Below are 224,267 nucleotides of genomic sequence, written 5' to 3' on the forward strand. Positions count from 1 at the left end.
ATATGTTCTATTTTTGTTCTAACAAGCCATGGACAACAAGATCAACGAAATTCGTCGAAGGATCAGCACCTTGCGGGCTGAAATGACCCTGATCGAGGCGTCGATCCGGGATCAGATCAACCGCGACCTCGATTGCAGCGAGGCGTCATACCGGCTGATGGCGATGCGGGCCGAAGTGGCTGAGCTCATTGGTCGATGGAAAGCCTCCGGCGGCGGCGACCGCCTCCCGACGGTGCGGGAGCGGCTGAGCCGAAGCTTTGCGGATCGCCCCGTTGCTACCGTCAAGCCGACCCCCGTCAACTCGAAGAGCACGCCCAAGCCGGGCCACAGCAACGCGAAGGTTTGATCGACCTGCCCGAGCTGGAGGGCGCACCTCAGACCGGCTTGAGCCCAAATCTGGTTTCGAGGCGGGAACCGGAGCCACGGATGGGCATTTTCTTGTGGTGAGAGCCAATTCCATAGCATCGTCCAGCGCCATGATCGCCGATCCGACCGCGCCACCGCGGGCATCGATGAATGACGATCGCAGCCCGTTGCTGACGCTGATTTCCTGTATCAGCTGCATCAGGACGATGCGGCTTGAGAGCAGCCACCCGGGCACCGAGGGCAGGGATATTCTCCAGTACCGCTGCGAGCAGTGCAGCCGTATCGAGCGGGTGCAATTGGTGCGGCGAAGCTGGCCGGCCGAACGCTAGCCCTTGGTTTTTTAGGAGTGCGCTTTTGCCTTTGGTCTGAGCGCAACGTCCCGCGCGGCGGAATCGAACTCGCCCACAGCGCCTGCGGACGGGTTGCCCATGACGCCGCCCGAGCCTTGTCCGGTCAGTTTCGAGAGTTCGCGGCTGAGATCGTGGATGCGGTACGGCTTGCGCAGGACCGGAAAGTCGGACCTCACGTCGCGTGCACTCTTGCTGTAACCGGTCGTCAGCAGGATCGGCAGCTCGGGCTTCCTGTCCCGGATCGCGCGCGCCAGCTTCAGCCCATCCATCCTGCCGGGCATCACGATGTCGCTGAACACCACATCGACCCCGTTGGCGTCGATTTCCGATAGGGCAGCTTCTGCGTTCGACGCCCAGCGCACGGTGTAGCCGAGCTGTTCGAGCAGGCCCGTGCTCGCATCGGCGACAGCGGGATTGTCCTCGATCAGCAGGACGATTGCGGAGCCGCGCACGCTGTGGTCCGCGGTCGTACGCTTTGCGGCAGCGGTCCCGCGGGGCAGGTAGATGCTGACCGTCGTGCCCTTGCCGAGCGTGCTTGCGATCTCGACCCGGCCGTCGGCCTGGTGCGCAAAACCGTGGACCTGGGACAGTCCGAGGCCGGTCCCTTTGCCGACCGGCTTGGTGGTGAAGAACGGGTCGAAGACCTTGCTCAGCACATCCTCGGGAATGCCTTCGCCGGTATCGGCCACGCCGACGGCGACCTCGGCGGTTTCGGGTGCGTTGCGGGCCGAGACGGTCAGCGTACCGCCATTGGCCATCGCGTCCCGTGCATTGACCACAAGGTTGATCAGCGCGGTTTCAAATTCGTTCGGGTCGACGAACACCGGCCAGAGATCCGGCTGGATCTCCATGTTCAACTTGATCGCGCCGCCTAGCGCGCTGCTCAGCACCTCGCGCACCGCGGCGATCCTGTCGGCGACGTCGACGGTCTGCGGATTGACGCTCTGACGGCGCGCGAAGGTGAGCAGCTGGCTGGTCAGGGAGGCGGCACGCTCGGAGGCGGTGTCGATCGCGCTGAGCGCGAGCTGGCCGCGCTCGCTCGTCACCTCGCGCTTGATCCGGTGCAGATTGCCCGAGATGATCATCAGCAGGTTGTTGAAATCGTGCGCGACGCCGCCGGTCAATTGACCGAGCGCATCCATCTTCTGCGACTCCGCCAGCTGGCGCTGCACCAGTTCGAGCTTCTGTTGCGCCTCACGCCGCTCGGAAATGTCCCGTGTGATCTTGGCAAAGCCGACCAGGCTGCCGTCGCCGTCGCGGATCGGATCGATCACGACGCTGGCCCAGAAGAACGAGCCGTCCTTGCGGACCCGCCAGCCATCCTCCTCGTAGTGCCCGGTCTCTTCCGCGATCTTGAGCGCGCGGGCCGGCTTGCCTGCTGCCTGGTCGGCCGGCGTATAGAACCGCGAGAAGCTTTGGCCGATGATCTCGTCGGGCGAATAGCCCTTGATGCGCTCGCCGCCGGCGTTCCAGTTGGCGACGATCCCGGCCGGCGTCAGCATGTACAGCGCGTAGTCGGTGACGTTGCTCACCAGCAGACGAAACTGGCTTTCGCTGGCATCGAGATCCGCGCGCGCTTGCTGCCGCTCGGTGATGTCGCGGGTGACCATCGCGTAGCCGACGAGCTTGCGCTTCTCGTATATCGGGTCGATGACGACAGAGGCGTGGAATTGCGATCCATCCTTGCGGATGAACCAGCCCTCCGCCGCGGCATGCTTTTCCGTCCGCGCGATCTGCAGGGCCTTGGCGGGAAGGCCGGAAGCGCGATCCTCCGCAGGATAGAAGACCGAGAAGTGCTTGCCGAGGATGGCCTTCGCCGAATAGCCCGTGATGCGCGCGGCGCCCTTGTTCCAGTTGGTCACCCGTCCATCGGGGGCGAGCATGCAGATCGCGTAGTCGATCAGGCCTCCGGCCAACAGCCGAAAGTTGCGCTCGCTCTCGAAAATGCCGCGCTTGGGTCGATCCGATTTCTTAACCATCACAAATCCTGCCATTCGGCCGGAACGTTTCGGAGAGGCGAATGTTCCAATGCGATCAGATGCGACCGTGGGGACCAGGCAATACGAACGGCTTACGCTGCTTTGCGAAAAAGTTCCATTCCGCGTTGGAACTTTAGGTTCCATTAGCGATTAAGCTACTCGGTTTGCGTCACAAATCGCGGTTTTGGCGTTTTCCCGCTTGAATAGAACACGGGCAGTCATTCTTATGGTCACACTGGCTTTTCCGAGTCTCTCGACAGGGGGCCAGCGCGTAGGGGAAATTACATGACCGATCTCGGTTCGCCGCCTCGTCCCCGTGCTGATACCCGCCGCGCCCAATCATCCAACGGAAGCCTCGATTCCTCGCACGACCTGCTGCAATCCCTGCAGGCGATGCGCGGCGGCGACTTCTCGGTTCGCATGCGCGGCGACTATCTCGGGATCGACGGCAAGATCGCGGACGCCTTCAACGAAATCGCCGCGGCGAACGAACGTATGGCGCAGCAATTGGCGCGCGTCGGACAGGTGGTCGGCCGCGAGGGGCAGACCCGCCAGCGCGTCAATTTCGGCCTCGCCAGCGGCGCCTGGGCCGATATGGAAAGCTCGGTCAATACGCTGATCGACGATCTCTTGTGGCCGACCCGCGAGGTCACTCGGGCGGTCGCCGCGGTGGCGCAGGGCGACCTGCTGCAGACCGTGCAGCTCGACGTCGAGGGCAGGCCGCTGCGCGGCGAATTCCTGCAGTCGGCGAACATCGTCAACACGATGATCAAGCAACTCTCGGTATTCACCTCGGAGGTCACGCGCGTGGCCCGCGAAGTCGGCACCGAGGGCAAGCTCGGCGGCCAGGCCCAGGTGCCGGAAGTGACCGGTGTCTGGAAGGACCTGACCGAGAGCGTCAACTCGATGGCCAACAATTTGACCGGCCAGGTCCGCAACATCGCCGAGGTGACGATCGCGGTCGCCAATGGCGACTTGTCCAAGAAGATCACGGTCGACGTCCGCGGCGAGATCCTGCAGCTGAAGGAAGCCATCAACACGATGGTCGATCAGTTGCGCTCGTTTGCGTCGGAAGTGACGCGCGTGGCGCGCGAGGTCGGCACCGACGGGAAGCTCGGCGGCCAGGCTATCGTGCCCGGCGTCGCCGGCACCTGGAAGGATTTGACCGACTCGGTGAACGCGATGTGCGGCAACCTGACTGCCCAGGTGCGCAATATCGCCAATGTGACCACGGCGGTGGCGCGCGGCGACCTGTCGCGCAAGATCACGGTCGACGTCAGCGGCGAGATCCTCGAGCTGAAGGACACCATCAACACGATGGTCGACCAGCTCAACTCGTTCGCCTCGGAAGTGACGCGCGTCGCGCGCGAGGTCGGCACCGAAGGCAAACTCGGCGGCCAGGCCCAGGTGCCCGGCGTCGCCGGCACCTGGAAGGACCTGACCGACAACGTCAACTTCATGGCGTCGAACCTGACCGCGCAGGTCCGCAACATCGCCGACGTCGCGACCGCGATCGCCGGCGGCGACCTGTCGAAGAAGATCACGGTGAACGTGTCGGGCGAGATCCTTCAGCTGAAGGAAACCCTCAACACCATGGTCGACCAGCTCAACGCCTTCGCATCCGAAGTGACGCGCGTGGCGCGTGAGGTAGGCACCGAAGGCAAGCTCGGCGGCCAGGCCAACGTGCTCGGCGTTGCCGGCACGTGGAAGGATTTGACCGACAACGTCAACTTCATGGCGTCGAACCTGACCGCGCAGGTCCGCAACATCGCCGGCGTCACCACCGCGGTCGCCAATGGCGACCTGTCGAAGAAGATCACGGTGGACGTGCGCGGCGAAATCCTCGAGTTGAAGGACACCATCAACACGATGGTGGACCAGCTCAACGCCTTCGCCGGCGAAGTGACGCGCGTGGCGCGCGAGGTCGGCACCGAAGGCAAGCTCGGCGGCCAGGCCGAGGTGCGCGGCGTTGCCGGCACCTGGAAGGATCTGACCGACAGTGTCAACTCGATGGCCTCGAACCTAACCGCGCAGGTCCGCAACATCGCGGAGGTTGCGACCGCGGTCGCGAAGGGCGACCTGTCGAAGAAGATCACGGTGAACGTGTCGGGCGAAATCCTTCAGCTGAAGGAAACGCTCAACACCATGGTCGACCAGCTCAACGCCTTCGCCGGCGAAGTGACGCGCGTGGCGCGCGAGGTCGGCACTGACGGCAAGCTCGGCGGCCAGGCCGAAGTGCCCGGCGTCGCCGGCACCTGGAAGGATCTGACCGACAGCGTCAACTCGATGGCCGGCAACCTCACGGCACAGGTCCGCAACATCGCCGAGGTGGCGACCGCGATCGCCGGCGGCGACCTGTCGCGCAAGATCACGGTCGACGTGCGCGGCGAGATCCTTCAGCTGAAGGAAACACTGAACACGATGGTCGATCAGCTCAACCGCTTCGCGGGCGAGGTGACACGCGTGGCGCGCGAGGTCGGCACCGACGGCAGCCTTGGCGGCCAGGCCAACGTGCCCGGCGTCGCCGGCACCTGGAAGGATCTGACCGACAGCGTCAACTCGATGGCCGGCAATTTGACGGCGCAGGTCCGCAACATCGCTGAAGTGACCACCGCCGTGGCGCGCGGCGACCTGTCGCGCAAGATCACGGTCGACGTGAAGGGCGAAATCCTTGAGCTGAAGAACACCATCAACACGATGGTCGACCAGCTCAACGCCTTCGCCGGTGAAGTGACGCGCGTGGCGCGCGAGGTCGGCACCGAGGGCAAACTCGGCGGTCAGGCCGAAGTGCCCGGAGTCGCCGGCACCTGGAAGGATTTGACCGACAACGTCAACTTCATGGCGTCGAATCTCACCGCGCAGGTCCGCAACATCGCCGAGGTCGCGACCGCGATCGCCGGCGGCGACCTGTCGAAGAAGATCACGGTGGACGTGCGCGGCGAGATCCTGCTGCTCAAGGACACCCTGAACACGATGGTCGAGCAGCTGCGCTCGTTCGCCGCCGAAGTGACGCGCGTGGCGCGCGAGGTCGGCACCGAGGGACGGCTCGGCGGCCAGGCCGTGGTGCCCGGCGTCGGCGGCACCTGGAAGGACCTCACCGACAACGTCAACCTCTTGGCCGCGAACCTGACCACGCAGGTCCGCAACATCGCCGAGGTGACCACCGCTGTGGCGCGCGGGGACCTGTCACGCAAGATCACGGTCGACGTGAAGGGCGAGATTCTCGAGCTGAAGAACACCATCAACACGATGGTGGACCAGCTCAACGCCTTCGCCGGCGAGGTCACGCGCGTGGCGCGCGAGGTCGGCACCGAGGGCAAGCTCGGCGGCCAGGCCGAGGTGCGCGGCGTCGCCGGCACTTGGAAGGATCTCACCGACACCGTCAACGTCATGGCGGCGAACCTGACCGAGCAGGTGCGCGGCATCGTCAAGGTGGTGACCGCGGTTGCCAACGGCGACCTGAAGCAGAACCTGACGGTGAAGTCGAAGGGCGAGGTGGCCGCGCTCGCCGACACCATCAACAACATGACCGAGACGCTCGCGACCTTCGCCGAGCAGGTCACCAGCGTGGCGCGTGAGGTCGGCGTCGAGGGCCGGCTCGGCGGTCAGGCCAACGTGCCCGGCACAGCCGGCACCTGGAAGGATTTGACCGGCAACGTCAACCTGCTGGCGGCCAACTTAACCTCCCAGGTGCGCGCGATCGCGGAAGTGGCGACCGCGGTCACCAAGGGCGACCTGACGCGCTCGATTCAGGTCGACGTGCGCGGCGAGGTCGCAGAGCTCAAGGACAATATCAACACGATGATCGGCAACCTCCGTCTCACGACGGAGCGCAACACCGAGCAGGACTGGCTGAAGACCAATCTGGCGCGCTTCACCAACATGCTGCAGGGCCAGCGCGATCTTGCGACCGTCGGCCGTCTGCTGCTGACCGAGCTGGCGCCACTGATCAACGCGCATATGGGCGTGATCTACCAGGTCGACAATCCCGAGAATGCGCAGCTGCGCCTGTTGTCGGCCTATGCCAGCGACAGCAACAATCCGCATCCGCAAATCGTCCAGTTCGGCGATGGATTGGTCGGTCAGTGCGCGCTCGACAAGCGGCAGCGCTTCGTTTCCGATATTCCCGGCGATGCGGTGCCGATCAATTCGGCGTTGATGCGGGTCATGCCGAAGAACCTCGTCGTGTTCCCGGTGCTGTTCGAGAACCAGGTCAAGGCGGTGATCGAGCTGTCCTCGATCTCCTCGTTCACGACCTCGCAGATCACCTTCCTCGAACAGCTCACCGACAGCATCGGCATCGTGCTCAACAGCATCGAGGCGACGATGCAGACCGAGGCGCTGCTCAAGCAGTCGCAACAGCTCGCCGGCGAGCTGCAGACCCAGCAGAAGGAATTGCAGCAGACCAACGATCAGCTCGAGCAGAAGGCCCAACAGCTCGCCGAGCGCAATGTCGACGTCGAGCGCAAGAACCAGGAAATCGAGCAGGCGCGGCGCGCGCTGGAAGAGAAGGCGACCGAGCTGTCGCTGACCTCGAAGTACAAATCCGAATTTCTCGCCAACATGTCGCACGAGCTGCGGACGCCGCTGAACTCGATCCTGATCCTGGGCCAGCAGCTCACCGAGAATCCGGACGGCAATCTGACCGGCAAGCAGGTCGAGTTCGCCCGCACCATTCATGGTGCCGGCACCGACCTGTTGAACCTGATCAGCGACATCCTCGATCTCTCCAAGATCGAGTCCGGCACGGTGACGGTCGATGCCGAGGAAATTCTGACGTCGAGCCTGCTCGAGACGGTCGGACGGCCGTTCCGTCACGAGGCGGAGAACCGGCACCTCTCCTTCAGCATCGATGTCGACGCCAATCTGGCGCGCAGCATGGTCACCGACTCCAAGCGGCTGCAGCAGGTGCTGAAGAACCTGCTCTCGAACGCGTTCAAGTTCACCGCGGAGGGCGGCGTCAGCCTGACGGTGTCGGCCGCGCTCGGCGGCTGGAGTGCAGAGCATCCGATCCTCAACGCGGCGCCCGCCGTCGTCGCGTTCGAAGTGTCGGATACCGGCATCGGCATTCCCCAGGAGAAGCAGAAGCTGATCTTCGAGGCGTTCCAGCAGGCCGACGCCGGCACCAGCCGCAAATATGGCGGCACCGGTCTTGGCCTTGCCATCAGCCGCGAGCTGGCGGGCCTGCTTGGCGGCGAGATCCATCTGCGCAGCGCGCCGGGCAAGGGCTCGACCTTCACGCTCTATCTGCCGCTGAAATATGCCGGACCGTCGGCCGGGCTGCGACCGCAGGCTCAGCCGCTACAGATGCCGCACACCACGGCACCGTCGCTGCAATCAGCGGGCACGCAGGAGCGCGTGATCGAGCAGCTTCCGGACGACCGGCTCAATCTCGAGCCCGGCGACACCATCCTTTTGATCGTCGAGGACGATCCGCATTACGCGCGGGTCCTGATCGATCTGGCGCGCGACAAGGGCTTCAAGGTTCTGGTCGCAGCCCGCGGCGCCGAGGCGCTCGATCTCGCCAAGCAGTTCCAGCCGAGCGCGGTCTCGCTCGACGTCTTCCTGCCGGACATGCTGGGCTGGACCGTGCTGAGCCAGCTCAAGCACAATCCACTGACCCGTCACATTCCGGTCCAGATCATTACGCTCGACGAGGACCGGCAACATGCGCTGGCCCGCGGCGCCTTCTCCTTCGTCAACAAGCCGACCACGACCGAAGGCGTCAGCGCCGCGCTGTCGCAGATCAAGGAATACGCGAGACCGCGCCGCAAGCGGCTCCTGATCGTGGAGGATAACGCGGCGGAACAGCTCAGCATCACCGAGCTGCTCGGGCACGAGGATATCGAGATCGTGACCAGCGGCACCGGGGCAGGGGCGCTCTCGACGCTGCGCGAAAATCCCTGCGACTGCGTCGTGCTCGATCTACGGCTGCCCGACATGAGCGGTTTCGAGGTGCTGGATCAGATCCGCCAGGACCAAATGCTCTCCAATATTCCCGTTGTCGTGTTTACGGGCCGGGAACTTTCGGCCGAGGAAGACGCGGAACTGCACACGATGGCGCGCAGCATCGTCGTCAAAGGTGTGGAGTCGCCGGAGCGGCTGCTCGATGAAACGTCACTGTTCCTGCACCGTGTGATCACGGAATTGCCCGTCGAAAAACAGAGGATGCTGGAGAAGCTCAATAGTTCCGATGAGGACCTGATTGGCAAGACGGCGCTGCTGGTCGACGATGACGCCCGCAACATCTTCGCGCTGTCGAGCGTGCTGGAACGGCGCGGTATGAAGGTGTTGACGGCGACAACCGGTCATGAGGCGATCTCGCTGGTCGAATCCAACCCGAAGATCGCGATCGTGCTGATGGACATCATGATGCCGCAGATGGACGGTTACCAGACCATCGGCGCCATCAGGCAAAATCCCGCCTTTTTGCGGTTGCCGATCATCGCGCTGACCGCGAAGGCGATGAAGGGCGACCGCGAGAAATGCCTGGAGGCGGGCGCGTCCGACTATCTGGCGAAACCCGTCAACACCGAGCAACTGCTGCTGGCGATCCGCATGTGGCTGCACCGCTGATCGGCGATCGAACATGATGGACCACGAAAAGGTAAACATCCTTCTGGTCGATGACCAGCCGGCCAAGCTGCTGGCTTATGAGGTGATCCTGAAGGAGCTCGGCGAAACGCTTGTCGCCGCATCGTCGGGCCGCGAGGCGCTCGAGTTTCTGCTCAAGAACGAAGTCGCGGTCATCCTGGTCGACGTCTGCATGCCCGAGCTCGATGGCTTCGAGCTCGCGGCGATGATCCGCGAGCATCCGCGTTTCCAGAAGACCGCGATGATCTTCATCTCGGCGATCCAGGTCAGCGATATCGACCGGCTACGCGGCTACGAGATGGGCGCGGTCGATTACGTGCCGGTGCCGGTCGTGCCCGAGGTGCTGCGGGCAAAGATCCGCGTGTTCGCCGAGCTCTACCGCAAGACACGCCAGCTCGAACGCCTCAACGCCGAGCTCGAGGACCGTGTGCGCGCGCGCACCGCCGAGCTCGAGCAGTCGACCACGCGGCTGGTCGAAAGCGAGGCGCGCCGCAGCATGGCGATTGCCGCGGGCAAGATGGGCTCGTGGGACTGGGATTGGGTCAACGGCGACTGGATGTGGGATGAGGGGCAATACAAGATTTTCGGCATCGACCCGAAATCCTTCGCGCTGACCTCCGACAATATCCAGGAGCTGTTTCACCCCGACGATGTCGAAGAACTCCGGCAAGCCTGGGCCGGGTTCGGTAACGGCCAGACGTCGTATGAAGCCGAATTTCGCATCATGCGGCCGGACGGCGAAGTGCGCTGGTGTGTCGGCACGGCTGCGGCGACCAGCGACAGAAACGGCAGGGTGGTGCGGGTCAGCGGCGTTACCGTCGACATCACCGATCGCAAGAAGGCCGAGGAACGCCAGACGCTGCTGACCCGCGAGGTCGACCATCGCGCCAAGAACGCGCTCGCGCTGGCGCAATCGATCGTGCGGCTGACCCGCGCGCAGAACGTCACCGCCTATGTACGGGCGGTCGAGGGCCGCATCACGGCGCTGGCGCGCGTTCACACCGTGCTGTCGCTGTCGAGCTGGCAGGGCGCCGAAGTCCGGCGGCTGGTGACCGAGGAGATCGCGCCCTATTCCGAGGCCGGGCAGATCCAGATCGCCGGCGGCGAGGTGCAGTTGCAGCCCGCGACCGCGCAGACGCTGGCGTTGGCGCTGCATGAGCTCGTCACCAACTCCGCGAAATACGGCAGCCTGTCGGTATTGTCGGGCCGGCTCGCCATCACCTGGGAAGTGCACGACGAGACGCTGATCCTCGCTTGGGTGGAATCCGGCGGGCCGCTGGTGACCAAACCGAAGCAGAAAGGTTTCGGCACGCGAAGCGTGATCGCCAGCATCGAGACCCAGCTCGGCGGACGGGCCGACTTCGATTGGCGCGCCGAAGGCCTAATATGCCGGCTCACGGTTCCTCTCAAGCCGCCGCTTGGAGAGACGCCGGCGTTTCGCGAGCCGTCGACAGCCGAGCGCAAGCCCATGGTCCGTTCGAGGGCCGTGTAACGCATCTCGCGAAGCGCGCGTCGATTGATGTGACGACGTCTCCCCAACGGACATTGATGCGACGACATTGTGAACGCGGCCGGAAGTCGAATTGCGCTATGAGCAGCGCGACTGACAGGGACATCGCGCGAGGAGCATATGCGTAAGTCAAGTCTTGCCGGCGTCAGCATTGCCGCCGTTATCCTCGCAGCAATCAGCATCACGCGATCGGGCGCCGAACCCGTGCTCAGAGGTGCCGAGGCCTTTGGCGACTGGCAGCGCGACAAGCCCGGCACGGTGCGCCTGATCACACCGCAGGACCTGCCCAGGCCGGGCGCAACGGCCTCCAGCAGCAATTCGTCGCGCGTCGTGCAGCGACCCGCCTCGGCGGTGCCGCAGGTGCCGGCAGGGTTCAAGATCGAGTTGTTTGCAAGCGGGCTGAGCGGGCCGCGGATCATCCGGACTGCGCCCAATGGCGATATCTTCGTCGCGGAGACCGGCCCCGGCCGCATCCGCATCCTGCGCAGCGCCGACGGCGCCACCAAGCCTGCGACCAATGAGGTCTACGCAACCGGATTGAGCCGGCCGTTCGGCATCGCATTCTTCCCAAGCGGCGACAATCCGCAATGGCTCTATGTCGCCAACACCGACAGCGTCGTGCGCTTTGCCTACCGCAACGGCGATCTCAAGGCGCCGGGAAAGCCCGAGGCGGTCGCCCGGCTGCCGCGCGGCAGCAATCATTTCACGCGTGACATCGTGTTCACGCCCGACGACAAGCGGATGCTGGTGTCGGTCGGCTCCGCCGGCAATGCAGGCGAGGGCCTCGGTCAGCCGCCGCAAGGCGTTGAGGCCTGGAGCCGTGATCATGCGCTTGGCGCGGCCTGGGGGATCGAGACCGACCGCGCCGCCGTGCTCGCCTTTGACCCTGATGGCAAGAACCAGAAACTATTCGCCACCGGAATCCGCAACTGCGTCGGATTGGCGATCCAGCCCGGAAGCGGCACGCCGTGGTGTTCGACCAACGAGCGCGACGGCCGCGGCGATAACCTCGTGCCCGACTATGTGACGCGGGTCCGCGAGGGCGCGTTCTACGGCTGGCCGTGGTACTACATCGGCGCCAACGAAGACCCTGCGCATGCCGGTGCGCGACCCGACCTCAAGGACAAGGTGACGGTGCCCGACGTCCTGCTACAGGCCCACTCGGCCTCGCTCGGCTTGACCTTCTACACCGGCAGCAGCTTTCCGCCCGAATATCGCGGCGATGCCTTTGCGGCCGAACACGGTTCGTGGAATAGGTCGAAGCGTACAGGCTACAAGGTCATCCGCATCAGGTTGAAGGACGGCGTGCCGACCGGCGAGTACGAGGATTTCGTCACAGGCTTTGTCATCGGCGACAATGAGATCTGGGGCCGCCCGGTCGGGGTGACCGTGGCGCGTGACGGCGCGCTGCTGGTCTCGGAAGACGGCAACGGCACGATCTGGCGCGTCAGCCGCGAATAGTGGTTCGGCGGTCAGTCAGCCGCCGCCGCGGCCGTTATCCCAGTCCATCCTTGAGGCCGTATTCCTCATAGATGGTCAGCGGATCGGTATCCGGAAACAACCGGCACTTGGCCTGCGCAAGATGCAGCGTGACGGCGCCAGACTCACATCGCGAGGTCAGGATTTTCCGGACATCCTCCATATGCGCGCGCGGCTGATGTTTCGACGGCAGCTGCTCGAGCGCGACCAGCGCCGTGGCCAGGGCCTCCGTGACCACCCAATCGTCGTGTCCGGTAATTCCCTTTCGCGGCATCACCACACCCTCCGTAGCACCGGCTGCGACATTGTAGCGCGAGATGGGTGGGGGCTGTCATCAGCCAACATGGGCAGGGCGGCGGGGGAACCGGTTCGAGCCGGGCCTGCCACGATGCGCCGCAGGGAGCAGCCGTGGCAGTGCGTGCAGGCGATGACTAGAACGACGGGGGCCCGTTTCTCCATCCCGGTCAATCACCAGATGTTCGAACCCTATCTCGCGGCCTGGAGCCTCATCCCCGACGGCCACCCGATCGTGACGCACGCCGCGCGGTTGCTGCCGGTGCGGCGGCACGGAACCCGCAATGCTCAAACTCTCGAGCGAGCCGGACGAGTGCCTCGGCGCCATCGTCATGGCGTGGTGGGACGGAGACGGCGCGGCGCGCGTCCTCGCCCACGATGGCAACGCGCTGTTGCTCGAAAGGGCGACGGGTTCGGCTTCGCTCAGCGCGATGGCGCGAACCGGCCGGGACGATGAGGCCTGCAGGATTCTCTGTGCGACGGCCGATCGGCTCCACGCAGAGAGAGCAAAGCCGCGGCCGGATCTGACGCCGCTGACACACTGGTTTGGTGAGCTATGGCCCGCTGCGAGGGCGCATGGCGGCATCCTGAACCGATCGGCTGAAGTGACCGAAGACCTGCTCGGCAATCAACGCGAGATGGTGGTCCTGCACGGCGACCTGCACCATGACAACGTGCTCGACTTTGGCGCGCGGGGCTGGCTCGCGATCGATCCGAAGCATCTCGTCGGCGAGCGAGGCTTCGACTTCGCCAACATCTTCACCAATCCGGATCTCGCCGACCCGGCGCGGCCGGTTGCGACCGAACCCGGGCGCTTTGCGCAGCGTCTCGACATCGTCGTGGAGGCTGCACGGCTCGATCGCCGGCGTCTGCTGTCATGGATCGTCGCCTGGACCGGCTTGTCGGCGGCCTGGTTTCTCGGCGACGGCGATCCGTTGGCCGAGATCGACCTTGCGATCGCACGGCTTGCCGCCGCCGAACTCGACCGAACAGGCTAGCGTTTGTGGAAGCTTACGCGGCCATCGCGGCGGTGGTCACTGAAACACTGAGAATCCGCCACTTCGAGGTATCGAAGAAGTAGGCGGCCTTGATGTGCGCGGATGCTGAATCAGGGGCCTGAATCACCGTGTGGAATTTCCGCGTCCCATCACTCAGCGAAATCCGGAATGTCTGCATTGGTCATACCTCCACGCGCGGATGCTGCGGCAAGGAGGGTTAATATCCGGTTCCTGTCGACGGAGCGTGCGCATCGCGGCGCTTCTCACGCGGTCTCTTTCTAGGGCGACGCGGGCGGCAGGCGGACCATCGTGTCCTCAGCGCCAACGACGCGTCCGTCTTGCGCGCGCAGCTCCAGCCGCCGTACCGGCTGCCCGGTCTTGCGGTCGACCAGCAGCACATGCGCCTCGTCGGGTTCGAAGAAGAAATCCTCGCCCCACTGCCGGAGCGCGACAAGAAGCGGGAAGAGCCCGCGTCCCTTCTCGGTCAGGACGTACTCCTGATAGGGGCTGCCGTCCGCCGCGGGTACGGTTTCCATGATGCCGTGCGCCAGGAGATTGCGGAGCCGGGCCGAGAGGATGTTCTTGGCGAGCCCGAGGCTCTTCTGAAACTCGCCGAACCGGCGCAACCCGTCGAACGCATCGCGGACGATCAACAGCGACCACCAGTCGCCGATCGCATCCAGCGGCCGTGCCACGCCGCACATGGAGTCCTTGTGGCTCACTCTCTTGGCCATCGCGATCCGCCTGCCGCTCCTCATCTCACGTTGATCAGCTCAATGGCGCGGCTGGAGAGACCATCACCATATTGAGCTCGATATATCGGTTGCAAAGTAAAACCACAAGCGATACACGATGGTTTCAAATTAAAACCATGCGAGGTCAGTCATGATCCAACCCGACGCCACGTTCGACGGGACCTTTCCCTTCGCGCCGCATTTCACCGCAGCTCCCGGCTTCCGGATGCATTATGTCGACGAGGGCCCGCGGGACGGCGAGGTGGTGCTCTGCCTGCATGGCGAACCGACCTGGGGCTATCTATTCCGTCACCTGATTGCAGGCCTGAGCACGACCCACCGCGTGATCGTTCCGGACCACATGGGCTTTGGAAAGAGCGCGACGCCGGCGCAGCGCAGCTACTGGCTGCAGGACCATGTCGGCAATCTCGAAGCGCTGGTCCTCGCGCTCGATCTCACCGGCGTCACCCTGATCATGCATGATTTCGGCGGCCCGGTCGGCATGGGGCTCGCGACCCGGCATCCGGATCGCATCCGCCGCATCATCTCGGCCAACGGACCAACGCCGTTCGGGCAGAGCGATCTGTTCGAGCGCGTCACCGCGAATGCGCTGGCTTCGCCGTGGTTTCAATGGATCGCCCGGGCCGAGGCGAGCGGCGAGCTCGAGCCGGTTCTCGGACAGCTCGGCTTCAACATCCTGAGCACGCTCAAGCTCAACGGTTTCGAGAACAACGCTGTGATCACCGACTCATGGCTTGCGGCCTACGGCTCGCCCTTCGCGCGTCCGGCCGATTGCCTCGGTGCGATCGGTTGGGCCAAGGGGTTTGCGACCGGCGCGCATACATTCGCGACGCCCGGTCCGGCCGCCGAACGTTTGATCCGCGGCAAGCCGGCGCTTGCGATCTGGGGCGAGGCGGACCGCACATTGCGCGCCGAACATTTCCTGCCGCTGTTTTCCGCGATCTTCCCCGCTGCGCCGGTCAGGCGCCTCGCCGGCGTCGGCCATTACTGCTTCGAGGATGCCCCGCAGCAAACCGGCGGCCTGATTGCGGAGTTCATCCGGCAGACCTGACGGCACGTCGATCGACGAGGGCAGGAACGCCGCGAGAGCTACCTGCGCCAGGTTGTACCTCGCGCGAGACTCGCGTCAACACAATCAGGCTGCTAACCTTCCGGCGTTGCATTCAGCTCCGGAAGGAAATTTCTGGTGACCACCTACGTTGGAACCCTCGGCGACGACAACCACACGGCCGCTGCTGGTGAGGACGTCCTTTACGGTCTGGACGGCAACGATACCCTCGCTGCCACGATGACCGGGAGCGTTGTCTATGGCGGCAACGGCAACGACAGTCTCAGCTCGAGTTCTTTTCATAACGACACTGTCTATGGTGGCGAAGGCGACGACACTGTTTCCGGCTTCGACGCCACCGTAACGGGAGCTGGCGGCGACGACTCGATCCAGGCGTCGGGTGGCATCGCCTACGGTGGCGAAGGCAATGACATAATCTCCACCGGCTGGGATGGTTTTTTCGACACGGGCCGCGCTTATGGCGGCCTCGGTAACGACACCATCACTGGACAGGGCTCCGCGATCGACGGCGGTGGCGGCGACGATACGATCTATGACGGGCCGATCGGCTTAAGCGGCCTCATTGTCATCCAGGGCGGCGACGGAAACGATGCGATCATCGTCAGCGGGTCTGGGTCAGTTGCCGAGACCGTGATGGCCTACGGAGGGCAGGGCAACGACAGCATTTACGGCGGACAAGGTGCAGACATCCTGATTGGTGATCAGGGTGTCGACCTTCTCGAAGGCAATGCGGGCAATGATTACCTGTACATGCCTTCCGGCGGCGGCACGGCCTATGGCGGCGATGGCAATGACGTCGCCGTCGGCTCGAGCGCCAACGACGTTCTGGTTGGCGATGCCGGCGACGATACCGCCTACGGCTACGAGGGTAACGACTACCTCTACGGCGGGGCCGGCAACGACGTGATGTATGGCGGCGATGGCACCGATGTGCTGTTGGGCGGCGCCGGCAACGACTACTTCGACGGCGGCACCGGCGTGAACTACTATTTCGGCGGAGACGGCAACAACACCTTCGTTTCCAACGATGTCCCGAGCATCCAGGTGGTTCAGGACTGGACTCCAGCCACCGATACCGTGCAGCTCAACGGCAGCGGCTTCACCTCATTCGCCGACGTGCTCTCGCACTCATATCAGAACGGCGCTTACTTCGTGGTGCAGATCGATACCGACACTGCGGTCTGGCTGAACGGTGCCACCGCGGGCACGGTCGCGGCGGCGAATTTCACGATCGTGAGCTAGCGCGGCTGGGCGGCACACTGCCGGCGTGGCGTTGATATTCGCTCGGAAGAGCTCAAGACCTTTAGGAGGGAAGCTTGGTCACATACGTAGGAACGTCGGGAGACGACAGCCATACGGGCCCCGAAGATGCCATGTATGGCCTGGATGGAAACGATACACTTGCCGGCGGGTACGGTGGGCTGGGTCCCCAAACGCTTTACGGTGGTGAGGGAGGTGACAATCTTTCTCTCCCTGAAGGGGGATTTGGCGGCGCGGTTTACGGTGGATCTGGCAACGACACCATCTCTAGCGTCGGCGCATTGTATGGCGACGCGGGGAATGATCTGATCACGGTCGTCGGCCAGGGAGGAGGTTATGGTGGTGACGGCGACGACACCATCAATGCTCTCTTCAACGCAAACTACGATGGCATTGCATATGGAGGCGGCGGCAATGATCTTGTCACCGGGTTCGCTGTGCATTGGGATGGAGGCGACGGGAACGATAGCCTTTATGGGTCCTACGATCACGACGATGGCCCCCAGCCAGTGGTCCTGGGCGGCAATGGGGATGATGTGATTGCATTCACCGGCAATGGGCTGGTTGGCAGAGCATCCTTCTACGGCGGGTTGGGCAACGACAGCATCTATGGTGGCGCGGCAGAAGAAACCATCGTTGGAGATGCCGGAGTAGACTTGCTGGAAGGCGGCGGCGGAAACGATTGGATCTACCTTCCGACAGGGGGCGGTAATGCCTACGGAGGAACCGGCAACGACGTGCTGGTGGGGTCGCAGGTCTTCGATGTCCTGATCGGCGATGACGGCGATGATGCGATGTTCGGCTATGGCGGAAACGATTACGCCTATGGCGGCAACGGCAACGACGTGATGTACGGTGGTGATGGCGTAGACGTGCTGATCGGCGGCGCCGGAAACGACTATTTCGATGGCGGCGCCGGCGTGAATTACTATTTCGGCGGAAACGGCGGCGGTCCGGGCACCGGCGTGGGCAGCGACACCTTCGTTGTCAACGACGTTCCCGGGGTGCAGGTCGTGCAGGACTGGACGCCGCTTTGGGACGTCGTGCAATTGAACGGCTCCGGCTTCACTTCGTTCGCCGACGTTCTGTCGCACTCGTATCAGAACGGCGCTTACTTCGTGGTCCAGATTGATGCCGACACCGCGGTTTGGCTGAATGGTGCCACTGCGGACACCGTCACGGCGGCGAACTTCAACATCGTCAGTTAGCGGATCGCTGATCGATCACGCCAACAACAAGGTCATATTGCATCTGGCCGAGAGCTCACCGGCGCGTTGGCGTTGTGCCGGCCGGCGCCTCATGCTGCGCTGATACTCGCTGGCGACCACCGGACATCGGCGACGACCCGGCCATCGTCGAAGCAGAGCGATCCGGCCCTGGCTTTTTCTTCCAGCCGCCGGGATCGCGCTTGCGAAGCAGGGGGCCCGATGAAATAGTACGCATTTTAAGGTTGCATTCGGGGGCATTTATGACGGTTGTCAGCGACTTCACCGCAATTTTGTCCGGCAACTCATGGTGGGGCAATTCGGTTTCGGGAGCGTCGCTCCCTGGCAGGCCTGCATTCGTCAGCTTTTCGTTCGACACAACCATTTCGGCGGCCGAGCTTGCTTCGTCAGATACCCAAGCCTTCAAGAACAGCCTTCGACCCTTTACCGAGGACGAGAAGGCCGTCGCACGGGCGGCGTTGCAACAATGGGCGGCCGCAAGCGGCCTGGTTTTTCTCGAGGTGCCCGCAGGTCTCGGCGATATCCGATTCACTACGGCAGATTTCTCCACCGACCCCAAATACGCCAACTACAGCGGATTTGGGTATTACCCGAACGTATCGATCAACTACGACTACGACAATCAAATCGGCGGCGACGTCTTCGTCCAGTATGGCCGCGTCGCTATCGGGCTAATGCTGCATGAAATCGGACACGCGATCGGCTTCAAGCATCCGTTTGATGGCGATCCGACGCTGACGCCGAGTCTCGACGATAAATCCCAGACGGTGATGAGCTATACGGGTGCGCAGCCGACGCACCTCGGACCGCTGGACCTCCAAGCGGTTGCATACCTGTACAATGGACCGGGCACCGGCGGATCCCAGGATTCAGCCTGGCAATGGACCGGCTACAACACACTCATTCAGGTCGGGACGGGCGGTAACGACATCTTTCGCGGCTTCAACACGGGAGACGTGATCTCGGGAGCTGTTGGCGACGACGTTGCCATGCTCAACGACGGCAACGATCAGATGTTTGGCGGCCTCGGCAATGACAGCATCCACGGCGACGCCGGCAACGATCTGCTGTCGGGCGATGATGGCAACGATACTCTGTTCGGCGATGCCGGGAATGACGCATTGCGGGGCGGAGCGGGAGCTGACGCGCTCTACGGAGGCGACGGCCTCGATGCGATCGACGCCGGATCGGGCAACGATGTCGTCTATGGCGGTGCGGGCGACGACACACTTACCGGCGGCGACGGAAACGATATCCTCCAGGGCGACGCCGGCACTGACTTTTTCAATTTCTCCGCGCCCCGGGCGGCCTACAGCATTTCGATCTATGGTGGCACCACCGTGGTCGTCGATGGCGTCGACGGTACGGATACGGTTTACAGCGGGGAATATCTGAATTTCGCCGACGGCAATTATGCCATCGGCGGCCTGGTGGCCAACACGCTGTTTTCCCCGGTCGATCCTTCGGGTCCGGCGACGAACGATCTGCTCTACGGGGGCGCGGGCAATGACACCCTGGCGGGCGGGGCTGGAGCTGACGTTCTGGTCGGACTGGCCGGCAACGACACGGCTTACGGCGGCACCGGCAACGACTACTTCTATGGCGGCGACGGCAACGACGTGTTCTCGGGCGGCGCCGGGGTCGACGTCCTGGTGGCAGGCAACGGCAATGACGTCGCCTATGGTGGCGACGATCAGGACTACCTCTATGGCGGCGCCGGCAACGATGTTCTCGTTGGCGGCGGCGGCGTCGACGTGCTGCTTGGCGAAACCGGCGACGACTACCTATACGGCGGAGACGGTGGTGACTATTTCTACGGTGACGTCGGCAACGACACCGGATTCGGCGGAGGCGGCAACAACATCTTCGTGATGGCGGCAGGCAACGACGTCGCGACCGGTGAAGATGGTCAGGACTATTTTTACATGGGAGACGGCGACGACATCATGTACGGCGGCGCCGGCGTTGACGTCCTGCTCGGCGAGGCCGGAAACGACACATTCGACGGAGGCGCCGGGACTGACTACCTGTTCCTTGGCCCGGGCGGAAATGACAAGGTGCTGTTCAATGCGAATTCGGGCGTCGATGTCGTGAATGACTTTGAGGTCGCAAACGACCTCATCGCGCTTCAAGGAACGATGCTGACGAGCTTTGATCAAGTGCTCGCCGCTACGACAGACTACGGTTCGTTCTCCATTGTTACGGCCGACGCGAACACGGCCATTTGGCTGATCGGCGTGAACAAGAGCCAGCTCCTGGCAACGGACTTTACGTTCTCCTAGAGCGTTTTCGAGCGAAGTGGCTTCCGGTTCGCGTGAAGAAAACGCGTCAAAACAAAGAATCTAGAGCCCCGTTCCGATTCCATCGGAACGGGAAAGGCTCTAGAGGGGCGCAATGCGGAAGCGTCATGTGCGCGCTCTCGCAGCGACAACGGAAGCGCCGCGGTGTCGAAGGCCTGAAGGTCAGAAGGGTGATGTCCCGGTGCCTGACATCGCATTCGATCACGTTGAAGATTTCCTCGACGGCAGCCTGGTCACCTTCGAGGACCTGGCAAAAGTAACCCTCGCTGAAGAGCAGCGCGCCGGTTACGCCGAGCTTAGCATTCTTCGAGCGTGACCGCGCGAGTATGCTGCGAATGATCTCGCTCGCAGAACTGTCGCGCACATTACTGTTGCTGCGACTGACATAGATCAACGCATGCTCGGATCGCGACATCGATAGGTGCCTCCTGTAGGATTCGCGGCTCACATGAAAAGCGGCCGCGTCACGCCGGCGCACCGTACGGAAATCTGAAACAGTCGATCTTGATGGAAACCAACCTCGGACTTTTTGGCTGTTAGCGCGTTTCAAGACCAAATTGGATTCCGGGGAACCACGGGGGAGTGGGGCCGGTAAACCGATTTGACATAGGAGTTCTTTTTCTCACGGCTGGATTGAAATCCACGGTTCCGGGTCACGCAGCCGGCGGCGAGCACGCAGTTCGTTCGCCAGGCGAAGCGGATCAATGCTTCGGACACCGATATTTCGGCATCGGTAAGGACTGCACCGTTCCACCGGTGAAGCCAGGCACCGAGATCGCCTTTGGTGCAGGCAGGCGATCTCAGCCGTGGGTGGAGGCGGCGGGACCGATACTCAGGCGTTAAATTCAAAGCCACCCCCGGCGAGATCGTATCGATTACGCCCCCTGGAAAGGGTAGCAGATGGCGGCGGCCAGATCGCCCCGTTGATCCCATTGCACAACGACAACGGCGCAGGAAGAGGCCGCGGCTGCCGGCGGGGCGACGAATTAAGCAAGATCGCCTCAGCAATCTCATGAAACGAAATTGTCCGTCGTCAGATAATTTGAGACTAATCAGGCTTTTCGAGAAGGGAGGCTCTGGCTCATCTGTTGTTGGAGTTTAAGCGGCCTGCAGTTGGTGCTGCAAGCGGCGGTTTGCGATGGTCTCACGCTTGATGCGCTGTCGTTCGGTTAGGATGGTCTCGGCTCTGCCGAAGTAGACGTCAGCCGGGGTCAGGTTTTTGATGCTCTCATGATAGCGGACGTGGTTGTAATGCTCGACGAAGGCGCCGATCTGCCGTTCGAGGTGGTGAGGTAGATAATAGTTCTCGAGCAGAATGCGGTTCTTCAGGGTCTGATGCCAGCGCTCGATCTTTCCCTGGGTTTGGGGATGATACGGAGCGCCGCGCACGTGCTGCATGCCCTTGTGTTCGAGCCACCTGGCCAGATCGTCCGCGACGTAACTCGAACCATTGTCGCTGAGAAGCCTCGGCCGGTGCGCGACGGTGATGTGGTCAAGGCCGGAGGCCGCGAGTGCCTGGTCGAGTGTGGCCGTGACGTCGGAGGCACACATCGTGGGACCAAGCCTCCAGGCGACGATGTAACGCGAGAAGTCATCGAGCACGGTCGACAGGTAGTACCAGCCCCAGCCGGTGATCTTGAGGTAGGTAAAGTCGGTCTGCCAGAGCTGGTTGATGGCGGTGGTCTTGTCCTTGAACTCGTTCGCCGCCTTGATCACCACATAGGCGGGGCTGGTGATGAGGTCATGCGCCTTCAGCAGCCGATAGACCGATGCCTCGGAGACAAAATACTTCCGTTCGTCGGTGAACCGCACGGCCAGCTCGCGCGGCGACAGCTCGGGCAGCTCCAGCGCCAGGTCGATGATCTGGCCCCGCACATCGTCGGGGATGCGATTCCATATCCGGTCAGGTCGAGACCGGTGGTCAGCCAGCGCCTCGACGCCGCCATCACGATAGCGATCATACCATCTATAAAACGTGGCGCGTGGGATCCCGAGCTTGTCCAGCGTGCGCTTGGCCGGCAGGTGCGACTGCTCGACCAACTGGATGATCTCGGCCTTCTCGGACGCAGGATATCTCATGCCTCGTCCTCCCCATCCCCGTTCATGCTTTTTTTGAGTAGGCGGTTCTCAAGGGTGAGGTCGGCCACGACTTCCTTCAATGCGGCCGTCTCACGACGGAGATCCGTCACCTCGCCGGAGGTCGCCGCACGCGCCGTATCGCCCGCCAGGCGGCGCTTACCGGCTTCGAGGAACTCCTTCGACCAGCCGTAATACATTGAGGCGGCAATGCCCTCACGCCGGCAGAGCTCGGAGATGTTCTCCTCGCCCCGCAGTCCTTCCAGCACGATGCGGATCTTCTCTTCCGCCGAATACTGCCGGCGGGTCTGGCGCCGAATGTCCCTTAGTACCTGTTCTGCCGGCGCTTTGCCCGGTCCGGATTTCTGCTTCATCTTCGCTCCTGGTGGCTACGATGAACCAGAAATCCTCCCTCCGCAAAATCCTTCAATTTGTCTCACACGCCCTGACGGCAAACACTTCGTTGCAGTGACGACGAAGAGGCGAAGCGTCGGGCTAAGGATTATTTGGACGCGCACGAAATCATCGAGTTGTGGATCGACTACAAGAGGATCGCTCGTCTGAAGCGTGGGTAAGCTCGAGGTGTGCCGGCCGAGTTGTCTCCGACCAAGATCGCATCAGCTCGAAAAGTAGAAGTATGTCGGCGAGCGGGAGCTTTGTGCCCTTGGGGCATATGCTGCAGGAGCAGATTCCCGGTGTTAGCCGCGATCTCGTCGCGCTCGATCGGATCGGGGTCGGTGTGGAGGGCTCGCATATCGGCAGCGAACTGTCTGGCGACCTTGGGCGGAATCTCGATCGGCTTTCGCTTGATGGACATATAGTCCAAAGGGGATGGCAGACCGCCCCCTGCGATTGGGCGGGACCGTCGCTCTGTGGCTGGAGCGGCGATCCCTCATCGCGCGATATGCATGGTCGGGGTGTGTGGGGTTGGGTCGGCCAATCCGCACGATTAGGTAGATCGTAAATCGATAAATGCCTGCGGCAATTGCCATTCCGAACAAGCGAGCGGATAGGGGAAGGCCGGGCCCTGGCGCAAAGGTGGTAGCGCGCCGCAGCAATCGCGGTTCGTGGTGGATGGAAATCAGGGAAGAGGCGCAATGTAACGTCGTGGGCGGAGGTTGGCCGCTACAGCCTCCGAAGCCGCGTCAGCCCCAGCTCAATCCCCTTCGAGCTGGGGCACGCCGGACGGGGAGAATGATCTTATGAAGGCAGCACTCTTGGGATTATTGCTCGTTGGCCAGCCGCCCGTACAAATTTCAGACAGTGTTCCCAACTTCGATATCAAGGCGCTTTGCGCGGATGTTTCCGCTGACGATAAAGCGTCGGGACTGCCCCAGGATGCGAGTAAGTGCGTGAGTGACGAGACGGATGCGCGGCAACAGCTAGACTCGATCTGGCTAACTGTCCCGGCAGGACCGCGTGAAAGTTGCGAACTCTTGGCGGGGTCAGGGCAAGTACAAAGCTATGTCGAACTCCTCATTTGCCTGAAAATGAATGACTGGGACTCGCCATCGGCGGTGCCCCCGCAAAGGCGCAAGCAGGATTCAAAAACGCCAGGTAATTAAAGGTTTCCGGGCCCCCATCCGCAAAGTGCCCAAACGCTTCGAGGAGTTTTTACGTGCAAGGCATACGAAATGGAGTTTTAGCGCTTCTGGCCTTAGGAGCGTTGACCCAGGAAGGTCACGCGCAAACTCTGGTCGCAGCATTGGAGTGCGATTTTCCGCTCGCTTCAACTGACGATTGGAGCGTGGCCGCGTCGACCCTCCAATACTACATCGATACAGCAGGAGGTTGGAGAGTGAACCAAGATTCCTTCTCCTTCGATGGCCCGATAAAAATTACTATCGGTGGAAAGGATACCGCAGCTTCGCTTTCGATCACTATTTCCCGACAGTCAGGCAAGGCTACCAAAACCCTGTCGTCGGAAGGGAAATCCCTTACAGTCAGCGGGGAATGCAAAAAAATGGAATCCTCCGGACGTAAATTCTAACCGCCTCGAGTCATCAGCGAGCTTTCAGCCACCGAGTGGTTGCCTCATCGATAGTTGGTGGGAGGTCGGTTCTGACATATGGCAGTTGGATGGTCGCGCCAGCGTGCGTTGAGAGTGTCCGGGCTGCAAATCCTGAATATGTCGGCCAAGACGCTGGAGGGCTTAAGGGCGAAGATCCGGTGTCCCGAGGCATGGTCGGGCGGAAAGATCGACTGCATCGATGGTTGCGCCGAAGAGATGGTGCTCTCGATCATCGAGAACATGGCCGCGGCCGGCACCAGTTAGATGCGCGAAACTGCGCCGCCGGGCTCGAAATACGTTGTCCCGGCGGCGTCATTGTTTTCCAGCGCTGGGCCCTGAATTCCCAGTGCCGTCAATTTAGCAGGTACGTGGGCAAATGACTGTTGCAGTGCATACACAGACTTTGAGAAAGAGGAGCCGGCAGGCGGGACAGCGCGCCAGTTCCTCCGAAACGGTGACCGCAAGGCGTTCCGAAATCGGTCCCGTCCCTCCGGGAAGCCTGCGCCGACCTGCTTGCTGATTTGCTAACGGCTTCGGTTGGTCAGATGGAGAATAGATATCGTTTTCCGGCGAGGCTCGACGGGCCCGCCGCGCCGGGATCGCTCTCGTTGTACAGTCATTTGTGCGCTAGAAGCGCAACATCGATTATTATTCAGTATTTTCAATTTGAAATGGCGGAAGGGGTGTCAACCGAAGGAAGCTGAAAAAGCTCCGGAATTTTCAGTTTTCGAGCTTGATCCCACGGATTACTCCACGACCAAGCAGGAGGTCGCTCCGTCTGGTGATGGCAGCCGAAACATGTCTCGTGTTGGGCGCGATCGACAGGCTTCCCGTCGATGAAGCGGCCGAAGCCCCACCCGCCGGTCGAAGCGTATTTCTTCGAGTCCTTAACCATGATCTGCACCGTCGTGGCGTGGCGGGGCACGAGGCGCCGTCGAACTCCGTCGACGGTTCCTGTTTCCAGGCGAGCTTCGCGAGAATCGCCCCGTCCGGGAACGGAAGGGGCCCCTCCCGGTAGGCTTTCATCGCGACGGCGTTGCCGAGAATGCCCCGAAGCTCGTTGAAGCCGCCCGCTTCGTGGGAGGGGGCGATCAACTCCCAACCCCGGTACCCGGCCGGTATCTTGACGCCGAAGATCGGAGAGCTGTCGTCGGCCTCTTCGCCGCGTGCGAGCGCCGCGGCACAAGCTGCCAAGACGAGCGACGCCAAAATAAGCTGCGCTATCGAGTCGCGCTCCTTCACGACGCGACCTTGCGGGCGAGGAAATCGCGGATCAGCGGCACCATCTCGTCGGACTTGTCCTCGAGTGCGAAATGGCCCGTGTCGATGAGGTGAAACTCGACTTGGGGAAGATCGCGCTTGTAGGGGTAGGCGCCGTCGGCCGGGAAGATCTTGTCGTTCTTGCCCCAGACGATCAGCGTCGGGGGCCGATGCTTGCGGAAATAGGCCTGCACCTCGGGGTAAAGCGGCAGGTTGGTGCGGTAGTCGTAGAACAGGTCCATCTGGATCTCCGCGTTGCCAGGACGGTCGAGCAGCGCCTGATCATGGACCCAGTTGTCGGGGGCGACACGGGTCACGTCGCTGACCCCGTCGGTGTACTGGAACTTGGTGGTTTCCGGCTTGACCAGCACGTAGAGCGCCTTGCGGTGCTCCTCGGAGTGATCGGACCAGTATGCTTTGATCGGATCCCAGAACTCCTTGAGGCCCTCTTCGTAGGCGTTGCCGTTCTGAACGATGAGCGCGCTGACGCGGTCGGGATGCTTGAGCGCGAGACGCCAGCCCACGGGGGCGCCGTAGTCCATGACGTATATGGCGTAGCGCTTGGCGCCGAGCTGGTCGAGCAGCCCGTCCACGAGCTCTCCAAAGCGGTCGAAGGTGTACTGAAACTGCGCCCGGTCGGGCATGTCGCTCTGTCCGTAGCCGGGGTAGTCGGGAGCGATCACATGGTAACGGTCGGCGAGCTCCGGGATCAGATTCCGGAACATGTGGGATGAGGTCGGGAAGCCGTGGAGGAGGAGCAAGACCGGGGCGCCGGATGGGCCGGCTTCGCGATAGAAGATCTTGATGCCGTCGATCGTTTTGGTCCGATGGTGCGTTACGATCGGCGGTTTGTCGCCGGACGACGCGTTGGCCGCGCGTGCCGTCTGCGGATAGGTGGCCCCGGCGGCTAGTAAAGGCAGCGCGAGCGTGAACCGCCGGCGATCCAGTTCAGCGCGAGTGTTGGTCGAATGAAGGTCGTTCATGTCGTGCTCCGGGTTCGAAAGACTAGTGACGTGCGGTGATCAGACCCCTTGGTAGACCAGCCTGGTGAAGAAGCCGGGGTCGATGACGAAATTGCCGAATTTGGCGTCGAAGGCGCTGGTCGGCTTTGCCGCGACCGTCTCTTCGCGCGAGCGTCCTTGCTTCTTCAGGGCGGCGACGTTGTCGCGAATGGCGACGAGCATGTCGCGGAATTCCCTGAGCTCAGCTCTGGTGCCGACGGCCTTGCCGTGGCCGGCGATGATGATCGTGTCTTCGGCCGTCGCCGCCAGGTTGGCGTCGGATGCCGCGATCATCCCGTCGATGCTACCGCCGGTCGAGTAATCGATAAACGGATAGATGCCGTTCCAGAACGTGTCGGCCACGTGGACGACGTTGGCCTCAGAGAAAGTAACCGAGATATCGCTGTCGGTATGCGCCGGACCGTAGTGTCTGAGTTGGATCGTCGATCCATTGAGCTTGAGACTGTGTTCGCCGGCGAACGTTTCGGTCGGGATTCCGCCCTGTGGTTGTGCAAGGAAATTGTAGTCCCAGTCCTCCACCCGCTGCACCTGGGACAGGTATTTGAGCGTGTTGTCCTGGGCGATGATCTTCGCGCCGGCCGCGTTGAGCCAGGCGTTGCCGTCGATGTGGTCGAAATGCCAGTGGGTGTTGATGAGGTGCGTAATTGGCTCGGTGCCGAGGTCGGCCAGGGCCTTCGTCAGTTGCGGGCGCGAGACGCCGATGCCGGCATCGATCAGCACCTTGCCGTCGGGCCCGGTGAGAACAGCGACGGTGCCGCCGGAGCCTTCGAGCGCGCTGATGTTGCCGCGCAGCTTGTGCGTGACGATCGGCGAAGTGGCGGCGCTGTCCTTGATCAGGCTGACGATGCCGCGCGCCTCCGCAAAGGCCTGGCGGGGCGTGAGCCATCCTCCCGCGGTCGCGGTGGCAGCGCCTCCGATGCAGCATAGACAGAAGCCGCGCCGAGACAGGAGATGTTCCTTTGAGACCGTCATGGCTGCCTTAGCTCTCGATGAACGCGAGAAGGTCGGCGTTGATGGTTTCGGCTTGCGTGGTCGGCAAGCCGTGCGGGAAACCCTTGTAGGTCTTCAGCGTGCCGTTCTTCAAAAGCTTGGCCGACAACGGGCCGGCGTCGGCGTAGGGAACGATCTGATCGTCCTCGCTGTGCATCACCAGCACCGGCACGCCGATCTTCTTCAGGTCCGCGGTGAAATCGGTCTGCGAGAAAGCGACGATGCCGTCGTAATGGGCCTTGGCGCCGCCCATCATTCCCTGTCGCCACCAATTCTGAATGATGGCTTCGGAAGGCTTCGCGCCGGGCCGGTTGTAGTTGTAGAAAGGGCCCGCCGCGACGGCGCGGTAGAACTCCGAGCGGTTAGCGGCAAGCTGCGCCTGGAAGTCGTCGAACGTCTCCTTGGGCAGGCCGCCCGGGTTGGCTGCGGTCCTCACCATCAATGGCGGCACCGCGCTGATGATGGCCGCCTTCGCGACGCGGGTCTCGCCGTGCCGCGCCAGGTAGCGCACCACCTCGCCGCCGCCGGTCGAATGGCCGACATGGATGGTGTTCTCGAGACCGAGATGCGCAGTCACGGCGGCAAGGTCGTCCGCGTAGTGGTCCATGTCGTGGCCGTCGCCGACCTGCGAGGATCGACCATGGCCGCGCCGGTCATGGGCGACGACCCGGTAGCCCTTGCCGAGGAAGAACAGCAATTGCGCGTCCCAGTCGTCGGCCGATAGCGGCCAGCCGTGGCTGAAGACGATCGGCTGCCCCTTGCCCCAGTCCTTGTAGAAGATCTCTACGCCATCTTTGGTCGCGACGGTGCCCATGTTCGAACTCCCGTGACTTTTGCGGCCGACCGGCTCGGCCCACCCGGCGTACCGCGTTGCAGCGCGGTCGTGCAGCCCATAAGATCGGGAAGGAACTTCTCAAAGTTCGGAAAGGCGAGATCTCGATGGATCGCTTGGAGGCCATGTCGGTGATCATCGCCGTGACCGAGACGGGCAGCATATCGGCGGCCTCGCGCCGCCTGAAGTCGCCGGTGGCCACCGTCAGCCGGAAGGTCGCCGAGCTGGAAGCTCGCCTGAAGGCCCAACTGTTTCAGCGCACGTCGCGGCGCATGACGCTGACCGACGCCGGTCGAGCCTACATCGATGCGTGCAGGCGCATAATCGAACAGGTGGACGATGCCGAGCGCGAGGTGTCGGGCGAATATCGGCTTCCAAAGGGCGAGATGGCGGTGACCGCGCCCTGGGGCCTCGGACACACGCATCTGCTGCCCTTGGCCGTCGAATTTCTCGAGGCTTACCCGGAGATTTCCTTGCGACTCATGCTGACCGATCGCGTGATCAATATGACGGAGGAGGAAGTCGATATCGCGATCCGCGTGGGGTCGCTGCCGGATAGCAGCATGATAGCGACCCGAATTGGCTCGATCCGCATCGTCGTTTGCGCGAGCCCTTCCTATCTGAAGGAGCATGGGCGCCCGAAACAGCTCGACGATCTATCCAAGCACCATTGCATCACGATCGATGAGCATGCGGCGCCTCCGGCCTGGAGATTCGTACGTGGCAGCCGGACGAAGGTTGCGCCCATCACTTCGAGGCTGTGCGTCAATACGTCCGAAGCGGCGGTCCTTGCAGCGATTGACAGCGCCGGTCTGACGCAGGTGATGTCGTACAAGATGGACGGCGCGAAGCGCGCCGGCAAACTGGCGATCGTGCTGGAAGAGTTCGAGCCCGAGCCGCTGCCGGTCCATATCGTCTGCGCGCCGCGCAAACACGTCCCGATCAAGCAGCGCGCATTTCTGAATTGGATGACACCGCGTCTGAAAGCGCGCCTGGCGATGACCTAGCCGGCCTTCCAGTAGGACGTGTTCTCCTGCTCGAAAGATCTGTCTTGAACTAGACGTCGATGTTCTCACCGCGTCTGCTCATGGCCCTTTTCGGAAGTGCCGCGCTGGCTATCGAAAGTCCGATATCGGGGGTGAAGCGGACGTTACGGTTACGCGTTCCGACTTCCGAGTTTGACCCATTGCGGAAGTCGTCGTTGAAATAATCATTGGCCGCAATTGATCGGTCAGTCGGCACTTCACGCTCATGTGTCCTCGGCGAAGTCGCCACCTCCATTGAATTACGTTCGTAATTTAATATTATGACCGTAATGGCATCAAGCTGGACCGCTGTTGGGCGGCGGCCGGATGCAAACAGCTCCTAGCGAGGATTTCATGGACGACACGGCCACTGCCTCATCGCAACAAACCACAGATGCCAGCTCGCTTGGGCTCGCAGCCGCTGCAGCAGCGGTTCGCAACGGCGACATTACCTCGGAAGCCTACACCGCGGCGCTCTTACAGCGCGCCCGAGCGCTTGCCGAACTAAATGCCTTCATCACCCTCGACGAGGCGGGGGTGCTGGCGGCCGCGAGGGCCGCAGACAAGTCGCGTGCGGCCGCATCGGCGGCCCCGCTCCTTGGCGTGCCGCTCGGGGTGAAGGACAGTTATTTGACGAAAGGGCTACCTACTAGCCTGGGCATCGAAGGTCTGGCTCATTTTGTTCCGCGCGAAGATGCCGACGTTGTCCGGGCCATCAAGGGGGCGGGCGCGTTGATTTTCGGCAAGAACAACCTCGTCGAGATGTCTTACGGCCTGACCGGTCACAACGCACGTTACGGTCAGGTGAAAAATCCGCACGCACGGGATCGCATGTCGGGCGGCTCCTCAAGCGGCTCCGCCGCATCCGTGGCTGCTGGGCTCGTTCCCGCGTCCCTGGGCGGTGACACCGTCGGGTCAATCCGGGTACCCGCATCGTTCTGTGGAGTCGTGGGCTTCAAGCCAACGACCGGGCGTTGGCCGCGCAACGGCGTTGCTCCGATCTCCCATACACTCGACACGACGGGCGTATTTGCCCGAAGCGTTGAGGACTGCATCTTGGTGGATCAGGTCGTGACTGGTGAACAGGCTGCGGGACCCTCCGGCGGCGGCTACGGCCTGAAGGGAACCCGGCTGGCCTTCGCGCCGCGACAGTTCCTGGATCTGGTTGACGCGGAAGTCGAGACCCGATTCCGCGCGGTGGTCCGGCGACTGCAGGACGCCGGCGCCGAGGTCGTTGAAGTAGACCTTGGCGACGACTTCAATTCCCTCGTCCAAACCGCGACATGGGGCATCTTCGCTCATGAGACGATGGGCACCATCTCGGAATTTCTTCGCCGCCATGAGATTCCGACCACGTTCGAGGCCCTTTACGAGGGCCTCAAGCCCCAACTTCGGCAGGCGTGGGGGCACATCGTACTGCCAGGCGGCGCGGGTGCTACCTCGGCAGGGGCCTATCAGACGGCGCTCAACGTGAGCCGGCCGGAAATTCAGCGCCGGCTCCACACGGCGTTCGTCTCTCATGGGGCGCTGGCTATTCTGCAACCGACCACGCCCTGCACGGCGCCTTCGATCGAGGAGCAGGCGACCGTCCATATCGCGGGGCAGAACGTCAGCTACCTCGCTTTGGCGAACCATACCGTGTCGGCAAGCAGCGTGGGACTGCCGGGTATCAGCCTTCCTGTTGGCCTGTCGCGCGCGGGGCTGCCGATCGGTCTCGAGCTGGACGCCCCCTTGGGAAGCGACCGGCGGCTTCTAGACCTTGCCCGCGTTGTCGAAGGCATCTTGGGTGCCAATCCCAGTGCGATCTAACGTCGTGGCCGCTTCGCGCGGCGAAGGACCCACTGCAAACAACGACAAACGTCTAGAGGATCAACAGATGGCCAATGCACTGCACTCAACGCGCGCCATTCCGGTCGAGCACGTCACCATCCGCTCAACAAAGCCCTTCGAGGACGTTCGAGCCAAGCTCGCGGCCTTAGCACCCCGCATCGATGACGGGATCTTCACTCTCTTGAGATACGGGGAAAGCGAGCGCGCCCTTCGAGAGCTGGAGGCATGTCCGCCGCTCACCATTTTCGGTCAGCGTGACCATGGGGCACTTCTGGCAATTGCCGGCCTGACGCGCCGCTCCATCCAGTTTGATATCGGAAATCCGCTCACCGCATCCAAGATGACCCGGCATCAACTGTCGGCGGGGCTGTATGCGCCCATTCGCGTCCTGCTGCGCGAGGATGACGATGGCGGTGTCGCGTTCGAATATGATCGACCAGCATCCCTTTTCGGTCAGTTTGGCAGCGATCATGTGGATGCAGTTGCCCAGCAACTTGATCGCGACCTCCAGACCCTGTTGGAAGCGGCTGCAGCTTAACGGCTGCGGGTCATTGATGGAGTGGAGAGAAGATGCGTTTCGAGAAAGGACACAAGGCAGCGACGCGACGGCACATCATCGACGTGGCGTCGAAGTGCATACGCCGAGACGGTATCTCCGCCGCTGGGATTGCCGGGATCATGGGCGAGGCCGGTCTGACCAAAGGCGCATTCTCTCCGCACTTCGAGTCCAAAGACGCACTCGTTCGCGAGGCGCTGGAGAGCGCGCTCGGAGACCAGCAAGATCGGCTCGATGATGATCAGGGGAGGGGCCTGAACCTTGAAAGCGCTATCCGCAGATACCTGAACCGCGCACATCTCCAAGACCCGGCCGGCGGGTGTCCTTCGGCGGCGTTGCTCCCGGAGATCGCCCGCCAGCCCTTGTCCACTCGGCGGAACTACGAGAAGGCGCTACGAAGCTACGTTTCGTCGCTGGCCGCACTAATTCCGGATGCCGATCCTGCAGCGAGTCGCCGCCGCGCGACCGCCATCTTCGGCCTCATGGTGGGCACCCTGCAGTTCGCGCGGGCCGTACCCGACACTGTGCAGGCGGAGCAAATCCTGGAAGGCGGGGTTGAGGCCGCATTGCGCTTGGCGAAAGTTTGATCTTGCTGATCAGGAAAGGACGGAGAGTGCGGAAGGATTTTCCACGCCACCGGACCGGGCCGACACTCCGGACTAATCACTAGTCTGACCGCGAGCCATGTCTCCTTTTGGCCCTTTTCGGAAGTGCCGCACGGGCTATCGAAAGTCCGGTGTCGGGGGTGAAGCGGACGTCACGGTTGCGCGCTCCGCCTTCCAAGTTTGACCCGAAGCGGACTTCGGCACTCCTCCCGCGCAACAATAGACCTCAAGGCAACTCCTAAGGCTTATTGCGGCTCCAAGTGGTAAGTAATTGGCAACGGTCGTCGATCGGACGAAACCGTGTGGAAGACGTCGTGGATGAAAAACACGAATCATCGAATTTTGAAGCAAGATCAATAACGCTTTGCGGAGGGTAGATCCGCCAAGCGTACGGCGCTGCGGGCCGCTTGCATAGGCGCGATCGCGATGTTTCTTCGAGTCCCGTCAGGCAGGCGTCGCGGTATAGCTCAAGACCAATCTCGCCCTGCTCGAACGGCGCGAGATGGATGCCGTCAACACGGCGGGCGAGAATGCGAGCGAGATTTGTCTTGCGCAGATGCAGCGGCAGCTTTCGCAAATCGTCGCCCTCGAGCGCGAGGATGTCGAAGGCATAGAGCTGCACCTCGTCGTCATGCTTGTGTGAGTGCAGGCCGTTGAAGTCGGACACGCCGTCGATTCTGAGCAGCACAGCCTCGCCGTAGTTGGAAGACAAGGTTCGAAAAGATTAACTGGCATGATCAGCCTGGCGGGCGGCCACGGCGTGGCAACCGAGGGCCAGCTATTTTGTCGGCCGCCGCACGAATAGCGCCGGCAAGTTTCATTGCTTCCGTGCGAACTTGTCCTGGCCTCATTGCTCAGCCGGTTTTGCGGCGAGGTTTAGCTGCGGCCTTCTTGGCTTTCGCCGGTTTGGCCGCCGGCGCCGCTTTGCCCGATCCTTTGATGCTCTGTTTCAATGCATCCATGAGATTGACGACATTGCTCGGGACAGGCTTGCGCGTGGCCGAGATTGGTTGACCCTTTTGCTTCTTCTCGAGCAGATCCTGCAAAGCTTGCTCGTAGTGATCTTCGAATTTGTCGGGCTCGAAATGCCCGGACTTCTGCTCGACGATATGCTTGGCGAGATCGAGCATATCCTTGGTGATCTTCACGTCCTGGATGTCGTCGAAATACTCGGCTGAATCCCGCACTTCATAGGGGTAGCGCAGCAGCATGCCCATCAGTCCTTTGTCGCGGGCCTCCAGCGCGATGACGTGCTCGCGGTTGATCAGCACCACGCGGGCGAGGGCGACCTTGTCGAGCGAGCGGATGGTTTCGCGGATGACGGCGTAAGCGTCGTGACCGACCTTGCCGTCCGGCACGATGTAGTAGGGGCGGACCAGATAGAGATCATCGATCTCGCTCTTGGGCACGAATTCGTCGATCTCGATCGTACGAGTGGACTCGAGGGCGATGTTCTCGAGCTCGTCCTTGGTGACCTCGAGATACTGATCCTTCTCAACCTGATAGCCCTTGATGATGTCGTCGTTGGCGACCTCTTCGCCAGTGTCCGCGTCGACCTTGAGGTAGCGAATCCGGTGGCCGGTTTTCTTGTTGATCTGGTTGAAGCTGATCTTGTCAGATTCAGACGTCGCCGGAAAAAGTGCGACCGGGCACGTCACCAGCGACAGCCGCAAAAAGCCCTTCCAATTGGCGCGCGGGGCCATACTCAAAAACTCCACTACACTGAATGGTACCAATATAGGACGCGGATCATGGATGTGGAGTCGGAAGCCGCGACATTAAGCGCGCCAGTCCCACAGGAACCAGCGGGAACGCCAGCACTTGCCCGGAACCAAGCCAAGGAGGGACCCTGTGCTGGGTGAAACGTCTTACGTGATGGTGTGGTTATTGTTCGTTGGTGCGTTCCTGCTGGGGGCCGTGATCTTTTATGGCGTTATGCGAGCCGGCCGGCGGCGGAGCGAGCGGGCACGGCTAGACCAAAACACAGCACGGACTCAGCAAGCGGAAGATCCCAAGAAGCGACCCTTTTGAGACCTAGCACTCTGGGCAAGTATCGCCGATGCTGCGGAGCACATCATCGATCGCAGCGTGACATTCCTCCGGTGTGGCGCCTGGGAAGGGATGGATCCACGCGGCTTCACGGGCCCGGCTCCGGGCATCGGGGTCGCTGCGGTCCAGCGCATGTCCGTGGCGCTCACATTGTCGCACTGCGTGATGCTCGATCAGTGTGCCGAGGGCCCAGCCCTTCAGAGTGCGATAGGCCGGACGAGTGGCCTGCAGGGGCAGACGACGTTGCACGCTGCTCTTCATGATGAGGTCTCGAATCAAACAGAGGCCACCATTTATAGCATCAACGTCAAGCTGAGGCCGGAGGATGCAGACTTATGCCCGCTATTGCGCTTCGTTCCGCGGAGGTGATCGCCTCGCTCGAACGGACCGGGTGGCCGGCGTAAGGCTACGGCCCTCTATGGAACCTTAAGGGCACCATTATTGACCTTCGTCAGGCCGATCCCTTCCGACCAGTCGAAATAGGCGCCGTTTATCTCGGATCCATGGCCCATAACCCCCGCTGCCCCCAACAGGTTTTGAAGTACCGAGTGTCTATCTCTGCAATGGCGAATCAGGCTGACCACCGATCTTGTTCCTCGCGATCGGCCTGCTCGTTAAGACGATCCGCAATCTCTTCTGCCAACGGTTCGTCTTTGGCGGTCGCGATCGGCTTTCCTTTGTCAGTCTTAATTTGATTCTTGTCGGCTTCGACTGGAAAATCTTCGGGTTTAATGTGGGGCTTCTTCATCGTGACCTCCGGATCGACGGTACGTTAGCGGGGCAGTGAGCAGACGCCGGGTCAATCGAGCAGCCCAGGGGATGTTCCTGCAGGGTCGCTGCCACGAAGGTGTTGCGGTTGGGTGCGATGGAGCGCGACAAGGCCTTGTCTCGTTGAGGCGCGCTAGCGCGCAGATATCACGGCACAAATTGTCAAGGGGTAGCGGCGCGGAACAGGGTGACGCTACATGTCGAAGCAAGAAGTCGTCGCCTCGATCACCAGCAGCGTCGAAGGCCCATACCATTTCCGGATCGGATAGCGCAGGTCAGCCCTGACTAATCCCCGTGCCGGACTTCCGAGAAGAGAGGTAAGTTCCCAGCCGCAGCGGGATCGCATCACGCCAATGTCCAGTTCGCCTGCACCGAGCTACCGGGCTTACTTCGTCGGGACGGACGGCCACATGATTGGTCGTGAGGACATGATTTGCGCCAGCGATGCTGAAGCCATCGCGCTGGCAACCAAGTTTACAGACAAGCACGCGGTGGAAGTCTGGGACGGGGACCGCCTCGTGACCAAACTCGCACGTCAGAAACCTTCTGAATGAACAATTTGCGTCCTACTTCGTATACGGAGAATGCTCAGGGATGAGAAAGACAACCGCCTGGGATTGGAGCGCGAGCTCGAAAGGGCGAAACGGCTTGCCGCGGTCACAACGGATCGCACGACCTATGAGCGGATACGCGATTTTGCCGAGGACGTCAGGCAAAGGCTTCAACGGTTAGTGTCCCGCCGAGGTGGACAAGACGAGATCCGCGCCCGTGCGCGTCAGCTTTGGCAAGAGGCGGGCCGGCCAGCCGGCCGCGACTTAGATTTCTGGCTGCAAGCCGAGCGCGACCTCGCGGACGATGAGACGATCGAACGGTGACGGCGGTACAGCGTCGGACCGTTTACGGCTTCTCTACGGGGGCGCCGACGCCGCTTGGGGGCGGTGCAGCTGGGGATGGTGGCGGTGGAGCTTCCGGCGCAGCTGCCGCAGCCGCGCAGTCACCCGCCCAGAGTTTGGTGCCTCTGACGGTTCCAGCCAGTTTGCAACCCATTGGTGCTTGCGGCTTGAGCTTAGCGGGCGGCCGTTTAGCCGACCGTGGATAGCCGCCATTGATGGCCTGATCGATCGAAGGCGAAGGGTCGATCAGCCCGCCATCGGCCCACATCTTCTCGTTCCAGCCCTGGCAAAGCAGGTCATCGGCCTCGCGGATGAGTGCTTCGCCCGCGGCGCTTTTCGGCCGCCCGTTGAGCCAGGATCGTGGTCACCGCCCGGGCCCGCGTCAGCTCCTTTTTTTGCGCCTTGCGGTCGCCGCCAGAGAGGGGTGTCGGGTGGTGTTTCGGGGCCATGGCGGAACGATGATCGCGCCAAATCGGTAGGGAGTGAAGCCGCTAGCAATTGCTGACCGGCAGGAATAGCTATGGCTTGGGCAGTCCCATCACCGGGCCGCCTGACTGCCCTAAAAAAATTATTGGGCCTCTTGAAACTTTTCTTGGGCTAACAAATTTTGTTGTCGCTGCACATGCGGCGAGGGCGCTTTCGGGGCCCTTCAAGGCGGGCGCCGGTCAGGTGTCCGGTGCCGGCTCGTACCCATCTTGCTCTAAGGAGGATTTGGCTATGAGGTATGATTGGACTCCCCTGTGGAGGTCGACCATCGGTTTCGACCGCCTTTTCGACATTCTCGACGAGGTCCAGCGGACCGCCGAAGAGAGTTATCCCCCCTACAATATCGAGCGTCTCGACGAGAACCGATTCCAGATCTCGGTCGCGCTTGCCGGGTTTACGCAGGATGAAGTCGCGCTTTCCGTCGAGCAGAACGTGCTGACGCTCGAAGGCCGCAAGAGCGAGAAGGAGGGGAAGACTTTCCTGCATCGCGGTCTCTCGGCGCGGAATTTCAAGCGCCAATTCACGCTAGCCGACCATGTCGAGGTGAAGGGAGCTCGGTTTGAAAATGGTCTTCTCATGATCGACCTGCAGCGCGAGATTCCCGAGGCGATGAAGCCCCGTCGCGTCGCGATCGACGGCGCAGGCACGGCGAGCAAAGCGCGCCAGATCGAAGCAAAAGCCGCCTGACTGGCTTCGGCTAGCAAGATCGAACGCCGCGCGAGAACGCTCGCGCGGCACCGTTCAGTCGTCTCAGAAATGGAGGCAGAGATGCGGCCGACGACCGCTCATACAGGTGATGTCATCGAATTTGGGGTGCGACTCCGAAACTGGCAATTCGAGCATCCCGACGGTGTTTTGTCCGATCGCTCACTGACGAAGCAAGAAAAAAGGGAGCTGTTGGCTTCCTGGGCATCGGACGCCTTTGCAGTCCCGTCCAGACCCGCTCTCCGAGCCCCCGCGGCTTTGAAGGCGCCGGTTACAATCGACGAGATATTGAGGGCTCTCTCTGATCTCGACGAACAGGATCCGCGCCATCCACCGGGCGGCATCCCTAAGCGGTTGCGGACAATCGATCGAGCTTTGGCAGCGTGAGGAGCACCCCGATGGACCAAATCAAGCTGCGAAAGCACATTGTCGATGCCATCGAACGGCGGTTGAATCGGGCCAATCAACCGGCGAGACTTCCAAGCACGGACGAGCAATTCGCTCGTCTGCGTGTCCACCAAAGCAATATTCGTAGGTATCGCCGCCTGTTGCAAACTCACCTCACGGAGGTTGAGCGTCGATTCATCGAGAAGCGCCTTGCCGAAGAAAGCATTGCTCTGCAGAGATCCCTTGAAAGCGGTGTCCCGATTGCCCGCATCAGGCCAGCGAGACAGGCTGCGCCGTCCGCGGCCATGGGGGAACATCGCTATGAGTGATTGCTGTGAGTTTCTCGTCCGAAGCACCAAAAAGGTTATCGGGCATTCCCGGTTTATGCTGGAAACCGCGGCTAGCAATGAAGAGCGCCGGCGCTTTCAAGACAGAATCGAACAGGAGCAGAGGGTCTTGTAGCCCTGAGTGGTGGCTCGGAGCAGCAGACTGCTCAACTACCTAAACAGGCTGCTTAACTGCTGAGGAGCGGATGCTCATTCATCAGGAGCACGTCGGTGTTCAAAATAATGATCTGTCCGAACGATCTGGAGATGGTCGCTCTTCGGGACATACGCAGCTTTCCGGGAGGTGAGTACGTCACTTACGTTCAGGTGGAGGGCTCAAGCGAGGATTGGACTCTTAAAGTCACGGCGCGGGACGGTGCCGATCTTGAGCGCATTGAACACGCCGTTAAAAAAACGACAAGCAGATTAAAGCATCGATATTCCCTGCGGGCCGATTGGTGAACACCAGGCGCGTTGAGCCCGCCGAGACGGTAGCGGGTGGGCAAATGGCTGCGGTCTCCAAGGCCGAGGTGTCCCGATGAAAAATCGCCGCAAACCGATAGTCGACATGTCCGCTACCTTCCCGATGACGATCCGCCCGACCGCCGCGGACATCCGGATTGCACGCTCAATAGCCAAAAATACTGTGCCCGCTCTCGAAAAAACCGGCCGTGGACTGACATGGGCCGCTGACGAAAAGGTTCTGCTTGTGCTCGCCGCCGCCAGCTGGCTTGCCTCGCGCGGGCGCGGCGCCTCGCTGGAGCGCGCCGGCAATCATGCGCTGCTGGTGACGGTCGCAGCCTCGCTGCTTCCGCACGGTCTGAAAATGCTGTTCAACCAGACCCGCCCGGACCGCCTGACCGTGGTCGGTCATGTCCACGGCGTCTCGATGTCGGGCAAGCGTGACGACGCGTTTCCCTCCGGCCACGCGCTGCATATGGGCGCGCTGGCATCAGCGGCTGCGACGCTGCCTGCCGGCGCGCGCCGCGCGGTCCAGGCCATCGCGGTCGGCCTTTCGCTGACGCGCATAGTGGTTCTCGCACACTGGGCGAGCGACGTGGTTGCGGGATTCGCGCTGGGTGCAGGTCTCGAACGGCTGCTGCGATTATGGACCGGCTATCCGGCTGAGGAAACGCGGCGGAGCAAGGCGCGATGAGCGAATACGTCGTCCGCTTTCTCCTGGGCGGAGCCGTGGTATCGGCCTTTGCGATGCTGGGAGATATTCTGCGCCCGAAGACCTTCGCCGGTCTGTTCGGAGCGGCGCCGTCAGTTGCGCTCGCCACGCTCGGCATCGCCGTGTATCGGCACGGGGTCGATTATGCCGGGCTGCAGAGCCGCGCCATGATCGCCGGGGCAGTCGCACTCGCCGTCTACAGCGTCGTCGTCTGCCACTTGCTCATTCGTGCGAGGTTGCGGGCCGCACCTGCAACGATGCTCTCGCTCGCCGTTTGGCTGATGATCGTCTGCGGCCTGCTGGCCGTCGCCGGAGGGCAGCCATGACACCGGTCCGTTTCTCACTGTCCTCGCTCAGGGAAGGCCGCTGGTACGAATATCTGACCCGCTTTGTGCTTGGCGGCGGCGCGACCGTCTTGACCGGCCTGATCAGCAGTTACTGCGGCGCGGCCATCGGCGGCGTCTTTCTCGCGCTTCCCGCCATCTTCTGTGCCAGCGCGACCCTGATCGAGAAGCATGAAATCCGTCGCAGGCGGCAAGCGGGTCTCGATGGCACGCGGCGCGGGCGGCAAGCCGCCGCACTCGACGCCGCGGGCGCCGCGCTCGGGGCCATCGGCATGCTTGCGTTTGCGATTGTGTTCACGCTGACGGTGGAGCTCAGCGTCCCCACCGCCTTCATCGCCGCCTCGCTGGCTTGGCTGATATGCTCGGTCGCAGCGTGGCAGCTGCGGCGCAAGATGCGATGGGGGCGACGTATGGGGAGATCGCCCAGAGGAAAACCCACTCATAACCGCAAGTGAACGCGTCCGTTTCAAACGTGGGACATATCGCCGCGCGGACTTTGCCCAAGAGGAAGATCATCGCCTTTTCGGGGTGGATCGCTAAGTACTACCGATTCTTGTCGAGCGCCTGCGCCATCCCGAGCAGGCAGGGCGCCGCCGCTTGCGTTGCGCTCGAACAGCGAGATCGCTTATGCGCGCTCAGAACCCGACAGGCTTCCATGCCCCCGCGCACCTTGCGCCCGCTGCCGTCTCGTTGATCTTCATCCGGGTCCCCCGCGACCCGGAAAGCTTGGAACTTCTCAGACCAGCATATGTTGTGCCGTTTGCCACTACGGGAGGACGATATGAACAAGAAGTTTCTTCTGCTGCTGACGGCTGCTTCGCTTCTGGCTGGTCCGTCGTTTGCGCAAAATCCACCGGCTACCGATCGGCCCAACAATAATGCGGTCAACCGTTCCGGCCAAAACAATTCCAACAAGCCGGTTGAAGGCGCCAATAGCTTCACCGAGGGCCAGGCCAAATCGAAGATCGAGGGAGCGGGCTACACCAATGTCACATCCCTAAAGAAGGACGACAACGGCGTTTGGCGCGGAAAAGCCAGTAAAGGCGGCGCTTCGACCAACGTCAGTCTGGATTTCCAGGGCAATGTGAACGCGGCCAAATAACCCGGCGCGCAACAGCGAAAATAGAGAGGAATTCAATATGACCGTTACGATTTCACGCCTCTACGATAACTATTCCGATGCGCAGCGCGCGGTGACGAGCCTGGAGGCCGCTGGTGTGCCGCATTCGGATTTGAGCATCGTCGCGAACAATTCCGACAACTGGTACAGCACCGACAAGAAGGTCGATCGCGATCGCGATGGGGTTGACGATCAGGCCGAAGGTGCGGCCACGGGAGCGGGGATCGGCGCAGGTCTCGGTGGCGCAGCCGGCTTGCTCGCGGGCCTTGGTTTGTTGGCTATCCCCGGCCTGGGTCCGGTCGTGGCAGCCGGATGGCTCGCGTCTACCGCGCTGGGTGCCGTTGCCGGCGGCGCTACGGGCGGTGTCGTCGGGGCGTTGACGCAGGCCGGTGTATCCGATGAGGAAGCTCCACTCTACGCCGAAGGTGTGAGGCGCGGCGGCACGCTGGTTTCGGCTCGTGTGCCGGATGCGGACCGGGCGCGATACGAAGCCATCCTGAACCAGTCCGCCGTCAATCTGCGCGACCGGAGCGCAGCCTGGCAAAAGGCAGGGTGGAAGAGTTACGATCCCTCCGCCCAGCCTTATGGCGCGGAGGAGGTCCGGAGAGAGCGCCAGCTCTACGGCACCGGAGTGCGATAATTACCGGCGGCCCGCCTAAGCGGGTCGCCCTTTTCTTGCGTATAGCGACTGAACAGCAACCGCTGTAACGCTGCTCGAATAATTCGATGGTAAAGATCCGTTCGAAATTAGCGATTTCGTTCCTTCAAGCGGCTGAGCGAGGCGGGGTTGTACGAATTCCCGGCTACTCTCACTGGGCCTGGTCGGCAGCAAGACGCTTTGGCAGCTGTTCCGAAGGGATTGATCGCCGACGGGCCGCGCGTCAGGGGGCAGACGGCACGCCCATGGTGCCGACCGCCGGCGAGCGACGCTTTCGCACACTTGTTCGACACATATTTGGTTAAAGGAAAAGCAACGGTGCGGGGCTATTGATGCTAGACGGGAAAGTGGGGGCGGTGTCCTAGTCAGCGAGGCAACGCTTTCCGCCCGATCACCCGCGAAAAAAGACGGCATAGAGTACCACGAACGCCGCGACGACCAGGCCAACACTCACGACTAGCACGTTGCGCACCGTAGGCCCGCGTTCGGCGCCGCGGGCTTCGACGGCGGTCTCGACAATCTTCTCGTTTTCAATTTTGGCCATTCTTGCGCGCGCCTGGCATCGTTGTGCGCTAAAGCACTTCCGCATGAACTTGGACTACGCCACGATCCGTGATGCCCAAACTGCGCGCGGCGCCAAGTGAAAGGTCCAGGACGCGACTGCGCACCCAGGGCCCGCGGTCAGTGATACGAACCACAACAGACTTGTTGCTAGCAAGATCAGTAACGCGAACTCTCGTGCCGAACGGCAGGCTGCGATGGGCCGCTGTAAGCGAATCTCGTTGGAAAGGTGATCCGCTGGCTGTTTTTCCTTTACTGTATGAGTAGAATGAGGCTTTTCCGGAAAAAACTTGATTGAGGGATCGAGCCCCCGAGCGCGTTGTCGTATCAGGTGCCGGCTCTTGTCCGATAGGGGGTTGCGCTTGTGGCTCATCCTTCTTTGTCCGGTCAGGCTCCGCAGGAGGGGGCTCTGCGTGAGCCTTCGGAATTATGGACCACCTGTCGTCGAAGGACTGCGCGACAGCAGGGCCCGCATGAATCGCAATCCACGCCGGGACTGTTGCAATCGCCATCATTCTGAAAAGCAAAAGCACAATCTGCCTCGCTAAAAATCGAAAACATAAAGAGCAATGCAAATCTATGAAATGTGTTCCTGCACTTGCCGTGGGCGCGGCTCCGCTGCGGCGCATCATGGACGGCCAACGGCCCGTTTCTGCGCCGCCCTGCATCTAACTCCAACAAGACGAGGCTCCGCACTTCCTGCCTAATGGAACTCGCCTATGTTTGGTGGCCGGTTTGCACTGGAGTGCAGTGCATGAGCAAAGGCGATGCAACAGAGCTACGATAGGGCTCGCAGGGGATCCCTCGTGCTATCCTGCTTGCGAACCTCGGAAAGGGAAAGGCCCCAGCGGGAGGATCTCTGCTGGGGCCGGGTTTTCAACGTCAGTCGTTTTAGATCTACTTCTTGATGTGGTCCTTGGACATCGTGCCGTCCTTGGACATCGTGCCGCTCTTGCCCGTCGTACCTTCCCTCATCTTCGGGTCATTCTGCGTCGCGCCCGGATTTACCGCGCTCGGACTGCTAGACGCGCCCTGACCGGTGGTCGCAGCCGGAGAGTCTCCGCCGCCGGCACCGCCGCCAGCGCCACCGCCGCCGCCTTGTGCGGAGGCCGCAGCAATTGAGCCGAACATGAATGCGGTGGCCAAGGCGATTTTTGCAATTCTCATTTGGTCGTTTCCTTCCTGTTTTTAATAGAACAGACTAGAAAACAGGGGCTGTCGGAGATCGTTCCTAAGGCGATCTCGGAGCGGGTGCGCTGCTGACACCGCCGCAAACGATCGGGCGGGCTCCGGTTCGCGTGCTGGTGGCGGGGATGGTCGCGAGGGGATTTGTGGCCGAGTCGGTGCCGGAGGCGGTCGTTGGGCGGGCTGCGCGCCGGCTTGCAGGAGCCGCCCAGGAACACACCCGCCCCCGAGACGATTAAAGCAAAATGCGTTATCGAAAGTGGACAGCTGAAGAAGTCGAACGACTGAAAACTATGATCGCTGCGCGAGCGAGTGCTAATCGTATCGCAGTCGCACTGAGGCGTCCTGTTCAGTCTGTTTATAGCCGGGCCCGCAGCCTTGGCTTGCCCCTTCCAACTCGCACCGAAGAGCGCAGACGGGCGAGAATCTTAGTCAACGCCAACACGAGCTCGCATAGCTAAATCTTTCCCTATCACTAACGTCCCGCTCTCGGGTTACTGCAGCCAGCCTTCGCTCGTCGCATACTGTAGCCCGCCCAATATCGGCCGCCTGTAAGCGGAGAGGGTGTCGCCCGAAGGTCTCAAGCTCGGACGCCAGACTCTGTCGTATGCATGGGATATGAAAATCGACACTGATGGAACGTCGGTTGCCCTTCTGGCTTTTCCCATTGGATTGAAAGCCAGCTGGCGAGGCCGGCCGCGACAGGATTATTGAGCCACGCGTGTTGTGCCTCTTAGGGCTAACCCAAGGAGGAAGCCGATGAGAATCTTTGGCAGGTGTCGTGACAACCGAACCGCTGATCGCTCAAACCGCCATCGCTCAGAGCCAGCAAAACGAAGCGGACAAGGGCATCAAGACACGAAATTCAGGTGAGTCTGGCTATGTCGGAGAGCAAGAGAAGCCTGGATCAGCCTCAAGGCCTCCCGGACAGCCTGAGAGCTTGAGTGAGTCCGCGAGGGCGAATGCACCAAGCGCGCAAAACTCCGGAACAGGTATCAGCGGCGCTCCGGGGAACAAGAACGGCCCGCCCGCGAATGCAGCGACCACGGGCAGTTCTAACCCGGCTGTCCTTCAGCAGGACAGTTCGGGTATGAAGGGTCTTCCCGGAAATAAGAGTGGTCCGCCTGCCAAGAAATGAGCTTCAGTGCGCCAGCGGGAGCGCGGCTTATCGGTCGAAGAGATCGCCCAATAAGGCAAATTCGACTGTAATCGAACTGCGCCAACCGATCGAAGCGGTATTACCTGACGAGCCCACACTTTGCGTCGTTTCTTTTCGGTCGGTTTTGTTGATCGCACCCTCAGCGCTAGGGATTTAGAAGCGAAAATAGCCGTTGACGGCTCTGTTCGCGGTCGAGCTGATTTTTGCGCATCACTTCAAGCTCGGCGTGAACCTTGGTCGTATCTTCATTCAGTCGCTTCAGTTCAATCAGGAGCGTCTCAAGCTGAGCGAGCCGCTTTTCACCTCCGACTACATCGAGCTCGATCTGCCTCAACTCGTCTATGATCGCGTCTTTGTACATTGTCGTGTTGCCGCTCGCGTGCTGCCCGAAAAATTTAAACGAGCTGCAAACCCTGCTGGTTCCTAGCAACCAAAGACGGCACTCATGCGGGCTTCTCGATATGGATCCGGCCGTCCAGGATCGGAGCCTGCGTGTGGTTGCTCAGAGTCGAGTAGGGGCCGCCGTGCTGACCGGCCGGTGCAGCGCCGAGCCGGTTGCTTCGTCGCGGCGCGCGATCTGATGCGCTCCTTCCAAACCAAACTACTCTTCGGTGGTAGCGGCCCGGAATTGCGTCAATCCTATCGCGTTCGTTCCCGCAACGAACTAGTCTCGGCGCAGAGGATCGCGGGGCAGTTCACGCCCTTAGCCTCGACGCCGTGCATCTTGAAGACCTTCTCGAGACGCGAGATCTGATTTTTCGTCTCTGCGAGATGGGTTTCGAAGCCGTTCTTCAAGGACGAATCGCTTGCCTTCTCGATCATTTCCGGCAGATTCTTCGCGATCTGCTGCTCGGCGTAATAGATGTCCCGCAGCGTATGGACGAAGAGGTCGTTCAGAGTTTTGATGTCCTTAGTGAAAAAGCCCATGGGTGTCTCCTATTTAGAAATGCCGCTCGGCAAACAACGGGAGAATAAGAACCGTTCCTAAATGGGCGGCGATCATCACGCGGGTCAAGCGGCCATCAACGTTTCCGTCGTCACGCACTCGACCTGCTCGCCGAACCGGTTCAGGTAGACCGCCATCATCGCGTCATGCGTCTCGTCCGCGGAACTCCACAAGCGTCGGTGACCAGGATGAGCCGGAAACCCCAGTCTATCGCGCCGAGCGCAGTGGCGAGCACGCAGACGTCCGTTTCGCTGCCTGTGATCACGATGGTGTCGACCGATTTCTCCCGGAGGCGACGATGGAGGTCCGATCCTGTCCACGGCGAGTAGACTTGCTTGTCGTAGGTTCGGGCAGGGGGAACAAAGCGCGCAAGCTCAGGGACGAGATCCACCATGTCCGGGCCGAGGCGGTCCACTGTCATCGAGCTCCAGCGTTCGTAGTACCGCCGCCACATGCCCGCACCTCGGCCGGCCCTTCGGGCCGGTATGAAGCGGGTGAAGATCGTCCGCTCTGGATGTCTTGCCGTGACAGCCACGATGTTGGGCAGCACCCGACCGAACCATGGCGTCTTCCACTCGGTGTCCTCGGCGAACATCCGTTGCATGTCGACGCACAGGTGGATCGCATTGTCCCCGGGCGGCCCAGCCGCAGGAGATCTTTTTCGGTCATTTTTCGGTCGCTGGTCTCGACGTCCTGGAAAATTGATGCAACGAGCGGATCCCTGCGCCGTTCCTTGGCTGACAGCCGCTTGGACGCGAGGCAGCAGGACAATAGGAACCGTCATACCTCCGATCGGTTGACAGCGGCCGCATGCCGAAAGGAGTCCGCATGGAAAGCACCGTCGTCGCAGAATTCGACACCCGACGCGCGGCGGAACTTGCGGTCGAGTACGTCGTCCAGGAACGCGGGGTTCCGAGGGGCGATATCTTCGTGCAGCCTACGGGCGCCGCCAACACTGGCCGGCGCCGACGCGAAGGCCGCACCGGCGCCGGAGCAGAGCGGAAAGCTAAAGGGGCCGATCAAGGTGTCGGTCGACCTTCAGGGCGACGATCCGAAGCGCGTCGCCGATGCTCTGAAAGGCACCGGTGCCAAGGCAGTTCGAACAAAGTGAGGCGCGGCCCATGCCCGACTATCCCAAGCCGCCATATCCAAGCCAGCGTCAGCCTATGCCCGGCTCGACCGCGAAGATGCATCCGCGTCCGGACCACGGCGAAACGAGCTATAACGGCTCGGGACGGCTTCAAGGCAAGCGCGCCATCATCACCGGAGGCGACAGCGGCATCGGGCGCGCGGTCGCCATCGCCTTCGCCCGCGAGGGCGCCGACATCCTTATTGCCTACCTTGACGAGACCGACGATGCCAAGGAAGTCGCAGCGATCATCGAAAAGGAGGGACGCAAAGCCGTCTTGGTCGAGGGCGACCTGCGCTCGCCCGACCATTGCCGGGCCGTGGTCGATCGTGCCGTAAGGGATCTCGGCGGCGTCGACATCCTCGTAAACAACGCCGCGCATCAGGCGACATTCTCCGACATTGGGGACATCAGCGACGAAGAATGGCGCATCACGTTCGAAGTGAACATCCACGCGATGTTTTTCCTCGCGAAAGCCGCAGTGCCTCACATGACGCCTGGCGGCTCCATCATCAACACGGCGTGGGTGAACGCCGACATGCCGAACCCAATCCTGCTCGCCTACGCGACGACGAAGGGCGCCATTCAGAACTTCACCGGCGGCCTGGCCCAGATGCTGGCGGAAAAGGGTATCCGCGTGAACGCGGTGGCGCCCGGGCCGATCTGGACGCCGCTCATCCCGTCGACGATGCCGAACGACGCGGTGAAGAACTTCGGCAAGCAAGTGCCAATGAAGCGCGCCGGTCAACCAGCGGAGCTCGCTACGGCCTATGTGATGCTCGCGGACCCTTTGTCGAGCTACACCTCAGGCACGACCATCGCCGTCACCGGAGGCAAGCCGTTCATCTGAGGTATGGCAGGTATCAAGCATCCGGTGACACCGGACGGGCGCTATTTCGTCGTTAAGGGGAAGCTCTGGCGCTTGAGCAATCCGGACATCGAGCCACGCGCCCGGGTGCGTCTCGTGAAGGCGCTCATGGACGCACGGCGCGCCGCCAAGGATGCCAAAAACGCGGGAGACCGCGACGTCGAGTTGGAAGCCCATCGCAGGGTCGACGAGGCGAAGCGCAGCCTAGGCGAGCGCGGGCCCGTCTGGTGGGACGACGGCGCCCCTGACTACAACCGGCACGCGGTGATAAACACCCCGTACGCTGGGTGGTACGCCAAGGCTAGGCGATGCGGCTGATCCGCGGCGACGCGACTAGGCTTCGGACGTGAGGGCCCGAAGCCGTTTGTGGAGGAAGGCGAGAACCATGATCTCGTCCGAGGTCAGCTTCGCGTACTGTCGCTTGAACTTCCGCGCGATCTTGGCGTCGATCATCTTGATGAGGTCGCCGGACATATAGGCGCTCAGGATCTCCGGATGGACGTAGCTCTTGCGGCAGATGGCAGGTGTATTGCCGAGTTGCTTGGCCACCTTTTCGATGGCCGCGACGACGTTACGCTTGGCTTCGGCCTGGCTGTCTTCTTGAACTCCGAGAGCGCGAGGGCCGCAAGCACGGTGCCGGCCCAGGTACGAAAGTCCTTGGCGCTGAAATCCTGTCCCGCGATATCCTTGATGTAGCCGTTGACCTCGCCGGAATCGACCGTTCGGGATGCCCCATCGTCATCGAGATACTTGAAGAGTTCGTGCCCTGGACTCTCCGCGCAGCGCTTCACGATGGCCGTGATTCGCCTGTCCTCGACCTGGAGCTTCCATTGTTTGCCGGACTTGCCGGTAAAGTCGAAGCGCAGGACGCCTTGGCCGATCGCCACGTGCTTACGCCGCATCGTGGTGAGCCCGTACGATTTGTTCTTCTCGGCGTATTCGGCGTTGCCGACGCGGATGATTTCAAGCAAGCTGACGATCGTCGCAAGCACCTTCTCGCGGGGGAGACCGCCCAGCTTCATGTCCGAAGCGACGCGTGCACGCAAAGCCGGCAAGGCCGCCGCGAATTGCATGATATGCTCGTACTTGTTTTGCTCCCGAAGCTCTCGCCACTTCGGGTGATAGCGGTACTGCTTGCGCCCGCGCGCATCGAGGCCCGTCGCCTGGATGTGCCCGTTGGGAGACGGACAGATCCAGACGAAGTCGTACGCCGGAGGGATGCCGATCGATTTGATGCGGCGGACCACGGTGGCATCGGTGATGCGCTTGCCGTCTTTGTCGTGGTAAGTGAACGAGGTGCCTTTCCGTCTTCGCCGGTAGCCCGGCGTCGCGTCGCTCACGCCGTCTTCTGCGATGGCGGCGGCGACATCGGCCGTGCGGTCAACTAGCCCCTCGTCCTTACCTTCTCGCAGCATTGTTCGTCCTTGCCGTCACCCGAGGCCTCCAATAGGAAAAGTCGAATCCATCGTTTGGTTCCGACTCTGCGAGGGAGGCGCGCTATCGCCGAGCCTTCGGCCGTTCGCGCACCACGTTCTTCGCCTTTTTGTCGGACCGCAGACCTAGATAGACGGGCTGGCGAAGCTCGCCGTTCTTCGTCCATTCCGCGAACTTCACTTCAGCGACCAGAGACGGCCGGACCCAGGTGGTGACGTGCTCGTCCTTTACTTTGTCGGGGAAGGGCGACTTCGTAACCTTCAACCTTGTGAGCTTGCCGTGTAGCTCTTCCAAGGTCTGATGGCTGAGGCCAGTGCCGAGGGCGCCGAAGAACGGCCGGGTTCGTCGTGGCGCGGTGTAGCCCGCGATCACGACTTCCTGCCGCTGCCCAATCTTCACCTTCAGCCAGTCGGCGGTCCGGCCGCCGGATGCGTACAGACTGTCGGCGCGTTTTGCCATGATACCTTCGAGGCGCCTGCGTTCGGCAATCTCGCGCGTGAGGCCGCAGATTTTGAAATCAGGCGCAAAACGAATGCTGAAGCGTAACAGGGGGGGCAGCCGGGCAACAGCAATGCCTTGAAGCACGGCCGCCATTCCCGGTCCAGGCGGGAGCTGCGTGCACAACGTGCCGCGGAAGATCGGCGCCGATCTGATGAGCGGCTTAGGCAAATGCCGCTAACGGATTACGGCGCAATCGCGGATGAACTAAAGCGCCTCAGGGCGCAGAGCGTCAGCTCAGCCTGACAATTGAATGAGGATTTGACAGATGAGTCTTACCGCACTCGACGGAACGCCGCTTACCGTCATGGGGTGTCCGCTTCGGCGTTTCATCCCGAGCGTCAGCACGCTAATGGGTAACGCCGACGGTGACGACCGGCGCGGTCTATTCGAACACGAACCAGGTGCCGAACGTGGTGATTGTCGCCTCGGATGGCACGCTCGGATATTTCTTTGGCGGTTACGTTGCAAATTCCGCTACGACGCAGACATGGAGCAGTGCAGATACGATAAAGGAGTACGGCAACCTCATTATTCCGCCGGTTCCTGTCAAAGTCTACGGGCTGATCCTAAACGCGGCGTTCTTTGGCAACACTGACGCAATTCTATATTCAGACCCACTCGGTACGCCGTTCGCACAGAAGACCAAATCCATCGACCTCAACACGATCGGTTCGGCAACTGCCGGGCCGTATCCAGCGCTGTTTTCGTCGCCGTACTCTGCAAGCGCAGGTCAATCTCTTGCAGCTATCGCCAAGCCGACGACTTCAACAAGCATCCAGATGGATTACAAAACTTTCGCGGCTGCGTCTCACCAGTCCTCTGAAAGTGGAAGCAACGGCTACGCCATCAACCGCAACACAGGTGCATTTGCTGCACAGAACTCTCAGAAGGATCGGTTCGGTATCGGCCTATTGGTTGGTGCGTTTGACAGTGGTGGCGGCGGGTCCTTCAGCGCGGTGATCTGCGGCTAACCGAGGCCCGTCGATAGCGAGAAAAGGCGAAAACGGAAATGGTCCAACGCGCTAACGCTATTTTGACGGGACCGTGGACGGTCGGGCTTATGGCAGATAGCCCAGCCAATCCGAAACCGACGGTCCTTACCTTCGAGCTAGATAACTCCGATCCAACATCGCTACTGACTTCGGCCATCGGATCGGAAAGACCGGCGCGTCTACACCTTGCCATCCTGCCTGGCGAGGCGGTTGCAATCGCGCTGGCGATCCTTGATCACTGCAAGAACCCGCCGCCTCCTATGAATCGTTATAGCTGAAAGCCAAACCTCATGAGTACAGTACGGCCTGAGGCCATTATTGAGGCTGACCACCAGCACTCAGAGCAATCAATTGTTGTTCGATTGCCGAAAGAGGGGGCTCGTTGCGGATCAGAATGTGCTCCGCAAAAGAAGCGAGAGCCTTCCGTCAGCGATATTGCCGCGCGCGCGCGTGGGTTGGCGAAAGCGCGCCGCCGTTAGCTAGCGTTCTAGCTAGTCCGCCGGCGCAGCCGCACCTAACTCACGATCGAAAAGTTCGCTGCTGTGACTGTGCTCGCGGCAGCGCTATTGAGCCAGACCGCGGTGTCGCTGTCGACCTGGACGACGAAGTAGGCACCGTTCTGGTAGGAGTGCGACAGCACGTCAGCGAACGAGCTGAAGCCGGTGCCATTGAACTGCACGACATCCGTGGCCGTCCAGTCCTGAACCACCTCGACGCCCGGCACGTCGTTGGAGACGAACGTGTTGCTGCCGCCGCCGCCGAAATAGTAGTTCACGCCGGTCCCGCCATCGAAATAGTCATTGCCGGCACCGCCGAGCAGAACGTCAACGCCGTCGCCGCCGTACATGGTATCGTCGCCATTGCCGCCGTAGAAATAGTCATTGCCGGAATTACCGTACATGACGTCGTTGCCGTCGTCGCCGTTCTCGACCACTCGGCCCAGGGTGGCGATTATGACGTCATTGCCCGCTCCACCGTAGGCGTTGCTGCCGTCGCCACCACTCATGTAGATCCAATCGTCGCCGGCATCACCTTCCAGCAGATCAACGCCATCGTCTCCGATCATCGTATCGTTGCCGTTGCCACCATACGACGTGTCGTTGCCGCTGCCTCCATACGTCATGTCATTGCCGTCGCCGCCGAACAGTAGGTCATCGCCTCCGCCGCCAACGAGGACGTCATTGCCGGCGTTGCCGTAAAGGCCCGGCGGCACGCTGAAGCCGTTGGCGCCCGTGATATTGGCCCCGCTGTCGTTGCCTTCGCCGCCGAAGATCGTGTCGGTGCCATTCGATCCATACAGGGCATCGCGGCCGGCACTGCCGTCGATGACATGCGCCTGCGTGGTCAACCCGGACGTGTCATCTTGAACCCAGTCGTCGCCGCTACCGCCATACTCGTATTGCGTAGCGGCGCTGTTGCCACCCTGGATGAGATCGTTGCCGTCGCCGCCGTAAAAATTGCCGAAGGCCGTGCTGGTCGAAGTTGCGTACAGATAATCGTTGCCCTGACCACCGTCCCAGTAATCGGAACCAGGCATACTGCTTCCTAGCGTGTCGTTGCCCTGGCCGCCGTAAAGTGTCTCGTATTCGGCTATCGGTGCGACGCTGTCGTTGGTGCTGTCACCGTAAAATGGGGCAACGAACCTGACATCAGTGGTCAGAAAAAAACTGGCTACGCTTGCAGTGACCGTTACCCTCTCGTTGACGCTGTCCGAGAGGCTTACGACCGCCATGCCATTTTGGTCGGTGACAACAGACGAAGTAAGCGTGGCATGGCCAGTCGGGGAAACGGAAAGAGAGACAGTTGCGCCGGCTACGGGGAAGCCGAATGCATCCTCCAAGGTCACGGTTAGATTCACCACCGAGCCGGCCGGAACTCGCGACGATGAAGCAGTTAGGCTTGACGTATCTTCAGATGGTTCCCCGGCCATGTTGCCTCCCGTCGCAAATGACTGCCTTTCAGGTTACATGGGCTTGCCCACGCCGTCTCTTGGTATTTGGCGCCGATCGTCACCCGCCTCGATCTGATTTGTGCCGACGACGACGCGGCCAGAGAACGAGCGAAGCCACTAGGAACGCACTCGGGGGCCGTCGCTTTGACCCTATTCGGAAACGACCATGGACGCGGCCAATGCCTCAATATTACTTCGATCTAAAAGACAGGAACGGCACTACCGTTGATGAGGAAGGCCTGACCCTACGGGATCTTCAAGCGGCGCAGAATGAAGCCGCACTAGCTTTGGGTGTCATGGCAAGGGATGCCGCGATCACCGCACTTGATGGCGTGGAGCAAATGGAGATCGAGGTCCGCGACGACGATGGTCCCGTGATGCTGGTCCGCTTTTCTTTTGAGATCAGCCGTAAAAAGCAGAGCTAGCACCCCTCAGGACAGGAACGAAATCCCGCTCGGGGAAATTAGATAGTCCGGTGAATGCACCGATCCTGCCAAGCCTCCTTCATTCACTTAAAGTCGCCGCGGGCTCACGCTACGGCGAAGGCGTCGCGGATTGCCGGGTCGAGGCGCAGAGCGACAAGAGCATGCACCAATGATCGCGCCAATCGAGCATCGGGTGAAGCCGCTAGGATTTGGCGATCAAACGGCCCGTAGATACCCCCGCCGGGTCTGGGACCGACGGGGGTTGGGAAAGATGGTGCGAGGCGGGATATAATCCCGGTGTCGCTCCAAGGACCCGTCCGCATGACAGCGTGGTGGAGCAACCTTCGCAAGGTGATTTGCTAGGCAACGAGCCGCGGATTCGAGCAGATCGCGCGGTTCCGAAACTAGGGGTCTATCGATATTTGGCGCTGTACGGGGCTCGCTGGGCTTGGCCCGACTTATGCTTCGGGATTGCCGGTATACGGAGGAAGCGCAATGAGGCGGGACCTTTTGGCTATCTGCGGCGGCATACTTGCCACTGGCGCTATAGCTTGGACCTTTTGGGGCAATCCGGCGAACGTCCCGCGTATGCACGGGCTCAAGACGCTGGCAGTAGATCGAGACTTGACACTCGTCTCTCAGCGAAATCTGTATATGCGGGATGAGCGTTAAGGCCGTCCGTTTTTGCCAGCACAGTTGTCTGGATTGTCGCCTAGAACCCGACCGTCGGCCAGTGCTTCCACAGTCTCGACAACGCTGCGCCGCGCAGCCCGATCGCTGATCAAACGGAATGCTCGCAACAGTCGGAATATCTCTGCCGCGTCTCGGGCTAGCCGTTCCTTGCTCAAAAATGGTCCTCCGGCACTTATGCATCTGCGCGCATAGTAGAATCCGCGAGCGGTTTTTACTCGAGGACTTCGTATTCGAACGCCACGCCCTCGGGGTCGTTTTCCTCAAACCATTTCTCAGCTGCCGCGATCGTGGCGAATAGCTTAATGTGGTCGACGTCGCCTACAAAGACGGTCATCGCGCCCTGGCCTCCATCACCCGGTGTTGCGCCGGGTGCGACCTATTTTTGACTTTGATCCAGTGCGGGCATCGGCCGCCGCGGTAGGGTCGATCCGAGCGCTTTGAAACGAGCCCCTCGAAGCCAAATTCGCAGGCCTTACGGAATAGGTCTGGGCCAATTTCGCCTTGCTCAAACTCCGCCACGAAGATGCCCTCTGGCCGGCGTGCGAGGAGGCGCTGCAGATTCGTCTTGCGCATCGACAGGGGCAGATCCCGCAAGTCGTCACCGTCCATAGCTAAGATATCGAAGGCAATCATCTCAACCGCGGCATTGTGCTTGCCGGAATGCAGGGCGTTGAAATCGGAATAACCGTCGACTCCGCGAACGATGGCCTCGCCGTCGATCACAAACCGCGTCTGGCGGTTCTTCAGCGCGGACTCGACGATCCAGGGGTAGCGCTTGGTCCAGTCATGGCCGCCTCGGTCTCCGTCGCGCTCGATGCGCATCCGGTATCCATCGAACTTGATCTCGTGAAACCACTCGGGACCGGCCGGGACCACCTTTCCAACGGTCGGCAGGCAAAACTCAAATTTTGGCATTCTCCCGAGGTAGGCATCGAGGGCGGGGATTGCGAATCGCCACGCGCGCTACGGTTCCACGATGATCCGGAAGGCCTTCCTCTGTTCGGCCGTCGCTCGCGCGCGTTCAAGCGCCGCCGGGTAGATCAGCTGCTCGTTGAGCTTGACCTCGTAGAGGATCGCGCCGGTCTCCGAGACCAGCGTGAACAGCCAGAACCTTCGCCCGGCTGGCGGTTGCCCATGTTCGCGTTCGTAGCGGGCGGTGTAGACCTCGATCTCAGCCATCGGTGCCGATCTTTGCCTGCGGAAATTCCGGCCGGCCACAAGCCAATTCAATCGATATCTAACCGGGCCGATGGCCCGAAAGAAACCCCCGCGATTCTACGGATGATAACTGGCACAAACTGCACTGGTATTGCCAAGTTTTCCCGGCGTAGACTCCGATAGCAATCATGGGCGTTTGCGCTTTTCGCAAACTGAGGGCTGGTCGGCCCCGTCCGCACCAAACGGGCCGCTAGGTGGCCCCAGCAACCAGCCTTTACACAGGCCCCCAAGGTTGCTGGGGCCACTCTAGAGCAGCCGCCTGGCAATCAGATCGCACTAGCGTTGCGTGCCATGAAGACGTCGGGATTGCCGCTCACGCCCCGTGAAGAACAAGTCCTCAGGCGCGCGGCTCTGGGGCGGTCCGATGCTGACATTGCTCGCCAAATTGGCGGGACCGAAGCGCAAGTTGCAACTCAGCGCCTTCGCTTGCTCAGAAAGCTAAAGATCTGCTCGCATGCAGAGATCATAGAAGCGGCCATTAATCTGGGACCGTGGCCAGTCGAGATTGGTCGCCCGTAATTATCGAGCTTTGGGTCGACTATGAGAGGATCGCTCGGTTGAAGCGCAGCTAGCCGGCATCTACCTTCTGGAGTAGCCCGCTCGCGCAGTACGGATTGCCACTTTTTCCCGATACCGTGAATCGCGCTCCTCCGGAAAGGGGCGCCCCACGAATCGGCCCCGGTGTGCTCCCCAAGCCCTGCCGGGGCCGTTTCTTTTTGTAGTGAGCTCTAGGCGGGGACGCCCTTGGCGAAGTCGATCACTTCGCCCCAGTCGCTCCTCAGCCCCTGGGAGTAGCGATCCCTGGCGCTGTGACTAACGTCCGGCGCTGGGGTCGCTGGTTATGTTCCGAAGCGAATTCGGAACTTTCAGTCGTCAATCTCGCTTAATGACCAAGAGATCGTAGATCGAGCCTGTAAGATTTTTGAGCGGTATCCGATATCCGTCTTCGCCTTCGTGGTGGACAGTGTCTTGAGCCACGCGCTGGAAAGCACCCAGGTCGTTCGAACCATTTCCGGCGGGCTGGATTGAGAATGTACGATCATCGACGATTGTAGCGCGGTGCAGCCGCGATCCCTTACGAAGCTTATCGAAGTAGTGCATTCGCATTTCTCCCCAGAGACAATTTCAATAGCAAAAGCGGCAATCCCTTATTTGGTTCCGTTCCTGCGGAGGAACCAACTTTGCCAGACCGACTTCTGATGAAAAGGAGAGATTCATGGTCAATACACCAGAACGACGCATTGTTGAGACAACTATGGAAGCTCGGCAGGCGGAGCCAGGACCAAGTGTTCTGAAATTGCTAATCGCCAGCCTTGGCCTTGCCGCGGTAACCTTGGTGGTTATCTGGATGTTCTTCTTCCGCGCCTGAGCGGACACCCTGGAGTAGCCTGCTCACGATCTCTTTCGGAAAATGGCACGCGGCCCCCATGTCATGCCAGTTAGGCGTAACGTGCACTGCGCCGGCAACGCCGCAGACCGTGCAGACCAACCGCCAGCCCACACGGGACCACGGCTGATCCTGCGGCAGGGCATCTAGACGAAGATCCACCATCCGGTCGCAGCCGCCGTGGCATCGAATGTTGCAGGTGACGTGGCCGCCAGCGAGACATTCCGCTGGGCTACCGGGCGGGAAGGAGCGGCCGGACCACTTGGTATATCGACGCTGGTGCACGCGCCAATGATCGCGCCGATCGCGAGCAGAGAGAAGCCGCTAGGAATCGCGACAACGGCGGTCAGGCAGACAAGCGATGGTCAGGCGTGCAATTAACCGCCGTCAAGCCGCGGCGTCGACGTTCGCAATGACACCGCGCATGTCGCAGGCTAGTTGGCGATAGTGCGCCCCCAGGCGCAGATAGAGTTCTCGCTTTTTGCCGTCCGCCTCCCGGCCAGCGATCAAGTCGCATTCCGAGGCGAGACTCTCAAATCGTTCCAGCTTGGCCAGCAAAGGAGTCATGGGCGATTTCCCTAGGACGCTTACTGAGGGACCAACCAAGCTACTATCTAGATTAGTTCTTGGTGAACATTGTTATTGGGAAGAACTATTTTGGTTGTCCGATCGAACGGCGCTGGCCTGGTGCGCATCGCTGCGCGGCCGTGGAGGGCGAATAGAGGTAGTCATTCCCACCGGTCGCACTCTCTCGTGGAACACGTCGTGGACGAAAAACACAGATCATCGAATTCCAAAGTGGGATCAATAACGCTCGGCGGAAAGTACATCCGCCTCGAGATGGCCGCTTGTGGCGCGAAGCGGACCTTCGGCCGGAGTCGTTCGTCCCACAGGCGCCAACAACGGACTTAGACGTTTGACCGATTCTCCTGTCGGCGAACGAGAAGCGCCGCGCATGGGCTCAGCGCCCTTCCCTGAGGGGGCTCCCACAGGCGCGCTCCGGCGTTGGGTCCTCGGATACCAGGCGCTTCGCGAGACAAAAAACGTGGTTCTCGCCACGGGGTGGAGTAAACTCAGCTTCTCATTCTGGTGGGGCGGCTTGACCGCCGGCGCAGGCCGGCGTTGTGGCGCAGTAACCAGTGATGAGTGTGGCCAAATGTGCGTGTGAACGCCATGGATGTCTCTGTCTGGCTGCGCAGCCTCGGCCTGGAACGCTACTCGCAGGCATTCCGGGAGAACGCGATCGACGAGGCAAGCCTGCCCAAGCTGACGGCCGAGGACCTCAGAGACCTGGGCGTGACCGCGGTCGGCCATCGCCGCATTCTCCTCGATGCGATCGCCGCGTTGCGAACTGAACCCAGGTGCGAGGCCACCGAACATTCGGTCGAGCCCGATCGCTCCGGCGCCAAGGCTACGGAAGCCGAACGCCGCCAGCTCACGATCATGTTCGCCGACCTCGTCGGTTCCACGGCTTTGTCGGCGCGGCTCGATCCGGAGGAACTGCGCGACATCATCGGTACCTATCACCGCTGTTGCGCCGAGGTTATCACCAGCTCAGGTGGCTTTGTTGCAAAATATCTCGGTGACGGCGTGCTGGCCTATTTCGGTTACCCGCAGGCGCATGAGGAGGACGCTGAACAAGCTGTGCGCGCGGGTCTCTCGCTGATCGAGGCGGTGGCCAAGCTCGATGGCCTGTCGACCTTGTTGCGCGTGCGTGTCGGTATCGCCACTGGCCTCGTCGTTGTGGGCGATCTGCTCGGCGAGGGTGCTGCCCAGGAACAGGCGGTCATTGGTGAGACCCCCAATCTTGCGGCTCGGCTCCAGGGGCTTGCCGAACCAAACGCTGTTGTCATCGCGGACAACACGCGCCGTCTGCTAGGCGGCCTGTTCGACTATCGCGATCTCGGCCCATTGGCGATCGCCGGTATCGATTTTCCGGTGCATGTCTGGCGGGTCCTGGGTGCGAGCACGATCGGCAGTCGGTTCGAGGCCCTTCGGGCCGCCAACACGCCGTTGATTGGCCGCGAGGAAGAAATCGCGTTGTTGACGCGACGTTGGGAACAAGCAAAGGCCGGCGACGGGTCTGTCGTCCTGGTCGTCGGCGAGCCGGGCATCGGCAAGTCGCGCATCGCCCAAACGCTGCTGGAGCAGCTGGGCAGCGAGCCGCACACGCGGTTGCGCTATTTTTGTTCGCCGCATCATCAGCATAGCGCGCTTTATCCCAGTATCACCCAGCTTGAGCAGGTAGCCGGATTTCGACGTGAGGATACGGCTGAGACCCGCCTGGACAAGCTCGTGGCGGTGCTGGCTCTGGCAAACAAGGAGCTGAGCGAAGCCGTTCCTTTATTGGCGGACTTGTTGTCGATACCCACCGGAGACCGCTACCCGCCGCTCAATTTCACGCCACAGAAGCGCAAGCAAAAAACGCTTGAGGTGCAGCTGGCCCAGGTGGAGGGACTCGCGGCGCAGCAGCCGCTGTTGATGCTATGGGAAGACATTCACTGGAGCGACCCCACCACGCTGGAGTCGCTGGATCTACTGATCGACCGGGTGGCGACGCTGCGGGCTGTGATCATCCTCACCTTTCGACCCGAGTTTGCGCCGCCCTGGGTCGGCCGCCCACACGTGACATTGCTCAGTCTCAACCGCCTGCCGCCCCGGCACCGCACCGAAATGATCACGCACCTGACCGGTGGCGAGACCTTGCCTAGGGAAGTTGCCGACCAGATCGTAGATCGCACGGATGGCGTCCCATTGTTCATCGAGGAACTGACCAAGTCTGTCATCGAAAGCGGATGGATGGCCAGAGGAGGAGAGCATCTGGCGATTCCGGCTACGCTCCAAGCCTCGCTTCTGGCCCGGCTCGACCGGTTGGCGCCGACGCGGGAAGTGGCGCAGATCGCGGCGACTCTCGGGCGGCAGTTTTCCCATGAGCTGATCAGCGCGGTCGCCGATATGTCGCCATCGCGGCTGGAGGACGCTTTGGCGCAGCTTATACGCGCGGAGCTGGTGTTCCGGCGCGGAGCGCCGCCTGATGCCTCATACACCTTTAAGCACGCGCTGGTGCAGGACGCCGCCTATAGCACCATGCTGCGCGCCCGACGGCAGCAACTGCATGGCCGCATCGCCAGCACGCTGGAACGCCAGTTTCCGGAGATTGCTGCGGCTCAGCCTGAACTTATGGCGCAGCATTGGGCCGCAGCTGGCGCCGTCGAAAAGGCAATCGAGTATTGGGACAAGGCTGGCCGCTTGGCCGTGCGACGCTCGACGATGGCCGAGGCCGCCACGCACTTTGGCAAGGCACTCAACCTAATCGCAAACCTGCCGAAAAGTGCGGAGCGGGAATCCCACGAGCGTTCGATTCAGCTCGCGCTCGCCGGCGCGCTGACGGCAGCCAAGGGATGGGCATCACCCGAGGCCGGCCAAGCATACGCACGTGCTCGCGAGCTGTGCCGTGACACTCCGGAAGGAGCCCAGGTAGCGACAGCATGGTCCGGCGCCCACTCGTTCTTGCACAATAGCGCAGAGATCCGCGCGGCCCATGATCTGGCGAACGAATTACTCCTGCTTTCCGAACGCCGAAATGACAGGGACACTAAGCTTATAGCGCATCGAAACCTGGGCATCAGTCTTTTGTTTCGTGCGCAATTCGGTCGCGCGCTTCCCCATCTGCGACAGGCGCTCGATTTCTATGACCCGGCTGAGCACAGACCTCCGAAGCTGACACCCCACGATCCGCGCGTTAACTGCGAGAGCTTCATCGCCTGGATACTTCAGCTGCTCGGACGACCGGACGAAGCGCTGGCGCAAAGCCAACGCGCGCTAGCCTCCGCGCGTGAACTGTCGCATCCTTATACATTGGCGTTCGCTCTGCACGTCAATTGTGTCTTTCACCAGCTTCGCGGCGAAGCAGCTATCCTTGAGGAACGAGCCGAGGAGCTGGTCGCACTCGCCACCGAACTCGCTTTTCCCCACTTCGTGGGATCAGGCACCTGTTTCCGAGCATGGGCCACGCTTGAGATGGAAGGATCCATCGACGAAGCCATCAGAAAAATGCAGTGGGGGCTGGCGACTAAGCGAGCAACGGGGGCCGAGATCAAAGTGCCTTACTACCTTGGTCTACTAGCGGAAGCACACAGGCGCGCGAACCAGAACGCCGACGGGATCGGCCTGTTAAACAAGGCCCTGGAGGTGGTCGAACGAACTGATGAGCGGTGGTACGAGGCGGAGCTGTATCGGCTCATGGCTGAGGCGCTGATCACCGGGTCGGATCTAGACGACGCCGAACGCTGGCTGCATCGCGCGCTTCACACAGCACAGAAACAAGGTTCGAGATTCTGGGAATTACGGGCCAGCGCGAGAATGGCTCACCTCTGGCGTGGTCAAGGCAGGCGAGCCGAAGCCCACGATCTGCTCGCACCGATTTACCGCTCCTTCACTGAAGGCTTCGATACGCGCGACCTCAAAGAGGTGGCCGCGCTATTAGCCGAGTTGGCGTAGAAAGAGCACTTTTCTTCGAAACCCGCGACTTCTGCTTGGGGTCAAGGTGCGACTTCCACGGGGAGGGCGGCTTCTGGCGCAAAGCGGACATCCGGCAGATTGCCGACGTCGGCCAAGGGCCAACAAGCGACTTGAGCAAAACGGAAGTAGCCACCAACTGAGGCGACCTTCGACTTCAGTCAGATTGTGCATATTGTCCGGAGAGACCAAGATGCTCGCATGCGTCGGGCGATCATCATAACCGTAGGCGTCTTGGCGTTGGCTCTCGCGATGTCGCGTGAGCGGCGGACGAACATCCTGCCTACGCAGCCGCTGCCTCCGGTGATCGCGCCTGACAAATAGTGGCCCCCCAAACTGAGGCGGCCGGAAAGGCTTCAAATGCAGCCGAAGATCAAAGAGCGAATCTGCCCGGCCTGCAATGGAACGGGCTTCCCGGCCGGAATGCAGTCGGTAAAGCCAGGCCATAAAATCTATCCGGTCAAATGCAAAGCCTGCGACGGCAAGGGCAAGGGCAAGATCACGGAAGACAACCGAGGCGGCCTCAGTGCACGATGAAGGCACCCGCAAGCATCACCGCGATAAGCAGTGTGCCGCCGAAAATAGCGATGCCAAGACTGACGCGTGCTGGGATTGAATATGAATCGAAATGGGGCTGTTCGATCATGCCACGCTCCCTTGTCCCTGGGCGGGGAGCGCGAACGCTCTCAGTCACCGGCAGACGCCGTTGCAGGGCGGTGATGGCCGGAGGTTGGAACAGCCAACGTTCCAAGGCTGGTCAATTTTGATCACTCTCGAAAAGAAATTAACGATTTGGGCGCGACTGCTGCGATCCGGAAGGCAGGGCGTGCGGCTCCAGAGCAGATTCACGCAAGGAACTCCGTTCACCCACGGAGAACCCGAGGCGCTTGGCGATGTCGTGAAGAGGACGATGAGGATCAGCACGGTAAGTGCGATTGAGGTGCAACCGGCTATTGTTCCCAGTCAAGGCCGCCGGTTCAATTCGGCGGGTCTTCTGTGGGTTTTGGGGGGAGCGGCGGGGGGCTGATCCGGCTTTTTAAATTGATGCCTTTCCGGCCGGCGCGCTTCCATTGGCCGCGCGAATCTGGCGGCCCACCGCCGTTCGAACTTTCTTTGAATATCCCGAGGAACGTCGCTCATAACCCACCTTCAGGCTCAGCCCCTCGATGGGACCTCAACGCGCAAGGTGCTTTAAAGGATCCTCATTCGCGTGACGCGGTCCTTTTTCTTTTCAGGCGAACAGGTCGTTTCCGGCCGGGAGAATCTTCACGTACGTCCCGCTCTCGTGGATCTCCAGCCAGCCTTGCGCGATGGTGTGCTTGAGGGCGGCGCCATATTCAGCAGGTGTGCCCCTGTCCAGGTACAGGAAGGGCCGGTGCGATGCCGGCGCGTCCATGCAATTGGCTCTGAAGAGATTAGTCGCCCCTAACGACGCGGCGGTTGGCGTTGGCCCGCGACGCTTGAGGCGCAGTTTTATCGTTTTACAATTCGCGCTTGATCTCGGGCTTGTCGTACAAGACCGCGTTCAGCAATGAACTGTTGACCTCGATTTTTCCGTTGTAGCTGATGAAGCCGAGCTTGCGGAATCTGTTCATGAAGAAGCTGACGCGGGATCGCGTCGTTCCAATCATTTCGGCCAATGTCTCCTGGCTGATATTTGGACTGATCGGTTGAGGGCTGCCCTCCTTGCCGAAATTCGCCAGCAGGAGCAGCAGGCGCGCCAACCGCTTTTCACTGGAGTTGAAGAGCTGGTCGATCAGGTCCTCTTCAATCCGGCTGTTGCGGGTCAGCAGATAGGCCATGAACAGCTCGGAAAATTTGGGTTCATCGTGCAATGTCGCGACCATGGCGGTCTTCGTTATCGCGGTCACCAGGCATTCCTCCATCGCTGTCGTCGTCGCGATACGCAGCGAATGGCCGTTCATGCAGCCTTCGCCAAAGAACTGGCCGGGCTCCAAAATGCCGACCACGGCTTCCTTGCCTTGCTCGGATATGACAACAACCTTAACCCGGCCTTTCTGGATATAGAAAACCGTATCTGCCACGTCGCCCTGCGCAAAGACGATCTCATCCTTGCGAAATGCGAGGATGGTCTTCCCTTCGCCTACCCTGGCGAGAAACTCCTTAGGATCAAATATTGCGTGGTTGGTATTTTCCGGCATGTCCCGTTTCGTCCCGCGCGGTGGGACGCCTAGCTTACCATTCAGCCGCCGACGTTCGAAGTAAAAGTGCCGCACAATGGAAGCTTTTCGCAGCCAGGATGGGAGCACCCGGCTGCCGATAAGCTGATGGAACGGTCAGCAGGCGAAGCGCGAGCAGCACCCAACAGGTCGCAAACACCGACCAGAGTGGCGGCTAGATCGCAACTGCAAAACTTCCAGTGGTCTTGCATTCCAGGCACTGGAAGGTGCGGACTTCGTGACCGGGTTGAGCAGGTTCGATGCAAGCCAACCGCATAGGCTTGCCACACCTGGAGCACGGAAGAATTCCGATCTCCGCGCGGCAGTATAGCGGATTTGGCTGGACAGATGACGTCATGCCTTCCCCTGTATTGGGCGGGAGCATACCGATCTCTCTGTCGCCGATAACTGCCTCTTCGGACGGCGATGGACCCAGTCTAGCCCAATACGCCAATGCGGGGCTGGTCAATATTGCTCACATCGGAAAAGCTAAACGAAGGCGCACGAAAGCAACTCCAACTCGCATATGAAATAAATCCATTATCGCAGGAACCTCTTATCGCCTGGCTCTATTTGCTCCCTGTCTCTCTAACCAGGAGGTAGACACCATGACGAGAGTTCTTTTGGCGACGGTTGCTGTTATCGCATTCACAGCACCTTCATTCGCGCAGCAGGACAAAACTACTGGTCAAGCGCCACCATCGGGCGCTTCCTCGTTCTACGTGGCTCAGGATCCCGCGACGATGAAGTGTCAAGTTGTCAATGCCCAGCCTGCCGCTGGCGGCAACATGAAGATCGTCGGCACGGCACATCCGACACAGGCATCAGCACAAACAGCCTTGATGGCTGATAAGACTTGCAAAGAATGAAGTGACGGCGCGAGTACAGGGGTGGGTCTATGGTTCCGCAAAACTACTGACCCGCCCCGCTAACTACGTTGCCCGACGGATGCATTTTCGGACTTGTGCGCGCAGTTGCGAGGTCCGGTTTTACACCTATGAGCCAACATCATCAGACCGCTCCCGCAGGTCCGAAGAGTGCCAAGAGGCGAAATGGCATCGCAAGAATGAGTGAAAAAGGCCACCAACTAGGGTGGCCTTATTGCTTTGTTTTGTGGGAATGCGCCGGTTGATCGCATGCCCCACAGAAGAAGGTGTTACAGAATTCCAAGCGACTCATTTTAAAGCCCGCAGGAATGGCCTCCACCCTAAAATCAAAGGCTCCGTTTTTGGCCTTCGAAAGACGGGCAGCCCCTGTCATTCCACAGTTCGGGCATGAAACTAACTCGGTCCACTGATCGCTGCCCTGCATCGTGTAGACTCTTTCACTGGCGAATAGGCGCGTGGCGCGACGGTTGTCTGATCAGTGCCGCTTACGTCGGCGCACGCGATCCCGGCGAGGAAAGCCACTCGCTGATGTGAGAGGCGGTCTCAGCCTGCCGTGCCTGGCGGATCATTCTCTCTCGTTCGATCCCGAGTGGAGTGCCTTTCGCTGCTTGCCGCAGGCGCGCGGCTTCTTGGGTCAGGCGTGCTTCGAGGGTATGGCCTGTTTAATGCGCCGCCGCTGCATCGGGGCGCTCCATTCCATTATAGGAAGGGCGGGAGCGCGTGATGGCGTTCTCATCACCGATGAATGCCGAAAGCCGTGCGGTGATGATGACAACTTGAGGCCTTAGAAGCTCCCTTGCTGTTCCTTTTTGCTCACTTTCAGAAAAGTTAATGAATCGGCCAAAGCCAGAACAAACTGGGCCACCCAAGACCGGCCAATCACGATGAAAACAGACCAGCACCCCCGTCTTATGAGAACGAATTCTGATATTAGACACTCAAAAAGTAGTGGCGGGCCGGAAGTCCACTTTGGGTCAAAAACGGACTTCGTGGCAAAGTCCGCTTCAGGCGCAAAGCGGTCATTCCGAACGTCGGCTGCGTCGGGATGGCCGAAGACCGAGTTGTCGTTCGAAAGAAGGCTGTAATAGGGGGAGCAGAGGAGGTCGCACTGAGCAACGCATCGCACAACGCCGTCGTTTATTCCGATCACTCCTCCGAAACATGGATCGCGGCAACAGCGATCTGGCTCAGACCTGCATCGCCTAGTTGCTTCCTTGCTTACCGACGTTTGGCGGCTTGAGCATTACCTCCTTCAAGCGATCGCCACTAGCGATGACGACCACGAAGTTGAGTTTGCCATCCTGCTTCATCAGACCTCCGGCGAGAGCGCTTCCCTCTGCAGCCTTCTCGGCGATTTGTACGGCGTCCGACAGCTCTTGCTCAACTGACTTCAGGGCAATGATTTTGCCCAGATCCTCCCGATCGACTTCCTTCAGCATGACGAAATTTCCATTTCTGTCGCGCGTCCGGTGTTCGCATCTATGACATTCAAAGTCGTTCATTGCACCGTCCGCACGCGATAAATGGCCGGACCGGATATCTCAAAGCTAACATCCGCGGTCCTTGAACCGTCATGCAAATGCTCGGCGATCGCTACGCCAAGCGGGAAGAACGAATTGCGACCTATGGAAATCAATCTATGCGCCTAGGAATAGGCATCTTAGCAGTCCTACTGGGGAATACCGGCCAAACCTATGGCTGCGCGAACAGGTCGTTCCATTCTGCAGGATCCTCACGTAGGTCCCACTTTCGTGGTATTCGAGCCAGCCCTTGTCTATCGCGTATCGTACGCCCGCCCAGTGTTCGGCAGGTGAGGCTTTATCGAGGTAAGGCAAGGGCCAGCTGATCTTCTCAATGTAAATCGTGTCGTCCTCAAGGGGTTCGAATTCTCGAGCGCGCAGCATGATCTGGCGGGCAGCTTTTTCGGGATCTGTCCAAGGGCGCTCTTCCTTCATTATCGTCACCAGCGGGCGGAATGCCGAACGAGTGCCTCATCTGAACCGTCGCTCAGATTTTCGGCGCAACACCAGCTCGATCAAATACTGGCGTTTTCTCGATATCGCTTGCGTGACTCCCCGAAGGCGTATCTTCGGCGGCGTGCCGAAGCGACTCGGCGCTCGCGTCCAGTCCGTCGACGGTTTCGTTTGCCTGACTGCCAGAGTCGTGCGGGTGGACAGGAACCTGCCCGACGCCGGAACCAGTAACGGCATCAATGGTGCTCGACCGAGGTGACGTCCGATTTTTTTGTGTCATAGGAATCTCCCTGACGAGTCAATTTTTTCGCTCGCTACAGGTTCCGCCAACAACTCAAGTCAAACTGTAGCAACGGGCCGCGGAACGCCCTCCAGATCCCTCCGTTGATAATTCGACCTGTTGGAGAACCGAGCCATGCAAGACGATTACGAGATGTTTCGCGATTCGGAGCTTTGGCTAGCTGCTTTGGTCAGCTGCGGGCCAGCGTTTCTGATCGCGGCCATTGTCCGTCGTCAGATAATTTGAGACTAATCAGGCTTTTCGAGAAGGGAGGCTCTGGCTCATCTGTTGTTGGAGTTTAAGCGGCCTGCAGTTGGTGCTGCAAGCGGCGGTTTGCGATGGTCTCACGCTTGATGCGCTGTCGTTCGGTTAGGATGGTCTCGGCTCTGCCGAAGTAGACGTCTGAGCTGCTGCCGGTTTGATGGACACCGAGATTAGGTGTTTCATGAAGCCGGAGGTGGCGATGAAAAGACGGAAGTTCAGCCGCGAGTTCAAGGTCGAGGCGGTCAAGCTGGTGCGGGAACGTGGGGTGTCGGTGGCGCAAGCTGGCCGTGACCTGGATGTTCATGAGAATGTTCTCCGCAAATGGGTGAAGGAGTTGGGCTCCGACCCGGCGCAAGCCTTTCCCGGCCACGGGCAGATGAAGCCGGAGCAGCAGGAGATCGAGCGGCTGCGCCGTGAGGTCGCCAAGCTGAAGGCCGAGCGGGATATCCTAAAAAAGGCCGCAGCCTACTTCGCGAAGGAAGCGACATGAAGTTCGCCTTCGTCGCGAAGCACCGGACGATCTGGCCGGTGGCATGGCTATGCGATGCGCTGGGAGTGTCGCGGTCGGGCTTCCATGCCTGGCTGAACCGCTCTCCCAGCGCCAGATCCCGCAGCGACGAGGAGCTCGGCGGCAAGGTCAAGGCCAGCTTCGCCGCCAGCGACCGCACCTATGGCGCACGCCGGGTGTGGCGTGACCTGCTCGCCGACGGGGCGGATTGCGGCCTGCACCGGATTGAGCGGCTGATGCGCCTGCAAGGCTTGCGGGCGCGGCCGCGACGTCGGCGCTTACCGAAGGACAGCGGCGATCGACAGCTCGAGACCGTACCGGCGAACCTCCTTGACCGGCAGTTCGCCGCCGAGCGGCCGAACCAGAAGTGGATCGCCGACTTCACCTATCTCTGGACGGCCGAAGGCTGGCTCTATGTCGCAGCGGTGATCGACCTGTTCTCACGCCGCGTGGTGGGCTGGTCGATGAGTGCCGCCATGACGGCACAGCTCGTGACGGACGCATTGTTGATGGCCGTCTGGCGGCGCGGCAAGCCGGATGCGCTGTTGCATCACTCCGACCAGGGCAGCCAGTACACCAGCGAGCAGTTCCAGCGCCTGATGGCCGACCACGGCATCGTTTGCAGCATGAGCCGCTCCGGCAACGTCTGGGACAACGCGGCGATGGAGAGCTTCTTCTCCTCGCTCAAGACCGAGCGTACGGCCAACAAGATTTATCAAACCAGAGATGAGGCACGCGCCGATGTGTTCGACTACATCGAACGATTTTACAACACGACCCGCAGGCACTCGACCATCGGCTATCTCAGCCCGGTTGAGTTCGAGCGCAAGGTGGGATTAGCTTAAGCGGGTGTCCATCAAACCGGCAGCAGCTCAGTCAGCCGGGGTCAGGTTTTTGATGCTCTCATGATAGCGGACGTGGTTGTAATGCTCGACGAAGGCGCCGATCTGCCGTTCGAGGTGGTGAGGTAGATAATAGTTCTCGAGCAGAATGCGGTTCTTCAGGGTCTGATGCCAGCGCTCGATCTTTCCCTGGGTTTGGGGATGATACGGAGCGCCGCGCACGTGCTGCATGCCCTTGTGTTCGAGCCACCTGGCCAGATCGTCCGCGACGTAACTCGAACCATTGTCGCTGAGAAGCCTCGGCCGGTGCGCGACGGTGATGTGGTCAAGGCCGGAGGCCGCGAGTGCCTGGTCGAGTGTGGCCGTGACGTCGGAGGCACACATCGTGGGACCAAGCCTCCAGGCGACGATGTAACGCGAGAAGTCATCGAGCACGGTCGACAGGTAGTACCAGCCCCAGCCGGTGATCTTGAGGTAGGTAAAGTCGGTCTGCCAGAGCTGGTTGATGGCGGTGGTCTTGTCCTTGAACTCGTTCGCCGCCTTGATCACCACATAGGCGGGGCTGGTGATGAGGTCATGCGCCTTCAGCAGCCGATAGACCGATGCCTCGGAGACAAAATACTTCCGTTCGTCGGTGAACCGCACGGCCAGCTCGCGCGGCGACAGCTCGGGCAGCTCCAGCGCCAGGTCGATGATCTGGCCCCGCACATCGTCGGGGATGCGATTCCATATCCGGTCAGGTCGAGACCGGTGGTCAGCCAGCGCCTCGACGCCGCCATCACGATAGCGATCATACCATCTATAAAACGTGGCGCGTGGGATCCCGAGCTTGTCCAGCGTGCGCTTGGCCGGCAGGTGCGACTGCTCGACCAACTGGATGATCTCGGCCTTCTCGGACGCAGGATATCTCATGCCTCGTCCTCCCCATCCCCGTTCATGCTTTTTTTGAGTAGGCGGTTCTCAAGGGTGAGGTCGGCCACGACTTCCTTCAATGCGGCCGTCTCACGACGGAGATCCGTCACCTCGCCGGAGGTCGCCGCACGCGCCGTATCGCCCGCCAGGCGGCGCTTACCGGCTTCGAGGAACTCCTTCGACCAGCCGTAATACATTGAGGCGGCAATGCCCTCACGCCGGCAGAGCTCGGAGATGTTCTCCTCGCCCCGCAGTCCTTCCAGCACGATGCGGATCTTCTCTTCCGCCGAATACTGCCGGCGGGTCTGGCGCCGAATGTCCCTTAGTACCTGTTCTGCCGGCGCTTTGCCCGGTCCGGATTTCTGCTTCATCTTCGCTCCTGGTGGCTACGATGAACCAGAAATCCTCCCTCCGCAAAATCCTTCAATTTGTCTCACACGCCCTGACGGCAAACAGCGGCCATGATGATCGCATCGCTTATTCAGCCGCAGTTCCCGGGCTGACAAGCTATGAACCAGCCCGCAAAGCTGCGAGTACCAGGCAAAGTGCTAAAGATAGCAGGAGCAACTGTTCTGCTGGCGCTGTTGCTCATGGGTTTTATTTTTAGCGCGATATAGCTGCGGGCGGATTGCCCTGACCGATGGATGGTGGATGGACCGATAGCGGCCCGCTAGGCTTCGTGGGATTGCCGTCGGCACGCGAAGCGGCTGTAGTGGCCCCATGAGCGACTACCCCATGAAGATCACGTTCGGCGAATGCGCGAAACGGGCGCCACGCGCATCATCGTCTTTTGCAAAGACTATCGGTGCTCTCATAACATCCAGATGGACGCGGCGAAATGGCCGGACGAGATGCGGCTGTCGGATCTCGAGCCGCGGTTCATTTGCACGGTCTGTGGCAAGCGAGGCTCTATCATTCGATCGGTAGACGCGCCTCCCAAGATGGGCACCGGTTAATGGGAGTCGCTAGCAATCGCGGCATGAGGCGATGGCGGGTCCGGGCTGGAAAAGCTATGCCTCGAACCGCATATTTGGCGGGATGACCGCGAGGGACCATTTCAAGGCTTATTTAAAGTGCCCGCGTTGTGGGCTTACCGGCGTCGCCAACTTGGCCGAACTTGATGAGCCGAGCCAGACAACCATGGTGGAGCAGCTTCCACGAGGCTTTAAAGTCGTGAATCAGCCTAGCAATCTCGCTAGCATCGATCTGTTCTGCGAACGGTGCGACGTGTCAGCAATCACCACAGACAATAGACCAAATAACTAATCATCCCGAACGTCCGTGAGATCGATCTCATGCAACTCGCGACGCCGCGGCGGGGAGACGTAGCCGTGAACGAAGTTCCTTTGGAACTGCAGCCAAAGGGCGTGCGTTAGCCTTCATCACCGCCCGGATCAGTGGGCTTTTATCGGTGATGAGACCGCCCGGTTAGCGCTCCCGCCTTCCTCGAACGGGAAAGGAGCGTCCCATGGTCATCAAGCGGCGGCGTTTCAAACAAGACCAGCCCCTTCAAGAACGTCTGTGTGACGAAGGACAACGCCTGCGGGCGATGGCCACCGAGATGCCCGTTGGCGCGGCCAAGGAGGCGGCGCTCAGAAAGGCCCAGCAGATGGAGACCGCCTCACATATAGACGAATGGCTTTCCTCCGCCGGCTTGCAGAGCCCGAAGTGAAGCGGACGAACCAGCGACCCATCATCGGAGACGTTGTAAGTCCCGACATTAAGACTCGGGAAGTGTTCGCTCTCGACCTTGCCGACGATGAAACCGCGAGAATGGTGGCTCGAAAAATCGCCGCTGCAACCGGGCGGCGCGTGACACTTCGGGATGCTGACATGATAGCGATAGAGATGGTTCCAGCCCCTAAAAGGCATTAGCCTCGCGTCAGGAACCTGTTCTGCCTGCCTGCTTTGACAAAGTAACGCAGGAAGGCGAAGCATGACGCGCTATTATTTTGATCTGCGCGACGGTGAGGAGTTGGCCCCCGATGAGGAGGGCCTGGAACTCAACGGCATGCAGGCGGCGCAAATGGAGGCTGCTAAGTCGGTGGCGGATATGGTCCGGGACGTCGTGTATCAGTCTCAGCGCGTACACAACCACCGCATGGCGATAGAGGTCCGAGACGACAAGGGCCCTGTGATGCAGCTCAAGTTCACCTTCGAGATCGAAAAGAAGTTGCAGTAAGGCCTACGCTTGATGGCGTTGAATCGATTTGCGTCAGAGTGCATTGCACTGGCCAATCGCCGAACTGCTTTGATCGTATTTGTGGTCGCGCTCGCGATGCGCTTATCGCTGCGACCATTACGACGCTCGAGAACGTTCCTACGCGCGTGTTCAGCAACGAGACGCCCCCGTACGATCGGGCTGGCTCGGCGCAGCCGCCGTCTGATCTGGCGCCAGGCGCACCGCGGGTGTCGTCCGGCAACGTCGTCGCCAAGGTTCTCACGCGCTCTCTATAGGCTTGTTGTCGGGATCGGCCCGAGCAAAACACACGGTACGAGTGGCCGTGCGACGCTCGATGCGATTTGTCGCAGAGGGCAGTCGTTTTGATGGGTTAAATTGACGGAGGGCGGCATAGCCAGATGAGAGACTCAGCCTGATGTTGGAGGTTTTGAGCACATGGTCCGTTGAAGCGCTTGCCATTGTCGTCGTTTTTGCTTTGGTAGCGTCGGCCGTGGTGAGGCTTATGCAGGGCCGGAAGCCGTGACGAACGCACTGGGGTGTGTCGCTCTCGCAACGTCACACTTGTTCCCTTAAGTGCAACCAGCATTTCGACTCCACAACGGCGCCGCGCTAGCGCTTGATAAGCGCAGACCCGGGGCAGGATTTTGCCTCCAAGAAATCTTCAATCCGGGCCGGAGACCGCTGTCCAGCGCCAGCGGTCTCTTCGTTTAATGCGAGGGAGGCCATTCTATGCCGACGCAGGTATGGGCTCTCGCCGCGTCAATCGGCTGGACCGTCATGAAAACCCGGATGCCGGCTAACCCTCCTTGGCACGTTTTGTGCCTTCCCAAACGGCAGAGAGAGGGGCGGATATTATGATCGCTGAGCACTTTTGGGTCTGGGCTGCGCTATTTGGCGTTGTCACCGTCCTCGCCTTTCATTCGACCGGGCAAAGGCGCGGGTAGTGCGTCTACAGCCCACGGCGCGGATGTAAACGCGCCATGCCGATCACGGCTTCTCTGAGGGCTCGCTGCCTCAATCCAGGCTATCGCTCGATTCGCGCGTGGCCGTCGATGAAGTCGAAGACCAACCGGAGCACCGTATCGGTCAGTGCAACGACTAGGAGGGATTAGCTGCGATCTCGTCACGCTTGAGCGGATCGCGATACTAATATTCTGCCCACGCAACCGCTGCCTCAAATATGAGCGCGCCCGACAAACAGGGCTTCACCCGAGAAGGAGCCAGGCCACGCACACGATTAGGGCGAAACGACACCGCAGCGGCGCAGACAAAGGCCGTCTCTATGCCGTCGAATTCATATGGAAAGCTTACGTTGCTGCCCCGAAAACGGAATCAAAAACCGTGATGGGGCAGAAAAGTTCCGCCATCGGAACGAGGAATTTGAAGCCTAAACTTCCTCCAAAACGACCTGTTCAAGCTACTAGGGCAAGACGCACCGAGCAGCGGCCTTCAGCGAAAACTGAAGGGGACGCTGCCTGGGCGATCTTCGAGCTAGCCCTTCGTTACGATCGGAGCAGGAGCTTTTCCAACCGGGTACTTTCCGACCGGGTACTTGCCAACCGGATATTTGCCAATTGGCATCTTGCCAACCGGAGCCTGTTCGGCGACCGGCTGCGGACGAGGGAGGTCGGCCGCACTGGCAGCAGCCACGAAACCGAAAGTTGCAACTCCAACAACCAGAAACTTCAACATCGTGATCTCCGAGATTGTAGCTGAGCACAAACACCCTTTACCCTCTAACGGCTACAGGGCAATTATCGCTGTATCAAAGCTGGTGCTCGTGCGGTCGTTTCTTTGCCGGATGTGACAAAAACGGCACGGAGCGATTACTTTGCGTGGTGCTGGATATGGACGGGCGAGACCGACCTCGTACAGTCGGGCTCAGAACAGTCTCGATTACAAGAACGAAGCGCGTTCGGTGGCACTTGTTGCATATCCGGTGCCGTCCTAGGTGTTACTGCCCGGCGCTACGGCTCCACGATGATCCGGAAGGCCTTCCGCTGTTCGGCTGTTGCCCGGGCCCGCTCCAGCGCCGCCGGGTAGATCAGCTGCTCGTTGAGCTTGACCTCATAGAGGATCGCGCCAGTCTCCGAGACCAGCGTGAACAGCCAGAACCTTCGCCCGGCCGGCGGGTGCCCATGTTCGCGCTCATAGCGGGCGGTGTAGACCTCGATCCCAGCCATCGGCTCCCATCTTTACCTTGCGGAAATTTGAAAAGCCTTGACCCAAATCAACTGTCGCGGCGCCGCGACAGCTTCAGCATTCACAGCATGAAGTGGGACTGGATAACGATAGCCGGTTGCGCCTCAATCGCACTTTCCGTGCTGGTCCTGATTGTCCTCTTTACGATGTAGCCGAAAAAGCTTTCCGGGGCTCTGGTGAGCGCACGAAGTGCCTGACACCGAACCAATTTCTGCGGCTTGGCACAAACTGCACTAGGTTGCCGAGTCCTCTGGGCGTAGGCTAATCCTCTACGTGGGGTTGTGTCATGCCTAATGACCTATTTTTCCGAATCTGCGCTGTGATCCTGGGTTTCAGTCCGATAGCGATCATGACGTTTGCGTTCTTCGCAAACTGAGGGCTACGTCGGCCCGTATGCATCGGGCGGGCCGCTAGATGGCCCCAGCAACCAGCCTTTACACAGGCCCCCAAGGTTGCTGGGGCACTCAATTAGAGGCCGCCTCAGTTTGGCGGCCTTTTTCATTACGGGCTGCGGTGAGCGAGGACACCTTCCGGGGTAGATACGGCAAGAGTCGGCTTTCCAGCTCCCAGTCGCTCCTCAGCCCCCTGGAGTAGCGATCCCTGGCGCTGTGACTAACGTCCGGCGCAGTGGTCGCTGGTTAGCTGTCGAAGCGAGTTCGGAACTTCAGTCGTCAATCTCGCTTAATGACCAGGAGATCGTAGATTGAGCCTGTAAGATTTTTGAGCGGTATCCGATATCCGTCTTCGCCTTCGTGGTGGACAGTGTCTTGAGCCACGCGCTGGAAAGCACCTAGTTCGTTCGAGCCATTGCCGGCGGGCTGGATCGAGAATGTACGATCATCGACGATTGTAGCGCGGTGCAGCCGCGATCCCTTACGAAGCTTATCGAAGTAGCGCATTCGCATCCTCTCCAGAAACAATCCAAATAGCAAAAGCGGCAATCCCTTATTTTGTTCCGTTCCTGAGGAGGAACCAACCTTGCCAGGCGGGCTCACGATCTCCAGTTTTCTGAAAATGGCACGCGGCCCCCCATGTCGTGCCAGTTAGGCGTAACATGCACAGCGCCGGCCACGCCGCAGACCTTGCAGACCAGACGCCAGCCGACGCGCGACCAAGGCTGATCCTGCGGTAGGGCGTCCAGCCGTACATCCACCATCCGATCGCAGCCACCGTGGCAGCGGATGTTGCAAGTGACGTGACCGTCAGCGAGCCATTCCGCGGGGCTGCCGGGCGGGAAGGAGCGGCCGGACCATTTCGTGTATCGACGCTGAGGCATCGGCGAATGATCGCGCCGATCGCGCGCGGTGAGAAGCCGCAAGCAATCGCGGTGGTGATGGCTTGCTCAACAAGAGATTGGTCAAGCGTGGAATTGAACGCCGTTATGCGGCGGCGTCGACGGTCGCAATGATACCACGCATGTCGCAGGCTAGCTGGCGGTAGCGCGCCCCCAGGCGCAGGTAGAGTTCTCGCTTGCTTCCATCTGCCTCCCGGCCAGCGATCAAGTCGCACTCCGTGGCGAGACCTTCAAATCGTTCCAGCTTGGCCAGCAACGCTATCATAGCGGTTTCCCTGAACGCTTACTGAGGGACCAACCACGCTACTATTTGGATTAGTTTTTGGTGAACATCGTTATCGGGCAGAACTATTTTTGTTGTCCGAATCGAAACGGCGCTGGGCTAGTGCGCGTCGTGGCAACAGGCGTCCCGTTCATTAAAATTGCAGGAATGCTAAAAAAATAAGGAACAAAACTGGCGAATGCTGCTCTTGTTCCGTTGGGCCGCGTGACCCATTAAGCGCTGGTCCGTGGCTCGGTCCACGGTCTCAATGCCGTGCTTCCGTGAGATGCGCATTTCAGGATGAAATGTCATGACAGAGCAACAAGGTGTTTCTCGGCGGCGAGTTCTGACTATCGCGGCGGGCGTTGCTGGCGCATCAGTTGCCGGGATAAGTGTGGCGCGCGCGCAGGCCAAGACGCCGCAGAAAAACGTGAAGTACCAAGACACTCCGAAGGGCGACCAGCGCTGCGAGAATTGCAAGCAGTTCCAACCACCATCGGCCTGCAAAGTCGTGGATGGAACTATTTCCCCGCAAGGCTGGTGCGTGGTTTATATGAAGGCCTAGGAAAACCTGCCTCCGGGACGGGTTGGCGGCCGCGTTTGAATTTCCAAAGGAAAGCGCGACGCGCCATTAAACCTCGCGTCAGGAACGTGTTCTGCCTGCCTGCTTTGACAAGTAACGCAGGGAGGCGAAGCATGACGCGCTATTATTTTGATCTGCGCGACGGTGAGGAGTTGGCCCCCGATGAGGAGGGCCTGGAACTCAACGGCATGCAGGCCGCGCAAATGGAGGCTGCTAAGTCGGTGGCGGATATGGTCCGGGACCCCGTGTATCCATCTCCGCCCTTACACAACCACCGCATGGCGATAGAGGTCCGAGACGACAAGGGCCCTGTGATGCAGCTCAAGTTCACCTTCGAGATCGAAAAGAAGTTGCAGTAAGGGCCTTACGCTTGATGGCGTTGGATCGGTTTGTGTTGGAGTGCATTGCAATGACCAATCACCGAACTGCTCTGTACGCCTCCGGTGGAGCCCGGTGAAGGCCGCCTTGCCGAATGAGGCGAGTTGTTGAGTACTGTCCTTATGGACAGTGATAGGCGCAGTGCCCAAGTCGAACGGCTTGAAGTGGTGGACACGGGCCGGCGACGGCGCTGGTCCGAGGATGAGAAGCTCAAGATCGTCCTGGAGAGCTTACAGGCGCCGCGCCAAGTCGCGGCAACAGCGCGGCGGTATGGCGTTTCGCGCTCATTGCTGCTGCGATGGCGACGCTCGTTTCGGCCTGAGCCGAAGGATACCGCCCGTCAACCTGGCTTCGTACCGGCGATGGTGGTCGCGGAATCTGGGCCGCCGCCTTGTCCAGTCGCGCCGGCCAACAGCGGCGGGTCGATCGAGATCGAGTTTGCTGCCGGGGCTCGGATGCGGATCACGGGTCCGGTCGACGCGGCGACGCTGAAGGCCGCCGTGGCGGTGCTGGCAGATGGACGCTTACGGTGATCCCCATTGCGTCGGGCGTGCGGGTGTGGATTGCGACCGGCCACACCGATATGCGTCGCGGCATGAACTCGCTGGCCTTGCTGGTGCAGGAAGCGTTCACGCGAGACCCGCACGGCGGCGACCTCTATGTGTTCCGTGGCAAAAGCGGCAAGCTGATTAAGATCCTTTGGCACGATGGACTGGGCATGTCGCTTTATGCCAAGCGGCTGGAGCGCGGCCGCTTCCTGTGGCCGTCGTCGGCTGATGGCGTGGTGACGATCACCCCCGCCCAGCTTGGCTACCTGCTGGAGGGCATCGACTGGCGGATGCCGCAACATACCTGGCGACCGCAGGCGGCCGGCTGATCGCTGGGATTTGAATCGGTGGCACGATCAGCGGTTCGGACAGAGACCGCGTCTTGTGATTCTGTGGTCGGCGATGGGCGCTGATGATTCTCTTCCCGACGATGTGACCACGCTGCAGGCGATGCTGCGCGCCGAGCGAGCGGCCCGGTTGGCCGCGGAAGCCGAGGCCCAGGCGGGGACCTTGCTAATCGAGAAGCTCAAACTCACGATCAGGAAGCTCCGGCACGAGCAGTTCGGACAGTCCTCCGAGCGAGGCGCATTGCTGGACCAGCTCGAGCTACAGCTCGCCGACCTGGAGGAGAACGCCGCGCAAGCTGAGACCACGGCGCAGATGGCAGCCGAGAAGATTGCGGTGCCATCGTTCGAGCGCCGCAAGCCAGCCCGCCGGCCGCTGCCGGAGCATCTGCCACGGGAGCGCATCGTCTATCCGACACCTGCGATCTGCCCATGCTGTGGTGACAGCCGATTGCGCAAGATCGGCGAAGACGTGACCGAGTCGCTGGAGCTCGTTCCGCGCCAGTGGAAGGTGATCCAGCACGTGCGCGAGAAGCTCGTCTGCCGGGCCTGCGAAGCGATCACCCAGCCGCCGGCTCCCTCGCATCCGATTGCGCGCGGGCGTGCAGGGCCCAAACTGCTGGCCCATGTTCTGTTTGCCAAGTACGGCCTACACCTGCCGCTCAATCGTCAGAGCGACGTCTACCAGCGTGAAGGCATCGACCTCGACGTATCGACGCTCGCGGACTGGGTAGGTGCCTCCGCGGCAACCCTGATGCCTTTGGTAGATGCGATCCGGAGCCACGTCTTTGCAGCCGAGCGCATCCACGCGGATGACACTACGGTGCCGGTCCTGGCCAAGGGCAAGACCCGGACCGGCCGGCTCTGGACCTACGTGCGCGACGACCGTCCGTTTGCCGGCCCAGATCCGCCGGCGGCCGTGTTCTTTTACTCGCCCGATCGTGGCGGTGCGCATCCGGAGCAGCATCTGGCGGGCTATGCCGGACTGATGCAGGCCGACGCCTACGCCGGCTTTGGCAGACTCTACGAGGCCAATCGCAAGGGCGGCCCGATCATCGAGGCCGCGTGCTGGGCGCACGGCAGGCGCAAGTTCTTTGATCTCGCGCGGCTCAGCAAGGCGCCGATCGCGGCCGAGGCGGTCAAGCGCGTCGATGTTCTGTTCGCCATTGAGCGCGAGATCAACGCCGGCCTACTGCAGAGCATCGGCAGGTTTTGGGCTTCACGGGCGGGGCTTATTTGGCCGAGATGGCCGGGAGTTCGAATCCCGCGCCGCGGTGCTACCTGGCGACGAAGAAAAGATGCCGGTCTTCGATCGCGCCGGTGCTGCGCCAAAAATTTGAGCGAGGAGAGGCCGTGGCTCCAAACGACTTCATTGGGGCGTGGCTGGGATGGTCTCGATCAGGTGTATGACCCGAACGATCCAAAGCCTTCATTGAGGAAGCCCGCGGAATCGAAGCGGATGAGGAGCACTCGTCGGCGGACAAATTGATGAGGCGGAAGGCAAGACAATGCCGGGGCAAAGGAAGCAGAAATCAAAGACCTAACTCCGCCCTCGACGAGACGCCGACACTCTCCATGGCCTCGCATAGCGGTATTCCACCGGTCGCACTCTCTCGTGGAACACGTCGTGGATGAAAAACACAGATCAGCGAATTCCTAAGTAGGATCAATAACGCTCGGCGGAAAGTGTATCCGCCTTTGGTGTGTTGGCCGGGAAATCCGATTCTCTCAGCCTAGCTTTTTGGCCGACGGCCGCCCTTCAACGGCTGAGGAACCGTTTCGCCGGCTTTTGGCACTCTAAATAATTCTTCAATATTGGCGGACAACGCTTTGGCAAGTCGCTCAAGCACCGCCACGCTCGGGTTTTCGAGCCCGCGTTCAAGGCGGCTGACATAAGTTCGATCAACATCAGCATCGACGGCTAAGACTTCCTGAGAAAGCCCGCGCGCGACCCGCAACCGACGAATATTTCTCGCGACTAAAGCGCCTGCTTTCATCGTAGCAGGCCAGCAGGATGATGTCTATTAAACCACGGACAATAGTGCCACCATTAGCTCGTCAGGTATTCGGGTTAAAGCTGAAGGTGCCTGGAAAGATTGGGCTAGCGAAGGCGAGGGGCGCATCATGTTCACGATAGCTGGCGGCATTCTTCTCGCTGTTTTGATGCTAGCCCTGCTGCCCTGGCTATTGGCCAGTGCCGTATGGGTCGTCGTCATTCTCGTAGTGGGGACGATTGGTGTAGCCGCCGTCTGGGCGGTTTATGCCGGGGCGCAGTCTTTCACGGGATTCGCATTGAGCTGATGATAGGAGCGGCATTCGTCATCTGGCTGCTTCTTAAAGCGCCGGCGCGTCCCCCAGGTCAGTCGAACCACGCGATGCGAATTCTCAGAGGATGGATCAAAATCATATCTTCGCCGGTCGTCGCTCCCAAGGAATACTGGCGGTCGATGCAAGATCGACGACTTTCGGGGAAGCATGGGAACGTTGTAGCAGTAACATTTGGTCTTACCTGGTCCTTCATTGTGGGATTGGTCCTGGGCTGGCTCGCCATTTCATTGCCCGCTTTAGCCGTCTTCGCAGCCCTGTCTAGCCTTTGGGAAATGATTTCGCCTACATACTATTGGCAATGAGCAAGGCTTCGCGCGCGTAGTGCGGCGAGATCTTGTCGATGCCGGCGACGCCGAGCATCTCCCGACACATCCTCAGCCGTCCCATCACTCAACTCCTATTTGAACTTCAATTATCCCGGGACTTGACCGTGCGAAGCTCACCGACACATACTTTTCCGTGGTCGATCCGTGTTTTCGTCGCTCCCTCGCTAAGGCGTTGAAATTGCCTTGTAGCGTGTAGCAAAGCGTAGCATCGGTGTAGCAATGCTACATCCTCGACCTGTAGCGTAGCGTAGCAAAACCCCCTAAGGGGGTTGCTGCTACACGATGCTACGCAGGCACGGGACATGAGGGTATTTGACCAGGTTCAGGTTTGAGTCGAACTTGTCCGTCGTCCGGTTCTTCAATTAAATGTTGGACGCTCTTCCGAATTCTGCTGAAAGTGGCGCGTGGGTTAGAGTCGTTCCGTTTGATCAAACCGTCCCTGGTCAATTCCTCTTTCCAAAATTCCAGATGCACGGCGCCATCCTGGCCACGCTCGGCAATCGCCCGTGTGAGCGCGTCGAGTGCCCGCGCCTGCTTGCCAGTGGTTGGCTTTGAAACGGCTGGACGGGCTTCGCGCTTGAATATGTCAGGATCGTAGGGTGCAAGGATGGATGTGGTGTACGGCTCTCGATCGGTACCGTCCTCCCACTTGCGGCGAACAGTCACTTCTTCCATTTGGAATGCGGCAATCAGACCCTCGGGCTGGTCGTTAGCCTTGACCACCGTGGCAGTCCGCACCTTGCCTTTTTCGGCTACTTGAACCGCGAGGTCGACATGTCCTAGCCTGGCATTGCTGCCGCGTTCGCCAGCAGCGGCGTTTTTGCCGGTGTGGCCGATTGTTGCAATATGAACATCAATACGGTCGTGAATTCGCTTTAGGGTGGTAGCGGCCATGTTTTGATGAAGGGCTTTGTCTTCGTCACCATTACCCGCGGCGATTGCCTTCGCGAAAGTGTCAATGATTATGAGGCCGACGCGGCACCCGGTGTAACCCTCAAACTTGAGAACGGTGTTCACGACCTGATCTGCACAGGCTGGATCGAGAAGGTTGATTGTTTCGGAGACGACAGCGATCGGCAGAGGGACAGGATTGTAGCGCGTCTTATAAGCCCCCATGCGGTTGTGCGTCAGATTCGCGCGCTCCGATGCAAAATAGACGGTGGCGCGCGGTTCACGGGATGGGTCCTCTTCATTGTACATGAACTCATGCCACTGCCAGTGGTAACGTCGATTGGCGATGTGGAATGCCATGTCCAACAGCAATGCGGATTTGCCACAACCGGGCGGACCGAACCATGTTGAATCCTCCCCGAGCGCAATGGCGTTTTTCAGTATCCAGATTTTTTCCGCATTCTCTGCGCATTCGTCGAAGGTGTCGTAAGAGAATGCATTGGGATAGTCATCGTCGGTACTCATGTGTAAGGGCCATGTGCCGCTGAGCGGCTGTATGATCCCCCCGACCGAGAAAGCGCTTGACCTTGCAGACCAGTTGCGTTATTAAACCTCTTGTCGAGACGGTCTAACGCATTCTGGCCCCGGTCGCGGATTTCGCGGTCGGGGTTATTGTTTTAGGCGGCTTCGGTTTCGCGGGCGGCTCGCCAAGCAATGTAGGCGTCGCGGCTGATGCGGCGATTGCTGCCGATCGGATATGTTCGCGGCGCTTTGCCCTGCGCTTGCAGCTTGTAGAAAAATGCCCTGGATATTCTCTCGGCGGCGCAGAACTCTTTGATCGTAAAAGACTCGTCCATTTCTAAACCCCTAAAGGCATAGCGAAGCGAGCGCGGAAGCGATGCATTCGCGGGTTAAAAGATTAGTGAGGGGACTCACGACACCGGTCCTCCGAAGGGTCCGGTTCAAATTCTGCCGCAAGCTGCGATCACCGCGAGTCCACGTGCATCTATTTCGCGCTATAGAAGTTACGCAATGTACAACCGATCAGGTGGCCGCGTCAGCCGCCAATCGCGCTGCTGCAATGGTTGGCCCATGTCGTCATCAGTTCGCGACGCTTTGCCAGGGCCGTCGATCGGCGATAGGCCGCTTCGGTTTCGTCATCGACCGCGTGCGCGAGGGCCATTTCGGCAATCTCACGCGGAAAGCTGGTGCAGTCGCCGGCCCAATCACGGAACGTGCTCCGCATGCCGTGAGTCGTCGCCTCCGAGTTCGTATGGCGGGTGATGCAGTTCGATAGCGTGACGTCACTGACGGGACGGAAAGGAAGCTGCGCCAAGGCCAAGTCCGTCAACGGTACCTTATGCTCACGCTCTGCTTTCATGCGAGCGGCCGGGATCGTCCAAAGGTCGCCTTTCACCTCCCTGGCCACGTCCATCTCGTCGGCTTCGTTGAACCGGCAAGCCGTTAGAATGATCCAGCGAAGCATGCGCGCGCCGTCGCTTGTGTCAGTTGCCAGCGAGCGCCAAAACTGCGGCATTTCCTCGTAGGGTAGGGCGGGATGGTGCTTCACTTCCGACTTGCGGCGCCGAGCAAGCACCTGGTCAAGATGCCCGCGCCACAGGGCTGGATTCTCGCCGGTTCGGAGCCCTTCGGCCTTTGCCGCGTTCAGGATCGCTTCGATTCGGCCGCGGACGCGACGGGCGGTCTCCTTCTTCACGCTCCAAATGGGACGGAGCACTTTCAGCACCGATTCGGTATCGACCTCCGGAACGGCGATATGCCCGATGATCGGATACGCGTAGTCACGCAAGCTATTCGACCATTGCTGCCGGTGCTTTTCGTTTTTCCATCCGGCCTCTTTGCCCGCGATGTATTGCTTCGCATAGGCTTCAAACGTGATCGTGCCGGTGGCTTCCGCCTTCGCCTTGGCGCGCTCGGTCAGCCGATGCTCGATCGGGTCGACGCTGCTCCGGATCAGCGCGCGCGCCGCGCCGGCCGCCTCGCGTGCCTGTGCCAATCCTACGTCACGCATGGGACCAAGGCCCATGAATCGCTCTTTGCCGGTGACCGGTGACGTGAATCGAAAGACCCAACTTGCGTTGCCGTTCTTGTCGACGTCGAGTCGTAACCCGTCGCCATCGGCAAGTTTCTCGCCAGGCTTCGCATGCTTCACGCGTACTGCTGTCAAAATCCCCATCTGTCCATCTCCAAAAGTGTCCGCCTAAACCCACGTCTCACCCCACGTTGGAAACGTGGATTCCGGTTGACACGCGTAGATATTGGGCGGCACGAAAATGAATATTTTCGTTACAGCGCAATGGCTTAGGTGTCAGGGATAGACGCGTATAGACACTGATGGATTAGCAGGTGGCGGAAGGGGTGGGATTCGAACCCACGGTACCCTTGCGGGCACGCCGGTTTTCAAGACCGGTGCCTTAAACCACTCGGCCACCCTTCCAAAACTTGAAATCGTTAGGCTTTTTGTCGGTGTCGGCAGCACAGATCTAGAACTGTGCTACCAGCTTGCTACCCAACGGTCGTCGCTTTCTATGCAGCAAGCGCTCAAACGTCAACGCGCTGTACCCGAGCGCGTACGGGGTGGGCTAATCGTCCTTCTTTGGGCGCTTTAGGTCCAGCCGCTCGATGCGCTCATCGATCAGTCATCCTTCCGCGTATCCCTCCTGTAGAGGCTACCATGCAGGCCAATGGCAACGAGGCTCAGGACAACAGCAAGGACCAGGAGATAGTAGGACCAGTCCATGTCGGGCAGCTTCTCTGCACGTGCCAATGAGGAGAGAGCAGGGGAACCTGCGGTGAATTTTCACGGTTTTCCGATGTCGAGCTCAAGATAGCTTTGATGAAGGCTGACCGGCGTTTTCATGCCGTCAAAGAGCACGCGAACAGCTAATTTGCTTGCTTTGCCCGCGCCAACGACCGATCCGGTCGTATAGAGGGCTCTCTTCATTCGACTAGCGCCGAGTTCGCTCAGGTGGACCCGATCGCCGATCTGAAAAATTGGCTGTTCGGTTGGCAAATGATTGAAGCCGCGCAATTGACAAACCTCGATCCGGAATTCCCTCTCCATCTTGTTTGGTGAAGTGGGCGGGACCGTCGCTCCGTGGCCCGGAGCGGCGATCCCTTATCGCGCGATGGTCGGGGTGTGGTGTGGATGTCGGCCAATCCGCACGACTAGGGATACAGTAAATCTGCAAATGCTCGTGGCAATTGCCATTCTGAACTAGCCCCAACCAGCGGCGCGATAGTCTGGCCCGTGGCGCAAAGGTGGTAGCGCGCTGCAGCAACAGCGAATCCTGATGGATGAAATTAGAAAGAGTCGTAACGTCATGGTCGGAGGTTGGCCGCTACAGCCTCCGGTGTCGCCGTTAGCCCCAGCTCGCCCCCTGAGCTGGGGCTCGCCGTACCACTGCTTCTCGAATTTTCTCCTCGAATATTCGGATCGTATCCAGGCTCGTTGGGATCGGTGATCGCAATTTCAACAGGGAACTATCCGCCCCCAGAATGATTAACCGAGTTAATCTTGGAGACTCGAGAATGTCGGATGAAGACATCGCTCTGCAGGCCGTAAGCGCCGCCCAGGAAATCCTTGAAGAGTATCTCGAACCTCGGCCGCGCACCAATGAACGGCTGATCCTTGACGCGACTGGTTGAGGTACTTGAACAGCCCAGTCTTATCGTTGCAGTAAATCGGATGCAGCGCGGCTATCGCTGAGCGTGCAGTCTGCGATTGAGTTGGACTGCGCGAGCGCTAGCCAATCTCTGGCCAACGCAAGCCATGCGATGCGATCGTCGGCATGCCGCGCTTCCGAAGCGCGCCTTTCACAATGCGCTGCCAACTCACGTAAACGAGCCAGATCGTCGAGCAGAACGGGGCCAGCGTAGCGCGACGTCATGGTACGCGCTCTGGATTGGGTCGGGATACCTGCGCAATGAGGGATTCCGTCAGCGTCTGCTTGACGTATTCGGCCTGCTCCTTCGTTAGCTTCTCGGCGAATGGGCCATTTTTTTTGAGCTGCGCCGGCCCCTTGAGTTCCCGATCATAAACCATCCAGTCAGCGCTTCCTCGCCGAACGAGGAACCTGGCTTGTTGATGTGCTGTGTAATGCAACGATACCTCCCAAATGGCGGTCCGCCGGTCCTAAGTATACACACCAGGTGACCGCTTATTCCCGAACCGGGACACTGAAATTCCCGGCAGCCAATCAGTTGCACAGTTCATGCCACTCCAATGCGGTTAGCTCGACCACTCCAGTCGCAATCCTGGCGGTTGGAAAATCCGGCTTGACCGACGTCTTGCGCCAGAAACAGCCCCGTGCGCCAGTTGTCGTAGATTGTGGCCCGCACCAGGGATCCGCGGTTCACTTGCACGGTCGCCGGCAAGCGAGGTTCGATCATTCGTTCGGTGGACGCGCCGCCCAAAATGCGTACCGGTCAGGTCGCTGCCGCGCCCGATCGCGCGTAGGGTGTTTGTGACCTGAACGACCTGTCGGCCGGAATGATCCGCAGGCGAAGATCAGCCAGCGCGGTGTTCATGTTTCAGACGGAAACATGAGAGGCCGACGACATCCGTCTTCAATGGGTGTGGATGGCGTCGTAGACGTGGGCGCTAAAGATAGCCGCGCTCAAAAGCAGCAGCCCGATGACTGTGGCTTCGATCATGACACTTCCCCTTATCTTTTGCGGACGGTTTACCGACCAAATGTTTCAGGCCGGTTTCGCGGGCCGGTTAAAATGGTTTCACGGGGTAGGGATTAGGCTGGGTGCCGCGGCCGACTGCGCGTCGTGGGGAGGGATAGAATGCCCAAGTGTGGCCGAAATGGCCGGCATGCTGGCAAACACCATTCTGCCGGCGTCACGAAACCCGGGCTGCGGCTCATTGCGGCATGCACGCAACGGCGTTGACCGCGAGCGCCCGGCTTGGCCATCATGATGCTCATGAAGCGCGTCCTCTTCCTTTGCACCGGCAACTACTATCGCAGTCGATACGCCGAGGAGCTGTTCAATCACCTTGCAAGCGCCGAACGGCTGGTGTGGCGCGCATTCTCCAGAGGCGCGGCCGAACGCGGATCGCCCGACAATGTCGGGCCGATGTCAGGCTTTGCTGACGAGCGTCTCCGCGCAACGGGCATCATACCGGAGGGCGCGGCACGCTATCCGCAGCCATGTTCGCTGGCTGACTTTGGCGATGCGGACCTGGTGATCGCGCTCAAGGAGGCGGAGCATCGTCCGCTCATTGAGCGCCGGTTCCCCGAGGCTGCCGGCAGGGTGACGTACTGGCATGTCGACGATATCGACGTTGCGCTTCCCCCGGTTGCGCTGGCCATGATCGATAACCGCGTCCGCGAACTGGTTTCAGCCCTCAGGTAATCGGTTCGCGTTTCAGGAAGATCGCCAGCGCATACTCCGCGGGGGCCGCCAGCGTGCCGCTGAGACGTTCGAGTTCGTCGATGGCGACGATCACGAGGCGGCCTTCGGTGACGGTCAGCCTGTCGGCGGGCACGTCCCGCGCGAGAAACACCTCGCCGCGAAGGCTGCGGTCTGGCGTTGAATAATCCGGTCCGGAATACCGGCCGATGAGCTCAAAACGCTCGGGCGGCAGGTAATAGCCGATCTCCTCGTGGACTTCGCGTGCCACGCATTCCAGGAAGGTCTCGGTGCCTTCCCGGCGTCCGCCGAAAAGGCTGATCTTTCCCGGATCGGAGATGTGGGGAAGGTCGTCGCGCCGCTGCATCAGAAGGCGGCCATCCGTGCTGATGAGGAGGGCGGATGTTCCCTCTCGTACTCCTCCGCCCGCGGCGTCCAATGGGTCAGCCGAAAGCGAAGGCCAGCAGGCTCGAGCACAGCAGCACAAGGCTTGCTGCGGTCAGGGTCAGAAACCCGTCGGAGACCAAATCGTGATTACGCATGATACACCTGCCTTGATGTGATGCTCATCCGAATTGATTAAAGCTTTCCGAACATTCGCTCCAGGAAAGGGTGACGCGTCTTTCCGCCGTTCAACGGACCGTCAGGCCCGGTACCGATAGCCTTCCACGGCATGCGCCAAGAAGATCGCCGCACTCACCAGGCCCATCACCGCTGTAACCGTCTCGATCATCGCAAACTTCCTTTGCGCCCCACGCTCGGGAGAAAACGATTGCAGGCTTGCACAGTCAAAAAGATTCAATTGTTGGAATCGAAGATGCCCCCCAACTGATGATTTGCTGCAACAGTGTGTCTGATCGCGGGACAGGCGAGGGCGTTTTGGACGGCGCAGGCTCCGTAGAACAACTGAGGAGGCGCAACAGGCAATTTACCAAGGTGCCATAGCCTTGCGGCTCACCGCATTTCCGCCGTGTTCCGGTTGCGATATCGTCAAGCGCTGGTGCGGAGGTGGGCCGCATCGTGACGAAAACGATCCCGACGCCTCGGAGTAGGCGCCGGTCCGGCAGAATGGTACTTGGGGCAGATGGGGACTAGACGGCCAGATTCGATGATCCGGACGGCGCGCGGCGCCGTTGCGGTGGCGACGTGCCTCGTCCTCGCCAATTGCGCCTCCTCGAACCAGTTCGCGAGCCGCGTCGATCCCAAATACGGCGTGTCGTCGAGCCCGCGCGTCGTCGCGCTCGGCGATCCCGTGCCGAAGGGCGGCGGCACCTACCGTGTCGGCAAGCCCTATGTCGTGGCCGGCCGCACCTATGTGCCGGAGGAGAACGAGAACTACCGCGCCGAGGGCATGGCGTCCTGGTACGGCGACGATTTCCATGGCCGCCTGACCGCCAATGGCGAAGTGTTCGACATGGGCTCGCTCACGGCAGCCCATCCGACCTTGCCGATGCCGAGCTATGCGCGCGTCACCAATCTGAGCAACGGCAAATCGCTCGTCGTTCGCGTCAACGACCGCGGGCCGTACCACGGCAACCGCCTCATAGACGTCTCGAACAAAGCCGCCGAACTGCTTGAATTCAAAGGCAATGGCGTCGCCCGCGTCCGCGTCGAATATGTCGGCCGGGCGCCGCTCGAAGGGTCCGACGACCGCCAGCTGATGGCGACCTTGCGGACCGGTACGCCGGCGCCGTCACCGTCCATGGTGCGGGTCGCCTCGGCACGGCCGTTCGTGCCGGAAATGACGTCCTCGGCAGGCCGTATCCGCGGCGATGTCCCGGTGCCAGAGGGGCGGCCGTACAGCCTCGGCAACACCCAGGCCGACTATGCCTCGGTGAACGCCACCTCTGAAATGTCGGCCTCGAGCCGGTCGCACCGCCGCGCCCTGAACAATCCGCGCGAGGTCTCCTACGAGGGTGACGCGCGCTATGCCGCGACCCCAAGCCCGGCGGCAGCCTATGTGCCGATCGACGCGCGCGGACCGGCCGAAGTCCTGAGCGGACGCGGGCTCTACTGAATCAAAGTGTTGTGAATCAAGTCCTTGGCCTGATTATTTCAGAAATGCGATCAGCGCCGAATTGACCTCGTCAGGGCGCTCCTGCTGGATCCAGTGGCCGGCGCCCTCGATGATCAGCTTCTGCCGCAGGTTCGGCAGCACACGCTCCATGTCGGCAACCCGCTTGGCGCCGATCAGCCCGGTAATCACCGAATCATTCGAACCGGCAATGAACAGCGACGGCTGATGGATCTGCGCATCCTGCCAGGGCGCGGTCAGCTCCCAGTTGCGGTCGAGATTGCGATACCAGTTGAGGCCGCCGCGGAAGCCGGACTGCCGGTAGCCCTCGGCGAATTCGGCGATGTCGGCCTCGGTCAGCCAGGCCGGCAGCGGCATTCCGGTCGGCAGCTTGCCGAGAAAGCCCTTGGCCTCATCGACGAACATCGAGCTCGGATCGGAGACACCGCGCCCCAGCACCAGCCTCATGGTGTGGGCGATGTCGCGCTCGAACTCGGCCTCCGCTACGCCGGGCGGCTGGAAATACTGCCAGTAGAAATTGGTGATGCCGCTCTCGCGCAGGGTCTCGAGCGGACGACCACGCCCGCGGAACGGCGGCGGCACGCTGAGGCCGGCGACCTTGGTGAAGATATCCGGTCGGAACAGGGCCGCGTGCCAGGCCACCGGCGCCCCCCAGTCGTGGCCGACGATCATCGCCTGCTTCTCGCCCAGCGCGGCCACCAGCGCGACCATGTCGCCGACGGTATCGAAGATCGTGTAGGCGCCAATGTCGGCCGGTGCGCTGGTGCGGCCGAAGCCGCGCATGTCAGGGGCTGCGACCCGAAAGCCGGCCGCGGCGAGGGCTGCGATCTGGTGCCGCCATGAATAGGACAGTTCCGGCCAGCCATGACAGAGCACGACCAGCGGGCCTTGCCCGGCCTCGCGCACGAACATGTCGATGCCGTTGGCGGAGATGGTGCGGGAGGGTGACATCGCGTTTCCGCCTTGTTTGCCGGTTCTGGTGTCGTGAGCTAGTTCGAAGGATACGGATGTTCGGTACAGCCGGCAATCCAACCGGCGGTGCACAGCGCAGAAACCTCAGTTGTTTGCGATACTTCCACCTGTTAGAACGCAGCCTTTCAGGACATCGCCGATGGCAGCCCCAACCGCAGTTCCCAGCACGTTCCTAGCTTGCGGCTGGCGTGGGCTGGTCGCGGCTCTGGTTGCGCTGGCGATCGGCTGCGGCGGGGTGGTCTACGCCGCCAACAACAGTGTCCAGGGCGCCAAGAAGGACGAGGGCGGGTTCGACGGCGATGCGCCGACCGCGATCCTGGTTGAGGCCTCCTCGGGCAGCGTGCTGTTCGAGAAGAACGCCGACGAGCTGCGCGCGCCCTCCAGCATGATGAAGCTGATGACGGCCGAGGTGGTGTTCGACGCCATCAAGAAGGGCGACATCAAACTGTCAGACGAGTACCGGATCAGCGAAAATGCCTGGCGACGGGGCGGCGCGCCGTCCGGGACCTCGACGATGTTCGCGGCAATCAACAGCAAGGTCTCGGTCGACGATCTCCTGCATGGCGCGATCATCCCGAGCGGCAACGACGCCTGCATCGCGCTCGCCGAAGGCATTGCCGGCAACGAGCATACATTCGCGACCGACTTCATGACCAAGCGTGCCCGCGAGCTCGGCATGACGAAGTCGACCTTCGGCAATTCCAACGGGCTGCCCGATCCCGCCAACAAAATGACGGTGCGGGAACTCGCGCTGCTGGCGCGGCACATCATCCTGACCCACCCGGACCGCTACAAGCTGTTTGGCGAGAAGGAATTCACCTGGAACAAGATCCGCCAGCAGAACCGCAATCCGCTGCTCAACGCCTTGCCAGGCGCCGACGGATTGAAGACCGGCTACACCAAGGAAGGCGGCTACGGCATGGTCGGCTCGGCCGTGCAGAACGACACAAGGCTGATCGTCGTGGTCAATGGCCTCGAGGATTCGGAGGACCGCGCGACCGAAGCCAAGAAGATGCTGGAATGGGGGTTCCGCAGCTTCGAGACCCGGGTCCTGATCGCGGCCAACCAGCCGGTCGGCTATGCCCGGGTGTTCGGCGGCGAGAGCCGCTCGGTCAAGCTCGTCAGCCCCGATCCGATCAAGGTGATGGTGTCGAAGAACGGGAACGACAAGCTGCTCGCGCGCGTCGTCTATAACGGTCCGGTCAAGGCGCCGATCGCGGCCGGCCAGAAGATCGGCGTCGTCCGGGTCTGGCGCGGCGGCAATGTCGCGATGGAGACGCCGGTGTTCGCGGCGGAGGCCGTCGGCACCGGATCGACGATGCGCCGCGCGCTCGACGGCGCCCAGGAGCTCGTCATCGGCATGTTCCGCGCCGGCGTCGAGAAGCTCTGACATGACGGAAGCAGCAGCCGAACGGCCGAGCTTGCGCGGTCGCTTCATCACCTTTGAGGGCGGCGAGGGGTCGGGCAAATCCACCCAGATCCGCAAGCTCGCCGAACGCCTCGATGCCGCCAAGCTGCGCGCGATCGTGACCCGCGAGCCCGGCGGCTCGCCGGGAGCGGAGATCATCCGCCATCTCGTCCTGTCGGGGATGGGCAAGCTGCTCGGACCGGACGCCGAAACGCTGCTGTTTGCCGCCGCCCGCGACGATCATGTCCGCACCGTGATCCTGCCGGCGCTCAATCACGGCATCTGGGTATTGTGCGATCGCTTCTTCGATTCCACGCGCGCCTATCAGGGCCAGCTCGGGCAGGTGCTGCCCGGCCTCGTCAACGCCATGCAGCGCGTCACCATCGGCGATCTGAAGCCCGATTTGACCTTCATCCTCGACGTGCCGGTCGAGGTCGGGCTGCAACGCGCCGCCGCGCGCCGCGGCGATGCCACGGCCGATCGCTTCGAGGCCGAGGGCATCAAGTTCCATCAGGATTTGCGCGAAGCGTACCAAAGGATCGCGGCCGAAGACCCGCAACGCTGCGTTCTGATCGATGCCACGGCCGACCCTGATACGGTCGCGGGCAGGATATGGGCCGCGCTGCGCGAACATTTGCGCTCGACGTTCACGGCGGACAGTCCCGCATGAGCGCGCGCAAGGTCGAACAGGAGATTGCGGCCCGGCATCCGCGCGCAACGCCCGATCTGTTCGGGCATCGCGAGGCGGAGACCGCCTTGCTCGATGCCTATCGCAGCGGACGAATTCCGCATGCCTGGCTGATCGGCGGCGCGCAAGGCATCGGCAAGGCGACGCTGGCCTACCGCATGGCGCGGTTCGTGCTCGCGTTCCGCAATCCGAAGTCATCCCAGGTTCAGGCGGCGCCGACGTTGCGGGTTGATCCCGCCGATCCGGTGGCGCGCCAGATCACGGCTGGCGCACATGGCGGGCTGCTGGTGCTGGAGCGGGGCCTCAATGACCGCGGCGTGATGCGAACCGTGATCACCGTCGACGAGACGCGGGAGACGATCTCGTTCTTCGGCTCGACCGCCGCAGTCGATGGCTGGCGTGTCTGCATCGTCGACACCGTCGACGAGCTCAATCCCAACGCCGCGAACGCGCTGCTGAAGATCCTCGAGGAGCCGCCGCAGCAGTCGCTGTTCCTCCTAGTGAGCCACGCGCCGTCCCGGGTGCTGCCGACCATCCTGTCCCGCTGCCGCAAATTGCTGCTGCGGCCGCTGGAGACGGGCGACGTGGTGCGCGCGGCCTCGGCCGCAACCGACATGGCCGCCGACGATCCTGCGCTGGCTGAAGCCGCGGCCGCCTCCGAGGGCAGCGTCGGGCGGGCGCTGGCGCTGCTCGGCGGCGACGCGCTCAAGCTACAGCAGCGCACGGCTGCGCTGCTCGCGACGCTGCCGAGCGTCGATCCGCGCGAGCTGCATGCGCTGGGTGACGCGCTCGGCACCAGCGACCGCGTCGCGCTCGCCGCTTTCATCGACGGCATCGATCGCTGGATGAGCGAGCGCATGCGCAGTGGCGATACCAATGCCAATCTGCCGCGCCTTGCACGGCTGGCGGAGGTATGGGAAAAGGTCGTCCGCGCCGCACGCGATACCGAAGCCTACAATCTGGAGCGCAAGCCGCTGGTTTTCTCGGTGTTTTCGATGCTCGCGGAAGCGACCCGATAGACACCCGTCTGAAGACACACCTGTCTGACAACACACTCGTCTGAAAACACATCTGTCTGACAACACTCCCGACAATCTCGTTTCGATCTGCAAAGGATTCCGTGGTGGCGACCGCTAACAAGAAATCGTCGAAGAAGGCCAAGAAGACGAAGAAAGCATCGCCCGCTCGCGCGTCCAGCAAAGCCACCGCGAAGTCGAGTGCCGCCAAGAAGGGTGGGCGCGTTACCAAGAAGGTGAAGAAGGCGGTCAAGGCCAAGACGGGAGCCAAGAAGTCGGCGACGAAGAAGGCCGCTAAAAAGACCGTCAAGAAAGCCGCGAAAAAGACAACCAAGAGGGCTGCCGCGAAGGCCGCTAAGGCTCCGCCGAAAAAGGCGGCCGCAGCGGCCGTGGCACCGGCTGCAAAGAAGCCAGCTCCTCCGAAGCCCCCGGCTGCCGAGAAGGCCCCGAAAGCGGCAACGGTTCGTGCGCCGAAGCAACCCAAACCGGCTGCGGCTCCGGCGCCTGCATCCGTCTCGGCACCCGCCGCGGACCGCGGCAACGCTTTCTACATCACGACCGCGATCGCCTATCCGAACGGCCAGCCGCATATCGGCCACGCCTATGAGGCGATCGCGACTGATGCACTGGCGCGCTTCCAGCGGCTCGACGGCAAGGACGTGTTCTTCCTGACCGGCACCGACGAGCACGGACAGAAGATGATCCAGACCGCGCAGGGCGAGGGGATGACGCCGTTCGATCTCGCGACCCGCAACGCCGCGCGTTTCAAGGAGATGGACGAGCGGCTCAATGTCTCGTTCGACCGCTTCATCCGCACATCTGAACCTGCTCACCACAAGTCGGTACAGGAAATCTGGCGCCGCATGCAGGACAATGGCGACATCTATATCGACGCCTATGCCGGCTGGTATTCGGTGCGCGATGAGGCCTATTACGCCGCGGATGAAACCACTGTCGGTGAAGACAACGTCCGCCGCGGCCCGCAGGGCACGCCGGTCGAATGGGTCGAGGAGAAGAGCTACTTCTTCAAGCTCTCGGCCTACCAGGACAAGCTCTTGCACCTTTATGAGAGCCAGCCCGATTTCATTGGCCCGGATTCCCGCCGTAACGAAGTGATGAGCTTCGTGCGGGGCGGGCTGAAGGACCTCTCGATCTCGCGCACCACGTTCGACTGGGGCGTCAAGGTCCCCGAGGATCCCGAGCATGTGATGTATGTCTGGGTCGACGCGCTGACCAACTACATCACCGGCGTCGGCTATCCCGACGAGAGTGATGAGCGCTGGCGCTACTGGCCGGCCGACGTTCACATCATCGGCAAGGACATCATCCGCTTCCACGCGGTGTACTGGCCGGCCTTCCTGATGTCGGCCGGCATCCCCTTGCAGAAGCGGGTCTATGCGCACGGCTTCCTGTTCAACAGGGGCGAGAAGATGTCGAAGTCGGTCGGCAACGTGGTCGATCCCTTCAATCTGGCGAACCAGTACGGCGTTGACCAGGTGCGCTACTTCTTCCTGCGCGAGGTGCCGTTCGGCCAGGACGGCAACTACAACCACGAGGCGATCGTCGCGCGCATCAATGCCGACCTCGCCAATGATTTCGGCAATCTCGCGCAGCGCTCGTTGTCGATGATCGCAAAGCAGCTTGGCGGCGTGCTGCCGGAGCCCGGCGAGTTCAGCGAGAGCGACAAGTCGATCCTGGCGCAGGCCGACGCCATGCTGGAGACGTCGCGGACCGCGATGGCGACGCAGCAGATCCATCAATGGCTCAACACGGTCTGGGCCGTGGTCGCCGAGGCCAACCGCTACTTTGCGGGCGAGGCGCCGTGGGCGCTGGCGAAGACCGATCCTGCGCGCCAGAAGACGGTGCTCTATGTCACCGCCGAAGTCGTGCGGCAGATCGCGATCATGGCGCAGGCCGTGATGCCCGAATCCTGTGCCAAGATGCTCGATAGCCTCGGCGTCCCCGCGGACGCGCGCAGCTTTGCGGCGATTGCCGAGCGGATCAGGCCCAGGACGGTTCTGCCGGCGCCGGTCGGCGTGTTCCCACGCTATGTGGAACCGAAGACCGAGTGAGCGGTTCGAAATTCATGCTGGTCGACAGTCACTGCCATCTCGATTTCCCTGATTTCGCCGACGATCTCGACGGGATCGTCGGACGCGCCGAAGCCGCCGGCATCGGCCGCATCGTCACGATCTCGACCCGGGTGAAGCGGCTCGGCGGCCTGCTTGCGATCACGGAGCGCTTTCCCGACGTCTACTGTTCGGTCGGCACCCATCCGCATCACGCCGATGAAGAGGATGGCATTCCCTCGAGCGAACTGATCGAGCTGACGAAGCATCCGAAGGTGGTCGCGCTCGGCGAGGCGGGGCTCGACTATTTCTACGAGCATGGTTCGCGCGAGGCGCAGGCGCGCGGCTTTCGTGCGCACATCGCCGCAGCGCGCGTAACCGGTCTGCCGCTCGTCATCCATACCAGGGAGGCCGACGAGGATTGCGGCCGCATCCTGGAGGAGGAGGTCGCGAAGGGGCCGTTCAAGGCCGTGCTGCACTGCTACACCGGCGGCCGCGAGCTCGCGATGAAGGCGATTGCGCTCGGGCTGTCGATCTCGTTTACGGGCATCCTGACCTTCAAAAAGTCGGACACCCTGCGCGCGCTGGCGGCCGAGCTGCCGGCCGACCGCATCATGGTCGAGACCGACGCGCCGTATCTTGCGCCCGGAAAATTCCGCGGCAAGCGCAACGAGCCGTCCTATGTCGTCGAGGTCGCCAAGGTGCTCGCCGAAACCCGCGGCGTTTCGCTGGAGGAGATCTCGCGGCAGACCACTGAAAACTTCTTCCGGCTGTTCTCCAAGGTGCCGGCGCCGAAGGTTGCTGCATGACGCTGACACTGACAATTTTGGGCTGCGGCTCTTCCGCCGGCGTGCCGCGCCCGGCGCTCGGCTGGGGCGCGTGCGATCCCAACAATCCCAGGAATCGCCGCCGCCGCTGCTCGATCATGGCCGAGCGCACTATGGAGCACGGCACCACGCGGGTCGTGATCGATACCTCGCCCGACCTGCGCGAGCAGCTGATCGACGGCAATGTCGAACATATCGACGCCGTGTTCCTGACCCATGAGCATGCCGACCAGACCCACGGCATCGACGATTTGCGCTCGGTGGTGCTGCATCAGCGCCGCCGCATCCCGGTCTACTTCAACCAGTCGACCGCCAAGGACATCATGGCGCGGTTCTCCTATTGCTTCATCTCGCCGGAAGGCAGCGACTATCCGCCGATCCTGACCCGGCATTCGATCGAGGCCGGCGAGAGCCATACGGTGCAAGGGAGGGGCGGCCCGCTGAAGCTCGAGGCCTTCCTGGTGCAGCACGGCCGGATTCCGGCGCTCGGCTACCGCATTGGCGACGCCGCCTACACGCCCGATCTGCACGACATCCCCAAGGAGAGCTGGCCGGTACTCGAAGGCCTCGACCTCTGGATCGTCGATGCCTTGCGCTATGCACCTCATCCGAGCCATTTCAGCTTGGCCGATGCGCTGTCATGGATCGATCGCTTCAAGCCGAAGCAGGCGGTCCTCACCAACCTGCATTCCGACCTCGACTATGAGGTGCTGCGGCAGAGCCTGCAGGCCGGCGTGATCCCGGCCTATGACGGCATGCGCCTGACGCTTGATCGGGCGAGCTGAAAGCTCAGGCCGAGATCGCCTTCGCCGAGCCGACCTCGTTGCGCAGCAGGAATTTCTGGATCTTGCCGGTTGAGGTCTTCGGGATCACGCCGAACACCACTGATTTCGGCGTCTTGAAACCCGACATGTGCTCGCGGCAATAGGAGATAATCTCGGCCTCGGTCGCCTTGGCGCCGTCCTTCAGCTCGATGAAGGCGCAGGGCACTTCGCCCCATTTCGGGTCCGGCTTGGCGACAACAGCCGCGAATAGCACGGCCGGGTGCTTGTAGAGGATGTCCTCGACCTCGACCGAAGAGACGTTCTCGCCGCCGGAGATGATGATGTCCTTGGAGCGATCCTTGATGATGACGTAGCCGTGCTCGTCGAGCACGCCGAGATCGCCGGTGTGAAACCAGCCGCCGGCGAAGGCTTCCTGCGTCGCCTTCTCGTTTTTCAGGTAGCCCTTCATCACGATGTTGCCGCGGAACATGACTTCGCCGATGGTCTCGCCGTCGCGCGGCACCTCGCGCATGGTCTCGGGATCGAGCACCGTGACGCCTTCCTGCAGCGGATAGGACACGCCCTGACGCCGCTTCAGCTGCGCGCGCGCATCAGCCGACAATTCGTCCCAGCCCGGCTGCTCGGCGCAGACGGAGGCGGGGCCATAGACTTCGGTCAGCCCGTAAACATGAGTGAGCTTGATGCCGATGCGCTCGGCGCCTTCGAGCACTGCAACCGGCGGCGCCGCGCCCGCGATCAGGCCGACGACCGGCTTGGCCTTGCCGCCCGTGGGCGCACCCGGCGCGTTGATCAGCGTGTTGTAGACGATCGGCGCGCCGCACATGTGGGTGACGCCGTGCTCCGGGATCAGTTCGAAGATCTTGCCAGGATCAACCTTGCGCAGGCAGACATTGACGCCGGCGGTCGCCGCGATCGTCCAGGGGAAGCACCAGCCGTTGCAGTGGAACATCGGCAGCGTCCAGAGATAGACCGGATGCTGGCCGAGATTGCCGGCAAGGATATTGCTGACCGCGTTGAGATAGGCGCCGCGGTGATGGGTGACGACGCCCTTCGGATTGCCCGTCGTGCCCGACGTATAGCTCAGCGCGATCGCATCCCATTCGTCGGCCGGCGGCCGCTCCACGAAGCCAGGATCGCCTGACGCCACCGCCGCCTCATACTCGATCTCGCCGATCCGCTTGCCGCCGGCAAACGCAGCGTCATCAACGTCGATCACGAACGGTTTCGGGCCCTTCATCAGGGTCAAGGCTTCCGCGATCACGCCCGAGAATTCGGGATCGACCAGGATGATCTTTGCGCTGCCATGGTCGAGCTGGAACGCGATCGACGCCGCGTCGAGGCGGATGTTGAGCGCGTTCAGCACTGCGCCGGTCATCGGCACCGCGAAATGCAGCTCGTTCATCGCCGGAATGTTCGGCAGCATCGCCGCGACCGTGTCGCCATGGCCGATGCCGTGGCCGACGAGATAGGCCGCAAAGCGCTTGCAGCGCTCGTAGGTCTCTTTCCAGGTGAAGCTGCGGCCCTCATAGACCGCGCTGACATGGTCGGGATAGACCGCGGCCGAGCGCGCCAGGAAGCTCAGCGGGGTCAGCGGCACGTAGTTGGCAGGCGTCTTGTCCAAGCCGATCGTGTACTGGTTTTGAGCTGCACTCATGGCTCTATCCCATCCGCAAGGTGCTTAGAGGAAACCGATCGATATCCAGGGGAAGATGGCGACGATGATCAGGCCGATCAACAGCGCCAGCATGTAGCCCCAGATCGGCCGGATACCCTCGGCCGCATCGACGCGCCCGATGGCGCAGGCGGCATAATAGCCGACGCCGAACGGCGGCGCGAACAATCCGATGCCCATCGCCAGGATGATGATCATGGCGTAGTGCACCTCGTGGACGCCAACCTGGCGCGCAATCGGAAACAGCAGCGGCCCGAACAGCACGATCGCCGGAATGCCCTCGAGCACGCTGCCGAGGATCACGAAGGCCAGGATCGAGACCGCGATGAAGGTCGCCGGACCGCCGGGCAGCCCGGCCATCGACGCCGCCAGCGCCCGCGAGAAGCCGGACTGGGTCAGGCCCCAAGCCATGCCGGTCGCGGTGCCGATGATGAAGAGGATCGCGCCCGACAGGCAGGCCGTGTCGATCAGCATCGGCAACAGCCGCCGCCAGTTGAACTTGCGGTAGATCAGAAGGCCGATGACGAAGGCGTAGACGATGCCGATCGTCGAGACTTCGGTCGCGGTCGCGATGCCTTCGACCACGGCATAGCGGATCACGAAGGGCAGGGCCAATGCGGGCAGGGCGAACACCAGCGCCTTGCCGATCTCGCTGCCGGTGGCGCGCTGGACGTGGCTGAGGTCCTCGCCGCGGTAGCGCCACCACACAAGCCCGGACAGCGTGATCGCCAGCACCACGCCCGGCAGCAGGCCGCCGGTGAACAGCGCCGAGATCGAGACGCCGGTGACCGAACCGATCGTGATCAGCACCAGGCTCGGCGGAATGGTTTCGGTTTGCGCGCCGGTGGCGGCGAGCAGGGCGACGAGATCGCCCGGCTTGGCGCCGCGCTCCTTCATTTCCGGGAACAGCACGGGTGCGACGGCCGCCATGTCGGCGGCCTTCGATCCGGAGATGCCCGAGACCAGGTACATCGCGCCGACCAGCACGTAATGCAGGCCGCCGCGGACATGTCCGAGCAGGCTCGCCAGGAACGCCACCATCGCGCGCGCCATGCCGGTCATCTCGATCAGGAGGCCGAGGAAGACGAACAGCGGCACCGACAACAGGATCAGGTGGCTCATGCCCTCGTCCATCCGGCCGACCAGCACCATCAGCGGCGTCCGCGTCGTCAGCGCCAGATAGCCGAAGATCGCCATGCCGAAGGCAAAGCCGATCGGCACGCCGGCGAACACGCAGAAGCCGACCACGCCGACGAAGAAGATGATCAGATTGAGGTTGCCGAGCGGCCGCAGCATCGGCTGCGCCAGCCAGAACACCCCGATCAACGCCGCCACGGTGAGCGCGGCCAGCAGGAAGGTCTTGAACTCGCCGACCCGCGCCAGCCGCAACAGCGCAAACAGCGCCATCAGGCAGGTGCCGACCGGCAGCGCTGCGGCGCGCCAGGTGTTGGAGATCTGCAGCGCCGGCGTCGTGATGAAGCTTTCCTCGTAGGCGTATTCATAAGCCGGCCGCACGATCAGGATCAGGAAGGCCAGCGCGGCGCAGGTCGCGACCACGTCCAGATAGGCGCAGAGCCGCGGTCCGGCGCTCGCGACCAGCGCCGTCATCCGCATGTGCTCGCCGCGGCGGAACGCGACCGCCGAGCCCAGCATGGCAAGCCACAGGAACAGGATCGACGCCAGCTCGTCCGACCAGATCAGCGGCGCATGGAGCACGTAGCGCGCCACCACGCCGGCGAACAGGATGACGACCTCGGCGACCACAAGGATCGCCGCCGTATTTCCACCAGCAACCCGAGGGCGGCCTCGATGGAACCGAGTACGGAGCGGCGGCGAGGGGGCTGCGACGCCGCCTCGCCGGCCACGGCCGGCGTCATCTCGACATGAGCCATGGCAAGCCTCCCGCTTGATCGATCAGGACAGTTTGCCGACCGACTTCTCGAGCAGGTCCCAGGCCTTGTCGCCGTACTTGCCCTTCCACTCGGCGTAGAAGCCGGCGGCGCGCAGCTTGTCGCGGAACGGTCCAACCTCGGGCTGGTTGAACATGAGCCCCTTGCCCGCGAGCTCCTGCTTCACGGTGGCGTTCAGCTTCTCGGTGTCCTCGCGCTCCTTGACGGCCGCCGCGTTGACGTTCTTGGCGACGATGGTCTTGATATCGTCGGGCAGAGCCGCCCAGGCACGACGGTTCATCAGGAACCAGAAGCCGTCCCACATGTGGTTGGTCAGCGAGCAGTACTTCTGCACCTCGTACAGCTTCGCGGCCGAGATCAGCGCCAGCGGATTCTCCTGGCCTTCGACGATCTTGGTCTGCAGCGCCGAATAGACCTCGCTGAAATTGATCGAGGCGGGCGATGCATCGAACGCCTTGAACATCGAGGTCCACAGAGGCGACACCGGCACGCGGATCTTGAAGCCCTTGAGATCGTCCGGACCGTTGATCGGCTTGGTCGACGACGTGGTCTGGCGGAAGCCGTTGTCCCAGATCTTGTCCATGACCTCGAGGCCGGCCTTGTTGATCTCGCCGCGCACATAGGCGCCGAGCTCGCCGTCCATGGCCTTCCAGACCGTGGGATAGTCAGGGAATGCGAAGCCGATGCCGTTGATCGAGGCCGCCGGCACCAGGGTCGCCAGGATCAGGCCGGACAGCGTGAAGAACTCGACACCGCCGGAGCGCACCTGGCTCAGCATGTCGGTATCGGAACCGAGCTGGCTGTTCGGGAACACCTGCAGGTCAAACCGGCCGTTGGTCTCGGTCTTGATCGCTGCGGCCATCTCCCGGGCACGCGCCACGAACGGATGCGACTCCGGCAGGTTGTTGGCGAACTTGTAAGAGAACTCGGCCGACTGGGCGCGCGCGACATAGGGCGCGCCAATCCCGCCCAGGACGGCGGAAGCGGCTGAGACCTTCAGTAGCGTGCGTCGTGAAAAGCTCATTGGTTTCTCCCAAGAGAGGCTTGTTGTTGTTCTGAGATGCCATCCTATACGGACCTGATGCCGCGGGGTCACCAGCGATCTCTGCACAGCTGGGGCTTATTGCAGCGTCCGTACGCCGCGGCAATATCGGCTTTCAGACGAGACGCGCGGCCGTGGATCGCTGCGGCCTGGGAGCAAACCAAACGGATCGTCGGACGGCCCTCGGGACGGCGCTAACTTGCGGACTGGTGCGAAGATTTCCCACTAAATATCTGATCTAATTGTAGATATAAATATTCCATAATATACCTTATGCGAATTACGGATACGGGGTTTACGCCGTGGCGGGGTCCGAACAGCGTCGGACCCCGGCACTCGCCATTGAACGAAGCACCGCGGCTGGATGCCCTCCGCGACCTCTCCCGATCTCCTTGGTGTCGCATGAGGTTCACGACATCGACGCGATCACCTCGAGCATCACCTCCGTCGCGCCGCCGGCAATGGGCAGCACGCGCGCGTCACGCGCGATGCGCTCGATTGGGGTCTCGCGCATGACGCCCATGGCGCCGTGGAACTGCACGCAGGCATACGCGACCTCGTTGACGAGTTCGGCACAGATCGCCTTCAGCATCGAGATCTCGCGCAGGCAATCGTCGTCGGCCGCCATGCGCCAGGCAGTGGCATAGAGGAACCCGCGGTTTGCCTCCACCTTCGCGGAGAGCATCGCCAGACGCTGGCGGATCGCCTGCATATCCCACAGGACGCCGCCGAAGGCGCGGCGGGTCTTCACGTAGGTGAGGGTCATATCGATCGCTGCCTCGGCCATCCCGATCGCCATGGCGGAGAGGACTAGGCGCTCGTTCTGGAAGTTGCGCATGATGGAGTAGAAGCCCTGCCCCTCCGCGCCCAGCACGTTCTCGGCGGGGATCCGGCAACCGTCGAACACGAGCTCCGCGGTGTCGGAGGAGCGCCAGCCCTGCTTGTCCAGCACGCGTCCGACGGTAAAGCCCGGCGTACCTTTCTCGACCAGGAACATCGTGATCCCGTTGCCTCCTGCCGCGGGATTGGTCTTGGCGGCGACGCAGTAGAGATCGGCGTGGACGCCGTTCGTGATGTAGAGCTTGGTGCCGTTGAGGATGTAAGAGTCGCCTTCTCGCACCGCGCGCGTGCGGATGGCCTTGACGTCTGAGCCGGCATCCGGCTCCGTGATGGCGACCGCGGTGATCACCTCGCCGCTGACAATGCCCGGCATCCAGCGGGCCCGCTGGGCTTTGGTCCCGTCGTGAAAGACATACACCGACGCCATGTCGGCCTGGACCAGCATCGCGTCGGCAACGCCGCCATAGGTCGAGCGCCCGAGCTCCTCGGCGAAGACCGTTGACGCGACCGCGTCCATCTCGGCACCGCCATATTCGGCCGGGTAACGGATGCCGAAGAAGCCGAGTTCGCCCATGCGGCGCAGGACCGGACGGGGAATGAACCCCTCCTCTTCCCAGCGATCCGCACAGGGCTTGATCTCCTCCTCGACGAACCGGCGGACCTGGTCCCGCAACAGCTCATACTCCGCCGCCATCCAAGGCAGTCCCGGTCCTTGCGGCGGCACCCAAGCTTTGTCCATCGTGTTTGTCCGCTCTCTGCCAGCAGCTAGAGTTCGATTTCCTCTCTCGGTCCCGCCGAAGGTGCGGCGGCATCGGAGTCGACCAGCCAGCGCATTCCGTCGATCACTTCCGCCAGTTCGGCCAGTGTCGGGCGCTCGAACAGGTTGCGCAGTTGCACGTCGACGCCAAAAGTCTTTCGCATGCGCGCCACCGTCCGGACCACCAGCAGCGACTCGCCGCCCAGATCGAAGAAGTTGTCGTGACGTCCGATCGACTTGACCTTCAGGAGATCGCACCACAGCGCGGCCAATGTCTTCTCGGTCTCTGTCGAGGGAGCGACGAATTCCTGTGCCGGCTGGATGTTTTCCGCCGTCGGCTCGGGAAGCGAGGCGCGGTCGACCTTGCCGTTGGGCGTGAGTGGCATCCGTTCAAGGCGAACACAGTGCGTCGGAATCATCGCCTCCAACAGCTCTTCGGCGAGGTGGGCGCGCAGATCCGCCACCGTCAGAGGTTTCGACGAGACATAGTAGGCCGCAAGTCGTGCGATGCCGCCTTCGGCCGCCGACGGTTCGATGACAGCGACGGCGCATTCCTGCACCTGCGGGTGCTTGAGAAGCCGCGCTTCGATCTCGCCCAGCTCGATACGCGCACCGCCGACCTTCACCTGATGATCGGCGCGGCCGAGAAATTCCAGGCGCCCTTCCGGGCTCCAGCGGGCGAGATCGCCCGTCTTGTAGAGCCGCAGCTTCGAGTATCCGTCTCGAGGATCGATGGCGGTACGGAAGCGCTCGTCGGTCAGGTCAGGGCGATTGAAATAACCTCTCGCGAGACCGTCGCCGGCAATGAACATCTCGCCGATGATGCCGGTGCCGGTGGGCTGATAGGTTTCGCTGAGGACGTAGATTCCCGCATTGGCGGCCGGCACGCCGATCGGCACCGATGCGGATTGATCGCGCTCGATGTCGAAACGGTGAATCATGCAGCCCACCGTGGCTTCGGTTGGTCCGTACTCGTTGTAGATCTCGACCGGATGTGGGATGGCTTTCGTGATGTCGCGAGCCAACTCGGTCTTGAAGTCCTCGCCGCCCACGATGAACTTGCGAAGTCTTGTGGTCTCGAGATCGCGGTCGCGGATCATCGCGAGATGCGCCGGCGTCAGCTTCATGATGTCGACCGCATTGTCGTCGACCACCTTGAGCGCGACCATGTTCTGCACGCCGGGATCGCCAAGATAGACCACGATGCGGCCGCCGGTGATGAGCGGCGTGAAGAGCGTTGTGACGGTCAGGTCGAAGGCGAGAGATGAGAACAGCGGCCATGCGAGAGGTTCGCCGGAACTGTAGACCCGAGCGGCCCACCAGATGTAGTTCACCAGGCTCCGGTGCGCGATCTCGACGCCCTTCGGGGTGCCGGTCGAGCCGGAGGTGAAGATGATATAGGCGGTGCCGTCCGGCGTGGCAGCGGACGGCCGGGCTGAGTCCGGCTGATTCAAAATCGAGCCGAAATCGGCGTCGAGCACGAAAATATCGGCGAGATCGGGGGAAATGACGGATTGCAGGCGCGCTTGCGTGATCGCCACCGGCGCCCGCCCGTCGGTGCCGTTGGAGATGTCCTTCAGGATTGTTGCGATGCGCCCCTTCGGCGTCGCCGCATCCACCGGCACATAGGCTGCGCCGGACTTCAGCACGCCCAGGATCGCGACAACGACCTCAATGGAGTGTTCCATGAACACAACGGCAATCCGGCCCGGCGCCACGCCGGTCGAGCTCAAATGCGCGGCCATCTGATTGGAGCGTTCGTCGAGCTGCCGGTAGGTCAGCGCTACATCGCCGAAGCGGATCGCTTCGGCGTCAGGGCTGCGCGTCACCTGGTCGCGAAAGAGATCGATGATCGTCCGGTCTGACGGGTAGTGCGCCGCCGTGGCGTTGTACTCGACAACCAGCGCCTGATGATCGGCATCCTTCTGCAGGGGAAGCGCTACGCCCTCCTCCACAATGGGCAGGACTTCATTCATGACTACGCTCCAATCGGGCAAATCAAATAATCAAATCACACGTCAATCGTTCAAATCTTGGCCTTGCGATAAAGCTCTGCGATGGCCGGCGCTTCGGGGTCCTCGAGCATGGAGGCTGCGTGACAGCCCTCGGGCCCAAAATAAAATTCGGCATTGGGCACCACGCGAAGCCATCGGCGCGGTCCCGCGCCCGATCGCAGCCAGGCCTTGTTCGGAAGGAATATGCAGACCCGACCCGAATACGGAGTAGGATCGTACCGCTGAAAAGCCGAGAGCGCCGTCGATTTGAGCCGAGCTCTGCTCGCCAGCACCGGATCTGTCGCGACCGGTTGTTTGCTTCCGAGGGCGCGGAAACGCTCGCGAACGCGGCTGCCGAAATATCGCAGACGAGCGCTGAATGTCGGCAGCTTCGCCATCTCTCGCAGCAACGCTTCGGCGGTTTCCCTGGCTGAGAAATACAGCCAACGCGGCAGTTCCTGATAGGTGGTGGGATGAAGCGGGCCAAACAGCGCAATGCATGGGACCTCTGCGCCGCGGCGTCCCAGGATTTTCGCCAGTTCGAAAGCTGTTGGAGCGCCGGAGCAATAACCGGCGATGATGTACGGACCGGTCGGCTGAAATTCGACGATCTGGCAGGCGAAGTCCTCGGCGATATCTTCGACGCGGTCCATCGGCTCGCTCTGCCCGTCGTAGCCGGTCGGTTGGAGTGCGTAGAAAGGTTGATCGCCGCCCAGGTGCTTCGACAGGTCCGAGAATGTGAAGGGGGCGCCGACATGGCCGGGCACGGCGTAAATCGGCGTGCGTGTGCCGCGCGACTGCAGGGGGATGATTGCAGGCTGCTGCGTGGCCGCTGCCGTGGCCATGTTCAGAAACGCGATGATCTCGCCCTTCCGGTCTTGCAACTGCCCGCGAAGCTCCGCCGTCAGTGCGCCCGCCGGAGCGTTGCAGCGCAGCCGGTCGCCTTCCACCCAGACCTTGATGTCCTTGACCGCCAGGTCTGCGAGAAGCTCCGAAAACTGCATCAAGTTCGCTGACATAGGGCCGTCCCGAATGAACTCCCGTGCAGTCCAATGGAATTCGCGGAGACACCTCGTTTAGTGCATCGTGACATCGCGCGAACGCCAGTTCCGGATGACCACGCTCCCGATATACCCACTTCGAGGTACGAATCTTCGAACAAGCCAATCCTTTTCATCCCAGGAAATGGGCTGCCCCAAGCCGCACCCCAGGGCCTTGGAGATAGCCTCCAGCCGGGTCCAACGCCGGAAGAAGCCTTCCAGGCGGCCTTCCGGACCAAGGGCGGTGTAGGACTCGTACTCGGAGGTGGAAAAGCAGAGCGCTGCGACCTCGTCCGCTTCGGGCACAGGGAGCACTGCCTCGATGTCCACCCCGACCTCTTGCGTGGTCGAGAGGGCGATGGCCCCCATATCTCCGGATCGCGAGACGCTGAAGCGCAAATCGCGGGAGGGCATGCGGTGCGAGAGCCGAGGTTTGCCCAGCGGTCCATATTCGAACTCGACGTCGGACGGCGAGAGTCCCAGTCTGGAAGCGAGGACCCGGCGCAGCTGGCCGCGGGCCACAACAAAGCGGCGGCGGTCGCGCTCCAGCCTCAACCCCGCGGCGCGCCGACGCTCCTCGTCGTTGACGCAAACGCCTGTCGCGCGAACGATGTCCGGCTCCACATCGAGCGTGAAGGCCAGAACCTCCAAGCCATCACTCTCGAGAACCGGCATGATGATCCCGGCTCGCAGCTCGAGGGCCTTGTCCAAATAGCTCGGAGTGAGCAATGCTGGCTCCCTGCCCGCGCCGGAAGCTTGGCCAAAGTCGAGCTCAGGGCAGCAGTCAGACGTCATACCTGCATTCCGATCGCAGAGGCGCTCATGCGCGCAAGTCTATTGTGTCCGACGAACAGCAGCGCCGTTCGCGCGGATTTCCTCGATTAAGCAATCGCATAGGCGCGAAAGCAAGGAGCGCCGGTGGCTATTCGGATGTATGGTTGGGCTACCCCTCACGGCCATATTGCATTCAGCAGTTCGGCCAACCTCGCCCCGCCCTTGGCGAGTTGCCGGCGCTTGATCGCGTCGGCGGCCTGCAGATAGTCCATGTGGCTGTCGAAATTGACGATCCATTTGGACTGCACCGGCGGCGACGTCGGGCCGAAGCTCAGGCCCTTGAACGCATCATGCGCGACCAGCAGCGTGTCGGTCGCCCAGGCCGCCGGCCAACCGTCCGGCGTACCCGGGCTCGCCGGGACGGCCTTCGCCGCGTCGATCAGTTCACCCGTCGCGGCATCGCGGAGGTCGGTCGGGATGTCGTCCCATTCATGGTGCAGGTTGATGGTCTGGAACGGGACCGCGACGCCATCCTGGATCGCATTGCCGCCGATCGTATCGCTCCCGGGATCGACCTGGTGACTAACGTCCGGGTCGACCGGCTGTCCGTTGGGATCGAGATAGACCGAGCCGACATGCAACGGCTGGTGCAGGTCGCCGATCAGATGCGCGAGCAGCAGCAGCGCCTCCTTCTTGTCCTTGATCGAGAACGGGAATGGCGGCGGGATCGGCTTGTCCTGAAGTACTGCGATGGCGGCGCTGATCGCCGCGACCAGATCGTTCGGATTGGTCCCCTGGAAGCTGCGGTCGAAGGCGCCGCGCTGGATCGCGACATCGACGAAATGGAAGGTGTTGTGACAACCGCGCTCGAAGCCGTCGGGCTTGTAGGAGCAGGTCGACCAGTTGCGGGCGGGATAATCCACCATCCGCCCCCTCTCCCGCGCCGAGTTGAACGGCGTGCAGGGCACTTCGTAGTCGAGATGTTCGGGGTCGACCTCGTAATGAAAGCGGCCGTCATCGTGACGGACGACGCTCTTCACGCAATCGAGCCAGGGTCCGGACTTGCGCAGGTCGATGCCATCCGTGTCGCCCTCGTTGAGGAGTTGCTGGACCTTCGCCTTCGCGGCGGGCTTGAGCAATTGGTCGGCGATCGCACCGACGACGCGATGGCCCTCATAGCCCCAGGCCGACGCCGCGGTCGGGTGAAGCGCAATGGCGGCAAGCCAGCCCAACAAGGCGCCCAGGAACCAGCCCGATGCAACGACCGTTCTCGACATCGCGCGACCTCGCAATTGTGCCAAACTTCCTGTGGTTGTCCGATACTGGCGCAACAATCGTAAGACAATGCGCGTCAGCGCCCCCTGAAGCGTGGGGGCCGCCGCCCGAGGAACGCCGCGACGCCCTCCTTGTGGTCTTCGGTCAGGCTCGCCAGCGCGAACTGGTCGAGATCCATGTGGCTGGCGAGATCGTCGAGCGCATGCGCCAGCCGGTTGACCGTCAGCTTGGTCATCGCCACCGAAATCGGCGGCTGGGCGGCGACCTTGGCCGCGAGCGCCATCGCGGCGTCATAGGATTTGCCGGCATCGCTCACCTGCTCCACCAGGCCCCATTCATAGGCCTGGTCGGCCGAGATGCGGTCGTCGGCCAGGATCACCGCCTGCTTGGTGCGCGCCGGGCCCATCAGATGCAGCATGCGCGGCACGCTCTGCCAGCTCATGTTCATGCCGAGCGCGATCTCCGGCACGCGCAGATGCGCATCGCGCGCCATGACGCGGAAATCCAGCGCGACCGCGAGCGCCACACCTCCGCCGACGCAGAAGCCCTCGATCGCGCCGATCGTGACCTGCTCCATGTCCTGCCAGGCGCGCGTCAACCGCGGCCCGAGCTTGAGGTGCCGGCGCAGCGTGCCCATGTCCATGGTCTGGCGCAAACGTCCTTCGGGGTCCTTCAGGTCGAAGCCGGCGCTGAACGATTTGGCGCCGCCGGTCAGCACGACCACCGAGGTTCCGCCGTCGTCCTCAAAACTGCGCGCGGCATCGGTCAGCTGCCGCAGCGCTTCCGGCGACAGCGCGTTGATACCGTCGCCGCGGTCGAACCGCACCACCGCGATGCGGCCCTCCGGTCCAAGGCCCTTCTCGATCGTCACATCATCAACCACGCATACCTCCCTGCTCGCATTGTTGTGTACTGCTTGCCTCGACATAGCACGCCCGTTTCGCCTATTCTGTGGGCATGAGCGAACATGATCACCACCACCACGATCACGACCATTCCGACCTGTCGGAGACCGAACTGCGCGTCCGCGCGCTGGAATCGATCCTGACCGAGAAGGGCTATGTCGAGCCGGCCGCACTCGATGCCATCGTGCAGGCCTATGAGACAAAGATCGGCCCGCATAACGGCGCCCGGGTCGTCGCCAAGGCCTGGACCGATCCCGCCTTCAGGAAGGCGCTGCTCGAGGACGCCACCAAGGCGGTCGGCACCCTCGGCCATGTCAGCCGGGTCGGCGACCATCTGGTCGCGATCGAGAACACGCCTGGCCGTCACAACATGGTCGTCTGCACATTGTGCTCCTGTTACCCTTGGGAAATGCTTGGGCTGCCGCCGGTCTGGTACAAGGCCTCGCCGTATCGCTCGCGCGCGGTCAAGGATCCGCGCGGCGTGCTCGCCGATTTCGGCGTCAGCCTGCCGAAGGACATCGAGATCCGGGTGTGGGATTCGACCGCGGAGACGCGCTTCCTCGTGCTGCCGATGCGGCCCGCAGGCACCGAGGGCTGGAGCGAGGAACAGCTCGCCGAACTCGTGACGCGGGATTCCATGATCGGCACGGGATTCCCGAAAACGCCGGGAGCCCCGTCGTGAACGGCGTCCACGACATGGGCGGCATGGACGGGTTCGGCAAGGTCGAGCCCGAGCCGAACGAGCCGATGTTCCATGAAGAATGGGAATCGCGGGTGCTCGCGATGGTCCGCGCGATGGGTGCGGCCGGCGCCTTCAACATCGACGCATCGCGCTTCTATCGCGAAACCCTGCCCCCGCAGGTCTATCTTTCGAGCTCCTATTACAGGAAATGGCTGCTCGGGCTCGAGGCCCTGCTGCTCGCCAAGGGCTTCATCTCGGAGGACGACGTCGCCGCCGGACGTTCCGTCGCGCCGGCGAAGCCGCTCAAGCACGGCAAGTTCTCGATGGCCGATGTCGAGCGCATCATGGTGCGCGGCAAGTTCGGCCGCGCGGCACCGGGGGCCGCGAAGTTCAAGGCCGGCGATCGGGTGCGGGCGAAGAACATCCATCCCGCCACCCACACGCGGCTGCCGCGCTATGTGCGCGGTCATGTCGGGGTAGTCGAACGCGATCATGGCTGTCACGTGTTTCCCGATACGGTGGCGAACGATGCCGGCGAGCATCCGCAATGGCTGTACACCGTCGTGTTCGATGGACGCGAACTGTGGGGAGCGGACTCCGATCCGGCCCTCAAGGTGTCGATCGACGCGTTCGAGCCGTATCTGGAGGCGGTGTGATGGATGCGACCGCCGCAGCCCGCGCCACCAGCGCCGTATCCAGCATTCCCCGCGATCAGGACGGTCCGGTGTTCCGCGCGCCCTGGGAAGCCCAGGCGTTTGCGATGGCGTTGAGCCTGCATGACCGCGGCGTGTTCACCTGGAGCGAATGGGCCGCGGCGCTCGCCGATCAGATCAAGCGCGCGCAGGCCGCCGGCGATCCCGACACCGGGGAGACCTATTACCAGCATTGGCTGGCGACGCTCGAACACCTCGTCGCCGCCAAGGGCGTCACGACACCAGAGACCCTGCACCGCTACCGCGACGCCTGGGACCGCGCCGCCGACCGCACCCCGCACGGCAAGCCGATCGCGCTGACGCCGGCGGATTTTGAGTAGCGGCGTACTCGCCTCGTCGTCATTTGCACGCTCAAACAGCTTGTTCGGTGTCATCACCCGCGCATGCGGGTGATCCAGTATTCCAGAGGCGTCGGTGCTTGAGCCGAGAGGCCGCGGCGTACCGGATCGCCCGGTCGAGCCGGGCGATGACAGATGAGGTGAGGACGCATTCTCGCGAGATGATTTGTCCGAGCTTTGCTCTTGGTTCCGCACGACGAAGACCGGCTTCCGAAGCCGCGAATTGGCCGCTATATCCGAGTGCCCAGATGCGAGGCAGAGCGATGAAATCACGCGTTCAGACGTTTACGCCGCCGAACACGCCCACTCCGATCGGGCCGTATCATCACGTTGCAAAGGTTGGAGACCAGATCTGGATCGGAGGAACCGCCGGAGTCGATCCCGCAACCGGCGCCTTGGCGGGACCGGACGTCGGTGCTCAGACGCGGCAGATCCTGAAATCGTTCGCCGTGATGCTCGCGGCGGCGGGTTCCGACCTGGACCATGTGACTCACGTCAACATCTTCCTTCGCGAGATGTCCGACTTTGACGCGATGAATTCGGCCTATGTGGAAATGATGGGAGATCACCGGCCCGCGCGCACAGTGATCGCGGTTCGCGAACTGCCCAAGCCCGGCGTCTTGCTCACGATGAATCTCACCGCGGTGACCAGGCTGCCGTGATCCGGCCAAGCGTACGACCCCGGCAACTCAGTGATCGGGGCGATCGCCTCGCGCCGCATACTCCCGCCAGCCCCTGGCCCGCAGGCTGCACGCCGGGCATTCGCCACAGCCATAGCCCCAATCGTGCTGCGCGCCGCGTTCGCCGAGATAGCAGGTGTGCGAGTGCTCGCGGATCAGGTCGACCAGCCCTGCCCCGCCGAGTTCGTGCGCGAGCCGCCAGGTGGCGGCCTTGTCGAGCCACATCAGCGGCGTATGCAGCTCGAAATCCCTGGCCATGCCGAGGTTGAGCGCGGACTGCAGCGCCTTGATGGTCTCGTCGCGGCAATCCGGATAGCCGGAATAGTCGGTCTCGCACATGCCGCCGATGATGTGGCGGATGCCGCGGCGATAGGCCAGCGCCGCGGCGAAGGTGAGGAACACGAGGTTGCGGCCAGGCACGAAAGTGTTCGGCAGCCCGTCCGCGCCCATCTCGATCGCAACGTCGCGGGTCAGCGCGGTGTCGGAAATCTCCGACAGCGTCGGGATATCGAGCGTATGGCTGTCGCCGAGCTTCGCCGCCCAGTCCGGCCGCATCTGCCTGATCCCCGCCAGCAGGCGGTCGCGGCAGTCGAGTTCGATTGCGTGGCGCTGGCCGTAGGAGAAGCCAAGCATTTCGACGCGCGCAAAGCGCGACAGGGCCCAGGCCAGACAGGTGGTGGAATCCTGGCCGCCGGAAAACAGCACCAGGGCGGTGTCGGAATTGTTCTGATCGCTCATGGAACGCGATTTAGCACCTGATGATGCCGCGGCCAATCCGTGGACAGCGCCGTGTTTCCGGCGTGTTTTGCTGGGATCGGCAGAGCCGATTTGGCATAAAGCCATACCCCCTCAGAGTGCGGTGCCCGATGACCCCTTCCCGCGACATTTCCCGCCTGATCGAGATCATGGCTGCGCTGCGCACGCCGGTTACGGGGTGCCCATGGGACCTCGAGCAGGATTTTGCGACGATTGCGCCCTACACGATCGAGGAGGCCTATGAGGTCGCGGATGCGATCACGCGCGGCGATTTCGACGATTTGCGCGAGGAGCTCGGCGACCTCCTGCTGCAGGTGGTCTATCACGCCCGGATGGCGGAGGAGCAGAACGCCTTCGCGTTCGGCGATGTGGTCGAGGCGATCACCAGGAAGATGATCCGCCGTCATCCGCACGTCTTTGCCGACAAAGACGGCAATATCCAGCCCGCCGGCGTCAAGAGCGCCTGGGAGCGCATCAAGGCCGAGGAGAAGGCCGAACGCGCCGCCCGGCGGCCGCCGGAGGAGACCGCGCATACATCGCTGCTTGCCAGTGTGAAGGCCGGCCTCCCTGCCCTGACGCGGGCGATGGAATTGCAGCGCAAGGCATCCACCGTCGGCTTCGACTGGAACGACCCGCGCGCCGTGCTGGCCAAGATCCGCGAGGAAGCCGACGAGATCGAGGCCGCACTCGACAGCAAGGACAAGGAGGAGCTCGCAGCGGAGACCGGCGATCTGATGTTCGCCGTCGTCAACCTCGCCCGCCACGTCGACGCCGATCCGGAAACGACGCTGCGGGCGACCAACGCCAAGTTCGAGCGGCGGTTTGCCTATATCGAGAAGGCGCTGGCGGCGAAGGGCCGCTTGCTCGATGGCGCGTCGCTGGAAGAGATGGATGCACTGTGGAACGAGGCGAAACGCGCGACGTAGATTTTCTCCCCTCGCGCGCCTCGAAACTTCGCCTAGAGATCAGCTCCGGCACGTCGGGCTTGCGCGCGCATGACACCGAATGGATCGTTCCGGGCGGCCAGTTTGCGATAGACCCTGAGGTCGTCGGGTGTCATCCCCTCGCCGCGTTTCATGTTCGAACTTCCTTCGGCACCGATTGGAATTGACGTGCCGGCGCCGGCATAAATGTATCTGTCGCCAAATGCCTTCTTCAGGGCGGCAAAGGTCGGCTCGCCGGTGCAGTGTCCGGGGGCGATGCTTTCGACCTTGAAACGGTCCTGCAGCGCGGTCGTCACCTTCGTGATCACCTCGTCGGGCGCGGCGACCAGATGGAATCCGCCAGCGATCAGCCGAATCCTGGGATTGATTGCTGCCGCGGCCTCGACGATCCGCTCGATTCCAGGGTGCGAGCAGCCGACGACGAGCACGATGCCATCGGCAGTATTCACCGCCATGGACAGCTCCTTGAGCTCCCTCGTTCCCGGCAGATCGGAAATCAGAGCAATGAGCGTAATGCCGGGTGCGATTTCGGTCGTTTGGTCTATCAACTCGAAGTTGGCGTCCGCCCAGGCAGCGCCGAATTTCATGATCTCAGGCGGCTTGCCGTCGTAGTACCGCATCTCCGGCGGCAACGACTCGTCCTTGCGGTAGAAGCTCGACGGCACCGACGAGCCGTAGATGCCAAATGCTTCCTTGGGCGCATAAATCTTGACCTTCGGGTTGACGCTCAGGACATGGCTCAGGCCCGCCATGTGATCGGAGTGCCGGTGCGACAACACCACGAAATCGAGGCTGGTGAGGTCCACACCCTTCGCCTTCACATTGGCAGCGAAGATCTTCGCGTTGTCGCCGGTATCGAACAGGATGCGCTTTCCTCCGATTTCCACGAGGGCGGAGAAGCCCCAATCCTTTGTCATCGTGGCGTCCTTACCGAACGCATCGTACAGGATGGTGATCCGAGCAGCCGGCTCGGCCGCATATGTTGCAGTGCCGATCAATGCAGCGAGACCTGCGAGAACGACTGCGAAAAGGAAACTTGATTTGAGATTCATGGAAGTTCCCCCTGTTCAAACGCAACGATTGAGGAATTCCTGACAGGCAACCAGCCGGTAAAGAGCTGGGCTGAGACCTGCCGAGTTCAGAGACCGGCCTTCCAACGCTCTGATCTCGCGGACGGCCTAGCTTAGGGAAATCCTCCTGCTGTGCGCCGGGAGCCGCAAGCTAAATATTTTCAGCCTCGACCGTGAACCTTTTCCTTGGTGCGCGAGACTACTCGCCCTCCATCAATAATCAGGCGCTAGAGCAACGTCCCGCGCAAAATAACGGCCGCCACGCCGAAATAGATCACGAGCCCCGTCACGTCGACCAGCGTCGCGACGAACGGCGCTGATGCGCTGGCGGGATCAAAACCGATGCGCTTGAGGATGAACGGCAGCATCGATCCGCACAGTGAGCCGAAGGTGACGATGCCGACCAGCGCGGCGCCGACGGTCGCGGCGACCAGCACCCAATGCGGACCGTAGTCGAACAGGCCAAGGGTCTGCCAGAGCGTGATCCTGACGATGCCGATCACGCCGAGGATGGCGCCGAGCACAATACCGGTCGGCAGTTCGCGCACGGCGACACGCCACCAGTCGCGCAGCCGCACCTCGTGCAACGCCAGCGAGCGGATCAGAAGCGATGTTGCCTGTGAGCCGGAATTGCCACCGGAGCTCATGATCAGCGGGATGAACAGCGTCAGAACGATAGCCTTCTCGAGTTCGGTCTGGTACGACTGCATCGCCGTCGCGGTCAGCATTTCCGAGAGGAACAGCGCGCACAGCCAGCCGGCGCGCTTCTTGATCATCTCGCCAAAACCGATCCGCAAATACGGCTCGTCGATCGCTTCCATGCCGCCGAACTTCTGGGCGTCCTCGGTGGATTCCTCGACGATCGCGTCGATGACGTCGTCGACCGTGACAATGCCGAGGATGTGGCCGGGACCGTCGACGACCGCGACCGCGAGCAGATCGTAGCGCGAGATCAGCCGCGCCGCTTCCATTCGGTCGGCTTCGGGGGCGATCATCAGCGGCTTTCGCGCCGGCGCTGCGGTGAGCACGTTGGCGTGCGGATCGGCCGAGATCAGGCGGCGCAGCGGCACGGCCTGGATCAGGGTCTTCTTGACCGGGTCGGTCACGAAGATCGAGTAGACGGTCTCGCGGGTGCGCTCGACCATCCGGATGTGATGCAGAACCTCGGCGATGGTCCAGTTCGAGGGCACGCTGACGAATTCGGTCGTCATGATGCTGCCGGCGCTGCGCTCCGGATAGGCCAGCAGCCCCGAGATGACGTTGCGGGTTTCCGGGTTGAGGCCGTTCAACAGCGTGGTGCGCAGCGGCTCGACCAGTTCCTTGAAGATGTCGGCGGCGCGGTCATCGGAGACGCCGGACAGCAGCGCTACCGCGGTGTCCTGCGGCAGCTCGGCCAGGATCTCGCAGGTGTTGTCGAGCCCGGGCAGGTCGAGCACCTCGATCGCCTTCTCGGCCGGCAGCGATCGCAGCAGCGTTGCTGCATCAGCCGGCTCCCGGGCGTTGAGGGCATCGACGATCTCGGGGGCCCGTGCATGGGCGAGATCGCCGTTCTGGCCGGCGAGCGTCTCTTTGGTGATGGTTTCGCTGGTGTCCTGCATCGATCGGCCTCGGCTTTGCGTCCCGCAGCGCAATGAACCAAGGCGGCGCGGATTTCAAACAGAAAGTGCGACCGCCCGTCGCAGGCGCGCCGGAGTGAGGCCACGTCACGGTGCCGTCATATTTCAGATGATTGCGGGGTCCCGGATTGGCGGCTTACGCCTCGTGGGGCACCGCGGCGAACCGGCTCACGACGATGTCGCGCTTGGTCTCGTCGACCCGCACCGTCATGTCGAAGCGCTCGCCATTGAGCTCCTTGTTCAGGACCTCGGCATTGCGGTGCAGCCAGCTGATGCCGGCGCCGTCGGAGGCGTCGATCGAAAGCTGCAGCGTCGCGCGCTTGGCCGCGAGGCGGTCCTCGATGGCCGTCAGCAGCGCGTCGATGCCCTCGCCCGTCACGGCGGAGACCAGGAAGCACGGCCGTTCCGGCGGACGGCGCGCGGCGATGTTGCGCAAATTGTCCCGCTCCTCGGGATCGAAGCGGTCGATCTTGTTCCAGACCTCGATGATGCGCTGGCCGCCATCGGCGTCGGGATCGATCCCGAGCTGGCGCAGCACGCCCTCGACATCGCGCTCCTGCGCTTCGGCATCTTCATGCGAGATGTCGCGGACGTGCAGGATGATGTCGGCCTCCAGCACCTCCTCCAGCGTGGCGCGGAACGCGGCCACCAGCTGGGTCGGCAGATTGGAGATAAAGCCGACCGTATCCGATAGCATCGCCTTTCCGCCATGCGGCAGGTTGAGCGCGCGCAAGGTGGGATCGAGCGTCGCAAACAGCATGTCGGCGGCCTGCACGTCGGCCCGCGTCAGGCGGTTGAACAGCGTCGATTTGCCCGCATTGGTGTAGCCGACGAGCGCCACCACGCGGTACGGCACGCGCTGGCGGCCGGCGCGATGCAGTCGCCGCGTCGCCTGCACCTTCTTCAGCTCGTTCTCAAGCCGCGTGATGCGGTCGCCGATCAGGCGGCGATCGGCCTCGATCTGGGTTTCGCCGGGACCGCCCATGAAGCCGAAGCCGCCGCGCTGGCGCTCGAGATGGGTCCAAGAGCGCACCAGACGGCTGCGCTGGTAGTTGAGATGGGCGAGCTCGACCTGCAGCGCGCCTTCCTTGGTCTTGGCGCGGCGGCCGAAGATTTCCAGGATCAGGCCGGTGCGGTCGAGCACCTTGGTGCTCCAGGCCTTCTCGAGATTGCGCTGCTGGATCGGCGACAGCGCGCAATCCATCACCACGAGCTCGACCTTGTCGCTGGCGACGAGGCCGTTGATCTCCTCGACCTTGCCCTTGCCGAGATAGGTCGCGGGCCGGATCTGGCTGATCGGCGCGACGACGGATTCCACCACGGTAAGGTCGATCGCGCCGGCGAGGCCGGCGGCTTCCTCGATCCGCGCTTCGTAGTCGCGGACAGAGGAATCCGTTTGCGCATCGCCGTCGCCACGGCGCATGCGCAGGTACGGGCCGATGACGATCACCCGCCCGGTGCTAACGTCCCCCGCCGACCGCGGACGGTCGGCGCCCCCTTCACGATTGAAGGGTTCCAATCAGTTCACTCTCAAGCCGGTGCGTCCTCGCCACCCTCGAACAGCTGAATCGGAGCGCCGGGCATGATGGTCGAGATCGCATGCTTGTAGACCAGCTGCGAGTGACCGTCGCGCCGCAGCAGCAAACAGAAATTGTCGAACCAGGTGACAATGCCCTGCAGCTTTACTCCGTTGACCAGAAAGATCGTCAGTGGCGTTTTTGTCTTACGAACGTGATTAAGGAAGGTGTCTTGTAGATTTTGTGCGCGGTCTGCCGCCATTGTTTTTGTCCCGCAAGCTTGTGCTTCTTTTTATTGAACCGGTTGCTGCTCTCTGACGGAGCCTCCTCCGGCTGCCCACCTGCCCTGAGATCCCCCTCCGGCAGGCATAGCAGGTAGGATTAGAGGCTACGCGCGGTTTTTAGGCAAGCCAGTTCGCGCAGCAGTCGGTAGGAACACGGTGGCAATTCTAAGAAAGTGCAGGGAAAGAGATGAATATTCTCGCGGGGAGTGGATAAATCCCCGGTTGCAGCGGCCCCGTTCTCGCCTCGCCCATCATCCCGCCCCGACCCCGAGGGCCGGGCACCGCTCCGGCGGGTGACCGCCGGGGTTTTGCTTCAAGCTGCCGGCCAATTGCTGGCCGGGCGCGCCGGGGTCAGCCGACCCCGAGCGCCTTCAGCTTGCGATGCAGCGCCGAGCGCTCCATGCCGACGAACTCCGCGGTGCGCGAGATATTGCCGGAGAAGCGGCTGATCTGGGCGATCAGATAGTCGCGCTCGAACACCTCGCGGGCCTCGCGCAGCGGCAGGCCCATGATGTGCTCGCCATTGTTGGAGGTCGGCATCGCCGGCACCATCGAGCCGACGTCCTGCGGCAGCATGTCGGCGGTGATGATCGCCTCCGGCCCGCCGCCGGCCAGGATCATCACCCGCTCGACGTTGTTGCGGAGCTGGCGGACATTGCCCGGCCAGACATGCGACTGCAGCACCGCCATCGCATCCTGCCCGATCTGCCGTTTCGGCAGGCCTGTCGCGGCCGAGATCTGGTCCATGAAATAGTCGATCAACTCGGGGATGTCCTCGCGGCGCTCCGACAGCGGCGGCACGCGGATCGGCACCACCGAGAGGCGATGGTAGAGATCCTCGCGGAAACGGCCCGCGGCGATCTCCTCCTCCAGATTGCGCGCGGTCGAGGAGATGATGCGGACGTCGACATGCACCTTGCTGGTGCCGCCCTGGCGCTGGAAGGTCTGATCGACCAGCACGCGCAGGATCTTGTTCTGGGTCTCGCGCGGCATGTCCGCGATCTCGTCGATGAACAGCGTGCCACCATGCGCTTCCTCGAGCGCGCCGGCCTTGCGCTGCTGCTCGCCGTTCGATCCCTCGAAGCCGAACAGCTCGATCTCCATCCGCTCCGGCGTGATCGCCGCCGCATTGATCACCACGAACGGCCCCTCGGCTCGCCCGGAGGCATGGTGCAGCGTGCGCGCGGCGAGCTCCTTGCCGGCGCCGGAGGGACCGACGATCAGGATGCGGCTGTTGGCCTTGGCGGCGCGGTCGATGGTCTGGCGCAGCTGGTTCATGCAGGCGGAGCGGCCGGTCAGGACGCTGGCCGCCGGAGCCAGTTGCTTGAGCTCCTTGACCTCGCGCTTGAGCCGCGAGGTCTCCAGCGCGCGGGTCGCGACCAGGATCAGCCGGTCAGACTTGAACGGCTTCTCGATGAAGTCATAGGCGCCGCGCTTGATCGCGGCGACGGCGGTTTCGATGTTGCCGTGGCCGGAGATCATCACGACCGGCAGGTCGGCATTGTCCTTCTTGATCTGCTCGAGCAGCTGCAGGCCGTCGAGCTTGGAGCCCTGCAGCCAGATGTCGAGGAAGACCAGGTTCGGGCGGCGGTTGGCGATTTCGGCAAGCGCCGAATCGCTGTCGCGCGCGGTGCGCGTGGAAAACCCCTCATCGTCCAGAATACCCGCAACGAGGTCGCGAATGTCTGCTTCGTCGTCGACAATCAGAATGTCACTGGCCATGGGTTACACCTGTCTTGTCAGTCGCCCGTCGCGGCTTTGATTTTTGGCTGTTGCGCATTTGGTTCTTGGATTGGCTGTTCGATCGGCTTTTGGATTTTTGCTTCATTGTTGGTCGCCTCTGCCGGGCCGCTGGTCGGCTCTTGCGGCGGATTTTTTTCACTGCTGGGGTCGGTCGATTCCGGTTTGACGTCCGGACTTTGTTCCTTGTTCTCGGGCTTCGTCTCGGGCTTGGCCGCCTGGCCCGTGACGGCAAAGCGCAGCCGCATCCAGGCGCCGCGCTGGCCCTCGCGGAAGTCGGAGGCGTCCTTGAGCTCGATCCGGCCGCCATGGTCCTCCAGGACGCGGCCGACGATCGCAAGCCCGAGGCCGGTGCCCTTCGCCCGGGTCGTGACATAGGGCTCGAGCAGGCGCGCACGGGCGACCTTGGGCAGGCCGATGCCGTTGTCGATGACGTCGATCAGGATGTCGTCGTTCTCGCGCTGCGCCACGACGTCGATCCGGCCCTTGCCGAGCTCCTCGCGCGGAACCTGCTCGATCGCCTCGGTCGCATTCTTGATGATGTTGGTCAGTGCCTGCGAGATCAGCCGGCGGTCGAACTGCGCGGGCAGCGGCGACTGCTTGATGTCGGCCTCGATGTCGAGATCGGGATGGGCGACCTTCATCAGGAACACCGCCTGGCGCACCACGTCGGCGACGTCCTCGCCTTCCATCACCGGCTTCGGCATCCGCGCAAAGCGTGAGAATTCGTCGACCATGCGCCTGATGTCGTCGACCTGGCGCACGATGGTGTCGGTGCACTGCTCGAAGATCGACTTGTCCTTCGCCTCGGTGATGGTCTTGCCGAACTTGCGCCGGATGCGCTCGGCGGAGAGCTGGATCGGGGTCAGCGGGTTCTTGATCTCGTGGGCGATGCGGCGGGCGACGTCGCCCCAGGCCGAGGTGCGCTGCGCCGACACCAGTTCGGTGATGTCGTCGAGCGTGATGATGTAGCTGTCGCGCGACTGGCTGGTCTGCTCGGCCGAGACGCGAACCGACAGATTGCGCTCGTTGCCGTCGCGCAGGATCGTGACCTGCCCCTGCACCAGACGCTGCGTGCCCTCGCGCGCGGTCTTCATCATCTCGTCGAGCTCGGGCAGCACGTCCGAGAGCGGATGGCCGAGCGTCTCGGACTCGGCGTGGCCGATCAGCTTCTCCGCCGAGCGGTTGAGCACGCCGATGGTGCCTGATGCGTCGACCCCGATGATCCCTGCGCTGGCCGATGACAGCACCGCCTCGATGAAGCGGCGGCGGCTGTCGATGGTTTCGCTGGCGTCGACCAGCTCGTTGCGCTGGGTGCGCAGCTCCTGGGTCATCTTGTTGAAGATCTCGCCGAGCTGAGCCAGATCGCCCGCGGTCCTTTGCACGGGGACCTGCACATCGAGATTGCCGGTCGAGATCTCGCTCGCCGCGCCCATCAGCTGGCGGATCGGTGCCACCAGCCCGTTGGCGAAGTTGAGGCCGATCAGCACTGAGGCCATCAGGATGGTCAGCGCAATCACCGCGAACATCAGGGCGAACGCGACCTGGATGCCGAGCCTGCGGGTCTCGAGCTGGGCATATTCGGCCGCGCTGGTCTGGGTCTGCTTGAGCTGGGCAACGACCGCCGGATCGAGCAGCCGCGCCACATAGAGGAAGGTGTCGTCGAAGGTCTTGAGGCGGACCACGGAGGCGACATAGCTCTCCGGGAACACCGAGATTTCGGGATCGGTATCGTTGACCTTGCTCAGAAATTCCGGCGGCGGCAGCGCGTAGCTCAAATTGATCCCGGTCTCGGCGCTCTCCAGGATGGTGCCGTTCTTGTCCATCAGCACCACGACCGGCAGGTTGCGCGCGGCCGCGGCGGCCGTCAGGAACTCGCGGAACGACAGCCGATCCTGGTCATAGAGCGGCGTCAGGCGCGCGCGCGAGATGTCGTTGGCCATCCCCAGGATGTCGCCGCGGATCAGCTGGGCATGCTCCTGCATATAGGCGCTGGCAATCGTCAGCGAGTTCTGGATCACCTGCTTGGTAGGACCCGAGAACAGCCGGTCGAGGCCGCGTTCGATGGTGACGTTGGCGACGATCGACACCAGCACGGCGGGCAGCACCGCGATCACCGAGAACAGGCCGACGATCTGCACGTGCAGCCGCGCCGCCGCCCGGCCGCGCCGCCTCGCCTGCACCATCTGCCAGACCTCGCGGACGATGATCCCGACCAGCAGCAGGATGGTGCCGGCATTGATCATCAGGAACGAGCGCACCACCTCGGGTGTCGGCTCGATCGGGGTCAGGTTGGTGAGCACCACGAAGGTGAGAAACGCCGACAGCAGCGCGATGGCCACCGCGAACGGCGCCAGCCAGCGTCGCAGAGGAAAGCCCCGCGCCTCTGGCCGAGCCTGTGTATTGGGCTCGGCCGGGGTCGCGTGTAACGTTGAAGCGGTGGTCTCTGCGCTGGTCATACCGGCAATTGAGCTGAGAGCGATCGCCCGCGGGAATTGCGAACTGATGCAATCATATCACAATGTTGCCGAATTGCGACATTTCCGCGGCGCAAACCGCGGTGCGGCGCCGTGTCCTCAACACCTTTTGTGACTACTCAGTAAAGGCGGCGGGAGCAGCGCCCCGCCGCCATCAATCGGCCCTAGCCGCCGCTACGGTAGACCTGGATATCGAGGTCGCGGATCTTCTTGCGCAGCGTGTTGCGGTTCAAGCCGAGCAGATCGGCGGCCCGGATCTGGTTGCCGCGGGTCGCCGCCAGCGCCGCGGTCAGCAGCGGAATCTCGATCTCCTTGAGGATGCGATGGTAGAGGCCCGGCGGCGGCACGCCGTTCGGGAAGCCGGAGAAGTGCGAGGACAAATAGGCCTCGACCGCGCCGCCGAGATTGTCGACGCCGACGGTTGCCGTGCTGCCCGAGGTGACCGCCGGCGGCGCCAGCTCGCCGTCGATCACGGAGGCGGTGATGACGTCCTGCGGATAGAGCGCGGCAAGCCGGCGGGCGAGGTTTTCCAGCTCGCGGACGTTGCCCGGCCAGCGGTGCTGCTTGAGCCGCTCCAGCGCCTGGGTGTCGAGCTTCTTCGGCGGCAGGCCGTCCTTCTCGGCGAGCGAGAAGAAGTGCCGGATCAGGTCCGGCAGGTCCTCGATGCGTTCGCGCAGCGGCGGCAGCCGCAGCGGCACCACGTTGAGGCGGAAGAACAGATCTTCGCGGAACAGCCCCTGCTGGATCAGGATGCGCAAATCCTTGTTCGAGGCGGCGACGATGCGGACGTCGGTCTTGATCGGGGTGCGGCCGCCGACGGTGGTGTATTCGCCCTGCTGCAGCACGCGGAGCAGACGGGTCTGCGCCTCCATCGGCATGTCGCCGATCTCGTCCAGGAACAGCGTGCCGCCCTCGGCCTGCTCGAAGCGGCCGGAAGCGCGGGTGTTGGCGCCGGTGAACGCGCCGCGCTCGTGGCCGAACAATTCGGACTCGATGAGGTCGCGCGGGATCGCCGCCATGTTGACCGCGACGAACGGGCCATTGCGGCGCCTTCCGTAGTCGTGCAGCGCGCGGGCGACCAGCTCCTTTCCGGTGCCGGATTCACCCGAGATCATCACGGTGAGGTCGGTCTGCATCAGCCGCGCCAGCACGCGGTAGATTTCCTGCATCGCCGGCGAACGGCCGACCAGCGGGATCGAGTCGAACTCGCCGTCATCGGCGGGGCTCGAGACCCGCTCCTTCGGCTCGGCCAGCGCGCGGCCGACGATGGTGATCAGCTCCTTCAGGTCGAACGGCTTTGGCAGATATTCGTAGGCGCCGCGCTCGGAGGCGCGGATCGCGGTCATGAAGGTGTTCTGCGCGCTCATCACGATGACCGGCAGGTTCGGCCGCATCTTCTTGATCCGCGGCAGCAGATCGAACGCATTCTCGTCGGGCATCACCACGTCGGTGATGACGAGGTCGCCCTCGCCCTGGCTGACCCAGCGCCACAGCGTGGCGGCGTTGCCGGTCAGGCGCACCTCATAGCCGGCGCGCGACAGCGCCTGGTTCAGGACGGTCCGGATGGCGGTGTCGTCGTCAGCGACAAGTATGCTACCTGCGGGCATTGTTGTTCCTCATCGTGCGTCCTGAGAGGCAGGCGACGGCGTACCCGGAACGTCATCGCGGTTGCTTTGGTCGTGGTGCTTGGCGGCGCTGTACATCGGCATCAGCACGCGGAAAGTGGTCTTGCGCGGCTGCGACTCGCATTCGATGATGCCGCCGTGATCGCCGACGATCTTGGCGACCAGCGCGAGGCCGAGCCCGCTGCCGGTCTGCTTGGTGGTGACGAAGGGATCGAACAGGTTCGGCAGCAAATCTTCCGGCACGCCTGAGCCGTTGTCCTTGACGCAGAATTCGAGCGGCAGCGAGACCCGCGATTTCTTGCCGGGCACCGACAGCCGCACGCCCGGCCGGAACGCCGTGGTGAGCTGGATTTCCGCGTCGGTGCCGAGATCGGCGACCGCTTCGGCCGCATTCTTCACCAGATTCAGGAACACCTGGATCAGCTGGTCCTGGTTGGCCAGCACCGGCGGCAGCGACGGATCGTAATCCTCGATGAAACGGACGTTGCGGGCAAAGCCTGACTGCGCCAGCCGCTTCACATGGTCGAGCACGGAATGGATGTTGACCGGGCCGCGCGCCACCGGGCGGTCGTCGCCGAACACTTCCATGCGGTCGACCAGCGTGACGATGCGGTCGGCTTCGTCGCAGATCAACCGCGTCAGCAGCCGGTCCTCTGAGGAGGCCTGCTGCTCCAGCAGTTGCGCGGCGCCGCGGATGCCCGACAGCGGGTTCTTGATCTCATGGGCGAGCATCGCCGCAAGCGCGATCACCGAGCGCGCGGCGCTGCGATGGGTGAGCTGGCGGTCCATCTTGTCGGCGATGGTGCGCTCCTGCAGCATCACCACGATATGCCCGGGACGCTCGGTCAGCGGCGCGACATGGAGGTCGACCTGGCGGTCGCCGCCGATCCGCGGCGTGCCGAGATCGACCTTGTATTCGTTGACCGGCGAGCCGTTGGTCCGCACCTGCTCGATCAGCGCGAGCAGCGGGCTGCCGAACGGCACCAGCTCCTTCAGCGACTGCCGGCGCAGGAACTGCGTGGAGATCTCGAAGAAGGATTCGGCGGCGATGTTGGCGTCGACGATGCGCCCGTCGGGTGCGACCAGCAGCACCGGATTGGGCAGCGCATTGAGGATGGCCTCGCCATCGGTGGGCACGGGCCGGCGAAATTCCATGGCTGACGTCATGCGGCAGCACTCCAGGCAAAATCGTCGTAGGCTTGCTCGAGCGAGCGGTGCACGCTGGACGGCTCCTCAGAGGTCAGGATGGCCTGCCGCCAGGTCTTCAAGGTTGCCGCGGGGGCGCAGCTGTAAGCCGCCGCGGTCTCGAGCGCCCAGCCGAGATGCTTGCGCGCATGCCTGAGGCCGACACGCAGGCCGTAATGGCTGCAGACCTCGTCATAGAGCGCGCGGATATGCTTGAGCTGCTCCGCGAGCGACGGCGCGGCCTCAGGGATCCCGCCCTCCAGGCGGCGGCCGATCTGGCCCGGCAGCCAGGGCTGGCCCTGCGCGCCGCGGCCGATCATGACGGCGTCGGCGCCCGACTTCTCCAGCGCGCCGACGGCCTTGTCGAACGAGGTGATGTCGCCGTTGACCACGACCGGGATCGTGACGGCATTCTTGACCACGCGCACGGCATTCCAGTTCGCCTCGCCCTTGTAGAACTGGCAGCGGGTGCGGCCATGCACGGTGATCATCTGCACGCCCGATGCCTCGGCGCGGCGCGCCAGTTCGGGCGCATTGAGCGAGCGATCGTCCCAGCCGAGCCGCATCTTCAGCGTCACCGGCACCTTGACGGCAGCGATGGTCGCGTCGATCAGCGTGACCGCGTGGTCCAGGTCGCGCATCAGGGCCGAGCCGGACTGGCCGCCGGTCACGTGACGCGCCGGGCAGCCCATGTTGATGTCGATGATGTCGGCACCGGCGCCTTCGGCAATCCGCGCGCCCTCCGCCATCCAACGGGTCTCGCAACCCGCAAGCTGGACCACATGCGGTCCAATTCCGGCTGCCTCGCAGCGCAGCTTCGAGATCGGCTTGCCGTTCACCAGATCGTCGCTTGCCGTCATCTCCGAGACCACCAGGCCGGCGCCCAAGCGGGCGGCGAGTCGCCGAAAGGGCGCGTCGGTGATGCCGGACATGGGCGCGAGGAGAACCCGGTTGGCGACAGCAATGTCGCCTATCTTCAATGGGTTACGAGCAGTACTTTGTACGCCGGTCACAGCCGTCTCGTCGTTCTGTCAGCCACGTCATTGCAGCCGACGCTGTTCATTTTGCGCACAATTCTTGTGCAGTCAAGGCTCATGCCTACGGTTTAGACAGTTCTACCACCAGCGCAAGTGCACCGCAACAAAATCTGCTTTTCCCACAGTCATCGGCAAACGCTCTGTTTTTGCGCAGCGGTCATGCTAAGGGCTGTCCGCGGCGATCCCGCCGCCCTCTCCACATCCCCGATTCGTCTGTCATTGGTTCAAAATGCCGAAGTCTGAGCGTACCGCAGCCCTCCTTGTCGCAGCCGGCCGTGGACTGCGCGCCGGCGCCGGCGGGCCGAAGCAATACCGGACGATCGGCGGCCAGACGGTGATCTACCGCGCCATGGAGGCGTTCTCCGGACATCCGGACGTGTTCGCGGTGCAGCCGGTGGTCAATCCTGACGACGCCGCGCTGTTTCGCGAAGCCGTCGCGGGCTTGCGCCATCAGCCGCCGACGCCGGGCGGCGCGACCCGTCAGGCCTCGGTCCATGCCGGGCTCGAGGCACTCGCAAGCGAGAAGCCGGACATCGTGCTGATCCACGATGCCGCGCGCCCCTTCGTCACCGCAGCTGTCATTTCGCGCGCGATCGCCGCAGCCGGCCGAACCGGCGCCGCGATCCCCGTGATTCCCGTCACCGACACGATCAAGCTCACGGGCGATACCGGTGATGTCGAGGCGACGCCGGAGCGCGCGCGCCTGCGCATCGCGCAGACCCCGCAGGCGTTTCGTTTCGACGTCATCCTGGAGGCGCATCGTCGCGCTGCGCGCGAAGGCCGCAGCGATTTCACCGACGATGCGGCGCTTGCCGAATGGGCGGGATTGACGGTTGCGACGTTTGAAGGTGATCCTGCCAACATGAAACTCACCACACCCGAAGACTTCGTGCGCGAGGAAGCGCGGCTCGCCAGCCAGCTCGGCGACATCAGGACCGGCACCGGCTACGACGTGCACGCCTTTGGCGACGGCGACCATGTGATGATCTGCGGCGTGCGCGTGCCGCACACCAGAGGATTCCTGGCCCATTCCGACGGCGACGTCGGACTGCACGCGCTGGTCGATGCGATCCTCGGTGCACTGGCCGACGGCGACATCGGCTCGCATTTCCCGCCGAGCGACGCCAAGTGGAAGGGCGCCTCCTCCGACCAGTTTTTGAAATATGCGGTCGAGCGCGTCACGGCGCGCGGCGGGCGGATCGCCAATCTCGAGGTGACGCTGATCTGCGAGCGGCCGAAGATCGGCCCGCTGCGCGACACCATGCGGGCGAAGATCGCGGAGATTTCCGGCGTCCACATCTCGCGCGTGGCGGTCAAGGCGACCACCAGCGAACGGCTCGGCTTCACCGGCCGCGAGGAAGGCATCGCGGCGACCGCGAGCGCCACGATCCGCCTGCCCTGGAACGAAAACGGCTGGAGTGCCTGATATGGGCGGCAGCGACGCTCGTGCCCTCTCCCGCTCGCTGCTCGACCTGTGCCGGATGCGCAAGCTGACCATCGCGACCGCCGAATCCTGCACTGGCGGCCTGGTCGCGGGGGCGCTGACCGACATCCCCGGCTCTTCCGACGTCATCGACCGCGGCTTCGTCACCTATTCGAACGAGGCCAAGCGGGTCATGCTCGGCGTCAAGGCGGCAACGCTGGAGACATTCGGCGCGGTCAGCAAAGAGACCGCGACCGCGATGGCGATCGGCGCGCTGGAAAAGGCCGGCGTCGACCTCGCGGTCTCGATCACCGGCATTGCCGGTCCCGGCGGCGCGACACCGGGCAAGCCGGTGGGCCTGGTGCATTTCGCCGTCGCCGCGCGCGACGGCCGCATCCTTCATCGCGAGCAACGGTTTGGCGCGATCGGCCGCAGCACCGTCCGCCAGCGCTCCGTCGTCGAAGCGCTGCGCATGCTGATGGAGCTTGCGCGGCCGCCGCAGGCCGCCAAGCCGCGCCGCGAGACCGCGAGCCGGCTGCGGCCACGAGTGGCCCGTTCGCCGCGCAGCCACGCCGCGAAACGCCGCCGGCCGCCGCGCGGATAAGCCCTACGAGAGCCGAGTCGCGCGAACGGCCGCTTCACACTACCTTGTGTCAACTGCGGCCCAGTGACGCCATCTCAGGTGGAACTTTGACGTCGCCTCGCCGTTTTCTGTTCTTCCAACTCTGCTGTTTCATTGTTCTTCGAACAGCAAAATCCCACAACAAGGAGAAAATGATGAAGTTGGGAACTTTGGTCGTGGCCGCAATCACCACTGGCGCCATGACGCTGTCGACTGTCGCGCCCTCGTTCGCCGCTCCGCTCGCGCCCGCGCGGTTGCAAGACCAGCCCACCTCCGTCGAGCATGTGCAGTACCGTCACTGGCATGGCGGCGGCCCGCGTTACGGTTATCGCGGTGGATACCGCGGCGGATACCGGCATGGTGGCGGCGGGAACGGCGCGGCGATCATCGGCGGGCTTGCCGCCGGCGCGATCATCGGCGGCGCAATCGCCGCGAGCCAGGCCAAGGCCAACAACGACGCCTATTGCTCCCAGCGTTTCCGCTCCTACGACCCCGCTTCGGGCACCTACATCGCATCCGGCGGCGTGCGTCGCTCCTGCCCGTAAGGACGGCGCGCACCATACGCATCATCCGTCATGCCCGGCCTTGTGCCGGGCATTTGCGTTCCGGCCACAATTTGAGCCGCGGACGAAACGGGTTCGCTATGTCGACAGCTGAGGCTTGCCGTAAACCTGGTCCGCGCGCTTCTCGAACGCAGCGGAAAATCGTCCAAACGCGGCGTCGAACATCGTGCCCATCAGCATCGCCAGCATCCGGCTCTTGAACTCGTAATTCAGGAAGAAGCCGACATCGCATTCGGTCTCCGACTTCGGCTCGAAGCTCCAGCGATTCTCCAGATTGCTGAACGGGCCGCGCAGATACTCGACCAGGATCTTCAGATTGGGCCGGTCGAGCGTCACCCTGCTGGTGAAGGTTTCCCGCACCAGCTTGAAGGAGACCGTCATGTCGGCCACCACGATTTCGGTGCCGTCGTCCTTGGGCGTGCGCTGGCGGATCTTGAGCGACTGGCACAACGGCACGAATTCCGGATAGCGCTCGACGTCGGCGACCAGATCGAACATTTGAGGTGCGGTGTGGCGGACCCGCCGCTTGCTTGAGAATCGAGGCATCAGTGGATACTCGCACGGTTTTGCTTGCGTGCGAGGTCGCCGAGGTAGGCGTCGGCTTGCGTCCGGCGCGTAAAGCAGACGAAGGATTGATCGGGACGCAAGCCTTCGAAGAATTCGATCAGGACGGGCCGCTGCTGCCGGCGGTAGGTCCAGACATAGCGGAAGAATTCGAGATCGATCTTTTCGGGACAGCCTTCCGCCATCTCGGGCCTGACCTTGCCATAGCTCTTCGCGATCCGCGTCAGGATGCCGACCATGCAGGTCGACCGTGGCAGGTCGAACCAGATCACCGTATCGGCGAGTTGCCGACGCAACTCGCCTGCGCTTTTGGTGTAGTTGCCGTCCATGATCCAGCGCGGCTGCTGGGTCACCTCGGTCATGCGGCGCCCGAATTCCTCCCGGTTGGACGCAACCCAACCGGGTTTCCAGAACAGCGCGTCGATCGACACGGTCGGAATGCCCGTCATCTCGGACAGCCGCCGCGCAAAGGTCGACTTGCCGGATCCCGACGATCCCATCACCAGAACGCGTTGCATTGGTTCAGTCCGCAGCTCAATCAAGCAATAGAGCGCGGTGATGCCGGTTCACCGCACGTGTTCACCGCACCTGGCAACTAGCGGCCGCGGGCCGTGCGCGCCGCCTGCAATTTCGCAAAATCCTCGCCGGCATGATGCGACGAGCGTGTCAGCGGGCTCGCCGACACCATCAGGAAACCCTTGGTGTAGGCGACGCGCTCATAGCCCGCGAATTCGTCCGGCGTCACGTAGCGCATCACGGCGTGATGCTTGCGCGTCGGCTGCAGGTACTGGCCGATGGTCAGGAAATCGACCTCGGCCGAGCGCAGATCGTCCATCACCTGCAGCACCTCGTGCCGCTCCTCGCCGAGCCCGACCATGATGCCCGACTTGGTGAAGATGGTCGGGTCCATCTCCTTGACCCGCTGCAGCAGCCGGATCGAGTGGAAATAGCGAGCTCCTGGACGGACCGTCAGGTAACGCGACGGCACGGTTTCCAGATTGTGGTTGAAGACGTCGGGCTTGGCCGCGACCACGCGCTCGAGCGCGCCGTCCTTGCGCAGGAAGTCCGGCGTCAGGATCTCGATCGTGGTGGTCGGGCAGCGCGCGCGGATGGCGCGGATGGTCTCGGCAAAATGCGTGGCGCCGCCGTCGGCGAGATCGTCGCGATCGACCGAGGTGACCACGACATGGGCCAGGCCGAGCTTGGCGGTCGCCTCGGCGACGTATTCGGGCTCATGGGCCTCGAGCGCGCCGGGCATGCCGGTCTTGACGTTGCAGAACGCGCAGGCGCGTGTGCAGGTGTCGCCCATGATCATGAAGGTGGCGTGCTTCTTGTCCCAGCACTCACCGATATTAGGGCAGCCGGCCTCCTCGCACACCGTGACGAGGCCGTTCTCCTTCACGATCTTGCGGGTGTCGGCATAGCCGCGCGTATTCGGCGCACGGACCCGGATCCAGTCCGGCTTCGGCGGCGACACGGCATCCGGCCGGTTCACCTTTTCGGGGTGACGCGGGCGGACGGGCGTGGAGGAGATGGTGTCGACGATAGTGACCATAAGAAGCCTGCAAGTCGCGAGAGCATGATCCGGAAAAGTGCCGACCGGTTTTCCGACCAGATCATGCTCCCAACCAAAGGGCTTAGCTAATCGGTGTTGGCGCGGCTCGCAACCCGCGCGGTGACCCTAGCAGACCAGCCGATATATTGGCAGTGTTGCGGCCCGGTCCGTGCCGATTCCCACCTCAAAATGGCTCAAAAACCCCGATCGACAAAACCCCGATCGACCCCTGCGACCGCGCCGCGCCTCGGCAAGGCGCTGAAACGCTCCTTCTTCGATCGCAGCGTCCACGAGGTCGCGCCCGACCTGATCGGCACGACCTTTCTGGTCGACGGCGTCGGCGGCATCATCACCGAGGTCGAGGCCTATCATCACTCCGAACCCGCCGCGCATTCCTACCGGGGACCGACCCCGCGCAACCAGGTGATGTTTGGCCCGCCGGGCTTCTCCTACGTCTACCGCTCCTACGGCATCCATTGGTGCGTCAACTTCGTCTGCGAGCAACCAGGCTCGGCCAGCGCCGTGCTGATCCGCGCGCTCGAGCCGACCCACGGACTGGCCGCGATGCGGCGACGGCGCGGAGTAGAGGACGAGCGTGCATTGTGCTCGGGGCCGGGCAAACTCTGCGAGGCGCTCGGCATCACCATCGCGCACAGCGAATTGCCGCTGGACCGTCCGCCGATCTCGCTCCACGCGCGCCTAGAGGCACCCGACATCGTCGCAGGCGTGCGGATCGGCATCACAAAAGCCGTCGACCTGCCCTGGCGCTACGGGCTGAAGGGATCGAAATTCCTCAGCAAGCGGTTCTGAGAGTCACACGGCGTGATGGCAGACGGCCTCGATCCGGTTGCCGTCGGGGTCACGCAGGAACGCGGCATAACAAGAGGTGTGATAGTCGCGCAGGCCGGGCGCGCCATCGTCGGTGCCGCCGGCGGCGATGCCGGCATCCCAGAACGCATCGACCTGGGTGCGCCATTTCGCCTCGAAGCACCAGTGGCGGCCCAACGCCTCCTCCGGCTTCGCGCCCTTGCGGATCGAGAGGTAGACGCGGTCCGGATAGGCCGGCCGCGCCCGCTCGCCATAGCCGAGCCAGTCGTCGCGGCGCCCGACCTTGACCACGTCGAGCACCTTCATGATGGCGTCGTAGAAACGTTCGGCGGCGGCGATGTCGGAAACCGTGATGGAGACGTGGTCGAGCATCGCCGCTTCCGTCCGCTATGACGCCTTCTTCAACCGCTCGATCGCTTCGAGGATCTTGGCGCGACGCTCCAGCGCGGCTTCGCGCTTTTCCTTCTCTTCCTCGACGAGCTCTTCCGGCGCGTTGGCGACGAACTTCTCGTTGGCGAGCTTGGCGTCGACCCGCTTGATGTCGGCGTCGGCCTTGCCGAGCTCCTTCTCCAACCGGGTGCGTTCGGCCGCGAGATCGATCACACCCTTCAGCGGAAGCGCGACGACCTCACCGCGCACGAGAAGCTGCACCGCGCCTTCCGGCGCCGCGTCGGCGAAGGAAATGTCCGACAACCGCGCCAGGCGCTTGATGGTGTCGTTCCAGCGCCGCGCGCGATCCCGCGTCTCCTCGGAGGCGCCCGCGATCACCAGCGGCGTCAGCGTCGACGGCGGGATGTTCATTTCCGCCTTCACCGAACGCATCGCGGTGACGAGATCGACGACCCAGCCGATCTCGGCCTCGGCTGCGGGATCGTTGAACTCGTCCGCATCCAGCGCGGCAATCACTGGCGGAATGATCGGATCGACAACCGGACCGGCGGTTGCGATCGCCACCAGCTGCTCGCCGGTCACACCCGACTTGCGCGGCCAGGACGCCAGCACCAGCAGGCCGTCGCGCTTGGCCGTCACGGCCCACAGCTCTTCGGTGATGAAGGGCATGAACGGATGCAGCAGCTTGAGGATCTCGTCGCGCGTCCAGGCGATCATGGCGCGGGTCTCGGCCTTGGCCGCACCCTCCTCGCCCATCAGCACCGGCTTTGCGAGTTCGAGATACCAGTCGCAGAACACGTTCCAGACGAAGCGGTAGATAGCGGCCGCCGAATCGTTGAAGCGATGATCCTCGATCGTCTCGGTCACCTCGCGGGTGACGCGCGAGGTCTCGTGCGCGATCCAGCGGTTCAGCGTTTCCTTGACGCCCTTCGGATCGAAACCGTCCGGCTTCACGCACTCGTTCATCTCGGCGAAGCGGCAGGCGTTCCAGAACTTGGTCGCAAAATTGCGGTTGGTCTCGACCAGATGCGGCGACAGGCGGATGTCGTGGCCCTGCGCCGCCTCGCGGGTCAGCGCGAAGCGCAGCGCGTCGGCGCCGTACTCGTCGATCACGCCGAGCGGATCGATGACGTTGCCCTTCGACTTCGACATCTTGGCACCCTTCTCGTCGCGGACGAGACGGTGGATGTAGACGGTCGAGAACGGCGCCTGCTTCATGAAGTGGAGGCCCATCATCATCATGCGGGCGACCCAGAAGAAGATGATGTCGAAGCCCGTGACCAGCGTGTTGGTCGGGTAGTAGCGCGCGACCTCCGGCGTGTCGTCGGGCCAGCCCAGCGTCGAGAATGGCCACAGCGCCGAGGAGAACCAGGTGTCGAGCACGTCCTCGTCCCTGACGATGAAGCCCTCGCGCTTGGCGGGGTCAGTGGCCATGTCGTGGCCCTGCTCCGGCGTGATGACCTCCTGCTCGACGTAATAGCCGAGCGCATTGCCGACCGCCTCTTCCTCGGTCTCGGCGACGAACACCTTGCCGTCGGGCCCGTACCAGGCGGGAATCTGATGGCCCCACCAGAGCTGGCGCGAGATGCACCAGGGCTGGATGTTCTCCATCCACTCGAAATAGGTCTTTTCCCAGTTCTTCGGCACGAAAGTGGTTTCGCCCGAGCGCACCGCCGCCATCGCCGGCTGCGCCAGCGTGTGGGCGTCGACGTACCACTGGTCGGTCAGATAGGGCTCGATCACGACGCCGGAGCGGTCGCCATGCGGCACCATGTGGGTGTTGGGCTCGATCCGCTCGAGGAAGCCGAACTCCTCCAGCCGCGTCACGATCTTCTTGCGCGCGGCGAAGCGCTCGATGCCGTGAAACTCTGCAGCGAATTCGGCGGCGCCTTCCGGCAGGCCGCGCAGATAGTCCTCATTGTCGACCAAGCTGAGGCTGCCCTCCTGGTCGAGCACGCTGATCTGCGGCAGGCCGTGGCGCTTGCCGATCTCGAAGTCGGTGAAGTCGTGCGCCGGCGTCACCTTGACCGCGCCCGAGCCTTTCTCCGGATCGGCCACATCGTCGCCGACAATCGAAATCTTGCGGCCGACCAGCGGCAGGATGACGTGCTGGCCGACCAGATCGGTGAAGCGCTCGTCGTCCGGATGCACCGCGACCCCGGTGTCGCCCAGCATCGTCTCCGGACGCGTCGTCGCGACCACGATGAAAGATTTCGGATCATCCGGGCTGAAACTGCGGCCCTCGATCGGATAACGCAGGTACCAGAGGCTGCCCTTGACCTCGACCTGCTGCACTTCGAGATCGGAGATCGCGGTGAGCAGCTTCGGGTCCCAGTTCACAAGGCGCTTGTCCTTGTAGATCAGCCCTTCGCGGTGCAGCTCGACGAACACCTTGACGACGGCGCGCGACAGGCCCTCGTCCATGGTGAAGCGCTCGCGCGACCAGTCGCAGGACGCGCCGAGGCGCTTGAGCTGGTTGACGATGGTGCCGCCGCTCTCGGCCTTCCACTGCCAGACCCGCTCGAGGAATTTGGCGCGACCCATGTCGCGGCGGCCCGGCTCCTGCCGCTCCATCAGCTGGCGCTCGACCACCATCTGGGTGGCGATGCCGGCGTGGTCGGTGCCGGGCTGCCACAGCACGTCACGGCCGCGCATCCGCTCGAAGCGGCCCAGGATGTCCTGCAGCGTGTTGTTGAGCGCATGGCCCATGTGCAGCGAGCCGGTCACGTTCGGCGGCGGGATCACGATGGTGAAGGGCGCGGCGTCCTTGCGCTCAGGCCGGCCGGCCTTGAACGCACCGCTCTCCTCCCAGATCTGGGCCATGCGGTGCTCGATATCGGCGGGCTGGTAGTTTTTCTCGATCATGACAATGCGCTGTGGACCATGGGAAAGGTTAGAAAGCCGCCGGAGCGCACCAAGTCAACCGGACCGGCACGTCAAAACGGCGTTGAGAGCGTTTTCGAGCGAAGTGGATACCAGTTCGCGTGAAGAAAACGCGTCAAAACAGGGATCTAGAGTTTCGGCTCTGATCTTATCAGAAGCGAAACTCTGGGGCATTTGGGGGCTGAATGAGGGCTGCCAAGCCCCTGCGGCAGGGGCTATCGCCCGCGGGATACCCGCTCGATCTCGGCCTTGACGATGCGCTCGACCAGCCCCGGCAAATTGTCGTCCAGCCAGGACTTCAGCATCGGCCGCAGCATCTCCTTGACGAGATCCTCCAGCGTCCGGGCATTGTTGCTCAGCACGGTGTTGGCCAGCGAATTGAAGGCGGATTCGACCGCCCGCATCGTGGTTCCCGAGATGATCTGCTGCATCGGCGCGGTCTCGATCGCCGGCGGCTCGCGGACAGGTTCTCGCGCTGGTTCCGGAGCCGGCGCACGGGTCCGGGCTTCCGTGAACTCGACATCGTCCTGTGGCTCGACCTTGCGGAACGAGGGCGCGGGTGCCGGGTCAGGCAGCGCCATGTCGTCGGTGAGCTCGAACACATCGGCTTCGGGCTGCGATGGTCTGATCTCGGCTGCGGGCGTCGCCTCGTCGAGGCTGGCCAACAGCGAATCGATATCGTCCTGGCTGTTGCTGGCCGCAGCAGGCGCAGGCGGCGGTGCCTTCGGCGCGGGCGCGGCGGCCTTCGCGGCCGGGGGCGATGCGGGCGGCGGGCTCTTGATCACGGGCTTGGCTGCGGGTGGTGCCGGCTCGACCTTCGGCGGCGGTGCCGCGGCAGCTGCCGGCTTGTCGGCCGCGCCCGGCTTCGCCTCGTCGTCGGCAATGATGCGACGGATCGACGCCAGGATCTCCTCCATCGAGGGCTCTTGGACCTTCGCAGGTTGCGTCATCTCCGACTCCACATCGAAACGATTTTACATCAAGCCCGAGAGGATTCGCCGGTTCCGATGATGCGTGCGGAGAATTTCATTGCTCCCGCCCGACTTGTCCCCAGATCAAGCCCGCCCGAGGCTTTGTGCAAGCTTCGTGTCGTCCAATGCAGCGTGATCACAGGTGGCGTCGCACCTGTCATCACGCTGCGCCAGCTCGCCGCGAATCGCCTTGCTGCCCGACAAAACGGTATGTCAGGGCAAATATCGATTGCAAGCAGACGCGCCAGTTCATGGTCCTGATTAACTCAGAACCACAAACATGGCGCGACAAGCGAAGATGACCTGAAGGTGTTTAGCGGCCGTCGGGCGTGCGCACGCCGGCCCAATTGTCACGAACCTGCTGATAATGCACGCTCGGATCGTAGACGCTGGTCGGAAGGCCCATCACCTGCGGCGACAGACGACCGATGAAGTTCAGCACGTTGTAAGACGCGACGACGCGGTCGTGCTGCGCGGTAACGAGCGAATTGCGGGCGTTGACAAGCGCCTGCTGCGCGTTGAGCACGTCGAGCGTGGTGCGCTGGCCGGCCTTGGCCTCTTCACGGACGCCGTTCAGCGCGATCTCGGACGCGGACACCTGAGCCTGCGCCGATGCCACCTGCGATTTGCCGGCGACCAGCTGGCCCCATGCGGTGACCACGTTGGCGCGCGCCTGATCCCGCGTCTGTTCCAGAACCTGGCGCTGCTGCGCCAGCGATTCCTTGGACTGCCGGATCAGCGAGTATTCGCCGCCGCCCTGATAGATCGGCAGCGACACTTGAACCCCCGCCGAGGCATTGAAGAGGCGGTACACGGTCAACTGCGTTTCATAGCCCTGGCTGACCGACAACTGCAGCCCAACTGTCGGCAGCAGCGCGCCCTCGGCAACCTTGGTCTGCAGGTAATTGATGTCGACGCCGTACATCGCGGAGGTGACGTTCGGGTTCTGGGTCAGGCCGAGTTCGACAGCAGCCGAGAGCGTCGCTGGCAGGAACCGGTCGACTGGCGAGCCCGGTGCGAGATTCTGCGGCTCGGTGCCGATGATGCGGCGATAGTTCGACCGCGTCGTCGTCAGGTTGGATTCCGCGGTGAGCTGCTGGGTCTTGCCGGCCGCGAGCTGGGCCTCGGATTGTGCAACGTCGGTCCGCGTCACTTCGCCGACGTTGAAGCGGTCCTGGGTCTGCTTCAGCGTCTGTTCCAGCACGCGCGTATTGCTGCGCTGGACTTCGACGATCGCGGAGTCGCGGAGATAGTCCATGTAGATGGTGGCCGCGCTCAAGAGCACGGTCTGCTCGAGCGCACGCAACGCTTCACGTGCCGACGATACCTGGCTTTCGGCAGCGCGCACCCTCGGCGCGTTCTGCGCATTGTATAGCGACTGGCTGGCGGTGATGCCAACGCTCCGCTGCCTGCTAACGCCGGACAGAGCCGGGGTCCCCGGCGTCAATTGCTCATCGGTGTATTGTCCCCCGGCAGTCGCGGTCAGCGAGACCTTCGGGCGGTAACCCGAGAGCGCTTGCGGAACGTTTTCGTCAGTCGAGCGCACCAACGCACGCTGTGCGTTGAGCTGGGGATTATTCTGATAGGACCGCACCAGCGCGGACTCGATCGTTTCGGCGAGCGCGGGCACAGGGCCCATCTCCGCCAACAGAAGGACGGCAGTCGCAGCCGCGGTGATAACCTTCACCCCACGCATCCCCGGTAATCCAATCATTTAGTCGCCGTCTCCCCACGCACGTCAGTCCGGCGGTCGCTTCAGTCGAAGTGAGTCCGGCCTCACCTTAGTCCGCAGCTAAGGCCAACGGAACCACCCAGCAACGGATCACGGTCGAAACTCTTCACATGGGGCAAACGGGCCACACTTCTGATTCGGAACGGGATTTTATCAGCCACTGCGCCGCGGTAGTGGTCAGAAGACGAAGGCGGGAAGCCGCTCGAATCCGGGCAAAACGGGGGCCGTGGCGTCGAACAGCTCGCGATGTCCGAAATCGCCGTGGGAGTGAGTCACAAGGGTGGCCCGCGGCGGCGGCGTCAGGCCGAACACCCCGACCAGCCGGCCCCCCTCCTTGAGCTGGCCAAACAGCCCGGCCGGAATGATCTCGGTCGCGCCATTGAGGACGATGACGTCAAATGGCGCCCCAGCGGCATCGCCGTCGGCGGCCGCTGCGGTCTTGACCGTCACATTCTGGATGCCGAGCTGGGCGACCGCTGCGGTCGCCTTTGCCGCCAGCGCCGGATCGCTCTCGGTCGCGCTGACCTCGGCGGCGAAGCGCGCCACGATGGCGGCGGCGTACCCGGTTGCGCAGCCGACCACCAGGACGCGGTCGGAGGCCTTGATCTCGGCGGCCTGCAGCATCCTGGCGAGCAGCGCCGGCGTGATCAAATAGCGCTTGGCCGCGCCGCCCTCGGCCACATCGAGATCGAGGTCGAGATAGGCCAGGGCCTGCTTGTTGGCCGGCACGAACAGCTCGCGGGGCACCGTCAGCATGGCTTCGAGAATGCGATCATCGGTGACGTCGCTCGGACGCACCTGACCATCGACCATGTACTGGCGCGCGGTCGAAAAACCGGTCATTGGCTGGACCCTGCAAGGCGCGGCATTGCCGCTGGAGAAGCTAGAACAGGGCCATCTTTTGAAACAAGCTCCGCCAAAACGCAACACGCCGTTGGCGCGCCGAATGCGCTCCGCTGGGCCGCCTATTCGATCGTGACGGCAAGCCGGCCGATCAGGCGGGCCACTTCATCGAGATGCTCGGAATCATGCTCCTCGACCGCTTTCGCGAGCCGGCGGACGCACTCATCGTCGCTGATCTCAGGCGCATCATTCGGAACGAGCGTCGGCTGCGGCATCGACAGGTCGATCAGATTAATGGACATCGAAATCACCTCTCAAGACCCGGCAAGAGGAAGTGTCGACCGCTATTGAGTCGATTTGACGACGTTTCTTCTCTGTCCGCAGCAGGCCACGGGCTTGTGATCGACGATGAGGGCTATTGATGGGGCCAAAACTGGCTCCCCGGGCTGGATTCGAACCAGCGACCATTCGATTAACAGTCGAATGCTCTACCGCTGAGCTACCGAGGAATAGGCGAACATATGTTCGCGAGCGGGCAGCGTATAACAAAGCCTTTCGGCCTTGCAAAGAACCAAATGGGGGACCCGGTGAAACTTTAGCGGAGACGGTAAACCGCTGACGTACAAGGGTTTGCCCCCATCCCGGCGCGAAATATGCCTGGCCCGCCCGCCCCGGCCGCCCAAGCTGCAGGCGCCGGAAACACCGCCGGCGCGGCGATCGCGCCGCGCCCGTGATTCTGTCTTGGATTCCATCTCTTGGATCCCGCCTTGGGCACCACCCGCCCCCGACATTACTCTGCAATGAACGAGGTCGTCTTGGTGCCGGGGTCGTAGCGCAGCCTCAGGACGTTCAGCTTGCAGAGGTTGACGTTCTTCCACAGCACCGACTCGTCGTAATTGGCCCAATCGACCTTGATGTTCCAGACGCAGCCTTCGTCGTCGTTGCCGAACTCGACATAGGCGGTGTCCTGGTTCTTCAGGGTGGCCTCGAGTTCGTTCTCCCATTCGTCGAGGCCGTCGTCGGGCCCGTTGAAGCCGAGAAACTTGGTGGCATATCCGGTCTCGTTGACCACGGAAACGTTGCGGTTATCGGCGGCCCGCGCGGGTGTCGTGACCAGCGCCAGTCCCATCACAAGCAATGCCGGCAAAATAGACTTCATCGAAATCCTCCTGGCAGTCGGCCGCACATCGGCGTGCGGTGTCACCTCCTTAGCGACCGTGCCGCACGGGTACAAATCGTGCACAGAATGCGAAGAGCTGGGTTTAGCGCGCGGCGATCGCGACGATGAACAACGCGGTCGCGGCAATCGAGGCCACCGTTCGCACGTGGTTCCACAAGGTCCAATCGGTCAGATAGAGCGCCCAGACCGGTGCCGCCGCCGCGCTCGCGGGGGCCGTCGCCGCAAGCTGGTCGTTCAGCGGCACATTGAAGACAACAGTGACGACGAACATGCCGACGACATAGATGACGCCGCCGCCAATCATCGCAATCGCGCCCGGCTCCTGCCATCGCAGGGCGCCGAGCACGACCAGCGCGGCGCAGGACAGCGTGGTGCCGAAGAAGACCGGCATGAACAGCGAGCGGACGATGTCGACATTGATCGCGTTCATCGCCGAGATCCCGGCAGCCTGGTCGATACGGCCGAGCGCGGTCATGACGAACGCGGAAAAGGCGAAATAGAGCCCGGCGAGCAGGCCGCAGCCGAGCGCGGAAAACCACAGCAAGCCCCAGGTCAGGACATGGCGCATCGTTCCAGCTCCAAATGCGAGGGATACTCGTATTTGTGAAATGCGATAAACTCTCGTATTAGAGACGTCAACCCCGGTTGCGGAGGAGAAGGATGGCGAGACGAAAGGCCGCGCCTGCGGCAGCGGCAAGGGCCGCGCCCGCGGGAGAGGCTCCCCTGCCCGGGCTGGCGCGGCTTGCCCCGACGCAGCAGCGCAGCCGCGAGCGCTTCGAGCGCATCCTCGCCTGTGCGACCGAGATCATGGCGGAAAAGGGCAGCGAGGCGTTCCGCATGAGCGACATCGTCGAACGCAGCGGCGTCGCATTCGGCTCGCTCTACCAATATTTCCCCGACAAGGCCGCGATCGTCGGCACGCTGGCGGAACGCCATAACGCTGTCGGGCGCGATTGCGTCCGGCGCGATCTGGCGACTGTGACGGCCGCGCGCGACCTGCACCCGGCGCTGTGCCGGATCGTCGACAGCTACTACGAGATGTTCATGCGCGAGCCTGTCATGCGCGACATCTGGCAGGCGACCCAAGCCGATCGCGCCCTGCAAAAGCTCGATGCGGACGACATGGCCGTGCTCTCCGCCCTGCTGTCCGATGCGGTCAGACGGGTTGCGCCCGGCATGCCGGCCGCCACCCTCACCAATTTCTCAGGGCTGACCATGACGCTGATCGCCGCCGCCGTGCGTCACGCAATCACGCTGCCGCCGAAGAAGGCCCGCCAGGTGCTGACGCAGTTCAAGACCATGCTGCCGCAGGACCTTGCCAGGCTGACGTGACCACAATCGCGCAGACGTCGGGAATTTGCTCTGCGCAGAGGCGATAGACAGCGGGCCTACGCCGTTCGAGACCCTGCCCGCGCGCCCGACACTGTCCCGCCGGCGAACCATGCCGAGGATCGATGCCGCATGCGATTGGCGACTATCCTGCGATCCTTGTCTCACTGTCACGGCTTCCTAAAATTGCTGCGATATTTGACGGCTATGAGAATCGCCGGAAATTCCGGGAAGAGTTTTTCGCAAGATGTGATTTGTCTCACACGAGGTGCGGCCATGCCGACCTAGGTTCCCCACGGGGTCAGGGATTCATTAACCAAAGCGGGCGCCATCGTTCTTTTCATAAAATTCGAACGATTCGCTCAATCCGGACCGAAGACAGTTTTGCGACCATGGCGCTCTCGAACCTCGGAGAGCGCGATGAGCGACGTCGAATTTGATCTGCTGCTGGACGCCGTGCGAACGGCGATCGCGCCCATTGCTCAGGAGGATTTCGTGGCCCAGCCTTCGCCCCGTATTCAGCCGCCGCCGCGCGCTGCCAATGACAACCAGGCGCCGTGGCCGCTGATTCCGTTTCCTGAAGGCTGGTACGCCGCAAGCTGATGCGGCTTCTCATGTGTTGGCTGCAAGCCATTGATGAGATGAGTGGAGGCCACGACCGGAATTGAACCGGTGTACACGGTTTTGCAGACCGTTGCGTCACCACTCCGCCACGTGGCCCCAATCAAGCGTTATCAACTACTTAGGTGCCATTCTCAACAGAACGAATGGTGAAATTGGCACCCAATTGGCACCCTTGCGGGTGTCAGCGCAGGGCCGCGTTGATAGCGGCGGCGGCCTTGGCGTCGGTCTTCTTAAACATGTGGGCATAGATGCGCAACGTGATATCTGGCTTCGCGTGGCCGAGGCGCTTGCTGATTGTCACGATATCCACGTCTCCGTCGATTAGCTGGCTGGCGTGGGTGTGGCGTAAATTGTGGTAGCCAACGCCCGTAGCGTCGCCCCAGGCTCGCGAGGCCGATGACGGCGAGCGCGGTTCACCTTCAAGGTTCCCGAACAGAAGGCCGTCGTCCGGCAGTTTCCCGGACCCAAGTTTAAGCCTCAGTTCCAGTTGTTCCCGCCGGAAGTCGCGCAGTGCGTCGACCAATAAATCAGGTAGGGACAGGTCGCGGCGGCCAGCCTTGGATTTCGGCGCCTTGAATCGGATGCCATGCGCCTTGGTTTCTTCCAGAGCCTCGCGGACCTGTATTACCTTTCGGTCCAGATCCACCCTGCCCCACCGTAGCGCCAGCACTTCGCCAAGCCGCATTCCGGTGAACAGCCCGACCATCCCCATGGCGAACAGCCGGTGGCCGCGCATCTTTTCGACGAAGGCCGGGACGTCCTGCACGATCTCCATTTCTTCGTCAGGAACCTTCGGCGCCGATTCGAGCGCGACCACATTCTTAACCACATGCCCATGCTTCACGGCCTCGCCCAGCGCCTTGCCGAGTACCCGGTGGGCATGGCCAATGGTCCTGGCCGATAGATCGCCCTTACCGCGCACCCGGCCGCCTGTCCGTAGCGTGTCGTGCCACGTCTCGATGTCAGCCGGCTTGAGCCTCTGGAGCAGCTTGTCGCCGATGTGCGGCGCGATCTGGTGTTCGGTCAGTTGACGGTAGCGCTGCGCCGTACGCGCCGATATCTCGCCTGACGTTTCCCAGTGGTCGACGCGGCCGCGCACCCACTCGGCGACCGTGACCTTGCTCGGCTCGACGAAGGTAGATTGCGCGACCGACGCGATCATCTCGGCCATTTTGACCTGCGCCTCGCGCTTGGTCCCGCGGAAGGTAACGAATTGGGTTTTCCGCTCGCCCTTTTCGTCGCGGCCGGCATCGAATTTCAGGCGCCACGAATTCTTGCCGCGGCGTGTGATGTTGCCCTTCATGATTCGTCCTTCACCCAGCGGCCGTCTTTGCGAATCTTGTCCCCCAGTCTGACGGTCCCTCTTTCCGATAACGCGTCGAGTGCGGCCTCGAAATCGTCGCGCTTGAAGGATCCGTCCAGTCGGAAAATGATCTCGGCCGTTAATGTCCGGGCGTTTTTCTCGGCAGCTTTCTCCAACTTCGCGAGTCGCGCGGGGTCAATTCGGAGACGCAAGTGCGTGGTGTCTTTGGTTGCCATGGTGAGTCCTTTCCGAGGGCCACTGTAGCACGGCACGGGGGATTGCGGTACAAAATGTTCCGTGGTATGGTACAAAATGTTCCTGAGCCACAGAAGGGTTTAAATATGAACGAGGAATTACTGAAGCTGCTTTCCAAGCCGACGGCATCCGTGCCCGATGTGGGCCGCATCGTTTACGGTCTGAGCCGCAACGCCAGCTATGACGCTGCCAGCCGTGGCGACATTCCGACGATCCAGATTGGCAAGCTTAAAAAGGTGCCGACGGCCATGTTGCGCGCAAAGCTTGGTCTGGAGGCGGTGGTGTGACCGGCTATGAAGAGTGGGCCGCGCGCTGCCGTGAAGCGCATACACACGTGAAGTCAGCGCGGAGGAAACTGGAAAAAGTCATCGTCCACGAAATCGGGGATGCACGCGCCGACGAACCGTTGATCGAGTTGCGCAAGGCGCTCGCGTACTTCGCCGAGATCATCGAAGAATTGCCGCATTAACGAAAAACCGCCCGACGGAGGGAATCCGGCGAGCGGCGCATTTCGTATCGTGGCTGATTTGAGATAGCGCGTCTCGCGACAAACTTCAACGGAAAACTTCGTCGGGCTCCATCCTCAATTCTGGAGTCCCGAAACTATGGCTGAGACTATCATTCCTGCAAAGCGCGATCAGCGCATCTGGTTACTGAACAACCAACTCGGAAACCCCTGGCATCTCGTCGACGTGATCGCTTGGGTGGTCAACGGGCACGATCAACCCGTGCCGATCACACCGTTCGGCAGGTTCGACACGAGCACAGGCTTCGTGCTCGGAACGGAGACCGGGTGGATGGCGCTTCCCAATGGTCCGTTTTTCCGGACGTCGACCGAAGCAGCAGAATTTCTGAGGTCGCGCCAGTGAACGATCTAACGCATGCCGCGCTGTCTATTCTTCGAAGCTCGCCCGCATCCAAGGCGCCGCGCGCTGCAAAGGAAAAGCCAGACGCAAAGGCCGGCGATCCAACGTATGATGAATTTTGGGCGTACCTTCCGGATCACAAATTTATCTACGTTCCAACTGGCGAACTGTGGCCGGCCGCGAGCGTTGACTCGCGGCTTCCACCGGTCGAGATCCCCATGCGGGAAAAGCCGATCCTGGCGAGCAAGTGGCTCGATCAGAACCGTGCCGTGCAACAGATGGTATGGGCGCCAGGCGAGCCAACCGTGATCGAAGGCCGATTGATGGCCGATGGCGGTTGGGTGCACCATATCGGCGCTCGATCCTTTAATCTCTACAAAGCGCCGCCGCTGCTGCTGCCGCCCAGACCAGACGTCGACGCTTCGCCGTGGGTACGGCACATTGAGTACGTGTTTCCGGACGAAGCTGGTCACATCATTAAGTGGCTGGCGCATCGCGTGCAGCGACCGGAACAAAAAATCAATCATGCGCTTGTGCTCGGCGGCGCGCAGGGCGTCGGAAAAGACACGCTCTTAGATCCGGTTACGCACGCTGTTGGCAAATGGAATTGTCAGGAAGTCTCGCCGCAACAGGTGCTTGGTCGCTTCAACGGGTTTTTGAAGTCGATTATCTTGCGCATCAGCGAGGCGCGCGACCTTGGCGAGGCAGACCGTTATGCTTTCTACGACCACATGAAAGCGTATACGGCTGCACCGCCCGACGTGCTCCGTGTGGACGAAAAATATCTCCGCGAACATTCGATCCTGAATGTCTGCGGTGTCATCATCACGACCAACCACAAAGCGGACGGCATCTTCCTGCCCGCTGACGATCGTCGACATTTCGTGGCCTGGTCGCCGCGGACAAAGGAGGATTTCCGGCCGGACTACTGGCCCGCAATATATCGATGGTTCGAGGGCGGTGGCCGCGATGCTGTCGCGCACTACCTGGCAAAGCTCGACCTCTCGGCATGGGACGCCAAGGCACCGCCGCCGAAAACACAAGCCTTCTGGGAAATCGTTGACGCATCGCGTGCGCCTGAAGATGCCGAGATGGCGGACGTGCTCGATAAGCTGGGTCGACCGCATGCCGTGACGTTGGAGCAAATCATAACTAAGGCGCCGACCGAATTCAGGCAGTGGCTCGGCGATCGTAAGAGCCGCCGGCGTGTTCCCCATCGCTTGGACGAATGCGGCTACGTTCCCGTGCGCAATCCGTACGCGAAGGACGGCCTGTGGGTCATCAAGGGCAGGCGTGTTGCCGTCTATGCTTGCAAGGAAATGGTGGTGCGAGACCAGATCGAGGCCGCCACGCAATTGCTGCCCACGCCATCGCCCCATGGAAATTGAATCAGTGGAATCGGTGAAATCAGTGATCCGCGATTCCGTTCTATTGCCTACTACCCTGCCCCCAGCTCATTGAAGATTCAGGGAGCAGAGGAATGGACCAATAGAACGGGATGTCAGATCACTGATTCCACTGACTACACTGACGGTGCATTGGCCATGGTTGATGATGGCGAACTCTACTTTGCAATGTTGACAGTGTACATAACCCGTTGTAGTTGCACATGCTTTCATGATGTGGTAGAGAGATTCTATTGCTGCATCACCACCGAAGGAATTTTTCAGAATGGCTAAGAAAGCAGACTTCACGCAACTGACGTTAATGGCGATGGCGCACGAGCTTGAGCAAGCCGAAGAAGCGGTGCGCAATATGCGTGCGATGTACAACGCATTGGCCAAAAAGCACAACGTTCGACCGCTAACGAAGGATTAAGGTTTCATCGCGTATTCTACGCACCCATTGCCGCGCCTGCCCGTTGATTCGGGTCGGCGCGGTTTTTTCGTGAGTAGCGTTTGAGCGTTCTAGATTCAGAACTCGCCGCCGAACTGACCGATGCGCTGATCGCCTTCGACATCCCGCAAGCGTGCACAATCACGCGCAACGTAGTCTCCGGTTCAGATTACGACCCCACCATCACGACTGTCGATTATGCGGCCATGGGTTGGGTCGATGACTATTCCAACCTCGATCACGTCGATAGCAACGTGCTTGTGCAGGACCGCAAGGTCTACATCGTCGCGAGCAGCACGCTGATTGAGCCGACTGTCACTGACGCCATCACCATCACCGGCAAGACTTACGCGGTCATGAACGTGCAGCGCGATCCCGCGGGCGCGTGCTGGGTGTGCCAGTCCCGCGCATGACCCATCCCCTACATCTAGCGGTGCCAATGCCCGCGACCTTTCGGGAGGGGGGCTACGCGGAGCGGGCTTTTCCTTTCTCGCTCGCTAGACCCGCTACATATGGTGGGTCCCGATGAACGCCAAGAAGGCGATTCGCTTCCTTCAAAGCCTCAAGATCCCCGAGGGACCCGCCGCCGGAAAGTCGCTTCGCCTGGCACCGTTTCAAAAGCAATTCGTCACCGGTGCCCTTGCTCCGGGAATTTCTGTCGGCGCCCTGTCGATCGGCCGTGGCAATGCCAAAACCGCTTTGTCGTCTGGCTTGGCCCTTGGTGAACTGCTCGGCGAGATCGGCGACACGCAGCCGAACCGGGAAATCCCCGTCGGTGCCCGCACCCGAGATCAAGCGCGGCTGGTTTGGAATTTCGTCGCCGGCTATGCGCGCTACCTGCCCGAGGAAACCCAGAAGCGGTTGACGTTCCGCCGTGCGCCACGCCTGGAAATCGAATTCGAGGATACGAACGGCGTTCACTTGCTTCGCTGTCTCGCGGCCGATGGCAAATCAGCCCTTGGTGGCGCGCCGACGCTGACAATCCTAGACGAGCGCGGCCATTGGGCGGCTGGCAAGGGCGACGAGTTGGAACACGCGCTGTTGTCCGGTGGCGGCAAGCGCGGCGGTCGTGCGTTGATCATTTCCACGTCGGCGCCGGATGACAACCACCCATTTTCCAAGTGGCTGGACGAGCCGCAGGAAGGCATCTTTCGCCAGGAGCACAGGCCAGCGCCGGGACTGCCGGCCGACGATCTGGAATCGCTGCTGATCGCCAATCCTGGCGCTGCCTGTGGCATCGGCTCCAACATCGAATGGCTACAGGCACAAGCGCGCCGCGCGATTGCTCGCGGTGGATCGAGCCTGACGACGTTCCGCCTGTACAATCGCAACGAACGGGTTTCGGGCGAGACCCGCGACGTCTTGCTGACGACCGACGAATGGCTTTCCTGCGAGACCGCCGAATTGCCGCCAAGGCAAGGCCCTGTCGTGATCGGCGTCGACCTGGGCGGCTCTGCCAGCATGACCGCCGCTGCATTCTATTGGCCAGATACCGGCCGGCTCGAATGTCTCGGCTGGTTTCCGTCACAGCCCAATCTTGCCGATCGCGGCGCGGCCGATGGCGTTGGCCAGCGCTATGGCGAAATGGCCAGCCGGGGCGAACTGTCGACGTTGGGCGCCGCGACCGTTCCGGTTGCACCCTGGCTGTCCGAAGTCATGCGCCATGTCGAGGGGCAGCCGATCGCCGCCCTGGTGATGGATCGATACAAGCAAGCCGAGCTTGGGCAGGCGATCGATGCCGCGGGAATTCGTGCGCCGCTGGTGTGGCGCGGTTTCGGCTTCAAGGATGGCAACGAGGATTGCGAGCGTTTTCGCCGCGCGTGCTTTGACGGGCTGGTGAAGGCTGCGCCGTCGCTGTTGCTGCGCTCCGCGTTTGCCGACGCGGTTTGCCTGCGTGATCCGGCGAACAACATCAAATTGGCCAAGGCGCGATCGCTCGGTCGTATCGACGCTGCATCTGCCAGTGTGCTCGCCGTCGCACAAGGCGCTCGAATGCTCGCCACGCCGACACGAAAAACACGGGTGGCGCAATGGGTGTGAAGCGCGCTCCCTCTTCGATTTACAAAGACCCGCGTTGGAAAGTCGTCAGGCTTGAAGCGAAACGCCGCGATGGCTGGCGCTGCGTCAAGTGCGAGGCAGTCGGACGCCTCGAAGTCGACCACATCAAGCGAGTGAAGGATTTCCCTGAACTCGCTTACGAACTCAGCAATCTGCAGTCGCTTTGCGGGATTTGTCATTCCCGCAAAACCGCAATCGAGACCGGCATTGCACCGCTCTCCCCGAATCGCGCCGCCTGGCGCGAATTATTGCGCCAAGGCGCACCCCAACCCAAGGAGTCTACATGCTTACTTCAGTGAAGATTCAGAAGCGGCAGTCGGAAATCCGGCAGTCGCTCGCCGCACTCGTTGGCAAAGACAAGCCGGACGAAAACGAAATCCGTTCGATGTCCGATCTGGACGGCGAGTATCAGGCCAACGAAGCGAAGTATCGCGCCGCGCTGATCGTTGAGGATACCGAACGCCGGGAAGCCAAAGGCGAACTGGAAACCCGCAGCGAGCGCGATTTCAATTCGCTGGTCGACCGTTTCGAACTGCGGCAGGTAGCGCTGCATTTGGACACTGGCGCCACGATCGACGGCGCGACCGCCGAAGTGATTTCCGAACTGCGGTCGCAGGGCGGCTATCGCGGCGTCCCGGTGCCGTATGCCGCGCTGGAAAAGCGTTCGGGCGAAACCGTTGCGTCGGGCACCCCGACTCCGAAAATGACGGCACCGATCATCGATCGCATCTTTGCCGACTCCGCGTCCGTGCAGATGGGCGCGCAGATGGTCAACATCGCGCAGGGTACAAACGAGTATCCGATCGTTTCCAGCGCCGTCAGCGCTGCCTGGCAAACGTCGGAGACTGGCGCGGTGGGTGGACCGACGGCGTACAGCACCGCCGCGCGCTCGCTCTCGCCGAACAACACGCTCGGCATCCAAATGAAGATCACCCGCAAGACCCTGCTCCAGTCTGGCGACGGGCTCGAACAGGCGGTGCGTCGTGACATGAACGGCTGCATGGCCGTTGCGATCGACAAGGCGGTGTTCCTTGGTGCCGGCGCTTCCGGTGAACCGGCGGGCATCCTGGTCGGATCGTACAGCATCACCAGCACGGCGGTTGCGGCCGCGGCGTCTTGGGCTGCGTTCCGTGCGGCTGTCAAGCGGTTCATCGTCGCCAACGCGGCGAATGGTCCCGGTGCCGTGAAGCTGCTTATCCGTCCCGAGGTGTGGGATGCGATGGACGGTACGCTTATCACCAATACGGCGGTTTCGGAGTGGGATCGGCTCATTGCGAATATCGGCGCCGACAACGTGGTGATGTCGACGAACGCGCTTGCCGCTCCGACCGGCTCGCCGCTCGTTACCAAGGCGCTTTTGACCACGACCAAGAACGGTGTTGCGCCGATCTTTGTCGGCACCTGGGGAGCGATCGACCTGATCCGCGATCCGTTCTCTGACGCCGCGTCGGGTGGTCTGCGCCTTACCGCGCTGGCAACCGTCGACGTTTCGGCGAGCCGTGCGGAACAGCTGCAGATCCTGACTGGGATTCAGTAAATGCTGTTCGGTCCTGACGATATCGGGACCCTCGAACTCCGCGCCTCTCCCAAGGGGCGCGGGATTCGCGGACGCTTCCCGTACAACCGCCGCGCCGTTCTTTCGGATGGCGGCAAGACAGGCAAACCTAAAAAAGAGGAGTTTGCACCGGGAGCGTTCAAATATTCGATCGATCATGTCGAGGATTCGCCGATTCATCTGCTTTCTGGGCACAGCTATGATCGGCCGCTGGCGAGCACCGCAAACAAGACATTGGCGCTCATCGATACGGCGGAGGCTTTGACATTCGAAGCGCACATCACGCCGGAAGTAGCGAAGATTTCGTGGGTGCAAGATTTGTTCGGTCTCATGGAGGCCGGATTGTCCATTGGCTTGTCGCCTGGCTTCCGCATTCCGCCCGAGCGCGCTGTACCGGCGGACCAAGCCGAGAAAATCACGCAGGAAGCTTACGACCCGTCGCGCAACATGTACGGCGCGATTATTCGAACCATCTTGCAAGCCATCTTATTCGAACTCTCGATCGTGACTCGGCCGGCTTACGACGAAGCGCAGGTAGAGGCGCGCAATTGGCAACCGAACGACGCCGGCGTGATCGTGCCGAAACCGCAGTCAATCTTGAGGTACCGATGATCAAGGCAACCACACTAGAGCAAATCGAGGGCGTTCCGACCGGGAATTGGCCAAACATTAATTTCAGCGCGGCGGCAACTTCTCTCCGCGCAGTCGCATGGCAGCGCATTGAGAAATATATCGCTCGGCGCTATTCGCCGCGGGCGGTGTACTGGATAGTCGAGGGTCCGGGAAACTGGAAACCGCCGCTATCGCCCGCCGCAATCACGGCTGTGGAAGTCGTCGACCCCGGCGCCAATGCCTTGGTAAGCGCATCGCTTTCCGTTTCGCCGTTGGATGGTAGTTACGATCTGCCGGCGTGCGGTCCCTACAAATTCAGCGGCACCGTCGGAACAGACGTCACAACCGTGCCGGATTCCGTCGCCGAAGCGGTTCGGCGCCTTGCCGACTACCTTGCCGCAAAGCCAGGAACACCTGGCGCGACGTCGACGCGTATCGCTGCCGGTTCAATCGATTTGCGTACTGATCGCTCTGAATCATGGATGGCGCAGGCGATGCAGAACAGCGGCGCGGCCGATCTACTGAGGGGGTATCGTCGTGTTTAATTGGTTCAAACGATCGCCCAAGGTTGAAAAGCGTTCGGCCGGAAGCGGCTTCACCGCCGAGATAATGCAGGCCCGCGAAGCCTATATCAGCGGCCGCACCGGGCTCGCGGAGCTGACCGCCACTGCGCAGAGCTGCGTTTCCATGTGGGAAGGCGGCTTTACGCTCGCCGACGTCGACGGCGCCGATCTGCTCGGCCCGTGCGAAATGGCCATGCTAGGCCGATCGCTCGCCTTAAGGGGCGAATCGGTTTGGCTTATCGGCGAGGACCGGCTCATTCCCTGCAGCGATTGGGATTTGCGGACGCGCTTCGCCGATCCGGTGGCTTATCGCGTCTCGATCCCCGAGGCCGGCGGCGGGACCACGCAAACCGTCCTGGCCGGCGAAGTGCTGCACGTTCGTATTGGCGCGGATCCAGCCGCGCCCTGGTACGGCGTTTCACCGCTGCGGCGGTCCCGGCTGACTGCGGGAATGCTCAACTCGGTGGAGTCGGCGCTCGGTGAAGTTTTTGAGAACGCTCCGCTCGGCTCGCAAATTGTACCGTTTCCCGAAACGCCTGACACCGACATGGAGAAGGTCGGTCGATCGTTCCGCGGGCAGCGCGGCCGCGTGCTATTGCGGGAGTCTGTCACGGTCTCCGCGGCTGGCGGCCCTGCTCCGCAAGCTGACTGGAAGCCGGCCGACGTCACGCCGGACCTACAGCGCTCTATGGTCAAGGAAACGCTGGACGCCAGCCGGGACGCCATCTCGACCGCCTTTGGCGTGCTGCCGGCGCTGTTTTCCAGCCAAGCCCAAGGGCCGCTCGTGCGCGAGGCGCAGCGCCACCTGGCGCAGTGGACATTGCAGCCGATCGCCGCGCTGATCGCCGAGGAAGCGACGGAGAAGCTGGGCGGGACCGTCAAAATCGACGTTCAGCGGCCCTTGCACGCCTTCGACGCCGGCGGCCGTGCGCGGGCACTGCTCACGGTCACGCAGGCCCTGGCAATGGCCAAACAAGGCGACGTTTCGCCGGCCGATCTGGCCAGCGCCTTGGAACTGGTCGATTGGGGCGATTGATGCGCAGCAAAATCCAGATGATGAATCACGACCGTGGATTCGGGTTCATTCGAGGCGGAAACAACGACATTTTCTTCCACTGGGGCAGTTTCGAGGGCGATTTCCAGACGGCGAAAAAAGGGGACGAAGTAGAATTCGAGATGGGCTTCGGCCGTGACGGTAAACCAAGGGCGATCAATGTCCGGCCCATCTAAACGAGTACCTTTCGAACTGGCTTGCCGGAATTGGGTGGCCAAAATTCGGGTCGACGTCGACAAGGCGTTCCGGGCACTCGCCTTGGAGACTGCCCGGCGCGTGATCGAGCGGACGCCGGTCAGAAGCGGGAAGGCACGCGGCGCGTGGATGGCGGGCGTCAACAGCATTCCCACCGGTGAAGCGCCGCTCGACAAGGACGGTGCGGCGACGCTCGCCAGGATCGAGGCGGCCATAGCGGGCGCCAAGGCTGGCGATACGATCTATCTGGTCAACGGCGCCGATCACGCTTGGGCGTTGGAGTATGGCAAATCCGACCAAGCACCGGCGGGGATGGTCCGCGTCACACTGATCGAATCCCAGGTGATCGCAAACGAGGTGGTCGCCACGCTGCGCTAATTGGCACCCGAATTGGCACCCAACGCAAAAATACGGGCCGGTATAGCGAGGGATGTAGAGGTATCGGCTATCGCCTAAGTGCCTACAAAACGGGACGTTTCGGTACTAGACGCCCCCACCCGTTATGCCCGGAATAGTCTTTGCAGACCGTTGCGTCACCACTCCGCCACGTGGCCCCACGCGGCGCTTCATATACGCCCTCTCTCAGATAGGCAACCAAGCTGGAAGCTAGCGTCGGCGCTTGCGGAAATCCCGTTTCTTCGGTTTTGGCGCCAATTCCGGCATTTCCGCCTGGACTTCGCGGAATTTTGCCAGCATCCGCTCGAAACTACCAGACAACGTTGCGGCAATATCCGGCCGCTTCTCCAGCCCCGCCAGCAGAAGCGCGGCCGCCTCGATGGTCGCAAGGCCATCGCGCCGCGGTTCCCGGCGCAGCTGGCCGTAGCGCGAGGGCCGTTTCGGTCCGAGAATCACCCGCTGGCACTTCAGCATCCAGGCATTGCGCCACCACAGCGCCTTGGCCTGACTCCAGGTGCCGTCAAGCAGCACGATGCCCTCGATATCCGACAGGATGGCGCGCTGATGCGGCTCAAGCTCGCCCTTGCGGTTGATCGCGACGATCTCGGCATCGGTATCGAGATCCTCGACCTTGGCCGACCCGAGATACAGCACGGCCCAGCGCGACGGATCGGCCACCGGCCGACCGAGCGCCTTTGACAGGCTCGGCCAGGACAGCCCGATCCGGACCACGGCGTTCTTGAAATGCCGCGCCGTCAGCCGCGCGGTGCCGAGCGCCCTGTCCTGCTCCTGCGGATGCTGCAGGATCAGGAGCTGAATGCGGCTTTCGATCGGCGTGACGCTGTCGCAGATGCAGAGCGGCTTTGGCTTGCCGCAATGCGGGCAATCCTCGATCTCGGCGGCAATCTCGGTCTTTGCTTCGGTTGGTTCGGACATCGCTTCGCTATACGCGCGCGGAGCCGTTCAATTCAACCTATTCCGCTGGCGCGTGCACGCCTGACGGCGCCGGGCGCCGGCGCAGGCGGTCGATCAGGAGATAGATCACCGGCGTGGTGTAGAGGGTCAGGATCTGCGACACGAACAGGCCGCCGATGATGGTGATGCCGAGCGGCCGGCGCAGTTCGGTGCCCGGGCCGGTCGCAATGACAAGCGGAATGCCGGCGAACAGCGCCGCCATCGTCGTCATCAGGATGGGGCGGAAGCGCGCCCGGCAGGCCTCGAAGATCGCATCCCGCGACGACAGGCCCTGATGCCGCTCGGCCTCGAGCGCGAAGTCGACCATCATGATGCCGTTCTTCTTGACGATGCCGATCAACAGGATGATGCCGACGAAGGCGATCACCGTCAGCGGCGTGTTGGTCACCTGCAGCGCCAGCAAGGCGCCGAGACCGGCCGACGGCAAGGTCGAGATGATCGTGATCGGATGGGCCAGGCTCTCATAGAGCACGCCGAGCACAATATACATCGCGACCAGCGCGCCCAGAATCAGCAGCGGCTGGCGCCCGCTGGTCTTGTTGAAGTCGCCGGCATTGCCGTCAAAGCTGCCGCGGATGCCCTCCGGCATATGCAGCTCGTTGACCGCCTGCTGGATGTTGGTGGTCGCGACCTCTAGCGGCACGTCCGGCAGCAGGTTGAACGACACCGTGGTCGAGGGGAAGCCGCCGGAGTGAAACACCGCGAGAGCCGACAGACCGCGCTCGTAGTGCACCAGCGCCGACAGCGGCACCTGCACGTCATTGGCGCCCGCGACATAGATGCGATCGAGGTTCGACGGGTCGCTCTGGAATCTCGGATCGATCTCGAGCACCACCATGTACTGGTTGCGCTGGGTGTAGATGTACGAGATCTGCCGCTGCGAGAAGGCGTTGTTGAGCGCGTTATCGATGTCCTGCACGCGGACGCCGAGGCTGGAAGCGGTCTTGCGGTCGATCACGAGGTTGAGCTGCAGGCCGCCGGGATCGCGGTCGGAGGAGACGTCGGTGATGCTCTCCACCGTCTCCATCCGCTTGGCGACGATCGGCGCCCATTTCTGCAACAGATCGAGATCGGTCGAGGCGAGCGTGTACTGGTAGTCGGAATCGCTCTGCCGGCCGCCGGTGCGGATATCCTGGGCGGCGAACATGAACAGGCGGATGCCCGGCACCATGAACAAATTGCGGCGCAGCCGGTCGATCACCTGCGTGGTCGAAAGCCCGCCGCGCTCCTCCGGCGGCTTCAGGCTGATGAACATGGTGCCGCGGTTGGAGGTGGCGCCGCCCGGCCCGCCGCCGGAGCCGACCGACGAGCCGATGCCGGCCACCGCGGGATCGGCCATCACGATGTCGGCGAGCCGCTGTTGCAGCAAGAGCATGGCCTGAAAGGAGATATCGGCGGATGCGCGCGTCGAGCCGATGACAAAGCCGCTGTCGTCGGTCGGGAAATAAGCCTTCGGTGTCTTGACGTAGAGCACCACCGTCAGCGCGACGGTGGCGGTGAACACCACCATCGTCAGCCAGGGGTATCCGAGCACACTCCGCAGCGTCCGGGCATAGAACGCCACGACCCGGGACAGCGTGCCCTCGATGGCGCGGTCGTACCAGGTGGCGTGATCCGAGGTCGCCTCCTTGATGTAGTGCGCGCAGATCATCGGCGTGACCGTCAGCGACACCACGGTCGAGACCGCGATCGCAAACACCAGCGTCAGCGAGAATTCCCGCAGCAGCCGGCCGACAATCCCGTCCATGAAGATCAGCGGCGTGAAGGCCGCGACCAGCGACAGCGAGATCGACAGCACCGTGAAGCCGATCTGCTTGGCGCCCTCGACCGCGGCCGGATACGGCGCCATGCCCTGCTCGAGATTGCGGTACATGTTCTCGATCATGACGATGGCGTCGTCGACCACGAAGCCGACCGAGATCGCGAGCGCCATCAGCGACAGATTGTCGATCGAAAATCCGGCGAGCCACATCCCGGCGCAGGTGCCGGCCAGCGCCAGCGGAACCGAGACGCCGGCGGCGATCGTCGGCACCAGGCGGCGCAGGAACACGAACACCACGACCATCACGAGCACGATAGTCGCCAGCAGCGTGAACTGCATGTCCTCGACGCTGGCGCGGATGGTTCCGGTGCGGTCGACCAGCGTCGAGATATCGACCCCGGCCGGGATCCATTGCTTCAGTTCCGGCAGCAGCTTGCGAACATTGTCGACGGTGTCGATGACGTTGGCGTCACCCTGCTTGGTGATCTGGATCAGCACGGCCGGCTGCTTGTTGAACCAGGCGATCGAGCGCGAGTTGCGGACGGAGTCCTCGACCTCGGCGACATCAGAGAGGCGGACGAAATTGCCGTTCGAGCTCTTGATGACGATGTCGCGGAATTCGGCCGCGGTGCGCATCTGCTTGTTGATCGACAGCGTCTCGCTCAGCCGGTCGCCATTGAAGATACCGACGGGGCCGAGTGGATTGGCATTGATGATCGCGAGCCGGACGTCGTCGGTCGCGATCCCGGCGTTGGCCAGCGACACCGGATTGAGCGCGATGCGCACCGCCGGCTGGTCGGCGCCGCTGACCGTCACCTCGCCGACCCCCGGCACCTGCGAGATGCGCTGCGCCAGTACGGTATCGGCGACGTCGTACATCGCGCTGGTCGAGATCGTCTGCGAGGTCAGTGCCAGCACGAACACCGGCGCCGCGGCCGGATTGGCCTTGCGGAATTTCGGCAGCGACGGCAGGTCGCTCGGCAGATCGGCGAGCGAGGCGTTGATCGCGGCCTGCACGTCGCGCGCGGCGCGGTCGATGTTGCGGCCGATCGAGAACTGCACCTGGATGCTGGTGGTGCCGAGCGAGCTGGTCGAGGTGATCTGGTCGACGCCCGAGATGGTGCCGAGCTTGCGCTCCAGCGGCGCGGCGACGGTCGCGGCCATCACCGACGGATCGGCCCCGGGCCTCGACGCCGACACCCGGATGGTCGGGAAGTCGACATTCGGCACCGACGACACCGGCAGGAACTGGTAGGCGACGATCCCGACCAAAAACAGCCCGATCGCAAGCAGCGTGGTGCCCACCGGCCTGCGAATGAAGGGCTCGGAGATCGAGATCACTGCATGCCCTCGGTGGCGCCCGCGATCGGCGGCCCGCTGGGACCAGCCTCCGGCACGGCCCGCTCGATCCGGCGGTTGAGCCGGTCGAGCGCGAGATAGATCACCGGCGTGGTGTAGAGCGTCAGCAGCTGGCTCAGCAACAGGCCGCCGATGATCGAGATGCCGAGCGGGAAGCGCAGCTCGGCGCCGGTGCCGCTCTCGATCGCAAGCGGCAGCGCGCCGAACAGCGCCGCCAGCGTCGTCATCATGATCGGGCGGAAGCGCAGCAGGCAGGCCTGCACGATCGCGTCATAGGACGACATCCCCTTGTGACGTTCGGCCTCGAGCGCGAAGTCGATCATCATGATCGCGTTCTTCTTGACGATGCCCATCAACAGGATGATGCCGATCAGGCCGATTACCGAGAGGTCCTGCCCACACAGCATCAGGGCGAGGATGGCGCCGACGCCGGCCGAGGGCAGCGTCGACAGGATGGTGATCGGGTGGATGTAGCTCTCGTAGAGCACGCCGAGCACGATGTAGATCGTGATGATCGCGGCCAGGATCAGCCACGGCTGTCCGGCAAGCGAGCGGGCGAATTCGGCGGCGTCGCCGGAATAGATGCCGACGATGCTGCCGGGCATTCCGATCCGGGTCTCGATCGCTTTCACCGCCTCGACCGCGTCGCCGAGCGCCTCGCCTGGCGCCAGATTGAAGCTGAGCGAGACCGACGGGAATTGCGCCTGGTGCGAGATCGCGAGCGGCGCCGTGGTCCTGATCAGCGTTGCCACCGCCGACAGCGGCACCTGCGCGCCGGCGGCGCCGGGCAGATAGAGCTTGTCGAGGATCGACGGGTCGCGCTGATACATCGGCAGCGCCTCGAGCACCACGCGGTACTGGTTGGCCTGGCCGTAGATCGTCGAGATCTGCCGCTGCGCGAAGGCGTCGTTCAGCGTGTCGGTGACGCCCTGCAGATTGACGCCGAGCTGGCCGGCGCGCTGGCGATTGACGTCGAGCGCCGCGCGCAAGCCGCCCTCCTGCGCCTCCGACGAGACGTCGCGGAAGATCGGGTCGCGCCGCATCTCGGCCACCAGTTTCTGCGCCCATTGCGAGACTTCGGCGGCATCCGTCGCGGTCAGCGTGTACTGGTATTGCGAGCGGCTCGATTGCGTCGAGATCTGCACGTCCTGCACCGGCTGGAAGTAGACGGTCATGCCCGGCACCGTCGCGACCCTCTGCTTGAGGCGCTCGATCACCTTGACGACGCCATCCCGCCGCTCGTCGAGCGGCTTCAGCGTCATCACCAGCCGGCCGACATTGGTGGTCGGATTGACCGAGCCCGAGCCGATCACCGAGACCACGCCGACCACATCAGGATCCGCCTTGATGAGGTCGGAGACCGCGGTCTGCCGCCGCTGCATCTCGGCAAACGAGACGTCGGGCCCCGCCTCGGTCACCGCCGTGATCGAGGAGGTGTCCTGCAGCGGGAGGAAACCCTTCGGCGCCAGCACATACATGATCAGGGTCAGCGCGATCGTCGCGAACGTCACCAGCAATGTCGCGCGCTGGCGCTGCAGCACCCAGAGCAGCGTGCGATGGTAGAACTCCACCATCCGGTCGATGAAGCGGCTGACTGCGGCGAGGCCCGGGACCGCCATCTCCTCATGAATGTTCTTGAGCAGCCGCGAGCACATCATCGGCGTCAGTGTCAGCGAGACGATCGCCGAGGTCACGACAGCGATCGTCAAGGTCAGCGCGAATTCGCGGAACATGCGACCGACCAGGCCGGACATGAACAGCAGCGGGATGAACACCGCGATCAGCGACACCGTCAGCGAGATCACGGTGAAGCCGATCTCGCTGGCGCCCTTCAGCGAGGCCTCCATCACGGTCTCGCCGTTTTCCATGTGGCGGACGATGTTCTCGATCATCACGATGGCGTCGTCGACCACGAAGCCGGTTCCGATGGTCAGCGCCATCAGCGACAGATTGTCGAGGCTGAAGCCTGCGAAATACATGACGCCGAAGCTTGTGATCAGCGACAGCGGCAGCGCGACGCCGGCGATCAGGGTCGCGCGCAGCGACCGCAGGAACAACAGCACCACCAGCGTTACCAGCACCACGCTCAGGATCAGAGTGAACTGCACGTCGTGGACCGAGGCGCGGATCGTCACGGTGCGGTCGGAGACGATGGTCAGCTTGACGCCGGCCGGGACCGACCGCTGCAGCCGCGGAATTTCGGCGCGGATCTGCTTGACGACGTCGATGACGTTGGCGCCGGGCTGGCGCTGGATGTCGATGATGACGGCCGGCGTGCCCTGGTACCAGCCGCCGGTGCGGTCGTTCTCGAGCCCGTCGACGATCAGGGCGACGTCACCGATGGTGACCGGCGAGCCGTTGCGATAGGCGATGATGATCGGCCGGTAGGCGTCGGCGGCCGCGATCTGGTCGTTGGCGGCGATGGTGTAGGATTGCTGGGCGCCGTCGAGCGATCCCTTCGGCCCCGACACGTTGGCGCCGGCGATTGCGTTGCGCAGATCCTCCATCGCGATGCCATAGGCCGCCAGCCGGGCCAGATCGGCCTGTACGCGCACCGCCGGCTTCAGGCCGCCGAGGATCGAGACCCGGCCGACGCCGGAAATCTGGCTCAGCCGCTGCCCGAGGATGGTATCGGCGAGATCGCTCATCGCCCGCAGCGAGGTCGTCTCCGAGGTCAGCGCCAGGGTCATGACCGGCGCATCCGCCGGGTTCACCTTGGCGTAAACAGGCGGATACGGCAGCGTCTTCGGCAGGATGCCGGCGGCGGCATTGATCGCGGCTTGCACATCCTGCGTGGCGCCGTCGATATCGCGGTTGAGATCGAACTGCAGCGAGATCTGGCTGACGCCGAACGAGCTCGTCGAGTTCATCGACGACAGCGATGGGATCTGGCCGAGCTGCCGCTCCAGCGGCGCCGTGATCAGCGAGGCCACCACGTCGGGGCTCGCGCCGGGCAATTGCGTCGACACCTGCACGGTCGGGAAGTCGACCTGCGGCAGCGCGGAGACCGGCAGCGCCCAGTAGCCGAGCGCGCCGCCGATCATCAGCGCGATGCCGAGCAGCGAGGTGGCGATCGGCCGCCGGATGAACGGTTCGGAGACGCTCATGGTTGCGTACTCGCTGTAAGGTCGGACATTACGAGGTCAGGATGCCGGTCATGGCTGCGCTTTCGGTGCGCCGCCCGACTGTTCGCCCCCTGTCGCCGGCGCAGGCGCCGGTCCGGCCTGCCCCTTCTGATCGCCTTCGCCATGCTCGTGCCGGCCGCGATGCTCGCCGTTCTTGCCTTGCCAGTCCTTCTTGCCGTCCTTGCCCTGATCCTTGCCCGGAGCTTCGCCTTGCGCTCCGCCTCCCTGCGTGCCGCCTTGCGCTCCACCTTGGCCGCCACGCTTGCCGTCAGGATTGCGGCTGCGCTTGCGCGGCGCGAGATCGGCGGTCGGCGCCGCGTCATCCTTGCCGACCACGACCTTCGCGCCATCGGCGAGATTGGCAAACCCCGTCGTCACGACGCGGTCCGATGTGGTCAGGCCGTTCGCGATGACGGCTTCATGCTCGTTCTGCTGGGTGACCGTGACCGGCTTGGCGGTGACAATGTCGCCCTCGCCGATCACGTAACTGAACGTGCCGGCAGGACCGCGCTGCACCGCCGAGGTCGGCACCACGATGGCCTGCGGCAGCGTCTCGACCTTGAGACGCACATTGACGAACTGGCCGGGCCACAGCTGGTAGCTGGCGTTGGGGAATTCGGCCTTCAGCTTCAGCGTGCCGGTGGTCGGATCGACCTGGTTGTCGATGCCGGTCAACTTGCCGGTATCGATCACGGTGACGCCGTCATTGCCGAACACGTCGACCGCAAGCTGGCCCTTCGCGGCGGCGGCGTTCACCCGCATGATCTGCTGCTGCGGCAGGCTGAACCACACCGCGATCGGCTGCAGCTGGGTCAGGATCACGAGCCCGATGGTGTCGGAGGCGTGGATGATGTTGCCCTGGTCGACCTGGCGCAGGCCGGCGCGGCCGGAGATCGGCGCGACGATCTTGGTGTAGCCCAGCGTCGCCCCCGTATTGTCGATCGCGGCCTGGTCGGCCTTGATCAGCGCCTCCTGCTGCGCCACCAGAGCGCGCTGCGTGTCGGCCTGCTGCTTGGAGCCGGCATTGCTGGCGGCGAGCTGTTCATAGCGCGCGAGGTCGAGCTTCTGGTTGGCATGCAGGGCTACGTCCTGTGCCTTCTTGGCGACGGCCTGGTCGTATTGTGCCTGATAGATCGCGGGATCGATCTCGCCCAGCACGTCGTCCTTCTTGACGTCCTGGCCCTCGACGAAATTCACCTTGAGCAGCTTGCCGTCGACCTGCGAGCGCACCGTGACCGTGTTCAGCGCCTTCACCGAGCCGACGCCGTCGAGATAGACCGGCACGTCCTGCACATGCGGCGTCGCCGCAAGCACCGGCACCGGCAAATCGGGCCGCCCGTTGGCGCCCCGCCCGCCGCCACCGTTTTGCTTGGGCTGGAAGGCGAGCCAGCCGAGATAGCCGAGCCCGCCCAGGATCACAAGCGTGATGAGCAGCGACACCATGCGCCCGAGCAGGCGCGAGAGGAGGCCCCGCTTGCGCGGCGCCGTCCTTTTCTCGTCGTCCGTCGAGTCGGGCTTAAAGAGCATCGACCGGTCTTTCCATCTTCGGTTCCCAGCCGCCCCCCAATGCCTGGTACAGACTCACGATCGCCAATAGCCGGGCCAGCTGGGCCTGGGAATAAGCATCTTCCGCCTGAAACAGAGTCAGCTGCGTGTTTAGCACAGTTACGATGTCGGCAGTGCCGGCCTTGAGCTGCTGCTCGGCGAGGTCGAAGGCGCGCCGCGAAGACGACAGCACGTCGCGCTGCAGCTGCAACCGCCGCGTGGTCTCGCGTATGGCAACCAGCGCATTGTCGACGTCGGTGAACGACTGAACCACCGTCTTGCGATAGGTTTGCAGCAGCTCGTCCTGTTTGGCCTGGGTGTACTCGAAATTGCCGAGGATCCGGCCGCCATCGAAGATCGGCTGGGTCATGCCGCCGACCAGGTTGAAGAACGCCGCATGCGGCTGGAATAGCGAGACCAGCGCCTGGCTCTGATAGCCACCCTGCCCGGTCAGCTGGATGCTTGGAAAGAACTGCGCCCGCGCGCTGCCGACATTGGCGGTGGCGGATGCGAGTTGCGCCTCCTGCCTGCGGATGTCGGGACGCTGGGTCAGCAATTCCGACGGCAATCCCGGCGTGACACGCGGAATCCCGACTGCGTTGAGCGAGCCGCCGATGACGCGCACGCTTTCCGGCGGCCGCGACACCAGCACCGCGAGCGCGTTGATGCTCTGGTCGAGCGTCTGCCGCAGTGGCGGCACCAGCGCGCGCTGGTTGGCGAGCACAGTTTCCTGCTGCGCGACGTCGAGGTCGGAACCGGTGCCGGCCTTGAAGCGCTCCTTGATCGCGTTGAGGATGCGCTCGGCGCTGGCGATGTTGCGCTGTGCCGTGCGCAGCCGGTCCTGGCTGGCGAGCACCGTGAAATAGGCGTTGGCGACGCTCGCCAGCGTGGTCAGCGCCACCACCTCGCGGTCGAACCGGTTGGCGACGGCGGTCTCCTCCGCCGCTTGCGCGGCGTCGCGGTTCTGGCCCCAGAAGTCGAGCTGGTAGCTGGCGCTCAGCGAGGCGCTGTAATTCACCACCTCGCGCCCGCCATTGGTGAGGCCACTGGCGCTGGAGCCGGAGGTGCGGGAGTAGGTTTCCGATCCGTTGAGATTGAGGGTCGGCAAAAGCGCCGCGCCGGCCTGCCGCGCCAGCGCGTCGGCCTGGCGGAATCGCGCGACTGCCGCGGCGATGTCGAGATTGACGGTCTGCGCCTCCTCCATCAGCTGCGTCAGCTCCTTGGAACGGAAGCCGCGCCACCAGTCGAGCGTCGGCAGCGCGTCGCCCGGCCGGCCAAGGCGCGCGGCCTTGTAGCCCTGCGGCACGTCCAGCGCCGGATCGGGGATGTCCTGGGTCAGGATGCAGCCGGCCGAGCCCGCGACCAGGCCGAGCGCAATCAGCGACCGGGTCGCGAGCCGTCGCGCGCGGACGGCGAGGCCAAACCGGCCTCCAGGCACCGTGACGGACATGGACTGGGTCACACCCGTTCTCCGCCGCAGCCAGCCTTCGCCCGCGGCGCACGAATGGCGCGTTCAGCGATGGTCTGGGTGACGTTCACGGGGGCATGCTTCCAATGGTACCTGACTGTCCCATCCTACCCTTGGGACGATGGGGCGGACAGCCCCGTCACGATTGCGCGACGTCGCATCGCAAGCGATTCGGGGCCACCCCGAATGCCGACTTTGCCCTATTTTTACGGCATTTCCGCACATTTCGGAGCCGTGCCGGAAGTCACGATTCTTACAAAGATTTCATGGGGATTTCTCAGCCCTGTTGCGCCGAATCCGCAAGGATGTGCCGGAGCAACGCCTATCTCGCAGTATCGCGCCCCGCGCCGTCGGGTGTTGATCGGGTCTGCCGTGTGCAACTGACGCAAAACCGCGGATCGCAGGACGATTCTGCTGGGCGTCCCGACCGCCGCAAAACGCTGTTCTCCCGATGCGTGTGATATCGGCGCCTACGAGGCAAAGCGTGTTGAACCCGCCATTTGCCGCAGTGCAAAAGCCCTTCCCTTTTTCGATCAGCACACTAGGTTCGCGGCAAGCAAGACACAGACCGGCAAAGAAATTCCCCGACATGGTATTCAACAAAGACGTCATTGAAGCGATCGGCAACACGCCGCTCATCAAGCTGAAGCGCGCATCCGAACTGACCGGCTGCACCATTCTGGGCAAGGCCGAATTCATGAACCCCGGCCAGTCGGTGAAGGACCGCGCCGGCAAATGGATGATCCTGGAAGCCGAGAAGCGCGGCACGCTGAAACCGGGCGGCTTGGTGGTCGAGTCGACCGCGGGCAATACCGGCATCGGGCTTGCGGTCGTGGCGAGTGCGCGCGGCTATCGCACGCTGATCGTCATTCCGGAGACGCAGAGCCAGGAAAAGAAGGACATGCTGCGGCTGTGCGGCGCCGAGCTCGTCGAGGCGCCGGCGCTGCCCTTCTCCAACCCGAACAACTATCAGCATCTCGGCAGGCGTCTCGCCGAGCAGCTTCGCAAGACTGAACCGAACGGCGTGCTATTTGCCGACCAGTGGAACAACCTCGACAATCCCAGGGCGCACTACGACTCGACCGGACCGGAAATCTGGCAGCAGACCGACGGCAAGGTGGATGGCTTCATCTGCTCGGTCGGCACCGGCGGCACGCTGGCCGGCATCAGCCGCTACCTGAAGGAAAAGAACCCGGCCATCGTCACCGCCTGTGCCGATCCGCACGGCTTCGGGATGTACGAACTGTTCAAGAATGGACAGGTCAAATCGACGCCGGGCGACTCGATCACGGAAGGCATCGGGCTCGGACGCGTCACGCCTGTGGTCGAGACTGCGAAGGTCGACACCGCGTTCCTGATCTCCGACGAGGAAGCCGTGACCATCATCTACGAGTTGCTGGAGCACGAAGGCCTGTGCCTCGGCGGCTCGACCGGCATCAACATCGCCGGCGCGATCCAGCTCGCCAAGCAGCTCGGCCCCGGCAAGACCATCGTCACCATTCTCTGCGACTCCGGCAACCGCTATCAGTCCAAGCTGTTCAACCCGGCCTTCATGCGTTCGAAGAATCTGCCGGTCCCGGAATGGTTGGAAAAGCGCAGCAAGATCGAGCTGCCGCTGGTGTGATTGGCGAATGATGCGCGGCGAACAGCGAGTGAACTCCTCACTCGCCATTCGCTCATCTCAGGATCTGACTTAGGAACAGCTTCGACCGCGCGTGCTGCGGGTTGGCGAAGAACTCCTGCGGCGTGTTCGACTCGATGATCTGGCCGGCGTCCATGAACACGACGCGGTTGGCCACCTCGCGGGCAAAGCCCATTTCGTGGGTCACGACCAGCATGGTCATGCCCTCCCTGGCGAGATCGACCATGGTGTCGAGCACCTCCTTGACCATCTCCGGGTCGAGCGCCGAGGTCGGCTCGTCGAACAGCATCACCTTCGGGTTCATGGTGAGCGCGCGGGCGATCGCGACGCGCTGCTGCTGACCGCCCGACATCTGGCCGGGGAATTTGTTAGCCTGGTGCGGGATCTTGACGCGCTCAAGGAACTTCATCGCGGCCGCCTCGGCATCCTTCTTCGGGATGTTGCGCACCCAGATCGGCGCCAGCGTGCAATTGTCGAGCACGGTGAGATGCGGAAACAGGTTGAAGCTCTGGAACACCATGCCGACTTCGCGGCGAACCTCGTCGACGCGGCGCAGGTTCGGGCCGAGCTCGATGCCGTCGACCACGATCTCGCCCTCCTGGAATTCCTCCAGCGCGTTGATGCAGCGGATCAGCGTCGACTTGCCCGAGCCGGACGGGCCGCAGATCACGATGCGCTCGCCCTTGCCGACCTCGAGGTTGATGTCGCGCAACACGTGGAAGTCGCCGTACCATTTGTTGAGCGCGGAAATATTGACGATCGGGGTTGTGGACATGGTGACCCTTGTTCAGTGGCGGCGGTGGGCGTTGAGCCGATTTTCGACGAACAGCGAGTAGCGCGACATTCCAAAGCAGAACACGAAGTAGATCAGGCCGGCGAAGGCGAAGCCGGTGAATGCCGTCGTCGGCGTGGTCCAGACCGGATCGGCGAACGACGCCCGCAATGAGCCCAACAGATCGAACAGCGCGACGATCGATACCAGCGAGGTATCCTTGAACAGCCCGATGAAGGTATTGACGATGCCGGGAATGACGTAGCGCAGCGCCTGCGGCAACACGATCAGCGACGTCGTCTTCCACCATGACAGGCCAAGCGCGGACGCGGCTTCCGGCTGCCCGCGCGGCACGGCCGCCAGGCCGCCCCTGATCACCTCGGCGAGATACGCGCCGGTGAACAGTGCGACCCCGATCAGCGCGCGCATCAGGCCGTCGACAGCGAAATTGCCCGGCACGAACAGCGGCAGCATGTAGGTCGCGAAGAACAGCACCGTGATCAGCGGCACGCCGCGCCAGAATTCGATGAAGGTGATCGAGAAGATCCGGATCAGCGGAATGCTCGACCGGCGGCCGAGCGCCAGCGCGATCCCGATCGGCATCGAGGCGACGATGCCGGTGATGGCGATCACCAGCGTCACCAGAAGGCCGCCCCACAGCCGCGTGTCGACGATCGGAAGGCCGCCGCGGTCGAGCCCCATCAGCTTGATCACGACAGCGATCCCGGCAAACGTCGCGAGGCTGCCAATCAGCGCCCGGCGGCCGGTGCGCACGCCACCTCCGAGAACGAACAGAACGGCGGAGACGATCACGGCGGTGACGAGAAAGTCGACCCAGACCGGTTGCGACGAGGCCTGCATCTGGTCGCGCAGCCAGCTCAGCGGATAGATCAGCCAGTGGATCAGCAAGCCGATCAGGACGATCAGCTTGCCGAGCCCCCAGAACAACGGAGCGATCGCCGAGGTCTTGCTGAGATTGACCAGGAGTTGCCCGGCGCCGCCGATGCTCTCGTCGAACAGCTGCAACAGGCCGGCCGTCCAGCTCACGCCGAATCCGGCGATGCCGCCACCATGCAGCAAGAACAATGCCACCGCCGGAAAGGCGAAGAAGAACAGGCCGGAGTTCACCCCCTTGGCCGGCAGTCGCGGAACGAGCAGCGGCAGCAGCAATATTGCGGCGAGCAGGAAGGTCAGATTGACGCGCCAGCGCTGGGCTTCCGGATAGAAGCCATAGATCAGCTGTGCCAGCTTGGCCTGGATATAGGGCCAGCAGGCGCCGACCGCGTGTCCGGCGTTTTCGGCGAGGCACGCGGTGCGGTCCTTGCCGGTCCAGACCGCGTCGACCAGCAGGAACCTGAACGCCGGGATAACCGTGTACCAGACCAGCAGCAATCCGAGGATCGTGAGCAGGATATTGCCCGGCGAGCTCAGCAGCCGCGAACGCACCAGGCCGATGAAGCCGGTGGTCTTTGCCGGCGCGGGGCGCTCGGGGACCAGATCCTGCCGGACAAAGGACGACGCGGCCATATCCGTCATGTCGCCAGGCTCCGGTTGATGCGCCAGCCGTAGATGCTCATGATGGCGCTCGTCGTCAGCGAGAGCAGCAGGTAGACGCCCATCGTCATGGCGATGATCTCGATCGCCTGCCCGGTCTGACTCACCGCCGTGCCGGCGAACACCGACACCAGATCCGGATAGCCGATGGCGACCGCGAGCGACGAGTTCTTGGTGAGGTTCAGGTACTGGCTGGTCAGCGGCGGCACGATCACGCGCATCGCCTGCGGCACCACGATCAGCCGCAACGTCGTACTGCGGCTCAGGCCGAGCGAGGAACCCGCCTCCATCTGTCCCTTGTGCACCGACAGAATGCCGGCGCGGACGATCTCGGCGATGAAGGCCGCCGTGTAGGTCGACAGCGCCACCGTGAGCGCGACGAATTCTGGGATGATCCGCGCCCCGCCGGCGAAGTTGAAGCCTTTCAGCTGCGGCAGCTCGAAGGTGACCGGCCAGCCGAAGATCAGCATCGCGACCAGCGGCAGGCCGACGAGACAACCCGCGACATAGGGCCCGATCCGGATCATCTGCCCGCGCTGGAACAGAGCGCGCTTCGCATAGTGCCGCAAGCCCAGCGCCGCAATGATGCCGATCGCGAGTGCAGCCAGGAACGGATCCAGCCCCGGCTCGCTGACCGGTCGCGGCACGATCAGGCCGCGGTTGTTGAGAAAGAACGCACTGAAGATCGAGATGCTCTGCCGCGGCGCCGGCAGCGCGGCGAGCACCGCGAGATACCAGAACAGGATCTGGAACAAGAGCGGCAGGTTTCGGATGATCTCGACATAGATGCCACCGATCCGCGACAGCAGCCAGTTCGGCGACAACCGGCAGAGTGCCACGATGAAGCCGATCACGGTTGCGAAGACAATGCCGATCACCGAGACCAGGATCGTGTTCAACAGGCCGACGAAGAACACGCGCCAGTAAGTGTCGGCATTTGTGTAGGCGATCAGGCTCTGACTGACGTCAAAGCCCGCATTGTAGTTGAGGAAGCCGAAACCCGACGCAATGTGCTGGGTCTCCAGGTTCAAGCGTGCATTCGCCACGATCTCATAGGCGATCCAGGCCAGGATCGCGGCGAAGCCGATCTGGGCGGCCAACCCGTTCCAGCCGGCCTTGCCGCCAAGCGTACGCCTCAGCCTGAGGGCAAATTGCAGCGGTGGTTTTCGGGGCGCGATGCTCATCGCGGCAGCCGTTGGCTGGGCCGATCAGCGGATCGGCGGTGCGTACTGGATCCCGCCCTTGTTCCAGAGATTGTTGACGCCGCGGGCGATGCCGAGGGGCGAGCCGGTGCCGACATTGCGCTCGAAGGTTTCGCCGTAATTGCCGACCGCCTTGACGATGCGCACGACCCAGTCCTTGGTGAGGCCGAGCTGTTCGCCCAGATTGCCGTCGGTGCCGAGCACCCGCTTCATTTCCGGCTTGTCCGATTTCAACATCGCGTCAACGTTCTTCTGGGTGATGCCGAGTTCCTCGGCATTGATCATCGCGAACAGCGTCCACTTCACGATGTCGAACCACTGGTCGTCGCCGTGGCGCACCATCGGCCCCAGCGGCTCCTTGGAAATGATTTCCGGAAGCACGATGTGATCGGCGGCATTCGCGAGCTTCAGGCGGCTGGCATAGAGTCCGGAGGCGTCGTCGGTGAAGACGTCGCAGCGTCCGGATTCATATGCCTTGACGGCCTCGTCGATGGTGCCGAAAGCGATCACCTCGTACTTCATGTTGTTGCCCTTGAAGAAGTCGGCGAGATTCTGCTCCGTCGTGGTGCCGGTCTGCACGCAGACAGAGGCGCTGTTCAGCTCGAGCGCCGAATTGACCTTGAGCGACTTCTTCACCATGAAGCCCTGCCCGTCATAATAGGTCACGCCGGTGAAATTGGCGCCGAGCGAGGTATCGCGCGACACCGTCCAGGTGGTGTTGCGCGACAGCACGTCGATCTCGCCGGATTGCAGCGCCGTGAAGCGGTCCTTGGCCGACAGCGGCACGAACTTGACCTTGGTCGGGTCGTCGAAGATCTCGGCCGCAATGGCCCGGCAGACGTCGACATCGATCCCGGTCCAGTTGCCCTTGTCGTCGGGCGATGAGAAACCAGGCAGACCCTGGCTGACGCCGCAGGACAATTGACCGCGGTCCTTGACCGTCTTGAGGGTTTGCGCCGAGGCCGCCTGGACCGACAGGGCGGCGGCAGCGGCTAGGATGATAGCCAGGGATACGCGTTTCATGTGCAGGGCCTTTCAGGGTCGTCCGTTGGACGTTTGCTTTGTGATCGCCTCGCGTTCACGGGCCATCCCAATGATCCCTTGCAGCAAAAGATGCCTGATCTGACCGGCAGTTTTGGCGCCCAAACCGGTCAGGCAACGGATCGTAGGTCGCGGCAGGCCCCTCAACGTGCGGCGACTGGTAGTTGCGCCGCATCACATAGCGACTGACGAGCCGGGTCAAGGGGTTGACGCATGTCTTCTGCGTCCTGTTAGTAACACCTCCCGGCGTAGCCCTGTCCTCCCGACGCGTTGCGACCTCGGCAAAAAGTCTAATGGCAGCGATCCATGACCTCCTCCAACGACACCAAGCCCGCCCATCTGCAACATGCCGCAACCCGCCTGGTCACGGCCGGCCGCGACAGCAAGGCCCAAAAGGGCTTCGTCAACCCGCCGGTCTTTCACGGCTCGACCGTGCTCTATCCGACCGCTGAGGATCTCCACGCCCATCGCGCCGAATTTACCTATGGCCGACACGGCAGCCCGACCACTCGGGCGCTGCAGGACGTGCTGATCGCACTGGAAGGACCGCAATGCGCCGGCGTTGGCCTCGCCCCGTCGGGACTGTCGGCCATCAGCACCACGCTGCTCGCCGTGCTGAAGGCCGGCGATCATCTGCTGGTGTGCGACAACGCCTATCGGCCGACCCGCAATTTCTGCGACAATATGCTCAAGCGCTATGGCATCGAGACCAGCTATTTCGATCCGCTGATCGGCGCCGGCATCGAGACGCTGTTCAAGCCGAACACCCGCGCCGTGCTGATCGAGGCGCCCGGCTCGCAGACCTTCGAGATGCCCGATGTGCGGGCGATAGCGGCCGTCGCGCACGCCCGCGGCGCGCTCGTGATCGACGACAACACCTGGGCGACGGCGCTCTATCACCGCTCGCTCGAACAGGGCGTCGACATCAGCATGCAGGCCGGCACCAAATATGTCGGCGGCCACTCCGACATCATGTTCGGCACCATCGCGGCCAATGCGAAGGCCTGGCCGCTGGTGCAAGAGGCGATCCGACTGCTCGGCGTCTGCGCCGGCCCTGACGACGTCTATCTCGCGCTGCGCGGGGTCCGCACGCTCTCGGTGCGGCTTGCGCAGCACCACCGCTCCGGGCTCGAGATGGCGCGCTGGCTTGCGGCGCGGCCCGAGGTCGAGCGCGTGCTGCACCCTGCCCTCGAGACCGATCCTGGGCACGCGATCTGGAAACGCGACTTCACCGGCGCCTCCGGCCTGTTCAGCATCGTGCTGAAGCCTGTGCCGCAGAGCGCGGTCGACGCGATGCTCAATTCGCTGACGCTGTTCGGCATGGGCTTTTCCTGGGGCGGCTTCGAGAGCCTCGCGATCCCGTTCGACTGCAGCGACTATCGCACCGCGACCAAATGGTCGCCGGGCGGGCCGGCACTGCGGCTGCACATCGGGCTGGAAAATCTCGACGACCTCAAGTCCGATCTCGATCGCGGATTTGCGGCGTTGAAGGCAGCGCTCTGATCCTGACGCGCGCCTCGCGCGTTAGACGATATTTAACCACGACCGACCGGCCGTGACGCCGCGCTGCGACCGACGACGCGCGCGTTGAGCACGCTCGATCTCCGGGATTCTGCGGAGAAGTGACGACGCCGATAACTCGCCGTTCACCATCCCCACCAATCCCTTAATTGTCCGGACCTTCAATCAAGTTCCCTTATACTTTTGCGGCCGTAGTGATGCTCACGGGAAGGGCTGTCGGTGCCGCAAGGACGTGACTGCCCCGCGTTAAGGGCATTCAGACAATCGCATGAAGACGGCACGCATCGTGGTCCTCGGCATCGCCGGCGTCGCAGGCCTCGCGGCCATGTATCTCGCAAGCGTTGGCGATCGCAAACCGGCACCACCGCCGCCGCCGGTGGCGCAGCTGCCGACCGTCGAGGTGCTGGTGGCGAAGTCCGACATCGGCCTCGGTCAGTCGCTCAAGGCCGAAGACGTGCAGTGGCAGCGCTGGCCCGCTGAAACCGCGAGCAGCGCGTTCCTGCGCCACGACACCAATGCCGACGCCATGACCGAAGTGATCGGCTCGATCGCGCGCGCCCCCTTCATCGTCGGCGAACCGATCCGCGAGCAAAAGCTGGTCAAGGCCAATGGCAGCGGCTTCATGGCCGCGATCCTGCCCTCCGGCATGCGCGCGATCTCCACGGAAATCTCGCCGGAAACCGGCGCCGGCGGCTTCATCCTGCCGAACGACCGCGTCGATGTGATCCTGTCGCGACGCGACAAGAATCCCGATCAGCAGCAAGGCGCCCGCGACATCGTCACCACCGAAATCCTGCTGTCCAACGTCCGCGTGCTGGCGATCGACCAGGCGCCGAAGGAGAAGGACGGCAACAACTCCCTCGTCGGCAAGACCGTGACCCTCGAGCTCAAGCCCGAACAGGCCGAGACGCTCGCGCGCGCGCGGCAAACCGGCACGCTGGCGCTTGCGCTACGCAGCATCGCCGACGTCAACGAGACGATCGATCAGACCAACGACCATGCCCGAAGCGGGGCGAGAGCATCAAGGTGGTGCGCTTCGGCGTCCCGAGCTCTCAGACGACACAGAAGTGATGGGGGCTTCGACATGACATCAGGTGCAAGACAACTGGCAACGCCGACCACGCTGGTCCGTTCGCTGTCATTCTCTGCGGTGACCGCACTGATGCTGATCCCTGCCCTCGCCATCGCGGCCGATCCCGACAAGAGCGCGGATGTCGCGGTGACGAGCAGCATTGCCGCCAAGACGCGCTTCGTCTCGCTCGGCGTCGGCAAGTCTGTCGTGGTCGACCTGCCGCGCGAGGCCAAGGACGTCCTGGTCGCCGATCCCAAGATCGCCAACGCCGTGATCCGCTCGGCGCAGCGCGCCTACATCATCGGCGCGGCGGTCGGCCAGACCAACGTGGTGTTCTTCGACGCCGACGGCAACCAGGTCGCCTCCTACGACATCGCGATCAAGCGCGACCTCAACGGCATGCGCGCCGCGCTGAAGCAGATGCTGCCGGGCGTCCAGATCGAGGGCGTCGGCGAAAGCGTGGTGCTGAGCGGAACGGTTGCGAGCCCGGTCGAAGCGCAGCAGGCGGGCGAGATCGCCGCGAAGCTGGTCGGCAGCGCCGACAAGGTCGTCAACTCCATCGTGGTGCGCGGCCGTGACCAGGTGATGCTCAAGGTCACCGTCGCCGAAGTGCGCCGCGATGTCGTCAAGCAGCTCGGTGTCGATCTCAGCGCCAACATGAACTACGGCACCGCCGCGGTGGTCTTCAACAACGCCAACGCCTTCACCGCCAACAACGGACCGCTCGCCCCCGGCAACGTGCTGACCGGAGCGGCCCTGAACAAGCTCGGCGTGCCGACGGTCACCGCGACGCTGCGCGCGATGGAGAGCGCGGGCGTGGTCAAGACGCTGGCCGAGCCCAACCTCACCGCGATCTCGGGCGAGTCGGCGACCTTTATTTCAGGCGGCGAGTTTCCGATCCCGACCGGCGTCACCTGTCAGACCACGACGTCGGGCACGATCGGCAATTGCGTCCAGACCGTCAGCTTCAAGAAGTTCGGTATCTCGCTCAACTTCACCCCGGTGGTGCTGTCGGAGGGACGCATCAGCCTGAAGGTGATGACCGAGGTCTCCGAAGTCTCGATGGACAACGCGCTGACCGGCGGCCAGGGCGGCACGACGATTCCCTCGATCAAGACCCGCCGCGCCGACACCACGCTGGAAGTGCCCTCCGGCGGCTCGATCGCGATGGCTGGATTGATCCAGGAACAGACCAAGCAGGCCGTCAACGGAATGCCCGGGGTCGATCAGATTCCGGTCCTCGGCCAGTTGTTCAGGAGCCAGGACTTCGTCAACAACGAGACCGAACTCATGGTCATCGTGACGCCCTATGTGGTGCGTGCGGTCGCGCAGAAGGAATTGTCCCGTCCGGATGACGGATTTGCCCCGGCGTCCGACGCGCAGTCGGCGCTGCTGGCGCGGGTCAATCGCATCTACGGCGTTGCCGCACGTGCCGAACCGATCGGCGCCACACCGGTCAATTTCGGCTTCATCATCGACTGAGGCGGGAACCTAATGGGGTTGGGGGATCGAACGATGACACACAACACACGGAACGGTCGGGCCAGGACGCTGCCGCTGTTCGGCGCCCTCCTCGTCAGCGCGATCGCGCTCGGCGGCTGCAATCTGACCGGCGATAATATGACCACCGGCACGGTGCCCGATGACTACCGGCAACGGCACCCGATCGCGGTCACCGAGGGCGAGCAGTCGATCGTGGTCTTCGTGGGCCGGGCCCGCGGCAATCTCACCGAAACCCAGCGCGATGACGTGATGGGGCTGGCCCGTACCTGGCGCCGCGAAGGCACCGGCGCGATTGCGATCGACGTGCCGGCCGACACCCCGAACTCGCGCTCGGCGCAGGCGGTGTACCAGGAGATTCGCGGATTGCTCGCGTCGATGGGCGTGCCCGCTCACGCCATCACCAGGCGTGCCTATCGCGTGGACGATCCGCGCGCGCTTGCCACCATTCGCCTCAGCTATCCGAAGATGGCGGCAGTTGCCGGCCCCTGCGGGTTGTGGCCGGCCGACCTCGGCCCCTCGATCTACAATCCCGCCTTCAACGAGAACAAGCAGTACGACAATTTCGGCTGCGCCACGCAGCGCAACCTCGCCGCGATGGTCGCCAATCCGTCCGACCTCGAACAGCCCAGGACCGAGACTGCAGCCTACACGCCGCGCCGTTCGATCGCGTTCGAGAAATATCGCAAGGGCGAAACGACCGCGACCACCTATCCCGAAGCCGAGAAAGCCAAGCTGAGCGACGCCGCGAAATGACCGCCGAACAACAAGACGAGCCGCAGCACGGCAACGACTACATCGCGCCGGCGCCGCGGATTTCCGTGCAGGCCTTCTGCGCCAGCGTCGCGACCGCCACCACAGCGCGCGCCGCAGCCGACGACCGGCGGCTCGCCAAGGCCCACCTCTCCGTCCATATGGGCGGCATCGCCGCGGCGATCGACACCTATCACAAGGCGCCGACGCCCAACGTCATCATGCTGGAAACCGAGCCGGACAGCGATTTCCTCGCCGGTCTCGACGAGCTTTCCACGGTCTGCGATCCCGGCACCCGCGTCGTCGTGCTCGGCACGCCGGGTGAGGCTGCGCCGTATCGCGAACTGGTGCGGCGCGGCGTCAACGATTACGTCATCGGGCCGGTCAAGGTGCTCGACATCGTGCGCTCGATCTGCAGCCTGTTCTCGTCCTCCGAAGCGGTTTCCGTCGGCCGCCTGATCGCGGTCGCGGGCGCCAAGGGTGGCGTCGGCGCCTCGACCATCGCTCACAATGTCGCGTGGACCATCGCGCGCGACCTCGGGCTGGATTCGGTCGTCATCGATCTCGACCTCGCCTTCGGCACCGCCGGCCTCGACTACAACCAGGATCCCGTGCAAGGCATCGCCAACGCAGTGTACGCACCCGAGCGTCCGGACAGCGCCTTCATGGAGCGCCTGCTTTCGAAGTGCGGCGATCATCTCAGCCTGCTGGCGGCGCCTGCCACGCTCGATCAGGTCTACGATTTTGGTGCCGAAGCGTTCGATGCCATCTTCGATACGATGCGGATGACCACATCCTGCATCGTGCTCGACGTTCCGCATCAATGGACCGCCTGGACCAAACGCGTGCTGGTCGGCGCGGACGATATCCTGATCGTGGCCGAGCCCGACCTCGCCAACATGCGCAACACCAAGAACATGATGAACCTGCTGAAGACCGCGCGGCCCAACGACCGGCCGCCGCTCTACTGCCTGAACCAGGTCGGCATGTCGAAGCGTCCCGAGATCGAGGTCAAGGACTTCGCCAAGACGATCGACAGCCAGCCGATCGCAGCGATCCCGTTCGACTGCAGGCTGTTCGGCGAAGCCGCCAATAATGGTCAGATGATCGCGGAAGTCTCCGCGCGTCATCGCACCACACGGACCTTTCTGCAGATCGCCCATCGCCTGACCGGCCGCGCCGACCTTGCGGAAGCCCGCGAGTCGTTCCTGTCGCCGATCCTGAGAAAGCTGCAGTCACGCCGCAACGACGGCCGCCGGGCCGCCGGCTAGTATTGCTGATCCCAGGTTTCGCTATCTCGGGTATCGTTCGACCTAGTCGCGACGGATGGTCGCGACCGGAATCTTGTCCGTATCGGTCCGGCTCGCGTCCCTGCGCGCCAGCAGCCGCTTCAGCGCGGCGACATTGGCCGAGCCCTCCTCGGGCGGCAAATCGGCCTTCATGATGGTCTCGGCATCGGACTGGCGGCCCTGCAGACCGATCACGACGGCAAGGTTGGTTCGCACCCGCATGTCGCCGGGCGCGCGCTCCCGGGCGCGGCGCAGGGTCTCCTCGGCCTTCGGCAGATCTTTCGACAGCAGATAGGACAGGCCGAGATTGGAGAGCACCGACGGATCGTCGGGCACGATCTTGAGCGCACTCGCGTAGTACTGGCGGGCCTCGTCGTGGCGATCGAGCTGATCGAGCACGGCGCCTTGCGCCGACAGGATGCGCCAGTCCGGATCTTCCGGGGTGTGCGCGCGCCCGAGCACGTCGAATGCCTGCTGGAAATTGCCGTTGTCGGCGAGCGCCCGGCCGTAGCCTGCGAGCAGCGCCTTGTTGCTCGGCTGCGCCAGGACCGCCTGCTCCATGACCGCGACCGCCTGCGCCCGCTGGCCGGTGGCGCGCAGCGCCCGGGCGTATTTCAGGGCGGCGTCGGTGTCTTTCGGGTTGGCGCGGACACGCTCGTGGAAGGTCGCGATGTCTCGCCGGGGATCGGCGGGAGCCGGCGTGGCCTCCGCGGTGTCGCCCAATGACCCCGTGATGTCGGACGGACCCGAGGTCTGACAGGCGGATAGCCCGATCAGCAGGATCACGGCGGATACCGAGCCGGCGAGACGGCGCGCACGGCCTTTCGGTCGGGGTAGTTTCTCAGACATCAATAAGACTCGGAACAGCGAAGGTTCCGGGATGCTCACAGCTTAACCCTAAGTTCCGGTTAAGGATGCCATCATGTCGCCGTCATGCCTGCCCGCGAGGCTGCACGGGCCGCTTCGCGGGTCGTCGGCGTGGTGGCCGATCAGTCGACGAACTGGGCGCCGAATTCGTGTCCGATCTGCCAGGCCAGGCGACACTGACGCGGACTGCCGGTCGAGAGGATGATGGTGAATTCCGGCGGGATCTCGAGATATTCGGCGATCACCTTGACACCTCCGGCGGAGATATCGGTGATCATGCAGTCGCGTGGCAGCGACCCCGTGCCCAACTGAATTTTGGCGACGCTCCGGCACGCGCGGCGTTCGCTCTTGCGGCGATTCATGAACATACTGATCCCCAAGGCCTCGGCTGGATAGTTTCTCGTTCCTCCCGTCATAACGGGGAAAGATTGGGAACTGCCTAGCGGAACCAATCGCAATTGAGCGGTCGTGTTCGAGAATCATTTACCGGGGGCGCGGCCTCGCCCCGGTGTGCCGCCGACATGTTTTGACCGCGGCACCCACCCAATATTAACAATTTCCTAATCGCATTGCCGGGCGTGCTCACCCTGGGATAGCATTTGCTGTTCCCGACAATTGGGAGGCAAACAGACATGAAAGCCTCGTCACTGCTCATCGCAGCCGTCCTGTCAGCGGCTCCGGCGTATGGCGGGACCCCGCAACGAGCCAACAACATGACGATCACTGCGGACACCCGCATCGGATGCAACGGCACGACCGGGTGGGGCGGCACGGCGGTGCCGTGCAGGAACTACTACAACTTCGCCAACGTCAACGATTGCCATTCGAAGCTGCTCAGCCTCGGTTGGGATAACAACGCCCTCGCCTGGTACTGCACCAATCTGGGCCTGAAGTAGCCCGTCGGCACCCATAGATCGATCGAGGCCGCCTCGGTTGGCGGCCTCTTTCATGACGGCCCCTCCCCGTCATCAGGTTCCAACGGGAACAAAAAGGGGTTGATATCAGGTCATTTGACTATAGCGTGCGCCCCTTCGACTCGAATTTTCCGGGATATCAGGAAGTATGGGAAGCCTAGTTCTGCTCGATCTGATGGGGGGCGTCGCGCTCCTGCTGTGGGGCCTGCACATGGTCCACAGCGGGATTCTGCGGGCTTTCGGGCCGGATTTGCGGCTGTTGCTGGCGAGAGCGCTGAACAACCGGTTCAGCGCCCTTGGCGCCGGCCTTGGTCTGACCGCTCTCCTGCAGAGCTCGACCGCCACCGCCCTGATCACCAGTTCCTTCGCCGCCGAGGAAATCGTCAGCCTGGTGCCGGCGCTCGCGATCATGCTCGGCGCCAATATCGGCACCACGCTGATCGTGCAGGTGCTGTCGTTCAATGTTGCCGCTGTTGCGCCGGTTCTATTCATCACCGGCCTGGTCGCGTTCCGCAGCGGGCCGCGCTCCCGGATCAAGGATCTCGGCCGCGTCTCGATCGGCCTCGGCCTGATGCTGCTGGCGCTGCACATCCTGCTCGACACGATGGCGCCGGCCGAGAACGCGCCCAGCGTGCGCGTGTTCCTGGGCGCGATCACCGGCGATCCCGTGCTCTGCATCTTCATCGGCGCGGTCGTCACCTGGCTGGTCCATTCCAGCGTCGCCAGCGTGCTGCTGGTGATGTCGCTGGCCTATTCCCAGTTCATCTCGCCATACGCGGCGTTTGCGCTCGTGCTCGGCGCCAATCTCGGCAGCGCCATCAATCCGTTGATGGAAGGCGCGCGGCGCGACAATCCGGCGAGCTACCGCCTGCCGGTCGGCAACCTCGTCAACCGCATTGTGGGCATCCTGCTGGTGGCACCGTTCCTGCGCCCGATCACCGAGTATATTCATGCCTGGCAGCCCGATCTCGCCAAGGCGACCGCGCTGTTCCACATTGCCTTCAACGTTGCGACCGCGCTGCTGTTCATCGGCGTGCTCGACCACATGGCGCGGCTGCTCGAGCGGCTGTTGCCGAAGCGGGCGCAGGAGACCGATCCGTCACGGCCGCGCTATCTCGACGAGAGCGCGCTGGAGACGCCCTCGCTCGCGCTGGCCGATGCCGCGCGGGAGGTGCTGCATATGGGCGACCACACCGAGGCCATGCTGCGCAAAGTGATGGCGGCGATGATGACCAACGATCGCGCCCTGGTCGACCAGGTGTCGAAGATGGACAACACCGTCGACCGGCTCAACGAGGCGATCAAGCTTTACGTCACGAAACTCACCCGCGGCAGCCTGGACGAGCGCGAAGGCCAGCGCGCCATGGAGATCGTGTCCTTTGCGATCAATCTCGAGCATATCGGCGACATCATCGACAAGAATCTGAGCGAGCTCGCGACCAAGAAGATCAAGCACCGCCTGCAATTCTCCGCCGAGGGCGCCGAGGAATTGTCGGCGTTCCACAAGCGCACGATCGACTCGCTGCGGATCGCGTTCGGCGTGTTCATGTCGGGCGACGCCAACGAGGCGCGCAAGCTGCTCAGCGAGAAGGCGGCGCTGCGCGCGGCCGAACTGACCGCCGTCGAGCGGCATCTGGTGCGCCTGCGCGAAGGCCGGCCCGAGACCATCGAGACCACGTCGCTGCATCTCGACGTGCTGCGCGATCTTCGCCGCATCCATTCGCATATCTGCTCGGTCGCCTACCCCGTGCTCGACGCCGCCGGCGAGACCGCTGCCGATCGCGAGAACGCGGTGGATACGGCCGAACTTCCGGCACCCGGGCGGCTCTGATCAAGCGAAGGCGCGCCGGAGCAGCACGGCGCGCTGCGATCTCCGCTACGTCGGCGGCCGGTGTTCGGAGCCGGGATGCCGCTGTGGAAACGCGGAGGCGGCAGCGAGCTGGTCGATGCTGTCGCGTTGGCGATCGAACACGCCAAGGAGATCGCCCTGCAGCAGCCGGCCGCCTGACAATCTCATCCGAAGCGGATCGACGTTGCGGCCGTTGATCCGCACCTCATAATAGAGATGCGGTCCGGTCGAGAGCCCGGTCGATCCGACATAGGCAATCGTCTCGCCTTGGCGAACCCGGTCGCCGATCTTCAGCCCGGGCGGGAAGCTCGCGACGTGGGCATAGGTCGTCTCATAGCCGCGATCGTGAAGCACACGGATATATTTCCCATACCCGCGTTCGTACCCTTCGGTCTCGACGACGCCGGCGCCCGCGGCCGCAATGGGCGAACCATAAGGCGCGGCATAGTCGACGCCCTCATGGAAGCGGCGGTCGCCCAGGATCGGATGAGTACGCCAGCCAAAACCGTCGCCGAGGCGCCCGCTCACGACCGGCTTGCGCAACAGGAATCTGGTGATGGACTGGCCAGCCTCATCGTAGAAATCGGAGCTGCCGTCGTCCGGCGCCGTGAAGCGGTAGTAGCGGTGCGTCTGCCCGCCCGCGGTCAGGTCAATGAAGACCAGCTCCGGTTGGCCAATTTCGTTGGAGGCATACATGATCTCAGCCACATCGGCGTCGCCGAGTGGCTCATCGAGGTCGAAATCGCGGCCACACAGGCGCATCAGCTCGGCAACGATCCCCTCATCGACGTGATTGGAGCGCGCAAGCGCATTGAGACCATCACGTAGCGTTTCACCGGGGACGGCATGCGTGTCGATCGACTCACGCAGCAAGCTCTCGCTCCGAAGGGGGATATCCGGCTGTTCCGGCACGATCGCCTGGTACTGGCCACTATCGGCGCGACCGACGGCGGACACACTGGCGTCCGTCCGTTCGATCGACACTTTCGCGACATGACCAAGTGCCGAACCGGCCTCTCCGTCTTGTTCGACGATCGTGATTTTCTCGCCACCCGACAGCGTCTCCTGGCCGCCGGCCGACGGGAAAGCGGCAAGGATCGCCGGCACGTCCGCAGCAACGGCAGTTAACGCCCGCAGAATGGCCGACAGCGTGTCACCGCTTCTGGCGATAATGACGTGTCGGTGGTGACGAGACGGCGAAGGAGATTTGGGAAGGCTGGTGACGTTGATCGCCTCACCTGTCGGCGACGGCGGACGCGGCGCGTCTTCATCGTCTGCGTAGGCGCTGGTGCCGCCAGGCAGCCCACCGCGCGATGGACCTGCTCGCATGATCGATGGCAACTCCGGCAGCAGCGAACTCGCTCGCTGGTCGTCCTTGCCATCTCCCGGTGCTTCGCGACGATGGTCCTGTTGTGGTTCGGGATCGATCTCCGCGAGTCGCGCTGACACGCGGGTAAATCGACGGACCGAACCGGCATCGCTCAACTGCTCGATCCTGAGCGCAGAGGGATTGCCTTGCGCGCCGGGCCTGCGATCCAGACGGTCGCCGCGCCGCGCCTCGTCAACCACCTGCCCTGTGAAGCGCGGAAGTGACACGACCGGCGATACTGCGAATCGCATGTGATCGCCGAATGCTCCGCGAAGCGCGCCAACAAGGAGCGCGACAGCAGCGGCGCCAATCAGAACCGTCCCCGCCATCCAGCGGAGACTGACCGCGCGCCGGTCCGGCGGCTCGCCCTCGCCGGTCAGCGGCGGCTCGTCAAGCGATGGGATATTGCGGACGCTCGATCGATGACTACCCGCTTTGGTCGCTTCGCCACGGCCGGTCATCAACGCCCCTCATCCCCTTGGCGCACGATCTCGGAATGCCGTCACGCCCGCGGCAAGCCGTAGATGCCATACGCCTTGGGGCGATTGTTTGACCTTCGTTCAGGTGCGGTCCCATTATTGCCGAGCCGGGCCGTCGCTGCATCTGTCGAGACTCGGGAGGAGGCTCAGCATACCGCTCGCCGCGCCGACAGCCGCAGGGATCAGCGCTCAAGCGTCCTCGACGCGGAGCCCCGGCTCTTCACGATCAGCATGATGTTGCGGATGTAGATCAGCGTGGCAAGGCCTTGCCCGATGATGATGACGGGTTCGCGCTTGGCGAGCCCGTAGATCAGCGTCATCAGACCGCCGCCCATCGAGAAGAACCAGAACGCCATCGGCACCACGCTCTGGCCGGCGCGCTCGCTGGAAATCCACTGCACCAGGAAGCGCGCGGTGAAGAGCAATTGCGCGACGAGGCCGAACGCCAGCCAGAAGTCGAACTTGGCGACGAACACGTCGTAGAAATAGGCGCTCAGCGCCTGGCCGTACTGAATCAGCATCACTTCACCTTGGTCACGACCGGCACTTCTGCGACGCCCGTCACTTCGGTGACATCAGGCACTTCGGTGACGACCGGTGTCGGCTTCTTGCGGCGGATCAGCCACCATACGCCGGCGAGATCCATGATCCCGATCCAGAGCCGGTCGAAGAATCCGTAATTCGACACGCCGGAATGCCGCGGGCGATCGACGACGTCGACATAGGCAATCGTGAGCCCCTCGCGGCGGACCAGCGCCGGCAGGAAACGATGCAGCCCGTCGAAATAGGGCATTGCCAGGAACACCTCGCGTGGAAACGCCTTCAGTCCGCAGCCGGTGTCGCGGGTGCCGTCACGCAGGATGACGCTGCGCACGTTATTGGCGATGCGCGATTGCAGTTTCTTGAAGCCGGTGTCCTTGCGCCCGACGCGCTGGCCTGCGGCAAGCCCGACGCGGCCATTGCCGCTCGCGATCGCCGCGATCAGGTCCGGCAGGAATGCGGGGTCGTTCTGGCCGTCGCCATCGAGCGTCGCCACGATCGCACCGCGCGCGGCACGAACGCCGCTGCGCACGGCGGCGGACTGGCCCGACGAGACGGCGTGGCGGAGCTGCCGCAGATTGGGCCGCTGCGCCATGATCGCGCTCAGACGTTCGCCGGTGGCATCGGTCGAGCCGTCATTGACGTAGACGATCTCGTAAGCCCAGCGCCCGTCGAGCGCGGCCGCGATCTCGGCGATCAACGGCGCGATATTGTCCGCCTCGTTGCGCACAGGCACGACGATGGAAACGGCGACCGGCATCTGGTCGGGAGCAGGCAAATCGGCACTCGTGGTTGGTGTTATCAGCGATGGAACCAGCCCGATCCGGCCGTCGGGCGACCGCTTTTATGGGGCGAAGGCGCTCCTCGCAACCCTTTTGAGGCGCCCTTCCGAAGGCCCGGACAGGGCCACAACGGTGCCATCGTGATGAATGGCGAAACCAAGGCGGCGGGCAGCGAACCAGTAGCGCACGGCCATCGCGCCGATCACGCCGACCAGCGCGCCGGCCACCACGTCGCTCGGATGATGGGCCAGCAACACCAGCCGGGTCGCTGCGATGATCAGCGCATAGACCAGCATCGCAAGCCTCGCACCCGGCCACACCGCTGACACGGCAAAGGCCAGCGCGAATGCAGTGATCGAATGTCCCGACGGAAAGCTCGCATAGGCCTCGGTGCCGGCGAAGTGCTGGAAGTTGAAGGCATTGGCCTTGCCGCCGACAAACGGCCGCCCGCGGCCAACGATCCACTTGATCACTTCCCCGAGCGCCACCGACAGCACGACAGACAGCAACAAATATTGCAGCCTCGTCCCGAGGCCGAGCAGGGTCGCGCGCGGCACGCCGCGCAGCGCCGGCGCTGCCAATGCGACCACAACCAGCAGCAGGCCGAGCGCGCACAGCACATATTCGTCCTTGCCGAAATCAGTCAGGATTCGCACCCACCAGAGGCCCGGCGTACCGCGCGGGGGCATCGCGCTGATTTCGGCGACGTCCAACGCGTACATCAGCGTGATGATGACGGCGCCGACGATGACGACGAGCAGGAGCACGTGGCGCGCGGAACGCCGCGCCGCCTCGGCCCGGCGCGAATGCGACGGCGCGCGCACCAGTTGGGCAAGTGACAGCCAGACCAGCGTCAGCAATCGTCCGAAATAATTGGCGGATTCCAGGGTGGCTGGCGGCGCCGGCATATCACTCCGTCCCTTCGGAGCGGAAGATCGCGATCGAGACCGCCTTGCCCTGCGAGATGTTGTAGCCTTCGACGCGCACCGGCGCGTTGTAGCGCAGACCGATAGCCTCGGCGCGCTGCACGAAGGACCGCTCCGAGCGCTGCTCGACCAGCGCGAAGCGACAGGAGCCCTGCCCCAGGAAATCAGCAGCGCCCGATCCGTCGGTGAGCAGCGTCGAGGTATCGGTCATGAACACCAGGCTCGGCTCGTGGAAGCCCGCGGCCGCCGCTTTCGGACCAACGCAGGTCACATTGCGCAAGGCGCGCGCGACCTCCTGGCTCGGAAACACGGTGGTGAGCCGCGGCAGCACCACACCATAGGTGCCGGCCGCCATCAGCGCTGCGGCGATCACCGCATTGAGCAGCGAGCGCTCGGCACGGCTGTCCTCGAACATCCACCAGGCGATCAGGCCGAACACCATCGCGACGGCGAACAGGGGCCAGGCCGGAAACACCGGCTGATGGATCGCCTTGATGGCGCCGACGATCACCAGCACCGAGGCGCAGGCGGGGATCGCGAACCACCAGGCGGCGCCGCGCAGCAGCCAGGAGGAGCGCGACAGCACGCGCCGCTCCAGCGCGCCCACGGTCAGGATCGCGATCGCCGGATAAAGCGGCAGCACGTAATGCGGCAGCTTGGTCAGCACGGCCTCGAACACGATCCAGGACGGGATCAACCAGGCCAGCAGAAATTGCGCGCCGGGCTCGCGCCGCGCGCGCCAGATCGCCGGCGCCGCCATGCCGGCGAGCGGCGCGCCGGGCCAGAACGTGATCCAGAACAGCAGCAGATAGACCCCGGGTGGCGCGCCGTGGGATTCCTGCGCGCCAAGCTTGCTCAGCATGTCGCCGCCGACCGAGTCGGCAAAGAAGGTCTCACCGGCGCGCAGGAAGATCAAAACGAACCATGGCAGCACCAGCACCAGGGTCCACATCAGGCCCCAGACCGGGCGCATGCGCCAGAACCACGCCGCCGATCGATCGAGTATAGCGAGTGCGGCCATCGCGAGGCCGACGAACATCAGGATCAGCGGCCCCTTGAGCAGGATGCCGACCGCCAGCGCCGTCCAGAAGATCGCAGGCGGCGCCCATGACGGACGCGCCGGATCCTCGCCGCGCTGCCAGGACAGATAGACCCGCGCCATCGCCCCCATCGCGGCGGTGACCGTCAGGAGCAGCATCGCATCGGTCTTGGCAAGCCGTGCCTCGACCCCGAGCAGCACGCAACTTGCCATCATCAAGGCGGCCAGCGCCGCCCCCTGTCGCGTCACGAAGGCGAGTGCCGTCCAATAGGTCAGCAACACCGCGCCGATCGCGCCAATCAGGGACGGCAGGCGGTAGACCCAGATGCGGACCTGGGCGCGCGGCACCCCGAGCGCGGAGATCGTCTTCAGCGCCGCCGCCTGCATCCAGTAGATGCCGACCGGTTTCTTGTAGCGGACGTCGTCCTGGAAGCGGATATCGACGAAATCGCCGCTCTCGACCATCTGCTTGGTCGCTTGGGCAAAGCGCACCTCGTCGCGGTCGATCGGCGGGATGGTGAAGAAGCCCGGCAGGAACAACATTAGGCAGGTCAGCGTCAGGAACAGGATCGAACGCCATTGGCTGGCCGTTGCGAACTCGAACGCCATGAACAACCTGCGGCTCGAATGCGCAGGTTTTACAGACTGTTGCCCTGCTCCGAAGCGCCGGGGTTGGAGGCTATCCACCATGGGTTTCGCATACGATGAAACCGCAGCGCAAACAACCGTGCAGTTCCGCTTTCCCTCGCGATCATTGCACGCGGATCACACATCATTGCACGCGGATCACAACGGTATCCGCTGCCCCGGTGGCGTCGATCACGGTCAGCCGCGCGAAGCCTGGTCCGGGCGGGTCGATCAGGCGCTGGCGCCGGCTGTCGATGTCCCCGGCTGAGACACCATTGACGAGCACCGTCAGAGGCAGCACACCGCCGGCGACCTTGACCGGCATCGGCGCATTACCGCCGCTTTCGGAACGATCGACGTCGATGCGTGAACCGTTCAGCGGAAACTGGATGTGCGGCGCCTGGTCATTGCCGCTGCGGATCAGTTCGCCGAGCGGCCGGAACCGGCGCAGCGGCGGCGGTAATTTCGCGTTGGAGGCGACCAGCACGCCGCGCGGCGGCTTCGGCAAGGCCGCCGGGATCTTGCCGGTGCGCGCAAAGGCATCGAACAGGATCGGCGCGGCAGCGGTGCGGCCCACCAGTCCCGGCACCGGCGCGCCGTCGGGGCGGCCAACCCAGACGCCGATCGTGATGCGGCCGTCGAAGCCGACCGACCAGGCGTCGCGATAGCCGTAGCTGGTGCCGGTCTTGAACGCGATCCGGTTGTGCACGCCATTCTCCGGCGGCGGCGTGCCGAGCAGGACATTGCCGACCTGCCAGGCCGCAGCCTGGTCCATCAGCCGCATCGTGTCACGGCTATCGCTCGCCTGCATGATCTCGCGCAGCGGTTTTGTCGCACCGAGCCGCGCCAGGCCAGAGTAGAGCTGGGCGAGATCCTGCAGCGTGATGCCGACGCCGCCGAGCCCCATCGCAAGCCCCGGCGCCTCGTCCTTCGGCAGCACCAGACTGGTGCCGGCCTGCTTCAGCCGTGACGACAGCCGGCTCGCGCCGACCCGGTCGAGCAGCGCGATCGCCGGCACGTTCAGCGACAATTGCAGCGCCTTGCGGATCGGCACCGTGCCCTGGAACGTCATATCGAAATTTTCCGGCGCGTAGGAGCCGAAGCGGATCGGCCGATCCTCGATCAGGCTGTCGGGATGGACAAAACCATCCTCGAAGGCGAGGCCATAAATGAAGGGCTTCAAGGTCGAGCCCGGCGAGCGCACCGCGCGCGTCATGTCGACCTGCCCGGCCCGCCGCTCGTCGAAATAATCCGCCGAGCCGACGCGCGCGAGCACGTCGCCCGTTTCATTGTCGACCACGATGATCGCGACCGAGACGTCAGGCCCCTGCGCGATGGCGCGGTCGCGCGCCAGCGCCTCCAGGTTTCGTTGCAGCGTGGCATCCAGCGTCAGCTTGATGACGGGCGTATCCTTCATCGTCGCGATCGCCTGATCGGACGAGTGCGGCGCCAGGATCGGTATCTGCTTGCGCATCTTCGGCACTGCCGTCGCCCTAGCCTGCGCGGCGTCCTCCTTCGACACCACGCCATCCTCGACCATGCGGTCCAGGACGCGGTCGCGCGCGGCATGGGCGGCTTCGGGGAAACGGTCGAGCCGCCGCCGCTCCGGCGATTGCGGCAGCGCCACCAGCAGCGCGGCTTCGGCAAGCGAGAGCCGTTTCGGCTCCTTGCCGAAATAGGCGATCGAGGCGGCTCGCACGCCCTCGAGATTGCCGCCGAACGGCGCCAGCGCGAGATAAAGATCGAGGATCTGGTCTTTCGAGAGCTGTCGCTCCAGTTCGACCGCGCGCACCATCTGCCGCAGTTTTGCGTAGACCGAGCGCTGGTGCCGCGGCTCGATCAGCCGTGCCAGCTGCATCGTGATGGTCGAGCCGCCGGAGACGATATGACCGCGGGTGAGAAGCTGGAATCCGGCGCGCGACAGCGCCAGCGGATCGACGCCGTGGTGCTCGTAGAAGCGCTTGTCCTCATAGGCGAACAACAGCTTCAGATAAGTCGGATCGACCGACGTCTTCGCGTCGACCGGCAGCCGCCAGCGCCCGTCCGCCATCGCATAGGCACGGAGCAGTTTTCCATTTCGATCGACGACCGTGGTCGAGACCTGCTGCGCCTGCGTGAGCGGCAGCGGCCCGAGCGAGATGACCCAGGCGGCGAAGGCGCCGGTGATCGCGATGAGCACAACGGCCATCGCGGCAAAGAGGCGCAGCGCCAACCGCCCATCACACTTGTCATGCCCGGGCTTGACCCGGGCATCCACGTCTCTCTTGCCAGCGGACGCGTCCGTGGATGGCCGGGTCAAGCCCGGCCATGACGAGAAGAGTTTTGGACGCGCGTCCTTACTCATTCCGCGATCACTCATTTCGCTGGCTTGACCTCAACCGCACCGGTGCCGCTACGGCCGTAGCGCGAGGGGTTGTACATGTCCTCGACATAGGCCTGCGGCAGCACATATTTGCCCGGCGACACCGCGCGTACCACATAGGCGACCGTGAACACCGACTTGTCGTTTGCGCCCCGGTCGATTGCCGCGGTGAAGCGGTCATCGCGGAACTCGGTGTTCTTCGGCTCGACGCCGTCCTCGATCCACTCGAGCGTACCGGAATCACCCGATGACACCAGGTTCGGATTGTCGATCTCGAGCCCGGCCGGCAGATAATCGGCCACCATGATGTGGCCGAACTCCGGCTTGGCTTCCGTCACCTTCAGCACAACTGCGAAGCGGTCGTTCTGCTTCGCCTTGGTGACGTCGGCCGGCTTGCCGGCGAGCGTGTAGTAGGCACGTTCGATCTTGAAGCCGTTGGAAGCCGCCGGCTCCGGCGTGACCGGCGAGCCCGACACCGAGACCACCGCCTGCACCGGTGCGTCGCCGGTGTTGGTGATCCGGAGCGGCTGGCCCGTCATCTCCTCGGCCTTGTAGCTGCGATAGACCGTGGTCTTGACCGGCTGGCCATTGATGTCGAGCGCCAGCGTTTCCTTGGCGAGCGCGCGCGCCGCCAACACCATCCACGCATTCTCCTGCGTCGACGTGTAGGGCGACAGACCCCGCGCCGCTTCGACCCGCAGCACGGCCTGGGTCAGCGTGGTGCGCGGCGCATTGCCCTCGCCCGCAAGCGAGACCAGCGCAGCCGCATCGCGTAGCGCCGAGCCGTAATCGACCCGGCCGAACTCGATCACGGGTTTGGGGTTCAGCGCATCGAGCGCCGCGCCATAGACCCGCTCGGCCCTCGCCTTGTCGCCGACCAGCGCCAGCGCCGCCGCCAGCTGCGCCTTGGAGATCGGCGTCGCCAGATTGTTCAGCTTGGTGTCGGCGAGATAGCGCAGATCACCGATCGGCGCCGCGCCATTGCGCGCGAGCACGTAGAGGCCGTAGGCCAGGTCGCGGCCGCCGTCCTTCTCCGGCTCGTTGGCATTGACCACCGAGTTCCTGACGCGGTCGAGCGCGCTCTTGAACAGCACGTCAGGCACCGCAAAGCCCCTCTCCCGGGCCCGGGTCAGGAAGTCCGTGACATAGGCGTCGAGCCAGGCGTCGTCGCCGCCCGCCGACCACAGGCCGAACGAGCCGTTGGAGCCCTGTCGCGCCAGGAGACGCTCGATCGCGTCGCGGATGCGCTGGTCGACCGCGGTGTCCATCGCAAGATGGGCGCCGGCGGCGAGATCGTTGACATAGAGCAGCGGCAGCGCGCGGCTCGTGATCTGCTCGGAGCAGCCATAGGGGTAGCGGTCGAGCGCCTTCAGGATGCTGGCAGCATCGAGCGCGGTTGACAGGCTCGCCGAGATCGAGACGCTGCCGGTACCCGGGACGAGATCGGAGAACATGTCCGAGGTCAGCGTCAGGCTCTCGCCCTTCGCCAGTGTGCGGATCGAGCGCCGCGCCAGCACCTGGGTCGCCGGCTTGACGTCGAGTGCATAGTGACGCACCAGCGTCAGCCCGTTCGGCCCCGAAATGTCGACGTCGAAATCGGCACGTCCCGCGCCGCCGGCCTCGAGGCCGAGCGACAGCGAACTGCGCTGCTTGGCGGCGAGTTTCACCTTCGTGGTCGGATTGCCCGAGGCCTTGATCGGACCGCTCGCCTTGACGCTGATCGCGTAGTCGCCGGCGGCGCCTTCGACATTGTCGATATCCATGCTGATGGTGCCCTTGTCACCGGTCAGCAGGAAGCGCGGCAAGGTCGCGGTCAGCACCACGGGATCGCGCACGATCACATCAACATTGGCGCGGCCGAGTTTGGTGGCGCTCCACGCCACCGCCATCACCCGCGCGGTGCCGGCGAATTCGGGGATGTCGAAGCTCACTTCGGCAGTCCCATCAGGGCCGACCGTGACGATGCCGGAATACAGCGCCAGCGGCTTCTGCGTCGGCGGCGAGCCCTGCAGTTCGGCACCGGCGGCGTCGCCGCCGCTGCGGATCTGGCCGCGGGTGCCCTGCATGCCGTCGATCAGCTGGCCATAGAGGTCGCGGATCTCGGCGGTCAGACGGCGCTGGCCGAGATAGTAGTCGTCCGGCGCCGGCGGCTTGTAATTGGTCAAATTGAGAATGCCGACATCGACCGCGGCCAGCACCACCTTGGCGTCCTCGCCGGGATTGAGCCCGCCGAGCTTGACCGGGATCTTCAACGTCGAGCCGGGCCGCACCAATGCGGGCGGCGACAGCTCGACGGCAAGCGTGCGCGTCTTCTTGTCGATGCCGAACCACTTCAGCCCGATCGCGCGGCCCGGCATGCGCCCGGCGGCGGCATCGAGCGGACGGCGCAGCGTCGTCATCACATACGCACCGGTGCCCCAGTCCTTGCCGACCGGGAGCTTGACCTGCTGGGTGCCTTCCTTGACGTCGACGCTCTGGGTCGTCAGCAGGCGGTCGCCGAGCACATAGACGGTGAGCTTGCCTGAGGTGCGCGCGTTGACCGACACGGTCAGGGTATCGCCGGATTGATATTCCGGCTTGTCGATCGAGGTTTCGAGCAGGTCGGGCGTGTCGGCGCTGCCGTCGGAATACCAGCCGACGTCGAACTGCACCGAGGTCACGGGACCGTCGGCGTCGGTCGATTTCACGTCGAGCCGGTAGCGGCCCGGCTGCGGCTGGAAGCTCAGGCGCATCGGCTTGTCGGCCGCGAGGTTGACGTCGCCATCGGCAACGCGGCGGGTCGACTTGACCGGCTCATAGTTCCAGGACGAGTTCTGCCGGTACCATTGGTAGCGCGACTCCAGCTTCAACAGCTCGTAGCGCAGCCCGTTGCGCGGCAGCTGCTTGCCGTCGGGCGCGACGAACACGACGTCGAACTCGGCCTTGTCGCCCTCGGCGACGCTCTTGTCGCCGAACAGCGGCTTGACGCCGATCAGCGAGGCTACTGGGGCCACCGGCAGCACGATCTTGCGCTCGACCGAGCGGCCGCCGGTCTCCGCCATGCGGACGAAGATCTGAGCCTCCTGCGGCCGGGTCGAGGTCGGCACCTTGTCGAGCTTGACCGGGAAGGTGGCGGCGCCATTGGCGTCGGCCTCCGGCAGGTCCTCGATCGGGGTCCGCTCGTTGCTCGCGGTCTGCTCGTCGTCGACGCCGAACTGGTAGCCGGCATAGCCGGGCCGGCCGGACGCCGCGGGCGCCACCAGCATGTCGCCTTCGAGCTGCAGGCCCGAAGCCGGCGCGCCATAGAGGAAATGGCCCGAGACCTGAAGTTCCACTGGAACTACAGCTTTGATCATCTTCTCCTTGCTGGTCAGATCGAATTCGACCCGCTCGGGGATGTAATCCTCGACCATGAAGGTGGTCTCGCCGACCGATGAGCCCTTGGGATCGGTGAAGACGCGGGCCCGCCAGGTGCCGGTCGGCACCGCCGAGTTCAGCGCCACTGCCAGCATCCGGCCACCGGCGCCCTGGTCGGGCAGCACGGTACGGCGGAATTCCACGCCGTCGGGGCGCTCGATCACCATGGTCAGCGGTGTCCCGGTGAGGGCGTTGCCCTGCCCGTCGCGCAGCAGCGCGGTCAGGTAGACGGTCTCGTTGGAGCGGTAGACGCCGCGCTCGGCGTAGACGAAGGCGTCCGCGCCGGCCGGGATCGCGCGGCCCGCGACGCCGCGGTCGGTCAGGTCGAAGGCGTTGGTCTTCAGGCTCAGGAAGGCGTAGTCGGCCTTCTCGCCCGTCACCGTGAGCAGCGCCGGCGACAACCCGCCCTCGCCGCGGGCCAGCCCCTGCTCGAACAGCACATGGCCGGCCGCATCGGTCTTGCGGGTGGCGAGAATCTCGTTGTTGCGGGCGACCAGCTTCACTTCGGCATTGGCGACCGGCTCGGTCGAGGCCAGCGAGTTGACGAAGACGTGGATACCGTCATTGCCGGAGAAAGCCGACAGGCCCATGTCCGAGACGATGAACCATTGCGTCGCCAGCGTGCCGTCGTCGTCGGTGCCCGGGCCCTTGGCCGCGGCGGTCATGACATAGACGCCCGGCTGCAGGTCGCCGAGCGCCTGGTCGACCGGAAACGCCGTGACGACGTCCTGGTTCAGCGTGGTGGCGGTCGCAAGCTCGCCGGACCAGACCTTGACGCCGCGCTGGTCACCGAGATCGGAGAGCTGGTAGCGGCTCAGCGTGCTCTGGAAGTCGCTGTCGATCACCGTGTTGATCAGGTTGCGGTCGCCGATCCGGAAGACGTCGACCGTGACCGCCGGCGTGTTGACGCTGACCACCGGGATACCGCGCTGCCCGGTCCGCGGCAGCACATAGGCCCGCCCCGTGAACCGCACGAACGGCTTGCGGTCGCGGACATAGATGTTGAACTCGGCCGATTTCGGCAGCGTCTCCTTGACGGTCGACGGCAGGCCGGCGCGCAGATTGATGTTGTAGCGCTCGCCGTGCTTCAGCCCGTCGACGCAGAGCTGCTGGCCTTCCGCCGACAAGGCCGGCTTGTCGGTGCCGGCCAGTGCGAGGTACGGCGCGAAGTCGACACGCTTGGCCAGTTCCTCGGAGAACTGGAAGCAGGCCCGCGGCGAGGCCGCGTCGGAATCGACGGTATAATCGAGCAGCCGGAAGCCGTGCTCGTCGCGCATCTTCTCATACTGGCCGCGGACATCGGCCACCTCGCGCATGTCGAGCGACATCCGCAACGCATCCAGCGCCGGGCGCCATAGCTTGCGCTCGGCGAGTGCCTTGCCGAGCACGGCCAACGCGTCGGCCTCCTCGCCGGCATTGCCGGCCCGCTGATAGGCGATGTAGGCGGCCGTGGAGGCGCGCTCCATCAGGAAGGTCTGTTCGCTGGAGCTGGCGGAGCGGATCTGGAACACGGTCCTGGCGAGCCGCAGCCAGTTGGCGCCGTCCTCCGGCGTGGTGGCGGCGATCTGGCCGAGGATCTGCAGCCCACCGCGGAAATCATTGCGCTTGAAGGCTGAGTCCGCATCGGTGCGCAGGGTCGCTGCCGATTTGTTGACGGCGCCGGCCTCGCTCTTGATCTGGGCCTCCAGCTTGATCGCGGAATCGGCGAGATCGTCGCGCTTGAAGGCCTTGTCCGCGGCCTGGGCGCTCATTTGGGCGCTCACCAGGCCAAACACCAGCGCGGTGCAGACTGCGGCGGCACGAACCAATCCGATCATGATGGAGCTCCTGAACGCCCCGCGGTCGAACGCCGCGTTGGGGCCAAAAATGCGCGAAAAGGTGACGGAGTGAAGGCGCTGATATGAACGGACGAAAACGTCGCAGATCGCATTGCCGACATCCTTTGACCAGCCCCGGCGGCAGCTCATGCCGGCTCGGCGGACTGGACAGGCCAACGCAGGGCGGGGACCCCTGCTCCGCTTTGTCGTCCGCCCCCAGAAATCGGTTCGGACGGACTTGGCGGGAAAGCGGATTTTTCATATTGCGGGTGCTACAAGGCGGCCACGGTCCCGTAGCTCAACTGGATAGAGTAGCGGATTTCTACTCCGCGGGTTGCAGGTTCGAATCCTGCCGGGATCGCCAAAGAAAACGGGCGAAAATTCCTTTTAAATCAAAAGGATTTACCCCCTTTATCCACAGGCAGCAAATTCACATTTCGTGAAGAACAGATGCGGATCAATGCGGCTGTTTGCTGTCGAATGTTGCGCCGAATCCCCGAAAAAATCCCCGAAGCAATTCCGCACTGCGGAACGTGATCTCCTGTGGTGTACCAAGTCCGGCGCGTATTTCCCGAGACTAGCCGCGAGGTTGATTCTCTGTGGTGGGCGACGGGCACGACGACGCGATACCGCACAGCTCCCGGTCTCTGAGAAACATCTTAACCGTTATCTGGCAGAGTTCGATTTCCGTCAGGAGAGGCGCGAGGCTCTTGGCATCGATGATGTCGAGCGGACACGTTGTGCCATTCGTGGTACGATTGGAAAGCGCCTGACTTTCCGAGACTCGCCCGTCTCGGACGCGCGAGAGTTTTAAGGCCGTGGCCGAGAAAGTTACAGTGACAGTCAGCGCTTCCGGCGCTCACCCCGACGTCCTGACCGTACAGGATGCCATGCGGCAGGTGCTGGACGTTTTCGATCTGCTCACGGCGGGTGACACTGCCGTGGAATGGCGGCTGTCCAGAGCTAGCACAAACAGCCCTTTCTACGCCGAAGGCGAGGCTGTCAGCTTCGAGCCTGCGGTTGACATCACAGTCGTTGCCCGCGCTCAAAAGCAATTTGTCGCCGATGGAATGCGAGAGATCGCCGCTGGCCATATTCCATCTGGATGGGACGACAAACGCTTGAAGACTGCCAAGCGTCTTTATGAGCGCAACTTGAATGGCGTCGGCGCAACGAAGGTTGATTTCCAGCAGGGCGGAGAGATCGTCCTTACGCCTCGATTTGCTAGGCTCGCGGTCGCTGTTCTGTCCGCATCCCCGACGCTTAGCCTCTATGACTTTCCTCGCACCAAGGGCGAGGTAGGCTCTATTGAAGGTGTCTTCGCTCACCTATCCACCTATAGGAATCAGCCCGCTATAGGAGTAGTCGAGTCCCGGACGAAGGCTATCGTCTGGTGTGTGTTGAGCCCTGCTCTTCAGGCCAAGTTTGCAGATAAGGCAGATTTCGAAGACTTTTGGAAGCACAGCCGTGTACAGGTTCGCGGTCGCATTCGCTATACGCCAAGCCGAGCTATTTCTTTCGTTGTGGCCGAGGATATTGGCCGCATTGAAACAAAGGCAGTCCCCCTGACTACTATTCGCGATGCTGATTTTACCGGCGGTTTGTCCATCAACGAATATCTAGAACGATTTAGGGAAGGCGTGGTTGGCTGATAAGCCGCGATACTATTGGGATGCATGCGCCTGGATTTCGTTGATCCAAGGGGACGCAGAGAGATTCGATTCCCTCGCTTACGTGGTGGAGGAAGCAAGAAGCGGCAAAGTTGAGATTTGGACGTCAAACTTCACTTTAGCTGAGGTCTACAAGCGACCTTGCGGCGGAGTTCAAAGGAGCCTTACCGTCGCGGAGGACGTGCCCTTCGAGGACTTCATACTTCAGGACTTCGTGACGCGAGTTCAAGTAGACTTCGACGTTGGCACATTGGCGAGGCGTTTGCTCAGGAACTATCCAGCGATCGTGAAACCACAGGATGGCATTCACCTCGCTACGGCGCTGCTCAACAACGTTGATGAATTGCATACGTATGACCGGGAGAATCTGATCGGCCTAAGCGGACAAATAGTCCGGCCCGATGGAAACAAATTGAAGATCGGTCATCCGCCCGCGCGTCCGGCTCCGCCACAGCCGGAAAAAACGCCTCTTGAGGAAGCCATTGATCGGGCCACAGCGGAGAAAGATGTCAATAACCAAGCAACAGGCACCGACAAAGCCTAGGCCGTAGATGACGCGATTGGCTGTGGTGAGGCCACAGAAGATCCATACGAGGAGAGCCGGAATGAGCAAAGAACTGTTGGAGGAACGGCACGAGCGCGAGCAAGCGGAAGCTGTCGCGTCGGCGCTCGGAATTTCCACCGACGAACTGGACGAACTCGATTGGAGGTTAGAGCCACACGAAAGCGATGACGGCTTGCTGTACGGACATAACGTCTATTTTGGCGAAGGCTCTGATCCCGAAATTCTCAAACGGATCGATGGCCTGGTGAATGGCAAGTGGGTTCGCATAGGGCCGTTGTGATCAAGGGCTGTGGTGATGCGGAAACTGTCTGGCGATGGCTGAAGGTGGTTGGGTCGTATTGGGTGCGGCGATCGGAACCATCGGGTCGGTGGCGACGACGCTATTGAATGCTTGGCTGACCAAAAACAAGCCAGACTATTTCGATCAGCGGGCGATGAGTGTTCTCAAGGCCATACTGACTGACAGCAAGGATCCCTGGCATTCGATCCAGCGCTTGTCCCGTGTCGTCGGCTTAAAGGACGAACACACGCGCCAGCTTCTGCTTCTGATCGGTGCGCGCGGCCATGAATCTGGATCGGGCGGCTGGGCGTTGATATCTCGGGTCGGGACCAAGATAGAGCAGACTGATAACGTTCAAGTCAGCGAGGGTTAAACCGAAGTCGAAACGTCGTCTTCTCAGATCAGTCCCACCAAACGGCGATACCGAGCCAGGTGACGACGGCAATCGCCGCGCAGGCGATCACCGACCAGGCGGCGACCTCGAGCACCTGGCGCAGTTTGAATTCGGCGACCAAAAGCACCAGCAGGACGCCCGCGACGATCGCGAGCGCAATCGCCGCATTGTTGAAAACGCCCTGCAGCGCAGCGGCGTCGTAAGCGAAATCAATCGCGTTCATGTTGCCCCCGATGGATCGACGATGATGAAACCGGCGAGCGATCGCGCATGCAGGCGCGTCAGGCCGCCGCCAGAGTTGGAATCGTGGACGAGCCAGGTCTCGGCCTCGAGCTGCTCGACCAGGACGAAAACATGATGCCGGCGCACGGCCGCCATTCGCGGCGCAGGCCGAGCTCGCGGGAAAGCGAACCAGGCCGCCGCCAGGTTGAGCCGCGGAATGATGCGGCCGAACAGGTACAGGCTTGCGCCGCAGCCGCAGAACGCATGCGGACAGCCATGCGGCCGGCCGCCGAGTGTTTGCGGCGCCGGCCAGGCGCGCGCCAGGCGTGGCCGCGCCTCGGCCGCCGAGCTCGCGACGATCAGCGCGAGCGCGGCGGCGACAACGATGCGAAACATCAATGCTGCGGAGAGTTGCTCTTGATCGTCTCGATCCGATCGGTCATGCGATCGAGGCGCCCGGAAATGTCCTGCTTGAGCTCGGCGAAACCGCGCTCGAGCCTGGACACAACCATTTCAAAACTCGACTTGCGAACGAACTCGTCACGCGACCAGATCTCGACCTGGTAGAGCTTTGCGGCGAGCTCGGCGGCATGCTGGGATGCCGCCTGCGCCTCGCGCTTGGCCTCGGCGATCGCCGCCTCCGACGTCCGCTTGACCTCGGCGATCGCTGCCTCGGCCGCACGCTTGGCCTCGGCCGCAGCCGTGGCCGCAGCCGCCGCCGCTGCCTCGGCTTTTGTGATCCGGTCGGAGTAGCGCGTCCAGAAACCGACGATCGTCGCCAGCGCGCCGATCGCCGTGACGATCGCGCCCCATGTAACCGCGTCGCTCATTTCGCCTTCTTTCGCTTGAACAGGCCGAACCGAGGCGCCGGCTTTTCCGCCGGCGGAGTGCTGTCGCAGGCGACGCCGTCGACGCGGCCGATGCCCTCGCGCACGTCCTGGTATTGGCAGACAGCGCGCCGCAGGCAGGCATTGACCTTTGCCAGCGCCGCGCGGTCGGTTTTCCAGAGCCGCTCGATCTCGCCGGCGTTGAGGTCGCGATCCGGCGTATCGACCGGCGTCCGCTCGCAGGCCGCAACGTCCGCCGGCATCGCCGGAATGTTCGGCGCATCCGGAGGCGGAGCCTGCAGCCGCTCCTGGCTACCGAACCCCGCGCACCCGGCGAGACATGTCGCGAGTAAAACACTTGTTAGCGTTAGCCGGCGTTGCATCGATTGCCCCCTGGTTTGACTTGAGCTGCGCCTCGGCCTCCGCGGCGCGCTTGGCGTCGCGCTGCTGCAGGGCGTTGGCAAAAACGAGCTGGCGATCCTTCTCCTCGAGGCGCGCCTGCAATTGAGCATTCTGCTCGGCGACCTGTGCCGCCTCGCATTTGGCATCGGCCGAGCTAAAGCCGGCGTTGTAGAGATGCGCGGCGCCGGCGATCGCGGCGCCGCCGGCGGCGACAGCCAGGCCGCCGGCGAACAGCGCGCCGGCGGCGAATGGCGAGAGGCTGACGCCGGCGAGACCGGCCAGGCGCATGACGATTGCGACGATCCAGCTCATGCGTGTTTCCCCGCGCGGTAGTCGGCCAGGCGACGCTGCTCGAGCGTGTCCGCCACGAACCAGACCAGGACGCCGACGCCGGCGACGACGACCAGGGCGGCGAGGCCGATCGCGATCGCCTGGATCGCGCCAGGCGTCAGGCCGAGGCCGCCGACCGCGTCCTTTGCCGCCGAGACCTGCGTCGCGCGATCGGTCACCCAGGCGAGCGCGCCGGCCGTGCCGAGGCCGCTCGAGCCGCCGAAGATTTTGCCGGCCCAACCCTTGGCCCGATCGGTCAGCGCAATGGTCTGCGAGCCGTCGTCGCGGAGATCCGCGACGGTCGCGCTCGCCCGCGTCTCGGCGACCTGGCGGGGCTCCTGCGGCTTGCCGAGCTCGGCGATCAGCTGGTCGTCGATTGCCGGCGTCAGCGGCAGACCGCGCGCGTTGCGATAGGCCAGGATCATTCCCTCGGTCCGACCCTGCGGCGATTGCTCGCCGTCGACCTGGCCGACGTCGTAATAGCCGAGCTCGCGCAGCCGCGCCTGGACATGCGCGACGACGTCCGGATCTACCGGAGCCGGCGTCGTCGCCAGCTTCGCATGCTCATGCGGATGCGACGTCGCGAGGCCGTGCTCGAATAGCGCCGCCTCGTCATCGCGACGGATGCGCAGCCCCTTGCTGTCCGGCCAGAGCCGTTTCATCGAACGGATCAGGCCAGGGATCTTGGCGAGCTCGCCGCTGCCGATCGCCGCCTTGATCTGGCGCATCTCGGTCCAGCGTGTGCCGGCCTTGTTGAACCCGCCGGCGTCGCGGTTAAACGCGATCGAGAGGATGACGCCTTTGCAATCCGGCGAGAGCTCGTCGAAGCCTGGCAGCAGCCGGCGGCAGATCGCGAGATAGCGCGGGATGTCATGGTTTGCGAAAACCTCGAGCGCGACGTCCCACGGGATATCGACGACGCCGCGCAGCTTGCGCGCCAGCGCAGCCGCGGCCTGCCCCGTGACGCCGCAGCACTTCGCCAGCGCCTTCAACATGGCATCCGGGATCTTGCCGGACCAATCGGCCAGGAACTGCTGCCGCGTCGTCTGGCCGACGTCATAGCCGCAGCCGATCGTCACGCCGGACTGTTCGCCAGGCCAGGTCGGCCCGCTCAGATGCTTTGAATACCAGGCTTCGCTGGTGACCTCGGCGGCGACGATCAGATCGAAGGTCGCACGCGAGATCCCATGCAAATCGATAGCGCTCGCAGAAACCGCTGCGTTGGTCATCGTGATAATCCTTTTGTGGAATGAAAGAGCGCGGCCCGGTCAGACCAGGGCGTTAGCGCGTATCAGCAGTTGGTCGACCTGCTCGTCGGAGAGGCCGACGACCGCGATCATGTGCTGGACCAGCGGATCAGCTCGCCGGATCTCGGTCGCGAGATCCCATTCCTCCTGGACGGCCGCATCCGCAGCGATCGCGGCCTTGACCGCGGCCCAATTGCCGAGCTCGTCAAAGGCGCGTTTGAGACCGAGCTTGGTGCAGGAATCCGGCGGAGGCGGAGGCGGCAGCGGATCAGCTGCAGGCGCCGCCGGCGCCGTGTAAACGCCGGCGACCAGCTTGCCGCCGATCGCGTAGTCGCCGCCCATGACGAGCGTGTGATCCTCCGGCGGCGTGAACTCCGCAGGCTCGTCGTCGAATACAAGCGCGCTGACGATGCTTCCCTGCGCGTCGAGAATGTAACCGATCATTGTGCGAGAAACTCCCAGATGCTGATTAGACCGGACGAGCCCGCGCCGCCGGCAACGTTGGACGCGGCCGACTGGTTGGAGAGGCCGCCGCCACCGCCGGCGCCGAACCCGGTCGCCGCGTTGCCATTCGACTGATACGCCGTCGCGTTGCCCATGATCCCGACGCCGCCGCTGCCATAGGGGCTATCAGCGCCCTTGCCCTTGCCGACGATGATGTTTGTCGTCGAGGGCATCTGCTGATAGTGGCCGTTGTCGCCAGTGCTTCCCGTAAAGCCATAATCGCCCGTCGTGATGGTGCCGCCGCCACCTGGCGCGCCAACCGAGCCGGTCGACATGGCACCGCCTCCGAGACCGCCGGAAGCGACGACGAGCGATCCTAGGCTCGTCGGCGAACCCGTGCCGCCGGCGCCGGCGGAGTTGCCAGATCCGCCGGCGCCGATCGCAACCGTCTGCGCGGCGCCGAGTTGCGCTGCTGTCAGCCATCGCAGAGACCTTCCGCCGGCGCCGCCGCCTGGCCCCGCGAGGACATAAGACGCATTCGGCGAAACGCCGCCGCCGGCGCCGCCGCCGCCGAGCGCTTCAACCAGCGCGCCGATTATATTCGCGGACGGATTGTATGTGCCTGACGCCGTGAATCGCAGCAGATTGAGCCTGCCGACCGCGCCGAGATTGGTTCGCGCTGCTCCTTTATTTGGCAACGCCGCAAGATTATCGTCGGCCGGCAGCAGCAACCGCCACGGATACCACGTTGTTCCGTTTACAAACTCTCTTACATACGTGAACGTGTTTGCCGCGCTGGCATTTATGGGTGTAGCCCGCTGCATAACGTAGCCGGCGATGCTGTACGCAAAAACTTCGAGATACCAAAGCGCACCAGGAAACGGCGCGTTGGAATTCGTCGAATTGCTGAGTTGATAGGTGCCCGTCGCAACGATCGCATTGAAATCCCAGCCCGCGCCGCCCTTGTCCACCATCTGGAGAATGTCGAGATTAGTGCGCGCGAGCGGCTTATTCCCCGCCAACTCTGAAAGGTAGTTCGCCGACGACATATCGCCGGCGCCGGGCTGGCCGACGATGTTGAAATTCCAGCTCGCGATCGTGCCGGCGCCGCTGGTCTTGTCGACCGCGATCGTCAGGATCGTGCCGGCATAGGTCGCGAGGCCTTCCATCCAATTCGCCGCATTGGCGGTCGAGCTCGCCCGCACGCGCGCGCCGTTCTGATATGCCAGGCCGGCCTGCGTCGTGAACGCCTGCGCGCCGGCGCCGATCGTGAGCGACGTCGTCGACGTTCCGCCGTAACCCGCGCCCTGGATACCCTGCGCGCCCTGGTCGCCCTTGCTCGCGAGCACGGCCCAATAGGTCGCATTCGGCGGCGCCTGGCCGGAGCCCGGCGCCGGATTGATCCAGACGTAGGACGAGCCGCCAGAGGTTGCGACGTCCATCAGGTTATAGGTTTTCGCGTTGTCATACGGCGCCGGCGTGCCGAGGCCGCGATAGATCCCGAGGAAGGACCAGGCGCCGGCGACATGAACCCACATTTTCCCGGTCGACGGCTGCAGCGCAAATTGACCATCCGAGCCGAGCGACGGATCAGGCGCAGCGAGCGACGCATCGACAAACCAAAAGAAGCCCGTCGTATTCAACGCCGCGACGAGCGCGGAAACATCAGCCATCGCCTGCGCGCCGGCGATGCGCTGCGGCGACACTTTCCAAACCACATAAGCGACGCCGGCTTGCGCGCCGCCGCCCCATGGCGGGATAACGAGATGCGTCGGATCAGTGACGTCAGCGATGATCGTCTGAAAATTGCCGATCTGCAGGATGTCGCCAGGCCGGACATTCGTGCCCGACCAGATCGTCGCCGATCCGGTCACAACGGTACCGTTGACCGCAACGGAAACCGTTCCGGTCGCGTAACTGGCAAGCGCCGTCATCTCGATAACCTCTCGATTGTCTTTTTGAGTTTTGTGGAGCGGAGGCCGCTGGACTATGGCAGCAGGGCCAGCCGCTGGTCCTCGTAATGCGCCGGGACACTGTTATCGGCGAGGATCTTATTCAGCTCGGTCAGGCTCCGCGCGTTGCGGACCGCAACGATCAGCCCCCTGCGCTTGTTTTCCTTGACCATGAGCTCGTCCGGTTTCGCCAGGATGACGGCCGCGAGCTCCTGCGCGGTCTTGCCCTCGATCCGCGCGGCCTCCTGGAATTCCGCGGTCGGAGCGGCGCCGTTCTGGACCGACAGCGCCAGCATGTGCTTGCGCGCATGCGCGACGTCATGGCCGTCGACCATAAGGAACGTGTTGACCCTGCGCTCGGCGCGCTTCTTCTCCTGCACCAAAGGCGCAATCTGAATTCTCATTGCGCGAGCACCTCGAAGGCGCAAACCTTGTAGGGTTGCGCGGCGACGATCGTCACCCGGAATGCACCAGCCTGGTCGATCGCGAACTCGATCTTTCCATCGGCGACGTCCTCCTGGTGGACCAGCTTGCCGTCGTACCAAACATAAACCGTGCACTTTTCCGGCTGCACAGTCAGATGCAGAGCGTCGACGCCGTCGGCCTTGATCGGCCGGATCTCGCCGCTGATGACAACGTCAGGCTTTGGCAGCACCGCCGGCGGATCTTGCGAGAGGTCGATATAGGCGTCTTTGATGTCGACAGGTCCATCATACAGAATGTGGTCAATGCCGGCCTCGGTGAACGATTTGGAAATCTCGTCCATCGGCCTGGCAGCCTCGAGGATGACCTGCGTGATGAAACCGTTCGCATCATGCCGAACGAGCGTCTTGGTCTTGTTGACCGCCTCCGGCTCCTCGATCGTGACCGCAATGGCCTCTGGACTGACCGCGACCGCCTCTCCGCCGACGCTCGCCGGCGTGTAGCCAGGCACCGCCCATGCCGCGTCGAGTGTTACCCCCGTCATCCTGCGATCCTCCTGAAAAGCGAAAAATAGAGCCGGCCTTGCTGGTTGCCGAACTTGAACCGAAACACGATGGACGAGGTCGTCACGGCCGCGTAGATCCAGAAATCAGTGCCGCCTCCGCGGTAGGCTTCGCACTGCAGATATTGCGCGCCAGGGTTTAGAAGGATGCTCGGATCGCAATAGCCCAGCATGAACGGCGGCGCGTCGAGCGTCTCCCCGAAGTTTAATTGCGCGGTACTGTCATTGATACTGTCCAGCGTGCCGCTCAAATAGAACTGGTGACCAGACCAGCGGGAATCGAACATCGTTTGATCCAGGTTGGCGAGCGCTGCATCAACGCCGGGCTTGCTGACGACGAGCCTCGCGCCAGCTCCGCCCTGCATAAAAACCCGCTGCGTCACCCAAGGCTCCGATTGAAGATCATGTAGTCGACATAAATGCCGTAGGACTCAGAAATCAGATTGTTGAACGTCATGGTGTTGTTCTGGATCTGAAATCCGTTCTGGATCTCGTAATAGACGACGCCGCCGATCGTGATGTCCCTCGGCACCGCCATATCCAGCCTGTACGGGTAGGACACGACACCCGAATCTATGTAGGTGCGAAACGAGACAAACGGGTTTTGCGGCAGCGTCGCCGGATACGGAATTGCAACCGCGCCGCTCAACGCTGGCAGGAAGATGCTGCCCGACATGATGACCTGCTCGTTTTTGACGTCCGATTTCAGCAGGAACTGCGCAGCGGCAGTGGCCGTGACGACGTCGACAGCAGGCACCGAAAGCCAGACGCCATATTGACCGAGGCTCGGATGCAGGCCCATCAGGAACCGGCGAGCCATTACCAGACCTTCCAAGCGATATAGAAAAGATTGAACGCGAGCCCGTGCAAGCGGGAGTACCTGGCGAACACCAGGCCGGAATCATCCGGCGTAAATCCGTCCCTCGCGCACAGCACAGCGAACGGCGAGCGCTGAATGGCGGTAGAGCTGTTGGCGTCACGCATGACCAACGTCTGGCCGTATCCCGCGACGCCTGAGGAGAGGCTGTAAGGGACGATGTCCACCGCCGGCGGCGTCGGATACGTGCCCGAATAGAATATCTTGGTGCCACTCAGGAACGTGTAGGCTGGAATCAGCCCCACCTCGAGCGGCCTGCCCTGGTTGAGCCGACTGTCGAGCGACAGATACTTGTAATCGACGGCCGGCGGAAACTGCGCGTCGTATCCGGGCTTCGACACCGTCACCCGCGAAGCATCAATATAGATCCGGACCGCCATCGTCCGGTCACTCCGAAATAATCAGAGAGCCGGCGGTCAGGTTTAGGACCATTTTGCCGTCCGTGCTCTGGATCACGCCAGCGGTCAGCGTGCCGACGTTGCCCGTGATCGCGCTCAATGTGCCGACGTTCATCATGCGTGCCGTCAGCACGCCGTCGAGATACATATTCGCCGTGATGCCGATCGAGGCGACGCCGTTGATCGTGCCAACCGTAAAAACAGCCTTTGGCAAATTCCCGTTGTAGCCCGGCAGCTGGATCTGGAACTTGTCGGCGACGACCGTGAAGGCCGAGACCCCAGGTCCGCCATTGACCAGCTGAATTCCGGTCACGTAGCCGTTGACGTTGAGCGTCAGAGACCAGGCAGCCGCGGCATAGCCGTCGATCCTCGAGATCGCGCTGGACTGCTCGGTAATCGATGCGTTGACGTCGCCAAACTGAGCGCTGACCGACGTCGTGAGATCGGCGACCGCCTGCTGCGCATCGACTGCCACGGTCTGGACTGTCGAGATCTGCGCGAAGGCCGCACCGACACGGGCTGAGATTTCCGACTTGATCGACTTTTTGTCGAGCCAATTGCGCGCGTCCTGGTTTGCCGCGGTCGACGAGATCAGCTGCAGGGCCGCATTGATCTCGTCGTTATCTTGATCCGCGACCGCCGTGACCTGATTTTTCAGAGCCGCATTGAACGACTCGAGCGTGACCATGCCCGGCGACAGCTTGACGGTCGGCGCCTCGAGGTCGACGGTCGAATAGGCGCCGCGCATCGTCGCATTGACCGCCTGGACGCGCAGCCGCACCGCGGCCAGGCTGACGACCGTGTCGAATTGGTTCTCGGCCCCCTCATAGACCTGCGTCCAATTCTTGCCCTCGTCATAGGAGACGCCGGCGACGTAGTAGATCGCGCCCGCGGTCGGAAACCAGCTGGCGAACAGCCGCGGCTCGGCCGTGCCCTGGCTCATGTAAGCATTGAGCCCAAAAACCAGCGGGACCTTGTCGTTTGACGGATATTGCGCGCTCGGCAGCACCGGCGGGTTGCCGAGATCCGTCGCGTGAACCCGCTCGTCATCAACCACCATGTTCAGCGTGAACTGGTCGCCGTTCGGCGAGCCGTCGAGGACAACGCACAGGCGCGATTGGCTTGCACCCGTGCCGAGGTCAAATGACGGATATTCCGCACCATCCTCGCGGGCCAGGACGGCCGTCAGCGTCGTCGCCTGCGCGCTCTCCGCGGTCGCCAGGCTGGTAGCGTCGAGGACCGCATGCGCGGCGTCGACGCCGCGGCTGCAAAGCACCGGACCAAAGAATTTCCCGTTCGGCTTCCGCAACCGGATATAGAACGGGCCACTATCCCAGACCGGCGCAGGATTGAGCGTCAGCGTCGCGCCGGCGACGCCGACGACGGCGCCGCCGTAACCGTAGCTCTCCGGCAGATCGGATTGCACCCTGACCACAGATCCGCGCGTGATCGCCCTGCCCTCATACTCTGAGCCGAGCGCGACGTTTTCCCGCCGATAGATCGACTGCAGATAATAAAACGCGCATTCCCGGAATGCCTGGTCACGGTTGACGATGCCGTCGACGCGCTTGGTCTCGGCATTGACAGACGTAAATGTGTCGCTGTCCGGCGGATACTGCACCTGCGCCGGCCGCCAGGTGGTCTCGTCGACATACTCGACCATGACAGCGTCGGGATCTTCCTCGCCGAGCATGGTGAAACTGACCTGCATCGAATCCCGCACGATCTCGCGATCGGTCATCAGCATGGTCGGCACGTCGCGCCACTCGTCGCGGACGATCGAGACGGTATCGCCGAGCCAGTAATGCTGCGCTCGAGACGGCGCCAGGATCTTGTTAAGCGCATCCGGCACGGCGACGGCCGTCGTAAATCGATAATCGAACGTGTCGCCGCGAGCGTCGCAGCCGGCCGCATGCGCCACAACGGCGTTAAAGTCGACCTTGGCGATCGACAGCCCAGATCCATACTGACCGCTGGTGACTGCGTCGAGGAAGGCCCAAGCCGGGTTACGGGTTGCCTGCGTGACGAAGGCCGCGCCATTCCAAACCGGCACTTTGCGCGTGCCCAGCAGGCCGAACTTATAGGCGCCCTGCGTCGACTGCGACGCCTTCAACCGGATCGCGATCGTCGAGACGTCCGGAAACGAATTGCTGCCTTTCAGGAACGAGCGCAGGCCGGCCCAGAGCACGGAATTACTGCCCGCGGTCCCGGACAGCTCGGCGTCCTCGCGGCGAAAGCGGACAAGATAACGGCCAGGCGCGACGTCGACCTTGACGCTGTCGCGGACCGGCGCCTGCGACGCATACTGCCTGACGATCGAAAACAGCGGGTTGAACGGTCCGGTCTGCGCGCCGGCGTTGTCGCAGGTCGCATATTCCGCGGTCAGACCTACGTTAGAATAACCGATAGAGCTATCCTGGCCGTTGACCGTGTAACAGCCGGCCGCAAAGACGAAATCGACGGCCAGCGATTGCGCCAATGTTCCGGCCGGGTTTGCCGCGAATGGTCCAATCCAGGCGCCAGGCGTTCTCGCCGAGGCCCCGAACGGCAGGCCGTTGGCGTCATATTGTCCGCCTGACGTCCCCGTCCCCGATGGCAGCTGCTGGCCGCTGACCTCGGCGGACTGGTCGACGTTGGTCGGAAACAAGGCGACCGCGCTGCCAGGCTCATAAAAGGCGATCTGCGCATCCGAGAACGCTGCCGCGATCCCGTTGGTCGCGTCCCAGAAAACGGTATCGTCGATATAGACGGCCTCATATTGCATGCTGCCCATCGTCGGCGACAGCAGGACGTTGAGGTATTGATCGTTGGCAACGAACTCGCCCCAGGGCGTCGCGGCGAAATCCGGATAGTCCTTTACGCGCCCATACCAGACCGGCAGCGGCTGGCCGAGCTTGGCGACGTTGCCCTGCGCTGCGACCGAGTAAATCTGGTCCTGCGTTGCGCTCGGCGTATTGGTCGCGCCGGCTTTTGGCGCCACCAGGGCGTTGACGAGCAGCGAGCCGCCGATGCCGATCCCCGCGGTCGTCGCGAGCGCGCCAAACGTGCCGGCGCCAAACAGCGCAGGGCCGGCCCAGATGGCGAAGGCCGAGACCGCGACCAACGCGACCAGGCCGATGATCTGTTTGACTGAGTTGCCGCCGCCGTTGGCGCCGCCGAGCGGATAGGACATGAAGCGAACCGCGTCGGCCGGTCCAATGCGGCGCGACCGCCAGTCCCGGCGCAGCACGGCCTCGCCGTTGATCTCGAGCACGGTCGGCAGGCCTTTCTTGAACTGCCAGCCGAAAGCCCGATCGCGCGTTGCCCAGCCTGTACGCCGCAGGAAGGCCGCGACAGTCTCCCTCGGTCGCGGCTCGGCGCGGCCGACCTCGAGGCCAGGCATCACCAGGTGCAGCACCGGCTGACGCGCGGCGTCGCTGCGGCGCTCGCGACGAGCTCGCGGACGCTCCGGCGAGCTCGCCGGCGGCTTGGGCAATCGCTTCACAGGTCCGCGCATGTCACCGGCTCGAAGAATGTAAGGCTTTTCCAACCCACCTGGCGCAGCGCCAGGACGGTCTCGCAGGCGACGCCGGCCCGGCTGTCGCAATGGATTACCCGGCCCTCCTGGCGCAGCCAGACGCCGATATGCGCGGGAAACCGCGCATGGGCCATCAGGACCAGGGCGCCGTCAGCGGCCGTCACCAGGCCGCCAGGACCGTCCGGCGCCTGGCGCCAGCGCGCGCGCTCCGGATGGCCGGCGAACTCCTCGAGCACCCAGCGGCGGCTGAAATCGGCCGGCACCGCGATTTGCGGCAGCTCGCGACCGAACAGCTCGCGCTGCACATGGCAGGCGAAATCCCAGCAGTTGCGCGACTGCCAGGCCCATGGCTCGCCGATCAATGGCGCGAGGAAATCGGACCGCGTCACGGCAGCAGGCTCGGAAACTGGACATAATCGTAATTCTTGGTCAGGCGCGGAAACCGCTTGTTCTGCAGGTTTTTCACCATGACCGTTCCGGTCAGCGATGCCCCGACCATCTGCACACTGCGCAGCTCGAATTCGATCGGCCCATAGGCCGGCTCGGTCAGGTCGCTGCCGAGATACTCGCGATAGAGCACCTGGATATATTCGCGCGTCCCCTGCGCCGCGCGGATCTTCGGCACCAGCTCGCGGTTGACGTTGTCGATCTTGATCGTCGTCGCCGGCGGCTGGCCTTCCTTTTGCTCCGGATAGCCGGCCTCGAAAGGGCAAGCGAGGAATGTCACGGTCTCGCCGGCGTTGCGCGGCGCGCCGGCCTCGAGCCCAAAGGCCATATCATCGCCGACATTGGCGACAACGCGCGCCGGCTGGTCGAATGACGACTGCCAGAGCTCGAGCGTGTAATAGATCCGCGCGCTAGGCGGACAGGAGGCATAGGCCTCGAGCAGCGCTTCATTGTGCGTCGGCATTGGCTAGACGTCGTAAACCCGGAGCGTCATGCGGACGTCGACCTGGCCCGGATTAGGCCAGCTGGCGACGAGCGTCGTGCCCGGCTTGATAAACTGGCAGACCTTGTTCGCCAGGGACGTTCCGAGCCAAACATCAATGGTGAAACGCGCCGTTCCGAGATTGAGCGTCGTCTTAACCCACTCGACGAAAGCGTCATAATCGGCCGCATAGAAACGCACCGTCTGCGTCACCGTGCCGACATTGTCGCCAGGCCGCGCACGCTGCCGCGTGTTGCCCTGCTCCATATCGGTCGCGATGGGATCTCGCGAGCGCTGCAGATTGAAGCCGTCTTTGAGGATGACGGCGTTTGCGATCGGAAATGCCGGCAAGGCCATGGCTTATTGCCCCGTGAACGGTTTGACGCCGTACTGGTCGCCGAGCACGCGCCGGCCAGTGCCGGTCGACAGCGAGTCGCCGACAGCGCCGTCGACCATCTTGCGCAGTGTTACCGTGATGTCGCCGTTCGGCGCCTGCTCGACGCTCGGCGCGGCATCCGTGTAATTGTTGATAGTGACTTGCGGCGAACGGCCGCCGCCGGCGCCGGCGGCAGCTCCGAGCGCAGCCATCTGGCCAGGCGTAAAGACGCCCTCGCCGCGCTGCGCGATGATCGGGACCTCGTTGCCGGCGATGCCGCCGCTATGGAAACGCTTCGCGTCGTCGAAATACGCCGAATGAATGTAGCGCATCGACGTCGGCTCCGAACCAATGATGCCGCCCGTGTGGTAGAGGCCGCCGAGGCCGCCAGTAAAGCCGGTCGACGATGCGCCGCCGGCGGACGCGCCGCCGATCGAAAACCCGCCGAGGCCGCCGGCCGCCGACTGTAGCGATCGCATCAGCGGCTCGACGATCGTGATCTTGATAATCATCTGCTCGATCGCGCGGATGATCTGGTTCGACATGTCGGCAAAGCCCTGGCCGGCCGACTTGGCGCCCGTCGTGATATCGGCCAGGCCGTTGACCAGGTCGCTCTCGATCGCCCCCGAGATCCCCTTAAAGGCACTGTTGGTCCGGATCGCAGCGGCATAGGTGCTATCCAGCGCCGCCGGAACGTCGTTTCCATAGATCCCCTTGAGCTGCGTCGCGATCGCGACGTCGTCGGAGGACAGGAACGCCGTCTTACTGCTGAAATCGATCTGCGAGCTCACCTTGGCGCGCGCCAGGGCGTCGGCAGCCTCCGCGGCGCGATCGCGCAGATCTGCGAACCGCGCCGCCTGGTCGGCGGTTTCCTTACCGCCATTGGCCTGCACTGCCGAGGTCTCTGCGGCCTTCGCGCGGAAGGCCGCGAGCGCAGCGTCGCCGAGGCCGACTGCCCTGGTATCGGCCTCCTGCGTCTCGGTATGACGGCGCAGCGTGTTGATCGCGCGATCGACCGGATCATCCGCCGCATCCTTCGATGCGACGTTAGATCGCGAGCCGAACTGCAGGCCGGCCAGGCCCGCCTGCATCGACTTGAGCGACGCCGCCTGGTTCTGCCAGGCCCAATCGCTTTGCGCGTTGCTTGTGTCGGAGATCGAGGCGCCGGTCCCGGCGTACCATTTGATTTCGTCGGGAGAGAGCGTCCTGATGTTGGCTAACGGCTGGTTGGCGGAAACGATGCCGAGCAGCTTAACCCAGCCGTCCCACAGCGAGCCGGCATTCGAGAGCTCGTCGACCGCCTGCTTTGCCTCCGGCGTGATATCGATCCTAAGCCCGACCGTTTGATCTGCGTTAGGACCGCCGACACTGTTGGACAAAGCGCTGAGCTGCTCGCTTGCGGCCTTCTCGATCGAGTCACGGTCGAGCGACTTGAAAAACTTGGCGGCCCGCTCGATCAGGTCATCCATGACCGGCAGCAGGCCCGCGGCAGCCTCTTTCATGTAGAGCGACCACTGGATCGAGCTCTTGCGCCACTCCGCATCGAAATCGGCCGCGCGTTTGACCGTCTCGTCGTCGATGACGACGCCGGCGGCCTGCGCCTGGTTGCCGAGATCCGCCATCGCGCCGGCGCCCTGTTGCAGCAGCGGCACCCATTCCTTGGTGAAACCCAGCATTTGCGCGATCGCGGTCGCGTCCTGCGGATTGCGCGCGCGGCTGACCAGGTCGGCCGCGATCTGCAGCAGCTGGTTTTGGCTAATCAGCTGGCCGTTTGCGTTGCGCAGACTGACGCCGTTCGCATCGAACTCCTTCGACAGCGAGTTAACATTGCGTTGCGCATCATTGAGCAGCTGCGCGGACTTCTCTAGCCCGGCGTTGATCTGGCTTTCCGAGAGCCCCGCGATCTGGCCGCCGAACTGGACGCCCTGCAGATCCTTGAGTGACAGGCCGACGCGATCGGCAAGCGCGCCCATGTCGGCGAGCGATTTGTTAAAACTGACGACATAGTCCAGCGCCTTATTGACCGTCGCCGCCGCGGCGACGGCGCCGGCGCCGAGCGCGACCAGGCCGACGTTAAAATCGGTTGCCGCATCCGTGCCGCGCTGCGCGGCGCCGGCGGCACTGTCCATCGCCCGCTCGTAATCGGACGCGCCTTGCGTATTCGCGTCGATAACGAGCTCGGTCACGACCTGGTCGGCCATCAATCCACCTGCAATTTTGAGTAATCGACCAGATAGAGATCATCCAGCATTTCGATGATCTCAAGCTCCCACGGAGCCAGGTCGGTTTGCGTGCGACGCAGGAAAGCATCGATGTCCTGCCATTCGAGCGGCGACAGCGCGAAACCGTTGCCGCCTTTGCGCCGGCGCATCCGGTCATAGATGCGCCAGAGATAGAGCAGCCCCGCCGGCATCGGCGGGACCTTTAGGACCGCCTCCCGCTCGGCCCTGCGCTTTGGATCGCGCGTTCTAAGCAGGAGGCCCTCGAGGACCTGGCGATAGGTCTCGCCGGCGTCGCCGGCCCTCGAGGACAGCAGGAAACTGCGCTCGGCGTATGCCCTCAAGTCTGACTTGAGGGCCTCGTAAAAGCCCGTTCGCTCGTCAGGTAGTCAGTGACCTGGACGAAGAAGCTGCCGAGCTCCGGCCGCAGGAACAGATTGACCGCGTTCTCGAGCGTGAACGGGATAGGATCTGGCGAAACGATCGTGAACGTCGGATTCGGCGACCATCCGACGATCCGACGGCAGACCTTTGTCACGTTTTGCCGGCGCCGATCGGCGACCGTCTCATCCTCGGTTTTCCACTTGCGGCCATTGACCTGCGCGAACTCGATCGCCTTCTCCTTTTCGATCGCGTCGCGGGTCGATTCATTGTTGAGCGCGATCGTCTGCGGATGCGCAGGCCCGGCGAGATCGATCGCCCAACCGAGCGGCGTATCCGTGCCAGGCTTGCGGATCTGCAGCCGGAACGTGTCGACCGGCAAATGCGCGGAGAGATCGAGGATTGCAGTTGATTCAGTCATGTCGGGTGCCTTTTGTCGGAAAGGTTGGCCGCAGGGTCCGACAACCCTGCGGCCGGTTCTCGCGAGAACATTCCATCGGCCTCTGTCGGCGCCGATCACTCAAAACGCTACGCTGCAGCGGTGGTCTGAAACGAGATCATGCTGTTATTGCCGGTCGCCGAGGTATCGATGCCGACCAGCGCCGGCGGGATCGTGATCGTCTGCGTGCGACCGCCGCCCTGCTTGGAGAGTGCCGAGGGATCGACGCCGCCGAGCGTGAAATTCGGCACCGTGATCGACATGAAATCTTTCGGCTCGCTCATGTTGTCGACGGCCAGGATGTTGAGCGAATACTGCGTTTCGCCGACGAAATCGGCGAGCAGCTGCAGATCCTTTCGCAGCATGGTCAGGTTGAGCGAAACCCGCAGCGGCCCCGTGAACACGTCCGGCGCATACTTGATGTTGCCGGAGCCGAACGCATCCGGCGCGCTCGGCTGGATATCCAGCGACAGATCGAACGACGTCAGCTCGACCAGGTCGACGCCGCCGAGGCGGATCGTCGCGTCGACGACGGCGAACGGCGTCCCGGCTGTCTCCGCCGGGTTGGTGAAGTATGCGGCCTCCAATGGCCGGATCTTGCCGGTCCCGATGCCGCCGGGATCGAACGTGATGATCCCGTTCGGCGCCATCGAGAATTTGCCCGTGCCCCAGACGAAATCGTCGAGCACGGTCGCCTTGCCGATGTCGCTCTCGAATTCCTCGATCCCGAAATAGCGGCGGACCAGTGCGGCCGGGTTGACCAGGCGCTTGCCTGGCCGCGCGATCGTGCAATTCGTATCCGGCGCCGCATTGACGACCAGCGTCTCCGGCACCGTGATCTTGGTCGAGGACAGCGCCGAGATCCGCAGATTGCGGCCATTGTTGCCTGCGTCCGGTAGATTGGTCGCGCGGATGATATCGCCGACCTTGAAGCCCATATCGATCGGCGAGCCGCTGGCGAAAACAATGCCGTCCGCGACCGTCGTCAATGACGTGAAATCGGCCTGCGTCTTGCTGAGCGCCGTCGCATCCCACGTGCCGCGCATGATCGCCTCGAGGATCGCGTCATGCGAGCCGAGCCACATTTCGGCGTTGTAGCTCGACGAGGTTTTCTGCGTGCCGTGCCGGCCGCGGATCGACATGCCGTCGTTACGGATCGTCTGCGATTCCGTCGCAGCTTTCGACAGCTTGGCACCTGCACCGCCGGAGATCGGCAGCGCAGTGGCGCCGGCGCCGCCCGCGGCGATCTGGCCGAGGCCAGCCTGCGCCTTATAGGCGATGCGGCCGGCAGAATTGCTTTGATAGACCATGCGATCAGTCTCCTGTTTGGATCAGCCGATGAAAAAGAACTGGAAAGGAATCACGACAACCAGGCCGAACCAGTTGCCGTCGTCGGAGGCGCCGTCGCCGCCCTGGACGGTCGGCCCCTCGCCGTTCTCGCCCCAGCAGCGCACGCAAGCGCCAGGCTCGGCGTTGTAGAACGTCGCGTCTTTGAACAGGTCGCCGGCCTGGCCGGCGAGCGCGAGATGCGCGGCGAACCCGTAGCCCTTCGGCACGAACACATGCACGAAGATGTTGCCAGTAACGAGCCAGGTTTGATTGCCAGGCGTGCCGACGCCGCGCTTGCGCCGCAAGGTCTCGACGACCTCGAAATAGCACCAGGGCGCGCCCTGCGGCGGCCAGGGCGCCTGCGGCGGATCTTCATTCTGGAACGAGCTCGGCGCCGCCGTGAACCCGTCTACATAGCGCGCGCGCATCGCTGCGACGGCGCCGGCATAATCAGCCATGGGAATAACCTCTAGCGTGCCCGGATCTCGAGGGCCGGCTGCCGGACGAGCCAGTCCTGGCGCGCCTTGTCCGACATGCGGCGCCGGCCGGCCTTGATCTGCTGCGAGAACGCGGCATAGGCCGCGACGTCGCCGAACCGGACCGGCATGAACGTAAATTTCACTGCGGCGCGATTGCCGAACCGCGCCGCGACCAGCAGCGCCGTTTCCTGATAGACCTTCGGCTCGACCTTCATTTTCATCCGGCCGATCTCGATCTTGCGCGAGTAAGGAACCGGGTTGGAGATATTGATCTGGTCGCCGCGCCGGAAAGCCGAAACGTCGCTGACGACATGACCATTTAGAAAAACCGTGTGGCTATCCCGGTAGAGACCGGGATGCGGATCGTCGACAGATCCGACCGGCGATCGCTGTCGCAGCGTCTCGATCGCGAAATCGACGATGTCCTGCATCGCCAGGTAGCGGAAAACGATGCGCATCAACCATCGACCGAAACGAGCTCATCATGCGGACCTGTGACGATCTCCTCGACCTCTGTCGGCAAAACGCCGTCGCGGTCGCGATCGGTCATCTCCTGGTCGATACGCTGCAGCATCTTGGCCCGCGCCTTTTGCAGCGCGCGCTCTTTCGCCTCCTGGAACGCCTTGCGCGCGTTGAGGCCGGCCAGGTCGCCCGTGATGACGAAACGGAGCTCCTCACTGGTCGAGATCCCATTGCGCGCCGCGTCGAGCCTGCGCTGGTAATCGGCCTCGTCGAATACCTTGCCCATCAGCCGCGGACCTGAATCTCGAAAGCGATGATCTGGCCCTGGACGCACCTGGTCGCGTCGTCGACGCCCTTGATGCTGACCTCGGCGCCGGCGATCACCAGGAAATCTCGATCCGTCAGAGGCAGCATGGTCGACAAGGCAACCTTGCCGTCCGGCACCGCCGCCGAGGGATCATTCAGCAGGATGACATGTCTGTCGCCCTGGCGGATCTCGCCGACGATCTCCGCCGGCTGATAGCCCTTGACCTTCGCCAGGACGGCCGCCTCTTTCGCGACGGCCCGCGCCGGCCCGACGCCGGCGTAACGTCGGACCAGGACGGTCTCGCCGTTCTCCTCGAGCGCGCGGATATGCTGGTCGAGGGACTCGTCCGGCGTCACTGGCCGTCAACCTTGCTGGTAATGACCTGGCCGACCTCGGAGCCGCTCGAGCCGGCCTCGCCATCGTTTGGGCCGCCATTGTCCCCCGCGATCATGGAGCCGAGCAGCTGCTCGAGCTGCGCCGAGTTGTTCTCGAGCTCGCCGGCGTGCCCCTGCAGCGCCTTATGCTGCTCGTCGATCTTGTCGAGGACGCGATCATAGCGCTGGCCCGTGACGCCGATATCCGTCTCGAGCTTCTTTGCCCGCGCCAGGCGCGAGCGCATGCCGGCGAGCTCGATCGGCCGTTTGATGTCGATCATGTCGATTCCCTCCAGGATCTCCGGATGCCGCTCGAGCAGCTCGAGCCGCAATTTCAGATGCGCGATCGCGACCAGCGCCGTGACGCGGTCCATCGCGAGCTCATTTCGCGCGGATGCGCAGCTTGACGACGCGCTCGAGCTGCTGACCTTTTGCAGTCTCGATCCGGTTTGCGACGCTGTAGACGCGGCCGAGCTCACCGCCGGTCAGCGTCACCAGCGCGACGGTCGCCGTGTTGCTCGAGGCGCTGGCGACGATGCCCTGCGGCAGCACATAGCTCGAGGCCTTGATGCCGTCCGCCGGCGTCACGGTCTCGCCGGCCGCCAGGCGCGCGCGCTCGGCCGGCGAGAGCAGAACGTCGGACCAATCGAAACCCCGCTCGACGACTTCCTCCGGCGCCTTGGCCGGCCAGAACAGCAGCGTCCGCACGTTGCGCGGCGCCTTGAGGATGCGATCGGCCATCACCAGACCTCCGACAGCATGAGGAGCGAGACCGCGTCAGGGATCAGCGTTTTGACGTCTGGCGACAATTGCCAGGCCTTGTCGCTGACGCCGATGACGAGATCGCGCACCAGCGCGGGATTTGTCTCGCCGATGCTGTAGAGATGCCGGATCTGCAACAGGATGCAGGTTTTGACGATCGCCGGCAGGTCGTCGAGATCCTCGTAACCGGCATCGAATTCGATGACGATCGGCTCCGGCGCATGCGAGAACGCGAGCGGCCAGGACACGCCGAATTTCGGGAAGATGCGGACGCTGTCGCCTGCGGTTTGCACGACATAGCTCGCCGGATCGAGCGTCTGCTGCGTCTCGGTCGCCCAATCGACAAACTTGATCGAATGGATCGCATCATAGACGACCGGCGCGATCGGGATCTCGATCACAGGCCGCCAGCACGGCAGCACCCATTGGAACGTCCGCGGCACAAAAGCGCGCTGGACCAGGGCCTCACAGTGCCCCGTTGCCGCGCCGATCAGGCCGGAGATCAAAGCGTCGTTTTTCGTGCTCGAGACGCGCAGCTGCGCCTTGGCCTCGTCGAGTGTGACGGGATAGCCCGCCGGACGCTGAGAGATGCGGAGCATGTCGGGAAGCCCTGCCGGAAAAGGAAAAGAGGCGCCTCGGCCTGGTGCGGCCGAGGCGCCAGCTGGATCAGCCGACGAACTCGGCGACAGACGCCGCATCGTTGTCGGTCGCGAACCCGTACCGGGCGTCGAAACCGAGCACGGAGCAGCCGACCAGGCTCGCGGCGACGGCAGGCGTCACCTGCACCTGGAAAAAGCCAAAGCCGTTATTGATGTCCAGATCTTCCTGCTTGAGGTTAATCAGGACCTGTTTGTTATCGTCCGCGCCGGCTTTCGTGCGCTGAGTGATCGCCTTGCCGGCGATGTCCTTTGCGCCGGCACCGGCGGCCGAGGTCGCCTGCTGGATCTTGGCGTCGACTGTCGCTGCAGCGCCGAGCGCGCCGAGCGAGATCACGGCCATGTAGTTGTGGAACTTGCCGGCATCGATCCAGCCCGTGGTCAGCGCGGCAGCGGACGATTGCGGGTTGATCGAGTCGACGACGCTGACGCGCTGCGACGGTTTGAGATTGGTGTGCATTTGCACTCCTCATGGTTGGGAAACGAAACGCGGCTGTTACTCGCGCCGGCCAGGCCAGGCCGGCGCGCCGTCATTGTCCGACGAGCTCGCCGAGCTCGATCAGCGCGCCTCGAGCGCGACGAAATGCGACTTGGTGTTAGCGCCCTTGGCCGGCGCGACCGGCGCCGACAGGTAAGGCTGACCGCCCATCCGGAAGATCCAGCGGAAGGCCGCCAGGTTGTAGTCAAAGAACAGATGGATCGAGGCGGCGAAATCGATGCCGCCGCCGGCCTTGGTCGCGAGCGCATAGCCCGAGAGGTCGACGCAGGTCAGGTCGCCGAGGTCGCCGAGCGTTGCACTGTGCTCGTTGAAGATCAGCGGACGGCCGAGGAAAACGCCGCCATCCGGCGCGCCGGCGAGCGGCTGATTCAGCGGCAGCCACGCCGGCACGTTGCCGATCGTCAGCTGACCGACCTGCGGCAGAATGTCGGAATTGCCGAGCCACATCGGCCGGCCACCCATCCGCAGCAGACGCGAATACATCTTGAGGACGTTGGGGACCGTGATCGTATCCGTGGCCTGGCCGCCCTCCTTTGCGACCGTCACCAGCGCTGGCGAATTCATGAAACCGAGCGGCTTGCCCTTGCCGTCGCCGGTCATGACCGCTTCAAACGCTTTCCAGCGGATCGCGTTGGCGGCCTGGTTAAAGATGCGGTTCTGCAACCGCGGCGCATCGTCGAGGACCTCCTGCGAGGCCAGCACGAAGGCATAGAGCTCATGCAGCTGGATGATCTCGCCGGTCATCGCCGCCTTGGTCGCAATTAGCTGCGTGCCCTCAGAGCGCCAGGCCGCCTGGACGCCGGACGCGCCCCAGGGCGTGGTCTCGTCCTTTGCGATCGCGATCGAGTTGCCCTGCGTCGGCTCCGGATTGCAGAAACCGAGCAGGTTCTGGTCGTCGAAAACGAGCGCCCAGATCTGCTCGCGATACTCGGTCGGCACCAGGAAGCCCTCGCCGCTGCCGCCCTGGTTCTGCTGGAAATTGCTCGGCGCCGCGCCGAGACGCGGATCGAGGCCGCCGCCGGTCATGGCATTACGGACCGAAACCGCGAATTCCGCGACGCTGCGGAAACCGCCGGTCCGCTCCGGATTGATGTCGTTGACGACGGTCGCCAGCGCCGGACCGCCGAGCGCGGTTGAGGAGCCGAACAGCGCCGTCCGGCGCAGCTTCTTTTCCTCGGCCGAGATCTGCTTGTCGAGCTCGGCGACCTCGGCCTCGAGCGCGTCGACCTTGGTCTCGAGCTCGCCGACCTGCGCGGTCTCGGCCTCGGTCGGATTGGCCTTGCCCTGCAGCGCGTTGAGCTGCTCGAGCGCGGTTTTGCCGTCCTTTGCCTTGTTGGCGCGGGCCTGGCGCAGCTGCTTGATGTCCACTCGCATGGATCAATGACTCCTGGTTGGTTGTGTGGTTTGCCTGGACGGAGAAAGAGCCCGCGTTCCCGCTGTCCAGGCGACGGCGCGGGTCGAGCAACTCAGGAATTGAAATGAAAAGGCCTCGGCGGCTGGCCTGCAATGGGTGAGCGGCCGCCTTAGGGCGCGCTAACCGGACACGCGCGTCCGCTCTTCACCAATGAACTGCAGGCGACATGAACCGAAGATGAGAGAGCCGCCAACTGAGGCGGCCTTACTTTTTCGGAAAGAGCTTGTCCCTGACATACCGGGACGTGGGCGTAAGTCGAATGCCGCGCGGCTTACGCCAGATGGCTTTGTCGATCTCTTTCTTGTCGCCAATGGTCAGGGGACCGGATGTTTTTCTGGCGACAAAGATCGCGTCGCTCATCTTTCTGCCTGAGCGGCGGTTCTTTGATTTTACTTCCTTCCAGAGCCGGACGCGCCCGAGCTTGAGCTTGGGTAGCTCCTCTTTGATTTCTCTTCGCAGGCAGTCTTTGTCAGTCTCGCGTGGCCGCTTGCGACCGCCAGGAAACATCCAAAGCCGGTCACTCTTGCGCCGCACCAAAAGAACCTTACCGCGCTTTACGGCTATGAGTTTTGAGGACTTCGCCATTTCCATTTTCGCCGACCAGAATCGGTGAGCAACTATAGCACAATATGGGTTAGGCCTCAGTTTCCGCAGGCTTAAAGCTAATGGGGCACATACTCGTAAACGACGAGAGCCCCAAGTCCGATCATGGCGACCAGAACGGCTATTGCGAGAAGGGACTGCGGGCGCATCAGCATCCTCCTGCTTCCAAAGGACATTCGCCAAGCTACCTCAGTAGTCCGCTTTGGGGTCATTTGCAGGCGTTTCTGAGTCGGTCGAGCCATGCCCGCTCTACGCCTATACGCGCACGACCCGGCTAATCAAATACCAGCGCCGATCGCCGGCGCGAGTTCGGCCGCGGCGAGCGCTGCTGCAGCATGCCGCCGATGACCTGGTCGAGCGTTGCGATCCGGTCGGCCATGCCACGGGCGACGGCCTCGCGCGCGCCGACCATGCGGCCCTGACCGAATTCCTCGCAGACTTTGGTTTGCGACACGCGCCGGCCGCTCGCGACCGCCTTGACGAAATCGGCGCCGGCCTCGTTTGCGCGGCCCTGCAGATAGGCCCTCGCCTCGTCCGACAGCGGCGCAAACGGATGCGCCTCGTTCTTATTCGGCGATTGCTCCGAGCGGACGATCGTCATCTTGATCCCGACCTGGTCGAGCCAGCCGGAAATATCCTGATGCATAATCATCGCACCGATCGAACCGACGTCCGCGGACGGCGTCATCACCAGCTCGCCGGCCTGCGAGGCGATCCAATAGGCAGCCGAGGCCGCGAGCGTGTTTGCGATCGCGACGACCGGCTTTTTCGCGGCGGCTGCAGCGACCGCGGTCGCCGCCTCGACCGTCCCCGAAACCGTTCCGCCAGGACTATCGACGTCGAGGACGATGCCGGCGACGTCCTGGTCATCGGCCGCGCGCGTGACCTGCGCGGCAATGCCGGACAGGCTCGAGCCGAACCAACTGCCGCGCGGCGTCAGTCCGCCGGCGACCGAGACCAGCGCGATCTTGCTCGCCGAGCTCGAGGCCTGCGCCGCCGCGGCTGCGACGAGCGCCTGGCGCTGCTCGGCGCGAGCCAGGCAATCGGCGAGCGCCGACACCTCGAGCGCGACCAGGGCGTCGATTGACGATATCTGCGTCAGGACTTGGCGCAGATCCGGCGCCGCGGTTTCAATCTTAATCATTGTTGCCGTCCTCGTTTGGAGAGCTCGAGCCGCCGCCGGCGCCGCCCTTATCGTCGCCGCCCTGCGCGCCACCGGCGGAGTCCTTTGTCAGCGGGTTTTTGTACTCATTGCCGCCGGGATCGGTCCGCGGCGACATGTTCTCAAACCGCAGGATGTCATTCGCAGACAACCATTCGCCCTGGCGTCCGATCAGATAGGCCCGATAACGATTCAGCAGATCGCCGCGCAGCAGGCCGAAGAAATTGAATTCGAAAAACAGATTTCCGTTTTCGTTGTCGAGCAGCAGATCCCGCTCGACGCCCTGCTCGAGCTCGATCGCAAGCGGCGCCATACAGCCGACGACAAAATCGAGCGACTGCTGCTCGACGTTATTGTTTGTCGCGCGTTTCAGGCGCGAGGCGCGATGCGGCGGGTAACTCCATAGGCCGAAAACTGCAGTGTCGGCGGCGTCCTCGGTCTCGAGCAGCTGCGCCTCGGAATTGGTCACCTTGATCGGATTATATTTGACGCCATGCGTCAGCAACCGGTCCTTGTGCCTGTTCAGCCCGGTCCCTGCAGCGCGCCAGTTTTCGAGGAATGTGTTTCGTTCTTCCTTGTCCTTGAACACGCCGGGATGCTCGAGCGTGCCGCCGGACTGGCCGTTATTCTTGAACCAGATGTCCCCGTAGTCATGCACAGCGATCGCGCGCGCAAAGACGTTCCGCGCACTATGGAAAATCGGCTCGCCGAGCAGGCCATCCTCGCGCAGCGGATTCGAGCGGATATGCCAGAGCTCGTCGTCGCGATAGGTCGTCTGTTTCAACTGCGCGCCCTGGACGATCGTCGCCGGCGGATTGAACGTGTAATATAGATGGCCGTCGATTCCGCGCTCGACCATCGCCAGGCGCCGCGGATGCAGCCATTCGAGGCCGCCGACCGCGTAGTAGTTCGAGGCGCGCGGATCTCCCGGCGGCACGATCGCACAATAGGAATTCCGATAATAAGAAACGTTCCAGGCGAGCTCGCCGACCAGCTCCGCCGGCGTCTGGCGGCCGTTCGGCCTGGCCGCAAATAGTCTGGTGACCGGATGATCCGGCAGCGCCTCGCGCGCGCCTTTGGCGCCGCGCCGATAGACCGACGCCGGCAGCGATTTCATCGCCGAGGTAAGGCCGTGACGCACGGCCTGGACGGCGCCGAGCTGGCTGACGTTGCTGTCCCGGACGTCGACCCCGGCGAGCGACATGCGACCCCCGAAATCCGCCCAATATTGCGGATCGCTCATGTCGCGCGGCGCGCCAGGATCGAACGCATTGGCGACCGCACGAAACGCCGAGCCCAGCCCGCTCCTCAAAATTCCCATCAGACCACCGTCAGGATGTCAGCGCCGGTCACGAGCAGGCCGGCCGTTGGATTCCAGCTCATGAGGATCGCGGCCTCGAGCAACGCGATAAACGGGTCGATCTTGGCCGAGCCGGCGACCTGCTTGGTCACCATGTCCGCGTTGCCGCGGCGCTCGGTTTTGGCGTTGCCGACAACCCAGGACATGAGGCCTTGCCCGGCATGCCAGAACGTTGCGTCGGCGAGCTTGAAATCGAGGCCATAAACCGCCGGCGCGAGCGCCGAGCCCTGCAGCAGCCGCCGGAGCATGTCGTCGGTCACGCCGACAGCGGTCAAAGCCTCGATAATGGCCGCCGCCTGGTTCGGATCGATGCCAACGCCGTTTTTCTGCGGCAGCAGGCCGCTCGCGACAATGCGAGCGACCAGGACGCCGAGATCCGCGATCGCGTCCGCCATGTCGACGATCGTCATCGACCCTTCCTCGACGAAATCCTGCAGCTGGTTCGCGATGTCTTTCCGCCGCTCGAGGACGATCGGATCTGCCCAGGCGTAGGACCAGGACAGCCAATGCCGCGTACCGCGCTCGCGGCCAATCACCGCCAGGCCGAGGAGGTCGTCGCGGCCGCCGGAGTCGATTCCGATCGTGACGACCTCGCAGCGCGCCAGGATCGCGTCGAGGTCGAGTCCCCTGATGACCTGCGCATCCCAGAGATCCGCGCCGCCCCAACCCTCGTTATTGATGCCCTGGCCGATCTCGATATTGAGATGCTGCGACGCCCAGATCCGGATCGCTTCCTCGCCCTTGTCGCGCTCGCCTTCCCAATCTGCGACGAGCTCCGCCAGGGCCGGACCTGAACGGCCGAGGTTCGGCATCACCATCGGCCAGTTGACCGGGTTCATCCAGCGCGGCTCGACTCCGTTTTTCCGCTCCTCGCGCGTCAGCGTCGCAATATCCTGCGGAAATTCGTAGAGCAGCGGCAACATCGGCCGAATGACCTTGCCGCGATACTTCCCGTCACGAACATTGCGCGCGAATTTCAGCTCCGACTTGAAGATCCCGGCTGGAATGTCATCGCTCTGCGTCGTCGTCATGACGAGCAGGCCTTCCGGCGTCTTGTCGAGGCCGCCGCGGATCTGGCGCAGTACCTTGGCGCCCTTTGCGTTGAATCCGAGCAGATGGATCTCGTCGAGCAGCACGAAAAACAGGCCCATCGCGCCGGTCAGGATGTTGACGTCGAAAGTTTTGACCTGCGCCTCGGCCTTGGTGACCAGGTCCTCGATCATCATCTCATGATCGTGAGTGCGAAAGCGCCGTTTCAGATCCGGCGACTCCTCGATCATGCCAACCGCCTGGTCATAGGCGCGCGTCGAGATCGCCTGCGTCGGACCGACAAACAGCGCTTTGCCGCGAGGCCGATAGTTCATCAGCATCGCGACGATCAGCAGCGCCGCCGAGTTGGTCGTTTTTGACGATCCTTTCGGCACCAGCGCGAGAATGTCGCGGATATGCCGGACCTGGTTGGCCGCATCCCAGCTGCCGAACGCGGCGCGCACCAGCTCGCGAAACCACGGACCGGACGCGGTCCGCATTTTCGGCTTGCCCGGCACGTCAGGAAGCTGGATCTCGTCATAGAACGCCTGCGCCATGTCCGCCTCGCCGGCGAACAGCGGCATATCCGGCATGAGCGAGCGGCCGTCGCGGATGCGCTCGGCCCAATCGACTCGGGACAGATCCCACGTCGCAGCGGCCGGCGCCGCGGGCTCAATCGAGGGCAGCATCAGTGCGAGGTCCCTGCCTGCTGACGGCGCATCATGAGCTCGCCGAGCGGCGTGCCGGCGTCGGGCTGGTGCGCGGCGGCGAGCGCGGCGGCTTTCTTGCCGATCTTCTCGGCCGGCGCCTTTTCAGCTGGCGCCGCCTTGGCTGGCTTCTGCGTCTGGCCGTACAGCATGAGATCGTTGCGCTCGAGATACTTCTGGAATTCCCGGATCGCCGAGACGTTGCCGGCGTTGACGCCGTCCATCAGTTTGACGCCGACCTGTGCGACCAAGCGATCGCGCGCGACGTCCCGGAATTTGAGCTCTGAAAAATAATGCTTCCGCAGCGTCGGCTGCGTGATGAAGAGCGCCGACGCAATCCGTGCGTTGTTCCAGCCGAGCGCGACTAACAGGCTGACACGATTCCGGTTTTGCTGGCTCGGCACATGCTCCGGCCGGCCGCGCTGCCCCCAGTTGGACGGCACCGGATCGCCGAACAGGTCGAAAACATCGGCCATGATGAAAAAAACCCGTCAGTGTGAGATGGGCCGGTCCGGGAAGAGGCACCCGCGGAGGAAATGCCCACCCCCCTACCCCTCTCAATCCCAGACGCCGCGCGTGTGCAGGCTCGCCTGCTCCTCGGCCTGCTTGGCGCCGTCGTGGCATGCCTTGCAAAGCGTCTGCAGGTTGCCGTCATCCCAGAACAGGCGCGCATCACCACGATGCGGGATGACATGGTCGCAGACCAACAGCGACGTATTCGGCTCGACCCTGCCGCAGCCCTTGCGCTGGCACGTGTAGCGATCGCGCAGGAAGATGCGCAGGCGAAGCGCCTGCCAGCGCGCGAGCTTGTACCAGGCTTTCCAGGGCGGCTGCGGCATCCACAAAAGGAAAGGCCGACCACCTTGCGATGATCGGCCTCAAGTCTAGGGAGGAAACGCCCAAGGAGGGCAGCGATAGCGCGAGGCGCTACCGCACAACCTATGCAAATGAAAACGCCGACCGCATCAGCTGCGATCGGCGTTGGATCTGGTGGAGGTTGCGGCGCGCTCCGCGCGCCCGCCTGGAATCAGGCTCTGCACTTTTAGCCGAGCTGCCGCGCATGCACCGCACCGCGAATTAGTCGATCAGCTCGATCTGCGCCTCGGTCAAACCGCTTACCTTGACGCCGTGCTTTCCGTCGCTGACTAAGACGCTGAGTCGGCCTTTTGAGTCAATTCGCTCGATCAGCGCTCGAAAGCCGGAGAACAGTCCATCGGCGACACGGATCTCGCGCCCTACTCTCACTTCGGTTTCGTCTTTGACCTCGGCGACCGTGATGAAACCATACCGCAGGAACAGCTGCGCTAGCGCCCATCGGCGCCGTGACGGCAGCAGGTTCTCGATCTTGACGATGTCGCGCAGCAGCTGCATCTCGGTCGCATTGAGCCACGATCGCAGCTTTCCGAACTCGAGCAGATTGTCGACGTCAGGAATGCTGCGGATCTCGGCGAGACGACCGAGCTCGAAATCAGGCAGGAAGATCAGGCCAGGCAGAAACGGCTTTTCGATCCGCCGGCCAAGATGCGGACGCCGAGCAGGTTGACCGCTGCCGCGCTCGACGAAATGAACGACGGTCGGCGACCAGCCGCTGATGCAGCGCTCGCCGAAAGCCTTGATGACCTTTGCGTCGCGGCCAGGCATGACCTGCAGCACGCGCCAGCTCGCAGGCATCGCCGGCACCGCTATTCGATCGTTGGCCTCGACATATCCAACGATCTGCCCCTTGCGGTATTGCATGTTCATTCGCTCTCCCCTGCGCCTTGCCACGTTCCATCGCGCCGCGGCGGCCACGGCGCCGGCACGCGAAAGCCCTGCTTTGCTTTCCTCAAACGGAAATTCGGATTCGACGCCGAGACGCCGTGAACGGTCGGATCAAACGGCTCGAGAAAGATCCGCTCGGCCTGCGGCTCGGCGCCGATCCAGAGCGCCAGGCGATCGCGCCAGGCGGCAAACTGCGGCGTCCCGAGGTCGACGACCTGCCAGGCCTCGCGATCGGCGCCAGCAAACGCGGCCATTGCCGCCAGGTCAGCCTGCGGCGCGAGCTGCGTCCAGACGCCCTCGTCGAGATAATCCTGCTCGCGGATAGTGCGCAGCTCGCGCCGCTCGGCGATCTGCATCGCCACCGCCAGACCCTTGAGCTCGTCGCCTTGCACGAACCGCCGTTGCGAAGGCGCTGCCTTCGCCGGCGCAGCACCAGGCGCAGGGAATTCCCGAAACCCGCGCGTCCTCACCCAGAGATGAAAATTCAGCGGCCGGCGCTGCTTGAGCTCGCGCAGCTTCGCCATGTAGAGCGGCACCGCATGAGCGCACCAGGCGCGATCGTCCTGCGTCAGGAGGCGGAACTCCTCGATGGCCAGGTCGCGCCGCATGACCTCATGCCCGACATAGCTCTCGAATGCCGCCGCGAACTCGACCGGCTCGCTTTCCTCGATCGTTTTTTGATCGTCCGGAAATCCCCCGGAGGGGGACTTAGGGGGATTCTCCGGTTCAGGTTCAGAGATTAGCTGGTCGCACAGCTGCGAGGGCTGGCCGAGGGCTGGCGGAGTCCTAACGACTTCCGCACCCGAATTTAGCCCTTGCTGCCAGCTAGGGCTAATCGCCGTTGAATTCACTGACATTTCGTCGACGGCCCGACCGGCAGCTCGCGCCTCGATCGCATCGGTATCTGCGTCGACCAGCAGACGGACCAGATCCGTTGTGCGCTTGCCGCGGCCCTCACCGTTGCGGCGACCGTTCTCGTCGACCCATTGCCCCGTCCGGCCGATTGCGCCGATGTCCTCGAGCCAGGCGAGCCGCCGCCGCACCGTGTCCTGCGATAGATCGCAGTCCATTGCCAGCTGCGGAATGCCGACCCAGCACATTCCTTCGCCGTCGACATACTCGCCGAGCGCGCGCAGCACGCTTTTTGCGTAAGGGTTGCCCAGCTCGAGATTGCGCGCCCATCCGGTCGCCACGTCAGAGCCGATGCGCAATCGCGCCCGCTTTTTCGCGGTCATCTTAACTTCCTAATCAGAGAGAATTCGGGAGACGCTGGACGCAACAAACACTGAAAGTTCACGGCCGCGGCTGCAGCAGACGGTCGACGATGTCGCGCGCCTGTAGCCGCGAGAACGCGTCGAGCTCGATCGCGTCGACGAGCCGCGCGAGCCATTCACGGCGCAAACAGCGCCGTTTGAGCCGCGGCGGATCGACGACGCCGGCCGCGATCGCGTCGAGATCCGGGATCTCGTATTCCTCGAGCTCGCCGAGCTCGGCACCCTTGACGACCAGCTGGCAGATCACGTCGGCGAGCGTCATCGCCGGCGGCCCTCCGGCGGCCAGGCAGCGCACGATCGCGTTAGCTCGAGGCATTGCCGCCCCCGCGCTGCGCCCTGCGCTGGTCGAGCGCGCTGCGGCCTGGCGGAGGATCTCCGAGCACGCCGCCCGTCAGACCGCGCTCGGCGATCCTGGCGAGCAACTCGGCGCGCTCGCGCAGGCCGGCCAGTGCCGCAGTCCCCTGCTTGTCCTGGACGATGACGGGCTTAGGCGCGGCCGGCGCGATCGACGGCGACAGCACCTCGACGAGCGCCCGCACGATCGCCGGAACGACAGGCCTCGGCGGCGTCGACGGCTTCCGCGGCCTCGGCGGCGCGAGCCCCAGCGCCTTCCAATTCCGCCGCGTTGCCTGGTTGTCGGTCTGCAGATCCGTGTAATAGCGGCGCTCGCAGCCGCCCCGCGATCGGCCCGGCATATGCTGCTCGATCTTGCTCCAAGGCACGCCCAGGACGTCGCGCGCATGCAGCAGCTTTGCGTCCTCGAGATCCGTCCAGACCGGATTGCGCTTGCGTTTCTCGGTCATGCTGCGACTGCCTCGCGCCGCGCGTCGCAGGGCGGCGTCGCCGTGCAATGGATGCGCTCCTCGTCGCGCCAGAACTCATCCCAATAGCCGGCGGGACCGCCTTCACGGCGGCCGACCTTGACCATGTCGCAACGGATGCATTGCTGTTCGGTCTTGAGCGGAAATCGAACCTTCTCGCCCCACTTGTGCCGCGTCGAGCTCATGCGCGCTGCGCTCCGAGGATAACGACCTCGCCGAACAGCAGCTGCGAAACGGCCCGCTGACCACACTCGCAGACCGCCAAGTCGTTGCCGTTGGCGACCGCATACGCCTCGACTATGCCGGCCTCATCGTCAGCGAAAACGACGTTCCGAATCTCTCGACCGTCGAGCTGGACGGTCAAAGGCAAGTCAGTGAAGTGTTTCCGCCAAAAATTCAGGTTGCGCGGATCAGCTGAGACTTTCATTGCAGCTCCCGCCCTTCCGTCGCCGCCTCGCGCCAGACGCGGCGGATCTCGTCGACCTCGGCGCGCGACAAAACCCGATTCACGCGCAGGCACTCGCCGTCGCGATCGATCGAGATCCGCGAGCGCTGCCCGCGCTGCATCCAACCGAGGGAATAGCCAAACATGAACACTCCGAAGGCGCCGACCGCGATCGCGGCGATCTCGAGCTGCGTCATTGCCGGAGCTCCTGCGCAGCAAGCGGTCGCCTCAATCGAGCCGGGACACTGGTCGGATTGCGATTGCGATCGAACCGCTCGCCCTCGGCGATCGCCAAAGCAACGCCGCGGACCAGGTCGCGTCGGTAGCCTGCCGGCTTCCACCATTCGCGCGTCCAGGGCCATTCGTGCGGCACTGCCGGCGATTCCGTGCCGGCGTGCAGAACGTAGCTGGCGCCGGCCTTCGCAAGCGTGCCGCGATCGTACCCGTCATCATGCTCGGTCGACCAACCCTCGCGCTCGATCTGGCGAAAGCGCTCGGCAATAACGGCTTGCAGGAACGGCGACAGCGGCCGGCGGATATGCAGCGCCTCGAAAAGCCTGCGCAGCAGGTACGATCTGCAGATCGAGATCGCGGTCATGATTAGGGCAAACGTGACGTTTTGCGCGATCGAGACACTGACGCCGAGCAGCGGCAGGAAATAGATCTGCGCGGCGAGGCTAATGCCAAAGCCAACAATGACGTTGATCGCGCTCTCCGCGAGCGATGCCAGTTTCGTTTGCTTCATTGCCGTAATGCCCCTTTGATGCTCGCCTCGTTTTGCTGCAGCCAGCGCAGCGTATTCGCGGCGGCCTCGAGGCCGTCGCGTTGATAGATCGCAGCGGCCGAGCTCAGCTTGGCCCGCGCGCCGCTGCGTCGATCTTTGAGCTCGGTCTCGACCGCAGTGATCTGCCTGGTCATCGAAATCGCGCAGCTCGGAAGCCCGCACGACGTCGCCGCCGCGATGCGCGCCTCGTTCTGCTGCAGCCAGCGCAGCGTTTTTGCGCCGGCCTCGAGGCCGTCGCATTGGCGTTGCGACGCAGACCGATCGAGCCTCGAGCGCGCGCCGGCGCTGCGATCTTTGATCTCGGTCTCGACCGCGGCAATCTGTCGGAACAGTGCG

General features: G+C 63.1%; 223 protein-coding genes, 4 tRNA genes and 11 pseudogenes (1 of these 238 only partly in view). 93 read left to right on the forward strand and 145 right to left on the reverse strand.

The genetic code is table 11. From position 1 onward, the window contains the following. Positions 1–28 precede the first annotated feature (28 nt). Both WDM24_RS20320 and WDM24_RS20325 read left to right on the forward strand, forming a co-directional pair. The gene (locus WDM24_RS20320) at positions 29–346 is read left to right on the forward strand and encodes a hypothetical protein (protein WP_338832229.1); all 318 of its coding nucleotides are present in this window, start codon (positions 29–31) and stop codon (positions 344–346) included. A 130-nt stretch (positions 347–476) separates the two neighbouring features. Further along, complete coding sequence (locus tag WDM24_RS20325; protein WP_029081845.1) at positions 477–695, forward strand: hypothetical protein; 219 nt, start codon at positions 477–479, stop codon at positions 693–695. A gap of 11 nt (positions 696–706) precedes the next feature. On the opposite strand, the gene WDM24_RS20330 is transcribed toward WDM24_RS20325, so the two are convergent. After that, positions 707–2,695 (reverse strand): hybrid sensor histidine kinase/response regulator, encoded by a 1,989-nt coding sequence (locus tag WDM24_RS20330; protein ID WP_414645738.1) that lies wholly within the window; start codon positions 2,693–2,695, stop codon positions 707–709. A 285-nt stretch (positions 2,696–2,980) separates the two neighbouring features. Between WDM24_RS20330 and WDM24_RS20340 the strand changes: the two genes are divergently transcribed. From WDM24_RS20340 to WDM24_RS20350, 3 genes are all read left to right on the forward strand, one after another. Beyond that, positions 2,981–9,271 carry a HAMP domain-containing protein gene (locus tag WDM24_RS20340; RefSeq protein ID WP_414645739.1) on the forward strand — a complete coding sequence of 2,097 codons (6,291 nt, stop codon included), beginning with the start codon at positions 2,981–2,983 and terminating at the stop codon, positions 9,269–9,271. Between the two features lie 16 nt (positions 9,272–9,287). Beyond that, positions 9,288–10,781, forward strand: coding sequence for a sensor histidine kinase (locus WDM24_RS20345; protein WP_338832418.1), 1,494 nt, complete (start codon positions 9,288–9,290; stop codon positions 10,779–10,781). A gap of 138 nt (positions 10,782–10,919) precedes the next feature. After that, positions 10,920–12,260: a sorbosone dehydrogenase family protein gene (locus WDM24_RS20350; RefSeq protein ID WP_338832230.1), complete on the forward strand. Its 1,341-nt coding sequence runs from the start codon at positions 10,920–10,922 to the stop codon at positions 12,258–12,260. A 34-nt stretch (positions 12,261–12,294) separates the two neighbouring features. Here WDM24_RS20350 and WDM24_RS20355 read toward each other — a convergent pair whose 3' ends face one another. Continuing rightward, on the reverse strand, positions 12,295–12,552 hold the full coding sequence (locus WDM24_RS20355) for a hypothetical protein (protein WP_338687968.1): 258 nt from the start codon (positions 12,550–12,552) through the stop codon (positions 12,295–12,297). Positions 12,553–12,753: 201 nt separating this feature from the next. Between WDM24_RS20355 and WDM24_RS20360 the strand changes: the two are divergent. Then, positions 12,754–13,570, forward strand: a pseudogene (locus tag WDM24_RS20360) (aminoglycoside phosphotransferase family protein). Positions 13,571–13,583: 13 nt separating this feature from the next. Here the strand turns inward: WDM24_RS20360 and WDM24_RS20365 are convergent. Together WDM24_RS20365 and WDM24_RS20370 are read right to left on the reverse strand one after the other, a co-directional pair. Then, positions 13,584–13,748 carry a hypothetical protein gene (locus tag WDM24_RS20365; RefSeq protein ID WP_166295504.1) on the reverse strand — a complete coding sequence of 55 codons (165 nt, stop codon included), beginning with the start codon at positions 13,746–13,748 and terminating at the stop codon, positions 13,584–13,586. 100 nt (positions 13,749–13,848) lie between these two features. Next, entirely contained in the window at positions 13,849–14,304 is a 456-nt protein-coding gene (locus WDM24_RS20370; protein ID WP_166306753.1) for a winged helix-turn-helix transcriptional regulator, read from the reverse strand. A 151-nt stretch (positions 14,305–14,455) separates the two neighbouring features. Between WDM24_RS20370 and WDM24_RS20375 the strand changes: the two genes are divergently transcribed. From WDM24_RS20375 to WDM24_RS20390, 4 genes are all read left to right on the forward strand, one after another. Further along, positions 14,456–15,376 carry an alpha/beta fold hydrolase gene (locus tag WDM24_RS20375; protein WP_338832231.1) on the forward strand — a complete coding sequence of 307 codons (921 nt, stop codon included), beginning with the start codon at positions 14,456–14,458 and terminating at the stop codon, positions 15,374–15,376. A 135-nt stretch (positions 15,377–15,511) separates the two neighbouring features. After that, positions 15,512–16,636 carry a calcium-binding protein gene (locus tag WDM24_RS20380; RefSeq protein ID WP_338832232.1) on the forward strand — a complete coding sequence of 375 codons (1,125 nt, stop codon included), beginning with the start codon at positions 15,512–15,514 and terminating at the stop codon, positions 16,634–16,636. 131 nt (positions 16,637–16,767) lie between these two features. Continuing rightward, positions 16,768–17,862 (forward strand): calcium-binding protein, encoded by a 1,095-nt coding sequence (locus tag WDM24_RS20385; protein ID WP_338832233.1) that lies wholly within the window; start codon positions 16,768–16,770, stop codon positions 17,860–17,862. Positions 17,863–18,122: 260 nt separating this feature from the next. Beyond that, positions 18,123–20,162, forward strand: a complete 2,040-nt coding sequence (locus WDM24_RS20390; RefSeq protein ID WP_338832234.1) for a hypothetical protein — start codon at positions 18,123–18,125, stop codon at positions 20,160–20,162. Positions 20,163–20,208: 46 nt separating this feature from the next. On the opposite strand, the gene WDM24_RS44525 is transcribed toward WDM24_RS20390, so the two are convergent. Both WDM24_RS44525 and WDM24_RS20400 read right to left on the reverse strand, forming a co-directional pair. Continuing rightward, complete coding sequence (locus WDM24_RS44525) at positions 20,209–20,595, reverse strand: BLUF domain-containing protein (RefSeq protein ID WP_414645740.1); 387 nt, start codon at positions 20,593–20,595, stop codon at positions 20,209–20,211. Positions 20,596–21,278: 683 nt separating this feature from the next. Further along, positions 21,279–22,630 (reverse strand): IS3 family transposase gene (locus WDM24_RS20400; RefSeq protein WP_166208706.1). Its coding sequence is split into 2 segments (ribosomal slippage): positions 21,279–22,294 and positions 22,294–22,630, totalling 1,353 coding nucleotides; the frame shifts between segments, so codons are not numbered across the junction. A gap of 828 nt (positions 22,631–23,458) precedes the next feature. Here WDM24_RS20400 and WDM24_RS20405 point away from each other — a divergent pair. From WDM24_RS20405 to WDM24_RS20415, 3 genes are all read left to right on the forward strand, one after another. Further along, entirely contained in the window at positions 23,459–23,821 is a 363-nt protein-coding gene (locus WDM24_RS20405) for a hypothetical protein (protein ID WP_338687994.1), read from the forward strand. A gap of 53 nt (positions 23,822–23,874) precedes the next feature. Continuing rightward, on the forward strand, positions 23,875–24,246 hold the full coding sequence (locus WDM24_RS20410; protein ID WP_338832236.1) for a hypothetical protein: 372 nt from the start codon (positions 23,875–23,877) through the stop codon (positions 24,244–24,246). A 114-nt stretch (positions 24,247–24,360) separates the two neighbouring features. After that, on the forward strand, positions 24,361–24,531 hold the full coding sequence (locus WDM24_RS20415) for a hypothetical protein (RefSeq protein WP_338687999.1): 171 nt from the start codon (positions 24,361–24,363) through the stop codon (positions 24,529–24,531). A gap of 520 nt (positions 24,532–25,051) precedes the next feature. Here WDM24_RS20415 and WDM24_RS20420 read toward each other — a convergent pair. The 4 genes and pseudogenes from WDM24_RS20420 to WDM24_RS20435 form a co-directional block, all read right to left on the reverse strand. Next, positions 25,052–25,461, reverse strand: a pseudogene (locus tag WDM24_RS20420) (cytochrome P460 family protein); the annotation flags it as partial. A gap of 44 nt (positions 25,462–25,505) precedes the next feature. Then, positions 25,506–26,510, reverse strand: coding sequence for an alpha/beta hydrolase (locus WDM24_RS20425; RefSeq protein WP_338832237.1), 1,005 nt, complete (start codon positions 26,508–26,510; stop codon positions 25,506–25,508). Positions 26,511–26,549: 39 nt separating this feature from the next. Beyond that, a complete protein-coding gene (locus WDM24_RS20430) occupies positions 26,550–27,521 on the reverse strand; it encodes an MBL fold metallo-hydrolase (RefSeq protein ID WP_338832238.1) in 972 nt (323 codons plus the stop codon). Between the two features lie 7 nt (positions 27,522–27,528). Further along, the gene (locus WDM24_RS20435) at positions 27,529–28,353 is read right to left on the reverse strand and encodes an alpha/beta hydrolase (RefSeq protein ID WP_338832239.1); all 825 of its coding nucleotides are present in this window, start codon (positions 28,351–28,353) and stop codon (positions 27,529–27,531) included. A gap of 125 nt (positions 28,354–28,478) precedes the next feature. On the opposite strand from WDM24_RS20435, the gene WDM24_RS20440 reads away from it, so the two are divergent. The 4 genes from WDM24_RS20440 to WDM24_RS20455 all read left to right on the forward strand — a co-directional run bounded on the left by WDM24_RS20440 (position 28,479) and on the right by WDM24_RS20455 (position 32,369). Then, positions 28,479–29,378 (forward strand): LysR family transcriptional regulator, encoded by a 900-nt coding sequence (locus WDM24_RS20440; RefSeq protein ID WP_338832240.1) that lies wholly within the window; start codon positions 28,479–28,481, stop codon positions 29,376–29,378. 372 nt (positions 29,379–29,750) lie between these two features. Continuing rightward, positions 29,751–31,205, forward strand: a complete 1,455-nt coding sequence (locus WDM24_RS20445) for an amidase family protein (RefSeq protein ID WP_338700815.1) — start codon at positions 29,751–29,753, stop codon at positions 31,203–31,205. Between the two features lie 67 nt (positions 31,206–31,272). Continuing rightward, positions 31,273–31,764 carry a DUF302 domain-containing protein gene (locus tag WDM24_RS20450; RefSeq protein ID WP_338700818.1) on the forward strand — a complete coding sequence of 164 codons (492 nt, stop codon included), beginning with the start codon at positions 31,273–31,275 and terminating at the stop codon, positions 31,762–31,764. A 32-nt stretch (positions 31,765–31,796) separates the two neighbouring features. After that, positions 31,797–32,369 carry a TetR/AcrR family transcriptional regulator gene (locus tag WDM24_RS20455; RefSeq protein ID WP_338832241.1) on the forward strand — a complete coding sequence of 191 codons (573 nt, stop codon included), beginning with the start codon at positions 31,797–31,799 and terminating at the stop codon, positions 32,367–32,369. Positions 32,370–32,625: 256 nt separating this feature from the next. On the opposite strand, the gene WDM24_RS20460 is transcribed toward WDM24_RS20455, so the two are convergent. The 3 genes from WDM24_RS20460 to WDM24_RS20470 form a co-directional block, all read right to left on the reverse strand. After that, positions 32,626–33,054, reverse strand: a complete 429-nt coding sequence (locus WDM24_RS20460) for a hypothetical protein (protein ID WP_338832242.1) — start codon at positions 33,052–33,054, stop codon at positions 32,626–32,628. A gap of 187 nt (positions 33,055–33,241) precedes the next feature. Further along, positions 33,242–34,090, reverse strand: a complete 849-nt coding sequence (locus WDM24_RS20465; protein ID WP_338832243.1) for a Ku protein — start codon at positions 34,088–34,090, stop codon at positions 33,242–33,244. A 917-nt stretch (positions 34,091–35,007) separates the two neighbouring features. Next, on the reverse strand, positions 35,008–35,184 hold the full coding sequence (locus WDM24_RS20470) for a hypothetical protein (protein WP_338832244.1): 177 nt from the start codon (positions 35,182–35,184) through the stop codon (positions 35,008–35,010). Between the two features lie 373 nt (positions 35,185–35,557). Between WDM24_RS20470 and WDM24_RS20475 the strand changes: the two genes are divergently transcribed. Both WDM24_RS20475 and WDM24_RS20480 read left to right on the forward strand, forming a co-directional pair. Next, positions 35,558–35,758, forward strand: coding sequence for a hypothetical protein (locus tag WDM24_RS20475; protein ID WP_338832245.1), 201 nt, complete (start codon positions 35,558–35,560; stop codon positions 35,756–35,758). 30 nt (positions 35,759–35,788) lie between these two features. Further along, positions 35,789–36,079, forward strand: coding sequence for a DUF2934 domain-containing protein (locus WDM24_RS20480; protein ID WP_338832246.1), 291 nt, complete (start codon positions 35,789–35,791; stop codon positions 36,077–36,079). 217 nt (positions 36,080–36,296) lie between these two features. Here WDM24_RS20480 and WDM24_RS20485 read toward each other — a convergent pair. Next, positions 36,297–36,546 (reverse strand): annotated as a pseudogene (locus tag WDM24_RS20485) (hypothetical protein); the annotation flags it as partial. Between the two features lie 268 nt (positions 36,547–36,814). Here WDM24_RS20485 and WDM24_RS20490 point away from each other — a divergent pair. The 7 genes from WDM24_RS20490 to WDM24_RS20520 all read left to right on the forward strand — a co-directional run bounded on the left by WDM24_RS20490 (position 36,815) and on the right by WDM24_RS20520 (position 41,279). Continuing rightward, the gene (locus WDM24_RS20490) at positions 36,815–37,270 is read left to right on the forward strand and encodes an Hsp20 family protein (protein WP_338832419.1); all 456 of its coding nucleotides are present in this window, start codon (positions 36,815–36,817) and stop codon (positions 37,268–37,270) included. A 416-nt stretch (positions 37,271–37,686) separates the two neighbouring features. Beyond that, positions 37,687–38,004 carry a hypothetical protein gene (locus WDM24_RS20495; protein WP_338832247.1) on the forward strand — a complete coding sequence of 106 codons (318 nt, stop codon included), beginning with the start codon at positions 37,687–37,689 and terminating at the stop codon, positions 38,002–38,004. A 565-nt stretch (positions 38,005–38,569) separates the two neighbouring features. After that, positions 38,570–39,157: a phosphatase PAP2 family protein gene (locus WDM24_RS20500; RefSeq protein ID WP_338832248.1), complete on the forward strand. Its 588-nt coding sequence runs from the start codon at positions 38,570–38,572 to the stop codon at positions 39,155–39,157. Then, entirely contained in the window at positions 39,154–39,501 is a 348-nt protein-coding gene (locus tag WDM24_RS20505; protein WP_338832249.1) for a hypothetical protein, read from the forward strand. The genes WDM24_RS20500 and WDM24_RS20505 overlap by 4 nt, the downstream gene beginning before the upstream one ends. Continuing rightward, positions 39,498–39,974, forward strand: a complete 477-nt coding sequence (locus tag WDM24_RS20510) for a DUF3147 family protein (RefSeq protein WP_338832250.1) — start codon at positions 39,498–39,500, stop codon at positions 39,972–39,974. Before WDM24_RS20505 ends, WDM24_RS20510 begins: the two co-directional genes overlap by 4 nt. A 326-nt stretch (positions 39,975–40,300) precedes the next feature. After that, positions 40,301–40,621, forward strand: coding sequence for a hypothetical protein (locus tag WDM24_RS20515; RefSeq protein WP_338832251.1), 321 nt, complete (start codon positions 40,301–40,303; stop codon positions 40,619–40,621). Between the two features lie 37 nt (positions 40,622–40,658). Then, positions 40,659–41,279 carry a general stress protein gene (locus WDM24_RS20520; protein WP_338832252.1) on the forward strand — a complete coding sequence of 207 codons (621 nt, stop codon included), beginning with the start codon at positions 40,659–40,661 and terminating at the stop codon, positions 41,277–41,279. Between the two features lie 409 nt (positions 41,280–41,688). Here the strand turns inward: WDM24_RS20520 and WDM24_RS20525 are convergent, their stop codons facing one another. The 3 genes from WDM24_RS20525 to WDM24_RS20535 form a co-directional block, all read right to left on the reverse strand. Further along, entirely contained in the window at positions 41,689–41,841 is a 153-nt protein-coding gene (locus WDM24_RS20525) for a hypothetical protein (protein ID WP_338832253.1), read from the reverse strand. 28 nt (positions 41,842–41,869) lie between these two features. Further along, complete coding sequence (locus WDM24_RS20530) at positions 41,870–42,526, reverse strand: septal ring lytic transglycosylase RlpA family protein (RefSeq protein WP_338832254.1); 657 nt, start codon at positions 42,524–42,526, stop codon at positions 41,870–41,872. A 229-nt stretch (positions 42,527–42,755) separates the two neighbouring features. Then, positions 42,756–43,025 (reverse strand): hypothetical protein, encoded by a 270-nt coding sequence (locus tag WDM24_RS20535; protein ID WP_338832255.1) that lies wholly within the window; start codon positions 43,023–43,025, stop codon positions 42,756–42,758. A gap of 958 nt (positions 43,026–43,983) precedes the next feature. Here WDM24_RS20535 and WDM24_RS20540 point away from each other — a divergent pair. Together WDM24_RS20540 and WDM24_RS20545 are read left to right on the forward strand one after the other, a co-directional pair. Further along, the gene (locus tag WDM24_RS20540; protein WP_338832420.1) at positions 43,984–44,181 is read left to right on the forward strand and encodes a hypothetical protein; all 198 of its coding nucleotides are present in this window, start codon (positions 43,984–43,986) and stop codon (positions 44,179–44,181) included. A gap of 193 nt (positions 44,182–44,374) precedes the next feature. Further along, positions 44,375–44,629: a hypothetical protein gene (locus WDM24_RS20545; protein ID WP_338832256.1), complete on the forward strand. Its 255-nt coding sequence runs from the start codon at positions 44,375–44,377 to the stop codon at positions 44,627–44,629. Positions 44,630–44,883: 254 nt separating this feature from the next. Here the strand turns inward: WDM24_RS20545 and WDM24_RS20550 are convergent. Both WDM24_RS20550 and WDM24_RS20555 read right to left on the reverse strand, forming a co-directional pair. Continuing rightward, a pseudogene (locus WDM24_RS20550) lies at positions 44,884–45,129 on the reverse strand (ferritin-like domain-containing protein); the annotation flags it as partial. Between the two features lie 84 nt (positions 45,130–45,213). Next, positions 45,214–45,752, reverse strand: a pseudogene (locus WDM24_RS20555) (cysteine hydrolase family protein). 517 nt (positions 45,753–46,269) lie between these two features. Between WDM24_RS20555 and WDM24_RS20560 the strand changes: the two are divergent. Both WDM24_RS20560 and WDM24_RS20565 read left to right on the forward strand, forming a co-directional pair. Next, on the forward strand, positions 46,270–47,127 hold the full coding sequence (locus WDM24_RS20560) for an SDR family oxidoreductase (RefSeq protein WP_338832257.1): 858 nt from the start codon (positions 46,270–46,272) through the stop codon (positions 47,125–47,127). Between the two features lie 3 nt (positions 47,128–47,130). Next, on the forward strand, positions 47,131–47,463 hold the full coding sequence (locus tag WDM24_RS20565) for a hypothetical protein (RefSeq protein WP_414645742.1): 333 nt from the start codon (positions 47,131–47,133) through the stop codon (positions 47,461–47,463). A gap of 15 nt (positions 47,464–47,478) precedes the next feature. Here WDM24_RS20565 and WDM24_RS20570 read toward each other — a convergent pair whose 3' ends face one another. The 3 genes and pseudogenes from WDM24_RS20570 to WDM24_RS20580 form a co-directional block, all read right to left on the reverse strand. After that, positions 47,479–47,619, reverse strand: a complete 141-nt coding sequence (locus WDM24_RS20570; RefSeq protein ID WP_338832258.1) for a hypothetical protein — start codon at positions 47,617–47,619, stop codon at positions 47,479–47,481. A gap of 8 nt (positions 47,620–47,627) precedes the next feature. Further along, on the reverse strand, positions 47,628–48,485 hold the full coding sequence (locus tag WDM24_RS20575; RefSeq protein ID WP_338832259.1) for a hypothetical protein: 858 nt from the start codon (positions 48,483–48,485) through the stop codon (positions 47,628–47,630). 157 nt (positions 48,486–48,642) lie between these two features. Next, positions 48,643–49,065 (reverse strand): annotated as a pseudogene (locus WDM24_RS20580) (DNA ligase); the annotation flags it as partial. Positions 49,066–49,445: 380 nt separating this feature from the next. On the opposite strand from WDM24_RS20580, the gene WDM24_RS20585 reads away from it, so the two are divergent. Then, positions 49,446–50,051, forward strand: coding sequence for a hypothetical protein (locus WDM24_RS20585; protein WP_338832260.1), 606 nt, complete (start codon positions 49,446–49,448; stop codon positions 50,049–50,051). Between the two features lie 535 nt (positions 50,052–50,586). On the opposite strand, the gene WDM24_RS20590 is transcribed toward WDM24_RS20585, so the two are convergent. Continuing rightward, positions 50,587–52,002, reverse strand: a complete 1,416-nt coding sequence (locus tag WDM24_RS20590; protein WP_338832261.1) for an Ig-like domain-containing protein — start codon at positions 52,000–52,002, stop codon at positions 50,587–50,589. A 200-nt stretch (positions 52,003–52,202) separates the two neighbouring features. On the opposite strand from WDM24_RS20590, the gene WDM24_RS20595 reads away from it, so the two are divergent. Beyond that, complete coding sequence (locus WDM24_RS20595; RefSeq protein ID WP_338832262.1) at positions 52,203–52,448, forward strand: DUF6894 family protein; 246 nt, start codon at positions 52,203–52,205, stop codon at positions 52,446–52,448. Positions 52,449–53,352: 904 nt separating this feature from the next. Here WDM24_RS20595 and WDM24_RS20600 read toward each other — a convergent pair. Genes WDM24_RS20600 through WDM24_RS20610 form a run of 3 tightly spaced genes read right to left on the reverse strand, consistent with a single transcriptional unit; the run spans position 53,353 to position 54,320 of the window. Continuing rightward, the gene (locus WDM24_RS20600; protein ID WP_338832263.1) at positions 53,353–53,475 is read right to left on the reverse strand and encodes a hypothetical protein; all 123 of its coding nucleotides are present in this window, start codon (positions 53,473–53,475) and stop codon (positions 53,353–53,355) included. Then, positions 53,472–54,056 carry a DNA ligase gene (locus WDM24_RS20605; protein WP_338832264.1) on the reverse strand — a complete coding sequence of 195 codons (585 nt, stop codon included), beginning with the start codon at positions 54,054–54,056 and terminating at the stop codon, positions 53,472–53,474. Before WDM24_RS20605 ends, WDM24_RS20600 begins: the two co-directional genes overlap by 4 nt. A gap of 48 nt (positions 54,057–54,104) precedes the next feature. Then, on the reverse strand, positions 54,105–54,320 hold the full coding sequence (locus WDM24_RS20610; RefSeq protein WP_338821969.1) for a hypothetical protein: 216 nt from the start codon (positions 54,318–54,320) through the stop codon (positions 54,105–54,107). A gap of 330 nt (positions 54,321–54,650) precedes the next feature. Between WDM24_RS20610 and WDM24_RS44530 the strand changes: the two genes are divergently transcribed. Next, on the forward strand, positions 54,651–54,878 hold the full coding sequence (locus WDM24_RS44530; protein ID WP_414645743.1) for a response regulator transcription factor: 228 nt from the start codon (positions 54,651–54,653) through the stop codon (positions 54,876–54,878). A gap of 354 nt (positions 54,879–55,232) precedes the next feature. Here the strand turns inward: WDM24_RS44530 and WDM24_RS20615 are convergent, their stop codons facing one another. Continuing rightward, positions 55,233–55,460, reverse strand: coding sequence for a hypothetical protein (locus WDM24_RS20615; RefSeq protein WP_338695814.1), 228 nt, complete (start codon positions 55,458–55,460; stop codon positions 55,233–55,235). 115 nt (positions 55,461–55,575) lie between these two features. On the opposite strand from WDM24_RS20615, the gene WDM24_RS20620 reads away from it, so the two are divergent. Continuing rightward, positions 55,576–55,728: a hypothetical protein gene (locus tag WDM24_RS20620; RefSeq protein ID WP_338695816.1), complete on the forward strand. Its 153-nt coding sequence runs from the start codon at positions 55,576–55,578 to the stop codon at positions 55,726–55,728. A 405-nt stretch (positions 55,729–56,133) separates the two neighbouring features. On the opposite strand, the gene WDM24_RS20625 is transcribed toward WDM24_RS20620, so the two are convergent. Continuing rightward, complete coding sequence (locus WDM24_RS20625; RefSeq protein WP_338832265.1) at positions 56,134–56,313, reverse strand: hypothetical protein; 180 nt, start codon at positions 56,311–56,313, stop codon at positions 56,134–56,136. Between the two features lie 606 nt (positions 56,314–56,919). Here WDM24_RS20625 and WDM24_RS20630 point away from each other — a divergent pair. Both WDM24_RS20630 and WDM24_RS20635 read left to right on the forward strand, forming a co-directional pair. After that, positions 56,920–60,246: an adenylate/guanylate cyclase domain-containing protein gene (locus WDM24_RS20630; protein WP_338832266.1), complete on the forward strand. Its 3,327-nt coding sequence runs from the start codon at positions 56,920–56,922 to the stop codon at positions 60,244–60,246. 378 nt (positions 60,247–60,624) lie between these two features. Further along, on the forward strand, positions 60,625–60,801 hold the full coding sequence (locus WDM24_RS20635) for a hypothetical protein (protein ID WP_338832267.1): 177 nt from the start codon (positions 60,625–60,627) through the stop codon (positions 60,799–60,801). On the opposite strand, the gene WDM24_RS20640 is transcribed toward WDM24_RS20635, so the two are convergent. The 3 genes from WDM24_RS20640 to WDM24_RS20650 all read right to left on the reverse strand — a co-directional run bounded on the left by WDM24_RS20640 (position 60,788) and on the right by WDM24_RS20650 (position 62,426). Next, positions 60,788–60,910: a hypothetical protein gene (locus WDM24_RS20640; RefSeq protein WP_338832268.1), complete on the reverse strand. Its 123-nt coding sequence runs from the start codon at positions 60,908–60,910 to the stop codon at positions 60,788–60,790. The genes WDM24_RS20635 and WDM24_RS20640 overlap by 14 nt on opposite strands. A gap of 585 nt (positions 60,911–61,495) precedes the next feature. Beyond that, positions 61,496–61,660, reverse strand: coding sequence for a hypothetical protein (locus tag WDM24_RS20645; RefSeq protein ID WP_338832269.1), 165 nt, complete (start codon positions 61,658–61,660; stop codon positions 61,496–61,498). An 85-nt stretch (positions 61,661–61,745) separates the two neighbouring features. Further along, on the reverse strand, positions 61,746–62,426 hold the full coding sequence (locus WDM24_RS20650) for a Crp/Fnr family transcriptional regulator (RefSeq protein ID WP_338832270.1): 681 nt from the start codon (positions 62,424–62,426) through the stop codon (positions 61,746–61,748). A gap of 626 nt (positions 62,427–63,052) precedes the next feature. Between WDM24_RS20650 and WDM24_RS20655 the strand changes: the two genes are divergently transcribed. Further along, entirely contained in the window at positions 63,053–63,313 is a 261-nt protein-coding gene (locus WDM24_RS20655) for a hypothetical protein (RefSeq protein ID WP_338832271.1), read from the forward strand. 680 nt (positions 63,314–63,993) lie between these two features. Here WDM24_RS20655 and WDM24_RS20660 read toward each other — a convergent pair. The 3 genes from WDM24_RS20660 to WDM24_RS20670 all read right to left on the reverse strand — a co-directional run bounded on the left by WDM24_RS20660 (position 63,994) and on the right by WDM24_RS20670 (position 65,584). Continuing rightward, positions 63,994–64,233 (reverse strand): hypothetical protein, encoded by a 240-nt coding sequence (locus tag WDM24_RS20660; protein ID WP_338832272.1) that lies wholly within the window; start codon positions 64,231–64,233, stop codon positions 63,994–63,996. A gap of 300 nt (positions 64,234–64,533) precedes the next feature. Further along, a complete protein-coding gene (locus WDM24_RS20665; protein WP_338832273.1) occupies positions 64,534–64,770 on the reverse strand; it encodes a hypothetical protein in 237 nt (78 codons plus the stop codon). Positions 64,771–65,338: 568 nt separating this feature from the next. Then, on the reverse strand, positions 65,339–65,584 hold the full coding sequence (locus WDM24_RS20670) for a hypothetical protein (protein WP_338832274.1): 246 nt from the start codon (positions 65,582–65,584) through the stop codon (positions 65,339–65,341). A gap of 463 nt (positions 65,585–66,047) precedes the next feature. Here WDM24_RS20670 and WDM24_RS20675 point away from each other — a divergent pair. Further along, a protein-coding gene (locus tag WDM24_RS20675; RefSeq protein ID WP_338832275.1) for an IS3 family transposase occupies positions 66,048–67,201 on the forward strand; the annotation gives its coding sequence in 2 pieces (ribosomal slippage) (positions 66,048–66,297 and positions 66,297–67,201; 1,155 coding nt in all). 30 nt (positions 67,202–67,231) lie between these two features. Here WDM24_RS20675 and WDM24_RS20680 read toward each other — a convergent pair. Further along, a pseudogene (locus WDM24_RS20680) lies at positions 67,232–68,481 on the reverse strand (IS3 family transposase); the annotation flags it as partial. 1,097 nt (positions 68,482–69,578) lie between these two features. On the opposite strand from WDM24_RS20680, the gene WDM24_RS20685 reads away from it, so the two are divergent. Both WDM24_RS20685 and WDM24_RS20690 read left to right on the forward strand, forming a co-directional pair. Beyond that, positions 69,579–69,782, forward strand: a complete 204-nt coding sequence (locus tag WDM24_RS20685; RefSeq protein WP_338832276.1) for a hypothetical protein — start codon at positions 69,579–69,581, stop codon at positions 69,780–69,782. Positions 69,783–70,046: 264 nt separating this feature from the next. Continuing rightward, the gene (locus WDM24_RS20690) at positions 70,047–70,292 is read left to right on the forward strand and encodes a DUF6894 family protein (RefSeq protein ID WP_338832277.1); all 246 of its coding nucleotides are present in this window, start codon (positions 70,047–70,049) and stop codon (positions 70,290–70,292) included. A gap of 1,491 nt (positions 70,293–71,783) precedes the next feature. Here WDM24_RS20690 and WDM24_RS20695 read toward each other — a convergent pair. The 4 genes from WDM24_RS20695 to WDM24_RS20710 form a co-directional block, all read right to left on the reverse strand. Continuing rightward, positions 71,784–71,984, reverse strand: coding sequence for a hypothetical protein (locus WDM24_RS20695; protein WP_165124830.1), 201 nt, complete (start codon positions 71,982–71,984; stop codon positions 71,784–71,786). Between the two features lie 275 nt (positions 71,985–72,259). Beyond that, on the reverse strand, positions 72,260–72,475 hold the full coding sequence (locus WDM24_RS20700; protein WP_338832278.1) for a hypothetical protein: 216 nt from the start codon (positions 72,473–72,475) through the stop codon (positions 72,260–72,262). Between the two features lie 690 nt (positions 72,476–73,165). Continuing rightward, a complete protein-coding gene (locus WDM24_RS20705) occupies positions 73,166–73,393 on the reverse strand; it encodes a hypothetical protein (RefSeq protein WP_338832279.1) in 228 nt (75 codons plus the stop codon). Between the two features lie 480 nt (positions 73,394–73,873). Continuing rightward, complete coding sequence (locus WDM24_RS20710; RefSeq protein WP_338832280.1) at positions 73,874–74,053, reverse strand: hypothetical protein; 180 nt, start codon at positions 74,051–74,053, stop codon at positions 73,874–73,876. A gap of 307 nt (positions 74,054–74,360) precedes the next feature. On the opposite strand from WDM24_RS20710, the gene WDM24_RS20715 reads away from it, so the two are divergent. The 5 genes and pseudogenes from WDM24_RS20715 to tnpC all read left to right on the forward strand — a co-directional run. Next, positions 74,361–74,615: a high-potential iron-sulfur protein gene (locus WDM24_RS20715; protein WP_338832281.1), complete on the forward strand. Its 255-nt coding sequence runs from the start codon at positions 74,361–74,363 to the stop codon at positions 74,613–74,615. 131 nt (positions 74,616–74,746) lie between these two features. After that, positions 74,747–74,992 carry a DUF6894 family protein gene (locus WDM24_RS20720; protein ID WP_338832282.1) on the forward strand — a complete coding sequence of 82 codons (246 nt, stop codon included), beginning with the start codon at positions 74,747–74,749 and terminating at the stop codon, positions 74,990–74,992. A gap of 126 nt (positions 74,993–75,118) precedes the next feature. Continuing rightward, the gene (gene tnpA / locus WDM24_RS20725) at positions 75,119–75,544 is read left to right on the forward strand and encodes an IS66-like element accessory protein TnpA (protein ID WP_245284953.1); all 426 of its coding nucleotides are present in this window, start codon (positions 75,119–75,121) and stop codon (positions 75,542–75,544) included. Further along, positions 75,541–75,888: an IS66 family insertion sequence element accessory protein TnpB gene (gene tnpB, locus WDM24_RS20730; RefSeq protein WP_104465416.1), complete on the forward strand. Its 348-nt coding sequence runs from the start codon at positions 75,541–75,543 to the stop codon at positions 75,886–75,888. Before tnpA ends, tnpB begins: the two co-directional genes overlap by 4 nt. Before the next feature lie 73 nt (positions 75,889–75,961). Beyond that, a pseudogene (gene tnpC / locus WDM24_RS20735) lies at positions 75,962–77,086 on the forward strand (IS66 family transposase); the annotation flags it as partial. Positions 77,087–77,636: 550 nt separating this feature from the next. On the opposite strand, the gene WDM24_RS20740 reads toward tnpC, so the two are convergent. After that, positions 77,637–77,900, reverse strand: a complete 264-nt coding sequence (locus tag WDM24_RS20740; protein WP_338832283.1) for a helix-turn-helix transcriptional regulator — start codon at positions 77,898–77,900, stop codon at positions 77,637–77,639. A gap of 127 nt (positions 77,901–78,027) precedes the next feature. Between WDM24_RS20740 and WDM24_RS20745 the strand changes: the two genes are divergently transcribed. Then, complete coding sequence (locus tag WDM24_RS20745; protein WP_338832284.1) at positions 78,028–78,204, forward strand: hypothetical protein; 177 nt, start codon at positions 78,028–78,030, stop codon at positions 78,202–78,204. Positions 78,205–78,842: 638 nt separating this feature from the next. Here the strand turns inward: WDM24_RS20745 and WDM24_RS20750 are convergent. The 6 genes from WDM24_RS20750 to WDM24_RS20775 form a co-directional block, all read right to left on the reverse strand. Continuing rightward, positions 78,843–79,973: an AAA family ATPase gene (locus tag WDM24_RS20750; protein WP_338832285.1), complete on the reverse strand. Its 1,131-nt coding sequence runs from the start codon at positions 79,971–79,973 to the stop codon at positions 78,843–78,845. Positions 79,974–80,125: 152 nt separating this feature from the next. Continuing rightward, complete coding sequence (locus WDM24_RS20755) at positions 80,126–80,305, reverse strand: transcriptional regulator (RefSeq protein ID WP_338832286.1); 180 nt, start codon at positions 80,303–80,305, stop codon at positions 80,126–80,128. A 200-nt stretch (positions 80,306–80,505) separates the two neighbouring features. After that, positions 80,506–81,645 (reverse strand): tyrosine-type recombinase/integrase, encoded by a 1,140-nt coding sequence (locus WDM24_RS20760; protein WP_338832287.1) that lies wholly within the window; start codon positions 81,643–81,645, stop codon positions 80,506–80,508. A 171-nt stretch (positions 81,646–81,816) separates the two neighbouring features. Continuing rightward, positions 81,817–81,906: transfer RNA gene (locus WDM24_RS20765), tRNA-Ser, on the reverse strand. A gap of 363 nt (positions 81,907–82,269) precedes the next feature. Then, on the reverse strand, positions 82,270–82,533 hold the full coding sequence (locus tag WDM24_RS20770; protein ID WP_338832288.1) for a hypothetical protein: 264 nt from the start codon (positions 82,531–82,533) through the stop codon (positions 82,270–82,272). Positions 82,534–83,355: 822 nt separating this feature from the next. Beyond that, entirely contained in the window at positions 83,356–83,574 is a 219-nt protein-coding gene (locus WDM24_RS20775; protein ID WP_175619276.1) for a hypothetical protein, read from the reverse strand. 818 nt (positions 83,575–84,392) lie between these two features. Between WDM24_RS20775 and WDM24_RS20780 the strand changes: the two genes are divergently transcribed. After that, a complete protein-coding gene (locus WDM24_RS20780; protein ID WP_338832422.1) occupies positions 84,393–84,833 on the forward strand; it encodes a low molecular weight phosphatase family protein in 441 nt (146 codons plus the stop codon). On the opposite strand, the gene WDM24_RS20785 is transcribed toward WDM24_RS20780, so the two are convergent. Beyond that, a complete protein-coding gene (locus WDM24_RS20785; protein WP_338832289.1) occupies positions 84,826–85,197 on the reverse strand; it encodes an NUDIX domain-containing protein in 372 nt (123 codons plus the stop codon). The two genes, WDM24_RS20780 and WDM24_RS20785, sit on opposite strands and share 8 nt — an antisense overlap. 717 nt (positions 85,198–85,914) lie before the next feature. Here WDM24_RS20785 and WDM24_RS20790 point away from each other — a divergent pair. Continuing rightward, positions 85,915–86,847, forward strand: coding sequence for a septal ring lytic transglycosylase RlpA family protein (locus tag WDM24_RS20790; RefSeq protein ID WP_414645744.1), 933 nt, complete (start codon positions 85,915–85,917; stop codon positions 86,845–86,847). A gap of 33 nt (positions 86,848–86,880) precedes the next feature. Here WDM24_RS20790 and WDM24_RS20795 read toward each other — a convergent pair whose 3' ends face one another. Next, a complete protein-coding gene (locus tag WDM24_RS20795) occupies positions 86,881–87,816 on the reverse strand; it encodes an alpha/beta fold hydrolase (protein ID WP_166295454.1) in 936 nt (311 codons plus the stop codon). Positions 87,817–87,976: 160 nt separating this feature from the next. On the opposite strand from WDM24_RS20795, the gene WDM24_RS20800 reads away from it, so the two are divergent. From WDM24_RS20800 to WDM24_RS20825, 6 genes are all read left to right on the forward strand, one after another. Beyond that, positions 87,977–89,227, forward strand: coding sequence for a D-alanyl-D-alanine carboxypeptidase family protein (locus WDM24_RS20800; protein WP_338832291.1), 1,251 nt, complete (start codon positions 87,977–87,979; stop codon positions 89,225–89,227). A 1-nt stretch (position 89,228) separates the two neighbouring features. After that, on the forward strand, positions 89,229–89,915 hold the full coding sequence (gene tmk, locus WDM24_RS20805) for a dTMP kinase (RefSeq protein WP_338832292.1): 687 nt from the start codon (positions 89,229–89,231) through the stop codon (positions 89,913–89,915). Then, positions 89,912–90,952 (forward strand): DNA polymerase III subunit delta', encoded by a 1,041-nt coding sequence (locus WDM24_RS20810; RefSeq protein ID WP_338832293.1) that lies wholly within the window; start codon positions 89,912–89,914, stop codon positions 90,950–90,952. The genes tmk and WDM24_RS20810 overlap by 4 nt, the downstream gene beginning before the upstream one ends. 104 nt (positions 90,953–91,056) lie before the next feature. Continuing rightward, positions 91,057–93,021 carry a methionine--tRNA ligase gene (gene metG / locus WDM24_RS20815; protein WP_338832294.1) on the forward strand — a complete coding sequence of 655 codons (1,965 nt, stop codon included), beginning with the start codon at positions 91,057–91,059 and terminating at the stop codon, positions 93,019–93,021. Between the two features lie 14 nt (positions 93,022–93,035). Beyond that, positions 93,036–93,827: a TatD family hydrolase gene (locus WDM24_RS20820; protein WP_338832423.1), complete on the forward strand. Its 792-nt coding sequence runs from the start codon at positions 93,036–93,038 to the stop codon at positions 93,825–93,827. After that, positions 93,824–94,630: an MBL fold metallo-hydrolase gene (locus WDM24_RS20825; protein WP_338832295.1), complete on the forward strand. Its 807-nt coding sequence runs from the start codon at positions 93,824–93,826 to the stop codon at positions 94,628–94,630. The genes WDM24_RS20820 and WDM24_RS20825 overlap by 4 nt, the downstream gene beginning before the upstream one ends. Positions 94,631–94,634: 4 nt before the next feature. Here WDM24_RS20825 and WDM24_RS20830 read toward each other — a convergent pair whose 3' ends face one another. The 9 genes and pseudogenes from WDM24_RS20830 to WDM24_RS20870 form a co-directional block, all read right to left on the reverse strand. Beyond that, positions 94,635–96,284 carry an acyl-CoA synthetase gene (locus WDM24_RS20830; protein WP_338832296.1) on the reverse strand — a complete coding sequence of 550 codons (1,650 nt, stop codon included), beginning with the start codon at positions 96,282–96,284 and terminating at the stop codon, positions 94,635–94,637. Between the two features lie 24 nt (positions 96,285–96,308). After that, positions 96,309–98,194: pseudogene (locus WDM24_RS20835) on the reverse strand (TRAP transporter large permease subunit). 22 nt (positions 98,195–98,216) lie between these two features. Further along, entirely contained in the window at positions 98,217–99,236 is a 1,020-nt protein-coding gene (locus WDM24_RS20840) for a TRAP transporter substrate-binding protein (protein WP_338832297.1), read from the reverse strand. A 427-nt stretch (positions 99,237–99,663) separates the two neighbouring features. Beyond that, positions 99,664–100,833: an acyl-CoA dehydrogenase family protein gene (locus tag WDM24_RS20845; protein WP_338832298.1), complete on the reverse strand. Its 1,170-nt coding sequence runs from the start codon at positions 100,831–100,833 to the stop codon at positions 99,664–99,666. 26 nt (positions 100,834–100,859) lie between these two features. Beyond that, complete coding sequence (locus WDM24_RS20850) at positions 100,860–102,827, reverse strand: non-ribosomal peptide synthetase (RefSeq protein ID WP_338832299.1); 1,968 nt, start codon at positions 102,825–102,827, stop codon at positions 100,860–100,862. 50 nt (positions 102,828–102,877) lie between these two features. Next, a complete protein-coding gene (locus tag WDM24_RS20855; RefSeq protein ID WP_338832300.1) occupies positions 102,878–103,864 on the reverse strand; it encodes a thioesterase domain-containing protein in 987 nt (328 codons plus the stop codon). A gap of 57 nt (positions 103,865–103,921) precedes the next feature. Then, positions 103,922–104,614: a 4'-phosphopantetheinyl transferase family protein gene (locus WDM24_RS20860; protein WP_338832301.1), complete on the reverse strand. Its 693-nt coding sequence runs from the start codon at positions 104,612–104,614 to the stop codon at positions 103,922–103,924. 221 nt (positions 104,615–104,835) lie between these two features. Further along, a complete protein-coding gene (locus WDM24_RS20865) occupies positions 104,836–105,936 on the reverse strand; it encodes a S1/P1 nuclease (protein ID WP_338832302.1) in 1,101 nt (366 codons plus the stop codon). A 74-nt stretch (positions 105,937–106,010) separates the two neighbouring features. Further along, positions 106,011–106,817, reverse strand: coding sequence for an enoyl-CoA hydratase/isomerase family protein (locus WDM24_RS20870; RefSeq protein ID WP_338832303.1), 807 nt, complete (start codon positions 106,815–106,817; stop codon positions 106,011–106,013). A 74-nt stretch (positions 106,818–106,891) separates the two neighbouring features. On the opposite strand from WDM24_RS20870, the gene nthA reads away from it, so the two are divergent. The 4 genes from nthA (at position 106,892) to WDM24_RS20890 (ending at position 109,234) form a co-directional block, all read left to right on the forward strand. Further along, a complete protein-coding gene (gene nthA, locus WDM24_RS20875) occupies positions 106,892–107,521 on the forward strand; it encodes a nitrile hydratase subunit alpha (protein ID WP_166295434.1) in 630 nt (209 codons plus the stop codon). Next, positions 107,518–108,177 (forward strand): nitrile hydratase subunit beta, encoded by a 660-nt coding sequence (gene nthB, locus WDM24_RS20880; protein ID WP_338832304.1) that lies wholly within the window; start codon positions 107,518–107,520, stop codon positions 108,175–108,177. The genes nthA and nthB overlap by 4 nt, the downstream gene beginning before the upstream one ends. Next, positions 108,177–108,554, forward strand: coding sequence for a nitrile hydratase accessory protein (locus WDM24_RS20885; protein WP_029081798.1), 378 nt, complete (start codon positions 108,177–108,179; stop codon positions 108,552–108,554). The genes nthB and WDM24_RS20885 overlap by 1 nt, the downstream gene beginning before the upstream one ends. Before the next feature lie 146 nt (positions 108,555–108,700). Beyond that, positions 108,701–109,234, forward strand: a complete 534-nt coding sequence (locus WDM24_RS20890; protein ID WP_338832305.1) for a RidA family protein — start codon at positions 108,701–108,703, stop codon at positions 109,232–109,234. Between the two features lie 27 nt (positions 109,235–109,261). Here the strand turns inward: WDM24_RS20890 and queC are convergent, their stop codons facing one another. Continuing rightward, complete coding sequence (gene queC / locus WDM24_RS20895; RefSeq protein ID WP_338832306.1) at positions 109,262–109,990, reverse strand: 7-cyano-7-deazaguanine synthase QueC; 729 nt, start codon at positions 109,988–109,990, stop codon at positions 109,262–109,264. 128 nt (positions 109,991–110,118) lie between these two features. On the opposite strand from queC, the gene mazG reads away from it, so the two are divergent. Beyond that, the gene (mazG, locus tag WDM24_RS20900) at positions 110,119–110,934 is read left to right on the forward strand and encodes a nucleoside triphosphate pyrophosphohydrolase (RefSeq protein ID WP_338832307.1); all 816 of its coding nucleotides are present in this window, start codon (positions 110,119–110,121) and stop codon (positions 110,932–110,934) included. 32 nt (positions 110,935–110,966) lie between these two features. Here the strand turns inward: mazG and WDM24_RS20905 are convergent, their stop codons facing one another. From WDM24_RS20905 to dusB, 9 genes are all read right to left on the reverse strand, one after another. After that, positions 110,967–112,004, reverse strand: a complete 1,038-nt coding sequence (locus WDM24_RS20905) for an MBL fold metallo-hydrolase (protein ID WP_338688137.1) — start codon at positions 112,002–112,004, stop codon at positions 110,967–110,969. A 245-nt stretch (positions 112,005–112,249) separates the two neighbouring features. Next, positions 112,250–113,620, reverse strand: a complete 1,371-nt coding sequence (mgtE, locus tag WDM24_RS20910) for a magnesium transporter (RefSeq protein WP_166295420.1) — start codon at positions 113,618–113,620, stop codon at positions 112,250–112,252. 154 nt (positions 113,621–113,774) lie between these two features. Further along, positions 113,775–115,157 (reverse strand): GTPase HflX, encoded by a 1,383-nt coding sequence (hflX, locus tag WDM24_RS20915; protein WP_338832308.1) that lies wholly within the window; start codon positions 115,155–115,157, stop codon positions 113,775–113,777. An 11-nt stretch (positions 115,158–115,168) separates the two neighbouring features. Further along, positions 115,169–115,417, reverse strand: coding sequence for an RNA chaperone Hfq (gene hfq, locus WDM24_RS20920; RefSeq protein ID WP_006020546.1), 249 nt, complete (start codon positions 115,415–115,417; stop codon positions 115,169–115,171). 373 nt (positions 115,418–115,790) lie between these two features. Continuing rightward, positions 115,791–117,161 (reverse strand): sigma-54-dependent transcriptional regulator, encoded by a 1,371-nt coding sequence (locus tag WDM24_RS20925; RefSeq protein WP_029084142.1) that lies wholly within the window; start codon positions 117,159–117,161, stop codon positions 115,791–115,793. A 17-nt stretch (positions 117,162–117,178) separates the two neighbouring features. Further along, the gene (locus WDM24_RS20930; protein WP_338832309.1) at positions 117,179–119,638 is read right to left on the reverse strand and encodes a sensor histidine kinase NtrY-like; all 2,460 of its coding nucleotides are present in this window, start codon (positions 119,636–119,638) and stop codon (positions 117,179–117,181) included. 182 nt (positions 119,639–119,820) lie between these two features. Next, a complete protein-coding gene (gene ntrC / locus WDM24_RS20935; protein ID WP_029084144.1) occupies positions 119,821–121,263 on the reverse strand; it encodes a nitrogen regulation protein NR(I) in 1,443 nt (480 codons plus the stop codon). Positions 121,264–121,272: 9 nt separating this feature from the next. Beyond that, positions 121,273–122,448, reverse strand: a complete 1,176-nt coding sequence (locus WDM24_RS20940; RefSeq protein WP_166295414.1) for a two-component system sensor histidine kinase NtrB — start codon at positions 122,446–122,448, stop codon at positions 121,273–121,275. After that, positions 122,445–123,446, reverse strand: coding sequence for a tRNA dihydrouridine synthase DusB (gene dusB / locus WDM24_RS20945; protein WP_166295412.1), 1,002 nt, complete (start codon positions 123,444–123,446; stop codon positions 122,445–122,447). Before dusB ends, WDM24_RS20940 begins: the two co-directional genes overlap by 4 nt. A gap of 286 nt (positions 123,447–123,732) precedes the next feature. Here dusB and WDM24_RS20950 point away from each other — a divergent pair, with 286 nt between their 5' ends. The 3 genes from WDM24_RS20950 (at position 123,733) to WDM24_RS20960 (ending at position 126,093) form a co-directional block, all read left to right on the forward strand. Continuing rightward, positions 123,733–124,929 (forward strand): bifunctional 2-C-methyl-D-erythritol 4-phosphate cytidylyltransferase/2-C-methyl-D-erythritol 2,4-cyclodiphosphate synthase, encoded by a 1,197-nt coding sequence (locus WDM24_RS20950; protein ID WP_338688234.1) that lies wholly within the window; start codon positions 123,733–123,735, stop codon positions 124,927–124,929. Position 124,930: 1 nt separating this feature from the next. Continuing rightward, positions 124,931–125,530, forward strand: coding sequence for a CinA family protein (locus tag WDM24_RS20955; RefSeq protein WP_029084148.1), 600 nt, complete (start codon positions 124,931–124,933; stop codon positions 125,528–125,530). A 170-nt stretch (positions 125,531–125,700) separates the two neighbouring features. After that, the gene (locus tag WDM24_RS20960; protein ID WP_165123659.1) at positions 125,701–126,093 is read left to right on the forward strand and encodes a BA14K family protein; all 393 of its coding nucleotides are present in this window, start codon (positions 125,701–125,703) and stop codon (positions 126,091–126,093) included. 96 nt (positions 126,094–126,189) lie between these two features. On the opposite strand, the gene WDM24_RS20965 is transcribed toward WDM24_RS20960, so the two are convergent. The 3 genes from WDM24_RS20965 to lipA all read right to left on the reverse strand — a co-directional run bounded on the left by WDM24_RS20965 (position 126,190) and on the right by lipA (position 128,230). Beyond that, positions 126,190–126,657: a type II toxin-antitoxin system RatA family toxin gene (locus tag WDM24_RS20965; RefSeq protein WP_029084150.1), complete on the reverse strand. Its 468-nt coding sequence runs from the start codon at positions 126,655–126,657 to the stop codon at positions 126,190–126,192. Next, positions 126,657–127,193, reverse strand: coding sequence for an AAA family ATPase (locus WDM24_RS20970; RefSeq protein WP_338832310.1), 537 nt, complete (start codon positions 127,191–127,193; stop codon positions 126,657–126,659). Before WDM24_RS20970 ends, WDM24_RS20965 begins: the two co-directional genes overlap by 1 nt. A gap of 77 nt (positions 127,194–127,270) precedes the next feature. Beyond that, positions 127,271–128,230: a lipoyl synthase gene (lipA, locus tag WDM24_RS20975; RefSeq protein ID WP_338832311.1), complete on the reverse strand. Its 960-nt coding sequence runs from the start codon at positions 128,228–128,230 to the stop codon at positions 127,271–127,273. A 189-nt stretch (positions 128,231–128,419) separates the two neighbouring features. Here lipA and WDM24_RS20980 point away from each other — a divergent pair, with 189 nt between their 5' ends. Beyond that, complete coding sequence (locus WDM24_RS20980; protein ID WP_338832312.1) at positions 128,420–129,040, forward strand: DNA-3-methyladenine glycosylase; 621 nt, start codon at positions 128,420–128,422, stop codon at positions 129,038–129,040. 3 nt (positions 129,041–129,043) lie between these two features. On the opposite strand, the gene WDM24_RS20985 is transcribed toward WDM24_RS20980, so the two are convergent. The 9 genes from WDM24_RS20985 to WDM24_RS21025 all read right to left on the reverse strand — a co-directional run bounded on the left by WDM24_RS20985 (position 129,044) and on the right by WDM24_RS21025 (position 137,625). Further along, on the reverse strand, positions 129,044–129,430 hold the full coding sequence (locus tag WDM24_RS20985; RefSeq protein WP_338832313.1) for a VOC family protein: 387 nt from the start codon (positions 129,428–129,430) through the stop codon (positions 129,044–129,046). 15 nt (positions 129,431–129,445) lie between these two features. Next, positions 129,446–132,313 (reverse strand): valine--tRNA ligase, encoded by a 2,868-nt coding sequence (locus WDM24_RS20990; RefSeq protein ID WP_338832314.1) that lies wholly within the window; start codon positions 132,311–132,313, stop codon positions 129,446–129,448. Between the two features lie 233 nt (positions 132,314–132,546). Next, positions 132,547–133,281, reverse strand: a complete 735-nt coding sequence (locus tag WDM24_RS20995; protein ID WP_166295396.1) for a PopZ family protein — start codon at positions 133,279–133,281, stop codon at positions 132,547–132,549. 334 nt (positions 133,282–133,615) lie between these two features. After that, the gene (locus WDM24_RS21000) at positions 133,616–134,998 is read right to left on the reverse strand and encodes a TolC family outer membrane protein (RefSeq protein ID WP_338688257.1); all 1,383 of its coding nucleotides are present in this window, start codon (positions 134,996–134,998) and stop codon (positions 133,616–133,618) included. Positions 134,999–135,211: 213 nt separating this feature from the next. Next, positions 135,212–135,877 (reverse strand): protein-L-isoaspartate O-methyltransferase family protein, encoded by a 666-nt coding sequence (locus tag WDM24_RS21005; protein ID WP_338832315.1) that lies wholly within the window; start codon positions 135,875–135,877, stop codon positions 135,212–135,214. A 122-nt stretch (positions 135,878–135,999) separates the two neighbouring features. Next, complete coding sequence (locus WDM24_RS21010; RefSeq protein WP_166295390.1) at positions 136,000–136,179, reverse strand: hypothetical protein; 180 nt, start codon at positions 136,177–136,179, stop codon at positions 136,000–136,002. 132 nt (positions 136,180–136,311) lie between these two features. Next, positions 136,312–136,386 (reverse strand) — tRNA-Asn (locus tag WDM24_RS21015). Positions 136,387–136,667: 281 nt separating this feature from the next. Then, a complete protein-coding gene (locus WDM24_RS21020) occupies positions 136,668–137,036 on the reverse strand; it encodes a hypothetical protein (RefSeq protein ID WP_338832316.1) in 369 nt (122 codons plus the stop codon). 103 nt (positions 137,037–137,139) lie between these two features. Further along, positions 137,140–137,625 (reverse strand): DUF1772 domain-containing protein, encoded by a 486-nt coding sequence (locus WDM24_RS21025; RefSeq protein ID WP_166295386.1) that lies wholly within the window; start codon positions 137,623–137,625, stop codon positions 137,140–137,142. A gap of 92 nt (positions 137,626–137,717) precedes the next feature. Between WDM24_RS21025 and WDM24_RS21030 the strand changes: the two genes are divergently transcribed. Beyond that, complete coding sequence (locus WDM24_RS21030) at positions 137,718–138,389, forward strand: TetR/AcrR family transcriptional regulator (RefSeq protein ID WP_338832317.1); 672 nt, start codon at positions 137,718–137,720, stop codon at positions 138,387–138,389. 417 nt (positions 138,390–138,806) lie between these two features. Next, a complete protein-coding gene (locus tag WDM24_RS21035; RefSeq protein WP_029084163.1) occupies positions 138,807–138,989 on the forward strand; it encodes a hypothetical protein in 183 nt (60 codons plus the stop codon). A 43-nt stretch (positions 138,990–139,032) separates the two neighbouring features. Here the strand turns inward: WDM24_RS21035 and WDM24_RS21040 are convergent. From WDM24_RS21040 to WDM24_RS21050, 3 genes are all read right to left on the reverse strand, one after another. Continuing rightward, positions 139,033–139,106, reverse strand: a tRNA-Cys gene (locus tag WDM24_RS21040). Positions 139,107–139,191: 85 nt separating this feature from the next. Next, entirely contained in the window at positions 139,192–140,313 is a 1,122-nt protein-coding gene (locus WDM24_RS21045) for a tyrosine-type recombinase/integrase (RefSeq protein ID WP_338832318.1), read from the reverse strand. After that, entirely contained in the window at positions 140,310–140,549 is a 240-nt protein-coding gene (locus WDM24_RS21050) for a hypothetical protein (protein WP_338832319.1), read from the reverse strand. The genes WDM24_RS21045 and WDM24_RS21050 overlap by 4 nt, the downstream gene beginning before the upstream one ends. 105 nt (positions 140,550–140,654) lie before the next feature. Here WDM24_RS21050 and WDM24_RS21055 point away from each other — a divergent pair, with 105 nt between their 5' ends. From WDM24_RS21055 to WDM24_RS21120, 14 genes are all read left to right on the forward strand, one after another. Continuing rightward, positions 140,655–140,855: a DNA-binding protein gene (locus WDM24_RS21055; RefSeq protein WP_338832320.1), complete on the forward strand. Its 201-nt coding sequence runs from the start codon at positions 140,655–140,657 to the stop codon at positions 140,853–140,855. Beyond that, positions 140,852–141,037: a hypothetical protein gene (locus WDM24_RS21060; protein ID WP_338832321.1), complete on the forward strand. Its 186-nt coding sequence runs from the start codon at positions 140,852–140,854 to the stop codon at positions 141,035–141,037. Before WDM24_RS21055 ends, WDM24_RS21060 begins: the two co-directional genes overlap by 4 nt. A gap of 136 nt (positions 141,038–141,173) precedes the next feature. Next, on the forward strand, positions 141,174–141,437 hold the full coding sequence (locus WDM24_RS21065) for a hypothetical protein (protein ID WP_338832322.1): 264 nt from the start codon (positions 141,174–141,176) through the stop codon (positions 141,435–141,437). After that, on the forward strand, positions 141,434–142,822 hold the full coding sequence (locus tag WDM24_RS21070) for a primase-helicase family protein (RefSeq protein ID WP_338832323.1): 1,389 nt from the start codon (positions 141,434–141,436) through the stop codon (positions 142,820–142,822). Before WDM24_RS21065 ends, WDM24_RS21070 begins: the two co-directional genes overlap by 4 nt. 283 nt (positions 142,823–143,105) lie before the next feature. Continuing rightward, a complete protein-coding gene (locus tag WDM24_RS21075) occupies positions 143,106–143,252 on the forward strand; it encodes a hypothetical protein (protein ID WP_338832324.1) in 147 nt (48 codons plus the stop codon). 80 nt (positions 143,253–143,332) lie between these two features. Continuing rightward, the gene (locus WDM24_RS21080; RefSeq protein WP_338832325.1) at positions 143,333–143,683 is read left to right on the forward strand and encodes a hypothetical protein; all 351 of its coding nucleotides are present in this window, start codon (positions 143,333–143,335) and stop codon (positions 143,681–143,683) included. Positions 143,684–143,795: 112 nt separating this feature from the next. After that, complete coding sequence (locus tag WDM24_RS21085; protein WP_338832326.1) at positions 143,796–145,310, forward strand: terminase large subunit domain-containing protein; 1,515 nt, start codon at positions 143,796–143,798, stop codon at positions 145,308–145,310. Next, complete coding sequence (locus WDM24_RS21090) at positions 145,301–145,627, forward strand: HNH endonuclease signature motif containing protein (protein WP_338832327.1); 327 nt, start codon at positions 145,301–145,303, stop codon at positions 145,625–145,627. The genes WDM24_RS21085 and WDM24_RS21090 overlap by 10 nt, the downstream gene beginning before the upstream one ends. Continuing rightward, complete coding sequence (locus WDM24_RS21095; protein ID WP_338832328.1) at positions 145,612–146,865, forward strand: phage major capsid protein; 1,254 nt, start codon at positions 145,612–145,614, stop codon at positions 146,863–146,865. Before WDM24_RS21090 ends, WDM24_RS21095 begins: the two co-directional genes overlap by 16 nt. Further along, positions 146,866–147,495, forward strand: coding sequence for an HK97 family phage prohead protease (locus tag WDM24_RS21100; protein WP_338832329.1), 630 nt, complete (start codon positions 146,866–146,868; stop codon positions 147,493–147,495). Then, the gene (locus tag WDM24_RS21105; protein WP_338832330.1) at positions 147,492–148,040 is read left to right on the forward strand and encodes a hypothetical protein; all 549 of its coding nucleotides are present in this window, start codon (positions 147,492–147,494) and stop codon (positions 148,038–148,040) included. Before WDM24_RS21100 ends, WDM24_RS21105 begins: the two co-directional genes overlap by 4 nt. Beyond that, entirely contained in the window at positions 148,033–149,094 is a 1,062-nt protein-coding gene (locus WDM24_RS21110) for a phage portal protein (protein WP_338832331.1), read from the forward strand. The genes WDM24_RS21105 and WDM24_RS21110 overlap by 8 nt, the downstream gene beginning before the upstream one ends. Continuing rightward, positions 149,094–149,288: a cold shock domain-containing protein gene (locus tag WDM24_RS21115; protein ID WP_338832332.1), complete on the forward strand. Its 195-nt coding sequence runs from the start codon at positions 149,094–149,096 to the stop codon at positions 149,286–149,288. The genes WDM24_RS21110 and WDM24_RS21115 overlap by 1 nt, the downstream gene beginning before the upstream one ends. Before the next feature lie 34 nt (positions 149,289–149,322). Next, positions 149,323–149,685, forward strand: a complete 363-nt coding sequence (locus WDM24_RS21120; RefSeq protein ID WP_338832333.1) for a hypothetical protein — start codon at positions 149,323–149,325, stop codon at positions 149,683–149,685. A gap of 228 nt (positions 149,686–149,913) precedes the next feature. Here the strand turns inward: WDM24_RS21120 and WDM24_RS21125 are convergent, their stop codons facing one another. From WDM24_RS21125 to WDM24_RS21145, 5 genes are read right to left on the reverse strand one after another with little or no spacing between them, the layout of a single operon-like run. Beyond that, the gene (locus WDM24_RS21125; RefSeq protein WP_338688360.1) at positions 149,914–150,639 is read right to left on the reverse strand and encodes a tRNA-uridine aminocarboxypropyltransferase; all 726 of its coding nucleotides are present in this window, start codon (positions 150,637–150,639) and stop codon (positions 149,914–149,916) included. Between the two features lie 37 nt (positions 150,640–150,676). Further along, positions 150,677–153,781 (reverse strand): efflux RND transporter permease subunit, encoded by a 3,105-nt coding sequence (locus WDM24_RS21130; protein WP_338832334.1) that lies wholly within the window; start codon positions 153,779–153,781, stop codon positions 150,677–150,679. After that, the gene (locus WDM24_RS21135) at positions 153,778–156,906 is read right to left on the reverse strand and encodes an efflux RND transporter permease subunit (protein WP_166295306.1); all 3,129 of its coding nucleotides are present in this window, start codon (positions 156,904–156,906) and stop codon (positions 153,778–153,780) included. The genes WDM24_RS21130 and WDM24_RS21135 overlap by 4 nt, the downstream gene beginning before the upstream one ends. A 48-nt stretch (positions 156,907–156,954) precedes the next feature. Then, entirely contained in the window at positions 156,955–158,451 is a 1,497-nt protein-coding gene (locus WDM24_RS21140; RefSeq protein ID WP_338832335.1) for an efflux RND transporter periplasmic adaptor subunit, read from the reverse strand. After that, a complete protein-coding gene (locus WDM24_RS21145) occupies positions 158,441–159,919 on the reverse strand; it encodes an efflux transporter outer membrane subunit (RefSeq protein WP_338832424.1) in 1,479 nt (492 codons plus the stop codon). The genes WDM24_RS21140 and WDM24_RS21145 overlap by 11 nt, the downstream gene beginning before the upstream one ends. 607 nt (positions 159,920–160,526) lie before the next feature. Here WDM24_RS21145 and WDM24_RS21150 point away from each other — a divergent pair. Further along, positions 160,527–161,561, forward strand: coding sequence for a cysteine synthase A (locus tag WDM24_RS21150; RefSeq protein WP_338832336.1), 1,035 nt, complete (start codon positions 160,527–160,529; stop codon positions 161,559–161,561). 52 nt (positions 161,562–161,613) lie between these two features. Here the strand turns inward: WDM24_RS21150 and WDM24_RS21155 are convergent, their stop codons facing one another. The 4 genes from WDM24_RS21155 to WDM24_RS21170 are packed head-to-tail and all read right to left on the reverse strand — an operon-like array spanning position 161,614 to position 166,130. Beyond that, complete coding sequence (locus WDM24_RS21155) at positions 161,614–162,354, reverse strand: amino acid ABC transporter ATP-binding protein (RefSeq protein WP_166205262.1); 741 nt, start codon at positions 162,352–162,354, stop codon at positions 161,614–161,616. Positions 162,355–162,366: 12 nt separating this feature from the next. Further along, positions 162,367–163,887 carry an amino acid ABC transporter permease gene (locus tag WDM24_RS21160; protein WP_338832337.1) on the reverse strand — a complete coding sequence of 507 codons (1,521 nt, stop codon included), beginning with the start codon at positions 163,885–163,887 and terminating at the stop codon, positions 162,367–162,369. After that, a complete protein-coding gene (locus tag WDM24_RS21165; RefSeq protein ID WP_338832338.1) occupies positions 163,884–165,089 on the reverse strand; it encodes an ABC transporter permease subunit in 1,206 nt (401 codons plus the stop codon). Before WDM24_RS21165 ends, WDM24_RS21160 begins: the two co-directional genes overlap by 4 nt. Before the next feature lie 24 nt (positions 165,090–165,113). Beyond that, positions 165,114–166,130 carry an amino acid ABC transporter substrate-binding protein gene (locus tag WDM24_RS21170; protein ID WP_338832339.1) on the reverse strand — a complete coding sequence of 339 codons (1,017 nt, stop codon included), beginning with the start codon at positions 166,128–166,130 and terminating at the stop codon, positions 165,114–165,116. A gap of 324 nt (positions 166,131–166,454) precedes the next feature. Here WDM24_RS21170 and metC point away from each other — a divergent pair, with 324 nt between their 5' ends. From metC to WDM24_RS21195, 5 genes and pseudogenes are all read left to right on the forward strand, one after another. Beyond that, positions 166,455–167,651 (forward strand): cystathionine beta-lyase, encoded by a 1,197-nt coding sequence (gene metC / locus WDM24_RS21175; RefSeq protein WP_338832340.1) that lies wholly within the window; start codon positions 166,455–166,457, stop codon positions 167,649–167,651. Between the two features lie 343 nt (positions 167,652–167,994). After that, positions 167,995–168,627 (forward strand): annotated as a pseudogene (gene cpaB / locus WDM24_RS21180) (Flp pilus assembly protein CpaB); the annotation flags it as partial. A 126-nt stretch (positions 168,628–168,753) separates the two neighbouring features. Next, positions 168,754–170,223 carry a type II and III secretion system protein family protein gene (locus tag WDM24_RS21185; RefSeq protein WP_414645767.1) on the forward strand — a complete coding sequence of 490 codons (1,470 nt, stop codon included), beginning with the start codon at positions 168,754–168,756 and terminating at the stop codon, positions 170,221–170,223. A 33-nt stretch (positions 170,224–170,256) separates the two neighbouring features. Then, positions 170,257–170,997, forward strand: coding sequence for a CpaD family pilus assembly protein (locus WDM24_RS21190; protein ID WP_338832341.1), 741 nt, complete (start codon positions 170,257–170,259; stop codon positions 170,995–170,997). Then, a complete protein-coding gene (locus WDM24_RS21195) occupies positions 170,994–172,265 on the forward strand; it encodes an AAA family ATPase (protein WP_338832342.1) in 1,272 nt (423 codons plus the stop codon). The genes WDM24_RS21190 and WDM24_RS21195 overlap by 4 nt, the downstream gene beginning before the upstream one ends. 42 nt (positions 172,266–172,307) lie before the next feature. Here the strand turns inward: WDM24_RS21195 and WDM24_RS21200 are convergent, their stop codons facing one another. Together WDM24_RS21200 and WDM24_RS21205 are read right to left on the reverse strand one after the other, a co-directional pair. Beyond that, complete coding sequence (locus WDM24_RS21200) at positions 172,308–173,132, reverse strand: tetratricopeptide repeat protein (protein ID WP_338832343.1); 825 nt, start codon at positions 173,130–173,132, stop codon at positions 172,308–172,310. Positions 173,133–173,272: 140 nt separating this feature from the next. Then, positions 173,273–173,518, reverse strand: coding sequence for a PilZ domain-containing protein (locus WDM24_RS21205; RefSeq protein ID WP_029083893.1), 246 nt, complete (start codon positions 173,516–173,518; stop codon positions 173,273–173,275). A 345-nt stretch (positions 173,519–173,863) separates the two neighbouring features. Here WDM24_RS21205 and WDM24_RS21210 point away from each other — a divergent pair, with 345 nt between their 5' ends. Continuing rightward, positions 173,864–174,046: a hypothetical protein gene (locus WDM24_RS21210; RefSeq protein ID WP_338688405.1), complete on the forward strand. Its 183-nt coding sequence runs from the start codon at positions 173,864–173,866 to the stop codon at positions 174,044–174,046. Between the two features lie 166 nt (positions 174,047–174,212). After that, positions 174,213–175,895 (forward strand): Na/Pi cotransporter family protein, encoded by a 1,683-nt coding sequence (locus WDM24_RS21215; RefSeq protein ID WP_338832344.1) that lies wholly within the window; start codon positions 174,213–174,215, stop codon positions 175,893–175,895. Positions 175,896–175,940: 45 nt separating this feature from the next. Here the strand turns inward: WDM24_RS21215 and WDM24_RS21220 are convergent, their stop codons facing one another. The 7 genes from WDM24_RS21220 to WDM24_RS21250 all read right to left on the reverse strand — a co-directional run bounded on the left by WDM24_RS21220 (position 175,941) and on the right by WDM24_RS21250 (position 189,250). Beyond that, entirely contained in the window at positions 175,941–177,743 is a 1,803-nt protein-coding gene (locus WDM24_RS21220; protein ID WP_338832345.1) for a M23 family metallopeptidase, read from the reverse strand. Between the two features lie 200 nt (positions 177,744–177,943). Continuing rightward, entirely contained in the window at positions 177,944–178,282 is a 339-nt protein-coding gene (locus WDM24_RS21225) for a lipid-A-disaccharide synthase N-terminal domain-containing protein (protein ID WP_166205274.1), read from the reverse strand. Beyond that, complete coding sequence (locus WDM24_RS21230) at positions 178,282–179,061, reverse strand: glycosyltransferase family 2 protein (protein ID WP_166306729.1); 780 nt, start codon at positions 179,059–179,061, stop codon at positions 178,282–178,284. The genes WDM24_RS21225 and WDM24_RS21230 overlap by 1 nt, the downstream gene beginning before the upstream one ends. An 84-nt stretch (positions 179,062–179,145) precedes the next feature. Further along, positions 179,146–179,991 (reverse strand): phosphatase PAP2 family protein, encoded by an 846-nt coding sequence (locus WDM24_RS21235; protein ID WP_338826681.1) that lies wholly within the window; start codon positions 179,989–179,991, stop codon positions 179,146–179,148. A gap of 1 nt (position 179,992) precedes the next feature. Then, positions 179,993–181,738: a glycosyltransferase family 39 protein gene (locus tag WDM24_RS21240; RefSeq protein ID WP_338826682.1), complete on the reverse strand. Its 1,746-nt coding sequence runs from the start codon at positions 181,736–181,738 to the stop codon at positions 179,993–179,995. A gap of 82 nt (positions 181,739–181,820) precedes the next feature. Beyond that, the gene (gene pbpC / locus WDM24_RS21245; protein WP_338826684.1) at positions 181,821–184,034 is read right to left on the reverse strand and encodes a penicillin-binding protein 1C; all 2,214 of its coding nucleotides are present in this window, start codon (positions 184,032–184,034) and stop codon (positions 181,821–181,823) included. After that, the gene (locus WDM24_RS21250) at positions 184,031–189,250 is read right to left on the reverse strand and encodes an alpha-2-macroglobulin (protein WP_338826686.1); all 5,220 of its coding nucleotides are present in this window, start codon (positions 189,248–189,250) and stop codon (positions 184,031–184,033) included. The genes pbpC and WDM24_RS21250 overlap by 4 nt, the downstream gene beginning before the upstream one ends. 287 nt (positions 189,251–189,537) lie before the next feature. Here WDM24_RS21250 and WDM24_RS21255 point away from each other — a divergent pair. The 6 genes and pseudogenes from WDM24_RS21255 (at position 189,538) to WDM24_RS21280 (ending at position 192,138) form a co-directional block, all read left to right on the forward strand. After that, positions 189,538–189,614, forward strand: a tRNA-Arg gene (locus WDM24_RS21255). 282 nt (positions 189,615–189,896) lie between these two features. Beyond that, positions 189,897–190,064, forward strand: a pseudogene (locus WDM24_RS21260) (IS1595 family transposase); the annotation flags it as partial. A 4-nt stretch (positions 190,065–190,068) separates the two neighbouring features. Then, positions 190,069–190,902: a hypothetical protein gene (locus tag WDM24_RS21265; RefSeq protein ID WP_338826688.1), complete on the forward strand. Its 834-nt coding sequence runs from the start codon at positions 190,069–190,071 to the stop codon at positions 190,900–190,902. After that, positions 190,895–191,464 carry a type II toxin-antitoxin system VapC family toxin gene (locus WDM24_RS21270; protein WP_084518645.1) on the forward strand — a complete coding sequence of 190 codons (570 nt, stop codon included), beginning with the start codon at positions 190,895–190,897 and terminating at the stop codon, positions 191,462–191,464. Before WDM24_RS21265 ends, WDM24_RS21270 begins: the two co-directional genes overlap by 8 nt. A 61-nt stretch (positions 191,465–191,525) precedes the next feature. Next, positions 191,526–191,765: a hypothetical protein gene (locus WDM24_RS21275; RefSeq protein ID WP_029083881.1), complete on the forward strand. Its 240-nt coding sequence runs from the start codon at positions 191,526–191,528 to the stop codon at positions 191,763–191,765. 34 nt (positions 191,766–191,799) lie between these two features. Next, on the forward strand, positions 191,800–192,138 hold the full coding sequence (locus WDM24_RS21280; RefSeq protein ID WP_338826693.1) for a hypothetical protein: 339 nt from the start codon (positions 191,800–191,802) through the stop codon (positions 192,136–192,138). Between the two features lie 28 nt (positions 192,139–192,166). Here the strand turns inward: WDM24_RS21280 and WDM24_RS21285 are convergent, their stop codons facing one another. The 45 genes from WDM24_RS21285 to WDM24_RS21505 all read right to left on the reverse strand — a co-directional run. Further along, positions 192,167–192,382 carry a hypothetical protein gene (locus tag WDM24_RS21285; protein ID WP_338826695.1) on the reverse strand — a complete coding sequence of 72 codons (216 nt, stop codon included), beginning with the start codon at positions 192,380–192,382 and terminating at the stop codon, positions 192,167–192,169. Beyond that, the gene (locus WDM24_RS21290) at positions 192,379–192,777 is read right to left on the reverse strand and encodes a hypothetical protein (RefSeq protein ID WP_338826696.1); all 399 of its coding nucleotides are present in this window, start codon (positions 192,775–192,777) and stop codon (positions 192,379–192,381) included. Before WDM24_RS21290 ends, WDM24_RS21285 begins: the two co-directional genes overlap by 4 nt. After that, positions 192,777–193,211, reverse strand: a complete 435-nt coding sequence (locus WDM24_RS21295; protein WP_338826697.1) for a hypothetical protein — start codon at positions 193,209–193,211, stop codon at positions 192,777–192,779. The genes WDM24_RS21290 and WDM24_RS21295 overlap by 1 nt, the downstream gene beginning before the upstream one ends. Further along, entirely contained in the window at positions 193,208–193,471 is a 264-nt protein-coding gene (locus WDM24_RS21300) for a hypothetical protein (RefSeq protein WP_338826698.1), read from the reverse strand. Before WDM24_RS21300 ends, WDM24_RS21295 begins: the two co-directional genes overlap by 4 nt. A gap of 49 nt (positions 193,472–193,520) precedes the next feature. Continuing rightward, positions 193,521–193,922 carry a hypothetical protein gene (locus WDM24_RS21305; RefSeq protein ID WP_338826699.1) on the reverse strand — a complete coding sequence of 134 codons (402 nt, stop codon included), beginning with the start codon at positions 193,920–193,922 and terminating at the stop codon, positions 193,521–193,523. After that, a complete protein-coding gene (locus tag WDM24_RS21310; protein ID WP_338826700.1) occupies positions 193,919–195,169 on the reverse strand; it encodes a peptidoglycan-binding protein in 1,251 nt (416 codons plus the stop codon). The genes WDM24_RS21305 and WDM24_RS21310 overlap by 4 nt, the downstream gene beginning before the upstream one ends. A gap of 39 nt (positions 195,170–195,208) precedes the next feature. After that, entirely contained in the window at positions 195,209–195,631 is a 423-nt protein-coding gene (locus WDM24_RS21315) for a hypothetical protein (protein WP_338826701.1), read from the reverse strand. Next, entirely contained in the window at positions 195,628–197,565 is a 1,938-nt protein-coding gene (locus WDM24_RS21320; RefSeq protein WP_338826702.1) for a pyocin knob domain-containing protein, read from the reverse strand. Before WDM24_RS21320 ends, WDM24_RS21315 begins: the two co-directional genes overlap by 4 nt. A gap of 53 nt (positions 197,566–197,618) precedes the next feature. Beyond that, complete coding sequence (locus tag WDM24_RS21325) at positions 197,619–197,987, reverse strand: hypothetical protein (protein ID WP_166205234.1); 369 nt, start codon at positions 197,985–197,987, stop codon at positions 197,619–197,621. After that, a complete protein-coding gene (locus WDM24_RS21330) occupies positions 197,984–198,550 on the reverse strand; it encodes a hypothetical protein (RefSeq protein ID WP_166205235.1) in 567 nt (188 codons plus the stop codon). Before WDM24_RS21330 ends, WDM24_RS21325 begins: the two co-directional genes overlap by 4 nt. Beyond that, complete coding sequence (locus WDM24_RS21335) at positions 198,547–198,951, reverse strand: hypothetical protein (RefSeq protein WP_338826703.1); 405 nt, start codon at positions 198,949–198,951, stop codon at positions 198,547–198,549. The genes WDM24_RS21330 and WDM24_RS21335 overlap by 4 nt, the downstream gene beginning before the upstream one ends. Next, positions 198,948–199,388, reverse strand: coding sequence for a hypothetical protein (locus WDM24_RS21340; protein WP_166205237.1), 441 nt, complete (start codon positions 199,386–199,388; stop codon positions 198,948–198,950). Before WDM24_RS21340 ends, WDM24_RS21335 begins: the two co-directional genes overlap by 4 nt. After that, a complete protein-coding gene (locus WDM24_RS21345) occupies positions 199,388–199,825 on the reverse strand; it encodes a hypothetical protein (protein ID WP_029085019.1) in 438 nt (145 codons plus the stop codon). The genes WDM24_RS21340 and WDM24_RS21345 overlap by 1 nt, the downstream gene beginning before the upstream one ends. Before the next feature lie 7 nt (positions 199,826–199,832). After that, a complete protein-coding gene (locus tag WDM24_RS21350) occupies positions 199,833–203,339 on the reverse strand; it encodes a host specificity factor TipJ family phage tail protein (RefSeq protein ID WP_338826705.1) in 3,507 nt (1,168 codons plus the stop codon). After that, positions 203,324–203,749, reverse strand: coding sequence for a hypothetical protein (locus WDM24_RS21355; RefSeq protein WP_338826707.1), 426 nt, complete (start codon positions 203,747–203,749; stop codon positions 203,324–203,326). The genes WDM24_RS21350 and WDM24_RS21355 overlap by 16 nt, the downstream gene beginning before the upstream one ends. Further along, positions 203,746–204,270, reverse strand: coding sequence for a DUF1833 family protein (locus tag WDM24_RS21360; RefSeq protein WP_338826708.1), 525 nt, complete (start codon positions 204,268–204,270; stop codon positions 203,746–203,748). The genes WDM24_RS21355 and WDM24_RS21360 overlap by 4 nt, the downstream gene beginning before the upstream one ends. Before the next feature lie 3 nt (positions 204,271–204,273). Beyond that, positions 204,274–204,645 carry a hypothetical protein gene (locus WDM24_RS21365; protein ID WP_166204842.1) on the reverse strand — a complete coding sequence of 124 codons (372 nt, stop codon included), beginning with the start codon at positions 204,643–204,645 and terminating at the stop codon, positions 204,274–204,276. 3 nt (positions 204,646–204,648) lie between these two features. After that, complete coding sequence (locus tag WDM24_RS21370; protein ID WP_338826710.1) at positions 204,649–206,865, reverse strand: hypothetical protein; 2,217 nt, start codon at positions 206,863–206,865, stop codon at positions 204,649–204,651. Beyond that, positions 206,865–207,077 (reverse strand): phage tail assembly chaperone, encoded by a 213-nt coding sequence (locus tag WDM24_RS21375; RefSeq protein WP_338826712.1) that lies wholly within the window; start codon positions 207,075–207,077, stop codon positions 206,865–206,867. The genes WDM24_RS21370 and WDM24_RS21375 overlap by 1 nt, the downstream gene beginning before the upstream one ends. Positions 207,078–207,223: 146 nt before the next feature. Beyond that, a complete protein-coding gene (locus WDM24_RS21380) occupies positions 207,224–207,784 on the reverse strand; it encodes a hypothetical protein (RefSeq protein ID WP_338826713.1) in 561 nt (186 codons plus the stop codon). Positions 207,785–207,792: 8 nt separating this feature from the next. After that, positions 207,793–209,013, reverse strand: a complete 1,221-nt coding sequence (locus tag WDM24_RS21385; RefSeq protein WP_338826714.1) for a phage tail tube protein — start codon at positions 209,011–209,013, stop codon at positions 207,793–207,795. 21 nt (positions 209,014–209,034) lie between these two features. Continuing rightward, positions 209,035–209,490 (reverse strand): hypothetical protein, encoded by a 456-nt coding sequence (locus WDM24_RS21390; RefSeq protein WP_338826715.1) that lies wholly within the window; start codon positions 209,488–209,490, stop codon positions 209,035–209,037. A gap of 11 nt (positions 209,491–209,501) precedes the next feature. Then, positions 209,502–209,969, reverse strand: coding sequence for a hypothetical protein (locus tag WDM24_RS21395; protein WP_338826716.1), 468 nt, complete (start codon positions 209,967–209,969; stop codon positions 209,502–209,504). Then, complete coding sequence (locus WDM24_RS21400) at positions 209,969–210,259, reverse strand: hypothetical protein (protein WP_029084762.1); 291 nt, start codon at positions 210,257–210,259, stop codon at positions 209,969–209,971. Before WDM24_RS21400 ends, WDM24_RS21395 begins: the two co-directional genes overlap by 1 nt. Continuing rightward, a complete protein-coding gene (locus WDM24_RS21405) occupies positions 210,259–210,636 on the reverse strand; it encodes a hypothetical protein (protein WP_166204830.1) in 378 nt (125 codons plus the stop codon). The genes WDM24_RS21400 and WDM24_RS21405 overlap by 1 nt, the downstream gene beginning before the upstream one ends. Then, positions 210,633–211,028 carry a hypothetical protein gene (locus WDM24_RS21410; RefSeq protein ID WP_166204829.1) on the reverse strand — a complete coding sequence of 132 codons (396 nt, stop codon included), beginning with the start codon at positions 211,026–211,028 and terminating at the stop codon, positions 210,633–210,635. The genes WDM24_RS21405 and WDM24_RS21410 overlap by 4 nt, the downstream gene beginning before the upstream one ends. Before the next feature lie 7 nt (positions 211,029–211,035). Continuing rightward, positions 211,036–211,395: a hypothetical protein gene (locus WDM24_RS21415; RefSeq protein ID WP_166204827.1), complete on the reverse strand. Its 360-nt coding sequence runs from the start codon at positions 211,393–211,395 to the stop codon at positions 211,036–211,038. Continuing rightward, on the reverse strand, positions 211,395–212,015 hold the full coding sequence (locus tag WDM24_RS21420) for a head-tail connector protein (protein WP_166204825.1): 621 nt from the start codon (positions 212,013–212,015) through the stop codon (positions 211,395–211,397). Before WDM24_RS21420 ends, WDM24_RS21415 begins: the two co-directional genes overlap by 1 nt. Before the next feature lie 67 nt (positions 212,016–212,082). Further along, on the reverse strand, positions 212,083–212,532 hold the full coding sequence (locus tag WDM24_RS21425; RefSeq protein ID WP_338826719.1) for a hypothetical protein: 450 nt from the start codon (positions 212,530–212,532) through the stop codon (positions 212,083–212,085). Between the two features lie 99 nt (positions 212,533–212,631). Then, positions 212,632–213,945: a phage major capsid protein gene (locus WDM24_RS21430; protein WP_338826721.1), complete on the reverse strand. Its 1,314-nt coding sequence runs from the start codon at positions 213,943–213,945 to the stop codon at positions 212,632–212,634. Positions 213,946–214,189: 244 nt separating this feature from the next. Then, positions 214,190–214,570 carry an NUDIX hydrolase gene (locus WDM24_RS21435; RefSeq protein ID WP_166205240.1) on the reverse strand — a complete coding sequence of 127 codons (381 nt, stop codon included), beginning with the start codon at positions 214,568–214,570 and terminating at the stop codon, positions 214,190–214,192. A gap of 292 nt (positions 214,571–214,862) precedes the next feature. Further along, positions 214,863–215,732, reverse strand: a complete 870-nt coding sequence (locus WDM24_RS21440) for a S49 family peptidase (RefSeq protein WP_338826722.1) — start codon at positions 215,730–215,732, stop codon at positions 214,863–214,865. Then, positions 215,725–217,071, reverse strand: coding sequence for a phage portal protein (locus WDM24_RS21445; RefSeq protein WP_338700727.1), 1,347 nt, complete (start codon positions 217,069–217,071; stop codon positions 215,725–215,727). Before WDM24_RS21445 ends, WDM24_RS21440 begins: the two co-directional genes overlap by 8 nt. Next, entirely contained in the window at positions 217,071–218,828 is a 1,758-nt protein-coding gene (locus WDM24_RS21450) for a terminase TerL endonuclease subunit (protein WP_338700725.1), read from the reverse strand. The genes WDM24_RS21445 and WDM24_RS21450 overlap by 1 nt, the downstream gene beginning before the upstream one ends. After that, complete coding sequence (locus WDM24_RS21455) at positions 218,828–219,322, reverse strand: hypothetical protein (RefSeq protein WP_166205243.1); 495 nt, start codon at positions 219,320–219,322, stop codon at positions 218,828–218,830. The genes WDM24_RS21450 and WDM24_RS21455 overlap by 1 nt, the downstream gene beginning before the upstream one ends. Positions 219,323–219,403: 81 nt before the next feature. Next, positions 219,404–219,685 carry an HNH endonuclease gene (locus WDM24_RS21460; RefSeq protein WP_338826723.1) on the reverse strand — a complete coding sequence of 94 codons (282 nt, stop codon included), beginning with the start codon at positions 219,683–219,685 and terminating at the stop codon, positions 219,404–219,406. Positions 219,686–219,923: 238 nt separating this feature from the next. Next, on the reverse strand, positions 219,924–220,589 hold the full coding sequence (gene nusG / locus WDM24_RS21465) for a hypothetical protein (protein ID WP_338826725.1): 666 nt from the start codon (positions 220,587–220,589) through the stop codon (positions 219,924–219,926). After that, positions 220,586–221,746 carry a hypothetical protein gene (locus tag WDM24_RS21470; RefSeq protein ID WP_414645617.1) on the reverse strand — a complete coding sequence of 387 codons (1,161 nt, stop codon included), beginning with the start codon at positions 221,744–221,746 and terminating at the stop codon, positions 220,586–220,588. Before WDM24_RS21470 ends, nusG begins: the two co-directional genes overlap by 4 nt. 154 nt (positions 221,747–221,900) lie before the next feature. Continuing rightward, entirely contained in the window at positions 221,901–222,143 is a 243-nt protein-coding gene (locus WDM24_RS21475) for a hypothetical protein (protein ID WP_338826728.1), read from the reverse strand. A gap of 40 nt (positions 222,144–222,183) precedes the next feature. Beyond that, on the reverse strand, positions 222,184–222,684 hold the full coding sequence (locus tag WDM24_RS21480) for an SANT/Myb-like DNA-binding domain-containing protein (RefSeq protein WP_338826730.1): 501 nt from the start codon (positions 222,682–222,684) through the stop codon (positions 222,184–222,186). Then, positions 222,681–222,887 (reverse strand): hypothetical protein, encoded by a 207-nt coding sequence (locus tag WDM24_RS21485; protein WP_338826732.1) that lies wholly within the window; start codon positions 222,885–222,887, stop codon positions 222,681–222,683. The genes WDM24_RS21480 and WDM24_RS21485 overlap by 4 nt, the downstream gene beginning before the upstream one ends. Beyond that, a complete protein-coding gene (locus tag WDM24_RS21490) occupies positions 222,884–223,129 on the reverse strand; it encodes a hypothetical protein (RefSeq protein ID WP_338826734.1) in 246 nt (81 codons plus the stop codon). The genes WDM24_RS21485 and WDM24_RS21490 overlap by 4 nt, the downstream gene beginning before the upstream one ends. Then, a complete protein-coding gene (locus WDM24_RS21495; RefSeq protein ID WP_338826736.1) occupies positions 223,126–223,344 on the reverse strand; it encodes a hypothetical protein in 219 nt (72 codons plus the stop codon). The genes WDM24_RS21490 and WDM24_RS21495 overlap by 4 nt, the downstream gene beginning before the upstream one ends. Beyond that, positions 223,341–223,892, reverse strand: coding sequence for a DUF7220 family protein (locus WDM24_RS21500; RefSeq protein ID WP_338826737.1), 552 nt, complete (start codon positions 223,890–223,892; stop codon positions 223,341–223,343). The genes WDM24_RS21495 and WDM24_RS21500 overlap by 4 nt, the downstream gene beginning before the upstream one ends. Further along, a protein-coding gene (locus WDM24_RS21505; protein ID WP_338826738.1) for a hypothetical protein crosses the window boundary here: on the reverse strand, positions 223,889–224,267 show its 3' portion. Its footprint extends 14 nt past the window's final position; only the last 379 of its 393 coding nucleotides appear in the window; the start codon falls outside the window, past its right edge; it ends in the stop codon at positions 223,889–223,891. Before WDM24_RS21505 ends, WDM24_RS21500 begins: the two co-directional genes overlap by 4 nt.

It is taken from the genome of Bradyrhizobium sp. 27S5, assembly GCF_037217225.1.
Classification (GTDB): Bacteria; Pseudomonadota; Alphaproteobacteria; order Rhizobiales; family Xanthobacteraceae; genus Bradyrhizobium; species Bradyrhizobium septentrionale.

Coding starts and splice junctions, on each gene's coding strand:
- WDM24_RS20450 (WP_338700818.1), top strand. CDS start 31,273: ATGGCCAATGCACTGCACTCAACGCGCGCCATTCCGGTCGAGCACGTC.
- hfq (WP_006020546.1), bottom strand. CDS start 115,417: ATGGCGGCAGACCGCGCACAAAATCTACAAGACACCTTCCTTAATCAC.
- WDM24_RS21220 (WP_338832345.1), bottom strand. CDS start 177,743: ATGACCGGCCGTGGCGAAGCGACCAAAGCGGGTAGTCATCGATCGAGC.
- WDM24_RS20480 (WP_338832246.1), top strand. CDS start 35,789: ATGCTCAGGGATGAGAAAGACAACCGCCTGGGATTGGAGCGCGAGCTC.
- WDM24_RS21190 (WP_338832341.1), top strand. CDS start 170,257: ATGACACACAACACACGGAACGGTCGGGCCAGGACGCTGCCGCTGTTC.
- WDM24_RS20345 (WP_338832418.1), top strand. CDS start 9,288: ATGGACCACGAAAAGGTAAACATCCTTCTGGTCGATGACCAGCCGGCC.
- WDM24_RS20445 (WP_338700815.1), top strand. CDS start 29,751: ATGGACGACACGGCCACTGCCTCATCGCAACAAACCACAGATGCCAGC.
- WDM24_RS20500 (WP_338832248.1), top strand. CDS start 38,570: ATGTCCGCTACCTTCCCGATGACGATCCGCCCGACCGCCGCGGACATC.
- WDM24_RS20375 (WP_338832231.1), top strand. CDS start 14,456: ATGATCCAACCCGACGCCACGTTCGACGGGACCTTTCCCTTCGCGCCG.
- WDM24_RS20535 (WP_338832255.1), bottom strand. CDS start 43,025: ATGAGAATTGCAAAAATCGCCTTGGCCACCGCATTCATGTTCGGCTCA.
- WDM24_RS21075 (WP_338832324.1), top strand. CDS start 143,106: ATGGCTAAGAAAGCAGACTTCACGCAACTGACGTTAATGGCGATGGCG.
- WDM24_RS21000 (WP_338688257.1), bottom strand. CDS start 134,998: ATGCGTGGGGTGAAGGTTATCACCGCGGCTGCGACTGCCGTCCTTCTG.
- WDM24_RS21290 (WP_338826696.1), bottom strand. CDS start 192,777: ATGTTTCGCATCGTTGTCGCCGCCGCGCTCGCGCTGATCGTCGCGAGC.
- WDM24_RS21440 (WP_338826722.1), bottom strand. CDS start 215,732: ATGATTAAGATTGAAACCGCGGCGCCGGATCTGCGCCAAGTCCTGACG.
- WDM24_RS20750 (WP_338832285.1), bottom strand. CDS start 79,973: ATGAGTACCGACGATGACTATCCCAATGCATTCTCTTACGACACCTTC.
- WDM24_RS21020 (WP_338832316.1), bottom strand. CDS start 137,036: ATGAAGTCTATTTTGCCGGCATTGCTTGTGATGGGACTGGCGCTGGTC.
- WDM24_RS20455 (WP_338832241.1), top strand. CDS start 31,797: ATGCGTTTCGAGAAAGGACACAAGGCAGCGACGCGACGGCACATCATC.
- WDM24_RS21450 (WP_338700725.1), bottom strand. CDS start 218,828: ATGCTGCCCTCGATTGAGCCCGCGGCGCCGGCCGCTGCGACGTGGGAT.
- WDM24_RS20685 (WP_338832276.1), top strand. CDS start 69,579: ATGGTCATCAAGCGGCGGCGTTTCAAACAAGACCAGCCCCTTCAAGAA.
- WDM24_RS20525 (WP_338832253.1), bottom strand. CDS start 41,841: ATGGCCAAAATTGAAAACGAGAAGATTGTCGAGACCGCCGTCGAAGCC.
- WDM24_RS21425 (WP_338826719.1), bottom strand. CDS start 212,532: ATGCACACCAATCTCAAACCGTCGCAGCGCGTCAGCGTCGTCGACTCG.
- WDM24_RS21370 (WP_338826710.1), bottom strand. CDS start 206,865: ATGGCCGACCAGGTCGTGACCGAGCTCGTTATCGACGCGAATACGCAA.
- WDM24_RS44530 (WP_414645743.1), top strand. CDS start 54,651: ATGAAGACGTCGGGATTGCCGCTCACGCCCCGTGAAGAACAAGTCCTC.
- WDM24_RS20865 (WP_338832302.1), bottom strand. CDS start 105,936: ATGTCGAGAACGGTCGTTGCATCGGGCTGGTTCCTGGGCGCCTTGTTG.
- WDM24_RS21195 (WP_338832342.1), top strand. CDS start 170,994: ATGACCGCCGAACAACAAGACGAGCCGCAGCACGGCAACGACTACATC.
- WDM24_RS21490 (WP_338826734.1), bottom strand. CDS start 223,129: ATGAAAGTCTCAGCTGATCCGCGCAACCTGAATTTTTGGCGGAAACAC.
- WDM24_RS20640 (WP_338832268.1), bottom strand. CDS start 60,910: ATGATCGAACAGCCCCATTTCGATTCATATTCAATCCCAGCACGCGTC.
- WDM24_RS20560 (WP_338832257.1), top strand. CDS start 46,270: ATGCCCGACTATCCCAAGCCGCCATATCCAAGCCAGCGTCAGCCTATG.
- WDM24_RS21125 (WP_338688360.1), bottom strand. CDS start 150,639: ATGTCCGAACCAACCGAAGCAAAGACCGAGATTGCCGCCGAGATCGAG.
- WDM24_RS21325 (WP_166205234.1), bottom strand. CDS start 197,987: ATGAGAATTCAGATTGCGCCTTTGGTGCAGGAGAAGAAGCGCGCCGAG.
- tmk (WP_338832292.1), top strand. CDS start 89,229: ATGACGGAAGCAGCAGCCGAACGGCCGAGCTTGCGCGGTCGCTTCATC.
- WDM24_RS20470 (WP_338832244.1), bottom strand. CDS start 35,184: ATGAAGAAGCCCCACATTAAACCCGAAGATTTTCCAGTCGAAGCCGAC.
- WDM24_RS20385 (WP_338832233.1), top strand. CDS start 16,768: ATGTATGGCCTGGATGGAAACGATACACTTGCCGGCGGGTACGGTGGG.
- WDM24_RS21225 (WP_166205274.1), bottom strand. CDS start 178,282: ATGCTGATTCAGTACGGCCAGGCGCTGAGCGCCTATTTCTACGACGTG.
- WDM24_RS20950 (WP_338688234.1), top strand. CDS start 123,733: ATGCCGAAGTCTGAGCGTACCGCAGCCCTCCTTGTCGCAGCCGGCCGT.
- WDM24_RS21455 (WP_166205243.1), bottom strand. CDS start 219,322: ATGGCCGATGTTTTCGACCTGTTCGGCGATCCGGTGCCGTCCAACTGG.
- WDM24_RS20700 (WP_338832278.1), bottom strand. CDS start 72,475: ATGGCTGGGATCGAGGTCTACACCGCCCGCTATGAGCGCGAACATGGG.
- WDM24_RS21360 (WP_338826708.1), bottom strand. CDS start 204,270: ATGCCGACGCACAATGAAGCGCTGCTCGAGGCCTATGCCTCCTGTCCG.
- WDM24_RS20755 (WP_338832286.1), bottom strand. CDS start 80,305: ATGGACGAGTCTTTTACGATCAAAGAGTTCTGCGCCGCCGAGAGAATA.
- WDM24_RS21365 (WP_166204842.1), bottom strand. CDS start 204,645: ATGGCCTTGCCGGCATTTCCGATCGCAAACGCCGTCATCCTCAAAGAC.
- WDM24_RS20515 (WP_338832251.1), top strand. CDS start 40,301: ATGAACAAGAAGTTTCTTCTGCTGCTGACGGCTGCTTCGCTTCTGGCT.
- WDM24_RS21430 (WP_338826721.1), bottom strand. CDS start 213,945: ATGCGAGTGGACATCAAGCAGCTGCGCCAGGCCCGCGCCAACAAGGCA.
- WDM24_RS20785 (WP_338832289.1), bottom strand. CDS start 85,197: ATGCAGCGGCGCGACGACCTTCCCCACATCTCCGATCCGGGAAAGATC.
- WDM24_RS21385 (WP_338826714.1), bottom strand. CDS start 209,013: ATGGTCTATCAAAGCAATTCTGCCGGCCGCATCGCCTATAAGGCGCAG.
- WDM24_RS20595 (WP_338832262.1), top strand. CDS start 52,203: ATGCCTCAATATTACTTCGATCTAAAAGACAGGAACGGCACTACCGTT.
- pbpC (WP_338826684.1), bottom strand. CDS start 184,034: ATGAGTGATCGCGGAATGAGTAAGGACGCGCGTCCAAAACTCTTCTCG.
- WDM24_RS20355 (WP_338687968.1), bottom strand. CDS start 12,552: ATGCCGCGAAAGGGAATTACCGGACACGACGATTGGGTGGTCACGGAG.
- WDM24_RS20430 (WP_338832238.1), bottom strand. CDS start 27,521: ATGACGGTCTCAAAGGAACATCTCCTGTCTCGGCGCGGCTTCTGTCTA.
- WDM24_RS20905 (WP_338688137.1), bottom strand. CDS start 112,004: ATGAATCTCAAATCAAGTTTCCTTTTCGCAGTCGTTCTCGCAGGTCTC.
- WDM24_RS20925 (WP_029084142.1), bottom strand. CDS start 117,161: ATGGCCAGTGACATTCTGATTGTCGACGACGAAGCAGACATTCGCGAC.
- WDM24_RS20745 (WP_338832284.1), top strand. CDS start 78,028: ATGTTCACGATAGCTGGCGGCATTCTTCTCGCTGTTTTGATGCTAGCC.
- WDM24_RS21155 (WP_166205262.1), bottom strand. CDS start 162,354: ATGTCCACAACCCCGATCGTCAATATTTCCGCGCTCAACAAATGGTAC.
- WDM24_RS21005 (WP_338832315.1), bottom strand. CDS start 135,877: ATGACCGGTTTTTCGACCGCGCGCCAGTACATGGTCGATGGTCAGGTG.
- WDM24_RS20985 (WP_338832313.1), bottom strand. CDS start 129,430: ATGCTCGACCACGTCTCCATCACGGTTTCCGACATCGCCGCCGCCGAA.
- WDM24_RS20820 (WP_338832423.1), top strand. CDS start 93,036: ATGCTGGTCGACAGTCACTGCCATCTCGATTTCCCTGATTTCGCCGAC.
- WDM24_RS20370 (WP_166306753.1), bottom strand. CDS start 14,304: ATGGCCAAGAGAGTGAGCCACAAGGACTCCATGTGCGGCGTGGCACGG.
- WDM24_RS20635 (WP_338832267.1), top strand. CDS start 60,625: ATGCAGCCGAAGATCAAAGAGCGAATCTGCCCGGCCTGCAATGGAACG.
- WDM24_RS21285 (WP_338826695.1), bottom strand. CDS start 192,382: ATGAACGCGATTGATTTCGCTTACGACGCCGCTGCGCTGCAGGGCGTT.
- WDM24_RS20475 (WP_338832245.1), top strand. CDS start 35,558: ATGTCCAGTTCGCCTGCACCGAGCTACCGGGCTTACTTCGTCGGGACG.
- WDM24_RS20590 (WP_338832261.1), bottom strand. CDS start 52,002: ATGGCCGGGGAACCATCTGAAGATACGTCAAGCCTAACTGCTTCATCG.
- WDM24_RS20965 (WP_029084150.1), bottom strand. CDS start 126,657: ATGCCTCGATTCTCAAGCAAGCGGCGGGTCCGCCACACCGCACCTCAA.
- WDM24_RS21055 (WP_338832320.1), top strand. CDS start 140,655: ATGAACGAGGAATTACTGAAGCTGCTTTCCAAGCCGACGGCATCCGTG.
- WDM24_RS20645 (WP_338832269.1), bottom strand. CDS start 61,660: ATGGACGCGCCGGCATCGCACCGGCCCTTCCTGTACCTGGACAGGGGC.
- WDM24_RS21415 (WP_166204827.1), bottom strand. CDS start 211,395: ATGGCCGATCGCATCCTCAAGGCGCCGCGCAACGTGCGGACGCTGCTG.
- WDM24_RS20570 (WP_338832258.1), bottom strand. CDS start 47,619: ATGTCCGGCGACCTCATCAAGATGATCGACGCCAAGATCGCGCGGAAG.
- WDM24_RS21090 (WP_338832327.1), top strand. CDS start 145,301: ATGGGTGTGAAGCGCGCTCCCTCTTCGATTTACAAAGACCCGCGTTGG.
- WDM24_RS20690 (WP_338832277.1), top strand. CDS start 70,047: ATGACGCGCTATTATTTTGATCTGCGCGACGGTGAGGAGTTGGCCCCC.
- WDM24_RS20855 (WP_338832300.1), bottom strand. CDS start 103,864: ATGTCAGCGAACTTGATGCAGTTTTCGGAGCTTCTCGCAGACCTGGCG.
- WDM24_RS21165 (WP_338832338.1), bottom strand. CDS start 165,089: ATGAGCATCGCGCCCCGAAAACCACCGCTGCAATTTGCCCTCAGGCTG.
- lipA (WP_338832311.1), bottom strand. CDS start 128,230: ATGGTCACTATCGTCGACACCATCTCCTCCACGCCCGTCCGCCCGCGT.
- WDM24_RS20435 (WP_338832239.1), bottom strand. CDS start 28,353: ATGGGCACCGTCGCGACCAAAGATGGCGTAGAGATCTTCTACAAGGAC.
- WDM24_RS20610 (WP_338821969.1), bottom strand. CDS start 54,320: ATGGCTGAGATCGAGGTCTACACCGCCCGCTACGAACGCGAACATGGG.
- WDM24_RS20760 (WP_338832287.1), bottom strand. CDS start 81,645: ATGGGGATTTTGACAGCAGTACGCGTGAAGCATGCGAAGCCTGGCGAG.
- WDM24_RS20845 (WP_338832298.1), bottom strand. CDS start 100,833: ATGGACAAAGCTTGGGTGCCGCCGCAAGGACCGGGACTGCCTTGGATG.
- WDM24_RS20405 (WP_338687994.1), top strand. CDS start 23,459: ATGAAGGCAGCACTCTTGGGATTATTGCTCGTTGGCCAGCCGCCCGTA.
- WDM24_RS20425 (WP_338832237.1), bottom strand. CDS start 26,510: ATGAACGACCTTCATTCGACCAACACTCGCGCTGAACTGGATCGCCGG.
- WDM24_RS20995 (WP_166295396.1), bottom strand. CDS start 133,281: ATGACGCAACCTGCGAAGGTCCAAGAGCCCTCGATGGAGGAGATCCTG.
- WDM24_RS21045 (WP_338832318.1), bottom strand. CDS start 140,313: ATGAAGGGCAACATCACACGCCGCGGCAAGAATTCGTGGCGCCTGAAA.
- WDM24_RS21480 (WP_338826730.1), bottom strand. CDS start 222,684: ATGACCGAGAAACGCAAGCGCAATCCGGTCTGGACGGATCTCGAGGAC.
- WDM24_RS20960 (WP_165123659.1), top strand. CDS start 125,701: ATGATGAAGTTGGGAACTTTGGTCGTGGCCGCAATCACCACTGGCGCC.
- WDM24_RS20810 (WP_338832293.1), top strand. CDS start 89,912: ATGAGCGCGCGCAAGGTCGAACAGGAGATTGCGGCCCGGCATCCGCGC.
- WDM24_RS20715 (WP_338832281.1), top strand. CDS start 74,361: ATGACAGAGCAACAAGGTGTTTCTCGGCGGCGAGTTCTGACTATCGCG.
- WDM24_RS21140 (WP_338832335.1), bottom strand. CDS start 158,451: ATGCTCTTTAAGCCCGACTCGACGGACGACGAGAAAAGGACGGCGCCG.
- WDM24_RS20365 (WP_166295504.1), bottom strand. CDS start 13,748: ATGCAGACATTCCGGATTTCGCTGAGTGATGGGACGCGGAAATTCCAC.
- WDM24_RS21010 (WP_166295390.1), bottom strand. CDS start 136,179: ATGTCCATTAATCTGATCGACCTGTCGATGCCGCAGCCGACGCTCGTT.
- WDM24_RS20980 (WP_338832312.1), top strand. CDS start 128,420: ATGGCTCAAAAACCCCGATCGACAAAACCCCGATCGACCCCTGCGACC.
- WDM24_RS21170 (WP_338832339.1), bottom strand. CDS start 166,130: ATGAAACGCGTATCCCTGGCTATCATCCTAGCCGCTGCCGCCGCCCTG.
- WDM24_RS21390 (WP_338826715.1), bottom strand. CDS start 209,490: ATGGCTGATTATGCCGGCGCCGTCGCAGCGATGCGCGCGCGCTATGTA.
- WDM24_RS21320 (WP_338826702.1), bottom strand. CDS start 197,565: ATGACGGCGCTTGCCAGTTACGCGACCGGAACGGTTTCCGTTGCGGTC.
- WDM24_RS21095 (WP_338832328.1), top strand. CDS start 145,612: ATGCTTACTTCAGTGAAGATTCAGAAGCGGCAGTCGGAAATCCGGCAG.
- WDM24_RS20940 (WP_166295414.1), bottom strand. CDS start 122,448: ATGACGTCAGCCATGGAATTTCGCCGGCCCGTGCCCACCGATGGCGAG.
- WDM24_RS21160 (WP_338832337.1), bottom strand. CDS start 163,887: ATGACGGATATGGCCGCGTCGTCCTTTGTCCGGCAGGATCTGGTCCCC.
- WDM24_RS20670 (WP_338832274.1), bottom strand. CDS start 65,584: ATGACACAAAAAAATCGGACGTCACCTCGGTCGAGCACCATTGATGCC.
- WDM24_RS20825 (WP_338832295.1), top strand. CDS start 93,824: ATGACGCTGACACTGACAATTTTGGGCTGCGGCTCTTCCGCCGGCGTG.
- WDM24_RS21295 (WP_338826697.1), bottom strand. CDS start 193,211: ATGAGCGACGCGGTTACATGGGGCGCGATCGTCACGGCGATCGGCGCG.
- WDM24_RS20630 (WP_338832266.1), top strand. CDS start 56,920: ATGGATGTCTCTGTCTGGCTGCGCAGCCTCGGCCTGGAACGCTACTCG.
- WDM24_RS20795 (WP_166295454.1), bottom strand. CDS start 87,816: ATGTCACCCTCCCGCACCATCTCCGCCAACGGCATCGACATGTTCGTG.
- WDM24_RS20505 (WP_338832249.1), top strand. CDS start 39,154: ATGAGCGAATACGTCGTCCGCTTTCTCCTGGGCGGAGCCGTGGTATCG.
- WDM24_RS20350 (WP_338832230.1), top strand. CDS start 10,920: ATGCGTAAGTCAAGTCTTGCCGGCGTCAGCATTGCCGCCGTTATCCTC.
- WDM24_RS21150 (WP_338832336.1), top strand. CDS start 160,527: ATGGTATTCAACAAAGACGTCATTGAAGCGATCGGCAACACGCCGCTC.
- WDM24_RS20885 (WP_029081798.1), top strand. CDS start 108,177: ATGGATGCGACCGCCGCAGCCCGCGCCACCAGCGCCGTATCCAGCATT.
- WDM24_RS20990 (WP_338832314.1), bottom strand. CDS start 132,313: ATGATCGAGAAAAACTACCAGCCCGCCGATATCGAGCACCGCATGGCC.
- WDM24_RS20850 (WP_338832299.1), bottom strand. CDS start 102,827: ATGAATGAAGTCCTGCCCATTGTGGAGGAGGGCGTAGCGCTTCCCCTG.
- WDM24_RS21345 (WP_029085019.1), bottom strand. CDS start 199,825: ATGGCGGTCCGGATCTATATTGATGCTTCGCGGGTGACGGTGTCGAAG.
- WDM24_RS21145 (WP_338832424.1), bottom strand. CDS start 159,919: ATGTCCGTCACGGTGCCTGGAGGCCGGTTTGGCCTCGCCGTCCGCGCG.
- WDM24_RS20520 (WP_338832252.1), top strand. CDS start 40,659: ATGACCGTTACGATTTCACGCCTCTACGATAACTATTCCGATGCGCAG.
- WDM24_RS21275 (WP_029083881.1), top strand. CDS start 191,526: ATGAGCAAAGAACTGTTGGAGGAACGGCACGAGCGCGAGCAAGCGGAA.
- WDM24_RS21280 (WP_338826693.1), top strand. CDS start 191,800: ATGGCTGAAGGTGGTTGGGTCGTATTGGGTGCGGCGATCGGAACCATC.
- WDM24_RS21410 (WP_166204829.1), bottom strand. CDS start 211,028: ATGGACCGCGTCACGGCGCTGGTCGCGATCGCGCATCTGAAATTGCGG.
- WDM24_RS21500 (WP_338826737.1), bottom strand. CDS start 223,892: ATGAAGCAAACGAAACTGGCATCGCTCGCGGAGAGCGCGATCAACGTC.
- WDM24_RS21460 (WP_338826723.1), bottom strand. CDS start 219,685: ATGCCGCAGCCGCCCTGGAAAGCCTGGTACAAGCTCGCGCGCTGGCAG.
- ntrC (WP_029084144.1), bottom strand. CDS start 121,263: ATGCCCGCAGGTAGCATACTTGTCGCTGACGACGACACCGCCATCCGG.
- WDM24_RS21435 (WP_166205240.1), bottom strand. CDS start 214,570: ATGGCGAAGTCCTCAAAACTCATAGCCGTAAAGCGCGGTAAGGTTCTT.
- WDM24_RS21065 (WP_338832322.1), top strand. CDS start 141,174: ATGGCTGAGACTATCATTCCTGCAAAGCGCGATCAGCGCATCTGGTTA.
- WDM24_RS20615 (WP_338695814.1), bottom strand. CDS start 55,460: ATGCACTACTTCGATAAGCTTCGTAAGGGATCGCGGCTGCACCGCGCT.
- nthA (WP_166295434.1), top strand. CDS start 106,892: ATGAGCGAACATGATCACCACCACCACGATCACGACCATTCCGACCTG.
- WDM24_RS20890 (WP_338832305.1), top strand. CDS start 108,701: ATGACAGATGAGGTGAGGACGCATTCTCGCGAGATGATTTGTCCGAGC.
- WDM24_RS20440 (WP_338832240.1), top strand. CDS start 28,479: ATGGATCGCTTGGAGGCCATGTCGGTGATCATCGCCGTGACCGAGACG.
- WDM24_RS21445 (WP_338700727.1), bottom strand. CDS start 217,071: ATGGGAATTTTGAGGAGCGGGCTGGGCTCGGCGTTTCGTGCGGTCGCC.
- WDM24_RS21025 (WP_166295386.1), bottom strand. CDS start 137,625: ATGCGCCATGTCCTGACCTGGGGCTTGCTGTGGTTTTCCGCGCTCGGC.
- WDM24_RS21305 (WP_338826699.1), bottom strand. CDS start 193,922: ATGAGCTGGATCGTCGCAATCGTCATGCGCCTGGCCGGTCTCGCCGGC.
- WDM24_RS21135 (WP_166295306.1), bottom strand. CDS start 156,906: ATGAGCGTCTCCGAACCGTTCATCCGGCGGCCGATCGCCACCTCGCTG.
- WDM24_RS20705 (WP_338832279.1), bottom strand. CDS start 73,393: ATGCGCTACTTCGATAAGCTTCGTAAGGGATCGCGGCTGCACCGCGCT.
- WDM24_RS20740 (WP_338832283.1), bottom strand. CDS start 77,900: ATGAAAGCAGGCGCTTTAGTCGCGAGAAATATTCGTCGGTTGCGGGTC.
- WDM24_RS20695 (WP_165124830.1), bottom strand. CDS start 71,984: ATGTTGAAGTTTCTGGTTGTTGGAGTTGCAACTTTCGGTTTCGTGGCT.
- WDM24_RS21030 (WP_338832317.1), top strand. CDS start 137,718: ATGGCGAGACGAAAGGCCGCGCCTGCGGCAGCGGCAAGGGCCGCGCCC.
- WDM24_RS21315 (WP_338826701.1), bottom strand. CDS start 195,631: ATGATCGGTTACATTCTCGACGCGCAGGGAAGCATCGTCAGCGCGCTT.
- WDM24_RS21250 (WP_338826686.1), bottom strand. CDS start 189,250: ATGATCGGATTGGTTCGTGCCGCCGCAGTCTGCACCGCGCTGGTGTTT.
- WDM24_RS21050 (WP_338832319.1), bottom strand. CDS start 140,549: ATGGCAACCAAAGACACCACGCACTTGCGTCTCCGAATTGACCCCGCG.
- WDM24_RS21485 (WP_338826732.1), bottom strand. CDS start 222,887: ATGAGCTCGACGCGGCACAAGTGGGGCGAGAAGGTTCGATTTCCGCTC.
- WDM24_RS20565 (WP_414645742.1), top strand. CDS start 47,131: ATGGCAGGTATCAAGCATCCGGTGACACCGGACGGGCGCTATTTCGTC.
- WDM24_RS21395 (WP_338826716.1), bottom strand. CDS start 209,969: ATGCGCATCGTTTTCCGCTACCTGGCGATGCAGGACATCGTCGATTTC.
- WDM24_RS20780 (WP_338832422.1), top strand. CDS start 84,393: ATGATGCTCATGAAGCGCGTCCTCTTCCTTTGCACCGGCAACTACTAT.
- WDM24_RS21230 (WP_166306729.1), bottom strand. CDS start 179,061: ATGCCGGTCGCCGTTTCCATCGTCGTGCCTGTGCGCAACGAGGCGGAC.
- WDM24_RS21350 (WP_338826705.1), bottom strand. CDS start 203,339: ATGCGCGGACCTGTGAAGCGATTGCCCAAGCCGCCGGCGAGCTCGCCG.
- WDM24_RS21240 (WP_338826682.1), bottom strand. CDS start 181,738: ATGGTGGATAGCCTCCAACCCCGGCGCTTCGGAGCAGGGCAACAGTCT.
- WDM24_RS20510 (WP_338832250.1), top strand. CDS start 39,498: ATGACACCGGTCCGTTTCTCACTGTCCTCGCTCAGGGAAGGCCGCTGG.
- WDM24_RS21185 (WP_414645767.1), top strand. CDS start 168,754: ATGACATCAGGTGCAAGACAACTGGCAACGCCGACCACGCTGGTCCGT.
- WDM24_RS20790 (WP_414645744.1), top strand. CDS start 85,915: ATGGGGACTAGACGGCCAGATTCGATGATCCGGACGGCGCGCGGCGCC.
- WDM24_RS21100 (WP_338832329.1), top strand. CDS start 146,866: ATGCTGTTCGGTCCTGACGATATCGGGACCCTCGAACTCCGCGCCTCT.
- WDM24_RS21205 (WP_029083893.1), bottom strand. CDS start 173,518: ATGTTCATGAATCGCCGCAAGAGCGAACGCCGCGCGTGCCGGAGCGTC.
- WDM24_RS20340 (WP_414645739.1), top strand. CDS start 2,981: ATGACCGATCTCGGTTCGCCGCCTCGTCCCCGTGCTGATACCCGCCGC.
- WDM24_RS20800 (WP_338832291.1), top strand. CDS start 87,977: ATGGCAGCCCCAACCGCAGTTCCCAGCACGTTCCTAGCTTGCGGCTGG.
- WDM24_RS20970 (WP_338832310.1), bottom strand. CDS start 127,193: ATGCAACGCGTTCTGGTGATGGGATCGTCGGGATCCGGCAAGTCGACC.
- WDM24_RS20665 (WP_338832273.1), bottom strand. CDS start 64,770: ATGCTGAAGGAAGTCGATCGGGAGGATCTGGGCAAAATCATTGCCCTG.
- WDM24_RS20770 (WP_338832288.1), bottom strand. CDS start 82,533: ATGGAGAGGGAATTCCGGATCGAGGTTTGTCAATTGCGCGGCTTCAAT.
- WDM24_RS20465 (WP_338832243.1), bottom strand. CDS start 34,090: ATGGCCCCGCGCGCCAATTGGAAGGGCTTTTTGCGGCTGTCGCTGGTG.
- WDM24_RS20495 (WP_338832247.1), top strand. CDS start 37,687: ATGGACCAAATCAAGCTGCGAAAGCACATTGTCGATGCCATCGAACGG.
- WDM24_RS20490 (WP_338832419.1), top strand. CDS start 36,815: ATGAGGTATGATTGGACTCCCCTGTGGAGGTCGACCATCGGTTTCGAC.
- WDM24_RS21235 (WP_338826681.1), bottom strand. CDS start 179,991: ATGCCGGCGCCGCCAGCCACCCTGGAATCCGCCAATTATTTCGGACGA.
- WDM24_RS20830 (WP_338832296.1), bottom strand. CDS start 96,284: ATGAGTGCAGCTCAAAACCAGTACACGATCGGCTTGGACAAGACGCCT.
- WDM24_RS21375 (WP_338826712.1), bottom strand. CDS start 207,077: ATGCCGGCGGGGCTGCTCTATCTCTGGCGCATCTATGACCGGATGCGC.
- metC (WP_338832340.1), top strand. CDS start 166,455: ATGACCTCCTCCAACGACACCAAGCCCGCCCATCTGCAACATGCCGCA.
- WDM24_RS21215 (WP_338832344.1), top strand. CDS start 174,213: ATGGGAAGCCTAGTTCTGCTCGATCTGATGGGGGGCGTCGCGCTCCTG.
- WDM24_RS20650 (WP_338832270.1), bottom strand. CDS start 62,426: ATGCCGGAAAATACCAACCACGCAATATTTGATCCTAAGGAGTTTCTC.
- WDM24_RS44525 (WP_414645740.1), bottom strand. CDS start 20,595: ATGTCGCGATCCGAGCATGCGTTGATCTATGTCAGTCGCAGCAACAGT.
- WDM24_RS21085 (WP_338832326.1), top strand. CDS start 143,796: ATGAACGCCAAGAAGGCGATTCGCTTCCTTCAAAGCCTCAAGATCCCC.
- WDM24_RS20325 (WP_029081845.1), top strand. CDS start 477: ATGATCGCCGATCCGACCGCGCCACCGCGGGCATCGATGAATGACGAT.
- WDM24_RS21495 (WP_338826736.1), bottom strand. CDS start 223,344: ATGACGCAGCTCGAGATCGCCGCGATCGCGGTCGGCGCCTTCGGAGTG.
- WDM24_RS20605 (WP_338832264.1), bottom strand. CDS start 54,056: ATGCCAAAATTTGAGTTTTGCCTGCCGACCGTTGGAAAGGTGGTCCCG.
- WDM24_RS20655 (WP_338832271.1), top strand. CDS start 63,053: ATGACGAGAGTTCTTTTGGCGACGGTTGCTGTTATCGCATTCACAGCA.
- WDM24_RS21400 (WP_029084762.1), bottom strand. CDS start 210,259: ATGGGCAAGGTATTCGACGAGGCCGATTACCAGCGCAGGCTCGACGCG.
- queC (WP_338832306.1), bottom strand. CDS start 109,990: ATGAGCGATCAGAACAATTCCGACACCGCCCTGGTGCTGTTTTCCGGC.
- WDM24_RS20330 (WP_414645738.1), bottom strand. CDS start 2,695: ATGGTTAAGAAATCGGATCGACCCAAGCGCGGCATTTTCGAGAGCGAG.
- WDM24_RS20320 (WP_338832229.1), top strand. CDS start 29: ATGGACAACAAGATCAACGAAATTCGTCGAAGGATCAGCACCTTGCGG.
- WDM24_RS20390 (WP_338832234.1), top strand. CDS start 18,123: ATGACGGTTGTCAGCGACTTCACCGCAATTTTGTCCGGCAACTCATGG.
- WDM24_RS21420 (WP_166204825.1), bottom strand. CDS start 212,015: ATGCTCCGCATCTCTCAGCGTCCGGCGGGCTATCCCGTCACACTCGAC.
- WDM24_RS21300 (WP_338826698.1), bottom strand. CDS start 193,471: ATGCCGGCGGACGTTGCGGCCTGCGAGCGGACGCCGGTCGATACGCCG.
- WDM24_RS20710 (WP_338832280.1), bottom strand. CDS start 74,053: ATGATAGCGTTGCTGGCCAAGCTGGAACGATTTGAAGGTCTCGCCACG.
- WDM24_RS21475 (WP_338826728.1), bottom strand. CDS start 222,143: ATGACGCTCGCCGACGTGATCTGCCAGCTGGTCGTCAAGGGTGCCGAG.
- WDM24_RS20620 (WP_338695816.1), top strand. CDS start 55,576: ATGGTCAATACACCAGAACGACGCATTGTTGAGACAACTATGGAAGCT.
- WDM24_RS21200 (WP_338832343.1), bottom strand. CDS start 173,132: ATGTCTGAGAAACTACCCCGACCGAAAGGCCGTGCGCGCCGTCTCGCC.
- mazG (WP_338832307.1), top strand. CDS start 110,119: ATGACCCCTTCCCGCGACATTTCCCGCCTGATCGAGATCATGGCTGCG.
- mgtE (WP_166295420.1), bottom strand. CDS start 113,620: ATGCAGGACACCAGCGAAACCATCACCAAAGAGACGCTCGCCGGCCAG.
- WDM24_RS20530 (WP_338832254.1), bottom strand. CDS start 42,526: ATGCAGGGCGGCGCAGAAACGGGCCGTTGGCCGTCCATGATGCGCCGC.
- WDM24_RS20600 (WP_338832263.1), bottom strand. CDS start 53,475: ATGACCGTCTTTGTAGGCGACGTCGACCACATTAAGCTATTCGCCACG.
- WDM24_RS21115 (WP_338832332.1), top strand. CDS start 149,094: ATGCGCAGCAAAATCCAGATGATGAATCACGACCGTGGATTCGGGTTC.
- WDM24_RS21210 (WP_338688405.1), top strand. CDS start 173,864: ATGACGATCACTGCGGACACCCGCATCGGATGCAACGGCACGACCGGG.
- WDM24_RS20930 (WP_338832309.1), bottom strand. CDS start 119,638: ATGACCAGCGCAGAGACCACCGCTTCAACGTTACACGCGACCCCGGCC.
- WDM24_RS21310 (WP_338826700.1), bottom strand. CDS start 195,169: ATGACCAACGCAGCGGTTTCTGCGAGCGCTATCGATTTGCATGGGATC.
- WDM24_RS20955 (WP_029084148.1), top strand. CDS start 124,931: ATGGGCGGCAGCGACGCTCGTGCCCTCTCCCGCTCGCTGCTCGACCTG.
- WDM24_RS20840 (WP_338832297.1), bottom strand. CDS start 99,236: ATGAGCTTTTCACGACGCACGCTACTGAAGGTCTCAGCCGCTTCCGCC.
- WDM24_RS21105 (WP_338832330.1), top strand. CDS start 147,492: ATGATCAAGGCAACCACACTAGAGCAAATCGAGGGCGTTCCGACCGGG.
- WDM24_RS20720 (WP_338832282.1), top strand. CDS start 74,747: ATGACGCGCTATTATTTTGATCTGCGCGACGGTGAGGAGTTGGCCCCC.
- nusG (WP_338826725.1), bottom strand. CDS start 220,589: ATGAACATGCAATACCGCAAGGGGCAGATCGTTGGATATGTCGAGGCC.
- WDM24_RS21330 (WP_166205235.1), bottom strand. CDS start 198,550: ATGACGGGGGTAACACTCGACGCGGCATGGGCGGTGCCTGGCTACACG.
- WDM24_RS21035 (WP_029084163.1), top strand. CDS start 138,807: ATGAGCGACGTCGAATTTGATCTGCTGCTGGACGCCGTGCGAACGGCG.
- WDM24_RS20625 (WP_338832265.1), bottom strand. CDS start 56,313: ATGACTCCTTTGCTGGCCAAGCTGGAACGATTTGAGAGTCTCGCCTCG.
- WDM24_RS21340 (WP_166205237.1), bottom strand. CDS start 199,388: ATGGCTCGCCGGTTCCTGATGGGCCTGCATCCGAGCCTCGGTCAATAT.